The sequence below is a fragment of the Massilia sp. CFBP9012 genome, from assembly GCF_034045115.1.
Lineage (GTDB): Bacteria > Pseudomonadota > Gammaproteobacteria > Burkholderiales > Burkholderiaceae_D > Telluria.
This window is the reverse complement of record NZ_JAXCWM010000002.1, coordinates 205656-436341: the sequence shown is the minus strand read 5'-3', so window position 1 is coordinate 436341 and position 230686 is coordinate 205656. Positions and strand designations below refer to the sequence as shown.

General features: G+C 65.3%; 202 protein-coding genes, 2 tRNA genes and 1 other RNA gene (2 of these 205 only partly in view). 90 read left to right on the top strand and 115 right to left on the bottom strand.

The window, feature by feature from the left end; all coding sequences use genetic code 11:
* Positions 1–493, top strand: the 3' portion of a protein-coding gene (locus SOM61_RS04625) for an EamA family transporter (RefSeq protein WP_320473004.1). It extends 374 nt beyond the left edge of the window; only the last 493 of its 867 coding nucleotides appear in the window; the start codon falls outside the window, past its left edge; the stop codon is at positions 491–493.
* 130 nt (positions 494–623) lie between these two features.
* Here SOM61_RS04625 and corA read toward each other — a convergent pair whose 3' ends face one another.
* The 5 genes from corA to glnA all read right to left on the bottom strand — a co-directional run bounded on the left by corA (position 624) and on the right by glnA (position 6429).
* Positions 624–1592, bottom strand: a complete 969-nt coding sequence (corA, locus tag SOM61_RS04620; RefSeq protein ID WP_320473003.1) for a magnesium/cobalt transporter CorA — start codon at positions 1590–1592, stop codon at positions 624–626.
* Positions 1593–1670: 78 nt separating this feature from the next.
* The gene (gene ntrC, locus SOM61_RS04615; protein WP_320473002.1) at positions 1671–3173 is read right to left on the bottom strand and encodes a nitrogen regulation protein NR(I); all 1503 of its coding nucleotides are present in this window, start codon (positions 3171–3173) and stop codon (positions 1671–1673) included.
* 63 nt (positions 3174–3236) lie between these two features.
* The gene (glnL, locus tag SOM61_RS04610) at positions 3237–4325 is read right to left on the bottom strand and encodes a nitrogen regulation protein NR(II) (protein WP_320473072.1); all 1089 of its coding nucleotides are present in this window, start codon (positions 4323–4325) and stop codon (positions 3237–3239) included.
* Between the two features lie 11 nt (positions 4326–4336).
* Positions 4337–4852, bottom strand: coding sequence for a DUF4124 domain-containing protein (locus SOM61_RS04605; RefSeq protein ID WP_320473001.1), 516 nt, complete (start codon positions 4850–4852; stop codon positions 4337–4339).
* 161 nt (positions 4853–5013) lie between these two features.
* Positions 5014–6429, bottom strand: a complete 1416-nt coding sequence (gene glnA, locus SOM61_RS04600) for a type I glutamate--ammonia ligase (protein WP_320473000.1) — start codon at positions 6427–6429, stop codon at positions 5014–5016.
* A 317-nt stretch (positions 6430–6746) separates the two neighbouring features.
* Here glnA and SOM61_RS04595 point away from each other — a divergent pair, with 317 nt between their 5' ends.
* Together SOM61_RS04595 and SOM61_RS04590 are read left to right on the top strand one after the other, a co-directional pair.
* On the top strand, positions 6747–7202 hold the full coding sequence (locus tag SOM61_RS04595; RefSeq protein WP_320472999.1) for a rhodanese-like domain-containing protein: 456 nt from the start codon (positions 6747–6749) through the stop codon (positions 7200–7202).
* Entirely contained in the window at positions 7199–7942 is a 744-nt protein-coding gene (locus SOM61_RS04590; RefSeq protein ID WP_320472998.1) for a hypothetical protein, read from the top strand. Before SOM61_RS04595 ends, SOM61_RS04590 begins: the two co-directional genes overlap by 4 nt.
* A gap of 4 nt (positions 7943–7946) precedes the next feature.
* On the opposite strand, the gene SOM61_RS04585 is transcribed toward SOM61_RS04590, so the two are convergent.
* The 4 genes from SOM61_RS04585 to SOM61_RS04570 form a co-directional block, all read right to left on the bottom strand.
* The gene (locus tag SOM61_RS04585; RefSeq protein ID WP_320472997.1) at positions 7947–9893 is read right to left on the bottom strand and encodes a CocE/NonD family hydrolase; all 1947 of its coding nucleotides are present in this window, start codon (positions 9891–9893) and stop codon (positions 7947–7949) included.
* Between the two features lie 59 nt (positions 9894–9952).
* Positions 9953–11383 (bottom strand): TAXI family TRAP transporter solute-binding subunit, encoded by a 1431-nt coding sequence (locus tag SOM61_RS04580; RefSeq protein WP_414674929.1) that lies wholly within the window; start codon positions 11381–11383, stop codon positions 9953–9955.
* Entirely contained in the window at positions 11371–14667 is a 3297-nt protein-coding gene (locus SOM61_RS04575) for a transglycosylase domain-containing protein (RefSeq protein WP_320472996.1), read from the bottom strand. The genes SOM61_RS04580 and SOM61_RS04575 overlap by 13 nt, the downstream gene beginning before the upstream one ends.
* A 400-nt stretch (positions 14668–15067) precedes the next feature.
* The gene (locus SOM61_RS04570; RefSeq protein ID WP_320472995.1) at positions 15068–15883 is read right to left on the bottom strand and encodes an EI24 domain-containing protein; all 816 of its coding nucleotides are present in this window, start codon (positions 15881–15883) and stop codon (positions 15068–15070) included.
* 120 nt (positions 15884–16003) lie between these two features.
* Between SOM61_RS04570 and SOM61_RS04565 the strand changes: the two genes are divergently transcribed.
* Both SOM61_RS04565 and SOM61_RS04560 read left to right on the top strand, forming a co-directional pair.
* The gene (locus tag SOM61_RS04565; RefSeq protein WP_123068487.1) at positions 16004–16360 is read left to right on the top strand and encodes an FKBP-type peptidyl-prolyl cis-trans isomerase; all 357 of its coding nucleotides are present in this window, start codon (positions 16004–16006) and stop codon (positions 16358–16360) included.
* Between the two features lie 176 nt (positions 16361–16536).
* A complete protein-coding gene (locus tag SOM61_RS04560) occupies positions 16537–16791 on the top strand; it encodes an acyl-CoA-binding protein (RefSeq protein WP_320472994.1) in 255 nt (84 codons plus the stop codon).
* A gap of 42 nt (positions 16792–16833) precedes the next feature.
* Here SOM61_RS04560 and SOM61_RS04555 read toward each other — a convergent pair whose 3' ends face one another.
* The gene (locus tag SOM61_RS04555) at positions 16834–17118 is read right to left on the bottom strand and encodes a polyhydroxyalkanoic acid system family protein (RefSeq protein ID WP_320472993.1); all 285 of its coding nucleotides are present in this window, start codon (positions 17116–17118) and stop codon (positions 16834–16836) included.
* 181 nt (positions 17119–17299) lie between these two features.
* Between SOM61_RS04555 and SOM61_RS04550 the strand changes: the two genes are divergently transcribed.
* The 5 genes from SOM61_RS04550 (at position 17300) to SOM61_RS04530 (ending at position 22350) form a co-directional block, all read left to right on the top strand.
* On the top strand, positions 17300–18817 hold the full coding sequence (locus SOM61_RS04550; protein WP_320472992.1) for a gluzincin family metallopeptidase: 1518 nt from the start codon (positions 17300–17302) through the stop codon (positions 18815–18817).
* Positions 18814–19089 (top strand): protealysin inhibitor emfourin, encoded by a 276-nt coding sequence (locus tag SOM61_RS04545; protein ID WP_320472991.1) that lies wholly within the window; start codon positions 18814–18816, stop codon positions 19087–19089. Before SOM61_RS04550 ends, SOM61_RS04545 begins: the two co-directional genes overlap by 4 nt.
* Positions 19090–19346: 257 nt before the next feature.
* Positions 19347–19670: a ferredoxin FdxA gene (gene fdxA / locus SOM61_RS04540; protein ID WP_123068491.1), complete on the top strand. Its 324-nt coding sequence runs from the start codon at positions 19347–19349 to the stop codon at positions 19668–19670.
* A gap of 102 nt (positions 19671–19772) precedes the next feature.
* Positions 19773–20870: an NAD(P)/FAD-dependent oxidoreductase gene (locus tag SOM61_RS04535; protein ID WP_320472990.1), complete on the top strand. Its 1098-nt coding sequence runs from the start codon at positions 19773–19775 to the stop codon at positions 20868–20870.
* Positions 20871–21114: 244 nt separating this feature from the next.
* A complete protein-coding gene (locus SOM61_RS04530; protein ID WP_320472989.1) occupies positions 21115–22350 on the top strand; it encodes a polyhydroxyalkanoate depolymerase in 1236 nt (411 codons plus the stop codon).
* Between the two features lie 183 nt (positions 22351–22533).
* Here the strand turns inward: SOM61_RS04530 and SOM61_RS04525 are convergent, their stop codons facing one another.
* Positions 22534–22959 (bottom strand): RcnB family protein, encoded by a 426-nt coding sequence (locus SOM61_RS04525; protein ID WP_320472988.1) that lies wholly within the window; start codon positions 22957–22959, stop codon positions 22534–22536.
* 90 nt (positions 22960–23049) lie between these two features.
* Here SOM61_RS04525 and rsxB point away from each other — a divergent pair, with 90 nt between their 5' ends.
* On the top strand, positions 23050–23727 hold the full coding sequence (gene rsxB, locus SOM61_RS04520; RefSeq protein WP_320472987.1) for an electron transport complex subunit RsxB: 678 nt from the start codon (positions 23050–23052) through the stop codon (positions 23725–23727).
* Positions 23728–23732: 5 nt separating this feature from the next.
* On the top strand, positions 23733–24416 hold the full coding sequence (gene nth / locus SOM61_RS04515) for an endonuclease III (RefSeq protein WP_320472986.1): 684 nt from the start codon (positions 23733–23735) through the stop codon (positions 24414–24416).
* Positions 24417–24425: 9 nt separating this feature from the next.
* Here the strand turns inward: nth and SOM61_RS04510 are convergent, their stop codons facing one another.
* The 7 genes from SOM61_RS04510 to rplU all read right to left on the bottom strand — a co-directional run bounded on the left by SOM61_RS04510 (position 24426) and on the right by rplU (position 30049).
* A complete protein-coding gene (locus tag SOM61_RS04510) occupies positions 24426–24785 on the bottom strand; it encodes a nuclear transport factor 2 family protein (protein WP_320472985.1) in 360 nt (119 codons plus the stop codon).
* Between the two features lie 69 nt (positions 24786–24854).
* Complete coding sequence (locus SOM61_RS04505; RefSeq protein ID WP_320472984.1) at positions 24855–26453, bottom strand: methyl-accepting chemotaxis protein; 1599 nt, start codon at positions 26451–26453, stop codon at positions 24855–24857.
* A gap of 203 nt (positions 26454–26656) precedes the next feature.
* Positions 26657–27775 (bottom strand): glutamate 5-kinase, encoded by a 1119-nt coding sequence (gene proB, locus SOM61_RS04500; RefSeq protein ID WP_320472983.1) that lies wholly within the window; start codon positions 27773–27775, stop codon positions 26657–26659.
* Complete coding sequence (locus tag SOM61_RS04495) at positions 27772–28197, bottom strand: hypothetical protein (protein WP_320472982.1); 426 nt, start codon at positions 28195–28197, stop codon at positions 27772–27774. Before SOM61_RS04495 ends, proB begins: the two co-directional genes overlap by 4 nt.
* A 2-nt stretch (positions 28198–28199) precedes the next feature.
* Positions 28200–29312, bottom strand: coding sequence for an Obg family GTPase CgtA (cgtA, locus tag SOM61_RS04490; protein WP_123069528.1), 1113 nt, complete (start codon positions 29310–29312; stop codon positions 28200–28202).
* A gap of 110 nt (positions 29313–29422) precedes the next feature.
* Positions 29423–29695: a 50S ribosomal protein L27 gene (gene rpmA / locus SOM61_RS04485; protein WP_027865916.1), complete on the bottom strand. Its 273-nt coding sequence runs from the start codon at positions 29693–29695 to the stop codon at positions 29423–29425.
* Between the two features lie 42 nt (positions 29696–29737).
* Positions 29738–30049, bottom strand: a complete 312-nt coding sequence (gene rplU, locus SOM61_RS04480; RefSeq protein WP_123069546.1) for a 50S ribosomal protein L21 — start codon at positions 30047–30049, stop codon at positions 29738–29740.
* 284 nt (positions 30050–30333) lie between these two features.
* Here rplU and ispB point away from each other — a divergent pair, with 284 nt between their 5' ends.
* The 3 genes from ispB (at position 30334) to SOM61_RS04465 (ending at position 33338) form a co-directional block, all read left to right on the top strand.
* On the top strand, positions 30334–31323 hold the full coding sequence (gene ispB / locus SOM61_RS04475) for an octaprenyl diphosphate synthase (protein WP_320472981.1): 990 nt from the start codon (positions 30334–30336) through the stop codon (positions 31321–31323).
* A 52-nt stretch (positions 31324–31375) separates the two neighbouring features.
* Positions 31376–31452 (top strand) — tRNA-Pro (locus SOM61_RS04470).
* 212 nt (positions 31453–31664) lie between these two features.
* Positions 31665–33338 (top strand): site-specific integrase, encoded by a 1674-nt coding sequence (locus SOM61_RS04465; RefSeq protein WP_320472980.1) that lies wholly within the window; start codon positions 31665–31667, stop codon positions 33336–33338.
* A 394-nt stretch (positions 33339–33732) separates the two neighbouring features.
* On the opposite strand, the gene SOM61_RS04460 is transcribed toward SOM61_RS04465, so the two are convergent.
* Both SOM61_RS04460 and SOM61_RS04455 read right to left on the bottom strand, forming a co-directional pair.
* Complete coding sequence (locus SOM61_RS04460) at positions 33733–34827, bottom strand: hypothetical protein (protein WP_320472979.1); 1095 nt, start codon at positions 34825–34827, stop codon at positions 33733–33735.
* Between the two features lie 14 nt (positions 34828–34841).
* Positions 34842–36026 (bottom strand): hypothetical protein, encoded by a 1185-nt coding sequence (locus SOM61_RS04455; protein WP_320472978.1) that lies wholly within the window; start codon positions 36024–36026, stop codon positions 34842–34844.
* Between the two features lie 773 nt (positions 36027–36799).
* Between SOM61_RS04455 and SOM61_RS04450 the strand changes: the two genes are divergently transcribed.
* The 5 genes from SOM61_RS04450 (at position 36800) to SOM61_RS04430 (ending at position 42476) form a co-directional block, all read left to right on the top strand.
* A complete protein-coding gene (locus SOM61_RS04450) occupies positions 36800–37393 on the top strand; it encodes a recombinase family protein (protein ID WP_320472977.1) in 594 nt (197 codons plus the stop codon).
* A 1375-nt stretch (positions 37394–38768) separates the two neighbouring features.
* Positions 38769–39398, top strand: coding sequence for a hypothetical protein (locus tag SOM61_RS04445; RefSeq protein ID WP_320472976.1), 630 nt, complete (start codon positions 38769–38771; stop codon positions 39396–39398).
* A 181-nt stretch (positions 39399–39579) separates the two neighbouring features.
* Complete coding sequence (locus tag SOM61_RS04440; RefSeq protein ID WP_320472975.1) at positions 39580–40755, top strand: rep family protein; 1176 nt, start codon at positions 39580–39582, stop codon at positions 40753–40755.
* A 273-nt stretch (positions 40756–41028) separates the two neighbouring features.
* Positions 41029–41103: transfer RNA gene (locus tag SOM61_RS04435), tRNA-OTHER, on the top strand.
* Between the two features lie 200 nt (positions 41104–41303).
* Positions 41304–42476 (top strand): GGDEF domain-containing protein, encoded by a 1173-nt coding sequence (locus SOM61_RS04430; RefSeq protein WP_320472974.1) that lies wholly within the window; start codon positions 41304–41306, stop codon positions 42474–42476.
* 152 nt (positions 42477–42628) lie between these two features.
* Here SOM61_RS04430 and SOM61_RS04425 read toward each other — a convergent pair whose 3' ends face one another.
* Positions 42629–43267, bottom strand: coding sequence for an NAD(P)H-dependent oxidoreductase (locus SOM61_RS04425; protein WP_320468194.1), 639 nt, complete (start codon positions 43265–43267; stop codon positions 42629–42631).
* Between the two features lie 371 nt (positions 43268–43638).
* On the opposite strand from SOM61_RS04425, the gene SOM61_RS04420 reads away from it, so the two are divergent.
* The 5 genes from SOM61_RS04420 (at position 43639) to SOM61_RS04400 (ending at position 47868) form a co-directional block, all read left to right on the top strand.
* Complete coding sequence (locus SOM61_RS04420) at positions 43639–43935, top strand: DUF4398 domain-containing protein (RefSeq protein ID WP_320472973.1); 297 nt, start codon at positions 43639–43641, stop codon at positions 43933–43935.
* Between the two features lie 9 nt (positions 43936–43944).
* The gene (locus tag SOM61_RS04415) at positions 43945–44778 is read left to right on the top strand and encodes an OmpA family protein (protein ID WP_320472972.1); all 834 of its coding nucleotides are present in this window, start codon (positions 43945–43947) and stop codon (positions 44776–44778) included.
* 300 nt (positions 44779–45078) lie between these two features.
* A complete protein-coding gene (locus SOM61_RS04410) occupies positions 45079–45777 on the top strand; it encodes a dienelactone hydrolase family protein (protein ID WP_320468197.1) in 699 nt (232 codons plus the stop codon).
* A 235-nt stretch (positions 45778–46012) separates the two neighbouring features.
* A complete protein-coding gene (locus tag SOM61_RS04405) occupies positions 46013–46927 on the top strand; it encodes a DUF6345 domain-containing protein (protein ID WP_320472971.1) in 915 nt (304 codons plus the stop codon).
* A complete protein-coding gene (locus tag SOM61_RS04400) occupies positions 46924–47868 on the top strand; it encodes a hypothetical protein (RefSeq protein WP_320472970.1) in 945 nt (314 codons plus the stop codon). Before SOM61_RS04405 ends, SOM61_RS04400 begins: the two co-directional genes overlap by 4 nt.
* Positions 47869–47885: 17 nt before the next feature.
* Here SOM61_RS04400 and SOM61_RS04395 read toward each other — a convergent pair whose 3' ends face one another.
* The 7 genes from SOM61_RS04395 to SOM61_RS04365 form a co-directional block, all read right to left on the bottom strand.
* Positions 47886–50576, bottom strand: coding sequence for a molybdopterin-dependent oxidoreductase (locus SOM61_RS04395; protein ID WP_320472969.1), 2691 nt, complete (start codon positions 50574–50576; stop codon positions 47886–47888).
* 13 nt (positions 50577–50589) lie between these two features.
* The gene (locus SOM61_RS04390) at positions 50590–51807 is read right to left on the bottom strand and encodes an NAD(P)/FAD-dependent oxidoreductase (protein ID WP_320472968.1); all 1218 of its coding nucleotides are present in this window, start codon (positions 51805–51807) and stop codon (positions 50590–50592) included.
* Positions 51804–52151: a nitrite reductase small subunit NirD gene (nirD, locus tag SOM61_RS04385; RefSeq protein ID WP_320472967.1), complete on the bottom strand. Its 348-nt coding sequence runs from the start codon at positions 52149–52151 to the stop codon at positions 51804–51806. The genes SOM61_RS04390 and nirD overlap by 4 nt, the downstream gene beginning before the upstream one ends.
* Positions 52152–52175: 24 nt before the next feature.
* Positions 52176–54704 carry a nitrite reductase large subunit NirB gene (nirB, locus tag SOM61_RS04380; protein WP_320472966.1) on the bottom strand — a complete coding sequence of 843 codons (2529 nt, stop codon included), beginning with the start codon at positions 54702–54704 and terminating at the stop codon, positions 52176–52178.
* A 15-nt stretch (positions 54705–54719) separates the two neighbouring features.
* On the bottom strand, positions 54720–56018 hold the full coding sequence (locus SOM61_RS04375; RefSeq protein ID WP_320472965.1) for an MFS transporter: 1299 nt from the start codon (positions 56016–56018) through the stop codon (positions 54720–54722).
* A gap of 259 nt (positions 56019–56277) precedes the next feature.
* Positions 56278–57447, bottom strand: coding sequence for a CmpA/NrtA family ABC transporter substrate-binding protein (locus SOM61_RS04370; protein ID WP_320472964.1), 1170 nt, complete (start codon positions 57445–57447; stop codon positions 56278–56280).
* A 38-nt stretch (positions 57448–57485) separates the two neighbouring features.
* Positions 57486–58130 carry an ANTAR domain-containing response regulator gene (locus SOM61_RS04365; RefSeq protein ID WP_320472963.1) on the bottom strand — a complete coding sequence of 215 codons (645 nt, stop codon included), beginning with the start codon at positions 58128–58130 and terminating at the stop codon, positions 57486–57488.
* A 664-nt stretch (positions 58131–58794) separates the two neighbouring features.
* Here SOM61_RS04365 and SOM61_RS04360 point away from each other — a divergent pair.
* Positions 58795–61167: a S9 family peptidase gene (locus SOM61_RS04360; protein ID WP_320472962.1), complete on the top strand. Its 2373-nt coding sequence runs from the start codon at positions 58795–58797 to the stop codon at positions 61165–61167.
* A 167-nt stretch (positions 61168–61334) separates the two neighbouring features.
* On the opposite strand, the gene SOM61_RS04355 is transcribed toward SOM61_RS04360, so the two are convergent.
* Together SOM61_RS04355 and SOM61_RS04350 are read right to left on the bottom strand one after the other, a co-directional pair.
* On the bottom strand, positions 61335–62576 hold the full coding sequence (locus SOM61_RS04355) for a M20/M25/M40 family metallo-hydrolase (protein ID WP_320472961.1): 1242 nt from the start codon (positions 62574–62576) through the stop codon (positions 61335–61337).
* Positions 62573–63817: a urate hydroxylase PuuD gene (locus tag SOM61_RS04350; RefSeq protein WP_320472960.1), complete on the bottom strand. Its 1245-nt coding sequence runs from the start codon at positions 63815–63817 to the stop codon at positions 62573–62575. The genes SOM61_RS04355 and SOM61_RS04350 overlap by 4 nt, the downstream gene beginning before the upstream one ends.
* A 133-nt stretch (positions 63818–63950) precedes the next feature.
* On the opposite strand from SOM61_RS04350, the gene SOM61_RS04345 reads away from it, so the two are divergent.
* Positions 63951–64889, top strand: coding sequence for a LysR family transcriptional regulator (locus SOM61_RS04345; RefSeq protein ID WP_320472959.1), 939 nt, complete (start codon positions 63951–63953; stop codon positions 64887–64889).
* Between the two features lie 13 nt (positions 64890–64902).
* Entirely contained in the window at positions 64903–66678 is a 1776-nt protein-coding gene (locus tag SOM61_RS04340; RefSeq protein ID WP_320472958.1) for an allantoate amidohydrolase, read from the top strand.
* On the opposite strand, the gene SOM61_RS04335 is transcribed toward SOM61_RS04340, so the two are convergent.
* The 3 genes from SOM61_RS04335 to aptA form a co-directional block, all read right to left on the bottom strand.
* The gene (locus SOM61_RS04335; protein WP_320472957.1) at positions 66641–67690 is read right to left on the bottom strand and encodes a serine hydrolase domain-containing protein; all 1050 of its coding nucleotides are present in this window, start codon (positions 67688–67690) and stop codon (positions 66641–66643) included. The two genes, SOM61_RS04340 and SOM61_RS04335, sit on opposite strands and share 38 nt — an antisense overlap.
* A gap of 62 nt (positions 67691–67752) precedes the next feature.
* Positions 67753–68733: an FAD-dependent oxidoreductase gene (locus SOM61_RS04330; RefSeq protein ID WP_320472956.1), complete on the bottom strand. Its 981-nt coding sequence runs from the start codon at positions 68731–68733 to the stop codon at positions 67753–67755.
* A 75-nt stretch (positions 68734–68808) separates the two neighbouring features.
* Positions 68809–70125 carry an omega-aminotransferase AptA gene (gene aptA, locus SOM61_RS04325; protein WP_320472955.1) on the bottom strand — a complete coding sequence of 439 codons (1317 nt, stop codon included), beginning with the start codon at positions 70123–70125 and terminating at the stop codon, positions 68809–68811.
* 212 nt (positions 70126–70337) lie between these two features.
* On the opposite strand from aptA, the gene SOM61_RS04320 reads away from it, so the two are divergent.
* The 5 genes from SOM61_RS04320 to SOM61_RS04300 all read left to right on the top strand — a co-directional run bounded on the left by SOM61_RS04320 (position 70338) and on the right by SOM61_RS04300 (position 73672).
* Complete coding sequence (locus SOM61_RS04320; RefSeq protein WP_320472954.1) at positions 70338–70901, top strand: GNAT family N-acetyltransferase; 564 nt, start codon at positions 70338–70340, stop codon at positions 70899–70901.
* Positions 70901–71539: a TonB family protein gene (locus SOM61_RS04315; RefSeq protein WP_320472953.1), complete on the top strand. Its 639-nt coding sequence runs from the start codon at positions 70901–70903 to the stop codon at positions 71537–71539. The genes SOM61_RS04320 and SOM61_RS04315 overlap by 1 nt, the downstream gene beginning before the upstream one ends.
* Positions 71540–71710: 171 nt before the next feature.
* The gene (locus tag SOM61_RS04310) at positions 71711–71989 is read left to right on the top strand and encodes a hypothetical protein (RefSeq protein ID WP_123071649.1); all 279 of its coding nucleotides are present in this window, start codon (positions 71711–71713) and stop codon (positions 71987–71989) included.
* 4 nt (positions 71990–71993) lie between these two features.
* A complete protein-coding gene (locus tag SOM61_RS04305; RefSeq protein ID WP_320472952.1) occupies positions 71994–72890 on the top strand; it encodes a sensor histidine kinase in 897 nt (298 codons plus the stop codon).
* Positions 72890–73672, top strand: coding sequence for a LytR/AlgR family response regulator transcription factor (locus tag SOM61_RS04300; RefSeq protein ID WP_320472951.1), 783 nt, complete (start codon positions 72890–72892; stop codon positions 73670–73672). The genes SOM61_RS04305 and SOM61_RS04300 overlap by 1 nt, the downstream gene beginning before the upstream one ends.
* Before the next feature lie 6 nt (positions 73673–73678).
* Here the strand turns inward: SOM61_RS04300 and SOM61_RS04295 are convergent, their stop codons facing one another.
* On the bottom strand, positions 73679–74221 hold the full coding sequence (locus SOM61_RS04295; protein WP_320472950.1) for a gamma carbonic anhydrase family protein: 543 nt from the start codon (positions 74219–74221) through the stop codon (positions 73679–73681).
* Between the two features lie 110 nt (positions 74222–74331).
* Between SOM61_RS04295 and chrA the strand changes: the two genes are divergently transcribed.
* Complete coding sequence (gene chrA / locus SOM61_RS04290; protein ID WP_320472949.1) at positions 74332–75552, top strand: chromate efflux transporter; 1221 nt, start codon at positions 74332–74334, stop codon at positions 75550–75552.
* On the opposite strand, the gene SOM61_RS04285 is transcribed toward chrA, so the two are convergent.
* Entirely contained in the window at positions 75549–76244 is a 696-nt protein-coding gene (locus tag SOM61_RS04285) for a DUF2076 family protein (RefSeq protein ID WP_320472948.1), read from the bottom strand. The genes chrA and SOM61_RS04285 overlap by 4 nt on opposite strands.
* Before the next feature lie 121 nt (positions 76245–76365).
* On the opposite strand from SOM61_RS04285, the gene SOM61_RS04280 reads away from it, so the two are divergent.
* Together SOM61_RS04280 and SOM61_RS04275 are read left to right on the top strand one after the other, a co-directional pair.
* Positions 76366–76776 carry a VOC family protein gene (locus SOM61_RS04280; RefSeq protein WP_320472947.1) on the top strand — a complete coding sequence of 137 codons (411 nt, stop codon included), beginning with the start codon at positions 76366–76368 and terminating at the stop codon, positions 76774–76776.
* A gap of 76 nt (positions 76777–76852) precedes the next feature.
* The gene (locus tag SOM61_RS04275) at positions 76853–77389 is read left to right on the top strand and encodes a DUF2058 domain-containing protein (RefSeq protein WP_320472946.1); all 537 of its coding nucleotides are present in this window, start codon (positions 76853–76855) and stop codon (positions 77387–77389) included.
* A 48-nt stretch (positions 77390–77437) separates the two neighbouring features.
* On the opposite strand, the gene SOM61_RS04270 is transcribed toward SOM61_RS04275, so the two are convergent.
* The 7 genes from SOM61_RS04270 to xapA all read right to left on the bottom strand — a co-directional run bounded on the left by SOM61_RS04270 (position 77438) and on the right by xapA (position 85130).
* Positions 77438–77764 carry a hypothetical protein gene (locus SOM61_RS04270; protein ID WP_320472945.1) on the bottom strand — a complete coding sequence of 109 codons (327 nt, stop codon included), beginning with the start codon at positions 77762–77764 and terminating at the stop codon, positions 77438–77440.
* Positions 77765–77843: 79 nt separating this feature from the next.
* The gene (locus SOM61_RS04265) at positions 77844–78248 is read right to left on the bottom strand and encodes a cytidine deaminase (RefSeq protein WP_320472944.1); all 405 of its coding nucleotides are present in this window, start codon (positions 78246–78248) and stop codon (positions 77844–77846) included.
* A gap of 8 nt (positions 78249–78256) precedes the next feature.
* On the bottom strand, positions 78257–79579 hold the full coding sequence (gene deoA / locus SOM61_RS04260; RefSeq protein WP_320472943.1) for a thymidine phosphorylase: 1323 nt from the start codon (positions 79577–79579) through the stop codon (positions 78257–78259).
* Positions 79580–79718: 139 nt separating this feature from the next.
* On the bottom strand, positions 79719–82097 hold the full coding sequence (locus SOM61_RS04255) for an aldehyde dehydrogenase family protein (protein ID WP_414674926.1): 2379 nt from the start codon (positions 82095–82097) through the stop codon (positions 79719–79721).
* A gap of 14 nt (positions 82098–82111) precedes the next feature.
* Positions 82112–83068, bottom strand: coding sequence for a deoxyribose-phosphate aldolase (gene deoC, locus SOM61_RS04250; protein ID WP_320472942.1), 957 nt, complete (start codon positions 83066–83068; stop codon positions 82112–82114).
* Positions 83065–84258 (bottom strand): phosphopentomutase, encoded by a 1194-nt coding sequence (locus SOM61_RS04245; RefSeq protein ID WP_320472941.1) that lies wholly within the window; start codon positions 84256–84258, stop codon positions 83065–83067. The genes deoC and SOM61_RS04245 overlap by 4 nt, the downstream gene beginning before the upstream one ends.
* A gap of 35 nt (positions 84259–84293) precedes the next feature.
* Entirely contained in the window at positions 84294–85130 is an 837-nt protein-coding gene (xapA, locus tag SOM61_RS04240) for a xanthosine phosphorylase (RefSeq protein ID WP_320472940.1), read from the bottom strand.
* Between the two features lie 287 nt (positions 85131–85417).
* On the opposite strand from xapA, the gene SOM61_RS04235 reads away from it, so the two are divergent.
* The 8 genes from SOM61_RS04235 to crtB all read left to right on the top strand — a co-directional run bounded on the left by SOM61_RS04235 (position 85418) and on the right by crtB (position 94623).
* Positions 85418–86533 (top strand): carbohydrate kinase, encoded by a 1116-nt coding sequence (locus SOM61_RS04235; RefSeq protein ID WP_320472939.1) that lies wholly within the window; start codon positions 85418–85420, stop codon positions 86531–86533.
* 14 nt (positions 86534–86547) lie between these two features.
* Positions 86548–87465 carry a pseudouridine-5'-phosphate glycosidase gene (locus tag SOM61_RS04230; protein WP_320472938.1) on the top strand — a complete coding sequence of 306 codons (918 nt, stop codon included), beginning with the start codon at positions 86548–86550 and terminating at the stop codon, positions 87463–87465.
* A 15-nt stretch (positions 87466–87480) separates the two neighbouring features.
* Positions 87481–88389, top strand: coding sequence for a LysR family transcriptional regulator (locus SOM61_RS04225; protein ID WP_320472937.1), 909 nt, complete (start codon positions 87481–87483; stop codon positions 88387–88389).
* A 206-nt stretch (positions 88390–88595) separates the two neighbouring features.
* Positions 88596–89594 (top strand): polyprenyl synthetase family protein, encoded by a 999-nt coding sequence (locus SOM61_RS04220; protein ID WP_320472936.1) that lies wholly within the window; start codon positions 88596–88598, stop codon positions 89592–89594.
* A 14-nt stretch (positions 89595–89608) separates the two neighbouring features.
* Entirely contained in the window at positions 89609–90919 is a 1311-nt protein-coding gene (locus SOM61_RS04215) for a glycosyltransferase (protein ID WP_320472935.1), read from the top strand.
* Positions 90912–92108, top strand: a complete 1197-nt coding sequence (gene crtY, locus SOM61_RS04210) for a lycopene beta-cyclase CrtY (RefSeq protein WP_320472934.1) — start codon at positions 90912–90914, stop codon at positions 92106–92108. Before SOM61_RS04215 ends, crtY begins: the two co-directional genes overlap by 8 nt.
* Complete coding sequence (locus SOM61_RS04205; protein ID WP_320472933.1) at positions 92105–93631, top strand: phytoene desaturase; 1527 nt, start codon at positions 92105–92107, stop codon at positions 93629–93631. Before crtY ends, SOM61_RS04205 begins: the two co-directional genes overlap by 4 nt.
* On the top strand, positions 93628–94623 hold the full coding sequence (crtB, locus tag SOM61_RS04200; protein ID WP_320472932.1) for a 15-cis-phytoene synthase CrtB: 996 nt from the start codon (positions 93628–93630) through the stop codon (positions 94621–94623). The genes SOM61_RS04205 and crtB overlap by 4 nt, the downstream gene beginning before the upstream one ends.
* Here the strand turns inward: crtB and SOM61_RS04195 are convergent.
* Positions 94517–95053: a sterol desaturase family protein gene (locus SOM61_RS04195; protein ID WP_320472931.1), complete on the bottom strand. Its 537-nt coding sequence runs from the start codon at positions 95051–95053 to the stop codon at positions 94517–94519. The two genes, crtB and SOM61_RS04195, sit on opposite strands and share 107 nt — an antisense overlap.
* A 135-nt stretch (positions 95054–95188) precedes the next feature.
* On the opposite strand from SOM61_RS04195, the gene SOM61_RS04190 reads away from it, so the two are divergent.
* Positions 95189–95617, top strand: a complete 429-nt coding sequence (locus SOM61_RS04190) for a DUF2141 domain-containing protein (RefSeq protein WP_320472930.1) — start codon at positions 95189–95191, stop codon at positions 95615–95617.
* 26 nt (positions 95618–95643) lie between these two features.
* Here SOM61_RS04190 and SOM61_RS04185 read toward each other — a convergent pair whose 3' ends face one another.
* The 6 genes from SOM61_RS04185 to SOM61_RS04160 all read right to left on the bottom strand — a co-directional run bounded on the left by SOM61_RS04185 (position 95644) and on the right by SOM61_RS04160 (position 99733).
* Entirely contained in the window at positions 95644–96291 is a 648-nt protein-coding gene (locus SOM61_RS04185; RefSeq protein ID WP_320472929.1) for an alternative oxidase, read from the bottom strand.
* A 484-nt stretch (positions 96292–96775) separates the two neighbouring features.
* A complete protein-coding gene (locus SOM61_RS04180) occupies positions 96776–97012 on the bottom strand; it encodes a hypothetical protein (RefSeq protein ID WP_320472928.1) in 237 nt (78 codons plus the stop codon).
* A gap of 20 nt (positions 97013–97032) precedes the next feature.
* The gene (pcp, locus tag SOM61_RS04175; RefSeq protein WP_475439524.1) at positions 97033–97683 is read right to left on the bottom strand and encodes a pyroglutamyl-peptidase I; all 651 of its coding nucleotides are present in this window, start codon (positions 97681–97683) and stop codon (positions 97033–97035) included.
* 10 nt (positions 97684–97693) lie between these two features.
* Complete coding sequence (locus SOM61_RS04170) at positions 97694–98650, bottom strand: DUF979 domain-containing protein (RefSeq protein ID WP_320472926.1); 957 nt, start codon at positions 98648–98650, stop codon at positions 97694–97696.
* Positions 98647–99351, bottom strand: coding sequence for a DUF969 domain-containing protein (locus SOM61_RS04165; protein WP_320472925.1), 705 nt, complete (start codon positions 99349–99351; stop codon positions 98647–98649). The genes SOM61_RS04170 and SOM61_RS04165 overlap by 4 nt, the downstream gene beginning before the upstream one ends.
* A 79-nt stretch (positions 99352–99430) precedes the next feature.
* Positions 99431–99733 carry a YciI-like protein gene (locus SOM61_RS04160; protein WP_320472924.1) on the bottom strand — a complete coding sequence of 101 codons (303 nt, stop codon included), beginning with the start codon at positions 99731–99733 and terminating at the stop codon, positions 99431–99433.
* A 188-nt stretch (positions 99734–99921) separates the two neighbouring features.
* Between SOM61_RS04160 and SOM61_RS04155 the strand changes: the two genes are divergently transcribed.
* From SOM61_RS04155 to SOM61_RS04130, 6 genes are all read left to right on the top strand, one after another.
* On the top strand, positions 99922–100860 hold the full coding sequence (locus SOM61_RS04155; RefSeq protein ID WP_320472923.1) for an alpha/beta hydrolase: 939 nt from the start codon (positions 99922–99924) through the stop codon (positions 100858–100860).
* A gap of 379 nt (positions 100861–101239) precedes the next feature.
* Entirely contained in the window at positions 101240–102256 is a 1017-nt protein-coding gene (locus SOM61_RS04150) for a BMP family lipoprotein (protein ID WP_320472922.1), read from the top strand.
* A gap of 94 nt (positions 102257–102350) precedes the next feature.
* Positions 102351–103877, top strand: coding sequence for an ABC transporter ATP-binding protein (locus SOM61_RS04145; RefSeq protein ID WP_320472921.1), 1527 nt, complete (start codon positions 102351–102353; stop codon positions 103875–103877).
* Positions 103874–104968 carry an ABC transporter permease gene (locus SOM61_RS04140; protein ID WP_320472920.1) on the top strand — a complete coding sequence of 365 codons (1095 nt, stop codon included), beginning with the start codon at positions 103874–103876 and terminating at the stop codon, positions 104966–104968. The genes SOM61_RS04145 and SOM61_RS04140 overlap by 4 nt, the downstream gene beginning before the upstream one ends.
* Positions 104969–104971: 3 nt before the next feature.
* Positions 104972–105937, top strand: a complete 966-nt coding sequence (locus SOM61_RS04135) for an ABC transporter permease (protein ID WP_123071613.1) — start codon at positions 104972–104974, stop codon at positions 105935–105937.
* Between the two features lie 247 nt (positions 105938–106184).
* Positions 106185–107804, top strand: a complete 1620-nt coding sequence (locus SOM61_RS04130) for a methyl-accepting chemotaxis protein (protein ID WP_320472919.1) — start codon at positions 106185–106187, stop codon at positions 107802–107804.
* A gap of 48 nt (positions 107805–107852) precedes the next feature.
* Here SOM61_RS04130 and SOM61_RS04125 read toward each other — a convergent pair whose 3' ends face one another.
* From SOM61_RS04125 to SOM61_RS04055, 15 genes are all read right to left on the bottom strand, one after another.
* Positions 107853–108716 carry a MipA/OmpV family protein gene (locus SOM61_RS04125; protein ID WP_320472918.1) on the bottom strand — a complete coding sequence of 288 codons (864 nt, stop codon included), beginning with the start codon at positions 108714–108716 and terminating at the stop codon, positions 107853–107855.
* Positions 108717–108917: 201 nt separating this feature from the next.
* Positions 108918–109979 (bottom strand): S1/P1 nuclease, encoded by a 1062-nt coding sequence (locus tag SOM61_RS04120; RefSeq protein WP_320472917.1) that lies wholly within the window; start codon positions 109977–109979, stop codon positions 108918–108920.
* A 17-nt stretch (positions 109980–109996) separates the two neighbouring features.
* Positions 109997–111682 carry a bifunctional metallophosphatase/5'-nucleotidase gene (locus SOM61_RS04115; protein WP_320472916.1) on the bottom strand — a complete coding sequence of 562 codons (1686 nt, stop codon included), beginning with the start codon at positions 111680–111682 and terminating at the stop codon, positions 109997–109999.
* A gap of 202 nt (positions 111683–111884) precedes the next feature.
* The gene (locus tag SOM61_RS04110) at positions 111885–115301 is read right to left on the bottom strand and encodes a TonB-dependent receptor (RefSeq protein ID WP_320472915.1); all 3417 of its coding nucleotides are present in this window, start codon (positions 115299–115301) and stop codon (positions 111885–111887) included.
* Positions 115302–115813: 512 nt separating this feature from the next.
* Positions 115814–117307, bottom strand: coding sequence for an adenosine deaminase family protein (locus SOM61_RS04105; protein WP_320472914.1), 1494 nt, complete (start codon positions 117305–117307; stop codon positions 115814–115816).
* A gap of 72 nt (positions 117308–117379) precedes the next feature.
* Positions 117380–118684, bottom strand: coding sequence for a guanine deaminase (guaD, locus tag SOM61_RS04100; RefSeq protein WP_320472913.1), 1305 nt, complete (start codon positions 118682–118684; stop codon positions 117380–117382).
* Positions 118684–119685: a xanthine dehydrogenase accessory protein XdhC gene (gene xdhC / locus SOM61_RS04095; RefSeq protein WP_320472912.1), complete on the bottom strand. Its 1002-nt coding sequence runs from the start codon at positions 119683–119685 to the stop codon at positions 118684–118686. The genes guaD and xdhC overlap by 1 nt, the downstream gene beginning before the upstream one ends.
* The gene (gene xdhB / locus SOM61_RS04090) at positions 119682–122006 is read right to left on the bottom strand and encodes a xanthine dehydrogenase molybdopterin binding subunit (protein WP_320472911.1); all 2325 of its coding nucleotides are present in this window, start codon (positions 122004–122006) and stop codon (positions 119682–119684) included. The genes xdhC and xdhB overlap by 4 nt, the downstream gene beginning before the upstream one ends.
* 10 nt (positions 122007–122016) lie before the next feature.
* On the bottom strand, positions 122017–123480 hold the full coding sequence (xdhA, locus tag SOM61_RS04085; RefSeq protein WP_320472910.1) for a xanthine dehydrogenase small subunit: 1464 nt from the start codon (positions 123478–123480) through the stop codon (positions 122017–122019).
* Positions 123481–123611: 131 nt separating this feature from the next.
* The gene (gene puuE, locus SOM61_RS04080) at positions 123612–124559 is read right to left on the bottom strand and encodes an allantoinase PuuE (RefSeq protein ID WP_320472909.1); all 948 of its coding nucleotides are present in this window, start codon (positions 124557–124559) and stop codon (positions 123612–123614) included.
* Positions 124560–124660: 101 nt separating this feature from the next.
* Positions 124661–125950 (bottom strand): aminotransferase class V-fold PLP-dependent enzyme, encoded by a 1290-nt coding sequence (locus tag SOM61_RS04075; protein WP_320472908.1) that lies wholly within the window; start codon positions 125948–125950, stop codon positions 124661–124663.
* A complete protein-coding gene (locus tag SOM61_RS04070; RefSeq protein ID WP_320472907.1) occupies positions 125947–128343 on the bottom strand; it encodes a TonB-dependent receptor plug domain-containing protein in 2397 nt (798 codons plus the stop codon). The genes SOM61_RS04075 and SOM61_RS04070 overlap by 4 nt, the downstream gene beginning before the upstream one ends.
* Positions 128344–128495: 152 nt before the next feature.
* Positions 128496–130967, bottom strand: coding sequence for a TonB-dependent siderophore receptor (locus tag SOM61_RS04065; protein WP_320472906.1), 2472 nt, complete (start codon positions 130965–130967; stop codon positions 128496–128498).
* A 77-nt stretch (positions 130968–131044) separates the two neighbouring features.
* A complete protein-coding gene (locus SOM61_RS04060) occupies positions 131045–132028 on the bottom strand; it encodes a FecR family protein (RefSeq protein ID WP_320472905.1) in 984 nt (327 codons plus the stop codon).
* On the bottom strand, positions 132007–132519 hold the full coding sequence (locus SOM61_RS04055) for a sigma-70 family RNA polymerase sigma factor (RefSeq protein ID WP_320472904.1): 513 nt from the start codon (positions 132517–132519) through the stop codon (positions 132007–132009). Before SOM61_RS04055 ends, SOM61_RS04060 begins: the two co-directional genes overlap by 22 nt.
* Before the next feature lie 200 nt (positions 132520–132719).
* Between SOM61_RS04055 and uraH the strand changes: the two genes are divergently transcribed.
* From uraH to SOM61_RS04010, 9 genes are all read left to right on the top strand, one after another.
* A complete protein-coding gene (uraH, locus tag SOM61_RS04050) occupies positions 132720–133073 on the top strand; it encodes a hydroxyisourate hydrolase (protein WP_320472903.1) in 354 nt (117 codons plus the stop codon).
* Positions 133074–133147: 74 nt separating this feature from the next.
* A complete protein-coding gene (locus SOM61_RS04045) occupies positions 133148–134974 on the top strand; it encodes a DUF4153 domain-containing protein (RefSeq protein ID WP_320472902.1) in 1827 nt (608 codons plus the stop codon).
* A 52-nt stretch (positions 134975–135026) separates the two neighbouring features.
* The gene (locus tag SOM61_RS04040; RefSeq protein WP_320472901.1) at positions 135027–135584 is read left to right on the top strand and encodes a ClpP family protease; all 558 of its coding nucleotides are present in this window, start codon (positions 135027–135029) and stop codon (positions 135582–135584) included.
* A 190-nt stretch (positions 135585–135774) separates the two neighbouring features.
* A complete protein-coding gene (locus SOM61_RS04035) occupies positions 135775–137016 on the top strand; it encodes a hypothetical protein (RefSeq protein WP_320472900.1) in 1242 nt (413 codons plus the stop codon).
* Positions 137017–137025: 9 nt separating this feature from the next.
* Positions 137026–137430: a hypothetical protein gene (locus tag SOM61_RS04030; RefSeq protein WP_320472899.1), complete on the top strand. Its 405-nt coding sequence runs from the start codon at positions 137026–137028 to the stop codon at positions 137428–137430.
* A 93-nt stretch (positions 137431–137523) separates the two neighbouring features.
* On the top strand, positions 137524–139092 hold the full coding sequence (locus tag SOM61_RS04025; protein ID WP_320472898.1) for a methyl-accepting chemotaxis protein: 1569 nt from the start codon (positions 137524–137526) through the stop codon (positions 139090–139092).
* A 202-nt stretch (positions 139093–139294) separates the two neighbouring features.
* Positions 139295–141022 carry a type IV-A pilus assembly ATPase PilB gene (gene pilB / locus SOM61_RS04020; RefSeq protein ID WP_320472897.1) on the top strand — a complete coding sequence of 576 codons (1728 nt, stop codon included), beginning with the start codon at positions 139295–139297 and terminating at the stop codon, positions 141020–141022.
* 35 nt (positions 141023–141057) lie between these two features.
* The gene (locus tag SOM61_RS04015) at positions 141058–142290 is read left to right on the top strand and encodes a type II secretion system F family protein (protein ID WP_320472896.1); all 1233 of its coding nucleotides are present in this window, start codon (positions 141058–141060) and stop codon (positions 142288–142290) included.
* Between the two features lie 58 nt (positions 142291–142348).
* Positions 142349–142993 carry a hypothetical protein gene (locus tag SOM61_RS04010; protein ID WP_320472895.1) on the top strand — a complete coding sequence of 215 codons (645 nt, stop codon included), beginning with the start codon at positions 142349–142351 and terminating at the stop codon, positions 142991–142993.
* Between the two features lie 31 nt (positions 142994–143024).
* Here SOM61_RS04010 and SOM61_RS04005 read toward each other — a convergent pair whose 3' ends face one another.
* From SOM61_RS04005 to SOM61_RS03970, 8 genes are all read right to left on the bottom strand, one after another.
* Positions 143025–144395 carry a hypothetical protein gene (locus tag SOM61_RS04005; RefSeq protein WP_320472894.1) on the bottom strand — a complete coding sequence of 457 codons (1371 nt, stop codon included), beginning with the start codon at positions 144393–144395 and terminating at the stop codon, positions 143025–143027.
* Positions 144396–144677: 282 nt separating this feature from the next.
* On the bottom strand, positions 144678–146765 hold the full coding sequence (locus SOM61_RS04000; RefSeq protein ID WP_320472893.1) for a glycoside hydrolase family 36 protein: 2088 nt from the start codon (positions 146763–146765) through the stop codon (positions 144678–144680).
* Between the two features lie 55 nt (positions 146766–146820).
* Complete coding sequence (locus SOM61_RS03995) at positions 146821–147666, bottom strand: DeoR/GlpR family DNA-binding transcription regulator (protein WP_320472892.1); 846 nt, start codon at positions 147664–147666, stop codon at positions 146821–146823.
* Between the two features lie 153 nt (positions 147667–147819).
* On the bottom strand, positions 147820–148923 hold the full coding sequence (locus tag SOM61_RS03990; protein WP_320472891.1) for an amidohydrolase family protein: 1104 nt from the start codon (positions 148921–148923) through the stop codon (positions 147820–147822).
* Positions 148924–148935: 12 nt separating this feature from the next.
* Positions 148936–149904, bottom strand: coding sequence for an N-acetylglucosamine kinase (locus SOM61_RS03985; RefSeq protein ID WP_320472890.1), 969 nt, complete (start codon positions 149902–149904; stop codon positions 148936–148938).
* Positions 149888–151105 carry an SIS domain-containing protein gene (locus tag SOM61_RS03980; RefSeq protein WP_320472889.1) on the bottom strand — a complete coding sequence of 406 codons (1218 nt, stop codon included), beginning with the start codon at positions 151103–151105 and terminating at the stop codon, positions 149888–149890. Before SOM61_RS03980 ends, SOM61_RS03985 begins: the two co-directional genes overlap by 17 nt.
* A gap of 2 nt (positions 151106–151107) precedes the next feature.
* Entirely contained in the window at positions 151108–152397 is a 1290-nt protein-coding gene (locus SOM61_RS03975; protein WP_320472888.1) for a D-tagatose-bisphosphate aldolase, class II, non-catalytic subunit, read from the bottom strand.
* A 26-nt stretch (positions 152398–152423) separates the two neighbouring features.
* A complete protein-coding gene (locus SOM61_RS03970) occupies positions 152424–153305 on the bottom strand; it encodes a DMT family transporter (protein ID WP_320472887.1) in 882 nt (293 codons plus the stop codon).
* A gap of 249 nt (positions 153306–153554) precedes the next feature.
* Between SOM61_RS03970 and SOM61_RS03965 the strand changes: the two genes are divergently transcribed.
* From SOM61_RS03965 to SOM61_RS03950, 4 genes are all read left to right on the top strand, one after another.
* On the top strand, positions 153555–154430 hold the full coding sequence (locus SOM61_RS03965) for a prepilin peptidase (RefSeq protein WP_320472886.1): 876 nt from the start codon (positions 153555–153557) through the stop codon (positions 154428–154430).
* Positions 154427–155044, top strand: coding sequence for a dephospho-CoA kinase (coaE, locus tag SOM61_RS03960; RefSeq protein WP_320472885.1), 618 nt, complete (start codon positions 154427–154429; stop codon positions 155042–155044). Before SOM61_RS03965 ends, coaE begins: the two co-directional genes overlap by 4 nt.
* Positions 155045–155131: 87 nt before the next feature.
* Positions 155132–155887, top strand: coding sequence for a cell division protein ZapD (gene zapD, locus SOM61_RS03955; protein ID WP_320472884.1), 756 nt, complete (start codon positions 155132–155134; stop codon positions 155885–155887).
* Between the two features lie 19 nt (positions 155888–155906).
* Complete coding sequence (locus SOM61_RS03950) at positions 155907–156089, top strand: DNA gyrase inhibitor YacG (RefSeq protein ID WP_320472883.1); 183 nt, start codon at positions 155907–155909, stop codon at positions 156087–156089.
* A gap of 166 nt (positions 156090–156255) precedes the next feature.
* On the opposite strand, the gene SOM61_RS03945 is transcribed toward SOM61_RS03950, so the two are convergent.
* The 4 genes from SOM61_RS03945 to argJ are packed head-to-tail and all read right to left on the bottom strand — an operon-like array spanning position 156256 to position 160135.
* The gene (locus tag SOM61_RS03945; protein ID WP_320472882.1) at positions 156256–157551 is read right to left on the bottom strand and encodes a D-amino acid dehydrogenase; all 1296 of its coding nucleotides are present in this window, start codon (positions 157549–157551) and stop codon (positions 156256–156258) included.
* A gap of 27 nt (positions 157552–157578) precedes the next feature.
* The gene (locus tag SOM61_RS03940; RefSeq protein WP_320472881.1) at positions 157579–157998 is read right to left on the bottom strand and encodes an NUDIX domain-containing protein; all 420 of its coding nucleotides are present in this window, start codon (positions 157996–157998) and stop codon (positions 157579–157581) included.
* Entirely contained in the window at positions 157991–158893 is a 903-nt protein-coding gene (locus tag SOM61_RS03935; protein WP_320472880.1) for an ATP-binding protein, read from the bottom strand. Before SOM61_RS03935 ends, SOM61_RS03940 begins: the two co-directional genes overlap by 8 nt.
* A 3-nt stretch (positions 158894–158896) precedes the next feature.
* A complete protein-coding gene (gene argJ, locus SOM61_RS03930) occupies positions 158897–160135 on the bottom strand; it encodes a bifunctional glutamate N-acetyltransferase/amino-acid acetyltransferase ArgJ (protein ID WP_320472879.1) in 1239 nt (412 codons plus the stop codon).
* 139 nt (positions 160136–160274) lie between these two features.
* On the opposite strand from argJ, the gene SOM61_RS03925 reads away from it, so the two are divergent.
* Positions 160275–161333, top strand: coding sequence for an N-acetylmuramoyl-L-alanine amidase (locus SOM61_RS03925; protein ID WP_320472878.1), 1059 nt, complete (start codon positions 160275–160277; stop codon positions 161331–161333).
* Between the two features lie 47 nt (positions 161334–161380).
* Here SOM61_RS03925 and secA read toward each other — a convergent pair whose 3' ends face one another.
* Positions 161381–164167 (bottom strand): preprotein translocase subunit SecA, encoded by a 2787-nt coding sequence (gene secA / locus SOM61_RS03920; RefSeq protein ID WP_320472877.1) that lies wholly within the window; start codon positions 164165–164167, stop codon positions 161381–161383.
* A 248-nt stretch (positions 164168–164415) separates the two neighbouring features.
* Between secA and SOM61_RS03915 the strand changes: the two genes are divergently transcribed.
* A complete protein-coding gene (locus SOM61_RS03915; RefSeq protein WP_320472876.1) occupies positions 164416–164907 on the top strand; it encodes a DciA family protein in 492 nt (163 codons plus the stop codon).
* A 192-nt stretch (positions 164908–165099) separates the two neighbouring features.
* On the opposite strand, the gene lpxC is transcribed toward SOM61_RS03915, so the two are convergent.
* The 20 genes from lpxC to SOM61_RS03815 all read right to left on the bottom strand — a co-directional run bounded on the left by lpxC (position 165100) and on the right by SOM61_RS03815 (position 186561).
* The gene (gene lpxC / locus SOM61_RS03910) at positions 165100–166035 is read right to left on the bottom strand and encodes a UDP-3-O-acyl-N-acetylglucosamine deacetylase (protein WP_320472875.1); all 936 of its coding nucleotides are present in this window, start codon (positions 166033–166035) and stop codon (positions 165100–165102) included.
* An 81-nt stretch (positions 166036–166116) separates the two neighbouring features.
* On the bottom strand, positions 166117–166998 hold the full coding sequence (locus SOM61_RS03905; RefSeq protein ID WP_320472874.1) for a DMT family transporter: 882 nt from the start codon (positions 166996–166998) through the stop codon (positions 166117–166119).
* Entirely contained in the window at positions 166995–167444 is a 450-nt protein-coding gene (locus SOM61_RS03900) for a GNAT family N-acetyltransferase (protein WP_320472873.1), read from the bottom strand. The genes SOM61_RS03905 and SOM61_RS03900 overlap by 4 nt, the downstream gene beginning before the upstream one ends.
* Positions 167445–167498: 54 nt before the next feature.
* Positions 167499–168002 (bottom strand): peroxiredoxin, encoded by a 504-nt coding sequence (locus tag SOM61_RS03895; RefSeq protein WP_320472872.1) that lies wholly within the window; start codon positions 168000–168002, stop codon positions 167499–167501.
* 315 nt (positions 168003–168317) lie between these two features.
* Positions 168318–169517 carry a cell division protein FtsZ gene (gene ftsZ, locus SOM61_RS03890; RefSeq protein WP_320472871.1) on the bottom strand — a complete coding sequence of 400 codons (1200 nt, stop codon included), beginning with the start codon at positions 169515–169517 and terminating at the stop codon, positions 168318–168320.
* Between the two features lie 159 nt (positions 169518–169676).
* Positions 169677–170909: a cell division protein FtsA gene (ftsA, locus tag SOM61_RS03885; RefSeq protein ID WP_005668243.1), complete on the bottom strand. Its 1233-nt coding sequence runs from the start codon at positions 170907–170909 to the stop codon at positions 169677–169679.
* 15 nt (positions 170910–170924) lie between these two features.
* On the bottom strand, positions 170925–171764 hold the full coding sequence (locus SOM61_RS03880) for a cell division protein FtsQ/DivIB (RefSeq protein ID WP_320472870.1): 840 nt from the start codon (positions 171762–171764) through the stop codon (positions 170925–170927).
* A 6-nt stretch (positions 171765–171770) separates the two neighbouring features.
* Complete coding sequence (locus SOM61_RS03875; RefSeq protein ID WP_320472869.1) at positions 171771–172760, bottom strand: D-alanine--D-alanine ligase; 990 nt, start codon at positions 172758–172760, stop codon at positions 171771–171773.
* Positions 172747–174135 (bottom strand): UDP-N-acetylmuramate--L-alanine ligase, encoded by a 1389-nt coding sequence (gene murC, locus SOM61_RS03870; protein ID WP_320472868.1) that lies wholly within the window; start codon positions 174133–174135, stop codon positions 172747–172749. The genes SOM61_RS03875 and murC overlap by 14 nt, the downstream gene beginning before the upstream one ends.
* The gene (gene murG / locus SOM61_RS03865; protein WP_320472867.1) at positions 174136–175224 is read right to left on the bottom strand and encodes an undecaprenyldiphospho-muramoylpentapeptide beta-N-acetylglucosaminyltransferase; all 1089 of its coding nucleotides are present in this window, start codon (positions 175222–175224) and stop codon (positions 174136–174138) included.
* On the bottom strand, positions 175221–176438 hold the full coding sequence (ftsW, locus tag SOM61_RS03860; protein WP_320472866.1) for a putative lipid II flippase FtsW: 1218 nt from the start codon (positions 176436–176438) through the stop codon (positions 175221–175223). Before ftsW ends, murG begins: the two co-directional genes overlap by 4 nt.
* Complete coding sequence (gene murD, locus SOM61_RS03855; RefSeq protein WP_320472865.1) at positions 176438–177970, bottom strand: UDP-N-acetylmuramoyl-L-alanine--D-glutamate ligase; 1533 nt, start codon at positions 177968–177970, stop codon at positions 176438–176440. Before murD ends, ftsW begins: the two co-directional genes overlap by 1 nt.
* Before the next feature lies 1 nt (position 177971).
* Complete coding sequence (gene mraY, locus SOM61_RS03850) at positions 177972–179141, bottom strand: phospho-N-acetylmuramoyl-pentapeptide-transferase (protein ID WP_320472864.1); 1170 nt, start codon at positions 179139–179141, stop codon at positions 177972–177974.
* 1 nt (position 179142) lies between these two features.
* Positions 179143–180600 (bottom strand): UDP-N-acetylmuramoyl-tripeptide--D-alanyl-D-alanine ligase, encoded by a 1458-nt coding sequence (locus SOM61_RS03845; RefSeq protein WP_320472863.1) that lies wholly within the window; start codon positions 180598–180600, stop codon positions 179143–179145.
* A complete protein-coding gene (locus SOM61_RS03840) occupies positions 180600–182129 on the bottom strand; it encodes a UDP-N-acetylmuramoyl-L-alanyl-D-glutamate--2,6-diaminopimelate ligase (protein ID WP_320472862.1) in 1530 nt (509 codons plus the stop codon). The genes SOM61_RS03845 and SOM61_RS03840 overlap by 1 nt, the downstream gene beginning before the upstream one ends.
* Positions 182129–183907, bottom strand: a complete 1779-nt coding sequence (locus tag SOM61_RS03835) for a peptidoglycan D,D-transpeptidase FtsI family protein (RefSeq protein WP_320472861.1) — start codon at positions 183905–183907, stop codon at positions 182129–182131. Before SOM61_RS03835 ends, SOM61_RS03840 begins: the two co-directional genes overlap by 1 nt.
* Complete coding sequence (ftsL, locus tag SOM61_RS03830; RefSeq protein ID WP_320472860.1) at positions 183904–184176, bottom strand: cell division protein FtsL; 273 nt, start codon at positions 184174–184176, stop codon at positions 183904–183906. The genes SOM61_RS03835 and ftsL overlap by 4 nt, the downstream gene beginning before the upstream one ends.
* Positions 184173–185153, bottom strand: coding sequence for a 16S rRNA (cytosine(1402)-N(4))-methyltransferase RsmH (gene rsmH / locus SOM61_RS03825; RefSeq protein WP_320473069.1), 981 nt, complete (start codon positions 185151–185153; stop codon positions 184173–184175). The genes ftsL and rsmH overlap by 4 nt, the downstream gene beginning before the upstream one ends.
* The gene (gene mraZ, locus SOM61_RS03820; protein ID WP_040776953.1) at positions 185140–185568 is read right to left on the bottom strand and encodes a division/cell wall cluster transcriptional repressor MraZ; all 429 of its coding nucleotides are present in this window, start codon (positions 185566–185568) and stop codon (positions 185140–185142) included. The genes rsmH and mraZ overlap by 14 nt, the downstream gene beginning before the upstream one ends.
* Before the next feature lie 396 nt (positions 185569–185964).
* Positions 185965–186561, bottom strand: a complete 597-nt coding sequence (locus tag SOM61_RS03815) for a hypothetical protein (protein WP_320472859.1) — start codon at positions 186559–186561, stop codon at positions 185965–185967.
* A 180-nt stretch (positions 186562–186741) separates the two neighbouring features.
* Here SOM61_RS03815 and SOM61_RS03810 point away from each other — a divergent pair, with 180 nt between their 5' ends.
* The 3 genes from SOM61_RS03810 (at position 186742) to SOM61_RS03800 (ending at position 188411) form a co-directional block, all read left to right on the top strand.
* Positions 186742–187368 carry a response regulator gene (locus SOM61_RS03810; RefSeq protein ID WP_320472858.1) on the top strand — a complete coding sequence of 209 codons (627 nt, stop codon included), beginning with the start codon at positions 186742–186744 and terminating at the stop codon, positions 187366–187368.
* Between the two features lie 133 nt (positions 187369–187501).
* Positions 187502–187867, top strand: a complete 366-nt coding sequence (locus tag SOM61_RS03805) for a response regulator transcription factor (protein WP_313167771.1) — start codon at positions 187502–187504, stop codon at positions 187865–187867.
* Positions 187868–188153: 286 nt separating this feature from the next.
* Positions 188154–188411, top strand: a complete 258-nt coding sequence (locus SOM61_RS03800; RefSeq protein ID WP_320472857.1) for a hypothetical protein — start codon at positions 188154–188156, stop codon at positions 188409–188411.
* A gap of 12 nt (positions 188412–188423) precedes the next feature.
* Here SOM61_RS03800 and SOM61_RS03795 read toward each other — a convergent pair whose 3' ends face one another.
* Positions 188424–189392: an IS1595 family transposase gene (locus SOM61_RS03795; protein ID WP_320472856.1), complete on the bottom strand. Its 969-nt coding sequence runs from the start codon at positions 189390–189392 to the stop codon at positions 188424–188426.
* 167 nt (positions 189393–189559) lie between these two features.
* Between SOM61_RS03795 and SOM61_RS03790 the strand changes: the two genes are divergently transcribed.
* From SOM61_RS03790 to SOM61_RS03765, 6 genes are read left to right on the top strand one after another with little or no spacing between them, the layout of a single operon-like run.
* A complete protein-coding gene (locus SOM61_RS03790) occupies positions 189560–190603 on the top strand; it encodes an AraC family transcriptional regulator (protein ID WP_320472855.1) in 1044 nt (347 codons plus the stop codon).
* A 31-nt stretch (positions 190604–190634) separates the two neighbouring features.
* Entirely contained in the window at positions 190635–191189 is a 555-nt protein-coding gene (locus SOM61_RS03785) for a carboxymuconolactone decarboxylase family protein (protein ID WP_147933721.1), read from the top strand.
* On the top strand, positions 191189–192271 hold the full coding sequence (locus SOM61_RS03780) for an acyl-CoA dehydrogenase family protein (protein WP_320472854.1): 1083 nt from the start codon (positions 191189–191191) through the stop codon (positions 192269–192271). The genes SOM61_RS03785 and SOM61_RS03780 overlap by 1 nt, the downstream gene beginning before the upstream one ends.
* Positions 192268–193050, top strand: coding sequence for an ABC transporter ATP-binding protein (locus tag SOM61_RS03775; RefSeq protein ID WP_320472853.1), 783 nt, complete (start codon positions 192268–192270; stop codon positions 193048–193050). Before SOM61_RS03780 ends, SOM61_RS03775 begins: the two co-directional genes overlap by 4 nt.
* 41 nt (positions 193051–193091) lie before the next feature.
* The gene (locus SOM61_RS03770; RefSeq protein WP_320472852.1) at positions 193092–194318 is read left to right on the top strand and encodes an ABC transporter substrate-binding protein; all 1227 of its coding nucleotides are present in this window, start codon (positions 193092–193094) and stop codon (positions 194316–194318) included.
* Between the two features lie 2 nt (positions 194319–194320).
* Positions 194321–195088: an ABC transporter permease gene (locus SOM61_RS03765; protein ID WP_320472851.1), complete on the top strand. Its 768-nt coding sequence runs from the start codon at positions 194321–194323 to the stop codon at positions 195086–195088.
* Between the two features lie 43 nt (positions 195089–195131).
* Here SOM61_RS03765 and SOM61_RS03760 read toward each other — a convergent pair whose 3' ends face one another.
* The 6 genes from SOM61_RS03760 to rnpB all read right to left on the bottom strand — a co-directional run bounded on the left by SOM61_RS03760 (position 195132) and on the right by rnpB (position 201986).
* A complete protein-coding gene (locus SOM61_RS03760; RefSeq protein WP_320472850.1) occupies positions 195132–196142 on the bottom strand; it encodes a Csu type fimbrial protein in 1011 nt (336 codons plus the stop codon).
* Positions 196143–196158: 16 nt separating this feature from the next.
* Entirely contained in the window at positions 196159–198606 is a 2448-nt protein-coding gene (locus SOM61_RS03755) for a fimbria/pilus outer membrane usher protein (protein WP_320472849.1), read from the bottom strand.
* Positions 198607–198619: 13 nt separating this feature from the next.
* Positions 198620–199339 (bottom strand): fimbrial biogenesis chaperone, encoded by a 720-nt coding sequence (locus tag SOM61_RS03750; RefSeq protein ID WP_320472848.1) that lies wholly within the window; start codon positions 199337–199339, stop codon positions 198620–198622.
* A gap of 11 nt (positions 199340–199350) precedes the next feature.
* Positions 199351–199860, bottom strand: a complete 510-nt coding sequence (locus SOM61_RS03745) for a Csu type fimbrial protein (RefSeq protein WP_123069408.1) — start codon at positions 199858–199860, stop codon at positions 199351–199353.
* Positions 199861–200033: 173 nt separating this feature from the next.
* Positions 200034–201539, bottom strand: coding sequence for a glycerol kinase GlpK (gene glpK / locus SOM61_RS03740; protein WP_320472847.1), 1506 nt, complete (start codon positions 201537–201539; stop codon positions 200034–200036).
* A gap of 98 nt (positions 201540–201637) precedes the next feature.
* An RNA gene (rnpB, locus tag SOM61_RS03735) (RNase P RNA component class A) lies at positions 201638–201986 on the bottom strand.
* Positions 201987–202139: 153 nt separating this feature from the next.
* On the opposite strand from rnpB, the gene SOM61_RS03730 reads away from it, so the two are divergent.
* The 5 genes from SOM61_RS03730 (at position 202140) to rpoH (ending at position 208129) form a co-directional block, all read left to right on the top strand.
* Positions 202140–203852 (top strand): thiamine pyrophosphate-binding protein, encoded by a 1713-nt coding sequence (locus tag SOM61_RS03730; protein WP_320472846.1) that lies wholly within the window; start codon positions 202140–202142, stop codon positions 203850–203852.
* A gap of 107 nt (positions 203853–203959) precedes the next feature.
* Positions 203960–205066 carry a signal recognition particle-docking protein FtsY gene (ftsY, locus tag SOM61_RS03725; RefSeq protein WP_320472845.1) on the top strand — a complete coding sequence of 369 codons (1107 nt, stop codon included), beginning with the start codon at positions 203960–203962 and terminating at the stop codon, positions 205064–205066.
* 14 nt (positions 205067–205080) lie between these two features.
* Positions 205081–205752, top strand: coding sequence for a cell division ATP-binding protein FtsE (locus SOM61_RS03720; RefSeq protein ID WP_147933712.1), 672 nt, complete (start codon positions 205081–205083; stop codon positions 205750–205752).
* Positions 205749–206678, top strand: coding sequence for a permease-like cell division protein FtsX (gene ftsX, locus SOM61_RS03715; protein WP_320472844.1), 930 nt, complete (start codon positions 205749–205751; stop codon positions 206676–206678). Before SOM61_RS03720 ends, ftsX begins: the two co-directional genes overlap by 4 nt.
* Positions 206679–207238: 560 nt before the next feature.
* Positions 207239–208129 (top strand): RNA polymerase sigma factor RpoH, encoded by an 891-nt coding sequence (gene rpoH / locus SOM61_RS03710; protein WP_320472843.1) that lies wholly within the window; start codon positions 207239–207241, stop codon positions 208127–208129.
* 120 nt (positions 208130–208249) lie between these two features.
* Here rpoH and SOM61_RS03705 read toward each other — a convergent pair whose 3' ends face one another.
* Positions 208250–208660: a cupin domain-containing protein gene (locus SOM61_RS03705; protein ID WP_320472842.1), complete on the bottom strand. Its 411-nt coding sequence runs from the start codon at positions 208658–208660 to the stop codon at positions 208250–208252.
* Between the two features lie 314 nt (positions 208661–208974).
* Between SOM61_RS03705 and SOM61_RS03700 the strand changes: the two genes are divergently transcribed.
* From SOM61_RS03700 to SOM61_RS03690, 3 genes are all read left to right on the top strand, one after another.
* Entirely contained in the window at positions 208975–209922 is a 948-nt protein-coding gene (locus SOM61_RS03700) for a LysR family transcriptional regulator (protein ID WP_320473068.1), read from the top strand.
* Between the two features lie 111 nt (positions 209923–210033).
* A complete protein-coding gene (locus tag SOM61_RS03695; RefSeq protein ID WP_320472841.1) occupies positions 210034–210531 on the top strand; it encodes an Ohr family peroxiredoxin in 498 nt (165 codons plus the stop codon).
* Positions 210532–210674: 143 nt separating this feature from the next.
* On the top strand, positions 210675–211427 hold the full coding sequence (locus tag SOM61_RS03690; protein ID WP_320472840.1) for an SDR family oxidoreductase: 753 nt from the start codon (positions 210675–210677) through the stop codon (positions 211425–211427).
* On the opposite strand, the gene SOM61_RS03685 is transcribed toward SOM61_RS03690, so the two are convergent.
* Together SOM61_RS03685 and SOM61_RS03680 are read right to left on the bottom strand one after the other, a co-directional pair.
* The gene (locus SOM61_RS03685) at positions 211405–212433 is read right to left on the bottom strand and encodes a GlxA family transcriptional regulator (protein ID WP_320472839.1); all 1029 of its coding nucleotides are present in this window, start codon (positions 212431–212433) and stop codon (positions 211405–211407) included. The genes SOM61_RS03690 and SOM61_RS03685 overlap by 23 nt on opposite strands.
* 80 nt (positions 212434–212513) lie before the next feature.
* Positions 212514–214127 carry a family 43 glycosylhydrolase gene (locus SOM61_RS03680; protein ID WP_320472838.1) on the bottom strand — a complete coding sequence of 538 codons (1614 nt, stop codon included), beginning with the start codon at positions 214125–214127 and terminating at the stop codon, positions 212514–212516.
* A gap of 211 nt (positions 214128–214338) precedes the next feature.
* Between SOM61_RS03680 and yghU the strand changes: the two genes are divergently transcribed.
* Positions 214339–215187 (top strand): glutathione-dependent disulfide-bond oxidoreductase, encoded by an 849-nt coding sequence (gene yghU, locus SOM61_RS03675; RefSeq protein WP_320472837.1) that lies wholly within the window; start codon positions 214339–214341, stop codon positions 215185–215187.
* Positions 215188–215192: 5 nt separating this feature from the next.
* Here yghU and SOM61_RS03670 read toward each other — a convergent pair whose 3' ends face one another.
* From SOM61_RS03670 to pstS, 4 genes are all read right to left on the bottom strand, one after another.
* Complete coding sequence (locus SOM61_RS03670; protein WP_320472836.1) at positions 215193–216014, bottom strand: endonuclease/exonuclease/phosphatase family protein; 822 nt, start codon at positions 216012–216014, stop codon at positions 215193–215195.
* A gap of 123 nt (positions 216015–216137) precedes the next feature.
* A complete protein-coding gene (locus SOM61_RS03665) occupies positions 216138–218837 on the bottom strand; it encodes a bifunctional diguanylate cyclase/phosphodiesterase (protein WP_320472835.1) in 2700 nt (899 codons plus the stop codon).
* Positions 218838–218942: 105 nt separating this feature from the next.
* Positions 218943–219605, bottom strand: coding sequence for a winged helix-turn-helix transcriptional regulator (locus SOM61_RS03660; RefSeq protein WP_123070113.1), 663 nt, complete (start codon positions 219603–219605; stop codon positions 218943–218945).
* 107 nt (positions 219606–219712) lie between these two features.
* A complete protein-coding gene (gene pstS, locus SOM61_RS03655; protein WP_320472834.1) occupies positions 219713–220741 on the bottom strand; it encodes a phosphate ABC transporter substrate-binding protein PstS in 1029 nt (342 codons plus the stop codon).
* A 169-nt stretch (positions 220742–220910) separates the two neighbouring features.
* Between pstS and SOM61_RS03650 the strand changes: the two genes are divergently transcribed.
* Positions 220911–221324 (top strand): hypothetical protein, encoded by a 414-nt coding sequence (locus SOM61_RS03650; RefSeq protein WP_320472833.1) that lies wholly within the window; start codon positions 220911–220913, stop codon positions 221322–221324.
* Positions 221324–223096 (top strand): gamma-glutamyltransferase, encoded by a 1773-nt coding sequence (gene ggt, locus SOM61_RS03645; protein WP_320472832.1) that lies wholly within the window; start codon positions 221324–221326, stop codon positions 223094–223096. The genes SOM61_RS03650 and ggt overlap by 1 nt, the downstream gene beginning before the upstream one ends.
* Before the next feature lie 161 nt (positions 223097–223257).
* Here the strand turns inward: ggt and SOM61_RS03640 are convergent, their stop codons facing one another.
* Entirely contained in the window at positions 223258–224355 is a 1098-nt protein-coding gene (locus SOM61_RS03640) for an alkene reductase (protein ID WP_320472831.1), read from the bottom strand.
* A 139-nt stretch (positions 224356–224494) separates the two neighbouring features.
* On the opposite strand from SOM61_RS03640, the gene SOM61_RS03635 reads away from it, so the two are divergent.
* Together SOM61_RS03635 and SOM61_RS03630 are read left to right on the top strand one after the other, a co-directional pair.
* Positions 224495–224851 (top strand): winged helix-turn-helix transcriptional regulator, encoded by a 357-nt coding sequence (locus tag SOM61_RS03635; RefSeq protein WP_320472830.1) that lies wholly within the window; start codon positions 224495–224497, stop codon positions 224849–224851.
* Between the two features lie 7 nt (positions 224852–224858).
* Positions 224859–225059, top strand: a complete 201-nt coding sequence (locus SOM61_RS03630; RefSeq protein ID WP_320472829.1) for a hypothetical protein — start codon at positions 224859–224861, stop codon at positions 225057–225059.
* Here the strand turns inward: SOM61_RS03630 and SOM61_RS03625 are convergent.
* Positions 225056–227560, bottom strand: a complete 2505-nt coding sequence (locus SOM61_RS03625) for a PAS domain-containing protein (protein WP_320472828.1) — start codon at positions 227558–227560, stop codon at positions 225056–225058. The genes SOM61_RS03630 and SOM61_RS03625 overlap by 4 nt on opposite strands.
* Here SOM61_RS03625 and SOM61_RS03620 point away from each other — a divergent pair.
* Together SOM61_RS03620 and SOM61_RS03615 are read left to right on the top strand one after the other, a co-directional pair.
* Entirely contained in the window at positions 227559–227744 is a 186-nt protein-coding gene (locus tag SOM61_RS03620; RefSeq protein ID WP_320472827.1) for a hypothetical protein, read from the top strand. The two genes, SOM61_RS03625 and SOM61_RS03620, sit on opposite strands and share 2 nt — an antisense overlap.
* A 23-nt stretch (positions 227745–227767) precedes the next feature.
* Positions 227768–228658, top strand: coding sequence for a bile acid:sodium symporter family protein (locus SOM61_RS03615; protein ID WP_320472826.1), 891 nt, complete (start codon positions 227768–227770; stop codon positions 228656–228658).
* A 191-nt stretch (positions 228659–228849) separates the two neighbouring features.
* Here the strand turns inward: SOM61_RS03615 and SOM61_RS03610 are convergent, their stop codons facing one another.
* Positions 228850–230472, bottom strand: coding sequence for a methyl-accepting chemotaxis protein (locus SOM61_RS03610; protein WP_320472825.1), 1623 nt, complete (start codon positions 230470–230472; stop codon positions 228850–228852).
* A gap of 199 nt (positions 230473–230671) precedes the next feature.
* Positions 230672–230686, bottom strand: partial view of a hypothetical protein gene (locus SOM61_RS03605; protein WP_320472824.1) — the 3' portion only. 1395 nt of this gene lie beyond the right edge of the window; the window shows 15 of its 1410 coding nt (coding positions 1396–1410); the start codon falls outside the window, past its right edge; the stop codon is at positions 230672–230674.

The window sequence follows — 230686 nt, the reverse complement described above, 5'->3', positions numbered from 1 at the left end:
GTGGGTGATCCTTGCCGGCGCGGGATTGTGGCTGCTGCTGCCGACGGCGGCCAGCAGCGCCGCGCTGGACCCGATCGGCATCGCCTATGCGCTGGCGGCGGCGTTCTGCTGGGCGATGTACATCGTGTTCGGCAAGCGGGTATCAATGCTCAACGGCGGCCAGGCGGTGTCGTGGGGGCTGCTGGCGGCCTGCGTGTTCGTGGTGCCGTTCGGCGTGTCGCAGGCCGGCGGCGACCTGCTGGCGCCCGCGGTGCTGGGCGGCGGGCTGGCGGTGGCGCTGCTGTCGTCGGCCCTGCCCTATACGCTCGAGATGAAGGCGCTCAAGCGCCTGCCGCAGCGCGTGTTCGGGATCCTGGTCAGCGCCGGTCCGGCGGTGGCGGCGCTGGCGGGCTTTTTGCTGCTGGGCGAACGGCTCACGACCGTGCAGTGGCTGGCGATCGCCCTGGTGACGCTGGCCTGCGGCGGCGCGGCGGCAACGGCCGGCAAGCGCTGATCGTAGCCCGATTCGCCAGCACGTCGCTCCCGCGCAGGCGGGAGCCCAAGCTTGCCGGCGCCATCGCGCCGTGCGAAACCATTGGGTACCCGCCTGCACGGGTACGACGTTCCTGGTCAGCGGGCCGGCCTTACAACCAGCCGGCCTTCTTGAACCGCCGGTACAGGTAGGCGCACACGCCCACCATGGTCAAGAGCGCCAGCGGATAGCCCCATTTCCATTTCAGCTCCGGCATGAACTCGAAGTTCATGCCCCACACCCCGGCGAAGGCCGTGAACACGGCGAAGATCGCGGCGTACGAGGCCAGCTTTTTACTGACTTCGTTCTCCTCGATCGCCACCATCGACAGGGTCACCTGGATCGCGGTGTGGATCGTGTCGCGCACCGCGTCCAGGCGGCCGGCGATGCGGTACAGGTGGTCGTGCACGTCGCGGAAGTAATCCTGGGTCTCGACCACCACGCCCGGCACCCGGCCGCCGTACAGGCGGCCAACGGCGTCCATCAGCGGCACCACGGCGTGGCGCAGGGTCTGCGCCTTGCGCTTGAGCTCATACAGCCGCTCGACGTTGGCGCGCTGCTTGCCCTGCATGCCGAAGATATGGTCCTCGATCGATTCGAGCTCGGATTCGAGCATGTCGACCACCGGGAAGTAGCGGTCCACCACGGCGTCGACCAGCGCATACAGCACGAAGCCGGCGCCCTTCTTCAGTTGATGCGGTTCGCGCTCGGCGCGCGCGCGCACGCCCAGGAAACCTTGGTTGGCGTCGCGCCGCACCGACAGCACGTAGTTCTCGCCCGCGAACACGGCCAGCTGGCCGACATTGAGCTCGTCGCCCGCCAGTTCCACGATCTGGGCCACCACGAACAGCGAGTCGCCGTATTCCTCCAGCTTGGGCCGCTGGTGGCCGCGCAGGGCGTCTTCGACCGCCAGTTCGTGCAGGCCGAATTCTTCCTGCATCAGGGTAATGTCGGCGGGCGCCGGGTCGCGCAGGGCGACCCAGACGAAGGTGTCGTCCTGTTTCAGGTATTCGCTGATATCCTCGACCGGGATATCACACAGTTTTTTGCCTTCCTGGTAGGCGACGCAGTTGATCAGCATGAGGTGAAAAGGTAGAGCGGGCGATGCAGGAGCTTACACCACCGGCCGCCCTTTTCACCATCAGGCTTTACGACGAGCCTATTCCTCGCGCGCGCCGTCGATCCCCAGTTCCACGATCTTGCGCGTGATGGTGTTGCGCCCGATCCCGAGCCGCATCGCGGCGTCGTTCTTGCGTCCGTGCGTATGCTTGAGGGCTGTCCTGATCAGGGCCGACTCGAACTGGCGGCCAAGGATGTCCATCACGTCCATCTGCCCCGCGCTGAGCATGCCGGCCGCCTGCAGCTCGAGCAGGTCGATCCAGCCATCGGGCGAGGCAGGCGCCTGCGCCGCGACCTGCATGACGATGCCTCCGGCGCCGGCCACCGGCAGTGCGCCCGCCCCCACCATGCCGTCGGACAGCGGCACCGGATTGGCGCTGGTGCCCGCCTGGCCCTGGGTCAGGTCGCGTGGTAAATCCTTGATCTCGACCGTCTGGCCGGGCGCCATCACGGTGATCCAGTTGCACAGGTTTTCCAGCTGGCGCACATTGCCCGGCAACTCCAGCCCGGACAGAAAGCGCATCGCCTGCTCGCTCATGCGCTTCGGTTCGACGCCCAATTGGTGTGCGCTCTGCACCAGGAAGTGGCGCGTGAGGATCGGAATGTCGTCGCTGCGCTCGCGCAGGGACGGCAGGCGCAGGCGGATCACATTCAGGCGGTGATACAAATCTTCGCGGAACAGGCCGTCACGTACGCGCTGCTCGAGGTTCTGGTGGGTGGCCGCGATCACGCGCACATTGGCCTTTACCGGCTGGTGGCCGCCCACGCGGTAGAAGTGGCCGTCCGACAGCACGCGCAAAAGCCGCGTCTGCAGATCGAACGGCATGTCGCCGATCTCGTCCAGGAACAGCGTGCCGTCCTCGGCCTGCTCGAAGCGGCCGCGCCGCATGGCCTGGGCGCCGGTAAAGGCGCCGCGCTCGTGGCCGAACAGTTCGGACTCGAGCAAGTCCTTCGGGATCGCGGCGGTGTTCAGGGCGATGAAGGGTTGTTGCGCGCGCGGGCTGTGCTTGTGCAGCGCGCGCGCCACGAGCTCCTTGCCGGTGCCCGATTCGCCCGTGATCAGGACCGTCACATTCGATTGCGACAGGCGGCCGATGGCGCGGAACACCTCTTGCATCGCCGGCGCATGGCCCAGGATCTCGGGTGTCTCGGCGGGCAGCGCCTCGACGCTGGCTTCGCGCAGGCTCTCCTCGAGGGCGCGCCGGATCAGCGCCACCGCCTTGTCGATGTCGAAGGGCTTGGCCAGGTAGTCGAAGGCGCCGCCCTGGAACGAGGACACCGCCGAATCGAGGTCCGAGAAGGCGGTGATGATGATGACCGGCAGGCCGGGATGGCGGGCCTTGACGGCCTGCAGCAGGTCGATGCCGGATTCGCCCGGCATGCGGATATCCGATACCAGCACCTGCGGGGTATCGGTTTCAAAGGCGGTCAGGGCCTCGCGCGCGTTGGCGAAGCTGCGGGTCTCCAGGCTTTCGCGCGCCAGGGCTTTTTCGAGTACCCAGCGAATCGATGCGTCGTCGTCGACAATCCAGATTGGTTTCATGTATTCGTGCTTCCCGCAACATGGATTCAATAAAGGACTGGTCGGCGCCCTGCTCGCCCGCGCTTATGGCAGGGGCAGCAGGATACGGAAATCCGTCAGTCCAGGCCGGCTTTCGCACTCGATCACCCCCAGGTGCTGCTGCACGAAGGTTTGCGCCAGCGTCAGCCCGAGGCCGCTCCCGCCGTCACGCCCGGATACGAGCGGATAAAAAATGCGGTCGCGGATATCGGGCGCGATGCCCGGTCCATTGTCAATGATATGCAAGTCTAATGCCAGCCCGTAACGGACCTTGGCCAAAGTGACCTGGCGCGCCACGCGGGTGCGTAAAACGATCTCGGCGTCGCCCCGCGCCATGCGGCCGGAAAGCGCCTGGGCGGCGTTGTGGGCGATGTTCAACACCACCTGGATCAGCTGCTCGAAATCGCCGCGGAATTCCGGAATCGAGGCGTCGTAGTCGCGCTTGATCGTCAGGCCTTGCGGGAATTCGGCCAGGATCAGGCTGCGCACCCGCTCGCACACTTCGTGGATATTGACGTCGCCAACGATGTGGGGCTTGCGGTGCGGCGCCAGCAGGCGGTCGACCAGGGTCTGCAGGCGGTCGGCTTCCTTGATGATCACCTGCGTGTATTCCTGCAGCTCGAGCAGGTGGTGCGGCGGCAGCTCGAGTTCCAGCAGTTGGGCCGCGCCGCGGATGCCGCCCAGCGGGTTCTTGATCTCGTGCGCCAGGTTGCGGATGAGTTCCTTGTTGGCCTGGCTCTGGTCGAGGATGCGCTCCTCGCGGTCGAGCTTCAACTGCTGCACGTTCTCGCGCAGCTCGATCATGAGGGTGCCGTCGCCCAGCGCGCTGACGATGCTGTTCACGTGCAGCGGCTCGCGGTTGTTGCGCTGCAGGGTCAGGTCCTGGCGCAGGTCGGCGTACTGGTGGGCCAGCGCCTGGCCGATCAGGGCGGCCAGCTCGGCGCCGTTCTGGAACAGCTCGGGCAGGCGATGGCGCTGCAGCGACTTGAACGACAGCTCCATCAGGTTCTCGGCGGCGGCGTTCGCATACAGCACTTCGCCGTCGGCGCCGGTCAGCAGCACGGCCGAGGCCAGCAGGTCGAGGCCGGCGTAGCGCGCCGGGTCGCCCGCGTCAAAAGCCGGAGCGTCGTTCATGGGTGGCAGGGTCATCTGATATTACCGATCTCGCGCCGCAGCGCCTCGATATTGCGTTCAGTACGGTTGATCTCGTCGCGCATCGTCACCACCCGCTCCTGGTACTTGGCGTAATTACGCTCATTGCCCTGGCGCTCGGGCTCGCCGTTGTTGAACACTTTCTTCAGCTCGAGCAGCTTGCGCTCCTCGATGCGCAATTCGTCGCCCAGGATCTCGCGCCGCTCGTCGTCGCGCGCGCGCTGCACCACATTGTCCACGCGCGGGAAGCTGGACGGGGTGCTGGCGGCGGCCGCGGACGGCGCGCTGGCCGAAGCCGATCCGCCCGACGAACGGGGGGCCGGAATCGGCGCCGATGCAGCCGGCGGCGAGCTGTAGCCGGTATCGATCAGCTGGCACTTGCCGACCTTGACGTCGGTGTACAGCGGGCGCCCGTTGGCGTCCGTGCAGCGGTAGATCTGGGCCTGGGCCGAGGCGCACAACAGCAGGGCGAACATGGCCACGGCGCCGTGAAAAACGATGTTTGTCATTCCTATCACTCGGTAGCTTGCATCGGCGGAAAGATGCATTGTAGTCGCGCCCGACTATACCCGAAGCAACAAAAAACGCGGGGAAAGCCATCGCTTTCCCCGCGTTTCATGGCATCGCCGTCAAGGCTGGCGATGCGCAGGCACAACAGCTTGCCAAGTGATTACGACGAATAGTACATGTCGAATTCGGCTGGGTGCGGGGTCATGCGCAGACGCTGCACTTCGTTCATCTTCAGCTCGATGTAGGCATCGATCATGCTGTCGCTGAACACGCCGCCGCGGGTCAGGAACTCGCGGTCCTTGTCCAGGGCTTCCAGCGCTTCTTCGAGCGAGGCGCACACGGTCGGGATCAGCTTGTCTTCTTCTGGTGGCAGGTGGTACAGGTCCTTGGTCGCGGCTTCGCCCGGGTGGATCTTGTTCTGGATGCCGTCCAGGCCGGCCATCAGCAGCGCGGCGAAGCACAGGTAGACGTTGGCCAGTGGATCCGGGAAGCGGGTCTCGATGCGGCGGCCTTTCGGGTTCGCCACGTGCGGGATGCGGATCGAGGCCGAACGGTTGCGGGCCGAGTAGGCCAGCTTGACCGGGGCTTCGTAGCCAGGCACCAGGCGCTTGTACGAGTTGGTGCCCGGGTTGGTGATCGCGTTCAGCGCGCGGGCGTGCTTGATGATGCCGCCGATGTAGAACAGCGCGGTTTCCGACAGGCCGGCATAGCCGTCGCCTGCGAACAGGTTCTTGCCGTCTTTCCAGATCGACTGGTGCACGTGCATGCCCGAGCCATTGTCGCCGTTGATCGGCTTCGGCATGAAGGTCGCGGTCTTGCCGTAGCTGTGGGCGACGTTCCAGATGACGTATTTCAGGTTCTGGGTCCAGTCGGCGCGCTCGACCAGGGTCGAGAACTTGGTGCCCAGCTCATTCTGGCCGGCGCCGGCCACTTCGTGGTGGTGCACTTCGACCGGGATGCCCATCGATTCGAGGATCAGCGACATTTCCGAGCGCATGTCCTGGAACGAATCGACCGGTGGAACCGGGAAGTAGCCGCCCTTGACGGTCGGACGGTGGCCGCTGTTGCCGCCTTCGAATTCCTTGTCGGTCGACCACGATGCTTCTTCCGAGTCGATCTTGACGAAGCAGCCCGACATGTCCAGCCTCCAGCGGACCGAGTCGAAGATGAAGAATTCCGGCTCCGGGCCGAAGTAGGCGGTGTCGCCGATGCCCGACGATTTCAGGTAGGCTTCGGCGCGCTTGGCGATCGAGCGCGGGTCGCGGTCGTAGCCCTTGCCGTCCGACGGTTCGATGACGTCGCACTGCATGAACAGCGTGGTCTCTTCCATGAACGGGTCGATATTGGCGGTGTTCGGGTCTGGCAGCAGGAGCATGTCCGAAGCTTCGATACCTTTCCAGCCGGCGATCGACGAACCGTCGAAGGCGTGGCCGGATTCGAATTTGTCCAGGTCGAAGTGCGACACCGGGACCGTGACGTGCTGTTCCTTGCCGCGGGTATCGGCGAAGCGTAAATCAACGAATTTGACTTCGTTGTCCTTGACCAGTTGCATTACATCTGCGGCGGACTTTGCCATTCGGAATCTCCTAATTGAAAAAAGGAAGTCGGGTCATGAGAACCGACAACTTGCATCATGTTGAAGCACGAAGCATGCCAACTTGGTGACACCCCACGTGCCCAGTTAATTGCATGAGAGCATGCACAAATCGTTCTTGAGGGACGGGCCAGTTTACCCATAAAATCGCGTCGATCGGCAAGCTTGTCGAAAGATTTACAGCGCATGCCGAATGCACCAATCAAGTGCAACCATGTGTCAATGCACCATTTCAGAGCAGGATACACTGATCCACGGTGGTGCATCGCCTTTGGATGCCCAAAAACGGACCGAACATTATGACGACAGAAAACATTCTCGAGGCGGCGCGCCAGCGTGGCGCAGGCCAGCCCTATGCCGGTGCGGTGACGCCGCAAGAGGCGTTTGAGCTGCTCAGGAGCAGCCCGAACGTCAAACTGGTGGACGTGCGCACCAATGCCGAACGCGACTGGGTGGGCCGGGTTGCCATCCCCGACGCCCAGCATGCGGCGGTGCAGTGGGCGACGTATCCGGGCGGCGTGCCGAATCCGGACTTCGGCGCCCAGCTGGAAAAAGTCGCAAACCCGGATGACATCCTGCTGTTCCTGTGCCGTTCGGGCGTACGCTCGCGCCACAGCGCCCGCGTGGCGACCGAACTCGGTTATGCGAATGCCTTCGACATCCTCGAGGGTTTCGAGGGCGACAGGGATGGCGAAGGCCATCGCAAGACGCTCGGCGGCTGGTGCAAGGCGGGATTGCCGTGGGTGGGCGCATGAGCGACGAGGTAAGTAACCCCATCGAACGCCTGGTGGCGGCGCGCGAACTGGCCGACCACGGCCAGTACGACGCCGCACTGCAAGAGCTGGTCTGGTTCCATGAGCACGCACTGGAAGAAGATCCGTCCCTGTACGGCGTACGCCGCTCCTATGCGCTGGCCGATTGGGCCGTGCTGGCCGAGGCCCATCCGCCGGCGGACGCGGCGCTCGAGGCGGTGCGCGAGCGCAATGCCGCCCTGCTGCTGGCCGGCCAGGGCAACCGCGACCACCTGCTCGACGTGGTCTCGATCGACCATGCGCGCGACCAGCCGGTGCGCACGCGCGACCTGTTCCTGCAACTGGAAACCGTGGCGCCGGCGCTGGCCGCTTCCTGCATCCGGGTCGTGCTGCCGCAAGTGATCGCCGCCGGCGACGCCGAACTTGCCGAACGCCTGATGCCGAACCCGGAAGAAAACATCCGCCAGCATGCCGATTACCTGATGGACGCCTTCCGCGAGCGCCGCAAGCGCTTTACCGCCGCGCCCAGCATCCCGGCCGAGATCCACAACTATGTGCAGGACGTGAACGCCATCCTGGACGTACTGGCGGCGCGCGGCCGGCACGCCGACGTGCACCGTCTGCGCCAGCTGGCAGCCGACGCGATTCCCGCCACCACCCTGCGCCGCGAAGTGCGCGCCGCCCTCGTTCCCGGCGCGCCTGCATGGTACGAGCGCGGCGTCCCGCGCCGTCGCAACGCGTAGGCGTTTACGGCATCACCATCAGCTGGAGTCCCGAGGCCGTGCCCGGTGCGCGATAGACGCGCTGGGTCGCCTTCCTGAAGTCTTCCGGCTTCGCATCGGGAATGCGCATGAAGGTCTGCGGATTCAGGTCGATCAGCGGGAACCACGAACTCTGCACCTGCACCATGATGCGATGGCCGCGGCGGAAGGTGTGGTTCACCGCGCCCAGTTCGACACTGATCGCTTCCACCTTGCCGGGCACGAAGGGCTCCGGTTTCTCATAGCTGTTGCGGAACTTGCCGCGCAGCGGATTGCCGCGCACCAGCTGCTGGAAGCCGCCCAGTTTCAGGGTCGGAGGGCCGACGTCGCTGCCCGCGCGTGGCGGCGCCGGCGTCGGATAATCGGCCGGATAGACGTCGATCAGCTTCACCACCCAATCCGCATCGGTGCCGGTGGTCGACACGAACAGCTTCGGCAGCACGGGCCCGGCCACCGTCACGTCTTCTTCCAGCACCTCGCTCTGGTACACCAGCACGTCGGGCCGGGTCGCGGCGAAGCGCTGGTCGGACACCATGTATTCGCGCGGCACGCCGTGCGCGGGGTAGCCGATGTAGGGCACGGGGCGCTTCGGATCGGCGATGTATTCGTCGTAGCCTCCCGCGCCCGCGGCCGGCTGCTGCCAGGTCAGGCTGCCATTGGCGTTGAAGTACAGGGTGCGCGCCCGGGCAGGCTTCGGCGGCCAGGCGTCGTAGCTGCGCCAGACATTGGTGCCGGTCTCGAACATGGTGACCGGCGCCAGCTCCGTGGCCGGCTTGACGCCTTTCAGGTGCTGCTCGAAGAACGGGAACTGGATGTTACGCCTGAAGTAATCGCTGGTGTTGGCGTCGAAGCGCACGTGACCGAGGCGCGCGCCGTCGCCGCGCATCCAGCCGCCATGCACCCATGGACCCACCACCAGCCTGTTCACCGCGGCCGGATTGTGGCGCCTGACCGCGTCGTGAACAGTGAACGGGCCCTGGAAATCCTCGGCATCGAACCAGCCGCCGACAGTCAGCATCGCCGCCTTGACGTTCTTCATGTGCGGGCCGATGGCGCGCGAGCGCCAGAAGTCGTCATAGGTATCGTGCTCGATGTTCGGCATGAACAGCTCGCGCTGGCGCTCGCTCATCGTGCCCGCGATTGCGCCCAGGCTCAGATGCTTGAGGAAGAAATCGTAGCCATCGGCCTCGTCGTAGTCGAAGCCGCCGCCCGATGCCGACTTGGGCGAAGGATTGGGCGCGGCGACGAAGGACGAATAGAAGTCGAAGTTGGCGGCCAGCTTGAACGCGCCGCCGTGGTAGGAGTCGTCGCCCAGGTACAGGTCGGCGATCGGCGCCTGCGGCGAGGCGGCCCTGATTGCCGGATGCGAGTCGATCACGCTGGCGGCGGCGTAGAAGCCGGGATAGCTGATGCCCCAGATGCCGACCTTGCCGTTATTGTTCGGGACGTTCTTGAGCAGCCAGGCCACGGTATCGTGCATGTCCTGGGCTTCGACGCCCTCCCCCTTGCCCAGCGCCGGCTTGGCGTGCGGCGTCATCTCCTGCCACACGCCCTCGGACATATGACGACCGCGCACATCCTGCACCACGAAGATATAACCGGCTTCCTCGAACTCGCGCGAGGGCCCGAGCGATTCGGGCATCCAGTCCACGCCGTAGCGCAGCTCACCTTCGGCGCGCACGCCGGCGCTGTACGGCGTGCGCTGCATCAGGAAGGGATAGGCGCGCGAGCTGTCCTTCGGCACGTAGACCGCGGTGAACAGGCGCGCGCCGTCGCGCATCGGGATCCGGTATTCGTACTTGGTATAGGCTTCGCGTGTCGAACGCTTGGCGGAGGCGCCATCGGGCGCGGCCTGCATGCCGGCGGCAAAGGCCGGGGTGGAAGCGGCGAACAGGAGACCAAGAACAAGAGCGGACAGCGGACGGCGAATCATGACTTCCTTCGGGTGAGAACACTGGGGGCGCCAGTGTAATCGCAATCCGGAGCGAATGATTACTTCGTCAACGGCACCGCCGCCGCTTCGCTGTCTTCCTGCACGCCGCGAATCCGCTCGCGCACCAGGTGGATATGGCTGCGCAGGCGATACAGTTCGTCGGCATAGGCCAGCGGCACCGAGATGTGGTTGACCCTGTCCTCGAGCCCGTCCAGGCGCCGCAGCAGCTCCTTGCGCACCGTGTCGACCGGCTCGAGCCCGGCGTCTTCCAGCGCCTGTTCGATCGCGCGCAGCTCGCCATACCAGCGGTAGACGCGCGAGCGCACGCGCCACACGTAGATCGGCGGCACGATCTTCGACAGCGGAATCAAGAGGGCGGTGAGCGCCACCACCACCACCCACAGGCGCTCGGCCAGGTTGGCCAGCCAGAAGCTCATATAGCGCTGCATGAAGGGCGGACCGTCGCGGTAATAGCGCGCGGCTTCCGGCGCCACCGGGATCTCGGTGTACTTCGGCGACGGGAACTGGCCCTGCTGCTGGAACCAGCCGGCCCCGCCGTGGATGTTGGTCGCGGCCTTCACCAGCAGGCCCACCAGGGCCGGATGGATTTCCTCGCGCGCCACCAGGGTCGCGGTGGGCGCGATCAGGTGGTAATCCTGGGCCGGGATATTGCGGCCCAGGTCGACGATCCCGCGCGGCAGCACCACGTGGGTCAGGAAAGGCAGGCGCCGCGTATAGGCCTCGGCCTGGGCGAAGTCGAACAGCCGGATGCCGGGCGTCTGCAGCAGCATCTGGATCAGCGGCGCTTCCGGCGCCGACGAAAACACCAGGCCGTCGATGCGGCCGGCCAGCAGCTCCACCGTGGCCGGCGTGTCGGCCAGGTCGCCGATGCGCAGGTCTTGCGGCGCGATGCCGTTGGCGTCGAGCACCTGGCGCAGCAGGCGCGGCACGCCGGTGCCTTCCGGTCCCAGGTTGATGCGCTTGCCGCGCAGGTCGGTCAGATTCGTGACCCTGGCTTCGTCGCGCAGGAACAGCCAGACCGGTTCGGTGAACAGGCTGCCCAATGACACCAGTTCCTGTCGCTCGGCAGCGTCGCCGTCTTGCGCGTTCATGGTGTCGCCGTCGGTCGAGCCGCTCTGCACGAAGGCGACGTCGGCCTCTCCCGCCAGCAGGCGTTGCAGGTTGTCGCGCGAGCCGAGGGTCGGCTGCAGCGTCACCTTGATGTCGTCGCGCGCGAGCAGGCTGGCGTACTGCTTGCCGAAGGTCTCGTAGGCGGAGTTTTCCTGGCCGGTGGCCAGGCGCAGGCTGCGCGGCGGCGCCGGGTCGACCCACCAGTAGGCCAGCAGCACGGCCGCCGCCACCATCAGGATGGTCGGGCCGGAAGCCACGACCAGGTCGCGCAGCGAGACGATGGAAAAATTCTGCAGCCGCGCGCGCAGGCCCTTGCCCGGCGCGCCACTGCCCTCGCCCGCCGGCTTCAACGCACGCACTGGCGCTGGGACGCCGCCACCGCTTGCGGCGTCGCACCCGGCACGGGCGGCACCGGCTCGATCATCGGCATCAGGCTCGGCGCCAGCGTCACCAGCAGCTGCACCGGCAGCGCGCTGGTGAAGTCATAGTGTTCCGACTGCGGGCCGTGCACATAGGCCGTCATGCTGCCGTAGAAGCGTTCGCCGATATTGAACACGAAGGTCGCCGAGCGGTTCACGTAGCGCGATTCGATCAGGCGGCCGCCGCGCGCATACACGTCGAAGCGCTGGTCGCCGGTGCCGGTCTTGCCGCCCAGCGCGATGACGCTGCCGTCGGCCTGCACGAAGGCGGTCTTGACGCGTTTGGCGGTGCCGTCCGAGACCACGCCCTGGATGGCGTCGGCCACGGTGCGCGCGACTTCCGGCGCCAGCACCTGTTCCTTGCCGCCGCCCTTGTTACGCTTGACCAGGGTCTCGTACGGCGTGTCCTTGGCGAAGTGCAGCGAGTCGATGCGCTCGATGGGCTTGCGCACGCCGCCATTGACGATGATGCCCATCAGCTCGGCCAGCGAGGCCGGACGGTCGGCCGAGGCGCCCAGGGTGGTCGCGAACGACGGCACCAGCGAGTCGAACGGATAACCCATCTTCTTCCACTGGGCGTGGATCTTGAGGAAGGCTTCGACCTCGAGCAGGCCGGCGATGCGCTTGTCCTGGGCGTTCTTGCGGCTGGTCTTGAACAGCCACTGGTAGACTTCCTGGCGCTCCTTGACGCTGGCGGCCGTCACCTCGGACCAGGTGGCCTTGGGGTGGGTGCGCAGATAGCTCACCAGCCACAGTTCGAGCGGGTGCACCGAGGCCACGTAGCCGCGGTCGGCCAGCGACATATTGCGCGGATCGTACATCTCGTACATCTTCGGGATGCGTTCCGGATCGACCTCGTTGGCCGACGGCAGCGTCGCGTCGATGAAGGCGCCGAACTGCTCCAGCGTAGCGTTCGGGGCCACCGTGCGGTGGGCCGCGGCCAGCTTCGAAGCCAGCGGACGCACGCCGGAGAACAGCAGCGTTTCGATCTCGGCCGGCGTCTTGCCCCGGTACTTGTTCCAGAACTTGGCCAGGAAGTCCTTGCCTTCGCTATCGGCGAAGCGCGCCAGGTAGGACGCGCGGCGCGGATCGTTAGCGTCGGCCAGCAGCTGGGCCGAGGAGCCCGGCAGCTGGAACATGTAGTAGCGCACCACGTCGCGCATCATGCGCACGAACACCAGGTTGGTCGACTGGCGCAGGGCCTGGTGCACGTCCATGATCTTGTCGTTGTCCAGGCGGCTGAAGTTGCCGAAGGTATGCAGGCCGCCGCCGGTCATGAAGCGCTCGCCCGGATTGGCCGAGTAGCGGCGCGCCATGGCGGCGTCGAGCATGGCTTTCAGGCCGCGGTCGGCGCCTTCCGGCAGGGTCTGGAAGTATTCCAGGCCCCATTGCGACATGCGGTCCTTCGGATCGATCTCGACGCCGTGCAGGCCGATCTTGTCGAGCGGCTCGAAGCGCTTGTGCAGCTGGTCGACGATGTCGAGATAGGTCACCAGCGTGCGCAGCTTGGCGGTCGAACCGAGGTCGAGCTTGGCGCCCTCGTTGATGTCGAGCGGCTGGTCGTAGTTATCGGTCTGGACCCGCAGGTAGTTGACGTGCTCGCCCCGCTCCATCAGGGTGAAGCTGTACACCACCTGGGCCGGGTCGCCGTTGCCGAGCAGGCCCTTGCCGGTCAGGCCGGCCGCTTTGGCGTGCTCGGCGTCGGACAGCTGGCGCAGGGCCGCCGTCACCGCCTGCTGGGCAGTGCCGTCCAGGGTCGAGACCACCGACAGGTCGAGGCGGTCGACGTTGTACAGGCGCGTGTCGCCGATCAGGAAGCCGAGGTGGTTGCGCACCGCATTGGCCGCCTTGCGCGACACGAAGGCATCGGCCGGCGGCGGCGCCACGCCACTGTGCAGCGCCGGCTGCAGTTTCACGCTCAGGGCGGCGTCGCGCAGCTGGGGCGAGATCACGCCGGCCTGGGCCAGCACGCGCAGGTGGCTGTCGGTCAGTATCTCCAGGTCGGGTTCGCCGGCGCCCAGGTAATAGGCCGGGCGGCGCTGGGCGATCATCAGCGACAGCGCTTCCTTGTACGCCAGCACGGCGTCCGGGCTCGTCATCGGGCCCTTCAGCATCTGGTTGACCTTGCCGAAGTCGCGGCCATACCAGACCCACAGGCCGTCGCCGATGCCGTTCACTTCGCCATAGCCGGACTTGGCCGACAACGGCACCGTGTTCAGGTAGTCGAGCACGATCTGGCGGCGCGAACCGGTGGTGTCTTCGCCATCCTGGTAGGCGCGCAGGGTGGCCGAGGCCATCTGGATGATCTTGTCGGTGGTCGAGCTGGTGCGGCCTTCGGGCGAATGCCGGTATTTCTCGATCTGGGTCGCCAGCGTGCTGCCGCCGGCCACGCGCCCGCTACCGCCCAGGCCGATGCTGGACAGGGACTTGTCGAACACCGCCTTCGAGAAGCGGTCCCATTCGACCGCCGGGTTGCGGCGCGGATGGCTGGCGTCGAGTAGTTCGCGGTTCTCGATGAAAAGCAGGCTCTGCACCAGCAGCGGCGGCGCGGCGCTGAATTCGTGGTAGAAGCGCTCGGGGAAGCGCGAGGTAAAGATCGGCTGCGAGCGGCAGTCGAGGATCTCGAGGCCGACCTTGGTCTTTTCGTGATAGGTCGCGTACAGGCCCATGTCGGCCATCTTGACCATCTGCGGCGAGATGCGCGCCTGGGCCGCGATCGCGTAGTCGCGGGTGCGCAGGCGCTCGAGGTAACCCGGCATGCCCGCATAGCCGAGCCGGGTGTCGTATGGACTGGCGGCCGGGAAACGGATCGCATCGCTGGGACCGTTTTCCATGCGATAGGTGAGCTCGCTGGCCATGTCGGCGAAGATCTTGGCCTGCAGGCGAGAGGTGCGCGTCTCCAGCACCGCCCAGGCCGCAAGCAGCGCGACCAGCAGCAGCAGGCCGAGCACCAGCCACAACTTCCAGCGCCGCTTGCGCGGGGCCGGCTCGTCGCCGCCGGGCTCGCCCGACGGGCCGCCGGGGATGCCGCCATTGCCCGCCAGATGCGGGAAGGCTTCGTACAGGGGAACGTCGTTGCCGCCCGCCGCGAGCGCAGGAGCGCTCTCCACGGCAGCCGCCGCGGTACTGGCGCTGGCAGGCACGGCCGATGCCGCGGCCGCGTCGCCGATCGTCGGCTCGAAGGTCGGCTCACTGCGCTCGTTGGCGGCACGCTTGCCGGACATATTACTTGGCCGTCCTTGACGGCGAATACTTTCCATGATGGCTTAACCGGTCTGAATCAAAACGCTAGCAATCCCCGCCAACCTGCTCGCCATCTGTGGTGCTGCTGGTCCGTTCGAGTGATCGTGGTGTGTGTTAGTTCGCACGCGGATGGTGCAATCCCACTCCAGATCGCACCGTCCGTAGGCAATATTCCACCACATCAATACGTCTCACGCGAGGCGCCGTTTAACAAATTTGCTGCGCGTGGAATATTTTCGCAAAAAAACAACGAGGTCTTGGCTGAGTGACATTACCGCGTGTAATTCAGGCAAGAGCTCCATGTAGTTTTAGCTACCAGTATTTAACGCGCTGGAAATGCCTTTGGTGCACAGCCATGTTTGATCCATGTCGAAAGACAGATCACGCGGGCTGCATCGCCTCTTCCGCGCGCAGCTCTTCCAGTGCTTGCAAGCAGTAATACTGGAACCACAGCCCCGCGAACAGGAAGATCATGACGTACAGCCACAGCGACACCAGGGCCAGGATCGGGAACAGCACGATCGACAGCACCGCGCCGCCCATCCAGACGATGCCCGGCAGCGCGCCGGCCAGCCCCGTGATGAAGCCGATGGTGAGCAGGGCCGGCCGGCGGCGGCGCATCAGGGCCAGGCGCTCGGCCTGGGTGGCGTGGGCGGCCAGCGCGTCGTAGCTCATCACGCGCGACGTCACCCAGGCCCACAGGCTGGCCTGCACCAGCCAGGCCAGCGGCGGCACCGCGTACAGCGGCAGGGTGAACAGCCACAGCAGCGCGAACACGAGGACGCTGCCCAGGTTGATCGCCACGCTGCCGAAGAAGGAACCACCCTCCTTCTTTGCGAGCTGGGGGTACTGGCGCTTGCCCACATACGACTCGATGGCCGGCATCGCCACCACGCCCACGAACAGCAGGGCCGAGCCGATCTTGAGCGGCAGCAGCAGCACGATCGCCAGCAGCGGCACAACCATCACCTTGAGCATGCCCAGGCCCACCATTTCGAGCATGCTGCCGCTGGTCTCGAAGCCGCCGTACTCGGCGAACATGCCGTGCAGCCAGTCGAGCAGCGGCTGCAGGCCCAGCCACATGCCGACGCTCCACAGGGTGACCGCCAGCAGCAGCGGCGCCAGCGACAGCAGCAGCATGCGGCCGCTGAACTGCGCGCCCAGGGCGCGCCGGCAGGCGGTCAGTACACCGTTCATCGGGCTTTCTTTCGCGGCATGTTTTCTCCTGATGGCAGTTCAATGCCGTCATTCTACGGGATGACACCGGATGGACCCATCGACTACAATCGTCATTCAATCTGAACAACAAGGAAGACCATGTCCACCATCACCACCGAATCCGGCCTGCAATACGAAGAGCTCGTCACCGGCGAAGGCGCCGAGGCGAAAGCCGGCCAGCACGTCACCGTGCACTACACCGGCTGGCTGCGCAACGACGACGGCAGCCTGGGCGCCAAGTTCGATTCGAGCAAGGACCGCAACGACCCGTTCGAGTTCGCGCTCGGCGCCGGCCACGTGATCCGCGGCTGGGACGAAGGCGTGCAGGGCATGAAGGTCGGCGGTTCGCGCCGCCTGACCATCCCGGCCAGCCTGGGCTACGGCGCGCGCGGCGCCGGCGGCGTGATCCCGCCGAACGCCACCCTGATCTTCGACGTCGACCTGCTGGCCGTCTAATCAGGATTGCCATGCGCCGTCCTGCGATGGCGCATGGCTCGGCCGTCCCGGGTGCGGCATTTGAACATCTCTTCTAAAATGCGGCCGGATTTCCCGTGCCCGCCTCTCTCCTGGGCTAAGATGCCTGCCGCATTGTCCAAGCGACAATACCGCACTCAACCATCACAGGAGTTTCCATGAGCTTGCAGGAACAGTTCACCCAGGCCCAGGCCGATTCGAAGAACCTGTCGGAGCGTCCCGACAACATGACCTTGCTGAAGATTTACGCGCTGTTCAAGCAGGGCTCGAGCGGCGACGTGACGGGCGAGCGTCCGGGCATGACCGATTTCGTGGCGCGCGCCAAGTACGACGCCTGGGCCGGCCTCGCAGGCACCTCGCAAGAGGAAGCCCAGCAGCAGTATGTCGACCTGATCGAAGAGTTGAAGGGCTGATCGCCCACCGGGCCGGCGCCTGCGCCCGGCCCATTACCCCGGTTACGCCGCGGCGGCGAAGGTCTTGCGCATCTTTTCCGCCACCTTGGCCTCGATGGCCGGCGCGAACGCGCCCATGAAGAAGCCCAGGCGGATGCGCATCGCGGCGCGCTGGTCTTCCAGGGTCAATATGCCTTCCACGCCGCTGCGCTCGAAGCGCAGCACATCGCCGTCCCACCTGCATTCCAGCCCGTATTCGGCCGCGATACGCTGCGCTACCTGCTCGGCTGCCGAACGCGCCGCGTCCGGGCTCAGGCTGTGCTGCTGGACGATGCTGATTTCCGCCATCTGACTGATCCTTCCTGAATCGATTGCAAACAATCCGCCATGATGCCAGTTGCGGCCGGGCTATGCCAGAGTCCGCTACAACAGACAGCGCTGGCTCAGCCTCAATTGACGATTATCAAAGCGTGCCCGGCAGGGAGCGCGAGGATGAAGGCGCAAGCCCGTCAATACGCGAGGAGTCGATATGGAAACCCCCGTCGAGCAGCCCAACCGCCTGTTGCCCAACGAACAGACGCCGCAGATCGCGCAGTCTCCGGTGCGCTACGTCCCCACCCCGAGCGCGCCCTACCGCCAGCAGCACCGCGCCGCGCGCCTGCTCGAAGAACCCGAGATTCCCGATCTGGCCGCGCCATCGACCAGCGAGCCGCAGGCGCACGCCTTCGGCGCCCGCGTCCTCATGTGGAAGCAAGATCCTTCGGTGAGCGAAATCGGCACCCGCAAGGCCTTCCTGCCCGGCGTGGTGCTGGCCGGCCCGCGCGACGCCCGCATCGCCCCCGGCGAGCCGGGCATCGCCGCGGTCGAGCCGAACGCCTTCGGCGACTTCGTCACCCAGCCCGACACGCCGCAGTTCGACGCCGTCCACACCTTCGTCGTGGTGCGCCAGACGCTCACCATGTACGGGCGCGCCCTGGCCGCCGCCGGCGCGGCACACACGATGCCGCTGCCCTGGCAATGGAATAGCAGCACCGACACGCGGCCGCTGCTGGTCTTCCCGCACGGCCTGCCGAACGTCATGAACGCCTTCTACAGCCGCAGCCAGGCCTGCCTCAAGTTCGGCGACTTCATTCCCAACGGCGCCACCGAGCGGGTCTTCACCTGCCGCTCGTTCGACATCGTGTCGCACGAGACCGCCCACGCGGTGCTCGACGGCATCAAGCCGCTCTGGCTGCAGGCCGACGCCCCGCCCCAGACCGGCGGCCTGCACGAAGCCTTCGGCGACCTCACCGCGATCTTCCTGGCCCTGTCCCAGCTCGACCAGTGCGAAGCCGTGATCGCCCAGACCAAGGCCGACCTGCACGACAAATCCTTCCTGACCGATATCGCCGAGCAGTTCGGGCTGGCGCTCGGCAACAGCACCGGCCTGCGCAACGCCGACAACGATCTCAAGCTGAGCGAGGCCGGCACCCAGGTGCACGCGATCTCGCAGGTGTTCACCGGCGCCGTCTACGACGTGCTGGCCGACCTGTTCGCGCATGAACGCGATCCCGGGCGCGAAGACTGCGCCGCCGTCCTGCACCGGGTCGCCAACTACCTGAGCGGGGTGCTGCTGCGCGCCCTGATCGCCGCGCCCGACGCGGCCGCCACCTATGCCGACGTGGTCAACGCCATGCTCCAGGCCGTGACGGCCGACGGCAAGCCGGCCGTCTATGCCGACACCATCCGCCTCCAGTTCAGCCGGCGCGAAGTGACCGAGGCCGGTCATGGCGGCGGCCCGGATGGCGCCGCCTCCTTCGTCCCCGGCCTGCCCCTGGCGGCGCGGGTGTGCGACGCGCCCGGCGCGCGGCAGGACCGGCGTTCCTGCTGCGGCACCATGCAGCTGCCAGAATACGATTGCGCCGAGCGCGTGCTGGCCGGCGAGGCACGCCTGCTGGCGCGCTGGTGTGCCGACCACGGCCGCCACGGGCCGGGCCTGCCTGGGCTGCCGGGATTGGCGGCGCTGCCGGCTGCCGCCCAGCCCGCCGACCCATCGATGCTCGCATGAAGATCAGCGCCCGCGCCTGCGGCGGCTTTGCCGGACTGGCCCAATCCTACGAACTGGATACCGCGCGCCTGGCCGACGGGCCGGCCCTCGAGACGCTGCTGCGGCGCATCGACTTCTTCGGCGCCGCGCCCGCCTGCCCGGTCGGCGCCGACCTGCCGCGCTGGGAAATCACGGTCGAGGACGGCCCGCGCTGCCACACCGTATTCCTGCGCGAGGACGGCAGCGGCGGCCAGTGGCAACACCTGCTCGACTACCTGCGGCAGGCCGGCTGAGCGGCGCCTTGACGGCCTCCATCCGCAGCAGCCTTAATCGCCATCAATAACTACTGTACGGCGGCTTGACAAGCCGAAATCCGCACGCTCGTGCGGATTCCTCATTCATTTGCTTATGTGGATTGTGTATATAGGCGAATTTGTGAGAAAAGCCGAATTGCCCTAAAATACAGTGCTTTGCTCTGTCCGGCCGGCCTGTTCATGTCCATTGTTCTTGCGCCCGGCGACGCGACATCCCACCAACTGATAGGACTGTTATGACCCACGTTGTCACCGAATCGTGCATCCGCTGTCGTTACACCGACTGCGTCGATGTATGCCCGGTAGATTGTTTCCGGGAAGGCCCGAATTTCCTCGCCATCGATCCCGACGAGTGCATCGACTGCGCCGTCTGCGTCGCCGAGTGCCCGGTGAATGCGATCTATGCCGAAGAAGACACGCCTGGCGACCAACAGCACTTTATCAAGCTCAATGCCGATCTCGCGCGCTTCTGGCCTTCGATCACCAAGACGAAGCCGGCCCTGCCAGACGCGGAAGAGTGGAAAGACGTCAAGGACAAACTCGACCAACTGGCCCGCTAATACCGCCGCTGCGCCGCCCGTTCGGCGCCGGCCCGGGGTCGTTCTGCATGGCAGTGCTGGCTGCCATCGCCTCACCAATCAAAAATCACAGGAAGTAAGCGCATGACTATCAGTGCCACCCACGAAGCGGGCAGCATCGCTCCCAACAGTTCCTTCGCCGGCGCCATCGAAGCGGATGCCGTGATCATCGGCGCCGGCCCGGTCGGCCTGTTCCAGGTGTTCGAACTCGGCCTGCTCGAAATCAAGGCCCACGTCATCGACTCGCTGCCGGCAGTCGGCGGCCAGTGCGTGGAACTGTATCCGGACAAGCCGATCTATGACATCCCTGCCGTCCCGGTGTGCACCGGCCAGGAACTGACCGACAACCTGCTCAAGCAGATCGAACCGTTCGAGCCGACCTTCCACCTGGGCCAGGAAGTCACGACCGTCCAGCGCCGCGAAGACCAGCGCTTCAACGTCGAGACCTCGACCGGCACCCGTTTCATCACCAAGACCATCTTCATCGCAGCCGGCGTCGGTTCGTTCCAGGCGCGCACGATCAAGGTCGACGGCATCGACAAGTTCGACGGCGAGCAGCTGTTCTACCGCGTCAAGGATCCGGCACGCTTCGAAGGCAAGAACATCGTCATCTGCGGCGGCGGCGACTCCGCGCTGGACTGGGCCCTGAACTTCGTCGGCAAGGCTGAATCGGTCGTGCTGGTGCACCGCCGCGACGACTTCCGCGCCGCCCCGGCCTCGGTCGCCAAGATGAAAGCCCTGTGCGACGAGTACGAGATGCAACTGATCACCGGCCAGGTGACCGGTTTCGACGAAAAAGACGGCCAGCTGACCGAAGTGAAGGTCACCGGCGCCGACGGCGTCACCCGCCGCGTGCCGCTGGACATGCTGCTGGTGTTCTTCGGCCTGTCGCCGAAACTGGGTCCGATCGCCGAATGGGGCCTGGACGTTGAGCGCAAGCAGCTCAAGGTGGTGGACACCGAGAAGTTCGAGACCAACGTCCCGGGCATCTTCGCCGTGGGCGACATCAACACCTATCCGGGCAAGAAGAAGCTGATCCTGTCGGGCTTCCACGAAGCCGCGCTGGCCGCCTTCGGCGCCGCGCCGTACATCTTCCCGGACAAAAAGATCCACATGCAGTACACGACGACCTCGCCGAAGCTGCACAAGATCCTGGGCGTCGAAACCCCGGTGTTCGACTAAGCAAGGTGTGGCCGCGTTCAGTTACTTCGCGGCGACAGAGTCCCCTGAAGCGCCCCGCCCTGCGGGGCGTTTTGCTTTATGTGGGCCGCCCAACGGAGCGGGGCCGGGTAAATATGCTACAAGTGCACCATGCATTGGGGATAGCGGCGGCTCTCGTTGCCACCCGCCAACGCAAATCCCCTATAATCGGATGAAGCTTATGCGCGGGCGATATTAGCGCAGTGTCAATACGAAGGATTACTTTATGCTTTATCAACTGCACGAGATGCAACGCTCCTTCCTGACCCCGCTGATGCAGTGGGCCGATGCGTCCTCGAAACTGTTCTCCAATCCCGTGTCGCCGTTTGCGCACACCCCATTTTCCCAACGTATCGCCGCCGGCTACGAGCTGATGTACCGTCTCGGCAAGGAATACGAAAAACCGGCCTTTGGCCTGAAGACCACCACCATCAATGGTGAAGAGGTCGGCATCGTCGAGCGCATCGTCGTCGACAAGCCATTCTGCGAGCTGCTGCACTTCAAGAAGGATATGGACGACGCCGCCTACGCCGCGCTTGGCCAGCCCTCGGTGCTGGTCGTGGCGCCATTGTCCGGCCACCACGCGACGCTGCTGCGCGACACCGTGAAAGCCCTGCTGGTCGAGCACGACGTCTACATCACCGACTGGACCGACGCCCGCATGGTGCCACTGGCCGACGGTCCGTTCCGCCTCGACGACTACGTCTTCTACGTCCAGGACTTCATCCGCCACCTGGGCCCGGACGTGCACGTGATCTCGGTGTGCCAGCCGACGGTGCCGGTGCTGGCCGCGATCTCGCTGATGGCGAGCAACAAGGATCCGAAACTGCCAAAGTCGATGACCATGATGGGCGGCCCGATCGACCCGCGCAAATCGCCGACCGCAGTCAACGACCTGGCCATCGAAAAGCCGTACTCGTGGTTCGAGAACACCGTGATCTATGCTGTGCCGGGCAATTACCCGGGCTTTGGTCGCAAGGTCTATCCGGGCTTCCTGCAGCACGCCGGCTTCATCGCGATGAACCCGGGTCGCCACGCCCAGAGCCACCGCGAGTTCTACCAGCACCTGGTGCGCGGCGACGACGATTCGGCCGAGGCGCACCGCAAGTTCTACGACGAGTACAACGCCGTGCTCGATATGCCGGCCGAGTACTACCTCGATACCATCAAGACCGTGTTCCAGGATTACAGCCTGCCGAAGGGCACCTGGAAAGTCGGCGGCCAGCTGGTGCGTCCGCAAGACATCGAGTCGGTCGCCCTGCTCACCGTCGAAGGCGAGCTGGACGATATCTCGGGCCTGGGCCAGACCAGCGCCGCACTGACCCTGTGCACCGGCATCCCGAAGGACAAGAAGCACGACTTCGTGGTCGAGAAAGCCGGCCACTACGGCATCTTCTCGGGCCGCCGCTGGCGCGAGATCGTGTGTCCGAAGATTACCGAGTTTATTCGCGCGAACGGGTAAGCCGTCAAGTTAAGGCAAAAACCTTCTTGAGTTAGCATAAAACGTCGTTACTGCCACTGGCAGTAACGACTCCCCGCGCAGGCGGGGACCCAAGTTGCAAGCGTTTCGACGACGTTTGCAGAACTTGGGTCCCCGCCTTCGCGGGGACGACGTAGTTTACGGTTAGCTCAGCAGCTCAGCAGCTCAGCGCACCGCCACCACCTGCGCCACCCGTCCGGTCGCGATCGCCACCAGCGCATAGCGCCCGCCCGCATCGACCCACTGGTGGCCGCGCGGCGGCTTGGACAGGCGCAGTGCGCGCCAGTCCTCGACCACGTGCTGGTGCGCCTGGTAGCGCGCCGGCAGGCGCTCGCCGCGCCGCAGTTCTCCATTCGCGTCCACGCTGCGATAGCGCGCCGGCTGCACTTGCGCGGCCTCTTGCCCGCCCTCGGCCTTGCGCGCGCCCGGCTGCTGCAAGCCGTCCCCTGCCGAAAAGATGGCGGCAAAGAGTAACGGCGCGATCAACTCGTTCATGTCAGTCCCCGGGGTCAGCGTCAGCCGATAGTACAACAGGCCGGTACGCAGGCCGTCTGTTCGCTTGCCCACGTAGGGACGAGAATGGATGAGCACTGCCGGGTCCGCCTGAAGCCAACCCTGATCGCCTCCGCGCCCGTTTTGGCGGATAATGTCGGCTTGATCAGATTCAAGCAGCGCCCTTTCGTGACCACATCCCTCGCCGACCAGCTTGAAGACCTGCTGCCGCAGACCCAGTGCACCAAATGCGGCTATCCCGCCTGCCGCCCGTATGCCGAGGCCATGGCGAATGGCGAGGCCGACATCAACCAGTGTCCGCCGGGCGGCATGGAAGGCGTGCGCCGCCTCGCCGCCGCGACCGGACGCAAGGTCATCCCGATCAATCCGGCCAACGGCGTCGAGCGCCCGCGTCCGGTCGCCTTCATCGACGAGTCGCTGTGTATCGGCTGCACGCTGTGTATCCAGGCCTGCCCGGTCGATGCGATCCTGGGCGCGGCCAAGCAGATGCACACCATCCTGCCGAGCCTGTGCACCGGCTGCGACCTGTGCGTGGCGCCGTGCCCGGTCGACTGCATCGCGATGGTCCCTGTCACGGGCGAGCGCACCGGCTGGGACGCCTGGACCCAGCAGGACGCCGACGCGGCGCGCGACCGCCATGACTTCCGCACCGCGCGCCTGCACCGCGAGCGCGAGGAAAACGATGCCCGCCTGGCCGCCAAGGCCGTCGAAAAAATGCGCGCGGTCACCGCTGAAGTGACGAACACTCCGGAAGAACTGGCCGAGAAAGAGCGCAAGCGCGCCATCATCGCCGCCGCCATGGAACGCGCCCGCCTGAAGGCGGCCGGCAACCAGGACAAGAACTAAACCAGATGAATCCCGCTAAACGCCTGGAAATCTTTACCCGCTTTCGCGCCGCCAATCCAAAGCCGACCACCGAACTCGAGTTTACGACGCCGTTCGAACTGCTGATCGCGGTGCTGCTGTCGGCACAGTCGACCGACGTCGGCGTCAACAAGGCCATGCGCCGCCTGTTCCCGGTGGCGAACACGCCGCAGGCGATCCTCGACCTCGGCATCGACGAGCTCAAGACCTATATCTCGACCATCGGCCTGTACAACACCAAGGCGAAGAACGTGATGGCGACTTGCCAGATCCTGGTCGAGCAGCACGGCGGCGAAGTGCCGCCCGTACGCGAAGCACTGGAAGCATTGCCCGGCGTCGGCCGCAAGACCGCCAACGTGGTGCTCAATACCGCCTTCGGCGAGCCGACCATGGCGGTCGACACCCATATCTTCCGCGTGTCGAACCGGACCAAGATCGCGCCGGGCAAGAACGTCGACATCGTCGAACAGAAGCTGCTGAAATTCGTGCCCAAGGACTTCTTGCAGGACGCCCACCACTGGCTGATCCTGCACGGCCGCTACACCTGCGTGGCGCGCAAGCCCAAGTGCTGGAACTGCCTGATCGCCGACCTGTGCGAGTTCAGGGACAAGACGCCGGCGCCGGCCGGCGTGCTCGATCCGGCGGTGGCCGCGGCCAACGCGGCGACTTAGGTCCGCAACTTACACCCGGGTCTCGCCAGTGGCGAACGAGGCGCGCACGATGCGCCCCTCGACCACCTCGTAAACGCACAGCATCTCGACCGTGCCCTTGCCTTCGGGGAAGTTGCGGGTGACGATTTCCAGGTCGGTGACGAAGTTGCCGAGCACTGTACGGGACAGCAGGCGGGCGTGCAGGTCAGGTTCGGCAAAGCGCATCTCGTAGCGCGGCCGGATCTGGTCGTGCCCCTGGGCCAGCATGTCGCCGTGCAGGGCGAATTGCCCGGCGTCGGGCGCATAGGTGGCCATCAGGGCATCGAGGTCCTTGGCGTTATAGGCATCCAGTTGGGCCTGGACCACGGCGAGCGGAGAAGTTGACGTCATTGGCGATCGATCGAAAAACGGCGCCGCCGCTTGCCTGGCCAATCCAGGCAACACGGGCGCGTGTGCATCTTACGCTGCTTGCGCGCCATCGTTAAGTGCCAGCGCCCCGCGCCGTCCGGGCAGCGCCCGTGTCGCGCCCGGCTGCTCTTCGACCTTGAACACGCTCACCACCTCGGTCAGGGCCACGGTCTGGTCGCGCAGCGACTGCGCCGCCGCGGCGGCTTCTTCGACCAGGGCCGCGTTCTGCTGGGTCGCGCTGTCCATCTCCGTCACCGCCTCGTTGACCTGGGCGATGCCCTGGCTCTGTTCGCTGCTGGCGGCGCTGATCTCGCCGATGATGTCCATCACCTGACGCACGCTGGCGACGATCTCGCCCATCGTGGCCCCGGCCTCTCCGACCAGGCGGTTGCCGTCGTCGACGCAGGCGGCCGATTCGGCGATCAGCTCCTTGATCTCCTTCGCCGCGACAGCCGAACGCTGGGCCAGGGTCCGCACCTCGCCGGCGACGACCGCGAAGCCACGGCCCTGCTCGCCCGCACGCGCCGCTTCGACCGCGGCGTTGAGCGCCAGGATATTGGTCTGGAATGCGATGCCATCAATGACGCCGATGATGTCGGTGATCCGGCGCGACGAGGTGCTGATCGACGCCATGGTGCCCACCACCTGCTCGACCACCTTGCCGCCCTTGGCCGCCACGTCGCACGCCGATACCGCCAGCTGGCTGGCCTGGCGCGCATTGTCGGCGTTCTGGCGCACGGTCGAGGTCAGTTCTTCCATGGACGACGCCGTTTCCTCGAGCGCGCCGGCCTGGCGCTCGGTGCGCGCCGAGAGGTCCAGGTTGCCCTGCGCGATCTCATGCGAGGCCACGGCGATGGTCTGTGCGCCGCCGCGCACCTGCAGCACGATGCGCTGCAGGCTGGCCGACATCTCCTTCAGGGCGAGCAGCAACTGGCCGGTCTCGTCGTCGCTCCTGACCGTGATCGCGGTGCGCAGGTCGCCGGCGGCCACGCTGCGGGCCGCTTCCACCGCCGCGTCGAGCGGCCGGGTGATCGAACGCGATACCAGCACGCCGGCCGCCACCGCGGCCAGCGCGCCGAGCAGCATCAGGCTGTAGCTGAGCGTGGTCGCGCGCGCCCCGACGGCGTCGGCCTGGCGCACGCTGGCGGCGCTGAGCGCGGACATCATTTCTTTCGCCCGCACCAGCAGTTCGGCCGGCGCCCGGTCCTTGCCCTTGACCGCCACGTCGCCGGCGGCGGGATCGAAGCCGGCCGCGACGAAGTCCTGGTAGCCGCGCCGGTAATCGGCGCCCATCTGCGTGTGCGCGGCGCCGAACTGCGCCACCAGCGCGCGCACTTCGCCCTCGGGCAGGCTGGCCAGCAGCGCCGTGACCTGGGCGGCCACCTCGGTTTCGTTCTGCTGGAACGCGGCCCAGTACTTGTCCCGCTCACCGTCGTCCTTGCCGCGCAGGAGCGTGTTCTTCCACTCCTGCAGCTGCTTGCGGAAATGGGCCAGCATGGCCTCGACCTGCGTCGATTGCCCCTCCATGACAACGGCCTGGCGGTACGTGTCGACGGAGCGGTTCATCTGGCTCATGCCGAAGAATCCGGCGCAGGCGACGAGCAGCGTGACGGCTGCAAAACCCAGGGGGAGTTTGCGGCTTAGTTTCATGGGGTGATCCTCGGATGCGTGGGAGCCGCGCGACGATGACGCCGGCGACGCCTGAAATACAGGCAATGCGGCCCGGGTGGCCGCTATGCACAGTGTATAGGCAGGCAGTCGGTTTGCGACCGTCAACTGTGATTTCCATACGGAAAGCAGCGCTTACGTCCTGCCGACGCAACACATGCGTGACGTAAGCGAGCGCTTACTGATTACAGAAGCACCATATTATCGCGATGCACCAGCTCGGGACCTTCGACAAAGCCCAGGATGCGTTCGATCTCGGTCGACGAATGGCGCATGATGCGCCGCACCTCGCTACTGGCATAGTTGGTCAGCCCGCGCGCCAGCGGCTTGCCGGCTTCGTCGACGCAGGTGATCACCTGGCCGCGGCCGAACTCGCCGTTCACGGCCAGCACGCCGATCGGCAGAAGCGACTTGCCCTCTTTGGTCAGCTTGAGCGCCGCGCCGGCGTCGATCACGACTTCGCCGGTGGTGTGCAGGTGGTCGACCATCCACTGGCGGCGCGCCGTCAGGCGGCCGGTGGCTGCCAGCAACTGGGTGCCGATCGATTCGCCGCCGGCCAGGCGCGTGAGCACGTCCGGCTCGCGGCCCCAGGCGATCACCGTATGGGCGCCGGAGCGCGCCGCGCGCTTGGCGGCCAGCACCTTGGTCAGCATGCCGCCGCGCCCGATGCTGCTGCCGGCGCCGCCGGCCATCGCCTCCAGGGCCACGTCGCCGGCCTGGGCCTGTTCGATCAGCTGTGCGTTCGGATTCTTGCGCGGGTCGCTCGAGTACAGCCCCGGCTGGTCGGTGAGGATGACCAGCGCGTCGGCCTCGATCAGGTTGGCGACCAGGGCGCCGAGCGTGTCGTTGTCGCCGAACTTGATCTCGTCGGTGACGACGGTGTCGTTCTCGTTGATGATCGGCACCACGTTCAGGCGCAGCAAGGTGGTCAGCGTCGAGCGCGCATTGAGGTAGCGTTCGCGGTCGGCCAGGTCGGCGTGGGTCAGCAGCACTTGCGCGGTCTTGACGCCGTGGGCGCTGAAGCTGGTCTCATAGATCTGGGCCAGGCCCATCTGGCCGCAGGCGGCGCACGCCTGCAATTCATGGATGTCGGTCGGGCGCTTGCCGAATCCGAGGCGCAGCATGCCCTCGGCGATGGCGCCCGAGCTGACCAGGACGACGTCCTTGCCGAGCGCGCGCAGCGCGGCGATCTGGCTGGCCCAGCGGGCGATAGCGGTATGGTCGAGGCCTCTCCCCTCGTCGGTGACGAGGGAGGAACCGACCTTGACGATGATGCGGGAGGCTTGCTGGAGTGCTGAGTTCATGGCGACAGGATCTTCCCCCGCGGTCGCAATGCGAGCAGGGAAAGTCCTGCCAGCAGTTCAACCGCGCAGACGACTAATAATAACCCCGTGGGCAAGCCGATTGCAAAAGCCGCGACGAGGCGGCCGGCCGGCTGGGCCAGGAGGAACAGGGCAGTAAGGTCGCCGAGGATGGGCTGGTCGCCCTGCCTGGCCGCCAACAGCGCCAACCCCGCGGTAGCGAGGCGGATGCCGACGTAGATGGCGTAGAACTGGCTGTAGCCGTTCACGCCGACGAGAAACAGGCCCATCGCGGCCGCGATGCGGTCGGGATCGAGCATGGCCGCGAGCGCGGCCAGAGAACTGGCGGTGGCGACCAATTGCAGCAGCTGGCCGCGCACCCAGGCGCGCGACCAGATGGTGGTCTGAGTAGCGCTCGCGCTCAAGTTCAGTCTTCGATGATCTTGAAACGTGGATCGTCCGGATCGATCGACGAGATGCCACGCGCTTCCTCGGTCATCGAGGTTTCTTCGGCGCGCTGCTCGGAATGGCGCTTTTCTTCGAGGTGCAGGTAGATCGCATTGATCAGGTCCTGGCAGCCTTCGCGGTTCAGGGCCGAGATCTCGAACACGGGGCCTTTCCAGGCCAGGCGCTTGATCATGTCCTTGACGCGCTTCTTGCGCTCGGCATCGTCGAGCACGTCGAGCTTGTTCAGCACCAGCCAGCGCGGCTTGTTGAGCAGTTCTTCGTCGTACTTTTCGAGTTCCTTGATCAGGGCCTTGGCTTCCTTGACCGCATCGACCTTGTCGTCGAACGAGGACAGGTCGACGATGTGCAATAGCAAACCGGTACGCTGCAGGTGGCGCAGGAACTGGTGGCCCAGGCCGGCGCCTTCGGACGCGCCTTCGATCAGGCCCGGAATATCGGCGATCACGAAGCTCTTCTCGTGCGACACGCGCACCACGCCCAGGTTCGGGTGCAGGGTGGTGAACGGATAATCGGCGATCTTCGGCTTGGCGTTCGACACGGCCGTGATGAAGGTGGACTTGCCGGCATTGGGCATGCCCAAGAGGCCCACGTCGGCCAGCACTTTCAGTTCGAGGCGCAGGGTACGGCGTTCGCCCTCCTTGCCCTCGGTCTTCTGGCGCGGTGCGCGGTTGGTCGACGTCTTGAAATGGATATTGCCCCAACCGCCCTCGCCGCCCTTGGCCAGCAGTTCGGACTGGCCGTGCTCGGTCAGGTCGGCGACGATCTCGCCGTTGAGGTCATCGACGATCAGCGTGCCGACCGGCATGCGGATGGTGATGTCTTCGGCGCCCTTGCCATAGCAATCGGAGCCGCGGCCCGGTTCACCATGCTTGCCGGTGTGGACTTTCGAGTAACGGAAGTCGACCAGGGTATTCACATTGCGGTCGGCAACCACGTAGATCGAGCTGCCCTTGCCGCCGTCGCCGCCGTCCGGACCGCCGAATGGGCGGAACTTCTCGCGACGGAACGAGGCGCACCCGTTGCCGCCGTCGCCAGCGATGACTTCAATTCTTGCTTCGTCAATAAACTTCATGATTGTGACCGCTTAAAAACTAAAAAGGCCCTACCGTGGGCAGAGCCTTTCGATGGAAGGCTTGCGCCTTGCAAAGAAGCGCCGCTGATGCGGCGCGAGTGCGTAGTAAATTACGCTGCGACTGCTTCGTTAGCAACGACGGTCACGAACTGCTTCGAGCCCACGCCTTGCTTGACGAACTTGACGGTACCGTCGACCAGCGCGAACAGGGTGTGATCCTTGCCGGTGCCGACGTTGGTGCCAGCGCGCACTGGGGTGCCGCGTTGACGGATGATGATGCCGCCGGCGTTGATCGCCTGGCCGCCGTAGACTTTCACGCCAAGGCGCTTGCTTTCTGAGTCACGGCCGTTGCGGGTAGTACCGCCGCCTTTTTTGTGTGCCATTTAATTACTCCTTGATGACTATGCTGGGAACCGGAACGGCAATTAGCCGTTGATCGAAACGATCTGGATTTCGGTGAAGTTCTGGCGATGGCCTTGACGCTTCTGGTAGTGCTTACGACGACGCATCTTGAAGATACGCACTTTGTCGTGGCGACCCTGCGAAACCACTTTCACCAGCACCGTTGCACCTTCGACCAGAGGAGCACCAAACTTGATGCTTTCGCCTTCGCCGAGGGCGAGGACCTGATCGATCGTGAGTTCGGAACCAATGTCTGCCGGTATCTGTTCTACTTTAAGTTTTTCACCAGCGACAACTTTGTATTGCTTGCCACCGGTTTTTATGACCGCGTACATGATTTGAAACCTCATCAAATGTTAAAAGAATCCGCCAGCAACAGAGCCCCGCGCAAGTGCGCTGGACTGTTCGTAAGCCGGGGAACAGGGGATTATACATAAATTGCCGTGATGCGTCAAAAGCGACTGACGATCTCTTCAGTACGTGGCAAGCCGCCAACGCCGCGCAGGCGCTCGGGGGGCTTGCCTGAGGCGGGCCCTACCCTGCTGGCAGGACGGATACCCCTTGCATACCGTATAATCGCGGCACTCTTATAGTTAACCCACGTCTTCGCAGGTCAGCCTTGTCAGCCGCCACTCAACACGCCCAACAGAACTCCATCGTCCAGTCGATCGCCCCAGATATGGAGGCCGTCAACACGGTGATCCGCCAGCGGCTGCATTCCGACGTCACCCTGGTGAACCAGATCGCCGAGTACATCATCAGCGCGGGCGGCAAGCGTATCCGTCCAGTGCTGGTGCTGCTGCTGGCCAATGCCTACGGCTACCGCGGCACGGCCCACCATGAGCTGGCCGCCGTGGTCGAGTTCATCCACACCGCGACCCTGCTGCACGACGACGTGGTCGACGAATCCTCGATGCGCCGCGGCCGCCAGACCGCCAACGCCCTGTTCGGCAATGCCGCCTCGGTGCTGGTGGGCGACTTCCTGTACTCGCGCTCGTTCCAGATGATGGTCGGCCTGGACAATATGCGCGTGATGCAGATCCTGTCCGACGCCACCAATGTGATCGCCGAAGGCGAAGTGCTGCAGCTGCTGAACATGCACGACCCGGACGTGACCGAAGCTGCCTACCTGCTGGTGATCCGCTCCAAGACCGCCAAGCTGTTCGAAGCGGCAGCCGAGCTGGGCGCCCTGGTGGCCGGCGCCAATGACGACCAGATCGCCGCAGCCGGCGAGTACGGCCGCTCGCTGGGCACGGCCTTCCAGCTGATCGACGACGTGCTCGATTATGCGGGTGACGCCGCCGAGATCGGCAAGAACCTGGGCGACGACCTGCGCGAAGGCAAGCCTACCCTGCCGCTGATCTGGCTGATGGAACATGGCACGCCGCAGCAGCGCGAGCTGGTGCGCAATTGCATCGAGCAGGGAGACGAGCAACAATTCGATGCGGTGCTGGCGGCGGTGACGTCGAGCGGCGCGCTGGATTACACCCGCAAGCAGGCCGAAGAAGCGGCCCGCCGCGCGTCGAATGCGATCGCGGATTTGCCTGATAATATCTTCAAGGATAGCCTGCTCCAGCTCAGCCGTTTCGCTGTTGACAGGAACCATTAAGTGATTTTATAGTAATGCCTTCCCGGGGCATTGTATGTACACCCCAAACCGTCGGGGTGTAGCTTAGCCCGGTAGAGCGCTACGTTCGGGACGTAGAGGCCGGAGGTTCGAATCCTCTCACCCCGACCAGAATTCCCTTGCAAAACAATGAGTTATTGAAATATCACGTCGCCTTCAAGTCAATTCAGTGGTAAATCAGTGGCAGCTGCCATGTGACGAAGTGGCGATTGCAAAAAACAGAGCTTATTTGCAGGGACATTTGGCGAACAGTCGCGCAACGCGAAAGTTCATCCCATCTGTATAGACCTATACCGTCCTCCACAACTTCATGGAGTACGGACATGGCGTCCATCGAAAATCGCTCGCACTTTCAGGTCTCGGTCAAGAACCGCGACGACCTCACGAAGACCTTCCCCCACGATAAGCAGAAAAATGCGGAAGCTTACCGCCAGTCCCTGCTGTTGCAAAAATTCAAACCCAAGCTGATCCGCCTGGACGATTACTACATGGTCCGCATCCGCAAAAAGGGGCGCGAGGACCAAGTGTTGTACGCGAACTCCCTGAAGGAGGCTGAACTTGTGAGGACTAAGCTGAGGATTGAACACAGCCAGGGCCTTTTTATCGACTATTCCAAAGCGCAAAACACCACGCTTGCGGAACTGATGATCCGCTACCTGCGCGAAGAGGCTCCACGCAACAAGAGCTTCGAGATCGATGCCTACAAGATCAATGCGATGCTGGAAGATGCGGGTTTGCAGCGGCAATCCATCATGGAAATTGTCGCCAGCCATCCCAATCCATGCGCCAAGGTCAAAGCGATGAAGATTCGCAAAGAGACTGGTAAAAAGATGCGCTCAGCCTCGTGTTCGGCGACGCGCTTCATCCTAAAGCCGTTTGCGCAAATCGTCCCAGACGACCTCACTGAGTATGTTGACGAGCGCCTTCAGACGGTGTCGGCATCGACCGTGGATCGGGAGCTGGACATCTTCTCTGCCGTCTGCAGCATCGCCATCAAGACTTGGCGCATCCATGTCCTCGCCAGCCCAATGGACGGTGTGAAACGTCCAAAATACTTCAATGAACGGGACCGGCGCCTCAAAGCAGATGAAGAAGGCCGTCTGCTGGAGGCAGCATTTATCGAAGATGAGAAGTGGTCCCAAGCATTCCGACTTGACCAACTTGTATCCCCCGAGCTTCAACAAGTTCGAGGGGCGCCTACGCGCTATCGTATCTGGCAAACCCGCAAGCAAAATCTGAGCGAAGCACAAGCGACCTGGGTTCATATTCCCATGTACGAATCCTTCCTGCAATTCCAACTGATGACTGGCGCCCGGCGTGGCGAATCGCTCTCTCTGCTCTGGTCCAACGTCGACCTGGAGATGCAAACGGCGTTCATCCCCGAGACGAAGAATGGGCGGCCACGCAAGCTGCCGCTGCGCAGCGATCTGGTCGAACTGCTTCGGGAGTTGCCGCGCACCAGCGAGCTTGTATTTGGCTTTACCAATGAGGCCTTGCGCAAGGCCTGGGGTAGGATGTGTGAGCATGCCGGCCTCACAGGCAACGATGACCTCCATGTGCACGACTTGAGGCACGAAGCCATTTCCAGGGTTGCGGAAATTGGCAGTAATACGCCAGGTGGCTTCTCGCTGATCGACCTTCAGCATTTCAGCGGGCACCGTGATGTACGTATGCTACTGCGATATGCACACCTGTGCACGCAGAGCCTGGCCAAGCGGCTCGACGAAGCGTTCAGCTGTGCTGAGAAAATCGATACTCACCATGGGCGCAGGCGCCTCAAGAAAGAAGCGAAGATCACTGTCCAGGAAATGGTCGGATGTGAAGTAGTGGTCTCGAAAATTAAGTCCATCGAAGAATCGCCAAAGGCTCAATCTGCTATGGAAGCTTCAGCGCCGCCTTTGGACGACGTCAATTCGGCGGTGTTGAATGCATCCAAGCCGCCGGGGTCGCTTATCGAAAACGTCATTCATGTGGACTTCACCCGCCGCGCTGCCTAATTATTGATCGTTTTACGCCCGCCGATTTCGGTGGGCATACTCGCAGCGACTCCCCTCATCAACAAGAGATATCCCATATATATCCCTTGGCGGGCAACACTTTTAGCTATTGCACAAAAAAAGAATCCGGCAAGCTACATAGCTCCCAGCTGCCCTGGCTCTCGATGCAGCGTCCAGCACCTCGCTGGCCACTAACAGAGCAGGGACTAGGACCGGCTGCTTTCGATCCAAAGCGGAGTGTTGACTACAAGAGGTTCACGTTTCGTTCTAGCAGCGCGTAGAGGGAGTTATTTCAAATGGTGGATATCGGTATAACCGTTTTTCGATGATTGCTTCATGTATTAAAAATACTAAAAAGAAGTTATCCAAAAATTAACACGCTAATTCTGAAATATTACTCCTTTTGCTTTTTATCCTGAACGATTTTTCGACGATCTGCAATACGTGTGCCATATTGCGTAAAAGCATCACGCAGGAATGTCAACAATCCTGATGTCAGAGTCAAAAGATCATTTTCCTTAATATCAGAAGATTTAAAGTCCTGATGGGTAAGCGCATGTCTAGAATTAGTCAATTTATCGATAGCCTTAGCCTTGAAAGACGGAATTTGATCGTCTTGGCCGGTAAAGGTTTCATTCAGGCACATTTCTGCAAATCCAACTGGCGCATAAGAGGCTGCAGCCCGTGAACCACGTTGATGATTAACGTTCCAACTTAAAGCACCCCGGCAGTATTCTAACAAAACCAATTCGGAATTATTGAACTCTAATTTATCAGCCAAACTAAAAATATTATCTAACGGGAAAAAAAATTCAAATAATTTATAAATTCCTAAGTAGAAATTTACTAAGCGTTGAGATCGAATAGCAGAGAACAATTGCTCAAATATCCAGCCATGATCTTCAATTGGAATTGAGTAGCCGACACTTAGTATTAGATCTCTAAATTTTTTTACATATACTGTTTCATTCTCAATTTCAAGTAAAATTTTTAGCGTAATTATTTCGATTCTATCAACTTCTGCCAACTCACTTAATTTAAGCGTATGAATCCTAGGAAAATAAGGAAGAATGTCGTCTTCGAACACAGGCGAGACATTTACGCTTAAAATAGGGATCTTATTAACCGAAGGCAACTTATATTTTGTCACAAGATGCGCGAATTGCAGAAAACCAAGATCGCTTTCAATAAAATCTTTATTTTCTATACTTAAATTTAATTTCGATAATGATGACTCGCTACTGGCAACACATATTTTTTTGCCATCACGGTCACTCAATGCAATAAAGATTAGTGATTCATGAAGAATCTCCCCAGTAATCTTAGTGCTTTTCAAGCGATCTAGCCCGTCGGAAACTAACTCCTTAAAAACTGGATCATTCATGTCGATAGGAATGACCCAGAAAGGAGAGGGAATAACATCAACATTTTCCGATGCCAGATGGGTAACGACCCATTCTAGTAATCGCGTGTTTAGAAGTTCATTCACATTAACCGACACTATTACCGAGCCTTCCAGCAAGGAGCTAGAGAGCCTTGCGAAATCAGCTGAGGAGCCTTATTCATTAACAAGAGAAATGCCCTCTTATAAAGGTTGCGTTCGTACTCACCAATACGACTGGACCTTGCGCTCAACATTTGATTTAAAGTATCTAAGTCCAAAAATTCGATCAGTTCTTCTTCTTTTAATTTTCCTATATGTTTAATCAAGAGATTAATATTCTTCTTAATTTTATCCATCTCTTTTTTTGCTGAATCTAGATCGTAATCAAACCCTGGCTCTCCAAGCAGTTTTTCAGCAGCAGCAACAACGAACCCGATAGACGCTGGAACTGATGTGAAAATATCACGGCCATTCTTGACACGAGCCCCCTCAACTGCAGCATACCCCCGTTCCACACGATCAAATTGAGCATCCACGCTCGCCATCAATTTGATAGTCTCAATAAACAACGGGAAGAACTCTTCATCAGCAGTAGCCTCTGTAACATCAATAGTTGCAAACTCCTCAGCTACTCGCTCTCGGATATCCACATCAACTGACCTAGAAGTGAACGCTAAAAACAGTTCAATAATTTTGGTACTTCTGTATTCACCGGCCTGTGATCGGCGAGTATTATCGTCAAGCCCGATGACTCGTATATTTGCAACCTCGTGGGTAATTTTAGCTACGATAGGTTTATACAAAGTTTCAAGTTGTCGCTTCAAATCCCAAGGAACCTGCCCAGTATTGAGCACTAACATTCGATAAATGAGACTGTCTACCTTTCTTGCCAGCCAAAGCTCTACTCGAATCAATGGTTCGATTTTTTTTTCCGCATTGGCTTCTATGAATGCAGTAGTCCGTTGCATTCCATCAATAATTGAAACATCGATTTTTTTATGAATTAGTGCGTCCACTAACTCCTGAGACGTATTCATTTTTTTAAATCGATTAATTTCTATAGGTTTTGCTACAGCTCCAACAACAATAGGCGGAATGACTGCGCCGCGAGTCAAATCCTCTACCAAACGCCGTCGAATTTTTAGTCCTGTTTTAGTACGTATGGGTGCTCGCTGTCCAGCTAATCCACCTTGCTCACTGTAAGCCCCCTCAACCAAGGAAAGATATGTTTTGAGAGGAACTGTCAACATTATGGAAACACAGTTTGAGTTCTTGTCCTCAAGCACTAAAAGTGGAAATGTCATGAATAAATAACCTGAAGAAGAATGAATGTTGTACAGATACACAGATTAGCATGCAATTTTCCATAAGGACAAGTAATTGTTCTTAGAATTACTTGCATACGACTCTTCAGAACGTATCGACCTGCTATGAGACTTGGTCTGAGTCGTCTCTGGCTCAGGCAGAGATTTTCGATGTCAATCTGGGCTATAGCCTAGTCTGACGTCAGGTGACCAGGAACGGCAAGGGCAGAACCCCATCGAATCGGTCGAACTCGGCAAAGTCTTTAAGGGTCTAGACCTTTTCTGATATCTGAGCCTGACCTTACGTCGTATGCTACGCGGCGTCGGATGAGGTCCTCAAAGGACAGCTTTTGGCCGAAAGCATCCGATCGCGTTGCCAAAGTGTACATGTTTATTGCTCATAGGACAATCGACGGGTTTTGTCAGGTGCTCTAACCCTGCTGAAACGTGCCCGCCTGTACCGTGAGCGTGAGAAAGCTCGCCTTGCAGAGCTGCGTAACGAAAGTCGGCCACTGCGGTTGAGCATTATCGATTTGTCACTTACTTCGTCGTGGAGGCGGCGTTCATATCTTGCTTGAGTCGGTGACAGGTAGCTGCCCCCCCTTCCAGGGGCCTGGGCAATTGCACTCTCGCTCATTGTGTGCTGCCAATAGCTCTAAAGGGTATACCTTTGTGAGCCAATCAACAGCCTGCATTAATATAGCTCAATAGGGTTGACTGTATATGAGCCATTCCGTATTATTGAGCCATATACCCAACTGAACCAATCAGCCATGAAGACGATCTATTACGGACGCATTAGTACCACCGAAGGACAAAGCAGCGCCGGTCAGTACGACGACGCAGCCAAGCATGGCGTGCAGGCGAAGCACGTACACATTGATGAAGGTGTGAGCGGCTACCATATAGCGCCGATGGATCGGGTGGAGTGGAAGCGTGTCATAGACAAGCTGTCTGATGGTGGTGTGCTGTACGTGCGGTGGTTAGACCGCATCAGCCGTCGCTACGACGAACTCCACTCCGTCATGCAAAGCTTGATGAAGATGGGCGTCAAAGTGGTCTGTACGCTGAACGGCATGGCGTTTGATGGCACCGCCACTGACCCGATGATGAAGGCTACGCGCGACGCGGTGCTGGCCTTCATGGCAGCGCAAGGCGAGGCCGACTACCTGAACCGTCGTGAGATGCAGAAGCGTGGTATCGAGGTAGCCAGGGCCACTCAGGACGGGCGCTACAAGGGGCGTAGCAAGACGCTGAACCCGGTTGAGGTGAAGGCGTGGCGTGCTGAACACAAGGCCAGCATTGTCACCACCGCGGAACATTTCGATATCTCGGTCGCTACCGTGAAACGCTACTGCGCTGTCTGACACGGATACAGGCCCGTAGCGGGCCTTTCACCGTTGGAGAGTGCTTCACGAACGCGATTAACTAACTATGAAATTCTGGCCCCGCACGCAGAATTTCTGACAGGCCCCAGCCCCCTCGTTGATGATCAGAAAACCACCCCGCAAGCAGCGGGGTGGTTTAAGAGATGGCCGCGTATCGAGCGTGATGCTCGGCCATTGGATAGTACCTTTGTAATGTTTCCTTTTTCGCGCTCCAACCGACCAAGGTCGAAGATCATCCGATTTACCGCCAGGTAAACCAGAAGGCATATCACTACAACGGGCCGCCAGGCCCTGCCACATACATTCGCAAACGCTTCAACCTTTCGGGGCACGGTGCCTGCCGTGCCGCCACTGTTGTGGCTCCCCAAGCGCTTCGGTCGTATCGCGCTATGAGTCAAACCCTACTCAGTCGTCTCCCCCTCTCTGCCATCAGCCCGTGTGGTGCCATCCAACACGGTACGGAGAGAGGTTCCCACGTTAGTTACCAGCTACTGCGCGACGTAGCGCCACTGTCTCGACACTTCCCTAGCCTTCCGGCTCCCCGCAGGTTTCCCCAGCCCGATGTTCCATAGCGGCTCAGGTACTCAGGTCATGCTTCATCGACTACGAACCACGGCTTCATGCCTATGGCTCTACGTTGCTCCGCACAGCACCCTTCAAGGGGTGCCGTTACACGCTTAAGCTATCCAGAGGCCCACGGTTTCCCGAGGTGCCAACCGCGCCAGGTTTCCCCTTGCGGCCCTCATGCGTCGCCGCATGCTCATCAGCCTACGTGTGCGGTACAGGTTGCGCCCTTACAGTACGCCCCCTGAGCTGGACTTTCACCAGCTTTCACTCGGTAACAGGTCACCAGGCCATTGCCTGCCTGGCGCCGTTTCCGTGTCGCCCAACATCCGCCGGAGGGACCGGCGCGATCGGGTCGAAGAAGGGAGTTGCACCCTCCAGCGCCCTTCGCAGCCGCACCAGCCCTACTAGAGGCATGCGGCTACAGCGTTTGCTTAGTTCCAGGTTGGCGACCTGGAACCTGTCGGAATGGCGATCCAACGTGTCCTTTCGGACGTATGTGTTTGCAGTCTGGCGGTCCGCTCGCTAAGCCCTCCTGTCGTTGAAGACTCACCGAGCGGACCACCATGCTTGCGATTGCTTCTCAGCCTTCGCTGAGGCATTGGCCTTAGAAATCCATCTGTCCTATCAAGGTATAGCGCGACGACAGCTTCATGAACACATGTTTTTGCATGACGTCGTTTGCCGTGCTGTGCACGGAACATCATTACGTCTCATCAGTGCCAGCACAATCACATTTCATCCGCAGTTTGAAGTGCTATACCGAGTGTAACCACTACTGGGAAAAACCATGACTGCACAAACCCCCATCAGCCGTAGCAAAACCTCTGCCATGAGTCGCGTCATTGACGCTATCGGCAAAGGCTACCACCGTTACTGCTACGGCACCGTGCCCGCAGATAAGGCCATACAACTTGCCCGTAAGCTGCATGAGCGCCATGCCATCGGCGCGACGCCTGCCCAGCGCCTCACGCGCAAGAAGCATTGCAAAGCCAACTGCTTGCTGGTCATGTACTGGCCGCTGGACGCACTAGAGGTTGAATGGCTGATGCTGTTCGCAGCTGGTCAACTTGACTCGCCTGAGCATTTGCGCGACGTGACCGACAAGCGCCTTGAATGGCTGGGCTATCAACTGGTGCGCTATCCGGTGCGCGGTGCGACCAGCTGGACTTGGCGGCGACCTAAAGGTGAAGTGGCCGAGCACTATACCCTGCTAGACGCGTCGTTAGCCATGCGTCATCACGACGCCGTCGGGCATCACCTCACTCGGATCGCAAACCAGCCTGGCTTCCACGGCGTCCGCGAGCAGTCCTGGGCATTGTGCCGGCACGCTCGCCATCATGGTTATCAAGGCGACCTGCCGCATCTCTTCTACGTCCAGAAGATCAGTCACGGTGAACGGCTGATTTGCGGGAAATGACGGTCGATGTTTCACCCGGACTGCGCCTTACATTGATTCAGGTGCCTCCAAAACAGGCGGCACGAATACCCAACCATAAACTCGCCGCATGACCCAGCGCGAGGGCATATTTTCAGCTGTCATCAGGCAGGCAAGGTACATAACTAATCTGCTGGACTGTGGCGCACATCGAGTGCGTCTTATGTCACACATCAAGCAAGTCTTATCTACAATCCCGTTCTTACACCGCGACGGTGGCAAGTACGAGAGCGGAGAACTCCAGAATATCGTCCGTGAAATCCTCCCTGACAGTCGGGTTGGTGCCTGCCTCCGGCATCGGCTGGGCGGCTCGTCGATCATGGTCAGCACGACCAACCGCGGCACCACCCGGCTCAGTGGTCTGATGGTCTGCGATGCTGGTCACATCTGCCCCGTGTGCCATGCCCGCAAGATGGTCAAGGAGCAGCAGATCGTTTCCCACCTTGTGCATGAGCACTACCTGGGTGGAGGGGTTCTTGTTGATGCGGCGCTAACAGTTCCTCATCGCATCAACGAGCCTTTGGCGACTGTTCTTGAGCGACTGGAATCAACCTGGAAGGGCCTTCGCAGCTCACCGATCTGGAAACGGCTAACAAGAGAGCTAGGCATTGTTGGCTGTATTCGCCGGTTGGAGGTGACGCTTGGGAACCATGGCTGGCATCCGCATTTGCACGTTAGCTTCCTTTGCAAGCTAGACCTCGCCCAAGAAATCAAAGGGCACTCCTGGCGCAGTGCCTTGGACGACGCATTTTGCATCGTATCTAGCCATTGGCGGCAGGCCGGGAAGAAGGTCGGAATTGCGATCAGCGAAGAAGCTCAGGCCGCCGTCGCCATCATAGGCCATGTCGATGCTCAACGAGCGGTGGCCTACAACACCAAAAACATGGGCTACTGCAAGAAGCCCAACAGCATGACGCCGATGGACTTACTGCGCGTCGTCGCACAGACAAGTGATAGCACTGTTACAGGTGCGGCCAAGCGCCTGTTCACAGAGTATGCCACCGTCATCAAAGGCAAGCACGCTCTGACTTACATCGGATCGGCCAAAGCGTCTAAGAACACCGCTGTTAAGGCAACAGAGGCTGCCTGTGCTGAGGTTGTCGAGGAGGCGTTGGGTGCTGTCTCAGCAAACGCATGGAATGCCATTCTGAAGGCCGGGCTGCGGGAAGCGCTGGCAGTGGTGAAGTCGCGCCGGGAGATGGTCGCTATCTTGCTCCGCTCAGCGCTTGGTGAAGGGCATGGACGCATCCCATTGGGCTGGATGCGGCTGGAGTTCAGTGGCGAAACGAGAACCGTAATGAGGTCAAGGCCCAGCATCATGGGCACGTCATCATCGTAGACATACCCTGCCGGGGGGCGGCTACTGGAGGATACGGCTCTCCAGTAGCGGGGATAACCACTACAGCATGAGGCTTACTATGCGCCCTCGGCGGACTTCATAGCACGGCTGTTTTCGTATCGGCCAGCGAATGGCAAATCAGTGGCTAGTGCCACAGCTCAAAAATCAGTGCCAAATCAGTGGCAGTTTTCTTTTTTTGCCACGCATTTTCAATATCATGAAGTAAAATACTACACTTGTAAGTCTTTGATTTATAATGAATCACCCGCAACCCGGGGTACGGTATAGATCACAGAGTTGTCGTTCGGGACGTAGAGGCCGGAGGTTCGAATCCTCTCACCCCGACCACAAAGTTTCTTTAAAACAGCGGATATAATTCCGCTGTTTTTGTTTCCAGACCTCGCATTGGCGGCATTGGCCATGTGACGATCGGCCGCACCGGCATCCCATCCGTTCCCGCACCGCGCCCTACCCGCCCCGACACCAGGACCAGTTGGGGCAGAGAGCGGCGGTGCTGCGCTTCACGGCTTTTTTCGAGAGTAGAGTCATTGCTGAAAATTGACGTCCCCACCCTGTTCATCGCCATGACACTCAATCTGGCGATCATGTCGGTGACGCTGCCCTACTTCATGGGCCGGGTAAACCGTGCGGCGCGCTGCGCACAGGCCGGGATCATCTTGCAGACCGCCGGCTGGTTGAGCCTGATCGCCTCGAGCGCTTGCCCACAGGGAGGCTGGGCCGACCACCTGATGTCGACGCTGGCGATGGCCTGCGTGTCGAGCGGCATGGTGTTCAATGCGATGGCCTTCCAGCTCTGGTGCGGGCGCGATGCCGGCGTGCGCCTGCCCACCGCCATCGCTGTCGTGATGACTGCCGGCTATGGCATCGGCTTTTCCGACTACGCGTTTCGGGTGGGCTGGGCCAACGGCCTGCTGGCCCTGCAGATCGCCACGGTCGTGGTCACACTGTGCCGGCCGCCGCAGTTGGCGGTCGGACGCTGGCGCTGGCTGCTGGTCATCTGCCTGTCGGTCCAGATGGCGGTACTGGCCTGCCGCGCCGTGCTGGGTGCGTTCTACACCGACGAGTTTCCGAACTTCTTCGGGGCTTACCTGGTCAACCAGATATTCGCCCTGTCATCGAACTCGATGCTGGTGCTGTCGATGGCTGCCATCCTGCTGGCGCACCGCGACGAGGCTGCCCGCGACCTCGAAAGGCTGGCCACGATCGACGGCCTGACCGGCGTCCTGAACCGCCGGGCCTGGCTGAAACAGGCCAGCGCCGACTTGGCCAACAGCGTACGCTACCGGCAGCCGATCGGCGTGCTGCTTCTCGACCTCGACCATTTCAAGCAGATCAACGATCTGCATGGCCACGCCGTGGGCGACCGCGCGCTGCAATTGTTCGCGGCAGGCTTGCGCGCCGTAAGCCGTGCTGGCGACACCTGCTGCCGTTACGGCGGAGAAGAGTTCTGCGTACTGCTCAACGGCGCCGACTGCGCTGCGATCATGGCGTACGACGCACGCCTGCGCGAGTGGCTGGCGCAGCACTCGCAGCCGGCGCTGGGATTCGCGCTGTCGTACAGTGCCGGTGTCGACATGCCCATCCATGTCAGCGACAGCATCGACACCCTGCTGCAACGTGCCGACGTCGCCCTGTACCGGGCCAAGGCGCAGGGACGCGGCTGCACCCTGGTCGCGATGTCAGACCCGGCCTTGATTTGACCGAGCCGTATTGCATCGCATCTGGTCCGCAGCTCAAGCCAGACCAAGTATCAGCGGTCTGGCTTTTTTATTGTTGCATGCCTGGCTTGGCCCCCGCGGCCGATCTTTGCTGCGCATCGAACGCCAGTGGATTCGCCAGGATGTCAGGCTGCCTACGCCAATTCGGTGACGAACTGCGAAAACGGGCGACGCACTTTCTTCAGGTCGACGAGCCAGTCTCCTTCATCCGCACGGTAGCCAACAGGCAAGAGGATCACCGAACGCAATCCCCGCTCGCGCAGCTTCAGGATCTCATCGACCTTGGCAGGATCGAACCCTTCCATCGGCGTGGCGTCCACCTTTTCCTCGGCCGCGGCAATCAGCGCACTACCGAGGCCGATGTAAGCCTGGCGCGCGGCGTGTTCGAAATTGGTCTGGGCGTCGCGTTGCGGATACGTCGACAGCAGGTGCTGGCGGTAGGCTTCCCAACCTTCGTTCCTGAAGCCACGCTCGGCGTTCACCAGATCGAACATCTCATTGATGCGCTCAGCCGTATAGTTATCCCACGCGGCAAACACGAGCAGGTGCGAGGCTTCCGTCACCTGGGCCTGGTTCCAGGCATGCGCCCTGATCTGTTCACGCAGAGCATCGTTCGTCACCACGAACAACGCGTACTGCTGCAAGCCACTGGAACTGGCCGTCAAGCGCACTGCCTCGAGAATGCGGTCGATCTTCTCTTTGGCGACCTTTTTGGCAGGATCCATTTTTTTGGTGGCATAACGCCACTGCAAGGTTTGCAGGAGATCAGACATGCAGAATTCCTTCGATGTGAGTGAATAATGCGCCATGATGCCCGACCCCGCAGTTTCTTGCCGAGCGCCGTCTCATCTGCCTGCGGCATGGCTTCGACTCACTGACCTGTTTCGACACGAAACGCAGACACCTGACCCGAATTTCCTCTCCAGTATGGTTGCGAAGATAAGTACGGCACGCTCATGCCTGAGAACCCTGGATGATTGTCCTTTGGTCTGATTGAAGAACAAACATCGCTCATTTAAGATGAAATTCTAATAATCCAGATATCCCGGGAGGCGTCATGATCCACGTTAGACTTTTTTACCGTCCCTCACGCGTGTTGGCGGGATGCTGTCTTCTTGCCCTGTCCGCGTGTTCCAGTTCAGAGTTGAACCATCAGCTTGCCACCAGTCGGGAGGCGGTCGATCAAGCGCAGATGGCGGGTGCGGAGGAAAACGCTCCTGCTGATTTCGGCGTGGCGGCCGATAAGCTGACGCGAGCCAACGCCGCTGCCACCGGCCATCACAAGCACGACGCGATGCGCCTGGCCCAGCAAGCGCAGGTCGACGCCAATCTGGCGCGCGCCAAGAGCGAATCGACCCAGACCAGGATCGCGGCTGCCGAACTGACCAAGACTAACCAGACCTTGCGCGAGGCAATCAACCGCGCAAACTCGAATGAGTAGAGGTGAGAGATGAACAACATCCTCCGATCAGCCACCGGCGCGGTTGTGGCCGGTATCATCGCAACGGGATGCGCGACATCCCCGCCGGCGTCCGAGGTAGCTGCCGCACGTGCGGCTATCGACAATGCCGGGCAGGCTGTCGACCACGCGTCAGCCGATCCCCAGGTGGTCAAATACGCTCCCAGCGAACTGGAGCGCGCAACCGCTTCACTGCAAAAGGCAAAAACAGCGTGGAATGACAAGCACGACCTGACGGCCACCAGGCATCTCGCCTATCTTGCACAGCAGCGCGCAGCCACTGCGCAAGAATTTGCCAACGAGCGTGCTGCACAAGAGACAGTGAAGGTTGCGGCGGCGGAGCTGAACCAGACAATGTCGGTTGCGGCTACAGCACGACCCAGCAAACCGAGCGCAATACCGGACCTCGCGCAAAAGGGCTTGATCGGTTTTTCCACTGGAGCTTCGCAGCTCCCGGCCAGCGCTGTACCGGCGATTAACGAGTTGGCCACCACATTGAAAAGCAATCCCGGACGCGAGGTCGTGATCGAAGGGCATACGGACAATGTCGGCAACCCCCGATATAACCAGGCCTTGGCCATGAAACGGGCGGAAGCGGTACGTGTCGCCCTGGTGCGCCGTGGAATCGACTCCAGCCGTATCGCCCTCCGGTCATACGGCGAAGAGAAACCGGCGTCCAACAACGCCAGCAGGATTGGGCGCAAGGAAAACCGGCGTGCGGAGATCATTACCGCTGACGGGGCGCAAATGGTGGGATCGTCCCAAATCTCGGCCACGGTGTCGTCGGACGATCCGGGCGAGCAACCGAGGCAACCCGAACGATGATGCCTGAAACACGGATCTTTATGGGCATCAGCACTGACTGTCCTCGTTCTTAGCCTTCGCGGGCAGGAAAAGCCAGATTCGATAAAACGATCTGGCTTTTTTGCTGGTTGCGCGTCCTTCGATGTCGATCCATCATGTCCCGGCCCGGGAGTACAGCCGGCGCGACCGCCCGGCCGGTCCATGATGCGCCTGGAATGGCCGGCGTTTGTTCCAATTCCGCCATCCGTTTTATGATATGCGTCGCAGGCCGGTCATTGCCGTCACCGGCTGGCGCCCCAACCTCCAATCAAAAGGAAAATCATGGCTGAAACCCTCACCGTCACCACCGCCGACCGCAGCTTCGACTGCTACGTCGCGCGTCCCAATGTCGTGGGTACCTACCCCGTCATCGTCGTGCTCCAGGAAATCTTCGGCGTGAACGGCGGCATCCGCAGCATCGCGGACAACTATGCCGCCAAGGGCTATATCGCTGTCGCCCCCGACCTGTTCTGGCGCACCGACCCAGGTATCCAGCTCTCGGAAGCGAATGAAGCCGACGTCGCCAAGGCCTTCTCGATGTACCAGGCCTACGACTTCGACCACGGCGTGCAGGACATCGCCGCCACCATCAGCGCCGCGCGCACGATGGAAGGCAGCACCGGCAAGGTCGGCGTCACCGGCTATTGCCTGGGTGGCCTGATGACCTACCTGGCCGCGGCCCGCACCGATGGCGACGCCTTTGCCGTCTATTACGGCGGCGGCACCGACCAGTACCTGCACGAAGCCAAGCACATCGGCGCTCCCCTGCTCTACCACCTGGCCGGCGCCGACGAATACATCGGACCGGAAGCGCAGGAGCAGATCAAGGCGGCGCTGGAAGGCAAGGCCGATGCCGAAGTCCACGTCTATCCGGGCCGCGACCACGCCTTCGCCCGTCCGGGCGGCAGCCACTACGACCATGACGATGCGACGCTGGCCAACAGCCGCACCGACGAATTCTTCGCCCGCACCCTGCGCTAAGAAACTCAGCGCCACTGCCTGCCGGCATCCTGCCGGCGGGCGCACTCTCCCTCGCATCCCGCGACACGACGCCACGCAAGCCCCTACGGCGCTTCTATCCACCCGGATACGCAACACTCGCGAAGCCTGATCTTCGGCAGAGCCGCCGCGCCTGCTCCGATTACTGTATCCCGAGCCACTCCGCCGTGCCCATCAGGGTGCGGCGCATGGCTTCTTGACACGAAAGGAGAATCTCATGGCGAGGTTCGCAGTAGAGGCAATCCGGTATTTCAACCATGCACGCGCCGCCGGCGTGAGCACGGCGGGAGACCTGACGTACACCTTTAACAGAAGCAATGGGTTCGACAACAAGCTGCGCTCGGCCGGCCACACGCGCGCCTTCTACTGGGCCAATACCGACGTCTGGGAAACCGATATCCGCGACGTCGACCAGGGCGGCAGCGACCGCAACTGGGTCGACGACGTCGACCTGTTCTGGATCGAAACGCACGGCAATTCCGAGGCCGATGGCCGGGCGCGCATGCTGTACGACACCGCGCACAGCGAATGGCGTACCTGGTCCAATCAGTGGCAACTGGGCGAAGACTGGAACAATGAATGGGTGATGGCCTATTCCTGCCACACGGTGAACCTGGACGCCGTCACCGGCCTGTGGAACATCTTCGCGCGCCTGCACATCTATTGCGGCGCCTGGGGCGATATGTACGACGGCATCACCACCGACGAATGCGGCGAGGACGTGGCCGACAACCTGGTCGACGGCGACACTGTCTCGGGCGCCTGGCACGACGGCGTGTCCGACTGGTGGGTCGACAACCACCCGGTCACCGTCTGCGTGGGCGACGCCGCCACCTGGAATGGCGGCGCCATCCGCTGGGACCTGTCTGCCCTGAATCGCGACCACCTGTGGGGCCACGGCAGCGTGAGTCCCGACCTGGCGCCGGCGCAGCAGGCGTGTCTCCTGTGGAAGTGGACGGAGGGCTCAGAGCCTATCCGGGTAGGTGGGGGGAAGCGCGTGGCGATGCATGGCGGGTGTGAGCAAGGCGCGAGGAGGCCGCATGGCGAGCCATGCAACGACGAGCAACGCAGCGCACGCCTGCCAGGCGCGCCAGGCGCGACTCGCACCTACCCGGATAGGCTCTCACCATGAACCAGCAAACCCTGATCGATACCCTGATGAAGACCGGCGCGCATGCGGTGCCGGGCCGCGCCGATGTGATCGCGCTCACCCCGCTCACCCGCGACGACGCGCGCGCGAACATGAACCGCTTCCTGACCGCGCTGCACGAGGCCGACATCTGCCGCCACGACCGCGCCAACCTGGCCGACCGCGGCGAACGCAGCGTGGTGCACCTGCCCGACGGCGCGCGCGCCGTGGTCTACCACGCCTCGGGTGCGCTGCAGTACGTGTCCGGCCTGGCGCCGTTCCAGGCGCCCTGGCCGCGGCTGGAAGAAACCCCGGTGCTGGTGCGGCAGCTGGAGCAAGCCGCGCAGCGCATCGACATCGCCGCCTGGGTCGGCGAGCGCGGCAGCCTCGCCTTCGAGCGCCTGTGGCAGACCAAGGCCCGCGGCAGCGACCGCGACCAGAAGCTGTCGGACACGCTGCTGGTGCGCGCCACCGGCGCCTGGCGCCATGCGGTGGGCGAGATTCCGGTGCTGGGCGCCGCCTCGGTGGCGCTGCGCCTGGCCGGCGGCGGCACGGTCGACGCACTCGCGCTGAACATCCGCCACAGCGATGCCGAGGTGCTCGACATCGCGCCCGTCATCGAGGCCGAATTGGCCGCGCGCCAGCTGGCAGAGCGCCTGGCCAGCGTGCTGGGCAAGTCCAAGGATCGGCTGCCGGGCGACGCCGTGCAGTCGGCCACGATGCGCTTCGGCTATCTCGACCTGGGCAAGCGCAAGGCCCAGCGCGTGCTGGCCCCGGCCTACGTGGCGCAGGTCGTGCTGCAGCACCGGCTCGAGCGCCAGGCCTATGTGCTGGCGGTATCGGCCACCGAGCGGCCGTATATCGAGCTGCCGCTGTTCGGCAACGAGGCGCCGGTGGTGCGCTCGCGCGGTTTGCATCCGGAGTGCCGTGACGGCGCGTCGTGATGGGCACCGTGATCCGGTCACGCCACGGCTGACCGCACCTCCTGCAACAGCGACCTGATCTCGGGCAGGCACGATCCGCAGTTGCCGCCGGCCCGCAGGCAGGCGGTCACCTCGGCCGGCGTCTTCAGGTCCTGTTTCTCGATCGCCGCGCAGATCGTGTTGCGGCCGACACCGAAGCAGGAGCAGACGGTGGGTCCCGGGTCCGGCCCCAGCGTCGGCGCGCGGCCGGCCAGCAAGGTCGCGCGCTCGCGTGCGCTCAGCTCGGCCTGTGCGAACAATCCGCCGAGCCAGGCGCGCGCCGGCAGATCGGGCCGGCGCGACGCGAACAGGCAGGCTTCCAGGCGTCCATCGACCACGAGCGCTGCCCGCAGCATGCCTTCCGACTTGTCCTCGTATTCGATCCAGTCGGCTTCTTCATCCGCCCCGAGCAGCGCGCGCGCCACCGCGGGCGATACGGGCTCGCGGCCACCCAGCTCGTAGCGCAAAAAGCCGCTGCCGCGCACGCGGGTCCAGTGCGCCACCCGTTCCAGGTTCAGTTCCGTTCGGCTCAGGATGAAGCCATGCCAGGCCACGCCGAAGGGCTCCACCCGCACCGGGGTGTGCTTGAATTCGGGCTCGCCCGACACCGGATCGACTTCGGGATTGACCAGCGCCCCGACGCGCGCATCGGAGGCGGTCTGCCCATTCCAGTGGATCGGCACGAACACCGCGCCGCGCGCGATGCCGCCGCCATGCGCCACGCGCGCCACCATCGCGCCCCACTGCGAACTCACGCGGGCGAGCTCTCCCTCGCGCACGCCGGCCAGCAGCGCGTCGTGCGGATGCAGGTCGACGAAGGGTTCTGGTGCATGGCCGGCCAGGCGCGGCGACTTGCCGGTGCGCGTCATCGTGTGCCACTGGTCGCGCAGGCGGCCCGTATTGAGCGCCAGCGGGAACTCGCCGCCCGGCGCATGCACGGGCGCGCGCGGGGTGGTCGCGACGAAGCGCGCCTTGCCGTCGGGGTGAGAGAAGCGGCCGTCGCCGAACAGCCGCGCGGTCCCTCCGGTCGACGCACGCAGCGGCCATTGCACGGGTTCCAGCGCATCGTAGGCCGCGCGTTCGATGCCGACCAGCGGATCGAGCCGGAAAGCGCGCCGATAACCTTCCTCTCCGTTCTTCCAGGTCGACAGCCGCGCGTGCTCGTCGAAGATCGCATGCGCGCCGTCGTAATCGAAGCCGGCAAAGCCCATGCGCCTGGCTACCTCGCACAGCGCCTGCCAGTCGGCGCGGGCTTCGCCCGGCGCCGGCAAGAAGGCGCGCTGGCGCGAGATGCAGCGCTCGGAATTGGTCACCGTGCCATCCTTCTCGCCCCAGGCCAGCGCCGGCAATGCCACGTGCGCATACGCTCCGACGTCGGTGTTCGCCACCACGTCCGACACCACCACCAGTTCGCAGGCGGCCAGTGCGCGCCGCACCTGGTCGGCGTCCGGCATGCTGACCACGGGGTTGGTGGCCATGATCCAGACCGCCTTGACCTTGCCCGCCTCCACCGCGCGGAACAGGTCGACCGCCTTCAGGCCGGGCTTGTCGGCGATGCGCGGCGCACCCCAAAAGCTGCGCACCGCCTCGCGGTGGCCGGCGTTGTCCAGGTCGAGGTGGGCCGCCAGCATATTCGCCAGGCCGCCCACTTCGCGTCCGCCCATCGCGTTCGGCTGGCCGGTCAGCGAGAACGGGCCCATGCCGGGACGGCCGATGCGCCCCGTGGCCAGGTGACAGTTGATGATGCCATTGACTTTATCGGTGCCGCTCGAGGACTGGTTCACGCCCATCGAGAACGCCGTCACCACTTTTTCGGTGCGCGCAAACAGCTCATAGAAAGCGCGCAGCTGGGCCGGATCGACGCCGCAGTCGCGCGCCACGTCATCCACCTCGCCATCCACTCCGGCGACTTCCAGCGTCGCCTCCAGCCCATGCGTGTGCGCCGCAACGAAGTCATGGTCGACCGCGCCCTCTCGCGCCAGATAGGCCAGCAGGCCGTTGAACAGCCGCACGTCGCTGCCCGGCTTGAGCGGCAGGTGCAGGTCGGCCAGTTCGCAGGTGGCCGTGCGGCGCGGGTCGAGCACGACGATCTGCAGTTGCGGACGCGCCTCCTTCTCCTTGACGATGCGCTGGAACAGCGTCGGATGGCACCAGGCGGCATTCGAGCCGACCAGCACGATGGCGTCGGCCAGTTCGAAATCCTCGTAGCAGCCCGGCACCACGTCTTCGCCGAAGGCGCGCTTGTGGCCGGCCACGGCGGACGACATGCACAGGCGCGAGTTGGTGTCGATATTGGCGCTGCCGACGTAGCCCTTCATGAACTTGTTGGCGACGTAGTAATCCTCGGTGAGGATCTGGCCCGAGACGTAGAGCGCCACCGCATCCGGCCCGTGCTCGGCGATGATGCGCCTGAAGCCGTCGGCGACGGTATCCAGCGCCTCGTCCCAGCTGGCGCGCGCCATGGCGCCGTCGCGGCGCACGGATGGAGTCAGCAGGCGCCCGTCCAGGCCCAGCGTCTCACCCAGGGCCGAGCCCTTGACGCACAGGCGGCCGCGGCTGGCCACATGATCGGCGTCGCCCTCGATCAGCGCGCCGCCATCGCCCAGCGGCGTGGCTTTCACGCCGCAGCCGACGCCGCAATAAGGACAGGTGGTGCGGACTTCTTGCAGCGGGATCGGCATGTGTGACATAAGTGACTCTCTTCTACGCGGGCTGCGCTTCACACATTGCAGGCCCGAACAACAATCGATCGCGCAGCGCCGACACGTCGGCCCCACGCTGGATCAGGTCGAAATACCAGGGCCCGTCGAGCACGTCGCCATACAGCACGGCGCCCGTGATGCGGTTCCCCTCGAGCACCAGGCGTTTATAGATGCCGGCGCGGCGGTCGCGCAGCACCAGGTCTTGCGTGCCCGGTCCGCCGACGATGTCGCCGGCCGAATACAGGTCGATGCCGGTGACCTTCAATTTGGTGGCGGTGGCCTGCTGCACGTAGCGGCGATGGCCCAGGCCGGCCAGGTGGGCGGCGCACACGCGCGCCTGGTCCCAGATCGGCGCCACCAGGCCGAAGGTCGCCTTGCGGTGCTGGACGCATTCTCCCACCGCATACACGCGCGGGTCATAGCTCTGCAAGGTGTCGTCGACCACGATGGCGCGCTCGACGTGCAGGCCCGCGGCGCGCGCCAGCGCCACATTCGGACGCACGCCGGCCGCCATCACGACCAGGTCGGCCGGCGCCTCGCTGCCGTCCTTGAAGCGCACGCCCTCCACCTTGCCATTGCCTAGGATGGCCTCGGTCTCGGCGCCGAGCAGGATGCGCAGGCCGCGGCCCTCCAGCGCGATCTTGAGCAGCAGCGAGGCGTCGACGTCGAGCTGCTGGTTGAGCAGGCTCCCGGTCAGGTGCACGACGGTGACGTCCATGCCGCGCCGCAGCAGGCCATTGGCCGCTTCCAGCCCGAGCAGTCCGCCGCCGATCACGACCGCGTGCTTGCCGTCGCGCGCGGCCTGCAGCATGGTGTCGACGTCGTCCAGGTCGCGAAAGCCCACCACGCCCGGCAGATCGGCGCCCGGCACCGGCACGATGAACGGTTGCGAGCCGGTCGCCAGCAGCAGGCGGTCGTACTGCACCTCCTTGCCCGAACGGGCGCGCACGATGCGCCGCTTGCGGTCGATCGCCACCACCGGATCGCCCGCATGCAGAGTGATGCCGTGCTCCTCATACCAGCTACGCGGATGCAGCACGATCTCGTGCGCCGTCTTCTCGCCGGCCAGGACCGGCGACAGCATGATGCGGTTGTAGTTCACGCGTGGCTCGGCGCCGAACACGGTGATGTCGTAGAGGTCGGGCGCCAGCGCCAGCAGCTCCTCGACGGTGCGCATGCCGGCCATGCCGTTGCCGACCACGACCAGAGAGGGCTTCATACTGCGACCCAGACCTGCCCGGCATCGATCCGCGCCGGATAGCTGGCGACCGATTGCGCCGGCGCTTCCAGGCACTCGCCGCTCTGCAGGTCGAAATGCTGCTTGTAGATCGGCGACGCAACGACGATGCGCTCCCCGATGCTGCCCACCAGCCCGCGCGACAGCACGGCGGCCTGCGAATTCGGATCGTAGTTATCGATGGCGAACACCCTCGGCTCCTCGCCGCCGACGCGGAACACGGCCACCTGGCGGCCGTTCAGCAAGGCGCACACGCCGGTATCGGGCACGATCTCGTCCAGGGTACAGACGGCGGTCCAGCGTTCGAGTTGAAGATCACGGTGCATGGCTGCTCTCCTGGTAAGACTGCATTAGGCTGCGGTGGCGATGGGGATGACGCGCCGACGTTCGTCGAAGGTGGCCGGACGCACCTGGCCGCGCTCGGGCACGAACACGACGTTCTCGTCGACCTGCGTGCTGTTGACGAAATGGCGGAAGCGGCGGCGCACGTTCGGGTCAAGGACGGCTTCCTTCCACTCGCAGGCATAGGTGTCGACCACGTGCTGCATCTGCGCTTCCAGTTCCTGCGCGATGCCGAGGCTGTCGTCGAGCACCACGGCCTTGAGGTAATCGAGACCGCCTTCGAGGTTTTCGCGCCAGGTGCTGGTGCGCTGCAGGCGTTCGGCGGTGCGCACGTAGAACATCAGGAAGCGGTCGGTCAGGCGCACCACTTCTTCTTCGGAGAGGTTCGAGGCGATCAGTTCGGCGTGGCGCGGCTTCATGCCGCCATTGCCGCACACGTACAGGTTCCAGCCCTTGTCGGTGGCGATCAGGCCGACGTCCTTGCCCTGGGCTTCGGCGCATTCGCGGGTGCAGCCCGAGACGCCGAACTTGATCTTGTGCGGCGCGCGCAAACCTTTATAACGGTTCTCCAGCGCGATGGCGAAGCCGACGCTGTCGCCGACGCCGAAGCGGCACCAGGTCGAGCCGACACAGGATTTCACGGTGCGCAGCGATTTGCCGTAGGCGTGGCCCGATTCGAAGCCGGCCGCGATCAGCTCTTCCCAGATCGCGGGCAACTGGTCCACGCGGGCGCCGAACAGGTCGACCCGCTGGCCGCCGGTGATCTTGGTGTACAGGCCATACTTCTTGGCCACCATCCCCACCGCGATCAGGCCGTCGGCCGTGACTTCGCCGCCCGGCATGCGCGGCACCACGGAGTAGGTCCCGTCCTTCTGGATGTTGCCGAGGAAGTAGTCGTTCGAATCCTGCAGGCTGGCGTGCTTTGGTTTCAGCACGAAGTCGTTCCACACCGAGGCCAGGATATTGGCGGCGGTCGGCTTGCAGACGTCGCAACCGAGGCCCTTGCCGTGGCGCGCCAGCAGCTCGCCGAAATCCTTGATGCCTTCCACCCGCACCAGGTGGTACAGCTCCTGGCGTGAGTACGGGAAGTGTTCGCACAGGTGGTTGTTGACCGCCACGCCCAGTTTCTTCAGCTCGGCGTTGAGGACTTGGGTTACCAATGGCACGCAGCCGCCGCAGGTAGTGCCGGCCGAGGTGCAGCTCTTGAGGGCGCCGATGGTGGTGGCGCCGCCGGCGACCGCCTCACACAGCGCGCCCTTGCTGACGTCGTTGCACGAGCAGACCTGGGCCGTGGCCGGCAGCTTGTCGACGCCGATCGCCGGACGGGCCGCGCCGCCGCTCTCGGGCAGGATCAGGTATTCCGGCGCCTCCGGCAGCTCGATCTTGTTCAGCATCGTCTGCAGCAGCGCGCCATAGGCGGACGCCTCGCCCACCAGCACGCCGCCCAGCAGGTATTTTCCGCAGCTGGAGACGACGATCTTGCGGTAGGTTTGACGACGTTCATCGAGGAACTGATAGCTGCGGCTGCCCGGCGTGGCGCCGTGGGCGTCGCCGATGCTGGCCACGTCCACGCCCATCAGCTTCAGCTTGGTGCTCATGTCGGCGCCAACGAAACCGCATTCGGTGCCTACTAGATGCCGCGCTGCGGTGCGCGCCATGTCGTAGCCCGGCGCGACCAGGCCATACAGCTGGCCGTTCCAGAGCGCGCATTCGCCGATGGCGTAGACGTGCGGGTCGGAGGTCTGGCAGCGGTCGTCGATCACGACGCCGCCGCGCGCGCCGATCTCCAGCCCCGATGCCCGCGCCAGCTCGTCGCGCGGGCGGATGCCGGCCGAGAACACGATCATGTCGGTATCCAGGTGGGTTCCGTCGGCGAACTGCATGCGGTGGGTGCTGTCTTCGCCATCGACGATGGCCAGCGTATTCTTGCCGGTGTGGACGCCAACGCCGAGTTCCTCGATGCGGGTGCGCAGCACGCGCGCGCCGGAATCGTCGACCTGCACCGCCATCAGGCGCGGCGCGAATTCGACCACGTGGGCGTTCAGGCCCAGGTCGCGCAGCGCCTTCGCGCATTCGAGGCCCAGCAGGCCGCCGCCGATCACGACGCCCGACTTCGAGCGCGCGCCGCATTCCTGCATCGCTTCCAGGTCTTCGATGGTGCGATAGACGAAGCAGTCCTTGCGATCGGCGCCCGGCACTGGCGGCACGAAAGGATACGAGCCGGTCGCCAGCACCAGCCGATCGTAAGCAACGGAGGAACCGTCGGCCAGGGTCACTCTCTGCGCCGCGCGATCGATCCCGACCACCTTCGCATTCAGGCGCAGCACCATGTCTTCTCGGTCAAAGAACCCTGGTGCGACCAGCGACAGGTCGTCCGCACTCTTACCGGCAAAGAATTCCGACAGGTGCACGCGGTCGTAGGCAGGCCGCGGTTCTTCACCCAGCACCGTCACGCGCAGATCTTGCCGGCCGCTGGCGGCCAGGGTTTCAAGGAATTTGTGGCCCACCATGCCGTGGCCGATGACGACGATATGCATTTGCTGCTCCCTAATTTAAGCTGCTGCGGCTGCCGGCGCAGTGTCGGCGCCCGTCGCGGTGAATCGGGCTGCGATGGCGCAGACGCTGGCGACCAGCACCAGGCCGCTGAGGATCGTGAGCGTCTGCTTGATGTCGCCCGTGCCCTTCATCAGGAAGCCGGCCGCCACCGCGCCGACGTTGCCGCCGGCGCCGACGATGCCGGCCACGCCGCCCAGCGCCTTCGGTGCGATGAACGGCACCAGCGCATAGGTGGCGCCGCAGGCCATGTGGGTGAACAGGCCGAATACCAGCATCGCGACCACGGCGAACACCACGCCCTCGGCCTGGGCGAACCACAGCAAACCAAGGCCTTCGCCGATCATCAGCACGAACAGCACGGTCACGCGGCGGTTCAGGTCACCGGAGAGCGCGGCCTTGTCCGACAGCCAGCCGCCCAGCGCGCGGGCGAACAGCGCCAAGAGGCCAAAGCTGCCGGCCGCCATGCCGGCCTGCGCCAGCGACAGGTCGAAGTGCTCGACGTAATACACGGCGGCGATGTTGTGGATGAAGATCTCGATGCCGAAGCAGGCGCCATAGGTGACGAACAGCAGCCAGGCGCGGTAGTTGCGGCAGCCGGCGACGAAGCTCGCCCAGCCGCCCTTGCCGCCGCCCTCCGGCATCAGGCCGGTCTTGCGCAAGTCATCGTAGTTACCGGCCGGGCAATCCTGCGTGTAGCGCCAGTAGAAGAAGGCCATCACGATCATCATCACGCCGGGCACCACCAGCGCCAGGCGCCAGCTCAGCGACTGGCTCACGCCCAGCATCACGATGGCCGTCAGCATCAGCGGCATGAGCGCCTGCGCCGCGCCGCCGCCGGCATTGCCCCAGCCGGCGGCCGCCGCGTTGGCGGTGCCGACCACCTTCGGTCCGAACATGACCGAGGTGTGGTACTGGGTGATGACGAAGCTGGCGCCGACCGCACCGATGCCCAGGCGCGCCAGCAGGAAGGCCTCGTAGCTCTGCGCCATCGCCACGCCCAGCACGGGAATCGCGCCGATGAGGAGCAAACCGGTGTACGTCTTGCGCGGGCCGTAGCGGTCGCACAGCGGGCCGACCAGCAGACGCACGAAGATGGTGATCGCGACCGCCGCGATATTGATGTTGGCGATCTGCTCCATCGAGAGCCCGAACTCGCCCTTGATGACTGGCATCAGCGGCGCGCAGGCGAACCAGGCGAAGAAGCAGATGAAGAAGGCGACCCAGGTCAGGTGGAAGGCGCGCATGGGCGCGCCCTGGAAGGAAAAGAGCTTGATGCTGTCCGCTTTGCTGGCCATTGTTCTTCCTTTGAAAAACGAAAAGGCGTCCGCGCTTGCTGCCGGGGGCAGTAGCTGCGGACGCCGTTGTCCTGTTGCCGTCCCCGCGTTGGGCCAGCTAAGTGAAAGTGTTCGTGAGAAGAATCGCCATTGATCCTGTCATTGGTATGAGCAAGAGGCGTGCCACCGGGGCTTCAGGGGGCGTACTCGATTCGGGCGGATCCGGATGCTGCATTGCGGTGCATCGCTCCCCACGATGATGCACCCGCCTGCACCGCGTTCATAATCCGGATGGTGCGCCGGCCCAGGCTTGCGGGTCGCTGCCGTCCCATACGCGGCCGCCCCACAGGGTCGAACTGCGCATCGGGGAGGCGGGCAGCATCGTGCCGGTGCGTTCGGCCGCCTCGCGATACAGGTCGATGCGGTTGACCTGGGCCGCCAGCGCCAGGTAGGCCGGGGCTTCGCGCAGCAGGCCCCAGCGCCGGTGCTGGGTCATGAACCACATGCCGTCCGACAGCCACGGGAAGTTGGCCTCGCCGTCGGCATGGAAGCGCAGGCCGTTGTGGCCGCGCCAGCCTCCGCCCTCCCGGTGTTCGTCGATATGGCTGCCGGCCAGGCAGAACTGCAGCGTCTCGCGGCTGGCGTTGACGTAGGCGGGACTGGCCAGCACCTCGGCCGCGGCTTCGCGGTTGGTGCGCGAGGCATCGAGCCAGCGCCCGGCTTCCAGCAGCGCGGAGATCATGGCGCGGCAGGTATTCGGGTGGCTGGCCGCGAAGTCGGCGCGCGTGCCGAGCGCCTTGCCCGGATGGTTCGGCCATACCTGCTCGCTCGACGCGGCCTGGACCCCGGCGCCCTCGCGCTGCGCGCGCTGGCCCCACGGTTCGCCGGCGCAGAAACCATCCATATGGCCGGCCGCCAGGCTGGCCGCCATCTGCCCGGGTGGCACCGTCACCGCCTGGCAGTCCACCAGCGGGTCGATGCCATGCGCGGCCAGCCAGTAATACAGGAACATCGCGTGGTTCCCGGTCGGGAAGGTGTGGGCCAGGGTGAGCTTGCGCCCTTTCTCGTCCACCTCGCGCTTGAGCATGCCGGGATCGAGGGCGGCGTTGGCGAGCGCGCGCGACAGCGTGATGTTCTGGCCGTTCTGGTGCAGGTTCATCAACACCGCCATATCGCACTGCTGGGTGCCGATGCCGTTCTGTATGCCATAGACCATCCCGTACAGCGCCTGGGCCGCGTCGAGCTGCTGGCCGATCAGGCGGTCGCGCATGGCGGTCCAGGACAGCTCGCGGGTGAGCTCGAAGCGCACCCCGTACTGTTCGTCGAAGCCCAGCACCGACGCCATCACCAGCGGCGCGCAATCGGCCAGCGGCATGAAGCCGATGCGGACGGTCTCGATCTCGGGGCGGTCGGTGCCGGCGATCCAGGCGCCTCTACCTGCCAATGTCATACGTCTCCTTGTCCTTGTATATATACAGCGTGCGTGGCCTAGCCCAGCAGGTCTTCCACGTCGATCAGGCGCTGCGCGACTTCCGCCAGCTTCAGGTTCTTGTTCATCGCCAGGGTGCGCAGGCGCTGGTAGGCCTGCTCCTCGGTCAGGCTGTAGCGGTTCATGAGCAGGCCCTTGGCGCGGTCGACGGTCTTGCGCTCCGCGAGCTTCTGGCGCGTGTCGCTCAGTTCATCGAGCAGCTTCTGCTCGCGCCGGAAGCGCGCCAGCGCCACGTCCAGCACCGGCTTGACGCGCTCGGCCTGCAGGCCGGCCACGATATAGGCCGAGACGCCGGCGTCCATCGCGGCGTCCATGCTGGCAGGGGCATCGTCTTCGGTAAACAGGACGATCGGGCGCCGCGCGTCGCGGGTGGCGATCACGATGTGCTCGAGGACGTCGCGCGCGTCGGACTCGCTGTCGGCGATGATCAGGTCGGGCTGCAGCTGGGCGATGCGCTCGGGCAGGAAGACGTCGGCCGGCAGCGAGGCGATCAGGTCGTAGCCCGATTCGAGCAGGCCGATGCGCAGCGCCGTGCTGCGCCGGGTCTGCGCGGCATGGGCGGCATCCGGGTCGGTGCCGGGTGCTGTGGCGGAAAGCACGACGACGATCCGCAGGTGTGGTGAAGCACTGTCTCGCGATTTCATGTACTAACGATATGCAAGATTCGCACCAGCGTTGCCGGTGGCGAATGCCCTAGCCCCTCTTATGCAAAGCCCGATGCTCAAGGTATACGTAATTCGAATATCTTGCACAAGAGCAACTTAACAACCATTCACAAAACGAATCGCTGGAATCACAAATCTAAAGTTTGTTTATGATGGGGACGCCCCTATACTGCAACGCAACATCGAAGTATTTATCTCAGGGGAACTATCATGACTGCAGCTATCCAACGCACCAGCTTCTTCGCGGCAGCCATCTCGGCCATCCGCAGCTTCTCGCAAGAACTGTACGTCGCCCACGGCGGCTACGCTCCGGCAGTGCGGGGTTAATATGCACCCGCTCGAATATATCACCATCGCCCTGGCCGTCGTCGCCGTGGCCGCGCGCGTCTCCATGTTCCTGCCGCGTCCGCCAAAAGGCCCGTTCAAGGCCATGTAATACAGGGCCTCATTGCGGCGCACCAGCGCCGCGATACCCGCACAACACCCCGCGCCGGCCGTACTTACGTACCGCCGGCGCTTGTCTTTACAGCAAAAAAAACCTGTCACATTCCGCAGACCTGATGAGTGCCTGCGCTAGAATGCATGCGCATTTCTCGCGAGCATTACTGGCAACTAAGCCACTTCTCCACTCATCAGACTCTACATGCGAACACCTGCACTTACCCTGTTTGCGGCCTCCTTCGCCGCACTGATCGCGCTGCCGGCGGCGGCATCGACTCCAATCACCCTCGACCAGGCCATGAGCCATCCAGACTGGATCGGCACCCCGGTGGAAGACGCCTGGTTCAGCTGGGACGGCAAGCAGGTGTACTACAAGCAGAAGCGCACCGGTTCGCCGGTGCGCGACGTGTTCCAGGTCGCGGCCGGCAAGGCCCAGCTGGTAAAAGACGCCGAGCTGCCGAAGGTCGACAGCGCCGAGGTCGTCTACAACCGCAACAACAGCCGCATGCTGGTCCTGCGCAATAACGACCTGTTCGAGCGCGACCTCAAGTCGGGCCAACTGGTCCAGGTCACGCGCGGCGCCAGCCGCATCACCGCCGCCCAGTACACGGCGGACGAACGCGCGGTCCAGTACCGCATCGGCAACGACTGGTATGTGTGGGACCGCACCAGCAAAGTTACCGGCCCGGCCGCCCTGCCGCGCGCCGCCAAGGACCCGAACGCGCCCGAAGAAGATCCCTACCGTTCGACCGAGCTGCGCCTGATCGAGCACCTCAAGCGCCAGAAGGATGACCGCGACGCCCTGCGCGAGCGCACCGATGAACTGCGCCGCGCCGACGCCTCGATGGCGCCGAACCAGATCTACCTGGGCGACAAGGTCACCATCGAAGGCAGCTCGCTGTCGCCCGACGGCCGCTGGCTGCTGGTGGTCACCGCCGCCAAAGGCGCCGACAAGGGCCGCGCCGGCAAGATGCCGCGCTACGTGAACGAGTCGGGCTTTGAGGAGACCGAAGACGTGCGCACCCGCGTCGGCCGCAACATGCCGGTGCCGCACGCACTGAAACTGGTCGATCTGCGCACCAACAAGGTGCAGGACATCGCCTTCGACGCCCTGCCGGGCATCACCACCGACCCGCTGGCCGAGCTGCGCGCCGCCGCTAAAAAAGATCCACTGAAGGGCAACCGTCCGGTGGTGGTCTCGGGCGGCCGCAACGCGATCGACTGGAGCGCCAACGGCGCCAACGTCGCCGTCATGCTGCGCGCGGTCGACAACAAGGACCGCTGGATCGCCAGCGTCGACCTGGGCGCCGCGACCCTGAAACCCCTGCACCGCCTGACCGACGGCGCCTGGGTCAACTACGACAACGCCGAATTCGGCTGGCTGCCGGACAACCGCACGCTGTGGTACCTGTCCGAAGAAAGCGGCTACTCGCACCTGTACACCAAGGACAGCGCCACGGCCGCCGCGCCGCGCGCCCTGACCACCGGCAAATGGGAAGCCAGCGACGTGCGCTGGACCTATGACGGCAGCACCGCCTACATGCTGTGCAACCGCGCGACCCCGGGCGACTACGAAGTCTGCGCCGTGAACGCGAATGGTGGCAATGTACGCGAAGTGACGAGGCTCGATGGCGTCGAGAAGTTCGCCCTGTCGCCGGACGAGAAGAAGCTGCTGGTGCACTGGTCGTCAAGCTACACCCCCATCCAGATCGCGACCGTGCCAGTCTCGGGCGGCGAAGCGAGCAAGCTGACCGACACCCGCACCCCGGAATTCAAGGCGCGCGAATGGATCGAGCCGCAGTACGTGGCCGTGCCTTCCAGCGCTGGCGGCGATCCGGTGTGGGCCAAGCTGTATCGTCCGGCCCAGCTCGAGCCGGGCAAGAAGTATCCGGTCGTGATGTTCGTGCACGGCGCCGGCTACCTGCAGAACGTCAGCAAGCGCTATCCGAACTACTTCCGCGAGCAGATGTTCCATAACCTCCTGGTGCAGAACGGCTACGTGGTGCTCGACATGGACTTCCGCGCCTCGAAAGGCTACGGCAGCAAGTGGCGCACCGCGATCTACCGCCAGATGGGCCATCCGGAACTGGAAGACTACGTCGACGGCGTCAAGTACATGGTGAATCAGCACCAGGGCGACGCCGCCAACGTCGGCATCTATGGCGGCAGCTACGGCGGCTTCATGACCTTCATGGCCCTGATGCGCGCACCGGACACCTTCAAGGCCGGCGCCGCGCTGCGCCCGGTGACCGACTGGACCACCTACAACCACGAGTACACCGCCAACATCCTGAACACCCCGGACATCGATCCCGAGGCGTACAAGAAGTCGTCGCCGATCGAGTACGCGCAGAACCTGAAAGGCCACCTGCTGATCTCGCACGGCATGATCGACGATAACGTGTTCTACCAGGATTCGGTGCGCATGGCGCAGCGCCTGATCGAGATGAAGAAGGACAAGTGGGAACTGGCGAGCTATCCGCTGGAACGTCATGGCTATGTGCAGCCGGAGGCGTGGTATGACCAGTATCGCCGGATTCATGAGCTGTTCGAGCGTTCGCTCAAGCAGAAATAATCCGCAGCCTCATCACGTCGTTCCCGCCCTCGCCGGGCGCCTTGGCGGGAACCCAAGTCTTCAGCTTTGCCGCTTCGCTTGACTATGTGGCGCGCTAAATGACTTAGGTTCCCGCCTCCGCGGGAACGACGTTTTGGGGCTAACAATACATTCGGCTCTGCGATGTTCTAAGACCGCGGGCCGAGAAAGTCCAGCAAGGTCAAGGCCACCACCTTGGTCGCCTTGCGCAAATCCTCCAGCAGCAAACGCTCGTCGGCCTTCTTGGCATTCGACTCTTCCACCGTGCGCGGCCCGGCCCCATACAGCACCGTCGGGATCCCATATTCGCCATACAGCCGCGCATCCGCATACAGCGGCGTGCCGTGCGCGGGAATCTCCTCGCCCATGATCGCATGGCCATGGCGCTGCAGGCTTTCCACCAGCGGCGCCACGCCCGGCAAGGGCCGCAGCGCCTGCGACAGCAGGAGGCGCCGTATCTCGAGGCGGATGCCGGGCAAGCCGCGCATCGCCTCCTCGATCAGGGCGCGCACCCGCGCCTCCACCGCCGCCGGGTCTTCTTCCGGAATCATGCGCCGGTCCATGCGCAGCACGACCTTCCCCGGCACCACATTGGTATTGGTCCCGCCGTCGATGCGGCCGACGATCATGGTCGGCGAACCGATGCCAGCCACAGCGCTGCGGATCTTCTTCAGTTCGGGCAGTTCGCCATAGATCGCACTCAGTACCTTCGTCGCGGCCTGGAGGGCGTCGATCGCCGTTTCCGGCATCGCGCCATGCCCCGCCCGGCCGTGCACGGTCACTTCCAGCTGCAGGCAGGCATTGTGGGCGGTGACGATGCCGTAGCCGAAACCGGCCGCGATCACGTAGTCGGGCCGGGTCAGGCCCTGGGCCAGCAGCCGGCCCGGCCCCAGCAGGCCGCCGACTTCCTCGTCGTAGGTGAAGTGAAGTTCGGCGGCGCCCGACAAGGGCACTCCCAGCGCCTCCAGCGCGCGGGTCGCGAACACATAGGTGGCGAAGTCGCTTTTCGAGACCGCCGCCGCGCGCCCGTACAGGTAGCCGTCCTCGATCACGGCGCCGTAGGGCGGCTTGGTCCAGCCTTCGCCGGGCGGCACCACGTCGCCGTGGGCGTTCAGCGCCAGCGTCGGGCCGCCGGCGCCGTAGGGGCGACGCACGATCAGATTGGTGATGCTTTGCAGGCCGTGGTCACGCACCTCCTGCGCCGGCACCGCATGGCGCTCGACCGGCCAGCCGGCGGCCTCCAGCATGTCCGCCACCGCATCGGCATGCGGCGCGTTATTGCCTGGCGGCGTATCGGTCGGGATCCTCACCACCTGCTGCAAGAAGGCGACCTGTTCGTCGAAGTGCGCGTCGATCCAGCTGGTGACGCGGTCATGCAAGGGATTGTTCATGGAGCCTTTCCTGTGCCAGCGCCGGCCTCGAACCACGCCCCCACCTGGGCGCGTTCGGCATCGGTCATATGGGTGAGATTCGCCAGCGGCATGGCCTTCAGTTGCACCGTTTGCTGGTAGATGCGGGCCGCATGCTGGCTCACCAGCTCCGGCGTGTGGAGCATCACGCCGCCCGGCGCCGCCGCGAAACCGGCTTGCGTCGGCTGCTGCGCATGGCAGGACACGCAGCGCTGGTCCATGATCGTGCGCACCGCGGCGAAGCGCGCGGCGGCGTCAACACCGGTGGCCGTTGCAGGATCGGCGCTCGCGCGCGGCGCCGGCGCCAGCACCACCGCCAATGCCAGCAGCAGCGCCACGCCCGCGGCCGGATAGCGCCATTCGATGCGGCCCTTGTGGCGCAGGTTGAAGAAGTGACGGATCAAGACCCCGGCCAGCATGATCACGCCCAGCACGGCCCAGGCATGCGGATGGTTGTAGGTCATCGCATAGTGGTTGCTGATCATGATGAACAGCACCGGCAGGGTGAAATAATTATTGTGGACACTGCGCTGCTTGGCCTTGATGCCGTGGCTCGGATCGGGCTTCTCGCCCGCCAGCATGGCGTTCACCATCTTGCGTTGGCCGGGAATGATCAGCATCGCCACGTTGGCCACCATGATGGTGCCGATCATCGCGCCCACGTGCAGATAGGCGGCGCGTCCGCTGAGCAGGTGGGTGAGCACCCAACTGCTGCCGACCAGCAGCAGCCAGATGGTGGCGCCGAACGCCAGCTGGTGCTGCACCAGCTTCGACCGGCACAGCAGGTCATACACGATCCAGCCGACCACCAGACTGCCGATGCCGATGCCGACCGCCTGCCAGCTGGTGAGGTCGGCCACGCTGCGGTCGACCATCATCGCCCTGGCGTTCATGTAGTAGACGACGGTCAGCAGCGCAAAGCCCGAGAGCCAGGTGGAATAGGCTTCCCACTTGAACCAGTGCAGTTCCGGCGGCAGCTCGGCGGGCGCCACCAGGTATTTCTGCGGGTTGTAGAAGCCGCCGCCATGCACCGCCCACAGTTCGCCGGACACGCCCTTGCGCTCGAGCTCCGAGCCTGACTGCGGCGGCTTGATGGTGTTGTCGAGCCAGACGAAATAGAAGGAAGCGCCGATCCAGGCGATGCCGGTGATGATGTGCAGCCAGCGCAGCAGCAGGTTGAACCACTCCAAAGCATATGGCGCCAGGTATCCGGTGTCGAACATGGGCTTCCCTTATGGATGAACACAGTGCAGCTGAGATGGATCGAAGATACGCCGATTCCAATTTCTGCGACATGAAATTTAGCGTATATTCAACATATCCTCCTTGATATACGTGCCACCTCGGCCGCTTGCGATGTCCAGCCTGCCCCGCAACCTCGACCTGCACCTGATCCGCATCCTCTACCTGCTGCTGGTGGAGAAGAACGTCTCGCGGGTGGCGCTCAAGCTGAACCAGCCGCAGCCCTCGATCTCGGCATCGCTGCGTAAACTCCGTGAGCTCACCGGCGACCCGCTGCTGGTGCGCGGCGCGCGCGGCATGGTGCCGACCCAGCATGGTGAGAGCCTGTTGAAACCGGCCAAGCGCATCCTCGACGAAGCCGAGAGCCTGTTCGTGCGCAAGGCGCCGTTCGTGCCCGAGCAGGCGACGCGCACCTTCCACATCGCCGCCCCCGACTATCTCGACGCGCGCTTCCTGCCGAACGTGGTGGCGCTGCTGCGGCGCGGCTCGCCCGGCAGCAAGGTCGTCATCCACGCGCTCGGCCCCGGCCTGGACTACCTGCGCATGCTGTCCGACGGCGACATGGACCTGGTCATCGCCAACTGGGACGAGCCGCCGGCCCACCTGCACATGTCCAAGCTTTTCGAGGACCCGATCATCTGCACCATGCGCGCCGACAGCCCCTACGCCAGGCGCACCGCGCCGGACGCGATGACGCTCGAGGATTACCTCGACCTGCCCCACGTGGCCCCGACCCAGATGCTGCCGGGCTACCACGGCGTGATCGACGCCTGGCTCGAGCGCCACGGCCTGCAGCGCCGGGTGGCGGTCGAGTCGCCCTATTTTGGCGTGATCCCCTATATGCTGACCCAGAGTGATCTGGTGCTGACGACCGGCCGCCAGTTCATCCGCGCCTTCGAAAAAACGCTGCCGCTGAAAAGCTTCACGGTGCCGGTCAAGTTTCCGCCGATGCGCTTCTACCAGCTATGGCACCAGCGCGTGCACCAGTCGACCGAACACAAATGGCTGCGCGACCAGGTAAGCAGCGCGGCCAGGGCCCTCAATCAAGAATAGCCAGGAATAGACGATGCCGACGATCCAGGAGCTGAACGAACTCGACGCCGACGCTTTCACCAATGCGCTGCATGGCATCTACGAGCACTCACCCTGGATCGCGGCGCGCGCCACCGCGGCCCGCCCCTTTTCCACACTGGCGGCGCTCAAGCTGGCCTTGCAGGCGGCGGTCGATGGCGCCACCGACGCCGAGCAGCTGTCCCTGCTGCGTGCCCACCCCGAGCTGGCCGGCAAGGCCGCCATCGCCGGCCAACTGACGCTTGAATCGACCGGCGAACAGGCCAGTTCAGGCCTCGATCGCTGCACACCCGACGAATACGCCCGACTGCACGCGCTCAACGCGCAGTACAACGAGCGCTTCGGCTGTCCCTTCATCCTGGCCGTGAAAGGCCCGACGGGGCGCGGCCTGACGCGGCAAGCCATCATCGACACCTTCGTGCGCCGCCTCGACAACACGCTTGATGACGAGCTGCGCGAAGCACTGCGCCAGGTGCACCGCATCGCCGAGATCCGGCTCAATGCCCTGCTCCACATCGAACCCTCGATCGGCGTCACCGTGATGGACTGGTGCGAAACCCTCGGCGCCATCAGCGACAGCGACACGGACCTCACCTGCGCCTACATGACGCCGGCCCACCAGCGCACCGCAGCGACCATCGCCGGCTGGATGCGCGAGGCCGGCATGGCGGTCCACATCGACGCCGTCGGCAATGTGGTCGGCCGCTACGCCGCCGCGCGGCCGGGCGCCAAGACCCTGATCACCGGCTCGCACTACGACACCGTGCGCAATGGCGGCAAGTACGACGGCCGGCTGGGCATCCTGCTGCCCATCGCGCTGGTCGGCCGGCTGCATGCACGCGGCGAGCGCCTGCCCTACGACCTCGAAGTGATTGCCTTCGCCGAAGAAGAAGGCGTGCGCTATCGCAGCACCTTCCTCGGCAGCAGCGCGGTGGCCGGTGGCTTCGACCCGGCCCTGCTCGATGCACGCGACGCCGACGGCGTCCTTCTGCGCGACGCGCTGGCGGCCGCCGGCCACGATCCTGCCACCATCCCCGCCGTCGCGCGCGATCCCGCCACGGTGCTTGGCTTCGTCGAGGTGCATATCGAGCAGGGACCGGTGCTGCTCGAGCGCGGCCTGCCGCTGGGCGTGGTGAGCGCGATCGCGGGCAGCTCGCGCTACCTGGTCGAACTGAAGGGCGTGGCCAGCCACGCCGGCACCACGCCGATGGGCATGCGGCGCGATGCGGCGGCGGCGGCGGCCGAGATCGTGCTGCTGGTGGAACGCCGTTGCAGCGGACCGGCATCGCTGGTGGGCACGGTCGGCCAGCTGGAAGTGCCGGCCGGCTCGGTCAATGTGGTGCCCGGCGCCTGCCACCTGTCGCTCGACATCCGCGCCGCCGATGACGCAACCCGGCTGGCGGCGGTGGATGACATCCTGGCCGGAGTCAAGCAAATCTGCGCGCGGCGCGGCATCCAGGAAAAGCTGTACAAGCTGCTCGAGATCGATGCCGTGCCCTGTGCGCCACGGCTGATGAACCAGCTGGGGGCCGCGGTCGAACGCGCCGGCCTGCCGTCCTTCGCACTACCCTCCGGCGCCGGCCATGACGCGATGCGCATGGCGCAGTTGACCGAGGTCGCGATGCTGTTCGTCCGCTGCGGCAACGGCGGCATCAGCCACAATCCGCTCGAGACCATGAGCGCCGACGATGCCGAAATCGCCGGCGCGGTAATGCTCGACTTCCTGCGCGACGTTACTCGGGCGGCAGCGCCGGCAGGATCAGCGTCGTAAGCAGCTTCTCGGTCAGCGGATGCGGCCCTGGCACGCGGAAGTTGGTGGTGGTGATGACCACCACCGCATCCCACTCCGGCAGCACGTACACCTTGTTGCCGCCCATGCCCGACATCGCATAGGTGGCCACCTTCCGGTCGCCCACGGTGAACGGCTGCAGCCACCACAGATAGCCGTAGTCGACGCCCTCGCGCACCTGGGCATGCGGCTTGATCGAGCGCTCGACCCACGCCTGCGGCAGCACCTGCTTGCCCGCCCACTTGCCGCCGTTCAGGTAGAGCTGGCCCAGCTTCCACAGGTCGCGGCTGCGCAGGCCAAGGCTCCCGCCGGTCATCGCCGCCCCCGAAGGCTGCACCTGCCATTTGACCGGCGCGATGCCGAGCGGCTTGAACAGCACCTCGTCGGCGAAGTCCTGCACGCTGCGTCCGGTCGCGCGCTCCAGCAGCGGCGCGATCAGGGCCGTGCCCGCGGTGCAGTAGCTGAAGGCGCGGCCATAGGGCTGCTTGTGGGGCGGCGGCGTCCATTCCGGGAAGCCGCGCACCGGCAGGTCGAGGTAGAAGCGGCTCCAGTCCTCGATCAGGTACATGCGCTCTTCATGGCCGCGCGAGAACTCGTTGAAATCGTCGCACTCGACGATGGAACTCATGGTGAGCAGGTCTTCGACCGTGATGCGGTCCTTGCGCGGGTCGGGGTTCGCGACCGGCATCTTGTCCTTGAAGAAGGGTATGACAGGCGCATCGACCGTGAGCAGCTTGCGCTTGACGGCCGCCCCGACCAGCATGCCGCCCACGGTCTTGGTCACCGAGCGCGTATTGCGCAATCCTTGCGCGCCTTCGGCGTCGAAATACTGCTCGTAGAGCACCTTGCCATGGCGCGCCACCAGCACGCTGGTGATCTGCTTGAAGTTGCCGGCCTTGATCTCGGTGGTGACCGAGTCGAAGCTCGCGGCGCCGGCGCCGCCTGCCGCCACGATGCTCACCAGGGCAATCCCGTATCGACATCCTGTGCGCATGCATCCCTCCTGTGCCTCAAGAACAAGTGCGTTTCGATCAGTATGGCTTCGCCGTCGGAACCTCAGGCCTGCAAGTCGGCATGGATCGCCTGCGCCGCCTGCAGGCCATGGCGGCGCGCCTGCATCGATTCCAGGCGCGCCGCCACGCAGTCGCCGCCGGCATAGATGCCCGGCAGCGCGGTGCGAAAGCACCCGTCGACCTCGATCCGGTCGCCCTCGCGCGACTGCTGGGCTACCTGCGGCTCGCGTTCGGTCCCGGCCGCGCGGCCCACCGCCTTGAACACGGCGTGGGCGGCGATCTCGGTGAAGCCGCCGGTGTCGACCACGCGGTCGCCCAAGAGGCGGGTCTGCTCGAAGCGCACCGACCCGACCGCGCCGCGTTCGTCGCGCAGCACCTCGAGCGGCGCGACCCAGCCGCGCACCCGCACGAAGCAGGCGCGCGCGACTTCTTCTTCGCGGCCGTCGGGCGCCAGGGCGTGGCGCAGCGCCAAAGTCACGTCCTGGGCGCCCAGCTGCTTCAGGCGCGCCGCCATGCCTACCGCGCCGCGGCTGGCGCCGATCACGATCGCGCGCTGTGGCACCGGCAGCGCCAGCAGGTCGTCCAGCGCATACACGGCGGCGAGCCGGCGGCCGGCGTCGACCAGGCCGGCCGGGTCGCTGCCGGACAGCGCCAGCACGCGGCTTGCCGCCAGGCCGACGCCGAGGAAGATCGCGTCGTGCCACAGGTGCAGGTCGGCCAGCTCGAGGTCGACGCCCAGCTTGCGGCCGTATTCGCAGCGGATACGGCCCTGCGCCACCAGTCGTTCGAACAGCGCCTGTTCGAACGCGCTCGCCGGCAGCGTTTCATACATGCGCTCGTGCGAGCGCGCTTCGTACAGCACGACGCCATTGCCGAGCAGCGCCAGGCGGATGGCGCAGGCCATGCCGGCCATGCCGGCGCCGACCACGGCCACCTGCTTGCCGGTCGGGGGCGCCGCCTCGCCGGCCAGGAGGGAAGATTCTTCGGATACGGACGGGTCCAGGGCGGCGGTGGTGGCGGTCATCGGTCTCTCTTTCTTCTCAGGCGGGGCGTGATGCGCCCTCTCGGGTATGTCAGGACACTCAGTCAGGACGCTCACTCAGGCCAGTTGCGTCAGGACCTTGGCCAGCTTGCCGAACAATTCGTCGACGTGTTTTTTTTCCAGTACCAACGGCGGCGACAGCGCGATGATGTCGCCCGTGATGCGAATGAGGAGGCCCTCGGCGAAGGCCTGCTTGAGCGCCGCATAGCCGCGCGCGCCGGGCTGGCCCGCGATCGGCGCCAGCTCGATGGCGGCGATGATGCCGATCGAGCGCAGGTCGATCACGTGCGGCAGGCCGCGCAGCGATTGCAGCGCCTCCTCGAAATACGGCTGCATGCACGCCGCGTTCTCCAGTACCCCCTGTTCGCGGAACACGTCCAGGGTGGCCAGCGCTGCGGCGCAGGCCAGCGGGTGGCCCGAATAGGTATAGCCGTGGAACAGCTCGATCCCGGCCGGCCCTTCCATGAAGGCGTCATGGATGAAGGCCTTGCTCAACACCGCGCCCATCGGCACCGCGCCGTTGGTGATGCCCTTGGCCGTGGCCATCAGGTCGGGCTCGACGCCGAACCAGTCGCCGGCGAACGGCGTCGTCAGGCGGCCGAAGCCGGTGATGACTTCGTCGAAGATCAAGAGGATGCCGTGGCGGTCGCAGATCTCGCGCAGGCGCTTGAGATAGCCCTTGGGGGGAATCAGCACGCCGGTCGAACCGGATACGGGTTCGACAATCACCGCCGCGATGGTCGACGGGTCGTGCAGCGCCACCATGCGTTCGAGGTCCTCGGCCAGTTCGACGCCGTGTTCGGGCTCGCCGCGTGCGTAGGCGTTGCGCTCCAGGTCATGCGTGTGGCGCAGGTGGTCGACGCCCGGCAGCAGGGGCCCGAAATGCTTGCGGTTGGCGCCGATGCCGCCGACCGAGATGCCGCCGAAGCCCACGCCATGGTAGCCGCGCTCGCGGCCGATCAGGCGCGTGCGTCCGCCCTCCCCGCGCGCGCGGTGGTAGGCCAGCGCCATCTTGAGCGCGGTGTCAACCGCTTCGGAACCCGAGCCCGTATAGAACACATGGCCGAAGCGGTGGCCGCTGAACTCCATCAGGCGGTCGGCCAGTTCGAAGGCGGCCGGGTGGCCCATCTGGAAAGTGGGTGCGTAGTCGAGCTGGCCGGCCATGGCGGCGATGGCTTCGGCGATCTTCGGCTGGCCGTGGCCGCAGGGCACGCACCACAGGCCGGCGGCGCCGTCGAGCAGCTCGCGGCCATCGACGTCGCGGTAATACATCCCCTTGGCGGAGACCAGCAGGCGCGGATCGCGCTTGAAGTCGCGGTTATTGGTGAATGGCATCCAGAAGGATGACATCGTGGAAGGCCTGGACTCATACATATTGCGCTCCCCGTCTCGATGGCGCTCTGAAGCATTGAAGTTTGAACAAGAATGACGAGACTTGCAACAGGCACGCGGTTGGCGGAATGCGCAAGCGCAAAAACATGCACGACGCATCGTGTTAGCGGCGGGAAAAATCCGTCGGTCGCAGCCCTGTCTACAGGCCTCATAGCAGTGGTATGCTAGCGCTTATCACACTGGCAATGCAAACCATGTCGACTTATATCACCCCTGTCCTGACCACCGAACGCCTGGTGCTGCGCCCGCTGGCCGCGAGCGATGCGCCGGCCCTGTACACCATCTTTTCTGACCCGGCCGTGGTGCGCTACTGGAGCACCGAGTCGTGGACCGATATCTCCTTCGCCGAAGCCGCCATCGCCCGCGCGCAAGAGGCCTACCGCGACGAGACCGAGCTGCGCTTCGCGATCGAACTCGCCGCGAGCCGCGAGCTGATCGGCACCGTGGGCCTGCACCACTTCTTCAACCAGAACAAGCGCTGCGAACTCGGCTACGCGCTGGGCAGCGCGCACTGGGGCAAGGGCTACGCCTTCGAAGCGCTGCGGGCCGCGCTGGACCATGGCTTCCGCGAGGTCGACCTGAACCGGGTCGAGGCCGACATCGATCCACGCAACGAGGCCTCCGGCCGCCTGCTCGAAAAACTGGGCTTCCGCAAGGAAGGCTTCATGCCGCAGCGCTGGCTGGTGCACGGCGAGTATGCCGACACCGTCTTTTACGGCCTGCTGCGCGACTACTGGAACGACAGGACGGCCCGCTGATGGCAACACGGAATCACACGATGAAGGCCCTGGCGGCATGTGCGACCCTGGCGCTGTCCCTGCTGGCCATGGCGCCGCAATCGGCCGCAGCCCAGGCCACGCTGCCGACCTGGCGCGAGATCATGATTTATGCGACCGACGCCGGCTACCCGGCGGTGCTCTCGCAGCGCGGCGTGCAGGGCAATGTGACGGTCGAACTGGCCCTCGACGACAAGGGCCGCAAAGCGGTGGTCGCGGTGCGCGACTCCTCGCGCTCGGCCGAACTCGATGCGCTGGCGCTGACCATGGCCAGGCGGCTGGACATCCCCGCCAGTGGCGAGCGCCGCAGCGGCCTGGTGGTCTTCAAGTTCAAGAAAGACCACATCTCCACCATCGCTATCAAGAGCTGCGCCGATTTCAACGTCGATGCCGCCTGGCAGGCCGCCACCTTCCCGGAACGCAGCCTGCGCGAATTGCCGGTGACCTATGAAAGCATCGGCACGCTGATCTACAGCATGCACCGCGAAGGCTCGGCGCCCCAATCCTTCCCGGCGCTGGAACCGGTCCTGAACGCCACGGTGGCCGCCTGCGCGCGCACGCCCGAGGCCGGCATGCTCGACGTGATGCGGCAAGAAGCGCTCAAGCTGATCGAGCAATAAAGTGAATTATCGAGCAAGTATTACGGCGTATTGACGGGGCCGAACGCGTCCCCGTTCATCCGCCCTCACGACTGCTCGTCCCCGGATTCGGACCGTTTATCGGATCGCTCTTGGCGTAACATGGGTGCATCCCTACAGTAGGGTCATCACTGTTAGAAAGGACTTGCACGCATGAAAACCATTCATACGCCCACCAGTCGCTTCCAATCGATCCTGCGTAATATGGAAGTTGCTGGCCGCACTACCTGGCGCCTGGCGAAATCCAGCGCCCGTTCGCTGCGCCGCATGCCGTGGCCAGTGCTGCTGGTGATCGCGATCGTGCTGGCGGCCCTGATCACCATCGTGCCGATCGTGCTGGCGCTGTTCGTCGGCCTGCTGCTGCTCAAATTCCTCGCCATCGCCATCTTCGGCCGCGAGCCGCGCCGCATCAAGCACTACACGCAAGAGTAAAACCATGGCCGCCGCCCAGATCAACCGCGCACTCGACTTCGTCCGCGACGCTTTCCGCGAAGCGGGCGTGCTGTGGTGGCGCTTCTTCGACTGGCTCGCCCTGATCGAGTGGCGCCAGCTCTACCTGGTCTGGTTCCTGGTGTTCGTCACCGGCATGTTCGTCAAGCTGACGGAACCGGCGATCTGGTTCATCCTGATCTCGTTCGGCGTCAAGGTACTGGCCGGCGGCAAGCGCCGCGCCGAACTGCTGGCGCGCGACGCCTCGACCAAGGCCGACGTCGCCAATCTCGAGCGGCGCCTGACCGAGGCGCAGATGGCCACGCTCCAGGCCCAGGTCGAGCCGCACTTCCTGTTCAACACCCTGGCCCTGATCGGCCAGTTGATCGAGACCGATCCGAAGGAAGCGGCGCGCGTGCACGGCCACCTGATCGAATACCTGCGCGCCTCGCTGCCGCAGATGCGCAACACCAAAGGCGCCGGTGGCACATTGGGCAAGCAGGTCGAGCTGTCGCGCGCCTACCTGTCGATCATGCAGGCGCGCATGAAGGAAAGGCTGGCGGTGCGCTTCGAGGTGCCCGACTTCCTCGGCAGCTCGCCGTTCCCGCCGATGATGCTGCAGACGCTGATCGAGAACGCGATCAAGCACGGCCTGGAGCCGAAGGTCGCCGGCGGCACGATCACGGTGCGCGCGCGGGTCGAAGGCGCCACGCTGTGCGTCGACGTGTGCGACGACGGTGTCGGCTTCAACCTGCATGCCGGCAGCGGCGTCGGCCTGGCGAACATCCGCGAACGGCTGGCGCTGTTGTACGGCAAGGATGCCGAACTCGTGATCGAAGCCCTGCCCGGCGGCGGCGCTTGCGTCTCGATCCGCCTGCCCTATCGCATGACGGAAGACGGCTGATGGCGCACCCGACTGCCCTGATCGCCGACGACGAAGCGCCGATGCGCGACCAACTGCGCGCCCGCCTGCACGAGGCGTGGCCCGAGCTGCGCATCGTGGCCGAGGCAGCCAACGGCGCCGAAGCGGTAGCGCTGGCGCTCGAGCACAAGCCGGACATTGCCTTCCTCGACATCCGCATGCCGGGCATGGGCGGCATCGATGCGGCGCGCCAGATGTACGAGCACTGCCACATCGTGTTCGCCACCGCCTACGACCAGTATGCGGTCGAGGCCTTCGAGCAGGGCGCCATCGACTACCTGCTCAAGCCCGTCACCCTGGCGCGCCTGGAAACCACGGTGGCGCGCCTGCGCCGTCGGCTGGAGCACACGCCGCAGGACATCGGCGCGCAACTGGCGCGTCTTGCGCAGCTGGGCGACCAGTTGCTGGTACAGAACGGGACCACCGCCGCCAAGCCGGCCTACATGCGCTGGATCCAGGCCCAGTCAGGCAACAGCCTGCGCATGGTGAGCACGCGCGAAGTGCTGTTCTTCCAGTCGGACGACAAGTACACCCGGGTGCAGACCGCCACCGCCCAGCACCTGATCCGCAAGACGCTCAAGGAACTGGAAGAAGAGCTGGACCCGGACGAGTTCTGGCGCATCCACCGCTCGACCCTGGTGCGCGTGGACGCGATCGCGGAGGTGCGGCGCGACCTGCGCGGACGCCAGATGCTCAGCCTGCGCGGCTATCCCGAAGAGCTGGAAGTAAGCCGCAACCACGGCGCGCTGTTCCAGCAGATGTGAAGCCTCTCAGGGCTGCGCCGGCGTATTGAGGTAATTGTCCTTGACCCGCACATAGTGCTCGGCCGAGTAGCGCAGCCAGGTCTTTTCGTCGTCCGTCAGCGGACGCACCTTCTCGGCCGGGCGCCCCATGTACAGGAATCCGCTTTCCAGGCGCTTGCCCGACGGGACCAGGCTGCCTGCGCCCAGGATCACCAGGTCTTCGACCACCACATCGTCCATCACGATGCTGCCCATGCCGATCAGGCAGTCGTTGCCGATGCGGCAGCCGTGCAGGATGACCGAATGGCCGACCGTGACGTAGTCGCCGATGACCAGGGGCGAGCCCTGCGGCTTGTGCGGTGTGCGGTGGGCAACGTGGCCCATCGTCAGGTCCTGGATATTGGTGCAGCTGCCGATGACGATGTCGTTGACGTCGCCGCGCAGCACCGCGTTGCACCAGACCGAGGAATCGGCGCCGATGCGCACGTTGCCGATGACCTGGGCCGATGCGTGGAGATAGACGCCTTCGGCGAGTTGCGGGAGGGCGTCGAGGTAGGGAGCGATGGGCATGATGGCCGCCATCTTATCGGCTTTGTGCCGGCTTGGGCAATCCTGTGGCTGCGTCATGGGCGCGACATCGTTTGCTGCTATGCTGGGCCGCTTCTGCCCTCGGTCCGCCCATGCCGCCCAAGTCCGCCGCCATCGCCGCCGCCCCAGCCTCCTCCGCGTGGTCCATCTTCTGGATCTTCCTGAGACTCGGCCTGACCTCGTTCGGCGGCCCGATCGCCCATCTGGGCTACTATCGCAACGAGTTCGTCCTGCGCCGCGCGTGGCTCGACGAGGCGCGCTACGGCGACCTGGTGGCGCTGTGCCAGTTCCTGCCCGGGCCCGCGTCGACCCAGGTCAGCTTCTCGCTCGGCGTGCTGCGCGGTGGCGGCCTGGCCGGCGGCCTGGCGGCCTGGCTTGGATTCACGCTGCCGTCGGCGCTGCTGATGTTCTCGTTCGCGCTGGGCGCCGCGCATCTTGCCGGGCCATCGGCGGCAGGCGTCGTGCATGGTCTCAAGCTGGTGGCGGTGGCGGTGGTGGCGCAGGCGGTATGGGGCATGGCGCGCACGCTCACACCGGACCGGCAGCGCATCGCCATTGCGCTCGTGGCCATCGGGATCGTCGTGATGGCCGACGGGCCGGCCGGGCAGCTGACCGCCATCGCCGTCGGCGCACTGGCCGGACACCGGCTGTGCCGTGGAACCGTCGCGCAACCGGTTGGCCAACTGTCCATGCCGGTCAGCCGCCGGGCCGGCTGGGCGGCGCTGGTGCTGTTCGCGCTCCTGCTGCTTGCGCTTCCCTTGCTGGCCGGGTTGGCGGCATATCGCCCGCTGACGCTGTTCGACGCCTTCTATCGCTCGGGCGCCCTGGTATTCGGCGGCGGTCATGTCGTGCTGCCGATGCTGCAGGCCGAGACGGTGGCCACCGGCTGGGTATCGAGCGAGACCTTCCTTGCCGGGTATGGGCTGGCGCAAGCGCTGCCCGGACCGGTGTTTGCCTTTGCCGCCTTCCTCGGCGCACAGGCCGGCATGACGGCCGGTGCGCCCGCCGGCGCGGCGCTTGCCCTGCTTGGGCTGTTCCTTCCCGGCCTGCTGCTGGTCTACGGGACCTTGCCGTTCTGGGATAGCTTTCGGCGTCATGCGGCCGCGCGCCGCGCCATGATGGGCGCTAACGCCGCCGTGGTCGGCATCCTGGCTGCCGCGCTGTACCACCCGGTATGGACCGGCGCCGTGTTCGATATCCGCGATGCGGCCATCGCCCTGGGCGGCTTCATGCTGCTGGCAGTGTGGAAGGCGCCGTCCTGGATCGTCGTGATCCTGTCGGCGGCCGCAGGCGGATTACTGGCGACCGTCTAGCCGAACAGCCCTTCATCGGAACCATCGCCGTCGAAGAAACCACCCAGGCTGTCGTCGTTGTTGTTGTCGGCCAGGCTGTCGTCGGGGCCGCCGCCGGGTTCGTCGACCGCGCCGATGCCAGCTTGATCGGCCAGCGTGCCGCCACCTGCCGCCTCGGCCGCGCCACCTTCAGCCGCATTGTCCGCCAGCAGATGGTTCGACGCGCCCTGCCCGTCATTGCCCAGCAGGTTGCCGATACCGTGGAACAGGAAGCTGCCGGCAGCCACGCCGGCCGCCGTGGCCGCCACCGTGCCCAGCATGCTGCCGCCGGCGCCGCCCAGGAAGCCGCCGCTTTTCGCCGGCTGGGACTGCGGTGCGGAGCCGGTCGGTCCGTTTTGCTGGTACGCCCCCTGCTTGACGCCCGGGACGGGATTCGATGGCTGGCCTTGCGCGGAGTTGCCCCACTGATTGGCGTCGAGGAAGCCGCCGCCACCCTTGCCGCCCTGGTTCTCCAATTCGGCGATGCGGGCCTTGGCATTGCCCAGCGCCTGCTCCACCAGCAGCGCGCGCTGTACCAGCAGGTAGGCGGCGTCCGGCTGTTGGGCCACGGCGCGCTGGATCAGCGCGTCGGCATCGGGGTCCTTGGTGACGCCCCTGGCCTGGACGAGCTGGCCGAGGAAGTCCTGCAAGGTTTTTTCGTCGGATGGGTTCATTGTCGAGCTCCTGTCTGATGGACGGTATTCCCCTATGTTGTGGATCAGTCATCGGAATTTCAAGTTCTGCGTCAAGCTGCGCTACCATGGAATTTCTCGCCAACCGCTACAGGAGGATTCAATGAGCTCGACCGTGGTTCCCTGCCTTCGCTATCGCGACGCCTCGCGCATGATCGAATGGCTCTGCACCAATCTTGGTTTCGAGAAGCGCCTGGTGGTTCCCGGAAAGGGCAAGGACGTCGGCCATGCCGAACTGACGCTCAGCGACGGCATGGTCATGATAGGCACCGAAGCCGACGACGCCTACGGCCAGCTCCTGACCACACCGCAAAAGACTGGTGGACTACAGACCCAGACCATCTGGATCCGGGTGGATGATGCCGACGACGTGTACGCACGGGTGGTGGACAGTGGCGCCGACATCGTCAAGGTCATCGACGACGCACCTTACGGAGGCCGAGAATTCGCCTGCCGCGATCCCGAGGGCCATGTGTGGAATGTGGGCACTTACGATCCCTGGAAGGCGTCCTGATCGCTTTCCGCTGCGCTTGTTGCTATGCTATCGGCTGGCGCCGTGAGCGGCATTCATCATTTCAAGGAAGCACAACATGGTCTCGCTGCAAGAGCAGTTACTGAAAGCCGGCCTGGTCGACAAGAAGAAGGTCAAGCAGGTCAACCAGGACAAGAGCAAGCAACACAAGGAAGTGTTGCGTACCGGCGTGGAAAAGGTTAACCAATCGCGTGAAGCGGCGCTCGAGATGCAGCGCAAGAACGCGGAGCGTGCGCGCGAGCTGAACGCCCAGCGCGACGCCGACGCCGCCCAGAAAGCCATCCTGGCGCAGATCGCCCAGCTGGTGCAGCAGAACAAGCAATCGAAGGGCAAGGGCGACGTGCCCTACAACTTTACCTTCGGCACCAAGATCGAGCGCATCCACGTGACGTCGCAGATCGTCGAGCATTTGGTGGCGGGACGCCTGGTGATCGTCCACATGAATGGCAGCTTCGAGCTGGTGCCGCGCGTGATCGGCGAAAAGATCGCCCAGCGCGATGCCTCGATCGTGGTCCAGGTCAAGAAGAAGGTGCAGGAAGCGGAAGAAGACGATCCGTACGCGGATTTCAAGATTCCGGACGATCTGATGTGGTAATCAAAAGGCGGCCCCGCCGATATCCAGACGAGGCCGCCAGACGAACGCTTATTGCTTCGTCTTGTTTTCAACGTCCTGCACGTCCGAACCGGTCTTCTTCGAAGACCGCTCGCCTTCCTTCTTCGGCTGCCCCAGGCCGGATGCGGTCGTCTCCTGCTTGCTGCTGCCCTGGAAGTCAGGGTCCACGATGTTCGCGCTTTCCGGCCCTTCTGCGGCCGGGTTCTCCCGCTTGTCGCGGTCGGTATTGGCCGGGATCTGCCGATCGACGGTTCCCGTCCTTTCAACCTGAGTGGTGTTCGAACCCGTCTTGTCCGCCTGGGCTGCGGCGCTCGCCGCGATGATCACACCACTCAACAGCACGATGACTTTCTTCATGGCTACTACCTCCAATTCCAGGTCAAGCATATACGCATGTCATCACAGTGGTGCCCGAATCCCGGATCACAAGGCCTGCTTACACTCCCAGGTCACGGCCCCCGAAGGCATTCGGCAACTGCGCCGCCGCGGTGGTCTCGAATACATCGCCGTCCAGGTTGGTCAGCACCACCGGCAATTCGTTGCCGCCCAACTCGAGGATCACCTGGCGGCAGGCGCCGCAGGGCGCGATCGGGCCTTCGGTCTGGCCGATCACGGCCAGGGCCGCGAAATCGCCCGGTTGGTAGCCGCTGGCGATGGCGCTGAACAAGGCGGTGCGCTCGGCACAGTTGCACAGGCCGTAGGCGGCGTTCTCCACATTACAGCCGCGGAAGATGCGGCCATCCCTGCACTCCAGCGCGGCGCCCACCTTGAACTTCGAGTAGGGGGCATAGGCCAGCTCGCGCGCGGCGCGCGCCTCATCGATCAGTTTCGCGTATTTCATGGTGTGGCTCACGGACGAACGGTGCGGTGGATCATCGGCTCGACGGCCGGCTTATCGAGGGCGATACGGTAGGCGGCCTGCACCTGGCCGATGGCCTGCTCGGCCGCCTGCTGGCTGCGTGCATGCACCATCGCCAGCGGCTGGCCGACGGCGATTGCGTCGCCCAGTTCCACCAGGCCGGTAAGGCCGACGGCGAAGTCGATCGCATCCTGCGGACGCACGCGGCCACCGCCCAGCGCCACCACGGCCAGGCCCAGTTCGCGGGTGTCGACCGCGCTCGCATAGCCGGCCTGCAGCGCAGGCGCGGGAACGATGACCGGCGCCGTTTCCAGGTGTGCGTCGGGCTTGTCCATCAGGTCGGCCGGGCCGCCCAGGGCGCTGACCATGCGTGCGAAACGCTCGGCGGCTTCGCCCGAATCGAGGGCTGCCTGCAGCTTGGCGCGCGCTTCCTGCTCGCTCGACGCCAGGCCGGAGATGACGAGCATCTCGGCGCACAGCGCCATCGTCACTTCGTGCAGGCGCGCTGGGCGCGATTTGCCGCTCAGGTAGTCGATCGCGACGCGCACTTCGACGGCATTGCCGGCGGCGTGGCACAGCGATTCGTTCATGCCTGTCAGGATGGCCGAGGTGCGGGTGCCGGCGCCGTTGCCGACGTTGACGATCGATTCGGCCAGCTCCAGCGATTTTTGCGGGGTCGGCATGAAGGCGCCGCTGCCGACCTTCACGTCCATCACCAGCGCGTCCAGGCCCGCCGACAGCTTCTTGGACAGGATCGAACCGGTGATCATGGCCACCGATTCCACGGTCGCCGTGGTGTCGCGGATGCTGTAGAAACGCTTGTCGGCCGGCGCCAGCTGGGCGGTCTGGCCGATGATGGCCACGCCCACGTCCTGCACCACCTGGCGGAATTTTTCCGGTTCCGGCACCGTGCTGTAGCCCGGGATCGAATCGAACTTGTCGAGCGTACCGCCGGTGTGGCCCAGGCCACGGCCCGAGATCATCGGCACGAAACCGCCGCAGGCCGCGATCATCGGTCCCAGCATCAGCGACACCACGTCGCCGACGCCGCCGGTCGAGTGCTTGTCGACCACCGGGCCGGGCAGGTTCAGGGATTTCCATTCCATGACCTGGCCCGAGTCGCGCATCGCCAGGGTGAAGGCGACGCGTTCGTCCATCGTCATGTCGTTGAAGTAGACCGCCATCGCGAATGCTGCGATCTGGCCTTCGGTGACGCTGCCGTCAGGGATGCCACGCACGAAGAACCCGATCTCTTCGGCGGAAAGGACGCCACCGTCGCGCTTCTTGCGGACGATTTCTTGGGGGAGGAACATAGTGAACGTTTCTATCAAATGTTAGCTTCAAAACGTCATTCCCGCGAAGGCGGGAATCCAAGTGAGCTAGCGTAACGCGAACGACTTGGATTCCCGCCTGCGCGGGAATGACGGGGGTTTGAGGTTCCGGGCTGTTTAATTACACGCCGTACGGAATCCAGACATTCTTGACCTGGCTCGCATGCTGCAGCACCGTGCGGCCGCAGGCCTGCTTCGGATCGAACCAATCGCGGCCCTTGGCGCCGCCAGTCCAGGTACGCTTGAGCGAGTCGGCCGACAAACGCTCGACTTCCGCGCAGCCTTCCTTTGATCCGTCATGACGCCACACCGCATCGATATCGCCATGCGTCGCCAGCGTGCGCGCCAGCTCGTCGCTTGACCCGGTGACGATATTCAGCGCGCCGCCCGGCAGGTCCGAGGTATCCAGCACCTGGTACAGGTCGATGCTTGATAACGGATGCTGCTCCGACGGCACCGCCACCACGCGGTTGCCCAGCGCCAGCGCCGGCGCCACCAGCGAGATGAAGCCCAGCAGCGGGTTCTCGTTCGGGCACACGATGCCGATCACGCCGACCGCTTCGTTCAGCGCCACGGTGATGCCGTGCATCGGCGGCTGGTGCGCCGCGCCGTCGTATTTGTCGGCCCACGCCGCCCAGTAGAACAGGCGCTCGATCGAGGCTTGCACCTCGCGCGCTGCGTCCTTCGAACCGGTCTGCTGCGCGATGCGCTGGGCGAATTCGTCGGCACGGATCGCCAGGTTCTCGGCAATGTAGTACAGCACCTGCGCGCGGTTGTGCGCGGTCGCGCGGGTCCAGCCGGCGGCCTTGTGCGCCGCTTCCACGGCGTTGCGGATGTCCTTGCGGCTACCCGAGGCGACATCCGCGATGAACTCTCCATCGGGGCTAAAATAGGAATCGCTATATCCACTGTCAGGTCGCACCTGCTTGCCGCCGATGTACAGCTTGGCGGTGCGATCGACCGCGAACGGGCTGTCTTCCTGCGCCGGCTTGGCCTTGGCTTTGTCGGCCACGACCGGCGCCGATGGACGCGCATCTTCCGCCAGCGGCGTCAGGTACTCGTACATGCCCTCTTTGCCGCCTTCGCGGCCATAACCCGACTCCTTGTAGCCGCCGAAGCCGCAGGCTGCATCGAACTGGTTCGCGGTGTTGATCCACACCACGCCGGCCTTGATCTGCGGGACCACGTCCAGCGCCAGGCTGATCGACTCGCTCCACACGCAGGCCGCCAGGCCGTACACGGTGTTGTTGGCCAATTGAACGGCTTCGGCCGGGGTGCGGAAGCTCATCGCCACCAAGACTGGGCCAAAGATTTCAGCCTGGGCCACGGCGTTTGATGTCGAAGCGCCCGTGATCAGGGTCGGCAGATACCACGAACCGGTCGTCGCCAGTTCCACATTCGGCTGCCACACTTCGCAACCTTCGGCACGCGCCGATTCCACGAGGCCGTGGATGCGCTGCTGCTGCACCGGATCGACCAGCGCGCCGATATCGTTCGATTTATCGAGCGGCGAGCCGACGCGCAGGTTCTGCATGCGCGTCTTCACCTTACCGATGAAGCGCTCATACACCGATTCCTGCACCAGGAGGCGTGAACCGGCGCAGCACACCTGCCCCTGGTTGAACCAGATCGAATCGACCAGGCCTTCGACCGCCGCATCCAGGTCGGCGTCGTCGAACACGATGAAGGGGGATTTTCCGCCCAACTCCAGCGACAGCTTCTTGCCGCTGCCGGCGGTGGCCTTGCGGATCAGGCGGCCGACTTCGGTCGAGCCGGTAAAGGCGATCTTGTCGATGCCAGGGTGATTCACGATGGCTTCGCCCACGCGGCCGTCGCCGGTAACGATATTGACGACGCCGGCCGGCACGCCGGCGCGCTGGCAGATCTCGGCGAACAGCAAGGCGGTCAGCGGCGTGTACTCGGCCGGCTTGAACACGACGGTGTTACCGGCGGCCAGCGCCGGTGCGATCTTCCATGCCAGCATCAGCAGCGGGAAGTTCCATGGCACGATCTGGCCGACCACGCCGACGGCACGGTAGTCGGCGAATTCTTCCGACTGCAATTGCGCCCAGCCGGCGTGATGATAGAAGTGGCGCGCGGCCAGCGGCAGGTCGGCATCGCGGGTTTCGCGGATGGTCTTGCCGTTGTCCAGCGTTTCAAGCACCGCGAACAGGCGCGCATGCTTTTGCAGCAGGCGCGACAAGGCGTACATGATTTTTGCGCGGCCATGGCCGCCAAGGGCGACCCAGCCCGGCTGGGCGCGGCGCGCGGCGGCGACGGCGCGTTCGACGTCGTCTTGCGTCGCTTGCGTCACCTGCGCCAGCTCGCCGCCGTCGGCAGGGTTATTGGTGGCGAAGGTCTCGGCGGCGTCCGACCATGCGTTGTCGATGAACAGCCCGAAACGGCGACCATGCTGGTCCAGCCACGCGAGCGCTTCCTTGGTACTCTCTGGTGCAGGACCGTAATCCATGGTGTTAAGAATCTCTTTGATTGTTGGCATGACGAAGTCCGGTATTAAGGTTGCGCGTGGCGATGGGCGGCCGAGTAGTTGCCGGTCACGTAGTGCTCCAGCTGGCGCTCGATGTCGGTCAGCAGGCTGGAAGCGCCGATGCGGAACAGGTGCGGCTGCAGCCAGTCGTTGCCCAGTTCTTCCTTCATCACGGTCAGGTATTGCAGCGCCGACTTGGCGCTCGAGACGCCGCCGGCCGGCTTGTAGCCGACCTGGAAGCCGGTCAATTCGTAATAGTCGCGAATCGCGCGCACCATCACCAGCGACACCGGGATGGTGGCGTTGACGCCTTCGTTGCCGGTCGAGGTCTTGATGAAGTCCGCGCCGGCCATCATGCAGACCCACGAAGCCTTGGCCACGTTTTCCAGGGTCACCAGGTCGCCGGTGGCCAGGATGGCCTTGACGTGCGCTTCGCCGCAAGCCTGGCGGTAGGCCACCATCTCGTCGTACAGCGCTTGCCAGTTACCCGTCAACACGTGCTGGCGGGTGATGACGATGTCGATCTCGGTCGCGCCGGCGGCCACCGACAGCTCGATCTCGCGCACCTTGGTTTCCATGCTCGACAGGCCGGCCGGGAACGCGGTCGACACGGCGGCGATCGGCAGGCGGCCGTTCAGCACCTTGACGGCCGGGGTGATCATCTCGTGGTACACGCAGACCGCGCCGGTCGTCAGCGTCTCGAGGCCCAGGGCTTGCATCAGGTCGGCGCGCAGCGGGCGCATCGCCTTCATGCACAGGCGTTCGACGCGGCCCGGCGTGTCGTCGCCACCGAGAGTGGTCAGGTCGATGCATTCGATCGCACGCACCAGCCAGGCGGCCTGGTATTCCTTCTTGACCGTGCGGCGGTTCGCCAGGCTGGCGGCGCGGCGGTCGGCCGCGTTGCGGTTGACCTTGACGCTGCCCACCAGGCCCAGGTCCAGCGCCATGCCGGCATTACGTTTGAAATCCAGGGGCTGGGTCATAGCAGTGCGGTTCCGTTCGAAAGTGGTTTGACGCCGAGGTGTTTGGCCAGGGTGGCGCCGATGCTCGAGAAGGTGTCGGCGGTCGGCAGTTCCTGCGCCTTGACGTTCGGGCCGAAGAAGATCATCGGGATGTGCTCGCGGGTGTGGTCCGAGCCGGGCGCGGTCGGGTCGCAGCCGTGGTCGGCGGTGATCACGACCAGGTCGCCGTCCTTCAGCTTGGCCATGAATTCCGGCAGGCGCGCATCCAGCTCGTGCAGCGCGTTCGAATAGCCGGCGACGTCGCGGCGGTGGCCGAAGTGCATGTCGAAGTCGACGAAGTTCACAAAAGTGAGCGATTTGTCGCCCGCCTCATCGGCGACTTCCAGCAGGCGGTCGAACAGCGCCATATTGTCCGGGCCCTTGACCAGGCGCGTCACGCCTTGCGCCGCGAAGATATCGCTGATTTTACCCAGTGCGATCATCTCGCCGCCCGCATCTTTCACATGGTCGAGCAGGGTCGGCGCGATCGGCGGCACGGCGTAGTCGTGACGGTTCGCGGTGCGCTTGTAGTCGCCATTGGCGCCCACGAAAGGACGCGCGATCACGCGGCCGATATTGTAGGGCTTGACCAGCTCATAGGCGGCTTCGCAGACTTCGTACAGGCGCTCCAGGCCGAAGTGTTCTTCGTGCGCCGCGATCTGCAGCACCGAGTCGGCCGAGGTGTACAGGATCGGCTTGCCGGTGGCGACGTGCTCGTCGCCCAGCTCATTGATCACGGTGGTGCCCGAGGCGTGGCAGTTGCCCAGCCAGCCCGGCACGCCGGTCAATTCTTGCAGCTTGTCGGTCAGCTCTTGCGGGAACGACGGCACGGTCTTGGGGAAGTAACCCCAGTCGAACAGCACCGGCACGCCGGCAATTTCCCAGTGGCCGCTCTGCGTGTCCTTGCCGGTCGACTGTTCGCGGGCGACGCCCCAGGCGCCAGCAAAACCGTCGCGCAGGTCGAAGCCCGGCGCCCATTCGCCGCTGGCTTTATGCGCCGCAGCGGCCAGGCCCAGTTTCTCGAGGTTCGGCAGCGACATTGGCTTGCCTTCATTCGCAGCCCACTCGGCGATGTGGCCGAAGGTGTTGGCGCCCGTGTCGCCGTATTTGTCGGCGTCGGGCAGTGCGCCCAGGCCGAAGGAATCAAGCAGGAGGATGAATGCGCGTGACATGGTCTTCGCTTTCTTCGATTCTAGGAATTCAGGGCTCAGGCGCGTGGGGTCGAACCGACGCGATCAATGTAGGCGTGGATCAGCGTGACCATGTCCTTGGCCGCGATCGCCGCGTACTTCAGCGTCTGCTCGTGCGACAGCGCGAACGGCGACAGGCCTTCGGCCAGGTTGGTGATGGCCGAGACGGCGGTGACCTTCAGGCCGCAGTGGCGCGCGGCGATCACTTCAGGGATCAGCGACATGCCCACGACATCGGCGCCCAGCGTTTTAAAGGCGCGGATTTCGGCGACGGTCTCGAAGTGCGGACCGGCAGCGGCCAGGTACACGCCTTCGTGCAGGACGATGCCCTTTTCCGCGGCGACGGCCTTCACCTGCTCGCGGGTCTGCGCGTCATAGGCGTTGGACATGCTGAAGAAGCGCGGGCCGAAGCGTTCGTCGTTCGGGCCGGACATCGGGCTGCCCGGCAGGAAGTTGATGTGGTCGGTGATCGCGACCAGGCTGCCGGCGTCGGCTTCCACGCGCAGCGAGCCGGCGGCATTGGTGACGAACAGCAGTTCGCAGCCGATTTCCTTGAGCGTGCGGATGGCCGAGGTCATCACGCCCGGGCCATAGCCTTCATAGAAGTGGCCGCGACCCTTCATGCAGGCGACCGGCACGCCGGCCAGGGTGCCCAGCACCAGTTCGCCGGCATGGCCGTGCACGGTGGAGATCGGGAAGCCCGGCAGGTCGGCATAGCCGATCGACACCGCATCGACCAGTTGTTCGGCCAGCACGCCCAGTCCGGAACCGAGGATCAGCGCCACACGCGGGGCGAAACCCGGCTTGCGGGCGCGGATGATGTCGGCGGCTTCGAATGGGGTATTGCTGGACATGATATTCCTTGTTGAAAACTGGGTGATGTGGGTCGCGGATGAGAGAGGCAAGTGCCCAACGCACGCGAGTGCGGCGCATTTGGACAACTGGATATTATAACTATGCATGAATGCCGATATGTATGGCAAATACACTTTTTCTTCCCGATTTATATCTTTTATAGATAAATCACGCGAAGCACCACAGAGCTGCTTACACTGGGGGAAAGATTCGTTGACAGGCTTAAAACAATTGTCTAGCATTATAAAACAATTGTCCTTGGCGCCTGACAGCGCATACGAACGCGATGCCGAAAAAAGAACAGTTATACGAGCTGATCCGTTCCAACCCCTTCATCTCGCAGCAAGACCTGGCCGGCCATCTCGGCCTGTCGCGCTCCGCGGTCGCCAACTACATCGCCACCCTGGTGCGCGAGCGCCGCATCCTCGGCCGCGCCTACGTGCTGCCCGACCACCGGCCGGTGCTATGCATCGGCGCCGCCAACCTCGATCGCAAGCTGCGCACGACGGCCAGGCTGGCGCTCGGCACCTCGAACCCGGCGCGCCAGACCGAATCCTTCGGCGGCGTGGCGCGCAATATCGCCGAAAACCTGGCGCGCCTGGGCGTCCCCACGGCGCTGGTCACGGCAGTCGGCGGCGACTCGTCCGGCCGCGCCCTGCTCTCCTACGCCGACGAAACCGGCATCGATACCCGCGGCGCGCTGCGCGTGGACGGCGCCGCCAGCGGCACCTATACCGCGGTGCTCGACGAGGATGGCGACATGCGCGTGGCGCTGGCCGACATGGAGATCAACGAATCGCTCACGCCCGATTTCCTGTCGACCCGCGAACAGCAGCGCGCCGGCGCCGCCCTGATCGTCGCCGACCTGAACCTGCCGCGCGACGCGGTCGCCGCCCTGCTCGAGGGCAGCCGGCGCGACGGCGTACCGATGGTGGTCGTCGCCGTCTCGGAACCGAAGATCGATCGCCTGCCGCGCGACCTGACCGGCCTGCGCCTGCTGATCCTGAACGTGGGCGAACTGGCGGCCCGCGTCGGCCGGCCGCTGGAGACCGACGCCGACATCGCCGCGGCCTGCGCCGAACTGCGGCGCGCCGGCGTCCAGGACGTGATCGTCACACGCGGCTCCCTGGGCGTCATGTTCACGACCGCCACCGGCATGCAAGCGCTTGAAGGACAAGCCGTCGATGCCGTGGACTTGGTCGACGTCACTGGCGCCGGCGACGCTTTCGCCGCCGCCGTCTGCTGGACCCTGTACAGCGGCCAGCCCGAACCAAACCTGGAACCGGCCTGCCGCCGCGGCCAGATGCTGGCCGCCATGACCATCGCCTGCGCGCAGACCGTCTGCCCGCAACTGGCCCCGGGCCTGTTCGACGCCCCGGTCCAGGACATCGTTACCGACTGAATAAAGACTCGACCATGCAATCCTTCCTCCTGTTTTCGCCCGAAGTGGCAGCCGCCCGCACCGCCGGCAAGCCGATCGTCGCCCTCGAATCGACCATCATCTCGCACGGCATGCCCTACCCGCAGAACGTGCACACCGCGCGCGAAGTCGAGCAGGTCATCCGCGACGCCGGCGCCGTGCCGGCCACCATCGCCATCATCAAAGGCAAGATCTGCGTCGGCCTGTCGGAAGACCAGCTCGAGACCCTGGGTTCCTCGCCGGACGCCATCAAGGTCAGCCGCCGCGACCTGCCCTACGTGCTGGCGCAGGGCCGCCTGGGCGCGACCACCGTCGCCGCCACCATGATCTGCGCCCAACTGGCCGGCATCGAGGTCTTCGTCACCGGCGGCATCGGCGGCGTGCACCGCGGCGCCGAAACCAGCTTCGACATCTCGGCCGACCTGCAGGAGCTGGCCCAGACCAGCGTGGCCGTGGTGTGCGCCGGCGTGAAGTCGATCCTCGACATCGGCCTGACGCTCGAATACCTCGAGACCCACGGCGTGCCGGTGCTGGCCGTCGGCCAGCCGGGCTTCCCCGCCTTCTTCACGCGCGACAGCGGCTTCAAGGCCGACTTTCAGCTCGATTCGCCCGAGGAACAGGCCTCCTTCATCCGCACCAAGTGGCAGCTCGGCCTGAAGGGCGGCGTGGTGGTCAGCAATCCGGTGCCGGCCGAATCGGCGATGGCGCCCGACGAGATCGACGCCATCATCCACCAGGCCCTGCAAGAGGCGCAGCAGCAGGCCGTGACCGGCAAGCAGGTCACGCCCTTCCTGCTGGCCCGCATCAAGGAGCTGACGGGCGGGCGCAGCCTGGCCACCAATATCGCGCTGGTCAAGCACAACGCCCTGGTCGGCGCGCGCCTGGCGGCGGCGCTGCACCACAAGGCCGCCTGACCAGACCGGGCCGCCATGTCGATCGACCTGAAACAGCTCAAATACTTCCTGGCGGTAGCCGAAGAAAAAAGCTTCAGCCGCGCCGCCGAGCGCCTGCACATCTCGCAGCCGCCGCTGTCGCAGCAGATCATGAAGCTCGAGAGCGAGCTGGGGGTGAAGCTGTTCACCCGCACCACGCGCAGCTTCGAGCTGACCGTGGCCGGCCGCGCGCTGATGGTCGAGGCGGCCGAGCTGCTGGGCAAGATGCGCATGACCATCGACACGATCCGCCAGATCGACCGCGGCGAGGTCGGGCGGTTGCGGGTCGGCATCGTCGGCTCGGCGATGTGGGGCCCCATCCCCGGCCTGTTGGAGCAGTTCCAGAGCCAGTTTCCGCGCGTGACCTGGACCATCCACGAGCTGGGCCCGAACGACCAGTGGGAAGCGCTGCGCAGCAAGCAGATCGACGTCGGCTTCTGGCGCGAGCCGCGCATCGAGCAGGACGTACTCAAGCAGGCCAACCTGCGCCAGGAGCTATGCTTCAAGGAGCAGTTCTGCGTGGCGGTCAATGCCCGCCATCCGCTGGCCGAACGCGATTCCATCGCCCTGCCCGAGATCGCGGGCGAACCGATGCTGACCCTGCACCTGGACCAGTCGGCCGAGCCGCGCTATCTGATCGGGTGCTGCGTGAACGCCGGCTTCCAGCCGACCGTCTTCCAGGAGGCGGCCGAACCGCAAACCCTGCTGGCCATGGTCGGCGCCGGCCTGGGCGTGGCCCTGATGCCGGAGACCACCAGCCGCATCGGCTGGCCGGGCGTGCGCTTCCTGCCGATCCACGCCCACGCGCCATCGGCCAACCTGTACATCAGCTACCCGGCGCAAGACGATGCGCCGGTCGTGCGCGCCTTCCTCAAGATCCTGTTCCCCGAAGAACAGCCGGCCTGACGGCCGCTGGATATTTCCTCGTTTTGCGCGAATTCGGCCCGCCGATGCGGGCTGAACCGTTTTTGTACCGTCGTTCCACATTTCCTGGCGTAAATTGCGCATTTTTTGCGCAAGAAACCCCCGCACGATTGAGTTCAATTAACTATTTCTCAACTTTGCCTCCGGTATGATGGTTATCAAGTTCATCTATTTCTACAGGATTCCGTATGACTACAGCGACGCGGCGGTACGATGGGATCGGCGTGGAACCGGGCGACGACGCCGCCTTCGATGACATCGCATCGCTGCGCCGGGCGGTGGACGAACGGATCGACCAGCTGCTGTCCAGTGGCCCCCACGACCGGCTCACCAAGGCCATGCGCTCGTCCGCGCTCAGCGCCGGCAAGCGCATGCGTCCGCTGCTCCTGATGCTGGTCGCGCGTGACCTCGGCTGCAAATCGCCCGCCCTGATCGACGTCGCCTGCGCAGTCGAACTGGTGCACGCGGCGTCGCTGATCCTCGACGACCTGCCGTGCATGGACGACGCCAGCCTGCGCCGCGGCAAGCCCGCGATCCACATCCAGTATGGCGAAGACGTCGCCATCCTCGCTTCGGTGGCCCTGCTCAGCCGCGCCTTCGGCGTGCTGTCGCAAGCCCAGGACATCGCCCCCGCCACCCGCGCGCGCCTGGTCGCGACGCTCGCGCAGACGGTCGGCGACCAGGGCCTGGTGCGCGGCCAGTTCGAAGACCTGCACGGCGGCGCGCGTTCGCCCGAGGCGATCGCCACCACCAATGAACTCAAGACCGGCCTGCTGCTGGGCGTTGCCGTCGACATGGCCTGCATCGTCTGCCATGCCGACGAGTCGGTTGCGCAGCAGCTGCGCGCCTTCGCGCTGGCGGCCGGCCAGGCCTTCCAGATCAAGGACGACTTCCTCGACGGCGCCGGCAACGACAGCGCCATCACGGGCAAGGACACCGGCAAGGACGTCGGCAAGGCCACGCTGATCAACACGCTGGGCCGCGACGAAGCCCAGCGCCGACTGGCGGCCTGCCTGGTCGAAGCCGACCGCTGCCTTGGCGCCGCCGTCGGCGCCCATGGCCGCACGCGCCGCTTCGTCGGCGCGCTGTTCGCGAAAGAAAGCAAGGGCAAGCGCTTCGCGCCCGAGCTGGCCAAGGCGCGCGAGCTGCGTCCCGGCGCGCACCTGGCCGAGCTGCGCCTCTCCTGAGGACGGCGCTTCGCATGGCGCATTTCGCGGTCGTGGCTCCGGCGCTCTACAGCCACTTCAATACGCTGACGGTGCTCGCGCGCGAACTCGTCGCCCGCGGGCACCGCGTCACCTTCGTGCATCGCCCGGATGCCGCCGCCTATGTGAAGGACGAGCGCGTCGGCTTCCACGCCGTCGGCCTCGACACCCACCCGGCCGGCTCGCTGCCGGCGATGCTGGCTCGCGTGGCCAATCCGGGCTCGCCGCTGGGCCTGCGCCGCGTGATCCTCGACATGGCGGCCAGCACCACGATGCTGTGCCGCGAACTGCCGGCCGCGCTGCGCCGGCTTCAGGTTGATTTTATTGTCGCCGACCAAATGGAAGCGGCCGGCGGCCTGGTGGCAGAAGGCATCGGCATGCCCTTCGTCTCGGTCGCCTGCGCCTTGCCGGTCAACCGCGAACCGGGCATCCCGCTGCCCGTCATGCCCTTCATGTATGAAGACAGCGAGCGCGCCTTCAAGATCGTCGAAGGCAGCACCATGGTCTACGACTGGATGATGCAGCCGCACGAACGCGCGATCTCCGCCGCAGCCCAACAGCTCGGATTGCGTCCGCGCGCAAAACTGCACGAATGCCTGTCGCCATTGGCCCAGGTCGGCCAGATCGTGCCGGGCTTCGATTTCCCGCGGCGCGCGCTGCCGCCGCATTTTCATCACGTCGGCCCGCTGCACAGCGGGGCCGCGGTATCGGCCCAGTCGCCGGCCGAACTGGCCGCGCTGCTGCCGCCCGCAGCGAGCACGCGCCCCTTCGTCTACGCCTCGCTCGGCACCCTGGTCAGCCAGCGCTTCGGCCTGTTCAAGCGCATCGCGCACGCCTGCGCACGCCAGGACGCGCAACTGCTGGTCGCTCACTGCGGCGGCCTGGATGACTCGCAGGTGCGCGCACTCGAACGCATCGGCGACACCCGCGTGCGCGCCTTCGTGCCCCAGCTGGCCGTGCTGGCGCGCGCCGACGCCGTCATCTCGCATGCCGGCGCCAACACCGTGATGGAAGCCATCGCCACCCGCACGCCGATCCTGGCGCTGCCGATCGCCTTCGACCATCCGGGCGCCGCCGCCCGCGTGGAATATGCCGGTGTCGGCCTGCGCGCCTCGCCGCGCTTCGCGACCGTCACCGGGCTGTCGCGCAAGCTGCGCCGCCTGCTGGACGAACCGGGCTTCCGGCAACGCATGGAACCGCTGGCCGACCAGATCCGCCAGGCCGGCGGCGCGCCGCGTGCGGCCGACGTCATCGAGGCTGCGCTCGGATTGGCCCCCGCATTCCAAGGCCTGGCCAGCCATGGATGAGCATAGCAATGAGCTCAGCACGGTCGACTACGACCTGATCCTGGCCGGTGGCGGCCTGGCCAACAGCCTGATCGCGTGGCGCCTGCGCAGCGAGCGTCCCGAGCTGCGCATCCTGTTGCTCGAGCAAGGCAAGCGGCTGGGCGGCAACCATACCTGGTCGTTCCACGACAGCGATCTCGATGCCGGGCAGCTGCGCTGGATCGCGCCCCTGGTCACGCACCGCTGGGCGCGCTATGACGTGGTGTTTCCCGACCTTGCCCGCACATTGGCGGGCGGCTACGCCAGCATCGCCGCGCTCGACCTGGCCCACGTGGTCGAACCGGCCCTGGGCGCGACGCTGCGCACCGGCGTCTGGATCGACGACGTCACACCCACGAGCGTGCGGCTGGCCGATGGCGAAACCCTGCGCGCGCGCGCCGTCATCGACGGCCGCGGCATGCGCACCAGCAGCCACCTCGCGCTCGGCTACCAGACTTTCCTCGGCCAGGAATTGCGGCTCGACGCCGCCCACGGCCTGACGGCGCCCGTCATCATGGACGCCAGCGTGGCCCAGCAGGGCGGCTACCGCTTCGTCTACCTGCTGCCTTTCGGGCCCGACCGCGTGCTGGTCGAAGATACGCACTACGTCGACAGCGCCGCCTGGGAACCGGAGCGGCTGCGCGCCAACATCGCCTCCTACGTGGCCGCGCGCGGCTGGCGCGTGCGCGACATGTTGCGCGAAGAACAAGGCTCGCTGCCGATCGTGCTGGCCGGCGACTTCGACGGTTTCTGGGACGAGTTGCAGGGCCTGCCCAGCGTCGGCCTGCGCGCCGGCCTGTTCCATCCGACCACCGGCTACTCGCTGCCGCACGCGGTGCGCCTGGCCGAGCGCATCGTGCGCCTGCCCGAACTGTCGGCCCCGACGCTGTTCGCCGCCATCCGCGAGCAGGCGCGCCAAGCCTGGGACGAACAGCGCTTCTTCCGCATGCTCAACCGCATGCTGTTTTTGGCCGGCAGCCCCGATCACCGCTGGCGCGTGATGCAGCGCTTCTATGGCCTGCCGGCGCCCTTGATCGCGCGCTTTTACGCCGGCCGCCCGACCTTGGGCGACAAGGTACGCCTGTTGACCGGCAAGCCGCCGGTGCCCGTCATGGAAGCGTTTGACGCCGTACGCAAGACCCACCCCTATCAGATCAGGACCGCAGAATGAACCAGATGAATTTCAAGCCGAGAATCGATCCAAAGCGCGCCGTCGTGATCGGCGCCGGATTCGGCGGCCTGGCGCTGGCCATCCGCCTGCAGGCCGCCGGCATGCAAACGACCCTGCTCGAAAAGCGCGACAAGCCGGGCGGCCGCGCCTATGTCTATGAGGACCAGGGCTTCGTGTTCGACGCCGGCCCCACCGTCATCACCGATCCGACGGCGATCGAAGAGCTGTTCACCCTGTGCGGCAAGAAGATGGGCGACTACGTCGAGATGCTGCCGGTCGCGCCGTTCTACCGCCTGTGCTGGGAAGACGGCAGCCACTTCGACTACGCCAACGACCAGGAGGCGCTGGACCGCCAGATCCATGCGCGCAACCCGGCCGACGTCGCCGGCTACCAGCGCTTCCTGGCGTATTCGAAGGCGGTGTTCGACGAGGGCTACCTGAAGCTGGGCGCCGTGCCGTTTCTCTCCTTTCGCGACATGATCCAGGCCGGTCCGCAACTGGCGCGGCTGGAAGCGTGGAAAAGCGTGTACGGCATGGTGTCGCGCTTCGTCAAGGACGAGCAGCTGCGCCAGGCTTTCTCCTTCCACTCGCTGCTGGTGGGCGGCAATCCGTTCGCCACCTCGTCGATCTATACCCTGATCCATGCGCTGGAGCGGCGCTGGGGCGTTTGGTTCCCGCGCGGCGGCACCGGCGCCCTGGTGAAAGGCCTGGTACGGCTGTTCGAGGACATGGGCGGCAAGCTGGAACTGAACGCATCGGTGGCGCGCATCGAGACCGCCGGCAATCTCGCCAGCGGCGTGCGGCTGGAAGACGGCCGCTGGTTCATGGCCGATGCGGTGGCGTCGAATGCCGACGTGGTCCACACCTACGCCGACCTGCTGAAAAACCACGGGCGCGGCAGCAGCAACGGCGAGGCGCTCAAGAAGAAACGCTTCAGCAATTCGCTGTTCGTGCTGTACTTCGGCCTGGATAAACACCACGAGCAGCTGCAGCACCACACGGTGTGCTTCGGTCCGCGCTACCGCGAGCTGATCAAGGACATCTTCAACGGCAAGACGCTGGCCGACGATTTCTCGCTCTACCTGCACGCCCCCTGCGTCACCGATCCCTCACTGGCGCCGCCCGGCTGCGGCAGCCACTACGTGCTGGCGCCGGTGCCGCACCTGGGTAACGCACCGATCGACTGGGAGACCGAAGGCCCGCGCTACCGCGACCGCATCTTCGACTACCTCGAACGGCGCTACATGCCGGGCCTGCGCAGCCAGCTGGTAACGAGCCGCATCTTCACGCCGCACGACTTCCGCGACCAGCTCAATGCCCACCTGGGTTCGGCCTTCTCGCTGGAGCCGATCCTGACCCAGAGCGCCTGGTTCCGCCCGCACAACCGCGACGCCGAACTGCCCAACCTGTATCTGGTCGGCGCCGGCACCCATCCCGGCGCCGGCGTGCCGGGCGTGATCGGCTCGGCCAAGGCAACCGCCGGCCTGATGCTGGAAGGCGTACATGCGGGGGTGCACGCATGAGCGCCTATGCCGGCACCAAGCTGATGGAACATGCGACCCAGACCATCGCGGTCGGGTCCAAGAGCTTCGCGGCGGCCGCCAGGCTGTTCCCGCCCGCCACCCGGCGCAGTGTGCTGATGCTGTACGCCTGGTGTCGCCATTGCGACGACGTGGTCGACGGCCAGGAGCTGGGCTTCGCCGCCGCCGCGCCGAGCGCCTGTGGCGCCGGTTTCGAGCTCGATCGCCTGTACGACGACACCCGGCGCGCCTATTCGGGCGAGCAGATGCGCGATCCGGCCTTCGCCGCCTTCCAGGAAGTGGCGCTGGGCCACGCGATCGCGCCGCGCTATGCCTTCGACCACCTGGCCGGCTTCGCGATGGACGTCAACGAGGCGCGCTACACCACCATCGACGACACCATGCGCTACTGCTACCACGTGGCCGGCGTGGTCGGCCTGATGATGGCCTCGATCATGGGCGCCCACGACGAGCTGGTGCTGGACCGCGCCTGCGACCTGGGGCTCGCCTTCCAGTTGACCAATATCGCGCGCGACATCATCGACGATGCGAAAATCGGGCGCTGCTACGTGCCGGCCGAATGGCTGCTGGAAGCCGGCATCCCGCCCGACCACGTGTCCCTGCCGCGCCACCGCGCGGCGCTGGCGAGCGTCGCGGCGCGCCTGGTCGATCACGCCGAGCCGTATTATGAATCGGCCACGCTGGGTATCGCCGCCCTGCCCCTGCGCTCGGCCTGGGCAATCGCCACCGCGCGCAATGTGTACCGCCAGATCGGGATCGAAGTCAAACGGCGCGGGCCGCACGCCTGGGACGAACGGGTGGGCACTTCGAAGGCGGCCAAGCTGCGTTTATTGGCCCTGGGCGGAATCCAGGCGCTGGCCTCGCGCCTCAGCCCTGCTCGGGCAGCGATGGCGCCGCGGCGGAGCGATCTGTGGCTGCGTCCTGGCCGCGGGGGCGGCGCACCTGGCCCTGCTGCGCTTGCAACTGGCGCTTGAGCCGGGCGACCGGCGGCGCGTACAGGAAGCCGAAGGACACGGCGCCCTCTTTACCTTCCACCGCATGGTGCATGCGGTGGGCCTGGTACAGGCGCTTGAGGTAGCCGCTTTTGGGGACGTAGCGGAACGGCCAGCGCTGGTGCACCAGGCCGTCGTGGGCGATGAAGTACAGGGCGCCATAGGCGGTCATGCCGGCGCCGATCCATTCGAGCGGGTGGTAACCGCGGGTGCCGAACCAGATCAGGGCGATGGCGACACCGGCGAACACCACGGCGTACAGGTCGTTCTTCTCGAACCAGCCGGTGCGTGGCTCATGGTGCGAGCGGTGCCAGCCCCACCCGAAGCCGTGCATCACGTACTTGTGCGCGACGATGGAAAACACTTCCATGAACGCGATGGTGGCCAATACGATGAGCGCGTTGGAAAGCATAATGAAGGCTGCGAGAGCACGTTGACGGGATGCCAACAGCCTACCATGGCGGCCCATGCGCACGGTTGCGCGGCGCTGCCCTGGACCGCTCAAAAGCGGTCAAACACGATTCACACTTAACCTAATGGAGTATTCATGCAGTCGATCTTTCGCACCCTGGGTGTTTCCCTTTTGCTGGCGGCGGGCGTGGGCGCCGCCGGTCTCGCTTCGGCCGCCTCGATCGAGGTGAGGGTCCAGGGCATTACCAGTACCAAGGGTACGGTGCGGGTCGCGATCTGCGACAAGGCGACCTTCCTGAAGGATTGCCCGTATGCGGCGTCGGCCGCGGCACGCGTGGGCGAGACCGTGGTCACCGTCGACGACCTGCCGCCCGGCACCTGGGCCGTGCTGTCGTTCCAGGACGAGAACGACAACGGAAAGCTCGATCGCAATGCACTGGGCATCCCGAAGGAACGATATGCATTCAGCCGCGACGCGCGCGGGCGCTTCGGGCCGCCGAGTTTCGAGGATGCGGCCTTCGTGCTGCGAGATGAGAAAGCGGTCAGCTATATCAAATTGCGCTGATCCGGTGCCAGCCGCGCGTCGCAGGTTCATGCGTTCTGGCTGGCCTCGACCGGCGTAAGGGCATCGGCAAATCCGTGATTGACATCCCGGTGCCCCATCTCATCCTGGCGCACGACCAGCACCACGTCACGCAAGCGGGCATTGGCAGGCAGGTTCCAGTACGCAATTGCGATCTCCGGCGCCGCGACATTTTCCACGCGGCCGGCATCGATCTCCGCCAGGTACAGCGTGTAGCTGATGACTGCCTGCTCTTCGAAATACCCGACCAGGCGGTGCGCGGTCCTTGGTGAAGTCAGGTACAGCACGAAGAACGCAACAAAGAACAGCGCTTGCACCATCAGGATGACCAGACGCTCGAACGGGTTTGGCTTCGCGATCTGCACGAAGGTCATCAAGTGCATGCGTTCATTTTCCGCTTCATCGAGCAGGGTGCGGATCCAGCCCTGGTCCTCGACCATCCAGCGCAGACAGCGCAGGTGCACCAGCATTCCGCCAACCATGCCTGGCACGGCGGCCACGGTTTCCAGCACGATCGCCCGGTTGCCGTAGCGTTTGGCAAAAAACGTGTCCGCAAAAAAGCGCAGCATCAGCGTCAGGCCAAGCGCGACATGGTCGGAAAGATTGCGGGCAGCGCGGTGGTCATCCACGGCCTTGGTTTTATCAAGCGCTTTCATGTCAGGCTCCCTGTCTATAAGTTGAACATCTGTCGACTTGCTGTATCCGGCCGCGCCGAAAACATGCATTTATGATGCTCCTTAAAATTCCAGAGGTCAACAATGAGGGAAATTATTTTTGGGTGGTACCGTCCTTCAGGCTTGATGGTTTCTGCGGTCGGGATCACGCAGGCATCACTCGGTCTGCTCGCGACGGATCCTCCGGCAGATCACTTCCAGCTCGGCGCTTCCCGACCCAGGAGGATGACCGGCGCAGGTTTGGCTGCGCACGTGCTTTCGCTGGCCGCTGTGGGCGCTGCATCGTCCACAGTAACAGCCTTCCCTCTGCCTTCTCGATTGGTTCGGTATCCGCAACAGCATCATTCCTCGCTTGAGCACACAGTGAACGTATTTTATTCACCGAGTGCTCAGCAATAGTGCCAGCGCAAAGACTGTTCGCTTGTCGGACTTCTCGTACCCACAGCGCATGAGGGTCGTCAGGGGCTCAAGCCCGGTACTGGGTCGTGATCAGGAATATCCCGAAGCAGAATACCGCTGCGGCAAGCAGCATCGGGATCGACGACAGGAGCTTCGCGCCAACGCCGGTGCGCGTCCTGCCATCGTGGCGCCGCCGGTAGCCCTGGTAGCCGTAATAGAACGCCAGCGGCGGCAAGACGAAGACCGGGATGAGCAGCCAGGCCGTCAGTACAGTAAGCGCGGTCAGTGCGAGCGACTTGAGCATGATGGCCGGTCGATGTTGAACTAGTGCGTGGCGCCGCCCGTTTCGCGCACATCGGCGTCGACGCTCACGGTCGTTTCCACCGCCAGCTTGATGCCGGCAATGATGTCGTCCAGCGCCATCGACGGCGGCGCATCGGGCCGCGCGCTTGCCTGCTCCGGCAGGAATGGGACGTGAATGAAGCCGGCTTTGATCGGCTGCGGCTGCCCGGCCGCATGATGCATCAGCCCATAAAACACGTGGTTGCACACGAAGGTCCCGGCGGTCTGCGACACCCCGGCCACGAGTCCCTTCTCACGAAGCGCGCGCACGATGGCCTTGATCGGCAAGGTAGAGAAATAGGCGGCGGGACCATCCGAGGCAATGGCCGCATCCACCGGCTGCTGGCCGCCGTTATCGAGAATCGATGCATCGTCGACGTTGATCGCCACGCGCTCGACCGAGATGTCGGGCCGGCCGCCGGCCTGGCCGACGGCTATCACGACGTCCGGATGCAGTTCGTCGACCATGGCCACCAGGTCTTCGATCGCCTGCCCGAACACGCAGGGCAGCTGGCGCACCTCCACCCGGAAGTGTTCGCCGCGCCAGCCTTCGAGCGCGCGCACCGCTTCCCAGGCCGGGTTGATGCTGGCGCCATTGAACGGCTCGAAGCCGGTAAGCAGAACGGTCTTGATCATCGCGGGGTCACAGGTTCATCAAAAAATACAGCAGGAAGATATTCGCTATCAGGATCGGCAGCGCGCTCGGTATCTGGGCGCGGATCACCGCGTTCTTGTCGGGCAGCTCGAGCAGCGCCGCCGGCACGATATTGAAATTGGCCGCCATCGGCGTCATCAGGGTGCCGCAATAGGCGCTGAACATGCCGATCGCCGCCATCACGGCCGGATTGGCGCCATATACGCCGATCAGCACCGGGATGCCGACGCCGCCCGCCATCACCGGGAAGGCGGCGAAGCCGTTACCCATCACGATGGTGAACAGCGCCATGCCGATACAGTACACCGCTACCGCGACGAATGCCGAATCCAGGCCGATATACGTGGTCGTCAGGTGCGCTACCGCCTTGCCGACGCCGGCTTCCGAGAACAACAATCCCAGCACCGCCAGGATGTGCGGCAACACCACCGCCCAGCTCATGGCGTCGATCAGGCGCCGCGCCTCGCGCACGCCCTGCAGCGGCGTCGCGCGCGTCAGCCAGCAGGCGGCAATCAGGGCCACGATCGCGCCGCAGCCCATGCTGACCAGGGTCAGGTGGGCCGGATCGAGCATGGGCAGAGCGCCGATCTGCACGTCCTTGAGCACGGTGGCGCCGATCACGGTCACGAGTGGCAGCAGCAGCGCCGGAATGAAGATGCGGTTGCCCAGGCGCGCGGCGCTGGCGCGGCGCTCCTCAGGCCCCAGCGCCTTCGGGGCGCCGGCCTTGACGCCGCCGAAGCCGGCCAGCAAGGCCATGACGATCATCAGGGCGCCGACCGCCGCCGGCGGCATGCGCTCGCCGGCAAGATACAGCAGCGCATACAGTCCCCAGAACAGCGCGGTGGTGACACGGCGCGGATTGCTGCGGTCCATCAGGCTCATGATGGCCACGCTTGACAGCAGCAGGCCGACCAGGATGTAGAAGTGGTCGATGGTGAGGGTCATGCCGCCTCCTTCGCCGCCGCCACGTCACGGCGGATTTCAGCATCGAGCCGGCGCAGGTTCCAGGCATGGATCACGAAGGCGGTGATCGCGGTCGGGATGCCCCACAGCGCGATGTGCAGCGGATTGACCTCGATGCCCTCGGCCTGCAGGATCGTGTGCATCAGGACGATGGCGCCGAAGGCGACAAAGATGTCTTCGCCGAAGAACAGGCCGATATTGTCGGTGGCGGCCGACATGGCGCGGATGCGGTGGCGCACGCGCTCGGGCAGCTTGCCGTGCTGCGCTTGCGCGGCCGCCTCGGCCATCGGCGCGACCAGCGGCCGCACCATCGTCGGATGGCCGCCCAGGCTGGTCAGGCCCATCGCGGCGGTGCTCTCGCGCGCGAACAGGTAGACGATCAACAGGCGACCCGCGGTGGCCGAGCGCACGTTCGCGATCACCGATTGCGCCTGTTCGCGCAGGCCGAAGCGCTCCAAGAGGCCGATCGCGGCCAGCGGCAGCAGCAGGATCAGGGGCAGGTTGCGCGTCTTGACGAAGGCGGTGCCGAGCGACTCGAGCAGGGCCATGACGGGCATCGCAGCCGCGACGCCGGTCACGCCGCAGGCGGCGACGGCGACCAGCACCGGATTGGCGCGCAGCAGGAAGCCGGCGACGACGACGGCCACGCCGAGCAGTGGCCACAGATTGACAGCAGATTGCATGGATTCCCCGGCAATATTCGACAAGCCGAGGATGTTACCCGATCTGGTGTGTTAATCCGGCAAGAACTTAGGCAAGAGTTCAGGCAGGCCGTACGGGGTTGCTCGCCAGGTCACCCACTACCGTATTCCACTGGCGCACATGGAAGGCGCGCACCAGGCCGTTCGTGACGTAGGGGTCGCGTGCCGCGAACAGCTGGACCGGTTCGGCCGTCTCGCAATCGAAGACCAGCACCGCATGATCGGCCGGCTCGGCCAGCGCGCCGGCCAGGACCAGCTCGCCGCGTTCCTGCGCCTCCCAGGCCAGCTTCAGGTGTACATCGCGGAATTCGCCGCGGCGTTCGAGGTAGTCGGGGGCGAGGTCATAGGTGAGCAGGTAATGCACGGCGTCTCCACGATGGCATTGGATAAGGTGATATACATCGTAACCGCAATCGTGCGATCGGAACATCAGCACAACGGCAGCGCTCGATGTTGGTTTAAAACAACTTCTTAACCCATTTCGCATGGGCTGCCCAACAGTGAGAGCTGTCACACAGAACAAAACTCAGCGGCTGGCGTAGACTATCAGTCATGGATATGTCGAAGAAAATGGCGGCGGGGATCACGGGCTTTGCCAGCATGCTGTGGCTGGGGCTGACGGCGGCCGTCGCCGCCAACCAGCGCCGCCTGGTCTTCAATCCGACGCTCGAGCGCGAAGTCAAAAGCCCGCGCAGCAGCGGCCACCGCACCCGTCCGGTGGTCTTGCGCGCCAACGACGGCACCCGCCTCTCCGGCTGGCTGATGACCCCGACCATTCCCGGGCCGCGCCCGGCGGTGCTGTATTTCGGCGGCCGTTCCGAAGAAGTGTCCTGGGTCGTGCGCGATGCGGGCAAGCTGTTCCCCAATATGACCGTGCTGGCGCTGAATTACCGCGGCTATGGCGAATCGCAAGGCGTGCCGGCCGAGATCCACATGATCGAAGACGGCTGCCTGCTGTACGACTGGCTCGCCACGCGCGGCCAGGTCGATCCGCACCGCATTGCCGTGGTCGGCCGCAGCCTGGGTTCCGGCGTCGCGGTGCAGGTGGCCAAGGAGCGCCCCGCGCATTCCGTGGTCCTGATCACGCCCTACGATTCGATCCTGGCGATCGCCAAGCGGCGCTTCCGCGTGATGCCGATCGAGTACATGCTGCAGCACCGCTTCGAGTCGATCAAGTACGCGCCCTCGCTCAAGGCGCCGACCTATGTGCTGCGCGCGGCCAGCGACGACGTGGTGCCGCACACGCATACCGACCTGCTGGTGGCCAAGCTGGGCCAGCTGGTGGCGGACGACGTCGTGCCCGACTCCGACCACATGAACATCCCTTACCTGGAAGCGACGCAAGACCTGATCGCCGGCTTCCTCACCCGCCAGTTCAGCCAGCCGGTGACGCCGGCCGCCGCGGCAGCCGTCGCCGATGCGGTGGCGAGCGCCGAACCGCCCTCCGAGGCGGTGCCTACTCCTGCCGATTTCGCCCTCGCGACAAAATAATTGCTGAAAGTTGTCAGCATTTATATTTCCAACGAATAAATTGGCAAGTAAAATCGTATTTGTCATCAACTTGTAGGTTGATGCATATTTGACAGCTTGCGCTGAGATGGCGTGAGCTTGCTCATGATTTTGCCAAATTCGTACTGACTTCAGCCAAATCGACCCTCTCAGCCTGTTGTGGCCGTGCTACATGTAAGCCCATCTGCTGAGAAAATAGTCGCCAGAAACAAATCGTAACCCCCAGCGGATCGCCGGGCTGACACAATCGCGCAGCGCGAAGTGTCCTCTCCCGCCTTACCGCTCGAGGTAGCAATTGCGCAGCCCCTACCCATCGGACGCCATGCCGCGGGTACAATATCGCTATTCCAGGAGCCCATTGATGAAATTTAAGCAACTCAGCATGACCATTGCGGCGCTGTGCGTCGCAGGCAGTGCACTGGCCGCGCCGGCAGCAGGTCCGATCGCGCAGCCGAAGCTCGGCATGGTCTACGATGCGGGCGGCAAATTCGACAAATCGTTCAACCAGTCGGCCTTCGAAGGCCTGCAACGCTTCTCGAAAGAGACCGGCGTCAAGGTGTTCGAAGTCCAGGCCAATAGCGATACTCAGGCCGAGCAAGTCATGCGCGGCCTGGCGCGCAAGAAGGTCGACATGATCGCCGCCATCGGTTTCTCGCAAACCCAGGCCGTGCAAAAAGTCGCCCGTGAATTCCCGAACGTGCGCTTCGTGCTGATCGACAGCGTGGCGCAAGGCGCCAACATCGAATCGGTGATGTTCAAGGAACAGGAAGGCTCCTACCTGGTCGGCGTCGCCGCCGCCATGGCGTCCAAGTCCAAGAAGCTCGGCTTCGTGGGCGGCATGGACATCCCGCTGATCCGCGCCTTCGCCTGCGGCTACAACCAGGGCGCCAAGGCGCAAGCGCCGAAGATCGAAATCGTCCAGAACATGGTCGGCACCACCGCCGCTGCCTGGAACGACCCGGCCAAGGGCGGCGAACTGGCGCGCGCGCAGTTCGCGCGCGGCGTCGACGTCGTATTCGCGGTGGCGGGCGGCAGCGGCATGGGCACGCTGCAGGCAGCCAAGGAACAAGGCAAGCTGGCGATCGGCGTCGATTCGAACCAGAACTACCTGCACCCGGGCACCATGCTGACCTCGATGATCAAGCGCGTCGACGTGGCCGTGTACGACTCCTTCATGGGCGTCAAGAACGGCACCTGGAAAGCGGGCGTGCATTACAAGGGCCTGAAGGAAGGCGGCGTGGACTGGGTGCTGGACAAGGACAACCGCAAGGTCGTCACGCCCGAGATCGAAAAGCGCGTCAACGCCGTGCGCACCGACATCATCAACGGCAAGATCAAGGTCATCGATTACCGCGCAGGCAGCAGCTGCCCGGTCTGATCGACCAATTCCCATTCGAAGCGCGCCGCGCCGGTTGATCCCGGCCCGGCGCGCTTTTGAATGATAAGCACACTCATATTTACGACAGATCGCAATGCAGCCAGCCGTAGAATTTCGCAATATCAGCAAGGCCTTCGGGCCGGTGCAGGCGAACGCCGACGTCAGCTTCTCGATCGCCAAGGGCTCGATCCATGGCGTGATCGGCGAAAATGGCGCCGGCAAATCCACCCTGATGAGCATCCTGTACGGCTACTACCATGCCGACAGCGGGCAGCTCGTCATCAATGGCGCCGACCAGAAGATCCGCTCCAGCCAGGAAGCGATCGGGCTGGGCATCGGCATGGTCCACCAGCACTTCATGCTGGTCGAGAACATGACCGTGCTCGATAACGTGATGCTCGGCGCCGAGGGCGGCTTCAAATTGTCGAAGAAGCGCCTTGAGACGGAAGCGAAGCTGCGCGAGATCTGCGCCCGCTACCACCTCGACGTCGATCCGCTAGCGGTCATCTCGACGCTGTCGGTCGGCGCCCAGCAGCGCGTCGAGATCCTGAAACAGATCTACCGCAGCGCCGAGATCCTGATCCTGGACGAGCCGACCGCGGTGCTGACCACGCAAGAAATCGCCTCGCTGTTCGACATCCTGCGGCTGTTCAAGGAACAGGGCAAGACCATCATCCTGATCACCCACAAGCTGGGCGAGATCATGGAGATCACCGACCAGGTGACCGTGATGCGCGCGGGCCGCGTGGCCGGCGCCGTCGCCACCCGCGACACCTCGAAGGAGCAGCTGGCCAATATGATGGTGGGCCGCCCGATCGAGGGCAACCTGCCGCGAAAACCCTACGCACCCGGCGCGCCGGTGCTGCAGGTCGAGAATCTCCAATTGAAGGACGCCAACGGCGTCGGGCTGCTGGCCGACATCTTTCTCAACGTGCGCGCCGGCGAGATCGTCGCCATCGCCGGCGTGTCGGGCAATGGCCAGAGCGAGCTGATGGAAATCCTGTCCGGCATGCGCCTGCCGACCTCCGGCACCGTGACGATGGACGGCGCGCCGCTGCCCTTCGCCGGCCGCTCGAACGCCGACGGCCTGCCCGCCACCTTCCGTGACCTCGGCATCGGCCACGTGCCGGAAGACCGCCTGCGCGATGGCGTGATCAAGGATTTCTCGGTCATGCAGAACACCGTATTCGGCTACCAGGACCGCGTCACCAAGCGCGGCCTGTTCGACTTCGACGCCATCGCCCAGCGCTGCGCCGGTTTGCTCGAGCAATTCGACGTGCGTCCGAAAGACCCCAATGTGCGCATCGGCCTGCTCTCGGGCGGCAACCAGCAGAAGGTCGTGATCGCGCGCGAAGTGTCGGCCGCGCCCAAGCTGATGCTGGTCGGCCAGCCGACCCGCGGCGTCGACATCGGCACCATCGAGAGCATCCACACCCAGCTGCTGCGCCTGCGCGACGAAGGCGTGGCCATCCTCTTGGTGTCGACCGAGCTGGAAGAAGTGCGCGCCCTGGCCGACCGCATCGTCGTGATGTCGGGCGGCCGCGTCACCGGCGAACTCCATATTGACGAATTCGATACCACCCGCATTGGCCTCTTGATGGGCGGGATGCACAAATCATGAAAACGACTGAACTTCCACGCTGGGCCTCGGGCTTCGTCCTGCCGGTCCTGAATTTGCTGTCCGCGCTGCTGGTCGCCGCGCTGGTCATCCACCTGCTGGGCGAGAGCCCGGTCGAATCGCTGCAGATCCTCGTCAACAGCGCCGTCATCAATCCGGAAGGCCTCTCCTATACGCTGTTCTACGCGTCGACCTTCGTGTTTACCGGCCTGGCCGTGTCGATCGCGATGAAGGCGGGCCTGTTCAACATCGGCGCCGAAGGCCAGATGTACCTGGGCGGCCTGGGCCTGACCCTGGCCATGCTGGCGTTCGACGCCAGCCTCTCGGCCTGGCTCTTGATACCGCTGGCGATCGTCGCCAGCGCCGTGTTCGGCGCGGCCTGGGCCTTCCTGCCCGGCTACCTGCAGGCCAAGCGCGGCAGCCACGTGGTGGTCACGACCATCATGTTCAACTTCATCGCCGCAGGCCTGATGAACTTCATCATCGTCAAGTACATGATCCCCGAGGGCGACCAGAACCCGGCCAGCCGCGTGTTCTCGGACGCCGCCATGATCCCGCAGCTGTCGACCTGGCTGCCGTTCTTCGGCGAGAACACGCCGCTCAACCTCGCCTTCATCCTGGCCCTGATCGCCCTGGTGGTCTACTGGGTGGCGGTGTCGCGTTCGAGCTGGGGTTATAAACTGCAGGCGACCGGCCTGAATGCCCACGCCGCCCACTACGCGGGCGTGCGCATCAGCCGCACCATCATCGTCGCGATGCTGATCTCGGGCGGCCTGGCCGGCCTGGCGGCGGTGAACTCGATCCTCGGTTCGACCCACTACCTGAGCCTGAACTTCCCGGCCGGCGCCGGCTTCATCGGCATCGCGATCGCGCTGATGGGCCGCCAGCATCCGGTCGGCATCCTGCTGTCGTCGGTGCTGTTCGGCGCGCTGATCCAGGGCGGCTTCGACCTGTCGCTGGAAAAGCCGAACATCCCGCAAGAGACCTTCATTTTCATCCAGGGCCTGATCATCCTGTTCTGCGGCGCCATGGAAAACATGTACGGACCGGCGCTGCTGAAACTGATCAACGCCACTCGTAGCAGCAAGGGATAAGCCATGGAAGACTTCCAGTTCGCCAGCATCGTCGTCTCCACCATCCGCAATGCGCCGGTGCTGATCTTCGCGGCCATGGCCGGCCTGTTCGCCGAGCGCAGCGGCGTGGTCGACATCGGCCTCGAGGGCAAGATCCTGGCCTCGGCCTTCGTCTCGGCCGGCGTCGCCTACACCTACCAGGACCCGTGGATCGGCATCGCGGCCGGCATCCTCGCCTCCTGCGCGCTGGCCCTGATCCAGGCCTTCGTCTCGATCACCCAGAAGGGCAACCAGCTGGTGGCGGGCATTGCCATCAATATCGCGATGAGCGGCCTTACTTTTGTCGTGGCCCAGTACTTCTTCCAGCAGGGCGGCCGCACGCCGGACCTGGGCGAGGCGCGCCTGTCGACCGTGGTGCTGCCGGGTTCCGAACTGGTGGCCGACATTCCCGGCCTGGGCTGGGTCTGGACGCGCCTGATCGGCGGCCATTCGCCGCTGGTGTACTTCGCCTTCGCGCTGCTGCCGATCGTGCACTGGGTGCTGTTCCACAGCCGCTTCGGCCTGCGCCTGCGCGCCTGCGGAGAAAACCCGCACGCGGCCGACGCCGCCGGCATCCCAGTCCAGCGCACCCGCTACATGGCGATGATCATCGCCGGCGTGCTGTGCTCGTTCTCGGGCGCCTACCTGTCGATCGTCCAGAGCGGCTTCTTCTTGCGCGATATGTCGGCCGGCGCCGGCTACCTGGCGCTGACCGCCCTGGTGTTCGGCAACTGGCGTCCGCTGTACACGGTGTTGGGCTGCATGATGTTCGGCTTCTTCTCGGCCGTGCAGATCCAGATCGAAGGCGTCGACCTGCCGGTCGTGGGCCGCATCCCTGGTTCGCTGATCCAGATGATCCCGTACATCGTCACCGTGGTCGTGCTGGCCGGCCTGATGGCCAAGTCGGTGGCGCCGAAGGCGCTGGGCAAGCCCTTCGTCAAGTCGCGTTAAGCATTACCCTCTCACCTGCCCGCGCTCGCGGGCAGGTACTTACCTCCCCCCCGCTGTTCAAAATCAGCCATTACTTGTTGTGATAACAAGTGAAAGTGGCCGCCTTGCCACAACGATCGACACATTTGGCATACAAAATGCAATCTTTCATCGGCAAGTGCTGCCCAGTCTGAGAAAATATCTACTTTCCGTACGGCAACGAACAGACTCGCATCGTTGGCGTGCAAATTTTCTCTATAGGAAACCCATGGCAATCGAGAACATCAAGTTGCGCAGCCTCCTGTTCGGCGGCTTCGCCACCCTGCTTGCGGCAATGCTGATCCTGGTCGGCATCGGCCTGATCCAGACCAAGAAGGCGGAAGACCTGACCGACAAGCTGACCACCCAGAGCATGGAACGCCTGGCCATGCTGCAGGAATGGCAGGCCATCATTGAAACCAATGCGGCGCGCACGATCGCCGCCATCAAGATGGCCGACCCCGCCGACGAGAAGTACTTCCTGGACGATATTGCCTCGTCGTCGAAGCGCTCCGACGTGCTGCACAAGGGCCTGATCGTGAGCTTGAAGGACGACGCTGCGGCAATGGCCCTGTTCGGCAAGGTCGATGAGCAGCGCGAAGGCTACCGCGCTGCGCGCAAGAGCGTGTTGGAGAAGAAGGCGGCGGGCGACGACGAGGCCGTGCGCCACTTCCTGGCGACAGAGATGCTGCCCCGCGTGAAGGCCTATGTGGAAAGCCTGCGCGCGATCGTCGACTACCAGAAGACAGTGGTCGAAGCCGATGCGCAATCGATCGACGACGGCTTCAAGACCAGCCTGAACCTGCAGCTGATCCTGGCCGTGGTCGCCCTGGTGGCCGGCGCCGGCTTCGCCTGGTGGATCGGCCGCCGCATCACCGCGCCGCTGGAAGAAGCCGTGGCCGTCGCCCAGACCGTCGCCCTTGGCGACCTGAGCAGCCGCATCGTCGCCCAGGGTAAGAACGAGACCGGCGTACTGATGGGCGCCCTGAAGGACATGAACGACAACCTGGTAGGCATCGTCGGCCAGGTGCGCAGCGGCACCGAGACCATCGTCGAAGCCGCCGACCAGATCTCGGCCGGCAACCTCGAACTGTCGTCGCGCACCGAGCAGCAAGCCGGCGCGCTGGAAGAGACCGCGTCGTCGATGGAAGAACTGACCTCGACCGTGAAGCAGAACGCCGACAATGCGCGCGAAGCCAATGCGCTGGCGCAGACCGCCTCGCAAGTGGCGGGCCGCGGCGGCGAGACCGTCGGCCGCGTGGTGCAGACCATGGATGCGATTACCGATTCGTCGAAGAAAATCTCGGACATCATCGGCGTCATCGACGGCATCGCCTTCCAGACCAATATCCTGGCCCTGAACGCGGCCGTGGAAGCGGCGCGCGCCGGCGAACAGGGCCGCGGCTTCGCGGTCGTGGCGAGCGAAGTGCGCAACCTGGCCCAGCGCTCGGCGGCGGCGGCCAAGGAAATCAAGACCCTGATCGGCGACTCGAGCGCCAAGGTCGAAGAAGGCAGCCGCCTGGTGTCGGACGCCGGCAGCACCATGCAGGAAATCGTGGACAGCATCGGCCGTGTCACGGCGATCATGTCGGGCATCGCCATGGCCAGCCAGGAGCAGTCGGCCGGCATCGAGCAGGTGAACCAGGCGATCGCCCAGATGGACCAGGTGACGCAGCAGAACGCGGCGCTGGTGGAAGAAGCGGCGGCCGCCTCGACCTCGATGCGCGAACAGGCGCAATTGCTGTCGCAGTTGGTGTCGACCTTCCGCTTCGAGCCTGAAGCGGCTGCTGGCCGCCCTTCGCTCAAGAATGCCGGCCGTCCGGCACTGACGATGCGCCAGGCTGCCTGACGCGTACAAGTTGTCTCCTCTTGACGCCGGGCTGGTCCCGGCGTTTTTTTATGGCGTGACCGGATCGACCGGCTCGTAGCCCGCCGCGCGGCGACTGGAGCGCGCCAGGGTCCAGGCGAAGCCGATGCCGGCCGAGGTGCCGGTATTCTTGAGGTGCAGCGGGCTGTCGCGGTTGGCGCTGCCCGCATACGATTCGAAGCGCACGAAGCCGAACAGGCGCAGGTCGGGGTTCAATTGGCGCGTGGCGAACAGCCCGACGCGCGTCAGCATCAGGCCGGCATCGGCGCCGTAGGCAGCACGGGATGCGTTCGCGTACTGCGGCTGCACCTCGTAGAAATAGCGGTTGATGCGCTTGTCGCCGAACACGACCGAGACATTGCCCTCGACGCTCCACAAACCGCGCTCGCCGCGGGTCTCATACGCCAGCTTGGGCTCGAAGGTCCAGCCCTGGCGCCGCAGCCCTCCCCTTGCCTCGATCACGGCGCGCAGCGGCAGTTCTGCGCGCAGGCGGCTGCGATCGTCGAAATCGGCCACCCGGATCTTCAGGCGCGGTCCGAACTCGAACAGCGCCCCCAGGTCGGGCATGCCGGCGCGGATCTCGACATCGTCCGAGTCGGATGGCAAGGCGCCCGCCAGGCCGACGTCGAACTCGAGCCGGTCGGAACGGAACAGGCGCGCCCCGATGCCCGACTGGTCGGCGCGCAGCACTTCGCCGCGGTACAGCAGGTAGGGTAATGGCAGGACGCGGTTGTTGCGGTCGTCGGCGCCGGGATAGGCCGGCGCAGTGAGGCCGAAGGCGCCTACGCCGAATTCCCAGAGCGGCAAGCCGTCTGGTTCGGGTGACTGGGCGCTGGCGTGGGTAGCGGCGGTAAGCAGCAGGCAGGCGGCGGCAGCCTTGTATGTAGAGTTCATGATGCCTCGGAATCGGTTCACAGGTTGACCAGATTCTAACGCCAACCGAAACCCGCACCTTTGATACGTCATTCCCGCGCAGGCGGGAATCCCAGTCATATGCGTCACCGCTTAAACCAAACGTAGTGGGGATGCGCGCAAAACTTGGGTCCCCGCCAAGGCGCCCGGCGAGGGCGGGGACGACGGTCTTTCAGCTAACTCTTACGGCCAGATCGCCTGCAGCATCGCCGCCAGGTTGTAGCCACCCTTGATCAGCTGGGTCTTGGCGATCTCGGAGCTCGGCACCGGATAGTTCTGCGGCACTTCCAGCGCGAAGGTGTAATAGGTCTCGCCCTTCTTGCTGGTCTGCGGGGTCAGCTTGCCCGGCACCACGTCCTTGTAGGCCAGCTTGGCCGACACCAGGCCGTCCTCGACCCACTGCACCGGCCAGGTCGACACGTCACCCTGCGCTTTTTTCAGCTGCGGCCGGCTGGCGACCGCCACGTCGGCGAACTGCTCCGGCGTGCGGGTCTTGATGCGGCGGAAGGCGTAGTCGACCGTGGTGCTGTCCCAGTAGGAGTGGAACGGCTTGGTCAGCGCCGCCGGCACACCTTCCCTGACGACGACCGGCTCCCCTGGAGGGATCACGCCGGACGACAGCGCGGACAGGCGCTCGTTATCCAGCAGCAGGTTGTTGCCGCCGCGCGAATCGAAGACCAGGGTCTCGTCGATCTCGGCGCGGTTCTTCGGCACCACGAACTTGCCATCCTTTGAAACGAAGGCCGAACCCACATGCAGCGGTTGGTGGATGTCGCCGGCGAAGTGCGCCAGCAGGATCAGGGCCTGGCGCTTGGTGAACTTGTGAGGGTTCAGGGCGGGGTCGGTCTTGCCTTGCAGGACGGCGATGCACTGCTCCAGCGTCTGCACGATGTCGACGTCGCTCGTGCCCACGCCATGCGCATGGTAGTGGTCCAGCTGGAACGGCACATTGGTGTAGTGGTATTCGCTGTGGCGCGGATTGCCGGCCACGTACTCGACCATCTCGGGCGTCTGCGGACCGCAGAAAGTGCCCTTGACGCAGTCGGCCCAGTTGGCCATCGACGCCAGCGATTCGCCCGGCTGCAGGAGCTGCGCGATTTCCTTTTGTGCGTTGCTGCCCTTGAGCAGCCGGTCGGCGATGGCGCCGATGGCGCGGTGGCCGTCGCGGCCCCAGGCGGCGGCGTCAGGCGCGGCCACCGATGCGAAGACGCCGGTCAGCGCCAGCACGCATACGAGTTTTTTCATGGTGATTCCTTGTTGATTCAGTTGACCTTGCGGATGCGTGGCGCGGCCGGGGCCACGGCTGCGCCCTGCCCTTCGATCTTCTTCAGGTAAGCGATGAAGCCGTCCAGGTCGCGCAAGCCGGTGTCGACGCGCGCCGTGCCCTTGCCGAATTCCGGATAACCATCGCTGCCTTCGGCCAGGAAGTTATTGGTGGCGATGCGGTAGGTGGCGTTGTCCTGCATCTGTTTGCCGTTCAGCTTGAGGCTGCCCGGCACCAGGCGGCTGCCCGCCGGACGTTTCGGGTCCCAGGCATAGCTGAAGCCTTCGGAAATCTGCAGCACCGACGAATTCGAATCGACGCCGTCGGCCCACTGGCGTTCCAGCAGGGCGCGGATCTGGGCGCCGGTCAGGTCCATCACGACCGTCGTGTTGCCGAACGGGAGCACTACCTGGGCCTGGCCGAAGGCCACCATACCGTCAGGGCCAGCCTCGAGGTCGCGGCGAATGCCGCCATTGTTCATGAAGGCCAGCTGCGCGCCCAGGTCACGGACCGAATCGAGCGCCGCATCGGCGATCATATTGCCCAGCACCGACTCGCCGGAATCATTGGTCTTGCGCAGCACCGGCGCGCCGGCCACCTTGGCGATCGGGCGGGTCAAAGCTTCCTTGCTGCGCTCCTTCACCTGCGCCACGAAGGCCGTCATCTTCGCGTCCGCCGGATACTCGCCCGGCTTCATCACGACGTTCTTGACGACCAGATTGCTGACCGCGCCCGTCTTCGGTTCGACCTGCATCGACACGCGGGTGAGCAGGTGGCCGGCGGTGTCGGCCTGGGTCACGGTGCGGCCGTCGACGTCGCACAGGTAGCCCTGGTGCGAGTGGCCGGTCAGCACCAGCTTGACCGATGGGTCGATCTTTGTGACCACGTCGACGATGTCGCCCTTGAGCTGCGAGCAGCCGGCCTGCAGCGGCGACTCCACCGTGCGGCCGCCCTGGTGCACCAGCGCCACGATGACTTGCGCGCCGGCGGCGCGCATGGCCGGCAGCGCGGCATTGATCGCCTCGGCTTCGTCACCAAAGCGCAGGCCGGCGATGCCCGACGCCACGACCATGTTCGGCGTGTCCTTCAGCACCACGCCGACCAGGCCGACTTTGATGCCCTTGACGTCTTCGATCTTGAAACCCGGGATGACCGGCTTGCCGGTGGCCGAGTCGATCACGTTGGCGCCCAGGTAGGTGAATTTGGCGCCGCCGAAGTTCGGGGTGAACTTGCAGGCGCGGGTTGGATGCGGCGAATCGCAGCCGCCGTTCTGCTGGCGCAGCAGTTCCTTGCGGCCGCCGTCGAATTCATGGTTGCCGACCGCGCTGGCGCGCAGGTTCAGCATATTCATCACTTCGATGGTGGGCTCGTCGGCCCACAGCGAGGACAGCGCCGGGCTGGCGCCGACGATGTCTCCGGTCGAGACCAGCAGCAGATCCTTGTCTTCCTTGCGCCAGGCCTGCAGGGCCGCCGCCACCGCTTCAGCGCCGCCGGCGCGCATGACTTCTTCCTTGCCATCCGCATGCTTGAGGACATAGCGGCTCGGTTCGAGGTTGCCGTGGAAGTCGTTCAACGACACGAGATTGAGGGTCACCGGGCCCTGGGGCGCGCTGACGCAGCCGGCCAGCAGCAGCGCCATGGTGAGGGTGGAAAGACTGGCGCATGCGCGGCGCGAAACGATCATGGGAACACCTTTACTGGATGCGGACCGGCGCGAACGGCGGGTCCGGAAAAACGGGTTCGAGCAAGCTCGACAGCCAACATTATCCCACGCAGCTTGTGTGCAGGAAATCCTTACGGCGGCTGGGATTCTGGTTTTTTACAAGAAAAAACGGCCGGTGTTTCCACCGGCCGTTCTTGACTAGCTCATGCCACGAATTCGATGCTTAGAATTCGTAACGCAGGGTTGCCTGGATGGCCCACTGCGACTCGCCCTTGGCTTGCTTCAGGTCTTGACGCTCGACGTCGTTGCGCACGACGTAGATGTAACGACCTTGTGCATCGGTACCAGCGTAGTCGACGAAGCTACGTGCCATGCCACCGTTCGACTGGAAGCTGATCTCTTCGGTACGGCCCCATTTCTTGTTCAGCAGATTGCCAAAGTTCATGAAGTCGAGGGTGAAGGTCGCCTTGTTGCGCTTGAACAGACCAGGGATTTCCTGGCTGATACGCACGTCGAAGGTGTTGACCCATTCCGCGGTGCTGTTGTTACGCTTCACGACACCGCCAGCCGCGCCATGCAGACCCTTGTTGGCGTTGACGACGTCCCAGAAACGCTGCTCGTTGGCCTTGTTGGTCGCGGTGTCGCCGTGGAACACGACTTCGCCGGAACCGAACGCGGTCGGGATGTACATCAGGTCATTACCGGCCAGGTCATCGCCGTTCATGTCGTTGTTGAACGTCCAGCTGTATGGACGGCCTTCACGACCTTCGTAGAAGATGCCCAGACGGGTGTTGTAGTTCTCGAAGAACTTCTTCTGGAAGTTGACCAGCGCATTGACGCGGTTCTTGATCGCGTAGCTCGAGGTCGCGGCGACTTCTTCGTTCGGATTGAACACCGAACGGCCGTTGAAGTTCGAGTTGGCCACCGACGAGGTCAGCGGCGAGACTTCGGTCGCATCGGTGTAGGTGTAAGCCACCGACCAGCCAAAGCCCTTGGTCAGCGGACGCGACAGCGACGCGGTCAGGACTTTTGCATCGCCCTTGTCGGTATCGCGCGCCACCAGCACGTTGCGGAAGCTGCGGTTGTTCAGCGAACGCGCCTGCACGCCGGCCGTGCTGATCACGTTGGCGGTGTTGTTCGACACGCCAAAGCTTGCCTGGCTCAGGCCAGCCGCGTTCCAGAACAGTTCACGACCATCCGAACCGATACGGGTCGGCGCACCGAGGTTCAGGTGTTCGTAGTAGATACCGTTCTTGTTCTTGGTGTACAGCGCTTCAGCGCCGAACACGATGCCGTACCATGGCAGTTCGGTGTCGAACGCCAGGTTGGCTTTCCAGATCGACGGCTGGCGGAAGTTCGGATCCAGGAAGTTCACGTCAGCAGCCGGAATCGCGCCGGTGATGGCCGGCTGGGCATCCGGGTCCATGCTGGCCAGGCCACCGGTGGTCGGGCAGCGGGTCGCGCCAGTACCCGAGCAGCTGATGCTGGCAGTCGCCACACCGGTGCCCGAGAACGGGTTCGACATCCAGACGGTCGCCGCCGCACCCTGGAACAGGCCAACGCCACCGCGCAGCTGGGTTGGACGCTCTGACTTGTCGAAGCGGTAGTTGAAGCCCAGACGAGGCTGGACCAGGTCGGTGCCGTCGATAGTCTGGCGGTTGTCCAGACCGAAGCCGCCGCTCTGGCGCGCGCCGGTGGCCGGATTGCCGGCGACCATCGGTGCGGCGGCAGCGGCGTTGTACAGCGGTTGGCCGCCGACATCGTTACGGTCGTAACGCACGCCGTAGGTCAGGGTCAGCTGGTCGTTGACGGCCCAGGTGTCTTGCAGGAACAGGCCGGTGTTCTTGGTTTCGAACATGGCGATCGCGTCGTTCAACGAAGCGCCTGGCAGTGGACGCTGCACGCTGTAGCTCAGCGGACGGCCACGCTGGAAGTTTTCCAACACGGCTTGCTGGATGCGATCGGCGGAAGCGCCGGCGCAGGTCAGCGCGCCGAACGAGTAGAAGCTGGTATCGGCCGAGTCCAGGCAGGCGAAGGTGTACGAGCCGTTAATGCCCTGCAGGAAGGCGTTATAGACTTCGTTCTTGGTCTGGTCGACGCCGAACTTCAGCTCGTGGTCGCCCACGATCCAGTTTGCACCGGCATACATGTCCTTGGTCTTGTTACGCAGGACATTGTTGTGGCGGCTGAACTCGGTACCGAAGTTCAGGAAACGGTTGGCGGTCGACAAGCCGGCCGGTGCGCCGGCAGGCAGCGCGCCGGAGAATTGCAGGCCGACCGATGGAGTGCGGCTCGAGTTGACCGGAACCGAATCATAGTCGCGGGTCGAGAACTTGAACTCAGTCGAGAAGGTCGGGGTCCAGTCCGAGAAGATCTGACCGACGACGGTCTCGATTTCCTTGCCCTGGTTGTAGAAGCTCGACGACAGGCCGACGCCGGTGGCCGAGAAGCCCGGGTAGAACGGCTCGCCCTGGGTGGTCTTGGCATAGCGCAGGTTGGCGCGGTGGTCGTCGGTGATGTTCCAGTCGAACTTCACCATGCGCTCTTTCGAGGTCAGCATCGAGCCGCTCGGGACAGTCGGGCTGCCGATGTCGAAACCGTAGACGCTCTGGGCGATGCGCTGGGCTTCGGAGATGGCTGCTGGAGAAATGGCAACGGTAGTGCCTGCGCCGCTGCCGATCGGTCCGAATTCCGGGCTCGAACGCGAGCTCTCGAAGTTTTCAGCCAGGGCGAAGATGAACAGCTTGTCCTGGATCAGCGGACCGGAAGCCCAGATACCCTTGGTGGTTTCCTTCGACTTCGGCGGCTCGCTGTAGACGTCGGTGATCGGGTTGTAACGGTCGCCGGCCATCGTGTCGTTACGGAAGACGTAGTACACGCCACCCTTGTAGGTGTTGGTACCGGACTTGGTCACCGCGTTGATGTTGGCGCCGGTGTAGCCTTTCTGGGTCACGTCGTAGTTGGCGACGTTGACCTGCACCGACTGGATCGCTTCGATCGAGATCGGCTGGCGCGCGGTCGGGCTGCCGTTCGCTTCCAGGCCGAAGGTATCGTTGATGGCGACGCCGTCGATGGTCATCGAGTTGTAGCGCGAGTTCTGGCCGGCGACCGAGATTTCGCCGCGGTCCTTGTCGGTCTGCGACACGCGCGGGTCGGCACGGGCGTAGTCCTGCAGGTTGCGGTTGATCGACGCCTGGGTTTGCAGCTGGGTATTGCTGATAGCGGTACCCGCACCCATGGTGTTGCTCGAGAAGATCTCCGAACGAACGGCCGAGCCGGCCACGGTCACGGTCTGGATGCCGACGGTCGCGTCGACGGTCGCGGTCTGCGCCAGCTCGACGAAGACGTCGTTGCGCGTCTGGGTGACGCCATCCTTGGTGATGGTAATGGTGTAAGGACCACCCACGCGCAGGCCGCGCGCGGTGTAGCGGCCTTCGGCGTCAGTGACGACATTGCTGACAGAACCCGACTCGACGTGCAGGATCTGCACTTGTGCGCCAGCAGCTGGTGCGCCGGCAGCGTTCGAAATACGGCCGCCGATGGCCGAAGTGGTGTTCTGTGCGAACGACGGCGCAGCCGCCAACGCAACCGACAAAGCCAGCGCCAACTTGGTGAGCCGGATCTGTTGTTGAGTGATCATTGATTACCCCAAAAAGAACTTCAATTTATTGTTGGACGCCCGGGCGGACGCCCTCCCCTACGATTTACTGCTTGAATTTTTTTGCTTGGTGCGGCAGCGCTTCAGCCGGCAAGCGGCTGCGATTGTATCGTTACAATGTTTCAACAAAGTGACACGATGGAGTGATGACATACAGCGGAATTCCGCCAATATGCATGAGCTTTGAACAAGCCGACAAATTCGATTTGGCTTAGCCATTCAGAGCTTTTACGTATAAATCACCGCACAAGTGTTGTCTGTACGCGACATAATCGGAGTGCTGCCGGCCGGAATATGACAAGGCGGGATTATATGTGCGGCGTTCTCCCACGGAATTTTTTTGATAAAAATTCAGTGGAAGTGCGTAGGGAACGAAGATTTTTGTAGCGAGAAGGCGACATAAGTTAATTTTGCATTAACTTATTACCAAAGAGTCACTGGGGAATTATGACAAGGTAGCGGCCCGGCGGGCGCCGGGCCGTGGATGTCACACTTTATTTACCGCGGACCGCCGAGGCGCCGAGCGCCGCGATCTTTGCTTCGAATTCCGTGTAACGTTGGTCCAGCTGCCGGGTCAGTCGTTGCTTTTCCGCCACGGGCAGGAAAGCGTAACGGATGCTGTTGTACGACGCCTTCTTCACTTCCGCGTAGCTTGGCTTGAACTGGCTGGCGAACTGCATGTATTCGTGCGACAGGGTGTGGCGGGTCACGCCGGTGTCGTCGGTCGAGATCACGTAGGGCACGCCATACTTGCGGTACAGGTTCAGCGGATGGTTCGTGGTCGACACGCCGCTGATGAAGGCATTCGAGGTCAGGTTGATCTCGACCGGGATGTCCTTCTCGCGCATGGTCTTCATGATGCCCAGGGCATTCGCCTCGTGCGCCAGGTCCAGGCCGTGGCCGATGCGGTCGGCGCCCGCCACCGCCAGCGCCTGGTCGATGTGGAACTGCAAGCCTTCCGGCGGCACGTCGCCCAGCGCCAGTTCGCCCGCGTGCATCGCCACCTTCACGTCCGGATAGACCGACTTCAGGAAGCGGAACATCTTCATGTGCAGGGTGTAGTCGCGCATCGAGACGTGGGTGCTTTCCTGGCCAACGATGTTCAGTCCGACGACGCGCCCGCCCTTGGCTGCCGCCTTGAAGCTCGACACCATGGCCGAGAACACCTGCGACGGGTTCAACAGGCGCAGCGTGTAGTTCTGGTAGCGCATGGTGAAGCGCTCGTCGTCGATGCCTTCCGATGCAGCATGGATCTGCTGGACGAAGTCATCGATCGACTTGTTGAACGCGGCGTCCTGGTCCAGTGCCTTGAGTTTGGCGCGCAAGGCATTGTCGAGCGCCTTGTCGTCGTTCACCTTGGTCCAGGCCTGGCTATCGAAATCCGGGTTGGCGATGAAGGGCGACAGCAGGAACATCGTTTCGATGTAGCCCACGTTTTCCGCGATCGCGCGCTGCTTGATCTCTTGCAGGCCTTCGCGCAGGTTGTCGTTGGCCACCGGGCCGAAGTAGCCGAAGGTCTGGAAGAAGCGCTGGTCTGGCGCCGGCTGCAGATTGGTGTGGTTATGAAAATCCTTGTTCGACCAGCGCTTGGCCACTTCACGCCAGGTGTCTTCGTCGGCCCGCACCTCGGCGCCCGACTTGCAGGTGCGCTGGGCGGCCGGGCGCGCGAGTTCACGCGCGACCACGGCCTTGTCGGTTTCGATTCGATACGTCTGCGTGTTGATGCAGAAGCCCTGCTTGTCGACGAATTCGGTATAGGTCTCGGCATACACCGAACCCGAATAATGGTGGTGCAGGTCGCCGCCCTTCGGCATCTGCGTGAAGAACATCGTCAGCTCGGACAGCTTCGGCTGCTCGCCCGCGATCAGGCTTGCGTAGTGGCGGGCGGTGGTCGCTTCATTGGCGTTGGCGGCGGGCTCTTTGGCCCAGGCCGGGGCGCCGGCCACGGCCAGCGCCAGCAGCGCGCTGCCGGTCAATGTCTTGTGCATGGTGTGCTTTCTGGGTGGATATTGAATCGCGCCACTCTAACTGCTTCGTTCATCAATGGCAATATTGCTAGATCAACGTTGGTGCACCTTGCGTCCGCCCGAATACGTCGCGGCGATCGTGCGGTCGTCTCCCAGCAGCGCCAGCGCGAACAGCAGTTCCTCCAGCGAGTCGCAGTGACCCGTCCTGCGCGCCAGCAGCGGCGTCGCCTCGCGGTCGAGCACCACGAAGTCGGCTTCCAGGCCGGGCTGGAAGCTGCCGATCGTGTGTTCCAGGCGCATGCTGCGCGCCGCGCCCAGGGTGGCGAGGTAGAACATGCGCAGCGCCGGCAGGTAGCTGCCCTTCAGGCGCGCCACCTTATAGGCTTCGTTCATGGTCTGCAGCATCGAGAACGAGGTGCCGGCGCCGACGTCGGTGCCCAGCGAGAGCAGCGCACGCGCGCTGTCGGCGCGTTCGAAGTCGAACAGGCCGCTGCCCAGGAACAGGTTCGAGGTCGGGCACACGGCGGCGGCCGACCCGGTGGCCGCCATGCGCGCGAAGTCTTCGTCGTCGAGCCAGATGCAGTGGCCGAACAGCGCACGCGGACGCATTAAACCAAAGCGTTCGTACACGTCGAGATAGCTGCGCGCCTGCGGAAACAACTCTTTCACCCAGGTGCACTCGTCCTTGTTTTCCGAGACGTGGGTCTGGATGAAGGTGTCCGGGTGGCGCGCCGCCAGCTCGCCGGTCAGGCGCAGCTGGACGTCGGTCGAGGTCGGGGCGAAGCGTGGCGTGATCGCATACAGCGACCGTCCGCGCTTGTGCCATTTATTGATCAGGTCTTCGCTCTGGCCCAGGTCGCCCTCGAGGTCGCGCAGGAAGTCCGGGCAATTGCGGTCCATCAGCACCTTGCCGGCCACCATGCGCAAGTTGCGCGCTTCGCTCGCCTCGAAGAAGGCATCGACCGACTGCGGATGCACGGTGCAGTACACCACGGCGGTGGTGGTGCCGCAGCGCAGCAGCTCGTCCAGGAAGAACTCGGCGGTCGCGCGCGCATGCGCCGGGTCCTCGAAGCGGCGCTCGCTCGGGAAGGTGTAGGTCTCCAGCCATGGCAAGAGGCCCGGCGCCGGCGAGGCGATCATGTCGGTCTGCGGGTAATGCAGGTGGGTGTCGATGAAGCCGGGGGCGATCACCTTGCCGCGGTAGTCGACCGGCTCCAGGCCGGGCGGCAGGGTCGGCGCCAGCGCAGCGTAATCGCCGGCGGCCTTGATGCGGCCATCTTCGACGACCAGCAGGCCGTCTTCATGCCACAGCGCGGCCTGGTCGTCGAAAGCCGGGTCGGCGCGAAAGTGCAGCAAGCTGGCACGGTAGGCTTGCAGATTGGGTGATGCGGTGGACATTACGTGAATTCCGGTTGTTCTTCAGGGTGGTGAGCGGCTTCCCATACGGACAGCAGCTGGGCCGCAACAGAAGCGGCGATCACGGCCGGGGCCTTGCCCTCGATGCCGGGCAGGCCGACCGGGCACACCATATCGTCGATGCGGGCGGCATCGATGCCGCGTTCGCGCAAGCGCGCCTCGAACTGGCTGCGTTTGGTACTCGATCCTATCAGGCCGAACCAATCCTTGCAGGAATCACTGCATGAGCGAGACAGAATTGCGTGGCACAGGCGCAGGTCGAGCGCGTGGCTATGGGTCATGACCAGGAAGCTGGTGCCGGCGACGGCATGTTTGACCAGCGCTTCCGGGGTGTCGGTGGCTTCGATCGTCACGTTGGCGGGAACGTCGGCCGGGAACAGGTCGTCGCGCTCGTCGACCCAGGTAACGCGGCAAGGCAAAGGCGCCAGCGCGCGCACGATGGCGGCGCCGACGTGGCCGGCGCCGAACAGCATCAGGTGGTCGCGCGGCGCGAGAATGGCGTCGAGCAGCCAGCGGCGGCCGCCCTCGTCTTCCACCACGCGCGTGTCGCCTTGCGCCGCAAGGGCTGGTGTCGTCACCGCACCGGCGAGGTGACGGCCCGCTTCGTCGAGTAGCGTCCATTCGCTGGCGCCGTCGAGGGCGACCAGGCGCCAGGTGTCCTGGTGGCGGCGCGCGCGCAGGATGTCCACCTGCTCGGCTTCCATGCGCTCGAATGCGAGCCAGGCCACGCCGCCGCAGCACTGGCCCAGGCTTGGGCCAAGCGCGAAGCGTTCGAAGCGGCGTGCTTCGCCCAGCTGCAGCATGAGGCGGGCGATGTCCAGTGCCCGATGCTCGAGATGGCCGCCGCCGATGGTGCCGTCGAAATCCCCGGCCCGCACCAGCATCTTCGCCCCTGGTTCACGCGGCACGGAGCCTTTCACGGCCGCGACCGTGACCAGCACGGCGGCCGTGCCTGCATGCGGGTTCAGCCAGTCGTTCGTCATGCGCGCGCCGCCTCGACAAAAGCGATCGCATCCAGAATCTCTTCGGACGTCGCCGGCGCGTTCAACGGCGGATTGATCTTGTGATCGCCCACGCTCGAGATGGCGTCGCGGATCGCGAAGAAGACCGAGAACGGCAGCAGCAGCGGCGGCTCGCCGACCGCCTTCGAGCGGTGGATGCTGTCCTCGACGTTGGCGTTGTCGAACAGGCGCACGCGAAAATCCTCGGGACAATCCGAGACGGCCGGGATCTTGTAGGTGGACGGCGCATGCGTCATCAATTTGCCGGCCGGGTTCCACCACAGTTCTTCCGTCGTCAGCCAGCCCATGCCCTGGATGAAGGCTCCCTCCACCTGGCCGATGTCGATCGCCGGATTGAGCGAGCGGCCGGCGTCGTACAGCGCATCCACGCGCAGCAGTTTCCATTCGCCGGTAAGTGTGTCGACCACGACCTCCGACACCGCCGCGCCATAAGCGAAATAGGAGAACGGTCGCCCGGTCATCGTCTTGGCGTCCCAGTGCAGGCCGGGCGTCGCATAGAAGCCATCGGACCACAGCTGCACCCGCGCCAGGTAGGCTTTCGCCACCAGTTCCTCGAACGGCAGCGCCAGGCCGGCGACGAACACGGTCCCGGCCGCGAAGCGCACCTCGCTCGCCTGCCCGCCGTACTGGCTGGCGGCGAAATCGGCCAGGCGCGCGCGGATCTTGCCCGCCGCATCCTGGGCCGCCTTGCCGTTCAGGTCCGCGCCGGTGGACGCCGCCGTGGCGGAGGTGTTGGCGACCTTCGACGTATTGGTGGCGGTGGCGCGCACCCGCCCCAGTTCCACGCCCAGCTCATGCGCCACCACCTGCATCACCTTGGTGTTGATGCCCTGCCCCATCTCGGTGCCGCCATGGTTGACCAGGATGGAGCCGTCGACATACACGTGCACCAGCGCGCCGGCCTGGTTCAGGTGGGTGACGTTGAAGGCGATGCCGAACTTGAGCGGCGTGAGCGCCAGGCCCTTCTTGAGCACCGGGCTGGCGCGGTTGTACTCGCCGATCGCCGCGCGCCGGGCGCGATAATCGCTGTCGGCTTCGAGCTCGGCCAGCAACTCGGGGAGCACGTTGTCGACGATCTCCTGGCCGAAGGGCGTGACGTTGCGCTCAGTCTTGCCATACAGGTTCAGGCGCCGGATGTCGAGCGCATCGCGCCCAAGATTACGCGCGATCTCGTCGATCACGTATTCGATGGCGATCGCGCCCTGCGGTCCGCCGAAGCCGCGAAACGCCGTGTTCGACTGGGTATTGGTCTTGCCGCAGGCGGCGCGGATCTCGACGTCGGACAGGTAATAGGCGTTGTCGAAGTGGCAGACGGCGCGCGTGGCGACGGGGCCCGACAGGTCGGCCGAGTAGCCGGCGCGGGTGACCATGTCGACCCTCGCCGCCAGGATGCGGCCATCATCTTCGTAGCCGACCTCGTATTCGTAGTGGAAGCAGTGGCGCTTGCCCGTGACCAGCATGTCGTCGTCGCGGTCGGCGCGCAGCTTGACCGGGCGGCCCGTGCGCACGGCAGCAATGGACGCCGCCGCCGCCCACAGGGCCGACTGCGACTCCTTGCCGCCGAAGCCCCCGCCCATGCGGCGGCACTCGACCGTCACGTGGTGCGAATGCAGGCCCAGCGCATGCGCCACCACGTGCTGCATCTCGCTCGGGTGCTGGGTCGAGCAGTACACGTGCATGCCGCGGTCTTCGCCGGGGATCGCATAGGCGATCTGCCCTTCGAGGTAGAACTGTTCCTGGCCGCCCACGTACAACTCGCCCTTGACGACGTGCGGCGCGCGTGCAAAAGCCTGCGCCGCATCGCCGCGGGCCAGGCGCATCGGCGGCAGCACGTACGACTCGGCGGCGCGCGCCGCCTGCGGCGTGAGAATGGCCGGCAAGTCGTCGTAGTCGACCACGGCCAGGCGCGCCGCGCGGCGCGCGTTGTCATGGCTGTCGGCGACGACGATGAAGATCGGCTGGCCCACGTACTGGACCAGGCCATCGGCCAGGATCGGATCGTCGTGGATGATCGGTCCGCAATCGTTCAGGCCGGGGATGTCGGTCGCCGTCAGCACCGCGACCACGCCGCGGCTGGCACGGACCGCAGACAGGTCGATCCCTTTGACGCGCGCATGCGCGCGCGCCGACAGGCCGAGGGCCGCGTGCAGGGTGCCAGCCAGTTCGGCGATATCGTCGGTATAGGTGGCCTGGCCGCGCACGTGCAGCTCGGCGGATTCGTGCTTGCGGGCGCGCCCGACTTCGGCCCAGGCGTCCACGCGGTTCAAGCCTGCATCGTTCATGGTCGTCCCCTCACAGGCTGGCAAAGGCGTTGACGGCGCTGGCCGGCAGCGGATTCTCCGTGCGCGTCTCCAGCCAGAACCGGCGCAACAGGTTTTGCGCAGTGCGCATGCGGTAGCTGCCGGAGGCGCGCGCGTCGCTCAGCGGCGCGTAGTCGCGCGTGAGCGCCACCATCGCCGCGCGCAGCGTGGCTTCGCTCCAGGCCTGGCCGCGCAGGACGGCTTCGGCTTCATGCGCACGCTTCGGCGTGGCCGCCATGCCGCCGAAGGCGATGCGCGCATCGACGATGGTGTCGCCGTCGAGCGTCACGGCAAAGGCGGCGCATACCGCCGAGATGTCCTGGTCGAAGCGCTTGGCGAGTTTATAGGTACGCAAGCGCAGCCCAGCGGCCGGCAGCGGCACGCGCACGGCTTGCACGAATTCGCCTGCCCGCAGGTCTTTCTGCTGGTAGCCCAGATAAAAATCTTCGAGCGCCAGCACGCGGCTGCCCTCCTTGCTGCGCAAGACCACCTGGCTGCCCAGCGCGATCAGCCACGGCATCGAATCGCCGATCGGGGAACCGTTGGCGACGTTGCCGCCCAGGGTGCCGGCGTTGCGGATCGGGAGCGAAGCGAAGCGCTGCCAGAGTTCGGACAATTCGGCCGGATAGCGTTCGCACAGCGCCGCATAGGCATCCTGCAGCGATACGCCGGCGCCGATCTCCAGCATGCCGGCATCCATACGCACGCTCTTGAGCGCCTCGACCTGGCCCAGGTAGATGACGTCGTCCAGCGTGCGCAGCTGCTTGGTGACCCACAGGCCGACGTCGGTCGAACCGGCCAGCAGCACGGCATCAGGATGCGCGCCGCGCAAGGCCACCAGTTCGTCCAGCGTGCGCGGTACGTGGAAGCGCTGGCCGTGGGCTGTGTAGCTGAAACCGTGGCTGCGCTGCAGGCCGCGCAGGCGCTCGGCCAGCGCAGGTTTATCGAAAGCAACAGGCGGGAGTTCGACCATGCGGCGCGCGGCGTCGATGATGGGACGGTAGCCGGTGCAGCGGCACAGATTGCCCGACAGCGCGTCAATGATCTGGCAGCGCGCCGGCGCGCGGCCCTCCTGCTTGATGTACATGCCCCACAGCGACATGGCGAAGCCCGGCGTGCAGAAGCCGCATTGCGAACCGTGGCACTCGACCAGCGCCTGCTGCACCGGATGCAGCGCGCCGTCGGCTGCGGCCAGGTCTTCGACCGTGAACAGCGCCTTGCCGTCCAGCGTCGCGGTGAACTGGATGCAGGCGTTAATGGACTTGAGTGCAAGGTGGCCGTCTTCCAGCGAGCCGACCACCACGGTGCAGGCGCCGCAGTCGCCTTCGGCGCAGCCTTCCTTGGTGCCCGTGCAGCGCAAGTCCTCCCGCAGGTGCTGCAGGATGGTTTGCGTCGGTGGCGCCTCGCGCAGTTCGCGCACTTCGCCACGAAAGAGGAATCGGATCGGTTCTGACATGCCTGTCTCGAAGTAGAACTTTAGTGTTCGCCAAGGGCGGAAGGCTACCATCCGGCAGCTCGCATCATATTATCAAATTATGATATCGATTATCATGAGTTTCATATATCAGAGGCGCGCGCTTTCGCTCTTCATTCCGCGTAAGGATGCACCGCTTTCCAGTGATTGGCGATATCGATGCGGCGCGTCACCCAGACACGGTCATGCCGCATCGCATAGTCGAGGAAGCGCGCCAGCGCCGCCGTGCGCCCGGGCCGCCCCGCCAGGCGGCAGTGCAGGCCGACCGACAGCATCTTGGGCCGGTTTAGGCCAGCGGGGTCGCCTTCGGCGTAGAGCACGTCGAAGGCGTCCTTCAGGTAGTCGAAGAACTGGGTGCCGGAATTGAAGCCCTGGGCCGTGGCGAAGCGCATGTCGTTGGTGTCGAGCGTGTATGGCACCACCAGGTGCGGCATGCTGCGGATCAAACCGTCCGCATCGCGTGCGTCTACCCGCTGCCAGAACGGCAGGTCGTCGCCGTAGTGGTCGGCGTCATAGGTAAAACCGCCATGCTCGACCACCAGCCGGCGCGTGTTGGGCGAGTCGCGTCCCGTGTACCAGCCCTGCGGCGCGGCGCCAGTCAGGGAGCGCATGATCTCGACGGCCTCTTTCATGTGCGCGCGTTCGGTCGCCTCGTCGACATTTTGATAGGAGATCCAGCGCAGGCCGTGGCAGGCGATCTCGTGTCCCAGTTCGCGAAACGCGGCGACCGCCTCGGGATGGCGCTCGAGCGCCTGCGCCACGCCGAACACGGTCAGGGGCAGCCGGCGCTCCTCGAACAGCCGCAGCAAGCGCCACAGGCCGGCGCGCGAACCGTATTCGTAGAGCGACTCCATGCTCATGTGACGCGCCGGGAAGGCGCTGGCGCCGACGATCTCGGACAGGAAGGTTTCGGAGGCCGGGTCGCCGTGCAACACGCAGTTCTCGGCGCCCTCTTCGTAGTTCAGGACGAACTGCAGAGCGATGCGGGCGCCGCCGGGCCAGCGCGCATGCGGCGGATTGCGGCCGTAGCCGGCCAGGTCGCGCGGATAGGAAGCTGCCATGGCGTCCCTTTACAAGGAAGAATACGTCCGATCATATATTGCAACGACCACAACAGTATATGACCGGACGCATACGCCGGCTCATTGCGCCGATATAGGCTTCAGGCGCGCAAGGCCGACAGCAGGCGATCGACCTGCGCCTCTTGCGTGAAGATCGCCGGCGTCACCCGCACGCAGGCGCCGGACGCCAACCCGTCGCGCATGACGGCGAACACGCCGTGCTCCTGCAACAGGCGCTTGGACAGCGCGACATTGTCGGCCACCGAGGTCTTGCCGCGCAGGCGGAACGAGGCGATCGCGCTGGTCAGGCGCTGGTCGGGTGAGGCCAGCACCTCGATGCCGGCAATCCCCCGCGCCGCCTCCACCCAGCGGTTGCGCAGGTGGTGCAGGCGCGCCGCTTTGTTGGCCACGCCGATCCGCGCGTGGATGTCCAGCGCCAGCGGCAGCGCCAGGTAGGCGGCGAAGTTGACGGTGCCGGTATGCACCCGGGTGCGTATGTCGTCACCGTCCTTCTCGCCCATATACGGATCGATGTCGGCCACCCTGCCGCGCCGGATGTAGATAGCCCCCACGCCCACCGGCGCCCCGATCCACTTGTGCAGGTTGATGCCGGCATAGTCGCAGCCCAGGTCGGGGATGCGCATATCGAGCTGGCCGAAGCCGTGCGCGGTGTCGACGATGACGCCGATGCCGCGCTCGCGCGCCATGCGCGTGATCTCGGCCACCGGCATGACCATGCCGTTGCGGTGGTTGACGTGGGTGAGCAGCATCATCCTGAGCTTCGGATGGCGCTCCATCGCCTGCGCATAGCAGTCGACCAGCGACTGCACGGTCGCCGTGGCGGCGTCCGGCGCCGCAATCTTGACTACCTCGACGCCGCGCCGTCGTTCAAGCCAGCCCATGGTCGTGATCATATTGTCGTAGTCAACGTCGGCGCACAGCACGGTGTCGCCCGGCCGCAGCCGGTTGTAGCCGCCGATCAGCGCCTGCAGCGCCTCGGTGGCGCCGCGCGTCAGCACGATCTCGTCGCGCTCCACGCCCAGCGCCGTGGCGACCGCTGCGCGCGCCGCCTCGTACTCGGGCGGAAAGCGCAGGCGGCCGTAGAAGGCGTTGCCGTGATTGACCTCGGCCACCTGACGCTGGTAGGCCGCGACCACGGGGCGCGCCATCGAGCCCCAATAGCCGTTGTCGAGCATCGCTACTTCGTCGGTGACGTCGTAGTGCGCGGCCACGCGGCCCCAATAGGCGTTGTCACGCGCCAGCGCGCTAGGCGCCAGCGCGGGCGGCGCCAGTTCGGGCAGCGTTGGCGCCGCCAGCGCGCTCGCCGGCACCAGCGGCAAGCTCAGGCCGGCCCGCAGCCAGGCCCGCCGCTGCGGGTCGGGCCGGCTCAAAACTTCACCGTGTAGTCGACATACAGGTTGCGGCCATCGGTGTCGTACGGCGCGTTGCGCGAGTAGATCAGGCCGCGGCTGGCCTGGAATACCGCTTCGTCGGGATACTTGTCGAAGACATTGTCGACACCAAAGCGCAGCGTCTGTTTCGGCGTGAGCTTGTAGCTCAGCGCCGCGTCGAAGAAGCGCATCGCGCCGAAGCGCTGGAAGATGTCGCCGGTCGCGTTGCCGGTGCTGTCGGTCCAGGCGCCGTAGTGGCGCATCCGTCCCAGCGCGCTCCAGGCGCCGCGCTCGTAGGTCGCGCCGATGGTGGCCTTCTGGCGCGGCAGGCGGTCTTCGAAGATCGTGCGCTGGGTGAGGTTGGAGGCGACCGCGGTGCTGCCGTCGTCGACCTGCGTCTTGTTGTAGTTGTAGGCCAGGGTCAGGTTCAGCCGGCCATCGGCGACGCGGCTCAGGTGGTTCGCCACGATATCGATGCCCTGGGTGGTGGTGTCGAAGTCGTTGGTGAAGTAGTTGACCGAGGTATAGCGCAGCGGATTGGCCATCCCGGCCGGCACCGGGAACGAGGCCGAGGTGCTGAAGCGGTCGCGCAGCTTGATCTGGTACAGGTCGACCGATCCCGACAGGCCCATGGCGCCCTTCCAGGTCAGGCCCAGCGACAGGTTGTTCGATTCCTCGGGCGTCAGGGCCTTTGCGCCGAGCGCCACGGCGATCGGATCGCCCGTCGACAGGCGGCCGCTGGTGAACACCAGCAGGGTGCGGGTGTCGAGGCCCTGGCTGGTGCTGCTGGTATTGAGCTGGCCCGGGGTCGGGGCGCGGAAGCCCGTCGAGAAGGAGCCGCGCACGGCGAGGTCGGGCGTGACCTCATAGCGCGCCGACAGCTTGCCGTTGACGCTGTCGCCGAATTCCGAGAAATCCTCGTAGCGCAGCGCGGCGCCGACCGAAAAGCGCTCGGTGAGCGGAGCTTCGACGTCGACATAGGCGGCGTAGCTGTCCTGGTCCCAGCGGCCGGCCTGCCGGTCAGAAAAGCCAGGCGCGCCGTTGGCGCTCGGGTCGAGGCCATAGGCGGCGCCGGGACCGACCGCATACGAGGCCGCTTCGCCGGCGCGCACGCCATAGCGTTCGTTGCGGTACTCGAGGCCGAAGCCGACGTTGACCGGCCGCGCCAGCGCGGCCACGCTCCACTCGTAGTTGAAATTGGCGTTGACCAGCTTTTCTTCCTGGGTCAGGCGACCCAGGTCGAACGACGTCGGGCTGCCCGGGCCCAGCGAGGCATTGATCGAGTTGTGCAGGCCGTAGTCGATGCGGTTGCGGCCATAGGATGCACTAAGATCCCATGCCAGCGCCTCGGTGAAGCGGCCGCGCACGCCGGCCAGCACCTGCAGGTCGTCCTGCTCGTTGCTGTACTGAGGGCTGAAGCCGGTCGGGTAGATGCTGCGCACATCCCAGCCGGGGAAGGCCGCCGTCTTGTTGTAGACGCTGCCGCTGGTGTCGGGATTGCGCCAGTTGAAGTCGGACACGCCTTCGCTGCGGCCGAACAGGCCGTAGCTGTAGGCTTCGAGCTCGCCGCCAAGGCCCACACTGGCGTTGTAGCCGATGCGCTGGCTTTCCAGCTCCGGCTGGCCCCAGCGCTGGACCGGGTTCGGCACCTGCAGCTCTGGGTGAGCCGCCTGGAAGGCGATCGCATCCTGGCGCTGGCGGGTGCGCGAGGTAGGGTCGGCGTCCGCCGCTTCGGCGAACAGGTTGATCCGGCCCGATTCGCCGAACGTGAAGCCATACCTGGCGCGCACGGTATTCGTCTTGCCGTCGTTTTCGCCGTATTGCGAATGCTGGGCGTTGATTTCGCCGCCGGCCGTGTCGTCGAGGATGATGTTGATGACGCCGGCGATCGCGTCGGAACCATACTGGGCCGAGGCGCCGTCGCGCAGCACTTCGATGCGCTTGATGGCGCTGGTCGGGATCTGCGCCATGTCGGCCGCCTGCGAGCCGCGCGCGCCGAGGAAGGCGCTGCGGTGGAAGCGCTTGCCGTTGACCAGCACCAGGGTCTGGTCCGGCGACAGCCCGCGCAAGGTGGCCGGCCGCACGAAGACCTGGCCGTCGGCCATCGGCAGGCGCTGCACCACATAGGACGGCACCAGCTGCGCCAGCACGTCGTTCAGGTCGTCCGACTCGACGGCCGCGATCTCTTCGCGGCTGAAGACGTCGACCGGCGCCAGGGTGTCGAACTGGGTGCGGTTGCTGGCGCGGGTGCCGGTGACGATCACGGCCTGCGGTTCGGCGGCGGCCACCAGGGGAACCGCTGTGGTGGGGGTAGTCTGGGCATGCACGCCAACCAGTGCATGGGTCACGCACAGCGCGGCGGCGCTGGCGATCTGATGTCGTTTGATCTTCATTGCGGTCTTCAGGTTGGATGAAAGAGCTGCCGCGTTCCCACCTGGTGGTGCGGAAGTTGGCAAGCCGATAGCCTAAAGATGCAATATTTCGTGAGTATGAAGCGGGTCGCCGCATCACGAAATCACGCGGCCATTCCTGGCCGCGCCCTGGATCAGAACGTGTGCTTCAGGTTGACCGACACCCTGCGTGGCTCGCCATACGGCGAATGATTCAGCAGGTACAGGCTGCGGTAGCTGCGGTCGGTGAGATTGCTGATGGCCAGCAGCGCCTGCGTCTGGCGCGTGAGCTGGTACTTCGCGTGCATCCCCAACAGCACCAGGGTGCCCTGGCGTATCGTCCACGCGCTGGCGCCGGCGCCGCCCGTGCGGTAGATCTTGCTGCTTCCCGCCACATTGCCGCCGAACGACCACGCGGTGTCGGGAAGCTGATAATTGGCGGCCAGGCGCACGCTGTGCTGCGGCTGCTCGGCGCCATAGCGCTGGCCCCGCTGGGGACCGGCCTTGTATTCGGCATCCACATAGGTATAGCCGGCAGCGAGGTTCAGGTTCTTGCCCACCTTGCCGTTGACGCCCAGGTCCACGCCCTGGCTCACCACTTCGCCGGCGGCGGTGTAGCAGATGCCGCCACAGGCATTGCCCGGATCGTTCGGGACCGAGTCGTCCCGCACCGACAGGTTCGACTGCTCCAGGCGGAATACGGCGGCCGACACGTTCAGGCGCTTGTCCAGTAGCTCGCCCTTGATGCCCACCTCGTAGTTGGCGCCGACCACGGGATCGAGGAAGCTGCCATCCACGCTGCGGTTGGACTGTGGGTTGAAGATGTCCGAATAGCTCATGTAGGCCGAATACTGGGCGTCCAGGTCGAACACCAGCCCCGCATACGGCGTGATTTCGCCGGATTCCTTCGGCGCCACCCTCCCCGTCACGTAGTTTTCCACCTCGTAGCTGCTGCTGCGCAGGCCCGTGATCAGCTTGAGCGAATCGGACAGGTTCCAGCGCGCTACGCCATACAGGCCGAGGTTGGTCGTCTTCGATTTCGAGCGGGTGGGATTACCGTCGCCCACAGGACCAAACCCGGTGGGGTCGAAACTGTAAAGATTGATGGGGATCGCCGCGGTCGAACCGGTGCCGGTGGCTTCGTCCCGGTAGACGGCCCCATTCATGCCGAGCGCCAGCTCGTGTTTGCGGCCAAGAACGGCAAACGGGCCGGACGCATACACGTCCGCCGTATCGACATGCATGACCGAAGTGCTCTTGCGGATGCGGCTGATAGACAGGCCGCCGCCCGTGACCGGGTTCAGGCTGCCGGCAAAGCTGTTGAAGTTATCGATATTGTTCAACATCTTCTGCCATGAGTAGTTCGCCTTGAGCTGCCATTCGCCGGCGAGCCGCTGCGTCAGGCCAGCGCTGTAGATCGTATAGTCCCTGATCAGCCGATAATTGACGTCGCCCCAGAATGCCGATCGCGGCAGGCCCACGTCGCTGCCATCGGCCGCATAGGGCGCGCCATAATGGTTCAGGCTATCGTCCTCCTGGTACTGGACGCTGGCGCTGAGGGTGGTGCCCGGGGCCAGGTCGGCCTCGACGATGGCGTAGACGGCGTTGCGGTCGCGGTGGACGTAGTCGGTGAATGATTCGTTGCGGTCGTGCAGGGCCACGAGGCGGCCGCGGACGCGGCCCGATGCGGTAAGCGGCGTGGAGACGTCGCCCACGAAGCGGCGCGCATCCCATGACCCCAGCTGCGCCTCGGCCTGGGCCTGGAAGCCGTCGGTGGGACGCTTGCGCACCGAGTTCACGGTACCGCCGGGGGCGCCGGCGCCGGTCAGCAGGCCGGCCGCGCCCTGCAGCACCTCGACCCGGTCCACGAAGGCATTGTCGAACTTCGGCGAACGGTTGCCGCTATTGATGCCGGCCGGCGTAGCCAGGCCGTCGACCTGCGCCTGCAGGTTGAACCCGCGGCTATAGTAGGTGCCGCCGGCCGTGCCCTGCTCCTGCGAGAAGATGCCGCTGACCGTCTTGAGCGCGTCGTCGAGCGAGGTCAGGCCCGAGTCAATCATCTGCTGTTGCGTGATGGTCGTGATCGTCTGCGGCGTTTCGCGCGCGGACAGCGTGAGCCTGGTGGCGGTGCTGTTGTGCCGGGCTTGGTAAGACCCCGAATGTTCGGTAGTGCCATCGCGCATGGCCGCGCCGACGATCGTCACTTCCTGCGGCGTAATGGCGTGCTCGGGTCCGGCCGGGTTGCCGGGCGCAGCGCGCACCACCTGCAGGACGAAGATGCCGCCGTCCCGCGCGACCGCTTCCAGGCCGGTGCCGGCAAGCAGCTCGCGCAAGCCGGCGGCGGCGGGATAGCTGCCCTGGAGGCCGCCGCTGCGCTTGCCCGCCACCAGCGCGGGCACGAACGAAACGGTCACCTTCGCTTCGGCGGCGAAACGGGACAGTGCAGGCTGCAGGGGGCCGGCCGGGATGCTGTAGGCGCGCGCCTGGAGGCTCGCCTCGCCGGCCCCGGCGGCAAACGCCTGCGGCAGGGGCGCGGCCAGGAAGGCCAGCATCAGGCAGGCCTGGCCGACGGCGCGGGCCAGGGGTTTGTGCGCGGCGCGCAGCGGCGGGGAAGTGCGGGAAAACATGAAGGTCCTTGATGACGGTGTCGATACAGGCAATGACACGCCATCGGTGAAAAGCGGCCAGATTTTACAAATCTTTTTTAAGCGGGCACGATCGTTGCCAAATAAGGCGTATGGAAGCGGATTTTCACCGGCAGCGTGGCGGCCACGGCGCGCAGGACCTGGTCGGTATCGTCGAGCTGGAAACTGCCCGAAATACGCAAACCGGCCACGGCAGGATCGCAGCGTATCCAGCCGCGCCGGTGGCGCGTCAGTTCGGCCGCGAATGCCGCCAGCGTCTGGTCGTCCGCCTGCAGCATGCCATCCACCCAGGCGGCCTGGTGCGACACCAACGGCTCGGTAGCGGCCAGGCCATGGGCAGTAAAACGCAGCTGTTCGTCGGCAGCCACGATGCGCTTGCCCTCCCCGGCCGCCACCTCGACCGCGCCTTCGAACACCGCGACCTCGCTCCATGCGGCATCGCGCCGGACATTGAAGCGCGTGCCGATCGCGCGGATGAACCCTTCGTCGGTCCTGACGCGGAACGGGCGCAAGGCGCCATGGCTGTCTGGCGCCGTCTCGATCAATAGTTCACCTTCGTGCAGCAGCACCAGGCGCTGCACGTCGTCGATCACGACATCGAATGCGGTGCCAGTATTCATTTCCACGCGGCTGCCGTCGGCCAGTTGCACGCTTCGGCGCTCGCCGGTGGCGGTGCGGTACGCCGCCCGCCATGCGGCGACGGGCATGTGCTTGTAGGCCAACATGCCGGCCGGCGCCATCGTCAGCAGCAGGGCCAGCTTGGTGACGGCCTGGCGTCGCTGGCGCACGGTCTTGCGGCCCAGGGCAGCCTTGCCCAGCTCCGGGGGCAAGACCACGAACCTGTCGTTGAACTGCTGCGCGCGCTGCCAGGCCAGCTCGTGCTGGGCGTGGCTCGCACGCCAGGCAAGGCAGGCGCGCCGCTCGGCCTCGTCCGGCTCCGCGGCCGGATGCATGCGCATCAGCCATTGCGCGGCTTCGCGGGCGACGCGCGGGTCGAGCCGCTCGTCCTGCGCGCCCGGCATCAGGTCTGCGGCGCCAGGCATCGTTCGTAGGCCAGCGCCATGTAGCGGCGCACGCTGCGCGGCGCGATCCCGTACTCCAGCGCGATCTGGTTATAGGTCAGGCCGTCCAACTGCGCCGCCAGGAACACAATGCGCGCCTTGTGCGGCAAGGCGTCGAGCAGCGCATCGATTTCGTTGAGCGTCTCGAGGATGACGAGCCGGTCTTCCGGGGACGGCGCCGCGGCTTCCGGCATCAGGCGCAGGGCCTCGATATAAGCCCGTTCCAGCGACAGGCGCCGGTAGTGATTGCTGAGGACGCGCGTCGCGACCGTGGTCAGGTAGGCGCGCGGCTCGCGCAGCTGCGTAGCGGCGTCGTCATTGCCCTTGAACGCCGCGACGATGCGGATGAACGTGTCCTGCGCCAGGTCCGCCGCGTTGTGCGCACAGCCGAGCTTCTTGCGCAGCCAGCCATGCAGCCAGCCCCTGTGTTCGCTGTAAAGCGTGGTGATCGGATCGGAGCTGGAAACGCGCACGGGGGGCTCTGGAAGTACTGTCGAAAGATGAACGGGTTGGCTGGCAACAGACATCTCGTCACCCACTCAATTGAGAATGATTCTCATTCTTTCATTTTTCCGCATGTCAGTCAATCTCGCCGCGGAAAATTTTCACGGCGTCGACGCACGGGCTATCATTGGCCTGCCGCTACCCCAACTCAGCACAGACAAGGACCACGATGGGAAAACTCACCACCCACGTACTCGACACCGCCCACGGCCGCCCCGGCGCCGGCATCCGGGTCGAGCTATACGCGATCGACGCCGACGGCCGTACGCTGCTCAAGAGCGCGCTAACGAACGACGACGGCCGCTGCGCTGAAGCCTTGCTGGAAGGCGCCGCGCTGCTGGCCGGCCAGTACGAACTGGTATTCCACGCCGGCGACTACTACGCCGCGCGCGGCGTCGACCTTCCTTCTCCCCGCTTCCTGGACCGCATCGCGCTCGGCTTCGGCATCGCCGACCCTGCCCAGAACTACCACGTGCCGCTGGTGATGACGCCGTGGTCGTATTCGACCTACCGCGGAAGCTAGCAGACTTGTGGGCGTCATTGTGCGTTGATCGGAAGTAAGATACCCGTCAAGACCACGATCAAGGATTGACGCCCATGCAGCAGCCCAAGCCCGCCGCCGCTTTTCCCGCACCTTCGCCGGACGACGACCTCGTCCCGACCTGGCTCGGCCCCACCCGCATCGTCATCGGCCTGGCCCAGGGCCTGCTGCTCTACCTGCTGTACACGGCGGCGCAGGACAAGTCCTGGCCGGCCACCGTTCCTCTACTGTTCGGGCCGCTCGTCATGCTCGGCCTGCTGCTGCCGGTGATCCTGATCAGCGGCCTGGGCCACCTGTCGCGCCGCCGGCTGACCGCGTGGGCGCTGGGCGCGGCCGTCGTGATCGCACTGCTGGCCGCCTACGATATGTGGCGCCACCTCGGCGGGACCGAGTGGGAGGGAGGCAAGCCGTCCGGCGTGCTCACCTTCTGCCTGGCGGTCGGCTTCTTCATCGCCCATGCGCTGGTGCTGGCGGCCGGCCGCGAGAGGCGCCGCATCGCGGCCTACGCCAGCTACTTCGAGGTCGCCTGGAAGCTCAACCTGCAGATCCTGTTCTGCCTCTTGTTCGTGGGCGCCACCTGGCTCGTGCTGCAGCTGGGCGCCGCGCTGTTCGATCTGGTCAAACTCAATTTCCTGAGCTGGGCCATCGGCAAGCCCTGGTTCTTCATTCCCGTCACTGCCTTCGCCTTTTCGGTGGCGATGCACCTGACCGACGTCAAGCCCGCCATCGTGCGCGGCATCCGCAACCTCCTGCACGTACTGCTGTCCTGGATCTTGCCGGTGCTCACCCTGCTGGTGGGCGGCTTCCTGGCCAGCCTGCCGTTCACCGGCCTCGAGCCGCTGTGGGCCACCCGCAGCGCCGCCGGCAGCATGCTTGGCGCCGCGGCGGCCTTCGTCATCTTGATCAATGCCGCCTACCAGGACGGCGCCAGCCCGCCGGCGCGCGTGCTGGCCATTTCCGCGCGCATCGCCTGCCTGCTGCTGGTGCCGCTGACCCTGCTTGCCGCCTATGCCCTCGCGCTGCGTGTCGCGGACCACGGCTGGTCGGCCGACCGCGTCATTGCCGCCGCCTGCCTGCTGGTCGCGACCTGCTATGCCGGTGGCTATGCAGCCGCGGCGCTGCGCCGCGGCTGGTTGCGCAGTCTGGCGGGCGTCAACATCGCCGCCGCCTTCGTGGTGCTGGCCGTGCTGGCGCTGCTGCTGTCGCCCGTCCTCGATCCGGGCCGCATCGCCGTCAACAGCCAGATGGCGCGCCTGGCCAGCGGCCAGATCAAGCTCCCGCAGCTCGATGTCGCCTACCTGTACCACCATGGCGCGCGCTTTGGCCGCGAAGCGATCGCGCAGCTGGAAAAGAGCGCTACGGGAGACGACGCCGGATGGCTGCGGACGGAACTGGCACGCCTGCGCCAGTTGCAGCACCCCGGCGCACCCGCCCCAGACCTGAAGGTGGCCGACAACCTGCGGGTCTGGCCGGCCGGTGCACGGCTGCCCGCCGGTTTCGCCGCGGTCGACTGGCGCAAGTTCAAGCAACACCTGTATCTGCCTTACTGCTTGCAGCGCCAGGGCGCCATCTGCGACGCGTTCGTGATCGACCTCGGCGGCGATGCCCGGCCGGAAGTCATCCTGGTTGGCGCCGCCAACCACGGCAATGCCGTCCTGCGCCAGACAGATGACGGCGCGTGGGAATTCGCCGGGGCCTTGCCCCCTGGCCTGGCCGACTGCGCGCCGCTGCTCGATGCCATGCGCGCAGGCAAGCTGCGGGCAGTCGCGCCGGCGGTGGCCGATCTCGAGATCGATGGCAGGCGGATCGAGATCACACCACGCCACACGCAATTCAAGTGCGGATCCGAACCTGCACCGGTCAAAGAGGACGCGCCGCACTGACGATAATCGCTATGCTTGAGTATCCGTAATACATTGCTGGAGCGCGAGCACCATGGCATTGCACATCGTTCATTTCATCGGCCCGATCAACCACAACTCAGCCTGCACGGTGCGCAACTGTTGCCTGGAGGCGCTGCAAAAAGGCGCGACCGAGATCGCGCTGCACATGTCCACCGAGGGCGGCAATATGACGGCCGGCTTCGCGCTCTACTTCTTCCTGAAGTCCCTGCCGATCCCGCTCACCACCCACAATATCGGCAGCGTCGAATCGGTCGGGGTGGTGATCTTTTTGGCTGGCCAGAAGCGCTATGCCTGCCCCGGCACGCGCTTCCTGATCCATCCAATGCACTGGGGTTTCGGCAACCTGGTGGCGGCCGACCATGCGCGCGTGTCGGAATGGCGCGAGTGCCTGGATTTCGATGCCGACCGCTATGCCAGCATCTTCCGCGAGGCCACCCGCGAGGCAGGCCATGAAACCGACATCCGGCCGCACCTGACCGGCCAGGCCCGCATCTATACCGCCGAGGAGGCGGTTGGCGCCGGCATCGTCCACGAAGCGGTACAGGCCAGATTGCCGACGGCAGGGCCGACTTGTCATTGGTGGAACTAATACTGACAACGCAATGTGTCAATTAAGCCACAGAATACGTCTTTACATCTCAAAATCTCTCCAATTGTCATAAATCTGTTGCTGCGAAAATTCCCGTCTGGATAGAATAATTTCCAGCGCTCATGCCTGCTGCCCTTGCAAGCGCATCTTCCCTAGCAGCTCACGTAACAGATTCAGTCACACCTCCGTAATGAACAAAAAGATTCTCGCCAGCCTGCTGGCGCTCCCCTTGGTCGTCCCTGCGATGGCCCAGGCGCAAGATAACGCCGTTAAGATCAGCGGTTTCGGCACCGCCGCCCTCACCTGGTCGGACGATGACCGTGCACAGTTCGGCCGCCCGAACCAGGCCAGCGGCGCCGCCGACAACTTCCGTACCGGCGTCGATTCCAACCTCGGCCTGCAAGCCGATTACACCGTCAACAACTGGATTTCGCTGACCGCCCAGGGCCTGGTGCGCCAGGACGCCGAAGAGCACTATGGCGCCGAACTGAGCTGGGCGTTCGCCAAGTTCCGCATGTCGGACGACCTGAGCGTGCGCGTCGGCCGCGTCGGCCTGCCGGTCTTCATGATCTCGGACTACCGCAACGTCGGCTATGCCAACACCATGCTGCGTCCGCCATCCGAGCTGTACTCGCAAGTGCCGTTCAACAGCGTCGACGGCGCCGACATCACCTGGCGCCACGACTACGGCAACACCACCATCACCTCGCAACTGGCGGCTGGCAAGATCAAGACCCCGGTCGGCAACTTCCACGTGCGCGGCAAGGACATCCTGGCGCTGAACGTCGTGGCCGAAAACGGCCCGTTCACCCTGCGCCTCGGCCACGCCCGCACCAAGATCACGGTCGATGACCTGGCAACGCTCAACACCCTGGTCGGTTCGCTGCGCGCCGCCGGCGCCGGCTATCGCCTGCCACAGCTGACCGACCTGGCCGGCCAGATCCAGGCCAAGGACGCCAAAGGCACCTTCAATTCGATCGGCCTGACCGCCGACTGGAACAACTTCGTGCTCCAGACCGAGTTCGCCAAGCGCAAGACCGAGACCTATATCAACGACACCACCTCGTGGTACGTGATGGGCGGCTACCGCATCGGCAAATTCTTGCCGTACTACACGCGGTCTGAACTGAAGATCGACGGCACCATCAACAACACCGTGCCTGCGGCCTGCCCGGCCGGCTATCCCGCGGCCTGCACCCCGACTCTCCAGCAATTGGGCGGCGCCGTGCGCCGTATCTCGGTGTCGGGCGTGGGCCAGGGCGAGCAGACCACCGACACCATCGGCGTGCGCTGGGATGTCGCCAGCTCGGTGGCGCTCAAGGTCCAGATCGACCGCATCAAGCCAAGCGGCAACGGCCTGTTCATCAACGCACAGCCCGGCTTCTCCGGTCCGGTGACCGTGGGCGCGGTGGCCCTCGATTTCGTGTTCTGAGGAGCGAACATGAAAAAATTGATTCTGGCCGCGTGCGCGGCATCGAGCTTCGCCGCCCTGCCGGCGCTGGCCCAGGTGGTCGTCGTCGTCAATCCCAAGGCGGCCGAGAGCACCATGGCCAAGGAGCAGATCGCCCAGTTCTTCCTAGGTAAATCGACGGCCATGACGCCGATCGACCAGCCGGACGGCGCGCCGATCCGCGCGGACTTCTACAAGAAAGTGGCTGACAAGGACGCGGCCCAGGTCAAGGCCCTGTGGTCCAAGCTGGTGTTCACCGGCAAGGCCACGATGCCGAAGGAAGTCGCCGACAGCGCCGCCGTCAAGGCCGCCGTCGCCGCCAACCCGAAAGCGATCGGCTATATCGACAAGAGCGCGGTCGACGCGACCGTCAAGGTCGTCCACACCGCGCAGTAAGCGCAATACAGGCAGCCAGCATTGCCGCGGCTGCCCGGTCGACCCGCCGCGGCAAGCGCCGTCCGGCGGGTCTCGCATATCCGGAAGAACACTATGAGCATCAAGCGCAGGATCTGGGCATTGCCCGTCATTTCCGCCATCATCTTCGCCCTCGGCGCCGGCGCCAGCGTGACGATCGCGAACGGCGCGCTGGTATCGATCACCACCACCGAAACGGTGGACTACCCGCTGATGGATGCCGTCAAGGCCGTCACCCTCGACATCGCCGCCGTCACCGCAGGGCTGACCGACGCCGTCACCGAAGGCGACAAGGCGCGCATCGAGCAGGTCGGCGTACAGGCGGCCAAGGTGCGCGCCGACCTGGATAGACTCGGCCAGATCCCCGGCCATGCGGCCACCGGCGCACGCCTCAAACAAGAATTCGACGCCTATTACGCGCCTGCCCTGTCATCGGCCCGCATCATGCTCGAGATGGAACAGGGCGACCCGCAAGCGACGGTGGGCAAGATGCAGGCGGCGCTGGCGTCCCTGAACGCCGACCTGGCCAAGACCGTCGACGGCGCCCAGCGCCAGTTTGCGGCCGGCATTGCCACCAGCCAGGATAGTGTACGCAACACACTGGTGGCAATGGTCGCCAGCGCACTGGCCGTGCTGTCCGCACTGGCGATCACGTCGTGGTTCGTGGTGCGCACCATCTGGCGCCAGCTGGGCGGCGAACCGGCCTATGCGCGCACGATCGCGCAGGCGGTGGCTGCCGGCGACCTGTCGATGGATATCCGGATCGAGTCCGGCGACAGCGACAGCCTGCTGGTCGCACTGAACGAGATGCGCCTGCGCCTGGCGACACTGGTGGCCGGCATCAAGGGCTCGGCCGACACGATCGCCAGCGCCAGCACCGAGATCGCGAGCGGCAATGCCGACCTCGCGCAACGCACCGAATCGCAGGCCGCGAACCTGGACCGCACCACGCGTGCGATGGAAGCATTGACCGGCGCGGTGCGCGAGAACGCCGCCAGCGCCGGCCAGGCCAACGCCCTGGTGGCCAGCGCCACCAGCATCGCCACCCGCGGCGGCGAGGTGGTGGGCAATGTGGTGGCGACGATGGGCGACATCGATGCGTCGTCCAAGAAGATCGTCGACATCATCGCGACCATCGACGGCATCGCCTTCCAGACCAATATCCTGGCGCTGAACGCGGCGGTGGAAGCGGCGCGTGCCGGCGAACAGGGCCGCGGCTTCGCGGTGGTCGCGAGCGAAGTGCGCAACCTGGCCCAGCGCTCGGCTGCGGCGGCCAGGGAAATCAAGGAACTGATCGGCGACTCGGTGGCGAAGGTCGGCGCCGGCAGCGCGCTGGTGGGCGAAGCCGGGGCCACGATGGAACAGATCGTCGACTCGGTACGCAAGGTGCAGCTCATCATGCGCGAGATCGCCGATGCCGGCGCGCGCCAGCACGCGGGCATCGAAGACATCGGCCGCGCGATCGGCAGCATCGACGAGATGACCCAACAGAATGCGGCCCTGGTCGAGGAGGCCTCGGCGGCGGCGGAATCGCTGACGGGCCAGACCGGACAACTGACCGAGGCGCTGGCGGTGTTCAGGCTACAGGTTTCCGAACCAACCACGACCATGAAAGCTTTGCCAAGAGTGTTTCATCGCGCTTAACGCCTGCCACTCGAAGCACCGCAATACCGGCCCATCCATTCCGGGCGATCCTGCCCGGAATGCCAATTCGTCCACGTGGTATGGACGCATCTGAGCAACACCAAATCCTTTACAAAGTTAGTGCCTGTAGGCATGATCCGTTGGTCCGCCGGCCCGCCCGGCGCCCTTGTCGCTTCCCCTGAGGTTCCCACACACGGCGCATATGGCAGCAGTCCTCCCCAACACGACCACCGGCACGCAACTGTCGGGCCTGGCGCGCGCCCTGGTACAGGCCAATCGCCTGAGCGCCGCGCAGGCGGACATGCTGCACAAGAAGGCCATCCAGGAAAAGACCGCATTCATCGACGCCGTGCTCGCCAGCGGCGCGATCGAGCCGCGCGCGCTGGCCGCGTTCTGCGCCGAGACCTTCGGCTATCCGCTGTTCGACCTGTCGGCCTTCGCGCCGGAGTTCCTGCCCACCAGCGCCATCGACGCCAGGCTGATGCAGGCCCAGCGCGTGATCGCGCTGGCCAAGCGCGGCAACAAGCTGTCGGTCGCGCTGTCCGACCCGACCAATACCCAGGCCCTGGACCAGATCAAGTTCCAGAGCGAGGCGACGGTCGAGCCGGTGATCGTGCCGCACGACGCGCTATTGAATCTGCTGGCCGCGATCGCCAAGGGCGCCGAACAGGATTTGAGCGAGCTGGCCGGCGACGACGCCGAGATCGAATTCGCCGAAGAAGATAAGCAGTCGGCAACGCCGACCGAGGCCGCCAGCGACGTCGAGGACGCACCGATCGTGCGCTTCCTGAACAAGATCCTGATGGACGCTGTACAGACGGGCGCGTCGGACATCCACTTCGAGCCCTACGAAAAGTATTACCGGATCCGCCTGCGCGTTGACGGCGTGCTGCGCGACCACGCGTCGCCGCCGCTGTCGATCCGCGAAAAACTGGTGTCGCGCATCAAGGTGCTGGCGCGGCTGGACATCGCCGAAAAGCGGGTGCCGCAGGACGGCCGCATGCGGCTGATCCTGTCGGCCACGCGCGCCATCGATTTCCGTGTCAGCACCCTGCCCACGCTGTTCGGCGAAAAGACCGTGATGCGTATCCTGGACGCGACCCAGGCCCAGATGGGCATCGACGCGCTCGGCTACGATCCGGACCAGAAGGCGCTGCTGCTCGACGCGATCGCCCGTCCCTACGGCATGGTGCTGGTGACGGGCCCCACCGGCTCGGGCAAGACGGTGTCGCTGTACAGCTGCCTGAATCTGCTGAACAAGCCGGGGATTAATATTTCGACCGCGGAAGACCCGGCCGAGATCAACCTGCCGGGCGTGAACCAGGTCAACGTCAACGAAAAGGCCGGCCTGACCTTCCCGGTGGCGCTGAAATCCTTCCTGCGCCAGGATCCGGACATCATCATGGTCGGCGAGATCCGCGACCTGGAAACCGCCGACATCGCGATCAAGGCCGCCCAGACCGGCCACATGGTGTTCTCGACCCTGCACACCAACGATGCGCCGTCGACCCTGACGCGCCTGATGAATATGGGCGTGGCGCCGTTCAATATCGCCTCGTCGGTGATCCTGATCACGGCCCAGCGCCTGGCGCGGCGCCTGTGCGGCTGCAAGCAGCCGCTCGAGACCAGCCGCGAGGCCCTGCTGGCCGCCGGCTACCGCGAGAGCGACCTGGACGGCGACTGGCGGCCGTATGGCCCGGTCGGCTGCGACCGCTGCCTGGGTTCGGGCTACAAGGGCCGCGTCGGCATCTACCAGATCATGCCGATATCCCCTAGTATCGAGGCACTGATCCTGGCCAATGGCAATTCCATGGAAATCGCGGCCCAGGCCGAGAAGGAAGGCGTCAACTCCTTGCGCCGCTCGGGCCTGCTGAAAGTCAAACAGGGGCTGACCAGCGTTGAAGAAGTGCTTGGCTGTACCAACGAATAAGACCGCAGTCAAACTGCAAACAGGAACACGAATACATGGCAACTTCCCACCAACCAAAGAGCCGCGGCGCGCAGGTCAAGGAGAACGTGTACGCCTGGGAAGGCAAGGACAAGACCGGCCGCGTCGTGCGCGGCGAGGTGCGCGCCGGCGGCGAGGCGATCGTCAACGTGACCCTGCGCCGCCAGGGCATCATGGTCACCAAGGTCAAGAAGAAGGTCTACCGCAGCGGGCGCAAGATCACGGACAAGGACCTGACCATGTTCACGCGCCAGCTCGCGACCATGATGAAGGCCGGCGTGCCGCTGCTGCAATCGTTCGACATCGTCGGCAAGGGCCACAGCAACCCGTCGATGGCCAAGCTGATCCAGGACCTGCGCAACGACGTCGAGACCGGCACCAGCCTGAACCGCGCCTTCCGCAAGTTCCCGCTGTACTTCGATCCGCTGTTCTGCAACCTGGTCGGCGCCGGCGAACAGGCCGGCATCCTGGAAGACCTGCTTACCCGCCTGGCGATCTACAAGGAAAAGACGCTGGCGCTCAAGGGCAAGATCAAGTCGGCCCTGACCTATCCGATCGCGATCCTGGCGGTGGCCCTGATCGTCACCGCCGTGATCATGATCTGGGTGGTGCCGGCCTTCAAGCAGGTGTTCTCGAGCTTTGGCGCCGACCTGCCGACCCCGACCGTGGTGGTGATGGCGATCTCGGACTTCGTCGTGGCATGGTGGTACGTGATCTTCGGCTCGCTGTTCGCCGGGCTGTACCTGTTCTTTCAGGCCTGGCGCCGCTCGCTCAGGATGCAGCAGGTGATGGACCGCCTGCTGCTGCGCCTGCCGATCTTCGGCAGCGTGATCCGCAAGGCCACCATCGCGCGCTGGACGCGCACCCTGGCCACCATGTTCGCGGCCGGCGTGCCGCTGGTCGAAGCGCTCGACTCGGTCGGCGGCGCCTCTGGCAATGCGGTCTACCTGGAAGCGACGCGCAAGATCCAGAACGAAGTAAGCACCGGCACCAGCCTGACCGCCTCGATGCAGAATGCGGACGTATTCCCGAACCTCGTGATCCAGATGGTGCAGATCGGCGAAGAGTCGGGTTCGCTCGATGCGATGCTGGGCAAGGTGGCCGATTTCTTCGAGGATGAAGTCGATGAGGCGGTAGCGGCGCTGTCGTCGCTGATGGAGCCGCTCATCATGGTCATTCTCGGCGTGCTGATCGGTGGACTGGTGATTGCGATGTATTTGCCGATCTTCAAGCTCGGTTCGGTGGTGTAATGCCGAGAGCAAGCGAAAGCGGATCACGCCCACTGACTGCTCGCCATTGATGCACACAATGCAACCAGATCAAAAAATGAAGAACATGGCAACCATCATGGCGAAAGCGGGTGCTCAAGTAAAAATTTCCTTGCGCGAAGGGAAGCCATTAAGTTGGAGCTACCTATTGCTGGCTCTACCAGTTGCGCTCTATGGTCCCTATCCCTGGCAGGGAACATTTTTGTTGATCACCCTGGGGGTCAGCCTTTATATCTTCATTACGAGAACCGGCCACATCTGGCAGAACGGATTGCACGAAAAGCGTCGGGTGGCGTTGGTAATGCTCGTTTATATTGCTATCAATATCTGTGTTACATCCTTAGACGGAGGCTATTCGGAGAGCAAACCATACAACGATGTCGAATTTTGGTTCGCCAACAGATTCGTTCATCTTTTTGGAATTGCGTTTTTCATGACCCCGCTTGTTACACCACTTCTTGAGAAATCAAAAAAGCACTCGACGCTTGAAAGTTTGTTGATCGGGATTGGATGTCTGCTCGCCTACTTCGGATTTGTTATCTTCTGCCTTTCCCGACAAGGACCTTCATCGGAATCCTGGTACTCACCAGCGATGTTGATGGATGATGTGTTCATGAGTGTTGGAATAGGACTCCTCCTGTCTCTCTTTACCACGCACGCTGGGGACAGTTCAACTGCCGACTAGCGGCTTGTTCGCATACGCCGGCAAAGGCACGCTATCTCAAGGCAGTTCGGATCCCGCGCATCGCCCACTCCAGTGTCGCCCTCAGCAACATACTGCCAGTTGCCCAGGGCCGCTGCCGATCCAGCCCACGCCGCCCCATGCGCTGCGGCAAAAAGAACCTCCCAAACACCGACAACCCACTCCCGCGCATGACCCAGAAACACCCTCCCGCATACGTCGTATCGAAGCCATCCTCTGCCCGCAGCAGATAAAGCGCCGTCCCCGAACACATCGCCACATCGGCCTGCGCGTCGCGCGCCAGCAGACGCAGGCCGCGCAGATAAGACAACTCAAGCGTCTGGCGCAGATCGGGCAGCGCAAGCACGAGCGGCCGCGACAGGCGCAAGCGCTCCAGCACCCGCGGCAAGCCGTGCAGCCGCTCCCCTGCCCGCTCGCGATACCTGAGAAAAGCCTCTTTCAACTCCGCCACCGTCGCCCGGGCTGGACGCGGCAGCGGCTCGGGCCGGTCGCGCCAGCAGCGCATCCAGTGCGCCAGCGCCTGCTCGTGCTGGGCCGCCAGGCTGGCCGGGCTGTCGAACTCGAGGTCGAAGCGCGCGCCCGGCTGCAAGAACCGGATGAGGCCGCGCTGCGCTTCCAGCCGCGGCGCCTCCAGCACGCCCAGCGGTGTGCGGCGGCCGTGGTTGAGCCAGGCATTGTCGACGCGGCTGAAGCGGGCAAAGGACGCGACCGGCACGATCAGCCTTGGCCTGAAGGTCTCGGCCTGCAGCGCCAGGCGCTCGATGCCCTGCTCGGCCGCCGCTTCGCGCCGGGCGAAGTCGTCGGGATTGCCGCACCAGGCCATGTCGGCGAAGCCCGTCAACAACACATCGACGCGGTCATTGGCCTGGCGCAGGCGCTCGGCGGCGGCGCGGCAGGCGGCGTGGGTGGCGAGCGCGCGCTCGCCCAGGTGCAGCAGCGTGCGCCGGCCGCAGCGGACCAGGCAATACGAATCGCCTTCGCCGTTGGCAAACGCCGTCAGGCGCAGGTCGCGCGCCAGCGTGCGCGGCTGCCCGTCGGGGCACTCGGCCATGGCGAAGCGGTTGCGCCGCAGCTCACCGTGCAGGCGCCAGTCGCGGCCCTGGCGATACAGGAAGGTGGCGATGCCGCGGAATTCGGCGCGAAAGCGACGCAGGAAAGGCGCCGACAGGCGATCGGGCTGGGCGCGCGAACACCAGATAAACACCGGCAGGCCGCTCGCGTTCAGCTCGGCGATCAGCCTGGCGGTATTGGTGGAACGGTCGAGCAGGCTCCATGCGTCGTTCAGCACCGTGCCGTCCAGCCAGGGGTCGGCCAGCAGCAGCGCATGGTCGGTGCGCAGCAGGAAGCCGGCGTGGTTCAGGAAGGTGAAGGTCGGACTCGGCATGGCGGCATGGCGGGGGTAGGCTCGGCTTCAGCCTATCGCTACGCAGCGCGCCATCCATGAGGCACCGCAATCGTGTTGCGATGCCGTCCATGCCGGCTCAGACCGTAATGCCATTAAGTCAAGCTGCGGAGCTAACCGTCAAATACGTCGCCCCCGCGCAGGCGGGGACCCAAGTTCTGCAAACGTCGTCGAAACGCTTGCAAGATTGGGTCCCCACCTTCGTGGGGACGACGTTTTCACGCTAACTCAGGAAGACTTTCGCCTTACTTAACGCCATTAGACTCAGACCGGAATTGCCTCGAGCAAGAGCGCCTGCTCAAACCCGATCTTGAGCTTGTTGCTGGCCGCGCTCACTTCGCCCAGGTCGCGGTCTTCGACGTAATCGCGTACGCGGTAGCGGCCTTCCTTCAAGCCGCGCAGTTCGACCTGGCCCGACCACTCCTTCGCATAGAAAGCAAAGTACAGCCGGCCATCCTTTTCGACCGCATGGGTTTCCGGCTTGTCGAAGCCGATGTCGTACAGTTCCCCGCGATATTGGCCCTTGGGCAGCATCTTGTCCTTGTAGATGCCGATCCACTTGCGCCACTTCGCTTCCTTGACCGCCGTCAGCAGGTAGCTGTCCTTCGGCTTCGGGTCTTCGGGCCAGGTGAACTTGGTCGAGACCACCGCGCCGATGCCCACCGACGAGGCGAAATCGTCGCCGCCGTCGCTCAGTTCGACGTGGTCGCCGGCATAGGCCGCGGTCGGGCCCATCAGGGCTTTCAGGGTCTTGCCCTTGTGCCGCACCTGCCACGAGGACAGCGGGTCGGACGACGGCGCCTGGTTGGTGTAAGGCAGCGTATGGAAGGCATACGAGGTGCCGCAGGGGCAGAACTCGACCACCGCCTTCGGATTGATCTCGCGCGCGGTGTCGTACACCATCTTCCAGAAGTCCTGCAGCTTTTCGAAGGACTCTTCCGGACGCGCGTGATTGTGCGCCGGGTTGTGGCATGGCGCCACGCCGTTCAGGTGCTGGCCGTCGAGCTTCAGGCCCTCGTAGCCCCACTCGCCGATGATCTTGCGCACCAGCGCGCGGGTCTGTTCGATCACCGGCTCATAGGCCGGACACAGGGTCAGGGCGTTCCACCAGGTGACGAATTGCGGCGCGCCGTTCTCGTCCAGCAGCAGCTGGTCGGTATGCTGGTGCAGCAGGTCGGTGCCCGGATCGGCCGCCAGCGGCGCCAGCCACAGGCGCGCCTTCAGGCCGGCGCCGTGGATATCGTCCACCAGCTTCTTCATGTCTTCTTCGCCGCGCGCGAACTTCTTGCGGTCGATCTTCCAGTCGCCTTCGTTGGTTTGCCAGCCATCGTCCAGCACCGCCCATTCCAGGCCCAGTTCCTTGGCCTTGGCCAGGGTGCCGGTCATCAGGGGGATCGTGAAGTCGCGCTCATAGCCCCAGGCGCACCAGATCGGCTCGTACGATTCATCGCCCGCCTGCGGCGCCGCCAGGCCGCGCTCGGCCATCACCAGGCGGTAGCGGTCCAGGGCCGCGTAGTAGTCGCCCGTGTGCACGGTGACGAAGGTGTCCAGGGTGGTCAGCTCCTGGCCCGGTTGCAGCACCACGGCCTGCTCGAACTCGATCGCCAGCGCGGCGCCGGCCTTGACTTGCTGCACCGGCAGCGCCACCAGGCGCGGCACGGTGTCGAGATGGCCCACGGCGATGCCGTGCTCGGGCTGCCAGACGTCGGCCACCGGCGTGCCGCCGCCATAGTCGGACGAGTTCATGCCCATGAAGTTGCGCTGGTCGAAGCCATCCTTGAGCGGCTGCACCCAGTCGCGGCGGTCGGCGTGCGACGAACCCGAGAAGCTCCAGAAGCCGCGCCCTGGCGCGCGCTTGGCCGGCAGCAGCGTGTAGCCGCTGTTCGACCAGGCCTCGACCGGCAGCGCGGTCTGGCCATTGTTACGGTAGCTCACGCGCAGCAGGGCCAGGCCCGGGTGGCGTTCATAGAAGGTGACCAGCACGGTTTTTTCCACGCCGTCCTTCGACGCGCCGGTCAGGCGATGGCGCACGCCCGCGCCGTGCGGGCCGTCGACGCGGTCGACCGCCTGCGCGCCAAGCGCGAAGCTGTCGATCCAGCGCCCGCCCGTCACGCGCAGCCGTTCGCTGGCGTGAAAGCCCGTGACCGCGACCGTTGCGCCGCCCTGGCGCGCCAGCAGGCGGCTACGCATCTGGCCGTCGAATTCGAGTCCCAGGGCGGCGTCGCCGATGCGCGCCACGTTTTTACCCTGAGGCGCAGCCACCGCCACGCCGGCGCCCATGCCGCTAGCCACGGCCGATCCGGCCAGCCACTGCAACAGGGTGCGGCGACGCTCGCTATGCACTTCGGTCATCTTGTCTCCTTGCTTGTGAGGTACAACACAGCCGGCGCCGGCCGGCCGAGCCGCCCTACACCAGCACCACTTGCGCGCCGCGCGAACGCAGCGCCTCGACCATCTCCGCCGGCACGCCGGCATCGGTGATGATCTGGTCGATCTGTTCGATCGTCGCGATCATGGACAGGCTGCGCCGTCCGATCTTCGACGAGTCGCCCACCGCCACCACGCGGCGGGCGATGCCCAGCATGCGCGAATTCAGGCGCGCTTCGAGCAGGTGCGGCGTCATCACGCCGATCTCCGGATCCAGGCCGTCGAAGCCCAGGAACAGGATGTCGGCATGCAGGCCTTCCAGCCCCTGCTCGGCCTGCGGGCCGCCCAGCGAATACGAGCTGGGACGCAGCACCCCGCCGAGCATGATCAGGGTCACGTGCGGCGCGCCGGCCAGCAGCACGGCGATGTTCAGCGCATTGGTGATCACGTTCACCGACTGCAGCTTCAGGCCGCGGATCTGCTTGGCGATTTCGGCGGTCGTCGTGCCCGAGTCGAGCACGATGGTCTGCCCTTCCCCGATCAGCTTGACCGCTTCTTCCGCGATGCGGACCTTCTCGGCGCGGTGCAGCGACTGCTTGACGCCGATCGGCAAGTCCTCGTCGGCGCGCTGGGCCAGGGCCCCGCCGCGGGTGCGCACCACTGCGCCGATCTCGGCCAGCACGTTCAGGTCGGCGCGCACCGTCACCAGCGAGATGCCGAACATCTCCGACAGCTCGGCCACCGTTACCCGCCCGCGCTCGGCCACCATTTCGCGGATCTTGCGGCGCCGTTCGGCCACCAGCAGATCCTGATCGGGCAGCGCTTCCGGGGGCTTGCCTTCGCTACCGTTCGAAACTTTCGTTTCTGTTTTTTTTGCTTGCTTCATTTTCATCCATTCGCGCCGGTTCGCCGCCGCGGTTCCGTTATATACGTGATCGTTGCTTCATTAACGGATTGATGATACAGGATGAAAATGCAAGAAACGAAAGTTCAGACTATTTTTTACTCCCCTTCCCACTTACGTATGAAGACAGCATGATCATGCCTTCCAGGCGCCCGGGAACACGCGCTCGGCGTTCTGGCGGAACAGCTTGTCGGCCACCGCCTTCGGCAGCGCCAGGCCGCGCACCACGCCGTCCAGGTCCGGCGTGGTGAGTTCGTCGTCGGTATTGAAGTAGCGCCAGTCGCGCCGCCACACGCCATCCAGGTCGGTCACGAAGTCGGCCTGGCTCTGCGCCGCCGACTGGGCCAGGTCTGAGCCGTACATCAGGCGGTCCTGATAGGTGATGAAGAACTGCCGCACCCGCTCGCGGTCACGCTGCGACTGGTGCTGGATCTGGCCGATGCGCGCCGCGATGTCCACATTGGCCGTCGGATTGCGGTCCAAAAAGCGCGCCAGCTCGTCCACGTTCCACTCCAGCGAGGCCATGTGCACGCCGACGAAGCGCAGGCGCGGATGAGCGGCCAGCAGGCGGTCGCGCGCACCCATCTGGTCTTCGTAGCTCGGCATCTTCGGCTGCTTGTACATGTGGTACTGCGGGTGGTTCTTGAAGTATTCGCGATCGTTCTTGGTCGTCATCTTCTCGAGCGGCAGCCAGCAGTTGTGCGGCTCGCCCTGGTGCCCGACCAGCAGCACGTCGCGTTCTTCAAAAGCGTCGAACAGCGGCTTGATGCGGGCGTCGTCGACCATCACCAGCTTGCCCTGCGCATCGCGCTCGGACATGCCGATGTTCTTCCACACCTTCACGCCCACCGCGCCATCCTGCAGCGCCGCATCCAGCCGGTGCAGCGTCGCCGGGATCCAGGCCGGCTGCAGCAGGTTGTCCGCGCTGAAGCTGGCGATCCAGCCGACGGTGGCCGGATGCTCGTGGTGCAGCTTGCTGGCCACGCGCTGCTGCTGCTCCAGCGCCGGGAACACCGGATAGTCGACGTTGATCGTCAACGCGCGGAAATTGGCCTTGCGCGCCAATTCCAGGAACGGGCCCTGCTCGAGGCCGTGCAAGTGCAGGTGGGCGTCGATCTTGGCCACGCTCTCGTAATCCTGCATGGTGTAGCTGTCGGCGGCCAGCACGCCGAATGGCGCTGCCAGTGCGGCAAGGAGGATGGTGCAAAAGAGGCGCTTGTGCATATCGTTCTGCTGCATGTGTGCTCCTGTCTATCGGGTCTGCGAGGCGAGGCGCTCCAGCGCGGCCTCGCTCAATGGCTGCCCGGCGCTGCGGGCGGCGTACAAGGCGGCGCCGAGCACCGGCGCCAGCCGCGGCGTTTGCAGGCGATAGGGCCTGGCGCAGGCGGCCAGCGCCTGCGCGAATGGCGCGCGCAGCAGGCTGCCGTCGCCGAACAGGCCGCCCGTGTAGGACACCGGTAGCGACAGCTCTGGATCGACGTCGAGCCGGTCGCGCACCGCATCCACCATCGCGGCCAGCTCGCGCGCGGCATCGACGAAGATCGCGCGCGCCTGTTCGTCGCCCAGGGCCGTCGCCTCGGTCACCAGCCGCGCCAGCTGGGCGATGCGGCTGCGCTCGCCCCCGAGCTCGCCGTACACCACGGCGCACAGGTCGAGATCGTCCTCCAGCGCCAATCGCTCGCGCATCAGGCCGTACAGGGCGCCCCTGGGCGCGCGGCCGTCGCTCATGCGCGAGAACAGGGTCAGGCCGGCGCGCGCGATCCAGTGGGCCGAACCCTCGTCGCTGAACAGCTCTCCCCAGCCGCCGGCGCGCGCCTGGCGGCCTGCGACTTCGCCATAGGCCATCGAGCCGGTGCCGGCGATCACGCTGATGCCGTCCATGCAGGCCAGCGAACCGGCCCAGCTGCACACCATGTCATTGCCGCAGCGGGTGCGCTCGGGGCCGAAGATGGCGCCGGCCGCCGCATCGAGCTCGCGCTGGGCCGCGCGGTCCTCGCCATAGGCCGGCAGGCCGAAGAAAGCGTAGGTGACCGCGCCGCTATCGATGCCGGCCGTGGACAGAAGCGCCTGCACGCCGCGCTGCAGGGTCGCGGCCACTGCCGGCATGCCGGCGTCGACGTGGTAGGTGGCGCCATCTTCATGACGCGCCAGCACGCTGCCGTGCGCGTCGATCAGTGCGAACGCGGTCTTGGTGCCGCCGCCGTCAACGCCGAGGAACATGGGTGGCCTCGTGATCGACGGGAGAAGCAAATGGATAGATGGTCACGCCGCGCACCACGCGGTTGACGGTGCCGGACATGCTCGGCGTGTCCGGACGCACGCCCATCGACAACGAGCGCAGGAAGGCGAAGCACTGGCAGAACACGACGTAGGGCAGCGCCAGTTCAAGGTCTTGCACAGCGTCCGCTCCCGTGAACACGAAGGTATCGTCGTCAGGCGCCGCATCGCCCTGGGCGTCCAGGGCCAGCACGCGGCCGGCGCGGCGGTCGCCGCGCAGCTCCCGCAGCAGGTCGAGGTCGTAGCGGCGCGCCTGCGGATCGTTCGACAGCAGCACCACCACCAGGGTCCGGTCGTCGACGATGGTCTTGGGACCGTGGCGGAAGCCCAGCGGCGAATCGTGGAGCGCCACCACCTGGCCGTCGGTCAGCTCCAGCAGCTTGAGCGAGGCTTCGCGCGCCAGGCCGCGCAGCTCGTTGCTGCCCAGGTAGACCACGCGCTTGAAGTCCTGCGCCACCAGTTGGGTCAGCAGCGGCAGCGCGCGCGCGCCCACCTGGGTCGCCGCCGGCGCCACGCGGGCGCCGACGCCCGGCGCCAGCACCCGGAACGCCAGCGCCGCGGCCAGCAGCATCGAGGTGAAGCTGGTCGTCATCGCGAAGCCGCGGTCGTGGGTGGCGTCGGGCAGCAGGATCGCCAGCGCATTGGCGCGGTCCTGGGTCATGCGGTACAGCTGGCCCTCTTCATTGCAGGTAATCACCAGGTGGTAGACGTCGTCCACCAGCTGGTCGGCCAGCTGCACCGCCGCCACGCTTTCCGGGCTGCTGCCGGAACGGCCGAACGACACCACCAGGGTTGGCACGCCGCGCTGGAAATAGCGGTCCGGGCCCGACACCAGGTCGGTGGTCGGCACGGCCTCGGCGCGCCGGCCCTGGCGCAACAGGCCGGGCGCCAGGCACTCGCCGATGAAGGCCGAGGTGCCGGCGCCGGCCATCACGATGCGCAGCTCCGGGCGCGCCAGCAGCGGCGCCAGGAAGGCGTCGATCTGCGCGCGCTGCGCGCTCACCAGCGCATCGATCTGCGGCCACACGGCCGGCTGCTGCGCGATCTCGCGCGCCGTCACGCCGCCGCCCAGCGCATCGAGGCGGGCCAGATCCTGTCCAAATAATTCACTGCCGCCTTGCACGGCATCCTGTACTGCTTGCATGTTCACTGCTCCCTAGGTTCGGCGCCCGGCTGGCAGGCGCGCATATACTGGCGCAGCACGCGGGCTACCCCTTCTTTCAATAGCGCGAGCGGTGCGTTGCGCACCCGGCCCTCGCGCACGGCTTCGTAATGGAATGGCAGGTACTGGCTCAGCAAGGTGAGCGGCGCCGGCTGGCGTTCCAGGTTCGCGACCAGCGCCGCCTGCGCGGCCTGGATGCGCGGATGCGGCCAGTAGTAGCGGATCCGGTCACTGAGGCTGTACTGCTGGTCGAACAGCAGGCTGCCGGCGTCGTGGTAGTACTTGCGCCAGTAATCCGGCTCGGCGCGCATTACGTCCAGCACGACCTCCTTGAAGCCGCTCTTGCCTGCAACGTTCATCTCGGCTTCGATGTCGGCCAGCGCCCACAGCGTTTCGCGCAGCGCGAAGGTCAGGCCGGGGCCGACCTTCAATATGGCGAAGTGGTCGCGCACCAGCGCCTGCAGCAGGCCCGGCGTCTGGTAGTCGGTCGAGTGGGCCTCGAACACCATGGTCGGTTCGCCCTCGATGAAGCGGCTCAGCGCCTGCGCCTTTTCCGGGCGGTAGTCGATCACCTTGTGGTGATCGAACTCCACGCCCGGCTGCACCACCAGGCCGATCACGCGCGGCCACGCCGCCTCCAGGCCGGCCGCATTGAACGCAGCCCGGTGAGCGGCGATGGTCAGCACCGCCGCATCGGGCGTGGTCACGGCCAGTTCGGCCAGCTCTTCGTGGGCGCCGCCCGGCACCGGCACCTCGGTGCCGACGATATACACCGGCGCCTCGCCGCCCGCGCGCTGCCAGGCGCGCTCGGCCACCACGGCCAGGCGCGCGGCGCGTTCGGCCACGACTTCATCCGGCAGCGGCACCGGATCGCCCGCGCACGACATCGAGCAATCGAGGTGGATCTTGCGGAAACCGGCAGCGACATACTGGTCGATCAGCACCTCGGACTTGGCCATCGCGCTGGCGGCCGGCTCGCCCTGCCAGCAGTTCGGGCCCAGGTGGTCGCCCCCCAGCAGGATGCGTTCGCGTGGAAAGCCCACCTTGTCGGCGATGCCGAACGCGAAGTCGCGGAAGGCGGCGGGCGTCATCCCGGTATAGCCGCCATCCTGATTGACCTGGTTCGAGGTGGCTTCGATCAGCACCGGACCTTCGGCTTCCAGGCCGGTCTCGAAGGCGGCCTCGATCACCAGCGGGTGCGCCGAACACACTGAATGGATGCCTGCGGGCTGGCCCGCGTGATGGCGTTGGACGAGGTCGAGAAGCACTTGCATTGTGGTTGACTCCAGATAGAGAGACTTCAGGCGGCGCTCGGCTCATCGGGCTGCAGCGCCAGGAACAGCGCGGCCGCCAGCGAGAGGCCGATGCCGGCCAGTTTGAAACCGTTCGGCAGGGTCGCCGCCATCGCCACCGAAATGATGGTGGTCAGCAGCGGCGCGCCGGCATTGACCAGGGGCGACACCACCAGCGCCTTGCCATGTCGGAAGGCGTACACCAGGGTCAGCGCGCCGACCGCATTGAGCACCTGCGTGATCGCGGCCAGCCATGGGCCATCCAGGCCATAGTTGATCGGCTGCGAGAAGTCGGTCATGGCCAGCGCGACCGGAATGAAAGCAAGTGCGCTGAGGGCCATGTAGAAGAAGATGCTTTCGGCATCCATGATGGCGTTGGCGCGCTTGATGAAGTAGGCCTGCAGGCCCCAGGCCACCAGCACGCCCAGCGCCAGCACGAACCACCAGCCATAGGCCACGCCGCCCTGTTCCGGCGCGTAGTCGAACAGCGGCAGCGCGCACAGCGCCAGCACGATGCCGGCCACGCCCATGGCGCCGGTGCGTTCGCGCAGGAAGGCATACGACAGGGCGATCGTGATGACGGGTGACAGCGAGATGAGGGGGAAGATCAGGTAAGTGGGGCCTTCCTTGACCGCGTGGAACAGGATCATCTGTCCGCCCGCGCCCAGGAGGCCGATGGCCAGGCCATGGCAAATAGCCGGGCCGTCGCGCCGCACGCGCCAGCCAATGCGCGCCAGCGCGAACAGCGCCGGCGGAATCATGGTCAGCGCCCACACCACATACACCAGGGTCTCGGGAAAGCCGTTCTGCACCGGACGCCCGGCGAAGGCGCCCCACACGCCCCACAGCAGGGTGGTCACCAGGGCGTAGCCAAGCCAGTGGGTTTTCATCGTCGTCGTCCTCCTCAGGTTTCTTCGTTATAAGCAGATAGTAATGGAAGGCTTTCGAAATATCAAATAACTTTCGAAAACTTTCGATTTAACGCATAACCGTATGATTTTTGCGATGCAGCAGCGTAAGGAGAACACCTTCGCCAAATCCGGGGAAAACCCCTACAATGAGGTTGATGTAAGGAATCACTCTGCGGCAGGCCGTCGGTACCCGGATGGCGCCGCCCATTCGTCTCGGACCAGATCGACATGCCCCTGGAATCGTTGTTGTTTGCGCCCCCTGCCCTGCTGGGCCCTACCCTCGTGGCCGCCCTGCTGGGCCTCCTGGTCGGCAGCTTCCTGAACGTGGTCATCTACCGCATCCCCAAGATGATGCAGCGCGAGTCCGACAACTACGTGGCGCAGGAAAGCGGCAAGGAGCCGCCGCATACCGACCGCTTCAACCTGATGGTGCCGCGCTCGGCCTGCCCCTGCTGCGGCCACCAGATCACGGCCATCGAAAACATCCCGGTCGTCAGCTGGCTCGCCCTGGGCGGCAAGTGCCGCAAGTGCAAGACGCGCATCTCGGCGCGCTATCCGGCGATCGAACTGTTTACCGCCATCGTCTCGGGGCTGCTGGTGTGGACCTTCGGCAGCGGCGCGGCCGGCATGGGCAGCCTGCTGTTCGCCTGGCTGCTCATCGCGATGACCTTCATCGACTTCGATACCCAGCTGCTGCCGGACGACCTGACCTATCCGCTGCTGTGGGCGGGCCTGCTCATCAACATCAACGCCACCTTCGTGCCGCTGCAGGATGCCGTGATCGGCGCAGCCGCCGGCTACCTGGTGCTGTGGGCCGTGTATTGGGTATTCAAGCTCGCCACCGGCAAGGAGGGCATGGGATATGGCGACTTCAAGCTGCTGGCGGCGCTCGGCGCCTGGCTGGGCTGGACCGCCCTGCCGACCATCATCCTGCTGTCCTCGGTGGTGGGGGCGGTGGTCGGCATCAGCCTGATCGTGTTCGCCAAACGCGGACGCGACAAGCCGATTCCCTTTGGCCCCTACCTGGCGGCGGCCGGCCTGATCGCCATGCTGTATGGCGAGCAGCTGGGCCGTTTCAGCGCCGGCCTGCTGGGCGGCGCATGAACACGGTGCGCGGCGCGGCGTTCTCGGTTGGCCTCACCGGCGGCATCGGCTGCGGCAAGAGCACCGTGGCCGAGCTGTTTGCCGACCTGGGCGCCACGATCGTCGACACCGACGCCATCGCCCATTCCCTGACCGCCCCGCACGGCGCGGCGATGCCGGCCATCCTGGCCGAATTTGGACCCGACTTCGCCACGCCGGAGGGCGCCCTGGACCGCGCGCGCATGCGCAGCCTGGTGTTTGCCGATGCCGGGGCGCGCGGACGGCTGGAAGCGATCCTGCATCCGCGCATCCGCGACTCCACCGCGGCGGCGGCGGCCATCGCCACTGGCCCTTACGTGATCTATGCGGTGCCGCTGCTGATCGAATCGGGTACTTGGGCCGAGCGGGTGTCGCGCGTGCTGGCCGTGGACTGCTCGGAAGACACCCAGGTCGCGCGTGTCATGCAACGCAGCAGCCTGTCCGCCGACCAGGTGCGCGCCATCATGGCGACCCAGGTCACGCGAGCCCAGCGGCTAGCTGCGGCCGACGACGTGATCGACAACGACGATGGCCTGGAAGCCCTGTTCCCCCAGGTAAAACGCTTGCACGAGCGGTATCTGTCGTTGAGTATGTAACAAGATTGATGCAGTGTTTGTAATTTTGCTTCGTATGGTTCAGAATCACCAAGTTGCTCCCCAGCCTACATTCAGAGGAATGTCATTTTGATCGTCTACGAATACCCTTTCAACGAGAGGATTCGCACGTTGTTGCGGCTGGAGGACCTGTACGAGAAGTTCAAGTTCTTCGTGCAGCAGGAACACCCGATGCAGCACCATGTCGCCCTCGCGACGATCTTCGACATGCTGGAAGTGGCCGGCCGCGCCGACCTGAAATCGGACCTGCTGCAGGAACTCGAACGGCAGAAGCAATCGCTGCTGGCCTACCGCAGCAATCCCGCGGTCGCGGCCGACACGCTCGACGCCGTCCTGGCAGAACTCGACAAGGCCAGCAGCGCGCTGGTCACCAGCCAGGGCAAGACCGGCCAGAACGTGCGCGAAAACGAATGGCTGATGAGCATCCGCGGCCGCACCATCATCCCGGGCGGCGCCTGCGAATTCGACCTGCCCTCCTACTACGCCTGGCAAAAGCGCCCGGCCGAGCAGCGCCATGCCGACATCATGGGCTGGTTCGGGCCACTCGCCCCGCTGCTCGAGGCGCTGGCCCTGGTGCTGCGCCTGCTGCGCAATTCGGGCGCGCCGGTCAAGATGTTCGCCTCGGCGGGCAGCTATCAACAGATGTTACAGGGTAAAATCTACCAGATGCTGCGCTTGACCCTGGACGAATCGGCGGGAGCGATCCCCGAGATCTCGGCCAACAAGTACATGCTGTGGGTACGCTTCACCACCCAGGACGGCGATTGCAAGCCCAAGCCGCTGGAAGAAGACGTGCCGTTCGACCTGACCCTCTGCAATTTCTGATTTTTGATTGGTAGTACCGATGACCGTCGTAGCCTGCCCCACTTGCGGCAAACAAGTCGAATGGATCGACACGAACAAGTTCCGCCCGTTCTGCTCCGAGCGTTGCAAGAAGATCGACCTGGGCGCCTGGGCCGAAGAGAAATTCGTGATCCCCGGCGCTGCGCCGGCGGATCCACTCGACGAGACGCCACCCGAGCGCTGATTTACCACATACGTCGCTCTCGCGATCACCACATACGTCGTTCCCGCGAAGGCGGGAACCCAAGTCCTTCGCGCTGCCACTCCTTCAAACGACACCATAGCGCTGGCAAACTTGGGTTCCCGCCTGCGCGGGAACGACGTGCTTAGCGTATTGACCGACTTCGAGCTTAGCGGCTGATCCCCGCCGGCACCACCACCGGCTTGTTGCGCCGCCCATAGCGGTCCATGAACAGCCCTTCCAGCCCGATCTCGGGCTGGCGTCCCGACAGGATATCCGCCAGCACCCGCCCCGACCCGCACGACATGGTCCAGCCCAGCGTGCCGTGCCCCGTGTTCAGGAACAGGTTGCGATACGGCGTCGGCCCGATCACCGGCGTGCCGTCCGGCGTCATCGGCCGCAGCCCGCACCAGAACGAGGCCTGGCGCACGTCGCCGCCGTCGGGGAACAGGTTCGTCACCGAATGTTCGAGCGTATCGCGCCGCGCCTGGTGCAGGCGCAGGTCGTAGCCGCACAGCTCCGCCGTGCCGCCGACGCGGATGCGGTCGCCCAGGCGCGTGATCGCCACTTTATAGGTCTCGTCCATTACGGTCGATTCGGGCGCGCCCGATGCATCGGCGATCGGCACCGTGATCGAATAACCCTTCACCGGATAGACCGGGATGTGGATGCCGATCTGCCTGAGCATCAGCGGAGAGTAGCTGCCCAGCGCCAGCACGAAGGCCTCGGATTTCAGTTCGCCCTTGTCGGTGACGACGCCGGTCACGCGATCGCCCTCGACGTTCAGGCGTTCGATCTTGACCTCGTGCCGGAATTTGACGCCCAGGCCCTTGGCCAAGCCTGCCAGCGCCTGGGTGAACTTGAAGCAGTCGCCGGTCTCGTCGTTGGGCAGCAGCAGGCCGCCCAGGTAGTTCCCGGGCACGCGCGCGAGCGCCGGTTCGTACTGCGTGCAGCCTTGCCGGTCGAGCAGTTTATAGGGCACGCCGGAACGCTCCAGCACCTCGGTGTCGGTGTGCGCACCATCGAACTGCTTCTGGGTGCGGAACAGCTGCAGGGTGCCCTTGCTGCGCTCGTCGTAGGCGATGCCGGTATCAAGCCGCAGCTGGACCAGCACGTCGCGGCTGTACTCGGCCAGGCGCACCATGCGGCTCTTGTTGACCTGGTAGCTGCGGGTATTGCAGTTGGCCAGCATCTGCAGGATCCAACGCCACTGCTGCGGATCCATCCTCGGCCGGATCACCAGGGGGCTGTGCCGCATCGCCAGCCACCTGAGGGCCTTCATCGGCACGCCGGGGCCGGCCCATGGCGTGGCATAGCCGGGCGAGATCTCGCCGGCATTGCCGAAACTGGTCTCCATCCCGGCGCCCGGCTGGCGCTCGATCACGGTGACGTCATGCCCGGCCTTGGCCAGGAAATACGCCGATGCGGTTCCGATGACGCCACTGCCGAGGATGATGACCTTCACACGTTCTCCTTAAGATTGGCGGTCCGCTTAACGTTCTGAATATCGGACCCGGTCGAGCCATTCGAGCAGCGGGATGGTGGCCGGCAGCAGCGGGGAGACGCCGAAGGCTCCCTGCCAGGCGAAGGCCTGGCCTTCCAGGCTCTGCGGCTCCCCCAGCCACTCGCGGCAGATGTAGAAGTACAGGCGCACGTGGGCGTGTTCGTACACGTGCTCGACGCAGCACCAGGCCTCGCCGCTCACCACCTGCACGCCCAGTTCTTCCATGAACTCGCGCTGCAAGGCGGCGAAGATGGCTTCACCGGCTTCGACTTTCCCGCCCGGGAACTCCCAGTAGCCGGCATACGGTTTGCCGTCGGGACGCTGGCCGAGCAGGACGTCGCCGTCGGGCCGCATCAGGATGCCGACGGCGACGTCGACCGGTGGTTGGTTGGTATGCGTTTCAGTCATTCGATGATGCATCCGGCAGCTTGCCGGCATAGTCCTTCGCGAATTGCCAGGCCACGCGCCCCGAGCGCGAGCCGCGCTGCAGGGCCCACTGCAGGGCCTCCGGCCGCGCGGCCTCGATCTGTTGTTGCGTGCAACCGAAGTCGGCCAGCCAGTGGCCGACGATGTCCAGGTAGTCGTCCTGGCGGAACGGGTAGAACGACAGCCACAGGCCGAACCGCTCCGACAGCGAGATCTTCTCTTCGACCGTCTCGCCCGGGTGCAGGTCGCCATCCTCGCCATGGCGGTAGCTGGCGTTGTCCGACATTTTCTCGGGCATCAGGTGACGCCGGTTCGAGGTGGCGTAGATCAGCACATTGTCCGACTGCGCCGTGATGCTGCCGTCGAGCGCCACCTTCAGCGCCTTGTAGCCGGCTTCGCCTTCTTCGAACGACAGGTCGTCGCAAAAGACCACGAAGCGCTCGGGCCGGCCGGCGACCAGGTCGATGATGTCCGGCAGGTCGGCCAGGTCGGCCTTGTCGACCTCGATCAGGCGCAGGCCCTGGTCGGCGAAGGCGTTCAGGCAAGCCTTGATCAGAGACGACTTGCCGGTGCCGCGCGCGCCGGTGAGCAGCACGTTATTGGCGGGGCGGCGCGCCACGAACTGGCGCGTGTTCTGCTCGATCTGACGTTTTTGCGCCGCGACGTGGTGCAGGTCTTCGAGCTTGATGGTCGAGGCATGCAGCACTGGCTGCAGGTAGTTGCCGCCCCCATGGAGGGCGCCAACTGAGCGCCGGCGCCAGCGGAAGGCGAAGCTGCGCTTCCAGTCCGGCTCGCGCGCGGTGGCCGGCGGCAGCACCGCCTCCAGGCGCTCGAGCAGGCCTTCGGCGCGGCGCAGAAACTGATCCAGCGGCGTCATCGATCAGGAACGGTAGTCAGCGTTGATCGAGACGTAGTCGTGCGACAGGTCGCAGGTCCAGACGGTGGCCGTGGCGTCGCCGCGGGCCAGCTTGACGCGCACCGTGATCTCGGATTGCTTCATCACGCGCTGGCCGTCTTCTTCCTTGTAATCCGGATTGCGGCCGCCCGCCTTCGCTACCCAGACGTCGTCCAGGTAGAGGTCGAGCTTGGTCACGTCGAGGTCGTCGACGCCGGCGTAGCCGACCGCGGCCAGGATGCGGCCCAGGTTCGGGTCGGACGCGAAGAAGGCGGTCTTGACCAGCGGCGAGTGGGCGATCGCGTAGGCGATCTTGCGGCACTCCGCCACGTCATTGCCTTCGTCGACCGTGATGGTCATGAACTTGGTCGCGCCTTCGCCGTCGCGGATGATCTGCTGCGCCAGGTTGCGCGAGATGTCGGTGACGGCATCCTTGAGCGCTTCGTAGTCGGCGCCGCTGGCAGCGTCGATCGACAGGCCGCCGGTGCCGGTGGCGATCACGATGAAGGAATCGTTGGTCGAGGTGTCGCCATCGATGGTGATCGCGTTGAACGAGTGGTCGGCCGCGTGCTTGACCAGTTCGTCCAGCACCGGCTGGGCGACCCTGGCGTCGATCGCCAGGTAGCCGAGCATGGTCGCCATATTCGGCTTGATCATGCCGGCGCCCTTGCTGATGCCGGTCATCGTCACGGCGTGGCCGCCGATGGTGACGGTGCGCGAGGCGGCCTTCGGCTGGGTGTCGGTGGTCATGATCGCCTCGGCGGCGTTAAACCAGTTGTCCGCCTTCAGGCTCGTGGCGGCGGCAGGCAGTCCGGCCAGCAGCTTGGGCATCGGCAGCTGTTCCAGGATCACGCCGGTCGAAAATGGCAGCACCTGGCCGGCCTCGAGGCCCAGTAACTTGGCCACTTCGGCGCAGGTGGCATTGGCATTGGCCAGGCCCTGCTCGCCGGTGCCGGCATTGGCGTTACCCGTATTGACCACCAGCGCGCGGATCGGCGCACCGCCGTGCTTCACGGCCTCGAGGTTGGCCTTGCTCACCTGCACCGGCGCCGCGCAGAAGCGGTTCAGGGTGAACACGCCGGAGACGGTCGCGCCTTCGGCCAGCTTCATGATCAGGATGTCCTTGCGGTTCGGCTTCTTGATGCCGGCTTCGGCAAAGCCGATCTCGACACCGTTGACGGGCTTCAGGTCGGCGGCGACTGGCAGGGGGGAATTGACGGCCATGGTGATCTCGTTGGAAAAATTGTCGAATTCGTTATTGTAACGCCAGCGACCTGGCGATGCTGCGAGGTTTCTGCCGCACATCAATGTGCGCAGATGCCATTAGGAAAAATATGGGCTGGCACCCACAGGAAAGACCGCGATGCCGACCGAATCGAATGCCACCGCCCGGCGCCTCTACGAGATTTTCGACGACGCCGCGCGCGAGTTCGACGTGCCGCGCGCGCTGCTCGAAGCTGTCGCCTGGGCCGAGACGCGCTGGCTTCCACCATCGCCGCAGACCGAATCGCACCATGGCATGCCGCTGTCCCACGGCATCATGGGCTTGCGCGACGATCCGCACTTCGGCCGCTCGCTGCGCCTGGCCGCCGCCCTGCTCGGCATGCCGTCGCGCCAGCTGGCGCTCGATACGCCCAGCAATATCCGCGGCGGGGCTGCCCTGCTCTCCCTGTATGGCCCGGGACTGGACCGGACATCGCCGCTGGAAGCCTGGGAAGCTGCGCTGGCGCGCCTGGCCGGCATCGCCGGGCGCGACATCGCGCAGATCCACACCTACGACATCTATATGGCGATCCGCCAAGGACGCCAGGGCATGGACTTCGCGGTGACGCAGCATCCGGTCGACCTGGCGCGCATCTATGGCCAGGCGCGGCTCGACGTGCTGTCGGCGCGCGTGCTGACGCTGGCCGACTATCCTGACGAGCTATGGCTGCCGGCCGCGAGCTGCAATTATGCTGGCCGCACGCTGGCGGTCAGCCACGTAACCATCCACACGATCCAGGGCTCGTATGCGGGCGCCATCTCATGGTTCCGCAACTGCAGCGCCGGCGTGAGCGCCCACTACCTGGTGCGGTCCTCCGACGGCCAGGTCACGCAGATGGTGAGGGAAAGCGACAAGGCCTGGCATGCGGGCAGCGCCAACGGCCACACGGTCGGGATCGAGCACGAAGGCTTTGTCGAGCAGCCGGACGCCTGGTATTCAGAGGCGATGCTATTGGCCTCGAGCGGCGTGGCGCGCGCCATTCTGGCCGCGCGCAACATTACGCCGCGGGTGTACGACGGCAGCCGTGGCTGGAACGCGGTGCTGGCGGAGGCCGATTACAACGTGAAGGGGCATGTGAACCATGCCGGACAGACGCATACCGATCCGGGCGCGGGCTGGGATTGGGAGCGCTACAGGCGGATGGTGATGGACGAATGAAAACGGCCGGGTCGCCCCGGCCGTTTCGCATGCTCGCTAGTGACTGATTACGCCAGCTTGCCGTGGCACTGCTTGAACTTCTTGCCGCTGCCGCAAGGGCATGGATCGTTGCGGCCGACCTTCACGCCCATATAGCTGCTGTGGTCTTCGGCCGATACGGCCTCGCCTTCGCCGCTGCGGTTCGGGTTCGGATTGAGCAGTTCTTCCGGCGCCGCCGACGGGTTGAAGTCGGCGTGCTGGTAGTTGACGTTTTCCAGCTGCGCCGCCTGGGCCGCCATCGCCGCCTCGGCCGCCTCGACTTCTTCGCGCGACTGGATGCGCACGGTCATCACGGTGCGGATCACTTCGTTCTTGATCAGGTCCAGCATGCTGCTGAACAGCTGGAACGCTTCGCGCTTGTATTCCTGCTTCGGGTTCTTCTGCGCATAGCCGCGCAGGTGGATGCCCTGGCGCAGGTGGTCCAGCGCCGCGAGGTGTTCGCGCCAGTGGGTGTCCACGCTCTGCAGCATGACGTTGCGCTCGAAGCCGCCGAACGATTCCTTGCCCACCACGCCGATCTTGGTGGCGTAGGCCGCATCGGCCGCGGCCAGTACGCGCTCGAGGATGTCGTCGTCGTTCAGGTTCGGTTCGTCCTGCAGCATCTGCTGCAGCGGCACATCCAGGCTCCATTCGGACGACAGCGTGGTTTCCAGCGTCTTGACATCCCACTGTTCCTCGACCGATTCGGCCGGCACGTAGTCGCGCACCAGGTCGGTGAACACGCCCACGCGCAGCGAGTTGATCATCTCGCTGATGTCGGTCGACTCCAAGAGTTCGTTACGCTGGGTGTAGATCACCTTGCGCTGGTCGTTGGCGACGTCGTCGTACTCGAGCAGCTGCTTGCGGATGTCGAAGTTGCGGGCTTCGACCTTGCGCTGGGCCGACTCGATCGAGCGCGACACGATGCCCGCCTCGATCGGTTCGCCTTCCGGCATCTTGAGGCGGTCCATGATGGCGCGCACGCGGTCGCCGGCGAAGATGCGCAGCAGCGCGTCGTCCAGGCACAGGTAGAAGCGCGAGGAACCCGGGTCACCCTGGCGGCCCGAACGGCCGCGCAGCTGGTTGTCGACCCGGCGCGATTCGTGGCGCTCGGTGCCGATGATGTGCAGGCCGCCGGCATTGACCACGTGGTCGTGCAGCGATTGCCATTCGTCGCGCAGTTTCTGCGACTGGGTCGCCTTGTCGGCATCCGACAGGTTGGCGTCGGCTTCGATCAGCTGGATCTGCTTGCCGACATTGCCGCCCAGGACGATGTCGGTACCGCGACCGGCCATATTGGTGGCGATCGTGATCATCTTCGGCCGGCCGGCCTGGGCGATGATCTCGGCTTCGCGAGCGTGCTGTTTCGCGTTCAGGACATTGTGCTGCAGGCCGGCCTTGGTCAGGATCCCGGACAGCATCTCGGAGTTCTCGATCGAGGTGGTGCCGACCAGTACCGGCTGGCCGCGCTCGTAGCAATCGCGGATGTCGTTGACCATCGCGTTGTACTTCTCGTCCGAGGTCTTGTAAACCTGGTCCTGGCGGTCCTTGCGCTGCGATGGGCGGTTCGGCGGCACGACCACGGTTTCCAGGCTGTAGATATCCTGGAATTCGAAGGCTTCGGTGTCGGCCGTACCGGTCATGCCCGCCAGCTTGGCGTACATGCGGAAGTAGTTCTGGAAGGTGATCGAGGCCAGGGTCTGGTTCTCGTTCTGGATGCGCACGCCTTCTTTCGCCTCCACCGCCTGGTGCAGGCCATCCGACCAGCGGCGGCCCGTCATCAGGCGGCCGGTGAATTCGTCGACGATCACGACTTCGTTGTTCTGCACCACGTAGTGCTGATCCTTGTGGTACAGGACGTGGGCGCGCAGCGCCGCGTACAGGTGGTGGATCAGGGTGATGTTGGCGGCGTCGTAGAGCGACGCGCCTTCGGGCAACAGGCCCATCTCGGTCAGGATCGCTTCGGCATGCTCGTGACCCGATTCGGTCAGCAGCACGGTGTGCGCCTTCTCGTCCTTCAGGTAGTCGCCCGGGACTTCGATCTTGCCCTTGCCGTCCGGGGTTTCTTCACCGATCTGCTGGGTCAGCTTGAGCGGGACTTCGTTCAGGCGGTGGTACAGGTCGGTGTGGTTCTCGGCCTGGCCCGAAATGATCAGCGGGGTGCGCGCCTCGTCGATCAGGATCGAGTCGACCTCGTCGACCACGGAGAAATTCAGGCTGCGCTGCACGCGTTCGCGCGCGTCGTAGACCATATTATCGCGCAGGTAGTCGAAGCCGAATTCGTTATTGGTGCCGTAGGTGATGTCGGAACCGTAGGCCTTCTGCTTGCTGTCGTGGTCGAGCTGCGACAGGTTGACGCCGGTGGACAGGCCCAGCCAGCCGTACAGCTGACCCATCTGGTCCGCATCGCGCTGGGCCAGGTAGTCATTGACGGTAATGACGTGCACGCCCTTGCCCGACAGACCGTTCAGGTAGACCGGCAGGGTCGCCATCAGGGTTTTACCCTCACCGGTGCCCATCTCTGCGATCTTGCCTTGGTGCAGGACCATGCCGCCAATCAGCTGCACGTCGAAGTGGCGCATCTTGAGGACGCGCTTGGCCGCTTCGCGGCAGACGGCGAAGGCCTCTGGCAGGATGTCGTCCAGGGTCTGGCCCTTGGCGAGGCGATCCTTGAATTCAGGCGTCTTGGCTTGCAGCTCGGTATCCGAAAGCTGCTCCATTTGTGGCTCGAGCGCGTTGATCTGACGCACGGTCTTTTGGTACTGCTTGAGCAGACGCGAGTTACGGCTGCCGAAAATCTGGGTCAGGAATGACATGCTGTGTTCTAGAAAAATACGCCGCAAAGAGAAGCCAAGATGATATCAAAGCGATAAGCACCAAAGACCGCGTTAGGCAAATAACCACTGATTTTATCATGCGATCCGGCCACACTTGGGGATCGTAGGCAGGATAACAAGTCCTGCCGAGCCAGAAAAGTTATCAAACTGGCTTCGATGGCGCTCCCGCGGCAGCCGATCCGCCACCCGGTCCGCCCAAAGCGCGGGCGCTGTGGTATGTTCCAAGCATGCAGCAATCTCCTCCCAAGCGTCCCTTCCATATTTTCGGGACCAGCACCCGGCAGACCTCGCACGCCGCCACCGACTTCTTGCGCGCCAACGACCGCATGGCCAGCCTGCTGCCGGCCGTCGGCCGCATGGCGCGCCTGCAGGCCGACTGCGCCACGGCGCTGCCGGCGATCTTTCATAACTGCGACGTGCTTTCGTTCCAGGAGGGCGTCCTGACCCTGGCCGTGCCCAGCTCGGCGCTGGCGGCCCGCCTCAAGCAGCTGATGCCGAAGCTGCAGACCACCCTGCTGCAGAAGGGCTGGCAGGTGGAATCGACCAAGATCAAGCTGCAGGTGACGCGCGCCCTGCCCGACCGGCCCGAGATGCGCACGCTCGAACTGCCGCCGCGCGCGGTGCAGGCGTTCGAGGAACTGGCGGAATCGCTGCCGGATACGCAGCAGAATCGGGATCTGGTGGCGGCGATCAAGGCGCTGGCGGCGAAGCGGAGGTAATGGTGTTGTTGGGGAAACTTGGGTCCCCGCCTTCGCGGGGAGTCGTTGCTGCCAGTGGCAGGAACGACGGTTTTATGGCTGGTGGCAAGTCGATACGTTGGCGTCCGACCCGAACTTTCGCACGTCGTTCCCGCGCAGGCGGGAACCCAAGTTTTCAGAACAGCCAATAACCTGAAGACGGCCAACGTACGATCAGCTCTGCGCCCACTCCCGCGTCATCTGCCGCACATACGACGGCGGCGCCGTGCCCAGGTCCTCGAAGGTAACGATCTCATACGAATCCGGCTGGGCCAGCAGTGCGCGCAGCAGCTCGTTGTTGAGCGCGTGGCCCGATTTGTGCGCGGTATAGCTGGCCAGCAGCGGATGGCCGACCAGGTACAGGTCGCCGATCGCGTCCAGGATCTTGTGGCGCACGAACTCGTCCTCGTAGCGCAGGCCGTCGGTGTTCAGGATGCGGTATTCGTCCATCACGATCGCATTCTCGAACGAGCCGCCGCGCGCCAGGCCCATGCCGCGCAGGCTCTCGACGTCTTGCATGAAGCCGAAGGTGCGGGCACGCGCCACGTCGCGCACATAGGTGATGTCGCCGAAATCGACGGTGGCGCGCTGCATGGTGCCGTCCACCGCCGGGTGGTTGAATTCGATGAAGAAGTCGAGCTTGTAGCCGTTGTGCGGCGACAGGCGGGCCCATTTCTCGTTGGCGCCGCTGCCCTGGCGCACTTCGACGTCCTTGAGCACGCGGATGAACTTGCGCAGTGGCGCTTGCTCTTCGACGCCGGCCTGCTGCAGCAGGAACACGAAGGACGATGCCGAACCGTCCATGATCGGGATTTCCTCGGCCGTGACGTCGATGAACAGGTTGTCGATCCCCAGTCCGGCGCAGGCCGACATCACGTGCTCGACGGTCGAGACGCGGGCGTCGTCCTTGATCAGCACCGAGGCCATGCGGGTATCGCCCACCACGTGGGCGGAGCTCGGGATGGCCACGATCGGGTCCATGTCGACGCGGCGGAACACGATGCCGGTATCGGGCGCGGCCGGGCGCAGGGTCAGCTCGACCTTGCGGCCGGAGTGCAGGCCGACACCCGTGGTGCGGACCAGTTCCTTGATGGTTCGTTGTTTCAGCATGGGCCGATTATAGCCCAGCGTTTACATGCTTGCCGCCGCCTCCCCCGATTGGCCCGGCGGCGGTGGCGCGCGAGCGACACATCATGGATGCTCGGCTTCGACGTGGTCTTTTTCGTGCCGGATAAGATACAGGCCGCTGCCGATGATGATGGCCGCGCCGGCCAGCGTCCAGCCGTCGGGCAGCGCGCGCCACAGCAGCCAGTCCAGGCCCACGCCCCAGGCCAGGGCCGAATACTCAAACGGCGCCACGCTCGAGGCCTCGCCGCGCGAAAACGCCTCGGTGATCGCCAGCTGGCCGATGAAGCCCGACACTGCCAGGCCGCACAGCAGCGGGATCTCGCTGGCCGGAATCAAGACCCAGCCCGGCGCCGCCAGCAGGCCGGCGCCCGCCGCGATCATCACGATCAGCCAGAACACCGTATGTTCGCTGCGGTCGCTGCGCGCCAGCACCCGTACCGTGATCGCCGACACCGCATAGCAGGCCGCCGCGCCCAGCACCGCCAGGCCGCCGATGGTGAGAAAGCCCGCGCCACTGGGACGCAGCACGACCAGCACGCCGCCCAGGCCCACCGCGATCGCCACCCAGCGCGCCAGGTTGACGCGCTCTTTCAATAACAGGACCGACAGCGCCGTGATCAGGGCGGGCGCGATGAAGAAGATCGAATAGGCCTCGGCCAGCGACAGCTTCTTGAGGCCGAAGGCGAACAGGGCCAGCATCAGGATCCCGAGCACGCCGCGCAGGAAGTGCATCGGCCAGCGTACCTGGAAGATGCCCGCGAACGCGCCGCGCCAGGCCACGTAGACGGCGATCAGCGGCAACGAGCAGATGGCGCGCAGCGCCGCCACCTGTAGCGCCGGATAGCGCGCCGCCAGCAGCTTCATGGCCGTGTCCATCAGGGCGAACATGAAGACGGCGAGCAGCATCGCATAGATGCTGTACAGGTTGCGGCCACGCGCCGTCATAGCCGTTTTTCCATGAACAGGCTGAGAGGATCGGGTTGGTAATCGCCGAACGGCTCGCAGCGGCTGAAACCGAAACCTTCGTACAGCGCGATCGCCGCCGGCTGGTGGATGCCGGTTTCGAGCTTCAGTTCGCCCAGGCCCGACATGCGCGCGAACATCGCCAGGTGTTCCAGCAGCTTCTTTCCAGTCCCCAGGCCGCGGCGCGCCTCGTCCACGTACATGCGCTTGACTTCGCCATAGGCGCCGCGGTTGACCAGGGCCGCGCAGCCGACCGCCGCACCGTCGATGTTGCGCGCCACCAGGAACAGCACGTCGCCGGCCAGCAGCGCGTCGATGTCCAGCAGGTGATTGCTCTCGGCCGGGTACAACGCGGCGCAATAGGCGTCGAGTTTTTCCAGCATGGCCCGCACTTCGGGCTGGTCGGGGGTTTCGGTATTGATGATCATAAGTAGGAAACGGCGCCGCGGCGCCGTTTTGTCATGTGCGGATCCGGTAGGGAATCAGCCCAGTTTCTGCAGCATCGATTCGGCGCTCGAGGCGTCGATGCCCTTGGCGTCGATGTCCAGGGTCTTGACCACGCCATCCTCGACCAGCATCGAGTAGCGCTTCGAGCGCGTGCCCATGCCGTGGGCCGAGAAGTCGTTGTCCAGGCCGAGGGCCTTGGTGAAGGTGGCGTTACCGTCGGCCATCATGCGCACGATGCCGGTGGCCTTCTGGTCGCGGCCCCAGGCGCCCATCACGAAGGCGTCGTTGACCGAGATGCACCAGATTTCATCGACGCCCTTGGCGCGAATGTCGTCGGCGTGCTTGACGTAGCCCGGCACGTGCTGCACCGAGCAACCCGGGGTGAAGGCGCCCGGCAGGCCGAAGATCACGATCTTCTTGCCTTTCACGAGGTCCGCCACCTGGAAGGTGTTCGGGCCCAGGCTGCAGCCTTCGGTCTCGTTCTCGATGAATTCCGCGAGGGTGCCTTCCGGCAGTCGGTCGCCGATCTGGATGGTCATGCTTTTCTCCTGTTGATGTTTTGTGAATCTTGCCATTATCGCTGATCTGGGGTGGGTGTGCTGGCGATGACGACATCCTTCGTCCCGCAGCGTTCGCACGTCGTACCCGCAGCGTTCGCACGTCGTACCCGCGAAGGCGGGTACCCAAGTTTGCGTGCGCTGCCTGTTGCTCGATCGTTGTGGCTGCGCATCGGACTTGGGTTCCCGCCTTCGCGGGAACGACGGGTTGGGGGCGCGGGTCAAGGGAGATTTCAGCGCGGCGCAAACAAAAAGGCCAGCTTGCGCTGGCCTCTTCACTACATCAACAGTGCCGGTTTAATCGGCCTGCTTGCGCAGGAACGCCGGAATATCGTAGGTCTCGACGCCGTTGCGCTGCATCGCCTGGACCTGCTCCGATGCCTGCTCGCGGCGCCACACGGCCGGCTGCTTCATGCCGCCCAGGGCGTCGGCGCTGGCCTTGCCCGCGGTCAGGCCGCCAGCGACCGCCGCCGCGCCCTGCATCACCGGCGCATCGTAGGTGCCGGTGCGCAGCTGCTGCTGCGGTTGCACCAGCTGGATCGACTTCTTGTTCTTGCCCAGGCCCGTCGCGACCACGGTCACGCGGATCTCGTCGCCCATCGCGTCGTCGTAGGCGATGCCCTGGGCGATCGAGGCGTCCGGCGCCGCGAAGGCGCGCACGGCGGCCATGACTTCCTTGATCTCCTTACCTTTGAGGCCACGGCTGGCGGTCACGTTGACCAGCACGCCCTTGGCGCCCGACAGGTCGATGCCGTCCAGCAGCGGCGATGCGACAGCCTGTTCGGCCGCGATGCGCGCGCGGTCCACGCCCGATGCGGTCGCGGTGCCCATCATGGCCTTGCCCTGCTCGCCCATGATGGTCTTGACGTCGTTGAAGTCGACGTTGATGTGGCCCGGCACGTTGATGATCTCGGCAATACCGGCCACCGCGTTGTTGAGCACATCGTCGGCGTGCTGCATCCAGTCGAGCATCGATTCGTCTTCGTAGATGTCTTCCAGTTTTTCGTTCAGGATGACGATCAGGGAGTCGACGTGCTTGGTCAGTTCGTCGAGGCCTTCCTCGGCGATGTCCATGCACTTCTGGCCTTCGTAGGAGAACGGCTTGGAGACCACGGCCACGGTCAGGGCGCCCATGGTCTTGGCCACTTCGGCCACGATCGGCGCGGCGCCGGTGCCGGTGCCGCCGCCCATGCCGGCGGCGATGAAGACCATATGCGCGCCGCGCAGGGCATCTTCGATGCGCGAGCGCGACTGCTCGGCCAGCTGACGGCCGACTTCCGGACGCATCCCTGCGCCCAGGCCGGAATCGCCGATCTGGATGATGTTGTTGGCGCCGGAAACCGCCAGCGCCTGCGCGTCCGTGTTTGCGGCGATGAACTCGACACCGGACACACCTTTGTTGATCATGTGCTGAACCGCGTTGCCGCCGGCGCCGCCGACGCCAACGACCTTGATCACGGTTCCCAGTGCTGCGTTATCGACCATATCGAACTCCATGATGAACTCCCTATTCTCAGAATGCGGTTCCAGGGAAGAGGCCTTGGCGTTGCTGGTTCGCTGCCTCAAACCGGTAACTGCGATTGTATGTAAAAACCTGTAACCCGTGATGAATTTTCGCTACCTAATTTGTTACCAAGTGCTTTATTTGTGCCTGAATCAGAAGTTCCCAGCGATCCACTCCTTCATTCGTTGCCAGACTGCCTTCACCGAACCGTCCTGGCGCGTGACGATGTGGCCGCGCAGGTACTGTTTCTTCGCTTCGAGCAGCAGGCCAAGCACCGTCGCATAGCGCGGGCTGCGTACCACGTCGGCCAACTGGCCGCGGTAGTCCGGTGTGCCGAGGCGCGCCGGCTTGAGGAAGATGTCTTCCGCCATCTCGATCATGCCCGGCATGATCGAGCTGCCGCCCGTCAGCACGATGCCCGAGGACAGCACGCCTTCGTAGCCGGATTCGCGCACGGCCTGGTGGACCATGGCGAACAATTCTTCCACCCGAGGCTCGATCACGGCTGCGAGGGCCTGGCGCGACAATGCGCGTGGGCCGCGGTCGCCGAGACCTGGCACTTCGAGTGTCTCGCCCGGATCGGCCAATACCTGCTTGGCCACGCCGTAGCGGATCTTGATGTCCTCCGCCTCGCCGGTCGGCGTGCGCAAGGCCATTGCGATGTCACTGGTGATCTGGTCGCCGGCGATCGGGATAACCGCCGTATGGCGAATCGCGCCGTCCGAAAACACCGCGATGTCGGTGGTGCCGCCGCCGATGTCGATCAGGACCACGCCCAGTTCTTTTTCGTCGACCGTCAGCACCGCGTCGGCGGACGCCATCGGTTGCAGGATCAGATCCGAGACCTCGAGTCCGCAACGGCGCACGCACTTTACAATATTTTGCACCGCAGACACCGCACCGGTGACGATGTGCACCCGTACTTCCAGTCGAATGCCGCTCATGCCGATCGGCTCGCGCACGTCTTCCTGGTTGTCGACGATGAATTCCTGCGGCACCGTGTGCAGCAGTTGCTGGTCGGTCGGGATGTTGACCGCCTTGGCGGTCTCGATCACGCGCGCCACGTCGGTGGCCGTCACTTCCTTGTCCTTGATCGCCACCATCCCGCTCGAATTGAACGAGCGGATATGGCTGCCGGCGATGCCAGCGTAGACGTTGCGGATCTTGCAATCCGCCATCAGCTCGGCTTCCTCGAGCGCGCGCTGGATCGATTCGACCGTGGCCTCGATATTGACGACCACGCCCTTCTTCAATCCTTTCGACTCGTGCTGACCCAGCCCGATCACCTCGTGGCGTCCGTCGGACATCACCTCGGCGACCACGGCCACCACCTTGGAGGTGCCGATGTCGAGGCCGACGATCAGGTTTTTCGCGTCTTTTGTCATTGCTGTTCGCCTGCTTCAGATTTGCTTGGTTGTTTTATTGGGTGTTGCATGTTTGGGTGTTTCTTTGGGCTTCTTCGCCGCCTTGACCGGCTTCGTCGCATCGAGCGGCACGGTCAGTGCCGCCGACGACAGGGCCAGTCCGTTCGGATAGCGCATATCGATCGTATCGATACGGCCCTCCTGCAGCCGGGCGACCAGCTGCGGGTAGACGCCGACCAGGCGCTGCACGCGTTTTCTCAGCGTGTTGCGATCCTGCTCGCGTCCCAGTGCGACGCTCATGCCGTTGTCCAGCCTTACGGTCCAGGCATACCGGTTGGACAGCGACAGCTCCTGCGGCACCAGCTCCACCTGCGCGAACGCCGTGCGCAGGTCGTTGAAGCGGGCCAGCACTTCCTTCTCGCTGCCGACCGGACCGTCGAAGGCCGGCAGCGCCTGCTCATCCTCGGTCTCGGCCACGTTGGCGGTAAAGACGTCGCCCTTCACCGACAACAGGCGGCCGTCCTCGCCCCAGGTGCCGAGCGCCTCGTGTTCTTCGACCTCGACCACCAGGGCGTTTGGCCACTCGCGGCGCACGGTGGCGCGGCGCACCCAGGGCACGGTCTCGAAGGTGGCGCGCACCTGCTCCAGGTCGGCGGTGAAGAAGTTGCCGCGGATCTTGCCGAGCACGCCGTTGCGCACGGTAAGTTCGTTCACATGCTTCAACTCGATCCCGTACATGCTCTCCACCGTCACCGAACCGAGCGAGAACATCGGGCGCTGCGACAGCCACCACACGCCCGAGATCAGGGCGGCGAGCACCGTCACCGCCGTCATGAAACTGGCGGTCGCGTTGAGGGCCCGGACGTCATGCCACATCTGGATTTATCCTTTAGCCTTCTGGCCCATCTTGAGCCGCGCCGAACGCAGGATCTCGACGCACAGGTCTTCATACGCAATGCCGACCGCGCGCGCCGCCATCGGCACCAGCGAGTGGGTCGTCATGCCGGGCGAGGTGTTCACCTCGAGCAGGAAGGGACGCATATCGCTCTCGCGCACCAGCACGTCGACCCGGCCCCAGCCCTCGCAACCCAGGGCGCGGTAGGCGTTCACCGCATGGCGGCCGATCTCGTGGGTCAGCGCCTCTGGCAGCGGCGCCGGGCAGTGATACACGGTGTCGTCGGTGAAGTACTTGTTCTGGTAGTCGTACTTGCCTTCCGGGGCCACGATCTCGACGATCGGCAGCGCACGGGCGCTGGCGCCCTGCCCCAGCACGGCGACGGTGAACTCACGGCCGGTGACGAATTCCTCGGCCAGCACCGCCTCGTCCATGCTGGTCACCAGCGTGACCGCCTCCTTCAACTGGTCGGCCTGGGTCACCTTGGTGATGCCGATACTCGAGCCTTCGAGCGGCGGCTTGACGATCAGCGGCAGGCCCAGATCGGCCACTACCGCGTCCAGGTCGGTGTCCGCATCGATGGTCACGTAGCGCGGGGTCGGCACGTTCTCTTGCAGCCAGATCTTCTTGGTGGTGATCTTGTCCATGCCGACGCTGGACGCCATCACGCCGCTGCCGGTGTAGGGAATACCCAGCAGTTCGAGGGCGCCCTGCAGGCTGCCGTCTTCGCCGTAGCGGCCGTGCAGCGCGATGAACACGCGGTCGAACTGTTGCGCGGCCAGGTCGGCCAGGCTTTGCCTGCCCGGGTCGAAGGCATGGGCGTCGATGCCGCGGCTTTTCAGGGCCTGCAGCACGCCGTTGCCGGAAATGAGCGAGATCTCGCGTTCGGCGGAGCGTCCGCCGAACAGCACGCCGACCTTGCCGAAAGCGGCTGCATCAAGGGTAGGAGTGGTGGTCACGATGTTAGCCTTTTGCATTGGTCAGTTGGTTGGGCACGCCGCTGATCGAGCCGGCGCCCATGGTCAGCACGACGTCGCCGTCGCGCGCCACATTGAGGATGGCGGCCGGCATATCGGCGATCGCCTCCACGAAAATCGGTTCCGTCTTGCCGGCGGTGCGCAGCGCGCGCGCCAGCGCGCGGCCGTCGGCGGCCACGATCGGCGCCTCGCCGGCCGGATACACCTCGGCCAGCAGCAGCACGTCGGGGGTGGCCAGCACTTTGACGAAGTCTTCGAACAGGTCGCGCGTGCGGCTGAACCGGTGCGGCTGGAAGGCCAGCACCAGGCGCCGGCCCGGGTAGGCGGCGCGCGCCGCGGCCAGGGTTACCTCGGTCTCGACCGGGTGGTGGCCGAAATCGTCGACCAGGGTGAAGCTGCCGCCGGCCGCCAGCGGCACTTCACCGTAGCGGGTGAAGCGGCGGCCGACGCCGCGGAACTCCAGCAGGCCCTGGGCGGTGGCGGCGTCCTCGATGCCGATCTCGCGCGCGATCGCGATCGCCGAGCAGGCGTTGAGCACATTGTGCATGCCGGGCTGGTTCAGCACGAACTTGGTGTCCGGATAGCCTTCCTGGCGCACCGTGAAATGCATCTGCGTGCCTTCGGCATAGGCGTCCAGCGCGCGCACTTCGGCTTCCTCGCAGAAGCCATAGGTGGTGACCGGTTTGGTCACCTGCGGCAGGATCGAGCGCACGTGCTGGTCGTCGATGCACAGCATCACGCGGCCATAGAACGGCATGCGGTGCGTAAAGTTCACGAACGCGGCCTTCAGTTTCTCGAAGTCGTGTTCATAGGTTTCCATGTGGTCGGCATCGATGTTCGTGATGACTTCGATCATCGGCGACAGGTTCAGGAACGAGGCATCCGACTCGTCGGCCTCGGCCACGATGTATTCGCCGCTGCCCAGGGCCGCGTTGGCGCCGGCCGCCGTCAGGCGTCCGCCGATGACGAAAGTCGGGTCCAGTCCGCCGGCGGCCAGCACCGACGCCACCAGGCTGGTGGTGGTGGTCTTGCCATGGGTGCCGGCAATCGCGATGCCGCGCTTCAGGCGCATCAACTCGCCCAGCATGATCGCGCGTGGAACGATGGGCGTCTTGTTGGCGCGCGCGGCGATCACCTCGGGATTGGCTTCATTCACGGCGGTCGAGGTCACGACGACGTCGGCGCCGCTCACATTGTCGGCCAGGTGGCCGAGGTGGACGGTCGCGCCCAGGCCGGCCAGGCGCTGGGTGGCGGCATTGCTGCCCAGGTCCGAGCCCGACACCTGGTAGCCGAGATTGAGCAGCACCTCGGCGATGCCGCTCATGCCGCTGCCGCCGATGCCCACGAAGTGTATGTTCTTGATCTTGTGTTTCATTTAACTTGCCCTGCCCGCTTCTGCCAATGTTTCGAGTTCTTGCGCGATCGCCTCATTGGCGTCCCGCTTGCCCACGCCATGCGCCGCCTGCGCCATCGCCAGGCAACGCTCGCGCGTCGTGTCTTGCAGCAGGCTCGCCAGCCGCTGCGGATTGAGTTCGCCCTGCGGCTGGTAGCAAGCCGCGCCCTGCTTGTCCATCCACAGCGCGTTGTCGCGCTGGTGGCTGGTGGTGCTGGCGACGAACGGCACCAGCACGCTGGCCACGCCGGCTGCCGTCAGCTCGGACACCGTGATCGCGCCGGCACGGCAGATCACCAGGTCGGCGTTCGCGTAGGCCGCGGCCATGTCATCAATGAAGTCGACCACGTTTGCGTTGACACCGGCCTGTAAATAAGACGCGCGCAGCGCATCGATATTCTTCTTGCCCGACTGGTGGGTCACGATCGGACGGGTGGCCGGGTCGATCAGGGCCAGGGCCGCCGGCACGCTGTCGTTGAGGACTTTCGCCCCCAGGCTGCCGCCCACGACCAGCACGCGCAAGGGGCCGCTGCGGCCGGCGAAGCGTGCGGCGGGCGCCGGCAGGTCGAGGATCTGCTGGCGCACGGGATTGCCGGTGACGACAGCCTTGCCGGCCGCCTTGCCGAAATCGGCCGGGAAGCCGAACAGCACACGCTGCGCGACCGGCGCCAGCGTCTTGTTCGACAACAGCAGCGCGGCATCGGCGTTCACCAGCGCCAGCGGGATGCCGCGCGAACGCGCCATCATGCCGCCCGGGACGGTGACGTAGCCGCCCATGCCCAGCACCACGTCGGGACGACGGTGTGTCAGGTAGCGGCGGCAGGTGAGGAAGCTCGCCGCCATCTTGAAGGCGCCCTTGACGGTGTGGGCCAGGCCCTTGCCACGCAGGCCGGCGAAGTCGATGGTGTCCATCGGGATGCCGGCCTTCGGCACCAGTTCGGCTTCCATGCCGTGGGCGGTACCGAGCCAGCTCACTTCCCAGCCGCGCGCGCGCATGGTCTGCGCGATCGCGATGCCGGGGAAGATGTGGCCGCCGGTGCCCGCGGCCATGATCATCAGTTTCTTCGTCATGTGCGTCCTCCGCGCATGCGCACCCGGTTTTCGTAATCGATCCGCAGCAGGATCGCCAGGCCGATGCAGTTGAACATGACGCCCGAGCCGCCAAAGCTCATCAGCGGCAGGGTCAGGCCCTTGGTCGGCAATAGGCCCAGGTTCACGCCCATATTGATGAAGGTCTGCACGCCGATCCAGATGCCGATGCCCTTCGCGGCCAGGCCGGCGAAGGTCTGGTCCAGCGCGATCGCCTGGCGGCCGATGTCGAAGGCGCGCTTGACCAGCCAGTAGAACATGGCCACCACCACCAGTACGCCGACCAGGCCCAGCTCCTCGCCGATCACGGCCATGATGAAGTCGGTGTGCGCTTCCGGCAGGTAGTGCAGCTTCTCGACCGAGGCGCCCAGGCCCACGCCGAAGAATTCGCCGCGTCCGAAGGCGATCAGCGAGTGCGTCAACTGATAGGCCTTGTCCAGCGCATTGCCCTCTTCCCACGGATCGAGGTAGGCGAACATGCGCGCGCGGCGGAATGGCGACAGCGCGATGATCGCGCTGAAGATCACCACCAGCAGCGCGCCGATGCCGCCGAACCAGACGATATTGATCCCGCCCAGGAACAGGATGCCCATGGCGATGCAGACGATCACGCCGAAGGCGCCCAGGTCGGGCTCGAGCAGCAGCAAGGCGCCGACCAGGCCGATCGCGACCATCATCGGCAAGAAGCCCTTGGTGAGCTTGTGCATGTATTCTTGCTTCCTCACCGTGAAGTCGGCCGCGTACAGCACCACCGCGATCTTCATGATCTCGGACGGCTGCAGGTTCATGACTTTCAGCGACAGCCAGCGGCGCGCGCCGTTGACCGATACGCCCAGGCCCGGGATCAGGACCAGTACCAGCAACACCAGGGTGCCGATGAACAGCATCGGCGCGTACTTCTGCCACACCGCGATCGGGATCCGGAACACCACCGCGGCGGCCACCATCGACACGATGATGTACATCGCCTGGCGGTACAGGAAGTATTCGTTGCGGTCTTCCAGGTAGCGGAACTTGGGCGAGTCGGGCAGCGCGATCGAGGCCGAATACACCATCACCATCCCGAGCAGCATCAGCAGCACGGTGACCCAGACCAGCGGCTGGTCGTAGTCCATCATCTTCGACGGCTTGCTGCGGCCGTCGACCGTGGCGTCGGAAGCACTACCTGCGAACTTGAACGGAAGCTGGAAGGCCATCAGATCTCCTGTCCCTTGTCCAGTGCGATCTCGCGCACCGTGTCGACGAACACCTGCGCGCGGTGCGCGTAATTGGTGAACATGTCGAGGCTGGCGCAAGCCGGCGACAGCAGCACGGCGTCGCCGGCGCGCGCGAGACCCGCGGCGCGGCGCACCGCCTGCGGCAAATCGTCCAGGTCGAAGGCCGGCACGCCGGTCGGCTCGATCGCCGCGCGTACCGCAGGCGCGTCGCGGCCGATCAGCAGGACGGCGCGCACGTGATCCGCAACCGGATGCGCCAGCGGCGAAAAGTCCTGGCCCTTGCCGTCGCCGCCGGCGATCAGCAGGATCTGCTGCTCAAGACCGGTGAAGGCCTTGCCCAGGCCGGTCAAGGCGGCCACGGTGGCGCCCACATTGGTGCCCTTGCTGTCGTCGTAGTAGTCAACCCCGTCGATGGTGGCGACCAGTTCCACGCGGTGCGGCTCGCCCGCGTACTCGCGCAGGCCATGCAGCAGCGGCGCCAGCGGCAGGCCGCAGGCGCGGCACAGGGCCAGCGCGGCCAGCGCGTTCGACGCATTGTGCAGGCCACGGATTTTCAGCGCGTCGGCCGGCATCAGGCGATTGACGATGGCGTCGACCGGCTCGGGTACTTCACCCGGAAGGGCCTCCGTGCGGCCCTTCCTGCGTTTCTTCTCGATCTCTTCGCCCGGCACGGCATTGGCCAGCCACAGCACGCCGCGTTCTTCCAGCAGGCCGAAGCTGCTGGCCTCCACCGGTTCGCCGGTGCCGAAGGTGAAGGAAGGCGTGTCGACCGCCGTCATGCGCAGCACGCGCGCGTCGTCGCGGTTCAGCACGCGCACGGTGTCGGCGCCGAAGATGCGCGCCTTGTCCGCCGCATAGGCGTCCATGCTGCCGTGCCAGTCCAGGTGATCCTGGCTCAGGTTCAGCACCGTGGCGGCGTCGGCCTGCAGGCTGAAGGTGGTGTGCAGCTGGAAGCTGGACAGTTCCAGCACCCAGGCCTGCGGCAGCTCGTTGGCATCGATGGTTTCGCGCAGCACGTCCAGCGCGGCCGGGCTGATATTGCCTGCCACGCGCGTGGTCAGGCCCGCGCGACGGCACAGCAGGCCGGTCAGGCTGGTCACCGTGGTCTTGCCGTTGGTGCCGGTGATCGCGATGACTTTCGGCGTGTAGCCGCTCGTTTCACGCAGGTGCGCGAGCGCCTGCGCGAACAATTCGATCTCGCCCCACACCGGAATGCGGCGTTCCTGGGCGGCTGGGACGATGTCGACCAGCTCACGATTGGGCGCCAGGCCCGGGCTGACGGCAACGAAGTCGACGCCATCGAGCAGCGCGGCATTGAATATGCCTTGAACTGCGTCTCCCGCGACGAATTCGGCGTCAGGCACGGCGGCGCGCAGCGCCGGCAGGCGTGCCGGCTCGGCGCGCGTATCGGCCACGCGCACGCGTGCGCCGGCCCGCGCCAGCCATTGCGCCATCGCCAGCCCGGATTCACCCAGGCCCAGTACCAATGCGTGTTTGCCGTCGTAGTTCATCTCAGCGCAGTTTTAACGTCGACAGGCCGACCAGGATCAGCACCATGGTCACGATCCAGAAGCGGACCACGACCTTGGTCTCCTTCCAGCCCTTTTGTTCGAAATGGTGGTGCAGTGGCGCCATCAGGAATACGCGGCGTCCGGTGCCGTAGCGCTTCTTCGTGTACTTGAAATAGCTGACCTGGATGATCACCGACAGGGTTTCGGCCACGAAGATGCCGCCCATGATGAACAGCACGATTTCCTGGCGCACGATGACGGCGATGGTGCCGAGCGCGCCGCCCAGCGCCAGCGCGCCGACGTCGCCCATGAACATCTGGGCCGGGTGCGCGTTAAACCACAGGAAGGCCAGGCCGGCGCCGGCCATCGCGCCGCAGAAGATCAACAGTTCGCCCGCGCCCGGGATGTACGGGATCAGCAGGTATTTGGAGAACGTCACGCTGCCGGTCAGGTAGGCGAACAGGCCGAGCGCGCCGCCCACCATCACGGTCGGCATGATGGCCAGGCCATCGAGGCCGTCGGTGAAGTTGACGGCGTTGGACGAGCCGACGATCACGCAATACGTCAATGCGATGAAGCCCCACACGCCCAGCGGGTAGCTGATGCTCTTGAAGAACGGGACGATCAGGTCGGCCTTGGGTGGCAGGTCCATCGAGAAGCCCGACTGCACCCAGGCGTAGAACAGCCCCATGGCTTCCCATGGCGAGGCGGCCGACAGCGCGAACGCCAGGTACAGCGCCGACGTGATGCCGACCAGCGACATCCAGAAGTATTTCTCGCCCGAGCGCATGCCTTCCGGGTCTTTATAGACCACCTTGCGGTAGTCGTCGACCCAGCCCACCGCGCCAAAGCCGAAGGTCACCACCAGCACCGGCCAGATCAGGCGATTCGACAGGTCGCACCACAGCAGGGTCGAGACGCCAATCGCGATCAGCACCAGCACGCCGCCCATGGTCGGGGTGCCGTGCTTGGTCAGGTGGCTTTGCGGACCATAGGTGCGCACCGCCTGGCCGACCTTCAGTTCGGTCAGCTTGCGGATGACTACGGGGCCTGCAACCAGGCCGATCGTGATGGCGGTGATGGTGGCGAACACCGCGCGGAACGTGATGTAGTTGAACACGCGCAGAGGACCGATATAGTCCTGGAAGTATTGTGCGAGCCAGAGAAGCATATTAGTGGGCGCCCTTGCCAATGGTGGTTGATCCGGTCAGGTGCTGGACTACGCGCTCCATCTTCATGAAGCGCGAGCCCTTCACCAGCACAGTCGAATTGGTATTGCCGCCCAGTTTTTCATCCAGTGCTGCCAATAATTCGTCGAACTGCTCGTAATGCCGCGCTCCCGACGCGACCAGGTGGCGCGCCAGCTCGCCCGTCGCGAGCACGGTGTCGATGCCACGCGTAGCTGCGTAAGCACCGATTTCTTCGTGAAACTCTTTTCCTTGCGCGCCGACTTCGCCCATATCGCCCACGACCAGGATGCGCGGCGCCGGATAGGCGGCCAGCACGTCGATCGCGGCCCGCATCGAGTCGGGGTTCGCGTTATAGGTGTCGTCGATGACGGTCGCGCCGTTTGCAGCGGTCTTGCGTTGCAGGCGGCCGCCGACCGGGGCGAAAGCCTCCAGGCCGCGCACGACCGCCTCCTCGTCGATGCCGGCGCCGAGCGCGCAAGCGATCGCCGCCAGCGCATTGCGCACATTGTGTTCGCCGGCGGCTGCCAGCATCAGGGTGAAGCCATTAGCACCACCGTCATCCCCGCGCAGGCGGGGACCCAAGTTTTCTGCGCCGTCGGCTGCGCCAGCAACCTTGGGTTCCCGCCTGCGCGGGAACGACGTTGTTACTTGCAGCTGGCTGCCGAAACCATTACTGGTATAGGTCGCGCGCACATCGCAGGCGTCAGACAGGCCGAAGGTGATGACTTCGCAGGCGGCCAGGCCGCGCCACAGGTCCGTATAAGTATCGTCGCCCGGGAACACGGCCACGCCATCGTTCGACAGCGCCTGCAGCACCGAACCATTCTCGCGCGCCACCGCTTCCACGGTATGCATGAATTCCTGATGCTCGCGCTGGGCGTTGTTCACCAGGCCCACGGTCGGCGTCGCGATCGCGCTCAGGCGGCCGATCTCGCCCGGATGGTTCATGCCCAGCTCCACCACCGCCGCGCGGTGCGAGGCATCCAGGCGGAACAGGGTCAAGGGCACGCCGATCTCGTTGTTCAGGTTGCCCTGGGTCGCCAGCCGCGCGTCTTCTCCGACGGCGGCCGCCAGGATCGCCGCGATCATTTCCTTGACGGTCGTCTTGCCATTGCTGCCGGTGACGCCGATGACAGGGATCTGGAATTGCTCACGCCAGGCGTGGGCGATGCGGCCCAGCGCCACCAGGGTGTCAGGCACCACGATCGCCGGCAAGGTCCAGCCTTCCGGCAGGCGCGACACCAAGACCGCGGCGACATCGCGTGCGACAACCTGGTCCAGAAAGTCATGGGCATCGAAGGTCTCGCCGACCAGGGCGACGAACAGCGCGCCGGCATCGACCTTGCGGCTGTCGGTCGACACGCCCTCGAAGGACGCGTCAAGCCCGACCAGGCGCGCGCCCGGAATCGCCTCGACCAACTGTTGCAACGATCCGCGCATCAATGCGTCCTCAACATGGTAAGCCGCGCCGTCAATGCCAGCGAGGCGTGGTCCGTATCCGAGAACGGCATCTTGCGACCCTTGATTTCCTGATAGGGCTCATGGCCCTTCCCTGCCAGCAGGATCACGTCCTGCTTGGCGGCCTGCTTCACCGCCAGCAGGATGGCGGCCGCGCGGTCTTCGACCGTCTGCACGCGCGCGGCCTGCGAGGTGTCCATTCCCGCCACGATCTGGGCGATGATGCTGCTTGGCTCCTCGCTGCGCGGATTGTCGCTCGTGACCAGCACCTGGTCGGCGCTTTGCGCAATGCGGCCCATCTGCGGGCGCTTGCCCGGATCGCGGTCGCCGCCGCAGCCGAACACGCACCACAGCTGGCCGCCGCGATCCGTCGCGACCTGGCGCAGGGCGTCGAGGGTTTTTTCCAGCGCGTCCGGCGTGTGCGCGTAGTCGATCACGACCATCGGCGCATCCGAGCCGCCCATCTGCTGCATGCGGCCCGGCGCCGGGACCAGGGTCTCGATCGCATCGACTGCGGCCTTGAGAGCCACGCCCTTGGCCAGCAGCGCGCCCAGCACCGCCAGCGTATTGCTGACGTTGTAGTTGCCCACCAGCTGGGTGCGCACGGTCGCGTTGCCTTGCGGGGTCTCGACCTGGAACTCGGTACCGGCGTTCTTGCTGCGCATGCCGCCGGCGCGCAGCACGACTACGCCATCGGGCGCCTCGGCGGCGGCGATGGTGTAGCCGGTGACCGCCAGCGACGGGAAGCTGGTGCGCAAGTGCGCCACCAGGCGCTGCCCGGCCGGATCGTCGAGGTTGACCACCGCGTGTTTCAGGCCATCCCATTCGAACAGCTTGATCTTGGCCGCCTCGTAGCTTTCCATGTCGCCGTGGAAGTCGAGGTGGTCGCGCGTCAGGTTGGTGAAGATCGCGACGTCGACGTGCATGCCGGCCGTGCGTTCCTGCACCAGGCCGATCGACGAGGCTTCGATGGCGAGCGCGCCGGCGCCCGCCTTTTTCAGGTCGGCCAGCTTCTGGGCCAGCAGCACCGCGTCCGGCGTGGTGTAGCCGGTGATGTCGAACTGCGGCTCGCTTGAAGTCTTGCCCTTGATGAGTCCCACGCCCAGCGTGCCGATCACGGCGGCCGCTTCGCCCAGGCGCGCCAGGGTTTGCGCGGTCCACAGCGCGCACGAGGTCTTGCCATTGGTGCCGGTGACGGCCACGGTGAACATGGCGCGGTCCGGATACTCCAGCACCGCGTGCGCGATCGGGCCGGCGTTCTGTTTCAGCTCGCTCACGGCCAGGTGCGGCACGCTGAATGCGGCGTCCCAGGTGAAACCATCGGCTTCGTGCACCACGGCGGCGGCGCCGGCTTCGATGGCGGCTTCGATGTAGCGACGACCGTCAGCGGCCTCGCCCGGGTAGGCGAAAAACACGTCGCCGGGCTTGACGCGGCGCGAGTCGGAAACGAGACGGCCGCCTGGGGCGGCGGCGCGAATCCATTCGATGATGTCATGCAGGCTCGGGGCCATCACATGCTCTCCTCTAGAGGAACTTCCGGAATGATGATGTCCGTGATCGATGAATCGGGCGGCACGTTGGCGGCCCGCAGCGCATTGGAGAACAGGTCGGCCGCGGTCGGCGCGGCGACGTAGCCGCCGGTGCGCAGGGCGCCGCTCGGATCGTCGACCATCACCGCGATGATGAAGCGCGGCTTGGACATCGGCGCGATGCCTGCGAAGTAACCGATATTGTTGGTGCGCGAGTAGCGGCCGTTGACGATCTTCTCGGCGGTGCCGGTCTTGCCGCCGACGCGGTAGCCGGCGACCTGGGCGCGCGAGGCGGTGCCGCCCGGGCCCACCACCGATTCGAGCATGGTGCGCACCTGGGCCGCGGTCTTGGCCGAGATCACCTGCTGGCCCACCGGCTGTTCGTCCACCTTCACGAAGGACAGCGGGATGATGTCGCCGTTGCGGGCGAAGATCATATAGGAGCGCGCCATCTGCAGCAGCGACACCGACAGGCCGTGGCCGAAGGCCATATTGGCGTATTCCACCGGCTTCCAGGTTTTATAGGGACGCACGCGGCCGGCGGCGGCGCCGGGGAAGCCGAAGCGCGGCGCCTGGCCGTAGCCGACCTTGGTGTACAGCTCCCACATTTCCTGCTGCGGGATCATCTGGGCGATCTTGACCACGCCGAGGTTCGACGATTTCTGGATGATGCCGCTGACGGTCTGCACGCCATAGTTGTGGAAATCGCGGATGCGGCGGCCGGTCACCATCATATAGCCCGGATTGTTGTCGAACACGGTGTCGGGCGTGACGCGGCCGGTCTCCAGGCCCAGGGCCACGGTGAGCGGCTTGATCGTCGAACCCGGCTCGAAGGTGTCGGTGATGACGCGGTTGCGCAGCTGCTCGCCGGTCAGCTTGGAGCGGTCGTTCGGGTTATAGGTCGGGTAGTTGGCCAGGGCCAGCACCTCGCCCGTCTGCACGTCGAGCACGACGGCGGCGCCGGCCTTGGCATTGAACTTCTCGACCGCGTTCTTGATGCTGGTGAAGGCGATGTACTGCAGCTTGCTGTCGACCGACAGGGTCAGGTCGCGGCCCTGGTGCGGCTCGCGGAACATGCCCAGGTCTTCGGCGATGTGGCCGAGGCGGTCCTTGATCACGCGGCGGCTGCCGGCCACGCCCATCAGGGTCTTCTGGTGCTGCAGCTCCATCCCGTCCTGGCCCTTGTCCTCGACGTTGGTGAAGCCCACCAGGTGGGTCACCACTTCGCCCTGCGGATAGAAGCGCTTGTATTCCTTGCGCGTGTCGATGCCGTCGATCTTGAGCGCCAGGATCTGGTCGACGATCGGCATCTCGACCTGGCGCTTCAGATAGACGAAGCTGCGGTCGGAATCGAGCTTCTTGCGCAGCTCGGTTTCCGGCATCTCGAGCAAGCCGGCCAGCGCGCGCAGCTTTTCCGGCGGCGCCTGCAGCACGTCTTCGGGAATGCCCCAGATCGCGCGCACCGGCAGCGAGGTGGCCAGCACGGCGCCGTTGCGGTCGAGGATGCGGCCGCGCGTAGCCGGCAGCTCGAGCGTGCGCTCGTAGCGGCTCTTGCCCTGCTTTTGCAGGAACTGGTTCGATACGCCCTGCAGCCAGACTGCGCGCACGGCCAGCGCGGCGAAGGCCGCGAACAGGACGAACAGCACCAGGCGCGAACGCCAGTCGGGCAGGCGCACCGCCAGCACCGGGCTTTTCGAGAAAGCCACGCCTTTCGACGCGGCCACCCGCGCATTGCTGCTCTTGGCGCCGCCACGCATCATGGGGCGCCCTCCGTCAGGTATTGGGTCCGGGCCGGGCTCAATGGCGCCATCTCGAGCTGGGAACGGGCGATCTGCTCGATGCGCTCGTTCTTGGCCAGGCGCGACTGGTCGAGCTGGAGCTGGTCCCAGTCGACGTCGAGCTGGCGCGCGTGCTGCTGCAGGCGCTCGAGCTCGATGAGCAGGTGGCGCGCCTGGTAGCGGGCATTGACGACCGATAGCGCGCATCCCACCAGCAAGGTGGTCAGGAGCACGTTCAGCTTGACGCTCATGCAGGCGTCCCCAGGCGTTCGGCCACGCGCAGCACCGCCGAGCGGGCGCGCGGGTTTTCCGACACTTCGGTCGCGGACGGCTTGATCTTGTCGATCAGCTTCATCTCGGGCTGCGGCAGGTCGACGGCACGGATTGGCAGGCGGCGGTCGGGTTGCTCCACCTTGGCCTTGGAGGCGAGGAATTGCTTGACCATGCGGTCTTCCAGCGAGTGGAAGGAAATCACGGACATGCGCGCGCCCGGCGCCAGCATGCCATAGGCCGCGATCAGCCCTGCCTCGAGGTCCTCAAGCTCTTTATTGATGAAAATCCGGACAGCCTGAAAGGTCCTGGTTGCCGGATCCTTGCCTTTTTCCCAGCCCTTGACCGCGCTTGCCACGATTGCGGCAAACTGTCGTGTGCTTGAAATTGGTTCGACTGCGCGGCGAGCAACAATCGCCTTTGCAATCTGAAAAGCATACCGCTCTTCTCCATAATCGCGTATCACCTTTTCCAATTGAGGTTGCTCCGCGGTCGCAATCCACTCGGCAGCCGACATGCCGCGCGTGGTATCCATGCGCATGTCGAGCGGGCCATCGTTGCGGAAGCTGAAGCCGCGGCTGGCGTCGTCCACCTGGGGCGACGAGATACCCAGGTCGAGCAGGATGCCGTCGACCCGGGGGATGCCGCGCGCGGCCAGCGCGTCGTGCATCGTTGCAAAGCTGTCGTGGACGATCGTGAAGCGCGGATCGTCAATTTGTTCTGCAGTGGCAATCGCTTGCGGGTCTTTGTCGAACGCGATCAGGCGCCCTTGCGGGCCCAGGCGCGACAACAACAGGCGGCTGTGGCCGCCCCGTCCGAAAGTGCCATCTATATAGATGCCGTCAGCGCGTGCGCCCACGAGGTTGAGCGCATCGACCGCTTCGTCAAGCAGCACCGTTCGATGCTGGTACACAGGCACCGTCAAGGAATCCGTCATCGGCGCCTCAGAAAGAGAAATTGGAAAGGACATCGGGCATGCCACCGGCGACGGCCTCGGCCTCGTCCTCGGCCAGCTTGGCGGCATTCCAGATTTCGAAGTGGGTACCCATGCCGAGCATCATCACTTCCTTCTCGAGCCCGACCGCGGCACGCAGTTCGGGCGAGATCAGCACACGGCCGGCGCTGTCGAGCTCGACATCGACGGCGTTGCCGAGGAAAATGCGCTGCCACGCACGGGCCGACATGGGCCAGGCAGCGATCTGTTTACGGTGCTCTTCCCATACCGGGCGTGGGAAGAAGAGGAGGCAGCCATGGGGGTGTTTGGTCAAGGTCATGCGGCCCTCGCACTGAAGCGTAAGGGCGTCACGGTGCTTGGCCGGAATCGACATTCGGCCTTTTGCATCGAGATTGATCGCGGACGCGCCCTGGAACACGTATTTACCTAGCTTTGGAGAGTTGTTTGCCGTTGTTTGCCGGACGCCGGGAGCCGAAGGAGTTACCCCACAACCCTCCCACAAATCGACACTTTTTCACACCGTTTCCCACTTTAGTGGAAGCAATGTTGACGGTCAAGCGAATTCACGATTGACGAATTCGACTTTTTCCAATGAAACCAAGGACTTAGGCGCGGGTGCGCGACACTCGGCTCAACAAAATGTTCCTTTAAATTAGGGACTTAGCCGTAGGAGTGAATGAAAGGCCTGAGTTGTACAGACGATGTTTACGTTTGAGCAACGTCAATAAGAAGAAAAATATTGACGTAAAGAAACAACTGTTGAAATGACCAGACTACTGTATGGGCATCCAGCACATGGATAAATACAGCGTTTTCAGTTCATGCGGACGCGCGCGGCGCCGGCCGGGGCAGCCCGGTACAGGGCCTGCAGCAGCGCATCTCCTTCTTCGACGCTGACCAGCAGCGACTGGCCATGGCGCGCCGGCAGGTAGACCATGTGCTCGCCCTCGGTCACGGTGACGAACAGCGACTCCCGGTTATCGAAGCCCACGCTGTCGCCGGCGCTAGCGCCGATAAGGTCGCCGCTGCGCCCGCCGAAGCGGCCGGCGGCGTAACCAGCCAGGCTGATGCCGTTCCTGCGCGCCCCTAGCCCGTCCGGCGCCAGGGCCGCGCGGTCGCCATGGCGGGCGCGCGCCAGGTCGAATTCGCCAATGTCACGTGCATATTCATAGAAGTAGCTCCCACGCACCAGGATCTGACCGTCGCGCAGCTCGAGGGTGTTGTGCGATATGCTCCAGCCCAGCCCCGCCGTGAAAGGCAACACCAGCGCCGCCGCGCATACCGCGCTGCGCAGCCTGGCGGCTAGCGGCTTTCCGCACAGCAGCAGCAACGGCAGGCAGGCCGCCAGCAGGGTGATGCCGGCCAGCGCCAGATAGGGGGCAAGGCCGGGCGCGGGCACGTCGAATCGCATCGTTTCTCCATCATGGACGCCGCCGGTCGGCGTCAGCGCCACCTTAGCAGAAGCCCTGCCCGGATGAGCCACCGTTGCGCGGCCCCTCGGCATGCAGATGCTTACAAGTGTGGCGGACTACGCACTACCCACAGTTAACTATTTTGACTTTGGGAAACTAAAAACGTAAGATCGGAAAATATGAACACCCCAACCGACCTGCAGCCGGCAACGACCTACAATGCCGCAGACTATTGCTCGACCAAGGAGGCCGCGGCCACCCTGGGCGTCTCGCACCGCACGGTGCAGCTGTGGGTGGAGAACGGCACGCTGCAAGCCTGGCGCACCGCCGGCGGCCATCGTCGCATCACGGTGGAGTCGGTGAACCGCCTGGTCGATGGCCGGCGCATCGCCATCGGCGCCCCTCCGGCGTCAGCCAGCGCGCCGGCGCCGGGCAAGCCGCGGGTGCTGGTGGTCGACGACGATCCCCTGATGCTGCGCCTGTATGAACTCGAGATGGCGGGCTGGGGGCTGGACTTCGAGGTGGTCAAGGCGAACAACGGCTTCGAAGCCCTGATCCGCATCGGCGAGCAGCGCCCCGACCTGCTGGTGAGCGACCTGAACATGCCGGGCATGGACGGCTTCCGCATGATCCGCACCCTGCGCGAAGACAGCGGCACGGCCGGCATGAATATGATCGTCGTCAGCGGCCTGGACCGTGCGACGATCAAGGCCATGGGCCTGCCCGCCGACATCCCGGTCTTCCCCAAGCCGGTACCGTTCGGCGAACTGCGCAGCGCCGTCGAGAACGGCCTGGTGCGCGCGTAAGCCTGGTGCGCGCGTAAACTGCTATGCTGACCTACCGGCGCAACGCGCGTCCGGCTTATCAAGGGGCTGTCATGTCCGCATTCCCGTCACCGCAAGCAACAACCCATCCGCCCGTCGAGGCGCGAACGAGAGCATGAGCAGGACGATCCTCGTCGTCGACGACCAGGACGAACTGCGCCTGCTGATCTCGCTCACCCTGCAATCCCTCGGACGCATCGTCGAAGCGTCCAATGCCGAGCAGGCCCTGGCCCGGCTTGCCGACGAGCACCCCGACCTGGTCGTGCTCGACATCTGGCTCGGCCCCGGCGCAAGCGGCCTCGACGTGTGCGCCGAATTGCGGCGCGATCCGCGCCATGCAGCAACCAAAGTCATCCTGCTGTCGGCCTGCGGCCAGCAAAGCGATATCGCGGCCGGCATGGCGGCCGGGGCCGACCTGTATGTGGTCAAACCGTTCAGTCCGCTGGAATTGCTCGACGCTGTACACGGTCTGTTGGGCTAAAACGTTGTCATTGAGAAACAAATATTTCATTTAGAGACACTTCTCTAATTTTGCCCCCAATTCCGCAAATCCGAACGCTTTTGTAATAACACGATAACGCAAACGCGTGCATTCGCGCCGCCGGCATCTTGCGGCGTCCGTCAGCTGTTGAACAATCCCGCAAAAGCAAAAATACACAATTGATATCAGTCGCACCGGTGCCGGTGCGACCGCGCGCAAGCCGCCGACAAAGCCGTTATGATGGGTTCATCGACTATTTACCCGGCAATTCTCGGCTTCCACCATCATGTTGCGCGCATCCCGTCTCCTTGCGGCCAGCCTGGCCGCCGTCACCCTGGCCCTGCCGGCCGTGGCGGACGCGCGCGTGGTATCGGCGAGCTTCGAAGCGCGCTTCGAGATCCTCGCCACCTGCTCGGTCAGCGTGGCCCGCTCGGTGGACGTCGCCTGCGCCAGCCCGACCACGCCCTATCTGCTCGATTCCAGCGCCGCGCCAAGCCAGCGCAGCGCCGACCTGAACGCACGCCGCGTCACCGTCTACTTCTAGGCGCTGTCATCGTTACCTGTTGATGACCCCGAGTGCAATCCGCAGCAATTGCTCGACAGAAGTGACTCTCCCGCCATCAAGCGCCCAATGCCAGCCCAGGTAGTTGGGCAGCCGGCGCGACGCTACGCCATGGAAACGCGCCAGCCATTCCTTGAAGCGCCGGTGATACGCATTCACATTTTGAACATGGATCGCGCCTTCGACACCGTTGCGGACGCGTTCGCCGGCGCTGAGATTGACAGCCTGGTGGGCGATGCCATGGGCACGGGCAAAGGCGGGATAGGCGGCGTTGGCATCGGTGACCAGCAGCGCCTGGGGATCGAGCTTCGGCAGCAAGTGCTTGACCAGCTGGGCCGCCTTCAAGGCGCCGCGTCCGGTCACGGCGTCGATGGTTTGTCCGCTGCGGTCGCGTGCCACCAGGATGCAGTCGAGGTGATGCGAAATCCCGCGCAGGGACGCCCTGCCGCCACGCTTGCGCGGCTGGCGATCGAGCTTGCGTGACCCCTTCTGCGATTCGAGCAGGAATGTTTCGTCGGCCTCGACGATGCCGACCAGGCGCTCGGGCCGGTCGTCCTTGACCCGGTCGAGAAAGCGGTGGCGCCAGCGAAACGTGGTGTTCGGGTGCACGCCGACCCGCTTGGCCGCAGAGCGGACCGTGCGCGAATCGAGGATCGTGTCCAGATAATCGAGCCACTTGCCCTTGTGCCTGAGCCGCGCCAGCGGCGTGCCGGTCAGGTCGTTGAAAGTGCGGCCGCACGCGCAGCAGCGAAAACGTTGCAGGTCGTTGGCATGACCGTGCCGATGGCAACGCTCACAGCCGCAATCCGGGCAGGAGCGCCCCTTCGACCGGATCTCGCCGATGAGGGCGACCACCCGGTCGAGCCCGGCTGCCGGATGCAGGGCGGCCAGCACCTGTTGACGCTGCGGCTGGTTCAGCAGCGCTAGCTGGGCGAACAGCTTCTCAAACTTCGGCGCTTTCATGGCGCGCTCCCGATCGATGGTGACCGGGATTGGACCGCGGGTCAGCTCAGCAGTTCAATCCTCATCCATATCTAACGGGTACAGCGCCTACTTCTAAGACGTTTTTCTTATTTGCATATCAGCTTTTCTTCGTAGGCCGCTGGACAAGCGCCGTCGATAATGGCTGAGTGAATCATTCCGCCCCTACCCTCGACACCCATGCAAGCGCGGACAATGCCGACCGCCTGGTGCACTGGCTGATCGACAGCGTGCAGCTGGAAGCGACGGTATTCCACCTCGGCCAGTATTGCGGCCGCTGGCAGGCGTCCACCGCCGGCCGCGGCCTGGGCAGCTTCCACCTGGTGCTGCATGGCGAGTGCTACCTGCACGCCGAGGGCCGCGCACCGGTCCACTTGCGCGCGCGCGACGGCGTGTTCATGCTGCGCGATACGCCACACTTCCTCAGCCCGAAGTCTGACTCAACCGCCGATCCGGCCAGCGCCCTTCCCGGCCTGCCGATGCAGCCGCTCGGCCAGGCCGCGCCCGACGCCACCGCCCTGGCCTGCGGCTTCTTCCACTTTCGCAGCGCGCTCAGCACGCTGATCGCCGACTCCTTTCCGGACAGCCTGGTGCTGCGCGCCGACGACCCGTCGCTGCAGGCCCTGAACGCGCTGTTCGAACTGATCCTGCTGGAACCGGCGCGCGATCCCGACGCACCGTCGCCGCTGGTGGCGCGCTTGGCCGAGCTGATGTTCTTCTATGTCATCCGCCACGTGGCGCGCCAGCAAGACATCGCCACCGGCCTGCTGGCCGTGGCCAGCCGCCCCGAGTTCTCGCCCCTGCTCGACCGCATGATGCAGGAGCCCGGCCAGGACTGGTCGACCGAGAACATGGCGCGCGCGGCCCATATGTCGCGCTCGAGCTTCTATAAGCACTTCAGCGAGGCCAGCGGCCAGGCGCCGGCGCAGTTCCTGTTGCTGCTGCGCATGAAGATCGCGGCCCAGCGCCTGCATGGCGGCGAGACGGTCGAGCGCACCGCCGGCCACGTCGGCTACAACTCGTACGCGGCGTTCTCGCGCGCCTTCCATAAAGTGATGGGCGAGCATCCGGGCACCTTCCGGCGCGGCCGCCACGTCCACGTCAAGACGTCGCCGATCGGGCCGATTCGGACGATCGAGCAGAAAACAAGGACGGGTGTGTCCAAACGTGTTTTTCATTCGCCGCTAAAATGACGGACCCAACGCTTTAATAGAGAGATCCGCCATGTCCCGCCTGACCCTGCATACCCAAGAAACCGCGCCAGAAGGCAGCCGTCCGTTCGTGGACAAGGCCGTCGCCAACAACGGCTTCCTGCCGAACCTGATCGGCGTGCTGGCCAATTCGCCGCAGGCGCTGCAGACCTATATGACGGTGTCGGGCATCAACGCCGAGACCAGCCTCACCCTGCCGGAACGCGAAGTCGTGCAGATCACCGCCGCCCGCATCCACGGCTGCGACTTCTGCATCGCCGGCCACACCGCCATCGCCCTCAAGAAAGCCCAGCTGCCGGTCGAGACCGTCCGCGCCATGCAGCAAGGCCAGGATACCGGCGACGCGAAACTCGACGCTGTGCGCCAGTTCTCGGAAGCCGTCATCGCCACCCGCGGCGGCGTGAGCGACGATGCCCTGGCCGCCTTCAAGGCCGCCGGCTACAACGACCAGCAGGCGTTGGAGGTCGTGCTGGGCATCAGCCTGGCCACCCTGTGCAACTTCGCCAACACCCTGGCCGGCAGCGCGATCAACCCGCAGCTGCAGCCCTTCGCCAGCGGAGCCATCTGATGTCGAACGGCGAACAAACGACGCTGCCGCCAGCCCTGGCCGAGTGGCTGCAGGCCAATGCGGATGAACTGGACAGCACGCCCGCGCTGGCGAGCGAAGTCGTGCCGCGCCTGGCCGGCGCCGGCCTGTTCGCCGTCGGCGTACCGCAAGACCTGGGCGGCAGCGGCGGCGCCACGATCGACGCGATCGACGCCATCGCGGCCGTGGCCGAGCATTCGGTCACGGCCGCCTTCGTGTTCTGGGGCCAGCGCACCTTCATCGAATACCTGCTGCAAAGCCCTAACGAGGCCATGCGCGCGCGCTGGATCGGCCCACTGGTGCGCGGCGAATTCGCCGGCGCCACCGGCCTGTCGAACGCGATGAAATTCCTGTCCGGGATCGAGTCGCTGCAGATCACGGCCACCCCGAACGACGCCGGCTGGCAGCTCGACGGTTCGCTGGCCTGGATCACCAACCTGCGCAAGGAAGGCTTCATCGCCGCCGCCGCCGTCAATTGCGCCGGCGACCTGCCGCCCGCGGTGGTCGCCTTCATCAGCGACAGCGCCGGCGTCACGCGCAGCCCCGACCTCGAACTGATGGCCCTGCGCGGCAGCAATACCGCCGCGGTCAAGATTGAGGGCGTGCAGATCGGCGAAGGCGAAGTGCTGCATCCGAACGCGCGCGCCTGGCTGCCGGGCGTGCGTCCGTCCTTCCTGGGCCTGCAATGCGGCCTGTCGATCGGCCTGGCGCGCGCCAGCCTGCGCGCAGCGCATGCGCTGTCGACCGCCATGCGCGGCCCGCTGCTCGAACGCATCGTGGCCCAGCAGCTGGCACTGGAAGACCTGGTGACGCAGCTCAAGGATGGCGTGGCCGATGGCCGCTTCAAGACCGCCGCGGCGCCGATGTTCCGGCTGCGCATCGCGCTGGCCGAATCCGTCCAGCAAGCCGTGATGCTCGAATTGCAGGCCAGCGGCGGCCGCGCCTACCTGGTCGACCGCGACCGCAGCTTCGCGCGCCGCTGGCGCGAATCGGCCTTCATCCCGATCGTTACCCCGAGCCTGACCCAGCTGCAGGTCGAACTCGCGAAGCACGCCGCGGCATGACGGCGCCCGTGCTCGAACAAGGCGCGACCGCGCTGTCGGCCTTTGGCCTAAGCATCGGCTACGGCGGCAAGACCGTGGTCGACGACATTTCGCTCACCATCGACAAGCGCGAGATCGTGTGCCTGCTGGGCGGCAGCGGCTGCGGTAAATCGACCCTGCTGCGCGGCCTGGCGGGCCTCTCCCCGGCCCAGGCCGGCCAGGTCAGCTTTTTGGGCGAGCCGCTGCTGGAACCACACCCGCGCGCGGCGCTGGTATTCCAGCAACCGAGCCTGCTGCCCTGGCTGAACGTCGAAGGCAATGTGGGCTTCGGCCTGGATTTCGCGCGCCAGCCGGCGATCGCCCGCGACGCGCGCAAGCAGCGGGTGGTCGAGGCCATCGAGGCGGTCGGCCTGGCGGCGCGCGCGCATGCCTATCCGGCCCAGCTGTCCGGCGGCCAGGCCCAGCGCGTGGCGCTGGCGCGCGCCCTGGCGCGCCAGCCCGAGCTATTGTTTGCCGACGAGCCGTTCTCGGCGCTGGACGCGATCACGCGCGCCGAGATGCAGACCCTGCTGGTCGACCTGGTGCACCGCTGGCATACCGCTGTGTTGCTGGTGACCCACGATATCGACGAAGCGATCCTGGTCGCTGACCGTATTTTGCTGATGGCGGTCCAGCCCGGCCAGCCAGGCAAGATCGTCCGCGAATGGAAGGTCGACCTGCCGCGGCCACGCCACGAATACGCCGAGGGCGTGGCCGGGCTGCGCCTGGACATCATCAAGGCGCTGCGCGAAGGCGCCTGACGTTTCGAACCACGCAAGCACAATAAATAAAAGGAAAACCCATGAACGACTCGATCCACATCTGCGCTTCTTCCGACTGCGACTGCGGCATGACCCGGCGCGACTTCCTGCGCATGTCGGCCCTGACCGGCGCCGCCGCGGCGTCGCCGCTGCTGTTCGCGGGCGACGCCGCGGCGCAGAACTTCAAGGGCGACGACCAGCCGGTCAAGATCGGCTACCTGCCGATCACCGACGCCGCGCCGCTGCTGGTGGCGCACGGCCGCAAGCTGTTCGAGCAGCAGGGCCTGAAGGTCGAGACGCCGCGCCTGTTCCGCAGCTGGGCCCAGATCATCGAGGCCTTCGTGGCCGGCCAGGTCAACGTGATCCACCTGCTGTCGCCGGCGACCCTGTGGGTGCGCTACGGTTCGAAATTCCCGGCCAAGGTGGTGGCCTGGAACCACATCAACGGTTCGGCGCTGACGGTGCAGAACGAGATCAATTCGGTGGCCGACCTGGGCGGCAAGACGGTCGCGATCCCGTTCTGGTACTCGATCCACAACATCCTGCTGCAGAAGATCCTGACCGCGAACAAGCTGAGCGTGGTCACCCGCGCACGCGGCGCCGTGCTCAAGCCTAACGAGGTTAACCTGATTGTGCTGGCGCCGTCCGAAATGGTGTCGGCGCTGGCGACCAAGTCGATCGCCGGCTACATCGTGGCCGAGCCGTTCAATGCGGCGGCCGAGAATGCGAAGATCGGCAAGGTGCTGCGCTTCTCGGGCGACGTCTGGAAAAACCACGCCTGCTGCGTGACCTTCCTGGCCGAGCGCGACCTGAACGACAAGCCGGAATGGTCGCAGCGCGTGACCAATGCCATCGTCAACGCCCAGCTGTGGTCGCGTTCGAACCAGGTGGAAACGGCCAAGCTGCTGGCCGCGACCGGCCCCAACAAATACACGCCGCACAATCTGCAGGCGCTGACCAAGGTGCTGGCCACCACCGATTATTCGGACTACGAAAAGCGCCGCATCGTGGCCCACCCGGCATGGAACCAGCGCCGCATCGACTTCCAGCCGTTCCCGTTCGCGTCCTATACGGAAGAACTGGTGCGCGCCATCGGCCAGACCAAGGTCGAAGGCGACGTCAGCTTCCTGGCCAAGCTCGATCCGAAGTTCGTGGCGCGCGACCTGGTCGACGACCGCTTCGTGCGTAAATCGATCCAGGCAGTGGGCGGCCCGGCCAAGTTCGGCCTGCCGGCCAACCTGCTGCGCACCGAGACGATCGCGGTCTGACGATGCTGGGACGTTTTTTGTGGCCGGTCGCCGGCTTTGCGATCGCGCTGCTGCTGTGGTCCTGGGGCGTCAAGGGACTCGAAGAGACCACGCCGATCGCGGCGATGTTCGCGCCAGTCGAGACCTTCAAGGCCTTCCACGTGATGGTGCTGGGACCCGATATATGGCTGCACGTGGTCACCAGCCTCAAGCGGGTGGCCGTGGGCCTGGGCTTTGCGATCCTGTTCGGGGTGCCGCTCGGTATCCTGGTCGGCATGTCGAAGGCCTTCAGCCAGGCCAGCACGCCGCTGTTCCAGCTGCTGCGCATGGTCTCGCCGCTGTCATGGATGCCGCTGGCGGTGATGGTGCTGGGCGTCGGCGACGCGCCGGTCTACTTTTTGCTGGCCTTCGCCGCCGTGTGGCCGCTGATGCTCAGCACCGCCGCCGGCGTGGCCCAGCTCGACCCCAACTGGATGCTGCTGGCGCGTTCGCTGTCGGCCACCAAGTGGGAAGTGATCTGGCGCCTGGTGCTGCCGGGGATCACGGCGCAAATCCTGACCGGCGTGCGCCTCGCGATCGGCATCATCTGGATCGTGCTGGTGCCGGCCGAGATGCTGGGCGTGTCCGCCGGCCTCGGTTACTTCATCCTCGATACGCGCGACCGCCTGGCGTATTCGGAACTGACGGCCGCCATCATCCTGATCGGTCTGCTGGGTTATGCGCTCGACTACGCGGCGCGCTTCGTGCATGCGCGCTGGCTGCATTCGGTGCCGTCCGACCCGCTGCGCTGAACCCCTGCCCTTCCCCGCCGCGCGCGGGGGTTTTTTTGCCTTGTCAGAACGTGAGCAGCACCGTCACCGTATCGCGGTAATCCCCCGGCGTCGGCGCGCGCTGGCGCGGCACCAGGCCATACATCATGACGTTCTGCGCGCTGCCGCTGCCGGTGCCGCCGTACGCCGTGGTGCCGCCGGTCCCGTCGCCCCAGACCGTGCCGTTCAGCGTGGAAGATATCCGGTAACCCATCGTCTCGCCGGTGACGCTGTTCTTCATGGTGCGCGCGGCCGGATTTCCCGCCTGGCCGCCGTTGAGCGAGATCTGGTAGGCGTTGCCCGCGGTGCAGGTGACGCTCAGCGGCGCGCTGGCGCGCATCTCGGCCAGCGGGCTGCCGGAGCCGAAGGTCAGGTTGCTGGTGCCGATCAGGCAGTTGTTGGTGACGGTGGCGCGCGCCTGGAACGAGAAGGCCTCGGTGACGCCGGCCGTGCATGGCTTGTCGATGCCGAACACGTACTGCAAGGTGCCGTGGCCGGCGAAGCTGGCCGTGTACAGGGTGTCGACGTTGCCGGTGGTGCCCACGCCGGCCAGGGCGGACGCGGGAATCCGGCCATAGATGGTCACGCTCTGCGTCACCCCGCCCAGCCCCAGCAGGCCGATCAGGGTGCCGGTGATCGGCTTGGCGCCGATGGTACTGGTATTGCTGCCCCACAGCCAGGGTGCCGTGTACGAGGGATCGGCGTACAGGTTGAAGCCCAGGCGCCGGCCGGCATTGTTCATGTAGCGCGGATCGCCGGTGCCGCCGCCGCTGCCCGCTCCCAGGTTGACGCAGACGTTGGCGGCCGGCAGCAGCAGCGGCGACTGTCCCAGGGTCCAGAAGCAGGTCACGGTCAGCGTGCCGCGCGCCGTGTAATCGGTGCTGGCCAGCGGGCTGATCACGCCGAAATCGACGTCGGTCATGGTGGCGGTGCAGTTATTGGCGCGGGCGCCGGGAATGGCCAGCAGCCACAGCGCGGCGAACGCCAGCGCCAGCCGCATCAGGCGCGCACGCAGCGCGGTTGCTCGCAAAGACATCGTCGTTTCATTCATTTCATTCTTCTCCAGGCACGGGCCGGCACTGCAGCGGTCCGATGGTCGGCAGCTCACCCGCCACCGCGCGGTACACGAAACGCACCTCGCAGGCATCCTTGCCGGCGCCGACCAGCACGCGGTTGTTTTCCTTCAATCCCTCGACGAACAGCACCCCATCGTAACCGACCATGGCGTCCTGCGCACCGCCTTCCAGCCGCGCCCGGGTGCCGACTTCGGGCGCCTTGCCGTCCGGGCCCACCAGCATCAGGGTCGCGGCCGCATAGCGTTCGATCTCGAACCGGGCGACCACGCCGGCGTACTGGCGCGGAACCACGTCCATATTGCTTTCGCTGACCCGGGTGTCGGGCGGCAGCGACGATGGATCGATCGAGATCCGGTTGGCGGCATAGGGCTGCAGCTCCGGCACCAGCAGCCGGCCATTGCCGTCGGTGCGACCGATCAGGCGGTTGTCCTGCAGCACCGGCAGGTCCGGCGCGCCGGCCGAGACCAGGGCGAAGCCGCGTCCAACCTGGCGCGCCGCGACCACGGCGCCATCCATCGCCACCAGCGCGCCGCTGAAGTCCATGCTGGTGTTGCGATTGCCGCCCACGCGCTGGGTCGAGATCGCGGCGCGGCCGTGCGAGCCGAGGTACTGGACCTGGGCCTGGTCGTAGCGCTGCGCGCCGGACGTGCCGGCCTGCAGCGCCCAGCCCAGGCCGCCCTCGAAGTCGGGGGCGCGCGACAGCGACACCGCGCCCACCTTCTCGCCGCGCTGGCGGCCGCCGTTGCTGTTGAACGAAACGCGCGAATCGAAGGCCATGCTGAAGGTGGCGGTGATGCCGCGCTCGGTGCGGCGCTCCAGGTCCTGGAAGGCGCCGACGCTCAGGTAGCCGCGCTGGCCGATGCTGCGCGACCAGCCCAGCGACACGGTGCGCGTGACGGGTGGCGTGTCTTCCGGCGAGCCGATCGGGCCGAGCGGGTCGGTGACCGGGCCCAGGCCGGTCTGCGTGGGCAAGCGCAGCTGGATCAGGTTGACGCTCAGGCTGTTGCCGCGCCAGCTGGTGCTCAGGCTGGCGCGGTCGGTGGCGCGCGCCACCGGCACGCCCTCGAGCACGCCCAGGTCACCGTAGCCGGCGCTGGCGCGCACCGACTGCCAGTCGAAGGCGAAGCGCGGCGCCACGTACTGGTAGCCGAGGCTGGCCTGCCAGCCGCGATGGCGGCCGCTGCTCGCGGCCAGGGCGGCGCTGGCGACGCCGGCGCCCTCGATGCGCTTGAGCACGCCGCCGCCGGCCTGCACCAGGCCGCGCCCGGCTTCGGCATGCCCTTCGAGGGTCAGGGTGTCGCTCCAGCCGTGGCGCCAGGACGCGATCGCCGCCGGGCCGCCATAGCTGAACGAATCCACGCCGTAGTCGCGCCGCAGCGCGCCGGCCGAGATGGCGAAATCGGACAGGCCGCGCGCCAGCAGCCGGGTGTCGACGTACAGCGGCAAGGTGGTGGCGACCTGGCGTCCGAGGGCATCGCGCGTGATCACGGTGGCCTGGCCGGCGCCGTTCAGGCCCGCCACCTGGTCGACCACGAAGGGACCGGTCGGCACCTCGGCGCTGAACTGGCGCACGCCGTTCACGTACAGGTCGACGCTGCTGGGCACCACGGCCGAACCGGCCACCGAGGCCACCGGATAGGTGACCAGGTCAGGCCGCAGCTCGAAGTTGCGGCGCCACTCGATGCCGCCCAGGCGCATCGCGCGGGTCCAGGAAAGCGACGGCGCGACGGTGTCGCCCACCTGCCAGGTCGACAGCTTGTCCTGCGAGGATTGCACCCAGCTGGTGTCGTAGCGGGTATAGCCGCGACCGGCGCCGCGCACCACCGCGGCGCCGGTGCTGTTAAGCGAACCGTGACGGTCGAAATAGCGCAGGTCGAGGGTGCCGGCCAGCGAGCCGCCGGTGCTCTGGCCGAACAGGTTGTAGTTGAGCAGCATGCCGCGGCTGGCCTGGGCCTCGCCGGCCGGGCGCGCCGTGTGCGCGCTGAGCACACGCCGCTCGCGCAGCGTGTCGACCAGGGTCAGCGACAGGGTCTGGGCCGCCGGGTCGTAGGCCCAGTTCAGGCCGCGCACCTCGTCGAGCAAGAAGTCGCTGCGGCCGGCCACGCCGAAGCGGGCCGGGTCCAGGCCCAGTTCGCGCAGGGTGTCGACCGTCATGCGCAGGCTCGCGCCCTGCTGGAACACGGACACGAGCAGGCCCGTGGGCTGGCCGTCGATGCTGGCCTCGAGGAACAGCTCGACCGGCTGCGCGGAGGGCGCGGCGACGACGTTGGATGGCGATGCGGGGGCGACGGCGGAAGATGAAGACACCGCCGCGGTCTGGGCGACGGCGGCGGCGATCGGACTCAGGGCCAGGCCAAGGACCAGCGCGCCCGCCGGCAGGCAAGCCGGTGGCCGCACCCGCCATGGCAGGCGGCCGGTCAGCATCGCGGCACGGGCGTCAGTCCCGCACGACGGCGGCGCTGGCGGACTGCGGCCGGGTATTGACGGTGGCCTGGATCGCCAGCGGCGCCGGCATGGCGCCGGCCACGTCGGGCGGCAGCTGCCATTCGCGCGCGCGGCCGGGCAGCGCATAGCCCAGCAGGCCCTTGCTCAGTTCGACGGTACGCTCGCCCACGCGCACGCTGGTGGCGCCGATCTGGGCATGCAGGGCGCCGCTGTTGCGGGCGCGCAGGTGCCAGGCGCCGTCGCGCTGGAAGGTGCTCCATTCGAGGGCCGGCGCGGCCTGGGTGTCGGCCGGCAGCACGAAGGCCGGCACCGAATACTGGAGGCGGATCGCGACGTTGCTCTGCGGGCTGTCGCCGCGTGGCAGTTCGTCGATCAGGATGCGGTAGGTCTGCTCGGCCCCGCCCGCGGCGGCGCCGGGGCGGCGCACCAGGCGGATGGTCTGGGTGCTGTTGGCGGCGATCTCGATGATCGGCGGGCTGGCCACCAGCTCGGTGGTCGGGTTCAGCGCATCGACGCCGTCGCGCTGGTCCCACGCGTACACGCGCACCTGGCCGTACAAGGGAGTATCGCCATTGTTCTGCAATTGGATACCGGCCGAGTTCTGTCCCGGCTGGAAGCTGATCGAGACGGGAGAAATCTGCAGGTTGGCGCCCTGCGCCACGGTGCAGCTCAACAGGGCGGCCGCGAAAGCGGCGCAGCGGATACCTCGCATGCAGACTCCGATCAGAAGTAGATGGTCGCAGTAATGGTCGATTTATAGCTGTCTGGGGTCGGCGACTTCTGCACCGGGATTTCGCCGTACACGGTCAGGCTCTGGGCATTGCCGTTGCCGGTGCCGGCCAGGGTGTCGGTGCCCTGGGTGTTGCCCCACAGGCCCGAGCCCGGCGCACGGTACAGGTTGACCTTCACGGTGTCGGTGTTCGCGCCGCTACCGTTCAGGAAACGGGAGGTGCCGGACGAGCCGACGCCGGTGCCGGCATCCAGACCGACATTGTAAGGCGTAGTGTTGGTGCATGTCACATTGATGTTCGACTGGCCCGAGATCGCCGCGGTGATGACACCCGACTGGCCGAAGTCGATGCCGGTGGCGGCGATCGTGCAGTCGGCGACGACGCGCATCGTGACGTCGAAGGTCGCGGTCTTGGTGGCGGCGAAAGCGGCGCTGCCGGTGAAAGGCATGATGGCAGCCAGGACAGCAGCCAATACGCGGTTACGGTTCGAGGTCGTCATCATTTTTTTTCTCCAGTCGTTGAGGGCGCGATCACCATGACGCACACAGAATTGCTCAACTCGGAAAATATGATACCTCGTTTCCGTACGGAATCAAATGCTTTTCATCACTTTTGCTGACTATTTCAATTTTGCTGGTTTTATACAACAGCGTGGTGAAAATGCTACAAATGACCTCAGTCTTCCGGCGTGGCCCAGGAACGCGCATGCTCCACCGCCCGCCCCCAGCGCGCCATCAGTTCGGCGCGGCGGCCGGCATCCATGCAGGGCGCATAGCGGCGCTCGACCTGCCACTGCGCCTCGATCGCCTCCAGCGATTCCCAGTAGCCACACGCCAGGCCGGCCAGGTAGGCCGCGCCCAGTGCCGTGGTCTCGGTGACGCGCGGGCGCACCACCTCGACGCCGAGCAGGTCGGCCTGGAACTGCATCAGCAGGTCGTTGCGCGCGGCGCCGCCGTCGGCGCGCAGTTCGGTGACGGCGCAGGCGGCGTCCCTCTGCATCGCTTCCAGCAGTTCGGCGCTCTGGTAGGCGATGGCCTCGACCGCGGCGCGCGCGATGTGGGCGGCGCTTGTGCCGCGCGTCATGCCGAGGATGGTGCCGCGCGCATACGGATCCCAGTGCGGTGCGCCGAGACCGGTAAAGGCCGGCACCAGCATCACCCCGCCGCTGTCGGGCACGCTGGTGGCGAGGGCCTCCACCTCATGCGACTGGCGGATGATGCCCAGGCCGTCGCGCAGCCATTGCACGGTGGCGCCGCCCATGAAGACGCTGCCCTCGAGCAGGTAGTCGGTGCGGCCCGCTACCGTCCAGCCGACCGTCGCCAGCAGGCGGTTGTGCGACACCGGCGCCGGATCTTGTCCTGCTACACCGGCATGCATCAGCATGAAACAGCCGGTGCCGTAGGTATTCTTGACCAGGCCCTTGCGGTGGCAGGCCTGGCCGAAGGTGGCGGCCTGCTGGTCCCCGGCAATGCCGGCGATCGGGATCGCATGGCCGAACCACTCCTGGGCCGCCAGCCCGACGACGCCGGCGCTGGGGACGACCTCGGGCAGCAGCGCGCGCGGGATGTCGAACAGCGCCAGCAAGTCGTCGTCCCAGGCCAGCGTATGAATATTGAACAGCATCGTGCGCGCGGCATTGCTGGTGTCGGTGACGTGGCGGCCGCACAGGCGCCACACCAGCCAGCTGTCGACGGTGCCGAAGGCCAGCTCGCCCCTGTCGGCCCGGCTGCGCGCGCCGGGCACGTGGTCGAGCAGCCATTGCAATTTGGTGGCGGAAAAATAGGCGTCGAGTTCGAGGCCCGAGCGTTCCTGGATCAATGTAGCCTTGCCCGCCTCGCGCAGGCGGTCGCAGGCGCCGGCGGTGCGCCGGTCTTGCCACACGATGGCCTTGGCCACCGGTTCGCCGGTCGCGCGGTCCCACAGGAGCGTGGTCTCGCGCTGGTTGGCGATGCCGATCGCGGCCACTTGCGTGGCCCGGACGCCGCCTTGCACCAGCGCTTCGCGCGCGCAGGCGAGCTGGCTGTGCCAGATATCGAGCGGGTCGTGCTCGACCCAGCCGGGCTGGGGAAAATATTGGGGGTACTCTCTTTGGCAGCTGGCCACCGGCAGGCCGGCGCGGTCGAACAGGATGGCGCGCGAGCTGGTCGTGCCCTGGTCGAGGGCGAGGATGTACTGGGTCAATGGCATCTCCGGACAGCGCAGCCGGCGCGGAACGCCAGTGCACAGCGGTCCGGGACGACCGTCGACAAGGCGCGTGGGTCACGCGCCTCGGGAATTATAAGTAAAGCAGACCGATAGGCCGGATTCTGTGTAACGCCACCTTGCGGTGACGCATGGACAATCATTCCTCTAGGCGCTGGATTACTCCAGCGCTCAAGCTTCCTACCCGCACGCTCCGCGAGCAACATCAACGCGTGCCTATTTGGAATTGCTCCAGGTGGAGGTTACCGCGTTTCACCGTAACTTAATACGCTCGTCTCTGTGGCCCTATTCCTCGCCTTATACCGCTGGCTTGCGCCAGACGGCTTTCAGCGGACGGCCGTTAACCGTCACCCCGCTCTGTGGAGTCCGGACCTTCCTCCCGTCCACGACCTTGCGGCGTGGACCAGCGACTGCCTGGCCTGCTTCACGGGCGCATTGTACCCGATGCGGGGTCACGCCGGGCGTTGCGCTGCCATGGCCTTGCCGTTTCTGTAATTTGATGTCGCCATTTCAAAAGCCGTTCGCGGGCCGCTCACCTAGAATGCCCGGAAAGCCTCTTTGACAAGGATGACGCACCCCATGCCCTCCACTTCCCTGCACCCTTCCCGCACCGGCGGCCAGCTCCTGGTCGATGCGCTCCACGTCCACGGCGTCGACACCGCCTTCGGTGTCCCCGGCGAAAGCTACCTGGACGTGCTCGATGCGCTGCACGACTCGAACATCCGCTTCGTGATCAACCGCCAGGAAGGGGGCGCGGCATTCATGGCCGAGGCCTACGGCAAGATGACCGGCAAGCCCGGCATCTGCTTCGTCACTCGCGGTCCCGGCGCCACCAATGCCTCGATCGGCGTGCACACCGCATTCCAGGACTCCACGCCGATGATCCTGTTCATCGGCCAGGTCGGCAACGACTTCGTCGACCGCGAAGCCTTCCAGGAAATCGACTACCGGCGCATGTATGGCCAGATGGCGAAATGGGTGGCCCAGATCGATCGCGCCGACCGCATCCCCGAATACATGGCGCGCGCCTTCCAGGTGGCCACCAGCGGCCGTCCCGGTCCGGTGGTGCTGGCGCTGCCGGAAGACATGCTGGTCTCGACGGCGGCAGTCGCCGACACCCGCCCCTACCAGCCGTCGCACGGCGCGCCGTCGGGCGAGCAGATCGCCCGCCTGCGCGCCATGCTGCAAGAAGCCCAACGGCCGATCGTGCTGCTGGGCGGCGGCACCTGGAACGCGCAGGCCTGCGCCGACCTGGCCCGCTTCGCCGAAGCGAACCACTTGCCGGTGGGCTGCACCTTCCGCTTCCAGGACCTGCTCGACAATGCGCACCCGAACTATGTCGGCGACGTCGGCATCGGCATCAACCCCAAGCTGGCCGCGCGCGTCAAAGAGGCCGACCTGGTGATCGCCATCGGCCCGCGCCTGGGCGAGATGACGACCGGCGGCTACACGCTGCTCGATTCGCCGGTGCCGCTCCAGCGCCTGGTCCACATCCACCCTGACCCTGAAGAACTGGGCAGCGTCTACCAGGCCGAACTGATGATCGCCAGCGGCATGCCGCAAGCCTGCGCCATGCTGGCCGCGATGGAGCCAAGCGACGCCACGGCATGGCAGGACAGCGTGGCCGAGGCGAAGTCGGAGTTGGCCGCCTGGCAGGCGCAGCCGGCGCTGCTGAAGGAAGGCGTGCCGCTCGACCTGTGGCAGGTGGTGCAGGACTTGATGGATCAACTGCCGCACGACGCCATCATTACCAACGGCGCCGGCAACTACGCCTCGTGGGCGCACCGCTTCTATCGCTACGGCGGCATGCGCACCCAGCTGGCGCCGACCAACGGCGCGATGGGTTACGCCGTGCCGGCCGGCGTGGCGGCCAAGATCGTGTGGCCAGAGCGCGCCGTGGTGACCTTCGCCGGCGACGGCGAGTTCATGATGACGGGCCAGGAACTGGCGACCGCCGTCCAGTATGGCGCCGGCGTCGTGATCCTGGTCTTTAATAACAATATGTTCGGCACCATCCGCATGCACCAGGAACGCAGCTATCCGGGCCGCGTGTCGGGCACCGGCCTGCACAATCCGGACTTCGCCGCCCTGGCGCGCGCCTACGGCGGCCATGGGGAAGTCGTAGACAGGACCGAGGATTTCGCGCCGGCGCTGCAGCGCGCCCTCGAGCATGCCGACCAGCGCAAGCTGCCGGCCGTGATCGAATTGCGCTACGACGGCAACCTGATCACCCCGAACGCCACGCTGGAGACGATCCGCAAGCAGGCGGAAAGCGCGAGGGCCGGCAGCTGAACGCTTGTGTGCAATCGGGTTGCGTATTGCTGCTCTGGTAAAATATTCGCTAGTTTTCTCATCGCCGGCCATGCCGGCGTCCGCACGCAGTCCCGCCACCAGACACTATGTTTAGCTTCTTCAAGAGAAAAAAAGCGCCCGACGCACCGGCGCCGGAACCGGTCGTGCCGGTCGTGCCGGCCACGCCCGCACCCGTCGCCGCTCCTGCCCCGGCGCCGATCGCCGCGGCCCCGGTGGTCGCCGAAGCCAGCGTCCTGCACGAAGGCGCCAACCTGTTCCCCGAAACCGCCGAACGCCCGACCACCGAGGCTGAAAAGAAGACTTCGTGGATGAGGCGCCTGAAGGCCGGCCTGTCCAAGACCTCGAGCAACCTGTCCCTGCTGTTCGTCGGCGCCCGTATCGACGAAGACCTGTACGAGGAACTCGAGGCGGCGCTGCTGATGTCGGACGCCGGCATGGACGCCACCGAGCACCTGCTGGGTGAGTTGCGGCGCAAGGTCAAGGAAGACAAGCTGCTGGACGCCGCCGCCGTCAAGGCCGCGCTCAAGGCGCTGATGATCGACCTGCTGCTGCCGCTGCAGAAGCCGCTGGAGCTGGGCCGCCACGAACCGCTGGTCATGATGATCTCGGGCGTCAACGGCGCCGGCAAGACCACCACCATCGGCAAGCTGGCCAAGCATATGCAAGGCTTCGACCAGTCGGTGCTGCTGGCCGCCGGCGACACCTTCCGCGCCGCCGCGCGCGAGCAATTGATGGTCTGGGGCCAGCGCAACAACGTCACCGTGATCTCGCAGGCCTCGGGCGACCCGGCCGCCGTTGCCTTCGACGCGGTGCAGTCGGGCAAGGCGCGCGGCACGAACGTCGTCATGGTCGACACCGCCGGCCGCCTGCCGACCCAGCTGCACCTGATGGAAGAACTCAAGAAGATCAAGCGCGTGATCGGCAAGGGCATGGACGGCGCGCCGCACGAGACCCTGCTCGTCATCGACGGCAATACCGGCCAGAACGCGCTGGCGCAAGTAAAGGCCTTCGACGACGCCCTGCAACTGACCGGCCTCGTCGTGACCAAGCTGGACGGCACCGCCAAGGGCGGTGTGCTGGCGGCGATTGCACGCACCCGTCCGATCCCCGTGTACTTCATCGGCGTCGGCGAGAAGCTGGAAGACCTGCAGCCATTCAACGCAGAAGAATTCGTCGAAGCGCTGCTCGGCTGACGGAACGGAAACCCATGATCGCATTCCAGTCGGTATCCAAACAGTACACCCACGGCGATGCGCGCGGCGCGTATGCACTGCACGACGTCTCGCTCGACATCGCCAAGGGCGAACTGGTCTACCTGGCCGGCCCGTCGGGCGCCGGCAAGTCGACCCTCATGAAGATGGTGGCGGCGGTCGAGCGTCCCAGCAGCGGCAAGGTGATCGTCAACGGCCAGGACATCGGCCGCATCAAGCCGGCCGGGATTCCCTTCCTGCGCCGGAATATCGGCATCATCTTCCAGCAGCAGCGCCTGCTCAACGACCGCAACATCCTGGCCAACACCATGCTGCCCCTGCTGGTGACGGGCGCCCGCACCGCCGACGCCGCGCAGCGCGCCCGCGCCGCGCTCGACCGGGTCGGCCTGCTCGACCGCGCCAGGGCGATGCCGCTCGAACTGTCGGGCGGCGAACAGCAGCGGGTGGCGGTCGCGCGCGCGATCGTCAACCGGCCGCAGATCATCCTGGCCGACGAACCGACCGCCAATCTCGACCGCGTGGCGGCCGACAAGGTGCTCGATGCGCTGCGCGCCTTCCACGCCGCCGGCGTCACCTGCGTCATCTCGACCCACGACGAGCAAGTGCTGGCAGGCAGCACGCGGGTGATCCGCCTCGAACAAGGCCAGCTGGTCGGAGGTGCGGCATGAGCCCGTGGCTGCGTCAGCACCGCTTCGCCCTCGGGGCCGCGCTGTCGACGGTGCGCAAGTCGCCCGGCAGCTTCCTGTTCAACGTGCTGGTGGTCGCGCTCGCGCTGACCCTGCCGTTCGCGGGCATCACCCTGCTCGACAATGTGCGTCCCCTGTCCGAGCAATTATCGGTCGATCCCGAGATCAGCCTGTTCATGCGCGACGACGCCAGCCGCGCCGATGCCGAGGCGCTGGCGCCGCGCATCCGCCAGCTCGTCGCACCGCAGGGTGGGAAGGATGCGGAAATCGCCTTCGTACCGCGCGAGCAGGCGCTCGCTTCGCTCAAGGAGCGTAGCGGCCTGGGCGACGTGCTGGAAACCTTGGGCGACAATCCCTTGCCTGATAGCTATGTGATGAAGCTCGGCGGCTTCGCCAGCGCCGGCGCCGCCGACCAGGTGGACCTGATTACCGAGCGCCTGGCCGCACTGCCGGGCGTGGAGACGGTGCAGGTCGATTCGGCCTGGGTCAAGCGCCTGGCCGCGATGCTGGCCATCCTGCGCCTGGCGCTGCTGCTGCTGGCGGCCACCCTGGGCATCGTCGTGATCGCGGTCGTATTCAATACGATCCGCCTGCAGGTGCTGACCCAGAAAGAAGAAATCTCGGTCTCGCAACTGCTGGGCGCAACCAACGATTTCATACACCGTCCGTTCTTCTATACCGGCGCCCTGCTCGGCCTGTGCGCCGGCGCGGTGGCGCTGGGCGCGGTGACCCTGGCCCTGCGTCCGCTGAACGGCGCGATCGGGGAATTCGCCCGCCTGTACGGCTCGAATTTCCAGCTGGCAGCGCTGGGGGCACTTGAAGTCGCCGGCCTGCTGGCGGTCAGCGCCGGGTTGGGCCTGATCGGCGCCCTGCTGTCGGTGCGGCGTCACCTGGCGCGCCAGCGTTGAACGGCGGTCCTACAATCTTGCAGATTAAAAAACTGTCGGGATGGTATTGAAAACGCGATAAGCATCACCATGTGTGGTAGCAGGGCTAGGCGGCCCTCCTGTGTGGCTGCCTGCCCCATTACTGGACAAGACCTCGTCGCGTGATATCGCAATGAATCCTACGGCCTAGCTGCCATCCCCTACGCTTCCACGCGCATAAGTCCTACAGGCAGCGCCGTGGCTACGTGCGCCATCCAACAGAATACGTGCCCCACCGGCCGTAAGCTGTATCTAACGTTATTCCAGTCATTCCTGGCTCACTTTTGAGCCGAATCAACTGAACATGCAAGAGCTGCTCTACAGTGGAACCGTCGGCAATTTGGTTCCCTGGAGCAATACTTTGAACAATCTTAAGCGCCGGGACCACTTCTGGCACTCTCCCCGGGTGAGTGCTAATATATGGCTCAAGGCAATCGAAATTCAAGTTACGCATCCAGGTAACAAGCCGTAACAGCAGTGCCGCAAGGCAATAAGTTATGGCACATTAAGGATGCAGCAAGATTACTACGAGGGAAATGAATATGTCCGCACAATCCGCATTGGTTCCGACCGGCAGTCGTGCTCTGGGACTGGGTTTCACCGGCAATCTGGGCAATATCGACGCCTATATCTCGGCCGTCAACCGCCTGCCGATGCTGACGCACGAAGAAGAAGTATCGCTGGCAAAGCGGCTGCGCGACGACCATGATCTCGACGCGGCGCAAAAGCTGGTGCTGTCGCACCTGCGCCTGGTGGTATCGATCGCGCGCGGCTATCTGGGCTATGGCCTGCCACACGCCGACCTGATCCAGGAAGGCAATATCGGCCTGATGAAGGCGGTCAAGCGCTTCGACCCGAACCAAGGCGTGCGCCTGGTGTCGTATGCCATGCACTGGATCAAGGCCGAGATGCATGAATACATTCTCAAAAACTGGCGCTTGGTAAAGGTTGCCACGACCAAGGCACAGCGCAAGCTGTTCTTCAACCTGCGCAGCAACAAGACCGGCCTGGACGCGATGTCGCCGGGCCAGGTCGACGACTTGGCCAAGCTGCTGGGCGTCAAGCGCGAAGAAGTGATCGAGATGGAAACCCGTCTGTCGGGCCGCGACATCGCGCTGGAATCGCCGACCGACGACGAAGACGACAAGTTCTCGCCGATCGCCTATCTGTCGTCGGACCAGCAGGAACCGACCAAGGTGCTCGAAGCCCAGCAGGTCACCCGCCTGCAGTCCGAAGGCCTGGAAACCGCGCTGGGCAAGCTCGACCCGCGTTCGCGCCGCATCATCGAGGCGCGCTGGCTGGCCAACGACGACGGCTCGGGCGCCACGCTGCATACGCTGGCCGAAGAGTTCAGCGTCTCGGCCGAGCGCATCCGCCAGATCGAATCGGCCGCGCTCAAGAAGATGAAAGGCGCGCTGGCGGCTTACGTGTAAGCGACCCACCTTCAGCCACCGTCGTCCCCGCGCAGGCGGGGACCCAAGTACTGCATGCGTAGACTGAACGCTTGCAAGCTTGGGTCCCGCCTCCGCGGGGACGACGCGTTTACGTCAGCCTCAATGCACCGGCATGAAGAACGGCTTGTTCTTATCCTTGAGCAAAAACACCAGGAACTTGGCCGGCTTGGTCTTGCTCGCATTGCGGCCCACCGTATGCAGGTCGCGCGGGTTTTCATAGAAGGTCTCGCCCGGCCCCAGCGTGTGTTGCTTCCCGCCCTTCACCCCCATCACGATCGTCCCTTCCAGCACATAGATGAAGCCATGCGCATCGTGGCGGTGGACGGGGTCGCCGCCGCCCGGCGGATAGACGACGGTGATCATCAGCACTTCCTTGCCGGGATGGTCGTCCAGCGCCTTGCTGAACAGCTCCTTGACGACCGGATCCAGCGCCGCGGCCCAGACGGGCGCCGCCAGCGGCAGGGTCATCAACAGGCCGGCGGCTCCGGCAAATTTTCTCAGGCGTGACATGGTCTCTCCTTCAATACGAATGTGAACATGACGTCCAGTGTAGGGAGAGTCCTGCCCGTGCGACAGGCGCGCGCCGGGCCCCATGCCGCTGCCTCGAACGCAACAATCGGAAGCCGCGCCGCATGCCATGCCTTGGCGGGATTCGGCCGTTATTTGTCATTTACGAAAAAGATCTCGCGCAACTACCATGATGGAAGTCACATGAGCAACTAAGTAGCAACAAGTATCAACTGAGAGAAGCCATGAAGAACGAACGCTTCGCGATCGGTGAATTCGTCCAGCCATCATCCCCATTGACGCCGGCCGCGCCTGAAATGGATGGGCTGGCCTCGAGCTTTTCCACCACCTATGCCGGCGTGCTCGCCTTCATCGCCGTGGTCCACGAAGGCTCGTTCGCCCGCGCCGCCGAGCGCCTCGGCATCGGCCGCTCCGCCGTCAGCCGCAGCGTACAGAAACTCGAATCGCAGCTCGACACCCGCCTGTTCCTGCGCACCACGCGCAGCACCTCGCTCACCAGCGAGGGCGAACTGTTCTACGCCAACTGCAAGCCGGGCGTGGAGCGGATCGTGCAATCGGTGGAAGAGATGCGCGAGCTGCGCTGCGGCGTGCCGCGCGGCCAGCTGCGCCTGCACGCGGCGAGCGACTTCGGCCGCAAGATCGTGGCGCCGCTGCTGCGCGGCTTCCACGCCAGCTATCCGGACATCCGGCTCGACCTGATCCTCGACGACAGCCCGCTCGACTTCATCGCCGACCGCATCGACGTGTCGTTCCGCAACGGCCGCCTGGACGACAGCCAGCTGGTCGCGCGCCAGCTGATCCCGATGCAGATGCTGGTGTGCGCCGCGCCGGCCTATGCGGGCGCGCATGGCCTGCCGCACACGATCGACGAGGTGGCGCAACACCGCTGCGTCAACCTGCGCCTGCCCTCGGGCCAGGTGTGCGAATGGGAATTCAAGGAAGACGGCCGGCGCCGCACGCTGCTGCCCATGGCCAACCACAGCTTCAACGACGCCGAGCTGGTGCTGCAGGCGGTGCTGGACGGCGCGGGCCTGGCGCAGATGGCCGGCTACCAGGTGTGCGAGCACCTGCGCGCGGGCCGCCTGGTCGCCTGCCTGCCCCAGCACGCGCCGGACGACCGCGGCCACTACATCTGCTACCTGAGCCGGCACCACCTGCCGCTGCGCACCCGGGTCTTCATCGACTACATCACCCCGCGCATCCGCGCGCTCGACCTGCACTGCCTGACCAGCTTCAGCGCTTGACGGCGGCCAGCGCGATTGTTGCGCGACGGGATACATGACGGTGACCGGCGCGGCGCTAGCAGCCGGCGCCGCGCCTTCCTACACTGGCCAAAAACACTCCAGGAGACCGCGTTGAAAAAAAGGCTGGCGCCCCCGCCCACCACCCTGCTCGACAAATACGTCGGCGACGATTTCCAACCGCTGTACTCGACCACGGTGCGGGTCAGCGGCGGCGAGGCGGCGCACGGGCGTGCGTCCGGCATCGCCCGCTCCGACGACGGCAACCTCGAACTGGCCCTGCGCCTGCCGGCGGCGCTGGGCGGCCCGGGCGGCGGCACCAATCCCGAGCAGCTGTTCGCCGCCGGTTTCGCCGCCTGCTTCCATGGCGCGCTCAAGCTGCTGGCGACGCGCGCCGGCATCGCCCTCGAGGACGCCACCGTCGACGCCGCCGTGACCTTCGGCCGCGACCCGGTCGACGGCCTGTACACCCTGATGGCCGAGATCCGCATCGACCTGCCGCGGGTGCCGCGCGCCACCGCCGAGGAACTCATCCGCAATACCGAACGCATCTGCCCCTACGCCAAGATGGCGCGCCAGGGCATCGTGTGCGTGGTGGCGCTGGTGCGCTGAAGGCAGCCAATGATTGGTGCCTGGCGTGCACCAGCGTGCCGCCCCGGATGGGCCTACCGCCGCGCCAGGCACGCTCCTACACTCGATACCGTGGCGAATCGTCGCACACGGCGCCCAGCCGCACTGGGATCTGAAAGGACATCATGAACATCATCGTCATCGGCGGCACCGGCCTGATCGGCAGCAAACTGGTCGCCATCCTCAAGCAGCGCGGCCACGAGGCCGTGGCCGCCTCCCCGAACACCGGCGTCGACACCATGAGCGGCAAGGGCCTGGACCAGGCGCTGGCCGGCGCCGACATCGTGGTGGACGTGGCCAACTCGCCCTCGTTCGCCGACGACGCGGTGATGGACTTCTTCACCACCTCGGGCCGCAACCTCCTGGGGGCGGCGAAGAAGGCCGGCGTCAGGCACCACGTCGCGCTGTCGGTGGTCGGCACCGAGCGCCTGGCCGAAAGCGGCTACTTTCGCGGCAAGATCGCGCAAGAGGCGCTGATCCGCGAGTCCGGCCTGCCCTACACCATCGTGCATTCGACCCAGTTCTACGAGTTCCTGGGCGGGATCGCGGCCTCCGGCGCCGAAGGCGATGCGATCCGCCTGTCGCCAGCCAATATCCAGGCCATCTCGTCGGACGACGTGGCGCTGGCCATGGCCGACTACACGCTCGGTGCGCCGCGCAATGGCGTAGTCGAGATCGCGGGACCCGAGCGCGTGCGCCTGGCCGACCTGGTCCAGCATTATCTGGAAGCCAAGGGAGATAAGCGCAAGGTCGTGGCCGACGAGCAGGCGCGTTATTTTGGCGCGCTGCTGCAGGAAGACACGCTGGTGCCGGGGCCGGGTGCGCGCCTGGGCACGGTGAAGGTCGACGACTGGCTCAAGGCGCAGGCGGCACGCTAGGTACTGGCGCCAGCCGCTGGCGGTAAGCACTCGGCGAGGTGTGCAGGTGGCGCTGGAAGGTCTTGCGCATGCGTCCCTCGTCGCCGAAGCCGCACAGCTGGGCGATCCCGTCGACGTGGCGCCCGGAATCCTCGAGCAGCCGGCAAGCCGTCTCCAGGCGCAAGCGCTCGACCGCCCGGGCCGGCGTCTGCCCGGTCTTGTCCTTGTACACGCGGCTGAAATTGCGTGGACTCATGCGCATGCGCGCGGCCAGCACCTCGACGCTCAGGTCGGACCGTTCCAGATTGGCCAGGATCCACATATGCAGCTCGTCGAACAGCGGACCGTCGCCGGCCTGGGCCTGCAGCATCCGGCTGAGCTGGGGCTGGTTGCTGGGGCGCTTGACGAACACCACCAGCTCGCGCGCGACGGCCAGCGCCACTTCGCGGCCGCAATCGGCTTCCACCATCGCCAGCGCCAGGTCGATGCCGGCCGTGACGCCGCCCGAAGTCCAGGTGTCGCCATGCTGGATGAAGATCGCTTCGCGGTCCACCTCGACCAGCGGATAGGTGTCGCGCAGCAGGTCATAAGTCAGCCAGTGAGTGGCGGCGCGTTTGCCGTCGAGCAGGCCGGCGGCGGCGAGCACGAAGGCGCCGGTGCAGACCGAGGACATGCGGCGCGCCTCGCCCGCGTGCCGACGCAGCCAGTCGACCAGCGCCTGCTGTTCGCGGACGGAGGTGACAATGTCCGCCGCGCCCGGCACGACCACGGTGTCGACCTCGGTGGGCGCGAAATCGTCCAGCCGCCCGGTCTGCATCGCCACGCCTTCGAGGGTCTGCACCAGGCCGCCGTCGATGCTCACCGTATGGCGCAGGTAGCCCGGCAGCCCGCGCTCTTCCATGGCTTTCGACGCGCACCAGAACACGGTCTGCGGACCGGCGATGTCGAGCATGCACATGCCGGGGAAGCCGACGAACAGGACAAGGCGCGCCTGTCGCGGCGCCGCTGGCGTGAGGGGCAGGTTCATGTGTGCGGGATGGGCGTTACCCGCCGTGGATACGACGAGATCAGCTATAGTATGGCCGCCCGATCCGGCAGGTCAAGTCGTTATGCAGGCAGCGCCCGGTAGCGGAAATCGCCCAGCGTGACCGCGCCCTTCCCCGCGCTGTAGATGCCCACTTTCAGGCTCAGGAAACCGCCGAACACATTGTGGTGAATGCCGGAGACCTCCATCCGCGTGCCGTGCAGGGTCCAGGTCTTGCCGCCGTCGTGGGAATAGCGCAGCGTGACCACATGGTCGTCATTCGACAGGCGCACCCTGACGCGCGAGGTCGCGCGCTGGACCCGCGCCCAGCCATGTTCGTCCGCGTACTGGAAGGTCTTGATGGTGTCCGGCGCGAAGCCGATGCCGACGAAGGCTTTCTGGCTGTAGAACAGCAGCAGGCCGGCCTCGGCCTCTCCCTCCAGGGTGAGATCCACCTCTACCTCGTAGGCACGGTCGCCCACGGAGCAGGTCAGCGGGCGGCTGTCGGCCGGCGACTTGCCGCGCCCCGCGATGCGCAGGCCGTCCTGCGTGAAGCGCACGCGCGTCATCTCGTCCGGCGCCGGATCGTGGAAACTCCACTGGACGCCGAAACGATCGCGCTTGAAATCGTCGGACAGGGCGAAACCGGCCTCACCTTTCCTGCCGCCCTTGGGCATGGGCAGGGGCCTGGACAGGTCGCCGCCCAGCGCGCGGAACCAGCCATCGGCGGTCCACTCCATCGGCTCGAGCAGGGTTTGCCGCCCCAGCGTGCGGTAGCCGTTTTCGTAGCCGTGATAAATCATCCACCAGTCGCCGGCCGGCCCCTCGATCAGCGTCGCATGGCCGCGCGACCACCACGGCTCGGCGGTGCTCAGCGAACGCACCAGCGGATTGTGCGGGCAGTGTTCCCACGGCCCGTGCACCGAGTCCGAGCGCGCCGCGATCACCATATGGCCGGTGACCGGGCCGGCGGTGCCGCCGACCGCCGTCACCAGATAGAACCATTCGCCGCGCCGCAGCAGCTTCGGCCCCTCGGGTGCGAAGTTCTCGACGATCCAGTCGGCCGGATAACGCCACGGTTCGTAGGCTTTTTCCAGCTTGCCGTCAGTGGCCAGGCCGTCGTCGGTCAGCCGGATCTTGCGGATGCCGTTGACGAACAGGTAGCGCTTGCCGTCCTCGCCCACCACGTGGCCGGGATCGATGCAGTCCGCGATCTTGAGGTCGACCGGGTCGCTCCACGGCCCCTCGATGCGGTCGGCCCAGATCGCATGGATCGACCACGGCTTGCCGTCCGGCGCGGCCGGAATATAGATGAAATAGCGGCCGTCGTGCTTGCACAGGTCGACGGCCCAGATCGTCCCCAGGGGTTTCTTCAGCGCGGGCGCGACCGGGCGCCAGTTGACCAGGTCGGTCGAGTGCCAGATCACCAGGCCGGGGTAGGAATAAAACGAGGAATACGTCAGGTAGTAATCCTTGCCGTCCTTGAGGACGGTGGGATCGGGATGGTCGCCGGCGATGATGGGATTCAGGTAGGTGCCGTCGCCCTGGTCGGCCTGGCGCTGACCTTCGATGCCGCGGCGCCAGGCCTGGCCGCCAGCCTGGCAGTCGGTCGATGATGCCGCCGCCGCGGGCAGCGCCGGCAGGCTGGCGCCCGCCAGCAGGATCTTGAAGGCGTCGCGACGCGAAGGGTTCGTCATGTCCTGGTCTTTCTCGTGGTGGACCGGACAGGATAGGAAATCGCCCGTGCCGACGCCAGCGATAGCCGACTTTTCCCCATGTGAATGCGGAAAGTTGTACGAATCTTGTAGCAAGTGGCAGGGCGCCACGCCCTTTTCGGGGCCTCTCCAACGGATTTTTCTTCCTTTGGCTAGAATGAATTCTTTGTCACGGCAAGTTCAAGGAGAGCACATGGCTGACCAAGCATCCTACGTCCCACCGAAAGTCTGGCCCCCGCCCGCCTCGTCGGGCGGCGCCTTCGCCAGCATCAACCGCCCGGTCGCAGGCCCGACCCACGACAAGGAACTTCCGGTCGGCAAGCATCCGCTGCAGCTGTATTCGCTGGCCACGCCGAACGGCGTGAAGGTGACGATCCTGCTGGAAGAATTGCTGGCGGCGGGCCATAGCGGCGCCGAATACGATGCCTGGCTCATCCGCATCAACGAAGGCATGCAGTTCTCGAGCGGTTTCGTCGAGGCCAATCCGAATTCGAAGATCCCGGCCCTGGTCGACCATAGCGCAGGCCTGCCTGCACCGGTGCGCGTGTTCGAATCCGGCTCGATCCTGGTCTACCTGGCCGAGAAATTCGGCGCCTTCCTGCCCAAGGACGGCGTGGCGCGCGCGGAAACGATGAACTGGCTGTTCTGGCAGATGGGTTCGGCTCCTTTTGTGGGCGGCGGTTTCGGCCACTTCTATGCCTATGCGCCCGAAAAGCTGCAGTACCCGATCGACCGCTATGCGATGGAAGCCAAGCGCCAGCTCGACGTGCTCGACCGCCACCTGGCCGACAAGCGCTTCGTCGCGGGCGAGGAATACACGATCGCCGACATGGCGATCTGGCCATGGTATGGCGGCCTGGTACTGGGCCAGCTGTATGACGCCGCGGAATTCCTGTCGGTGCACGAATACAAGCACGTGAAACGCTGGGCCGACGAGATCGCCGCGCGCCCGGCCGTCATCCGCGGACGCAAGGTCAACCGTTCATTCGGCCCCGAGCACGACCAGGTGCACGAGCGGCACGCCGCGGCCGATCTCGACTGAGCGTCTTACCGGAATTCGACGCGCGCGACCACCGGATGGTGGTCCGACGGAAAGCGTCCGTGGAGCGAATCGCTCAGGGCCGCATAGCCAAGCACCTCGAAATGCCGGTCGACGTAGACGTAGTCGATGCGGTCGAGCATGGGCGCGTCGAAGCGGAAGCCGTGATAGGTGCCGACCGGGCCGTACGGCGGCGTCCGGCTCACCTGGAAGGCGTCGCGCATGGCTTTCGCCATCACCTGCATCTGCGGCGTATCGGGCGTCGAATTGAAGTCGCCCACACAGATCGCCGGTTCGCCGCGGCTGATTTCCGCGATCTTGCGCAGCAGCAGGTCAGCCGAGGCACGGCGCGCAACGACACCCTCGTGGTCGAAGTGCGCCGAAAAGACGTAGAACACGCGGCCGTTGTCGCGCTCGCGCAGCTTCGCCCATGACACGATGCGGTTGCAGCAGGTGGCGTCCCAGCCGAGCGATGGGCGGTCGGGCGTTTCGCTGAGCCAGAAGTCGCCCTTGTCCAGCAGCGCGAAGCGGCTCTTGCGATAGAAGATGGCCGAATGCTCGCCGGCCTGCTTGCCATCGTCGCGGCCGACGCCGACGTGGTCGAATTCTTCCATCCGCGCCAGCTCGGCGACCTGGCCGGCGAGCCCCTCCTGCGTGCCGACGATGTCGAACGCATGATGGCGGATCAGCGCCTTGACCAGCTCCTTGCGCGCCGGCCAGGCATTGGGGCCATCCTGGGGATTGTTGTAGCGCAGGTTGAAGCTGGCGACGTTCATCGGTGCGGCAGCAGCGCTGCCGACCAGGACGGCGAGCGCGGTGAAAAGTGACAAGACGATCTTCATGGTCCAGGGTCAGGAAAGTGGATACCGTGGCAAGTTAAGCACAACCCGCCTGGACCATCGCGCCAACAGGCCCGAAAGCGGCGCAGTTTAGGCGCATTACTAAACGGCGCACTACGCCACCGCGGCATCGAGCAGATAGCGCCGCTCCATCATCGCCGCCATCTCGTTGGCCGGCACCGGACGCGCGATGTAGTAGCCCTGCACCTCGTTGCAATCGAGGTGGCGCAATATCGCCAGCTGCTCCGCGGTCTCGACGCCCTCGGCCACCACCGACATGCCCAGCGCGTGCGCCATCGACACGATGGCCTGGAAGAACACCTTGCCCTCTTTCGAGTTGGCCAGCTCGGTGGTGAAGGCGCGGTCGACCTTCAGCACGTCCATCTTCAATCGCTGCAGCTGCGACAGCGACGAATAGCCGGTGCCGAAATCGTCCACATGCAGTTTCACGCCCAGTGAACGCAGGGCCGCCAGTTCGGCCAGGATGTCATCCTGGTCGCCCATCATCGCCGACTCGGTGATCTCGACCTCGATCAGGCTGGCCGGCACCCGGTGCTTCACCAGCGCCGCGCTCAGCTGGCGCTGCACGCCGCCGCGCAGGAATTGTTTGGGCGAGACGTTGATCGAGACCGGCACCAGCGCCACGCCGGCCTCGCGCCACGCGGCCAGCTGCGCGCAGGCTTTGTCGATCACGGTCTCGCCGATACGCACGATCAGCCCGGTGGCTTCGGCCAGCGGGATGAATTCGCCCGGCGCTACCATGCCCAGGGACGGATGGCGCCAGCGCACCAGCGCTTCCATGCTCAGCAGTTCTCCGCTGCGCGCATCCACGCGCGGCTGGTAGTGCAGCACGAACTGGTCGGCCTCCAACGCTTCGAGCATGTTCTGCTTCAGGCGCGCGCGCGAATTGAGGGTCGACGACAGGGAGGGATCGAAGAAGCGATATTGCCCCTTGCCTTCGTTCTTGCCGACGTACATGGCGATGTCGCTGTGCTTGACCAGGGTCTCGGCATCCAGCCCGTCGCGCGGGTACATGCTGATGCCGATCGAGGAACCCACGGCGTGCAGCTCGTCGCCGATCAGGAACGGCACCCCGAAGGCTTCCACGATGCGCGAGGCCACCGAGGCGGCCTGGCGCTCGCCGTCGCAGGGCGACAGCAAGACCACGAATTCATCGCCGCCGAAGCGCGCCACCTGGTCGCTCGGGCGCAGCAAGGACAGCAGGCGACCGGCGGCGGCCTTGAGCAGCTGGTCGCCGGTGGCGTGGCCGTGGGTGTCGTTCACATACTTGAATTCGTCGAGGTCGATGAACAGCAGCGCGGCGTTGGCGGGGTTGCCAGAAGCGGCGCCCTGGGCCCCGGCCAGCATGGCCGGCATGCGCTCCAAAAAGGCGTGGCGGGTGGCCAGGCCGGTCAGCGTATCTTCGTTGGCCAGGCGCTCGAGCTGGTCTTCATGCGCCTTGCGCTCGCTGATGTCCTGCAGCGTCACCGCCAGGCCGTTGCCGACCCGTACCAGGCGCCGGCGGCCCCAGCTGATGTTGAGCCGGTTATCGCTCGGCATCTTGCGGTCGTCCTCGTAAAAGCCGCTGTCCATCGCCTTGCGGTAGGTCGACAGCAGTTCTTCGCCGAACAAGCCGCTATCGATCTCGGTCAGGCTTCTCCCGACCAGTTCGTCGCGCGTCACGCCGTAGAAGAAGGCGCCGCGTTCATTGCAGTCGACGATGCGGAAATCCGTGATCTGGCCGTCGCGCGCGCGCACCGCCGAGGCCATGTAGAAGCCGTCGTTGCCGCTCTCGGTGGCGGTGCGATAGGCGCGCCGTACTTCGTCCTGTTCCTTGTCGCGCGCCACGGCGCGGCGCGCCAGCACCGCACCGACCGCGCCCAGCAGCAGCAGGCACAGGGTGGCGACGATGGCGCGGTCGCGGCTCTCGATCCAGTAGCCGTTGTTGGCCGCCAGCGCATCGTGCTGCGGCAGGCCGACCAGGGCCACCAGCGGATAGGCGGTCGACTGGCGCCAGCCCAGCACGCGCGATTGGCCGTCGGCGAAGCCGCCCTCGCCCTCGACCAGGCGCACACCCTGCTCGCCCGACCAGACGGCGCCGCGGCGCGGCAGCGCGACCGCGTCCACGAACGATGCGCCGTTGCTGCGCTGCTCGACCCGCAAGCGCCCTTCGCTGCCGGCCAGCGCCACGATGCCGCCGGCGCCGATGGTGGCCGGGCTGACGAAGGACGTGAAATAGCGGGCGTCGATGGCCATCAGCACCAGGCCGTCGAATTCCTCCTCCCGGGTTTCGAGGCGGCGCGTGAACAACACCACGTCGTCGGCGCTGCCGAGCTGCGTCGGCGCGGCGCCGACCCGCAGGGCGGTCGAATTATTGTCGCGGTGGTGGTTGAACCAGGCGCCCGAGGCCAGGTCGGCGCCGATCAGGCCGGCGCGCGTGCTGGAGCGCACGATGCCGCCGCGGTCGAGCACCGCCACCACATGGAAGGCGCTGTCGGTGAACATGCCGTCGCGCCGCATCTCGTCGAGCAGGCCCGCCTCGCGCGAATTCTCCCAGCTGAACTTGAGCTGCATCGTGATCTGGTCCATCTGCGCTACCGAGCGCGTGATGTACTGCTCGTAGGCTTCGGCGTAGGCCGCCACGTCCTTGCGCGCCTGGCTGTCCACGCGCTCCTGCTCGGCCTCGACCCGCAACAGGGTTGCGGCCCACAGCGCGCAGCACACCAGCACGGCCAGCAATGGCCATAGCGGGACCAGGAAGCGGTTGCCGCGCGAGGGATCCAGATAGGGGGCGAGGCCAGGAGGTTTGCTCATTGCGGACAATCAGGACTAGTTGCCGCAAGTCTAGATAGCAAACATGTCAGCGTTGTGACATGCGTAATTTTTCCTGAGGCCCGCTACGGCGGGCCTCGGCGCCGCTCAGGTCGGCGACAGCATGTAGCCGGCGCCGCGCACCGTCTTGATCAGCGACTTGGCCCGCCCCAGCGCCTTGCGCAGGCGCAGCACGTGCACGTCCACTGTGCGCTGGTCGAGCGAGGCGTGGGCTTCCCACAACTGCTCCAGCAGCTGGCTGCGCGAAAACACCTGGCCCGGATGGCACAGCAAAAAGCGCAGCAGCCGGTATTCGGCATGCCTGACCTCGACCTTGTGGTTACCGACCCGCACGCTGCAGCTGAGCGGATCGAGCACCAGGCGGCCCGAGCGCAACAGGCGCGACTCGGGCGACAGCTCGCGTACCTGGTCGGCCGGCGCCTGGGGAATGAATTCGGGATGGGGGACGGGCGCCGGGAGGCTGGCGGGACGCTCGCCTTCCGCGCATTGCGCCGCCAGCAGGATCACCGGCTGCTCGCGCAGGCGGCGGTCGCCGCGCAGGCGCGCCAGCAGGCGCATGCCGCCTTCGTTGCGCAGCATCGATTCCTGCAGCAACAGTTCCGGGCGCTCGCGCCCGATGAAGTCCCAGGCTTGCGCCAGGCTCGGCACGTCATGCCAGACCCACTCGTCCTCGTGCAGCGAGAACTTGAGCAGCTCGGCAATGGCCGGCTTGTCGTCGATCACCAGGACGATCGTGTTCGCCGTTGTCATGGGATGCCCAAAAAGAGAGGAACTGCATTGGTGCGGTCAGCGGTGCCGCGACCGCACCAAAGAAAATCCGGCAGCCTGGCTGCCGGATTGGTCGCCACGGAGGCGTCTTACATGATGGCCTTGCCCGAAGCGTCCTTCAGGTTGGCTTTCCAGGCGTCCTGGACTTGCTTGACGACGCTGGCAGGCATCGGCACGTAGTCCAGCTCGGCGGCTGCAGGAGCGCCGTTCTTGAACGACCAGTCGAAGAACTTCACGACTTCCTGGCCTTTATTGGCGTCGGCCTGGGTCTTGTGCATCAGGATGTACGACACGCCGGTGATCGGCCAGCTTTGCTTGCCGGCGCCGTCGGTCAGCACCACGCCGAAGCCTGGGGCCTTGGTCCACTCTGCATTGGCGGCAGCGGCCTTGAACACGTCGTCCGACGGTTGCAGGTCGACGCCTTCCTTGTTGCGCAGCTGGGTGTGCGACAGCTTGTTCTTCTTGGCGTAGGCCCACTCGACGTAGCCGATCGCGCCCTTGATACGCTGCACGTTGGCGGCGACGCCTTCGTTGCCCTTGCCGCCCACGCCCACGGCCCACTTCACGGTGGTGCCGGAACCGATATTCTCTTTCCATGCCGGGCTGGTCTTGGCCAGGAAGTCGGTGAACAGGAACGAGGTGCCCGAGCTGTCGGCGCGGTGCACGACGGTGATGTCAGCGGCCGGCAGTTTCACGCCTGGGTTCAGGGCGGCGATTTCAGCCGCGTTCCACTTGGTGATCTTCCCCATGTAGATGTCGGCCAGCAGTGGACCGGTCATCTTCAGCTGGCCTGGGGTCACGCCTTCGACGTTGACCACGGCAACCACGCCGCCCATGATGGCCGGGAACTGCATCAGGCCTTCCTTCTCCAGCTCTTCCGCTTTCAGCGGCATGTCCGACGCGCCGAAGTCCACGGTCTTCGCCTTGATCTGCTTGATGCCGGCGCCCGAGCCGACCGACTGGTAGTTCAGGCCGGTGCCGGTGGCGGCCTTGTAGCTCTCGGCCCACTTGGCGTAGATCGGGTACGGGAAGGTCGCGCCCGCGCCGGTAATGTCGGCGGCGAACGAGGTCGTCATCACGAGCGTGGCGGCAGCGCCGGCGAGGATCTTCTTGAGCATTGTTATTCCTAACTTTGGTTAAGGGGTATGTTTTGGACTACAGGAAAAAGAATAGCTGCCGAATATGACCTGTTTATGACTTGACCATGCCCTGTCTTTTCGATGTCACGCGACCGGCTGCTTGCGGTTTTGCTATCATGGGTTTCCCATCAAACCCTGGATGACACCGATGCGCACCCTGCCCTGCGTCCTCTCCATTGCCGCCGCCGGCCTTCTGTCGGCCTGCGCCACGCCCGACCACCTGCCCGACGCCCAATACGTGCTCAACGAGCGCCAGACCCTGAACCTGCCACAGGTGCCGGTGGACTCGCGCCTGACCCTCACCTACGAGGGCGCCGACGACAGCCGCTGCCCGGACAATGCGCGCTGCATGTGGGCCGGCCAGCTGGCCTACCGCTTCACCCTGCGCACCAACAACGTGGCGCAGGGCTTCTGGCTGGTGCAGGGCAAACCCGGCTTTACCTCGCCGGGCCTGCGCGGCGCGCGCGTCGAACTCGATCCCTCGTTCGTGCCGCCGCCGCGCGGCATGGCCGAAGAGAAACCGGCGTCGTATCCGGTGGTCTTCAATATGTACGGCACCTGATGGCGCCGGGCCGCCTGCCGCAGGCCGCACTGGCGTGTGGCCTGGTCCTTGCTGTTTCGCTCCAGAGCGTTGCGGCTGCGCCGGTCGCGACCGGCACCGGCGGCGCGGTCGCCACGATCAGCCTCCAGGCTTCGCAGGCGGCGCTGGCCATCCTGAACGACGGCGGCAATGCGATCGACGCCGCGGTGGCCGCGGCCGCCACCCTGGGCGTCACCGATCCCTTCAGCTGCGGCATCGGCGGCGGCGGGTTCATGGTGATCTACCTGGCCAGGGACAAACGCGCGATCACCATCGACCACCGCGAGACCGCCCCTGCCAGCGTGGGCCCGCGACTGTTCCAGCACGACGGCAAGCCGCTCGACTTCGAGACGGCGGTGGCCAGCGGGGCGGCGGTCGGCGTGCCGGGCACCGTGCGCGGCTGGCACGAGGCGCTCGAGCGCTATGGCAGCATGCGCTTTTCCCAGGTGCTGGCGCCGGCGATCGCAGTGGCCGACAAGGGGTTTCGGGTCAACGCCAATTTCAGCCAGCTGGTGGGACAGAACGAAAAGAAATTCCGCCAGTTCGCGCCGACGAGCGAGCTATACCTGCACAAGGGCAAGGCCCTCCCCGAAGGCACGCTGCTGCGCAATCCCGGCATGGCGCGCGCCTACCGCGAGATCGCGCAAGGCGGCGTGAAGGCATTCTATGAAGGGCCGATCGCGCGCGCGATCGTCGACAGCGTCAACCGGCCGCCGGTCGCGAAAGGGTATGCCGTACGTCCCGGCGCGATGACGATGGCGGACCTTGCCAACTACGAGGCGCGCATCCGTCCCGCCCTGCGCAGCAGCTACCGCGGCTACGAGCTGGTTGGCATGCACCTGCCCAGCAGCGGCGGCCCGACGGTGGCGCATGCGCTCAACATCCTCGAAGGCTACGACCTGGCATCACTGCCGCGCGCCCAGGCTGAGCATCTCTATATCGAAGCCAGCCGCCTGGCATTCGCCGACCGCAATGCCTATCTGGCCGACCCCGAATACGTCGATGCGCCGCTCGCCGGCCTGCTCTCGAAAAAGTATGCAGCCGAGCGTCGCGCACTGATCGATCCGCAAAAGGCCGCGTCGGGCGCGGTGGCGGCGGGCGACCCCTACCGCTACCAGAGCGACCCCAGCATCCCCCTGCGCACCCAGCCGGCCGCCGCCATCAAGCTGGCGCCCGAGAGCGCGCACACCACCCACCTGACGGTGTCGGACAAGGACGGCAATGTGGTGGCGTACACCTTCACCATCGAATCCTGGGGCGGCAGCGGGATCGTGGTGCCGGGCTACGGCTTCCTGCTCAATAACGAACTGACCGACTTCGATTTCGACACCAGCGGCCCGCACCCGAACCTGCCCGAAGCCGGCAAGCGGCCACGCTCGAGCATGGCGCCCACCATCGCGCTCAAGGATGGCAAGCCTGCGTTCAGCATCGGCAGCCCGGGCGGCTCGACCATCATCACCACGGTGCTGCAGACCATCGTCAACCACGTCGACTTCGGCATGCCGATGGACCAGGCGCTCGATGCGCCGCGCATCAGCCAGCGCAATGCCTCGGAGACGTCGGTCGAGCCGGGCTTCGCGGGCAGCGACCAGGCGCGTGCATTGCAAGGCTTTGGCCAGCGCTGGGAAAGCCCGGCCGAGGAAATCGGCGCGGCCAACGCGCTGGTGTTCAACCCGGATGGCACCGTCACCGCCGTCAGCGAGGGCAAGCGCCACGGCGTCGGCACGGCGCTGGTGCAGCGCCGCGGGCACTAGGGAAGCACTGATTTATTCATGGCGGAGGTCTCGGCCACGAGAAAATGCGCCCAGCGGCGTTGCAAATCCTCGCGATACCACGCGGTATCGCTGCGGTTTGCGCCTTGTCGGGCACATTTTTCGTGACCGATACCAACCCGCCAGAATAAATCAGTGCTTCCCTAGCTGGCAGGCGGGTAATCGGTATAGCCGCGCTCGCCTCCCTGGTAATACGTCTCCGGGTCGGCCGACGCGGGCGGCACTCCTTGCCTGAAGCGCTCGACCAGATCGGGATTGGCGATATAGGGCGCGCCGAAGGACACGAGATCGGCATCCCCTGCATCGAGCAAAGCGCGCGCCGATTCCAGCGTCAAGCCGCCGTTGGCCATGATCGTGCCGTCGTAGAAGCGGCGGAAATAGCGGGCCGTTCCCTCTCCAAGCGCCGCGACCGGCGTGCCCCCCAGCTCGCCGGCAGGATGGTATAGCTGCAGGTAGGCGATCTTCAGCTGCGCTACCCGCGACACCAGGTATTCGTAGGTCGGCAGGGTTTGCGCCGTCGGCTGGAGCGCGCCGAGACCGACGCCTGGACTGAGCTTGAGACCGATGCGGCCCGCACTCCATTCACCGATCATCGCTTCGAGCACCTCGAGAGGAAAGCGCGCGAGGTTCTCGATACTGCCGCCGTAGCGGTCCTCGCGCAGGTTGAACCTGTCGTGCAGGAACTCCGGGATCAGGTAGCCGACGATACCGTGCAGCTCGACTCCGTCGAATCCCGCCTGGCGCGCCAGCCGCGTCGCCCGCGCATAGTCGCCGATCGTGCGCTCGATATCGCCGAGCGTCATGGCCTGCGGGATGGGCGAGGTCTTGAAACCGTCCGGCGTGAACACCGGTTGCTCGAGGCTGACGGCCGAAGGCGCCAGCGGCAGGCGCCCGCCGTGCAGGTCGGGATGCGAGGCCGCGCCGCAGTGGCCGAGCTGGACGAAGATCCGGCCGCCGGCGGCATGCACCGTGTCCGTCACGTGCTTCCAGCCGTCGGCCTGCCGTTCGGTGAACAGGCCTGGCACGTGGATCGCGCCGATCGCCTCTTCGCTCGGCCACGTTCCTTCGCTCAGGATCAGGCCGGCGGACGCGCGCTGGCGGTAGTACTCGGCCTGCAGCGCGACAGGAATATGCTCCGGGTTCTCGGTCCGGGCGCGGGACATCGACGCCATGACGATGCGGTTGGGAAGTTCGACTTCGCCGACCTTGATCGGTTGGAACAGGATATCGCTGGAATGCATTGCTTACTCCGGTGAGGATGTGAAAGGGCCAGGCGCTTCTTTCCTGGCGCCGGCATCGTATATTCCGGATGGTAGCCTCCATGATATGATTTACACCAGTACCCACTTTTTTGTAAGTGTAAAACCGGGAGACGTTCGGATGAAAGAAGCTGCCTTCAACTGCGGCATGGAAGCCGTGCTCGACCTGATCGCAGGCAAATGGAAACTCATGATCGTCTACCACCTGATGCATGGCGGTCAGCTGCGTTTCAGCGAATTGAGGCGGCTGGTCGGCAATGTCAGCGAGAAGATGCTGAGCCAACAGCTCAAGGAGATGGCGTGTGACGGCCTGGTTCAGCGCATCGACTTCCGCACGGTGCCACCCCATGTCGAATACGCGCTGACCGGGTTCGGCAAGAGCCTGGCAAGTACCCTGCAGCCGCTGTGCGCATGGGGCAGCGAGAACATGGAGGAGATCGGTGCGATCTCCTCCGCGCGTGCAATTCGCAGCGCCTAGCGCCCCCATGGGCGGCGTCAGATTCCGAGCCCCCTGCCACGTCGAGGAAGGCGACCTGCCCGCCTCGGCCCGGCCCGCCGCCCTGGCGGCCTATGTGATGGCGCTGCTGCACGGCATGGCGATCCAGGCCAAGGCCGGCTTCGAGCGCGAGATGCTCGATGCGGTGGTCGAGCAGGCGCTGTCGACCTGGCCCGGCGCGGGCTCCTAGCGCGCGACCAGTTCGCGCACCCGCTGCGCCATCGCGTCGATCGAGAACGGCTTGGTCAGCACCGACATGCCGGGCGCGAGCTGCCCGTGGTCGAGCAAGGCGGTTTCGGCATAGCCGGTGATGAACAGGACCTTCAGCAGGGGACGCTTGATGCGCGCCGCGTCCGCCATCTGGCGACCATTCATCATGCCCGGCAGGCCGACGTCCGAGACCACGAGGTCGATGCGCGCCTCCGATTGCAACAGCGCCAGGCCGCCGGCGCCGTCCTCGGCTTCCAGCACCGTGTAACCCAGCTCCTCGAGCACATCGACCACCAGCATGCGCACGCTCGGTTCGTCGTCCACCACCAGGATCGTCTCGCCCTGGCCGGCCGGCGGCGCGGCGTCGGCGGCCGGCGCCGCATCGCGCTCGTCGGCCTCACCGCGGTGGCGCGGCAGGAAAATGCTGACCGTGGTGCCCTGCCCCGGCTGCGAATCGATCGCCACCTGCCCGCCCGATTGCTTGGCGAAGCCATAGATCATCGACAGTCCCAACCCCGTGCCCTGGCCCAGCGGCTTGGTGGTGAAGAAGGGTTCGAAGGCCTTGGCCAGCACGCCAGGTGCCATGCCGGTGCCGCTGTCGGCGACCGACAGCACGAGATAGTCGCCGGGCGGCAGCTCGTGGCCGCGCGCGGCGTCGGCGTCGAGCACGCGGTTGGCGGTCGCGATCGCGATGCGGCCGCCTTCCGGCATGGCGTCGCGCGCATTGATGCACAGGTTCAGCAGCGCATTCTCGAGCTGCGACTGGTCGACCAGCGCCGTCCACGGCACGCCGCTGTAGTCCGGCTCGACCCGCACGCCGGGGCCCACCGTGCGCCGGATCATGTCCAGCAAGCCGTCGACCATGCTGTTGACGCACATGGCGCGCGGCGCCAGCGTCTGGCGCCGCGAGAATGCCAGCAGCCGGTGGGTGAGCGCCGCCGCACGCCTGGTCGCGCTTTGCGCCACCGCGACGTAGCGCTCGATCTCGTCCACGCGGCCCTGCTTGAAGCGCAGCTTGACCAGGTCCAGGCTGCCCGCGACGCCGGCCAGCAGGTTGTTGAAATCATGCGCGAGCCCGCCGGTAAGCTGGCCCACCGCTTCCATCTTCTGCGAATGGCGCAGCTGTTCTTGCGCCCGCTCCAGCTCAGCCTGGCGTTCGCGCTCGACGCTGATGTCGCGCGCCGAGCAGTACACCTTGCGCTCGTCCGGCACCGCCACCCACGACAGCCAGCGCCAGCCGCCGGCCCTGTGGCGGTAGCGGTTCTCGAAGCGCAGCGCGGGAATGCCGCCCTCCAGCGCGTCGCGCCAGACCGCCTCGGTGCGGGCGCGGTCGTCGGGGTGGATGAAGTCGAGGAAGGGCGTGCCGGCGACCTCTTCCTCGCTCCAGCCCAGAGCGGCCTGCCAGGCCGGGTTCGAACTCTCCATGAATCCGTCGGCATTGAGCACGCCCAGGATGTCGGGACTGAGCTGCCAGGTGCGCCCGCGCGCCAGCGCCTGGGCCAGCACCTTCTGTTCCAGCTGTTCGTTCAGCGCGCGCAGCTTGAGGATCGCCCCGTCGCGCTCGGCCTCCACCGCGCGCCGGCCCTCGACGTCGATCAGCACGCCCGGGAAGCGCAGGCCGGTGCCGTCCGGCGCCAGGTCAACCCGGCCATTGGCCTCGATCCAGTAATAACGGCCGTCGGCGCGCCGTACCCGATACTGGTGGGCATAGTGGCCGCCGCGTGCGATCACCGTGTTGATGGCCTGGGCCAGGCCGGCCTGGTCGTCGGGGTGTACCGTGGCGACGACCTGGGCCAGGGACAGGCCGGTGCGGCCGATGGCCGGGTCAAGGCCGAAGGCGCGCGCAAAGGCTTCGTCGACGGTGAAGCGGTCGGTCGGCAGGTGCCAGAACCAGGTGCCGATGATGGCGCCGGCCTCCAGCGCCAGCTGAACCCGCTCGGCATCGACGCGCGTCGCCGATTCGTGCTCGCGCAGCACGGCTTCATCGGCCGCCTGGCGCCGCTGCCTGAGCACGGCCTCGGTGGTTTCGATGCAGGTGCACAGCAGGCCGAGGATGCTGCCGGCGTCGTCGCGCACCGGACCGTAGGAATAGGTGAACCAGGTATGCTCGGCATAGCCCTTGCGCTGCATGACGAGCGGGATGTCGTTCATCTTGTGCGATTCGCCGCCCACCAGGGTGCGCTCGACCAGCGGCCCGAGCACGTCCCAGATTTCGTGCCAGACGGCCTGGAACGGCTGCCCCAGCGCGGCCGGATGCTTGTTGCACAGGATCTCGGCGTAGGCGTCGTTGTAGAGCAGGATCTGCTCCGGCCCCCAGACGATAAAGCCCGGAAAGGCCGAGTCGAGCACGATATTGATGCTGGTGCGCAGCGTGGCGGGCCAGGATGCGATCGGGCCCAGCGGCGAGGCGGCCCAGTCATGGCCGCGGATCGCCGCGGCCATGGCGGCGCCGGAAGCGGGAAACACTGCTGGATTACCCATGGATTCGATCGTGTGCCTGATGGGGTTCCAGGACGTGGTTGCGCGCATTCATGCGGCATTATTGCACGCCCTGCAACGCCACCGCGCCGCGATATCGGCGCCGCCGGACGATTTTTTTGCCGCGCACTCGACTACACTGGCAGGATGGCGCGCATGCGCAGTCCGGCGCGCCGACATCCCATAAGAACACCACGAAGGAGACGCGCGATGACCGATTTTATTACTCTGCTACCCACCCTCCTGATCGCGGCGCTGGCCCTGATCATGTTCGGCCTGGGCCTGTCCCTGACCGTCGGCGACTTCCGGCGCCTGCTCGGGCATCCGAAGGCGGTGGTGTTGGCGCTGGCGCTGCAGGCGCTGGCATTGCCGGCGCTATGCTACGGCCTGATCGTGCTGCTGGACGTGCCGCCCGTGTTCGCGATCGGCCTGATGCTGCTGGCTGCCTCGCCCGGGGGAGTATCGGCGAATCTGTTCAGCCACCTGTTCGGAGGCAATGTAGCGATGAATATCTCGCTCACCGCGATCAATACGCTGCTGTCGATCGTGACGCTCCCCCTGATCGCCAACTTCGCCATCGCCAGCTTTTCGCAGAGCGGCCAGGTGGTGCCGATGCAGACCGCCAAGGTGATGGAAGTCATCGGCATCGTGCTGGTGCCGGTGGCGATCGGGATGGCGGTCAAGCGCGTTGCGCCGGGTTTCGCGGCGCGCACCGACAAGCCGATGAAGATTTTCTCGATGACGGTGCTGGCGGCGCTGGCGCTGATCGCCTTCGCCAAGGAATGGGATGCGCTGACCGGCTCGTTCGCCACGGTCGGGCTGGCGGTGGTGCTGTTCAACGCGGCCAGCCTGGGCCTGGGCTACTACGTGCCGCGCATCGCCGGCCTCGACAAGCCGAACGCGGTGGCGATCGGCTATGAGATCGGGATCCATAACTCGACGCTGGCGATTTTCGTGGCGGTGTCGGTGCTGGGCGACTTCCAGCTGATGGTGCCGGCGGCGATCTATTCGATCAGCATGTATGTGCTGGCGACGGCGTTCGGGGTGCTGGTGCTGCGAAGGCACGGGGCCGGGGTGAAGGTGGTGGTGGCGTCGAGCTGAGCTGAGCTGATGTTGGAATCGTTAGCTCAAGCACGTCGTTCCCGCGCAGGCGGGAACCTAAGCTTGCTCGCTCAGTGCCTGCGTTTGAAGGCGCCGTCAGCGCGAAGGACTTGGGTTCCCGCCTCCGCGGGAACGACGAGCTTGGTTACGCGGGAACGACGTGCTTGGTTACGCGGGAACGACGGGTTTGCTTACGCGGCCAGGGCCATACGCTCGTGGCCCGCACGCGAGCGCAACGGCGCCTGCGCCTGGTTCGCCACGCCAGCCTGCGCATCGACCTTGAACACGCCCACCATCTGCTGCAGCGCATGCGCCTGGTCCTGCAGCGCGCCGGTGGCGGCGGCCGCCTCCTCGACCAGGGCGGCGTTCTGCTGGGTCGCCTGGTCCATATGGCTGACCGCTTCGTTGATCTGCTGGATGCCGGCGGTCTGCTCTTCGCCGGCGGCCAGGATCTCGGCCATGATGTCGCTGACGCGGGTCACGCTGGCAACGATCTCGTCCATGGTGGTGCCGGCGCTGTCGACCAGGGCGGTGCCCGCCTCGACGTTGCGGACCGAGGTACTGATCAGTTCCTTGATTTCCTTGGCCGCCGCCGCCGAGCGCTGCGCCAGGTTGCGCACTTCGCCGGCCACGACCGCGAAACCGCGGCCCTGCTCGCCTGCGCGGGCCGCTTCGACGGCCGCGTTCAGCGCCAGGATATTGGTCTGGAAGGCGATGCCGTCGATGGTCGAGATGATGTCGACGATGCGCTTGGACGAGGTGTCGATGGCGCCCATGGTCTGCACCACTTCCGACACCAGCTGGCCGCCGCGCAGCGCGACTTCGGACGCCGAACGCGCCACGTTATTGGCCTGGCGCACATTGTCCGCATTGTGCTGGACGGTGGTGGTCAATTCCTCGAGCGAAGAAGCGGTTTCTTCCAGGCCGCTGGCCTGGGCCTCGGTACGGCTTGATAAGTTCATATTGCCGGCCGCGATCTCGCTGCTGGCGCTGGCGATCGACATGCTGCTGTCGCGCACGCTGCGCACGGTGGTGGCCAGCTGCTGCTGCATGGTGGCCAGGCCCTTGAGCAGTGCGCCCATTTCGTCGTCACGGTCGACCACGACGCGGGTGGACAGGTCGCCATGGGCCATCGCGTCGAAGTGGCCGAGCGCATGGTCGAGCGGACGCATGATGGCGCGCAGCAGCAGCCACGACGACACCGCCGCCAGCAGCACGCCGAGCGCCACGCTGGCGCCCGAAACCCACATCAGCATGTCGAACAGGCGGCCGCTCTCGTCGTAACCATGCTTGGCGGTGCTCAGCTGGTAATCGTCCAGCGCGACCGATGCCTTGTCGAAGGTGCCGTACAAGGCCGTCATTTCCTTCATCGACAGCGCCTCGATGCGCTCGACGTTCATCTGCTCGAGGGCGGTGGCCAGCGCCAGCATGCCGTCGTTGATGTAGCGGTTGCGTTCGACCTCCAGGGTCTTGGCCAGTTCCGCTTCCTCGCCGTCGCGCGGCAGGGCCAGGTAGCGCTGCCACTCCTTGTTCGAATCGTCGATGAAGCCCTTGGCGCGGCTCAGGGTCTTGCCGACATCGGCCGCATCCGGATGAAACACGGCGCGGTCCAGGCCGAAGCGGGCGCGGTTCAGGAAGTTCTTGGAATTATTGATCGCGATGCTCGACGCCAGCTGGTTCGAATACACCTGCTCGAGCGTGCCGTGGTCTTCACGCATGCCGTAGATGCCGAGCAGGCCGACGGCGGTGATGAGGAAGCCGAGCATGGCCATCGTGGCGATGAGGCGGATTCGCAGTGTCAGTTTGAAAAGCATGGTTGCCTTGGAGATGAAAGTTTTTCGACAGGAGAAACCTTAGCGCCAGACCGACTATTTTTCAGCAAAAACCGAAGTTAAGTATCAAAAATGCAGGTTTTCGGTTGTTGCTCCGCAACAATAAGAACGGTCGATCTGTCCATTTCCATAACTAAGTTAATGAACGAATCATCGCGCTTGATCAAATGCGGTCTTCCCGTCAATCCAGCCTTCC

Coding starts and splice junctions, on each gene's coding strand:
- corA (WP_320473003.1), bottom strand. CDS start 1,592: ATGCTGATCAACTGCGTCGCCTACCAGGAAGGCAAAAAACTGTGTGAT.
- ntrC (WP_320473002.1), bottom strand. CDS start 3,173: ATGAAACCAATCTGGATTGTCGACGACGACGCATCGATTCGCTGGGTA.
- glnL (WP_320473072.1), bottom strand. CDS start 4,325: ATGAACGACGCTCCGGCTTTTGACGCGGGCGACCCGGCGCGCTACGCC.
- SOM61_RS04605 (WP_320473001.1), bottom strand. CDS start 4,852: ATGACAAACATCGTTTTTCACGGCGCCGTGGCCATGTTCGCCCTGCTG.
- glnA (WP_320473000.1), bottom strand. CDS start 6,429: ATGGCAAAGTCCGCCGCAGATGTAATGCAACTGGTCAAGGACAACGAA.
- SOM61_RS04595 (WP_320472999.1), top strand. CDS start 6,747: ATGACGACAGAAAACATTCTCGAGGCGGCGCGCCAGCGTGGCGCAGGC.
- SOM61_RS04590 (WP_320472998.1), top strand. CDS start 7,199: ATGAGCGACGAGGTAAGTAACCCCATCGAACGCCTGGTGGCGGCGCGC.
- SOM61_RS04585 (WP_320472997.1), bottom strand. CDS start 9,893: ATGATTCGCCGTCCGCTGTCCGCTCTTGTTCTTGGTCTCCTGTTCGCC.
- SOM61_RS04575 (WP_320472996.1), bottom strand. CDS start 14,667: ATGTCCGGCAAGCGTGCCGCCAACGAGCGCAGTGAGCCGACCTTCGAG.
- SOM61_RS04570 (WP_320472995.1), bottom strand. CDS start 15,883: ATGAACGGTGTACTGACCGCCTGCCGGCGCGCCCTGGGCGCGCAGTTC.
- SOM61_RS04565 (WP_123068487.1), top strand. CDS start 16,004: ATGTCCACCATCACCACCGAATCCGGCCTGCAATACGAAGAGCTCGTC.
- SOM61_RS04560 (WP_320472994.1), top strand. CDS start 16,537: ATGAGCTTGCAGGAACAGTTCACCCAGGCCCAGGCCGATTCGAAGAAC.
- SOM61_RS04555 (WP_320472993.1), bottom strand. CDS start 17,118: ATGGCGGAAATCAGCATCGTCCAGCAGCACAGCCTGAGCCCGGACGCG.
- SOM61_RS04550 (WP_320472992.1), top strand. CDS start 17,300: ATGGAAACCCCCGTCGAGCAGCCCAACCGCCTGTTGCCCAACGAACAG.
- SOM61_RS04545 (WP_320472991.1), top strand. CDS start 18,814: ATGAAGATCAGCGCCCGCGCCTGCGGCGGCTTTGCCGGACTGGCCCAA.
- fdxA (WP_123068491.1), top strand. CDS start 19,347: ATGACCCACGTTGTCACCGAATCGTGCATCCGCTGTCGTTACACCGAC.
- SOM61_RS04535 (WP_320472990.1), top strand. CDS start 19,773: ATGACTATCAGTGCCACCCACGAAGCGGGCAGCATCGCTCCCAACAGT.
- SOM61_RS04530 (WP_320472989.1), top strand. CDS start 21,115: ATGCTTTATCAACTGCACGAGATGCAACGCTCCTTCCTGACCCCGCTG.
- nth (WP_320472986.1), top strand. CDS start 23,733: ATGAATCCCGCTAAACGCCTGGAAATCTTTACCCGCTTTCGCGCCGCC.
- SOM61_RS04510 (WP_320472985.1), bottom strand. CDS start 24,785: ATGACGTCAACTTCTCCGCTCGCCGTGGTCCAGGCCCAACTGGATGCC.
- SOM61_RS04505 (WP_320472984.1), bottom strand. CDS start 26,453: ATGAAACTAAGCCGCAAACTCCCCCTGGGTTTTGCAGCCGTCACGCTG.
- proB (WP_320472983.1), bottom strand. CDS start 27,775: ATGAACTCAGCACTCCAGCAAGCCTCCCGCATCATCGTCAAGGTCGGT.
- cgtA (WP_123069528.1), bottom strand. CDS start 29,312: ATGAAGTTTATTGACGAAGCAAGAATTGAAGTCATCGCTGGCGACGGC.
- rpmA (WP_027865916.1), bottom strand. CDS start 29,695: ATGGCACACAAAAAAGGCGGCGGTACTACCCGCAACGGCCGTGACTCA.
- rplU (WP_123069546.1), bottom strand. CDS start 30,049: ATGTACGCGGTCATAAAAACCGGTGGCAAGCAATACAAAGTTGTCGCT.
- SOM61_RS04465 (WP_320472980.1), top strand. CDS start 31,665: ATGGCGTCCATCGAAAATCGCTCGCACTTTCAGGTCTCGGTCAAGAAC.
- SOM61_RS04455 (WP_320472978.1), bottom strand. CDS start 36,026: ATGACATTTCCACTTTTAGTGCTTGAGGACAAGAACTCAAACTGTGTT.
- SOM61_RS04450 (WP_320472977.1), top strand. CDS start 36,800: ATGAAGACGATCTATTACGGACGCATTAGTACCACCGAAGGACAAAGC.
- SOM61_RS04445 (WP_320472976.1), top strand. CDS start 38,769: ATGACTGCACAAACCCCCATCAGCCGTAGCAAAACCTCTGCCATGAGT.
- SOM61_RS04440 (WP_320472975.1), top strand. CDS start 39,580: ATGTCACACATCAAGCAAGTCTTATCTACAATCCCGTTCTTACACCGC.
- SOM61_RS04425 (WP_320468194.1), bottom strand. CDS start 43,267: ATGTCTGATCTCCTGCAAACCTTGCAGTGGCGTTATGCCACCAAAAAA.
- SOM61_RS04415 (WP_320472972.1), top strand. CDS start 43,945: ATGAACAACATCCTCCGATCAGCCACCGGCGCGGTTGTGGCCGGTATC.
- SOM61_RS04410 (WP_320468197.1), top strand. CDS start 45,079: ATGGCTGAAACCCTCACCGTCACCACCGCCGACCGCAGCTTCGACTGC.
- SOM61_RS04405 (WP_320472971.1), top strand. CDS start 46,013: ATGGCGAGGTTCGCAGTAGAGGCAATCCGGTATTTCAACCATGCACGC.
- SOM61_RS04400 (WP_320472970.1), top strand. CDS start 46,924: ATGAACCAGCAAACCCTGATCGATACCCTGATGAAGACCGGCGCGCAT.
- SOM61_RS04395 (WP_320472969.1), bottom strand. CDS start 50,576: ATGTCACACATGCCGATCCCGCTGCAAGAAGTCCGCACCACCTGTCCT.
- SOM61_RS04390 (WP_320472968.1), bottom strand. CDS start 51,807: ATGAAGCCCTCTCTGGTCGTGGTCGGCAACGGCATGGCCGGCATGCGC.
- nirD (WP_320472967.1), bottom strand. CDS start 52,151: ATGCACCGTGATCTTCAACTCGAACGCTGGACCGCCGTCTGTACCCTG.
- nirB (WP_320472966.1), bottom strand. CDS start 54,704: ATGCATATCGTCGTCATCGGCCACGGCATGGTGGGCCACAAATTCCTT.
- SOM61_RS04375 (WP_320472965.1), bottom strand. CDS start 56,018: ATGGCCAGCAAAGCGGACAGCATCAAGCTCTTTTCCTTCCAGGGCGCG.
- SOM61_RS04370 (WP_320472964.1), bottom strand. CDS start 57,447: ATGACATTGGCAGGTAGAGGCGCCTGGATCGCCGGCACCGACCGCCCC.
- SOM61_RS04365 (WP_320472963.1), bottom strand. CDS start 58,130: ATGAAATCGCGAGACAGTGCTTCACCACACCTGCGGATCGTCGTCGTG.
- SOM61_RS04360 (WP_320472962.1), top strand. CDS start 58,795: ATGCGAACACCTGCACTTACCCTGTTTGCGGCCTCCTTCGCCGCACTG.
- SOM61_RS04355 (WP_320472961.1), bottom strand. CDS start 62,576: ATGAACAATCCCTTGCATGACCGCGTCACCAGCTGGATCGACGCGCAC.
- SOM61_RS04350 (WP_320472960.1), bottom strand. CDS start 63,817: ATGTTCGACACCGGATACCTGGCGCCATATGCTTTGGAGTGGTTCAAC.
- SOM61_RS04345 (WP_320472959.1), top strand. CDS start 63,951: ATGTCCAGCCTGCCCCGCAACCTCGACCTGCACCTGATCCGCATCCTC.
- SOM61_RS04340 (WP_320472958.1), top strand. CDS start 64,903: ATGCCGACGATCCAGGAGCTGAACGAACTCGACGCCGACGCTTTCACC.
- SOM61_RS04335 (WP_320472957.1), bottom strand. CDS start 67,690: ATGCGCACAGGATGTCGATACGGGATTGCCCTGGTGAGCATCGTGGCG.
- SOM61_RS04330 (WP_320472956.1), bottom strand. CDS start 68,733: ATGACCGCCACCACCGCCGCCCTGGACCCGTCCGTATCCGAAGAATCT.
- aptA (WP_320472955.1), bottom strand. CDS start 70,125: ATGTATGAGTCCAGGCCTTCCACGATGTCATCCTTCTGGATGCCATTC.
- SOM61_RS04320 (WP_320472954.1), top strand. CDS start 70,338: ATGTCGACTTATATCACCCCTGTCCTGACCACCGAACGCCTGGTGCTG.
- SOM61_RS04315 (WP_320472953.1), top strand. CDS start 70,901: ATGGCAACACGGAATCACACGATGAAGGCCCTGGCGGCATGTGCGACC.
- SOM61_RS04310 (WP_123071649.1), top strand. CDS start 71,711: ATGAAAACCATTCATACGCCCACCAGTCGCTTCCAATCGATCCTGCGT.
- SOM61_RS04305 (WP_320472952.1), top strand. CDS start 71,994: ATGGCCGCCGCCCAGATCAACCGCGCACTCGACTTCGTCCGCGACGCT.
- SOM61_RS04300 (WP_320472951.1), top strand. CDS start 72,890: ATGGCGCACCCGACTGCCCTGATCGCCGACGACGAAGCGCCGATGCGC.
- SOM61_RS04295 (WP_320472950.1), bottom strand. CDS start 74,221: ATGCCCATCGCTCCCTACCTCGACGCCCTCCCGCAACTCGCCGAAGGC.
- chrA (WP_320472949.1), top strand. CDS start 74,332: ATGCCGCCCAAGTCCGCCGCCATCGCCGCCGCCCCAGCCTCCTCCGCG.
- SOM61_RS04285 (WP_320472948.1), bottom strand. CDS start 76,244: ATGAACCCATCCGACGAAAAAACCTTGCAGGACTTCCTCGGCCAGCTC.
- SOM61_RS04280 (WP_320472947.1), top strand. CDS start 76,366: ATGAGCTCGACCGTGGTTCCCTGCCTTCGCTATCGCGACGCCTCGCGC.
- SOM61_RS04275 (WP_320472946.1), top strand. CDS start 76,853: ATGGTCTCGCTGCAAGAGCAGTTACTGAAAGCCGGCCTGGTCGACAAG.
- SOM61_RS04270 (WP_320472945.1), bottom strand. CDS start 77,764: ATGAAGAAAGTCATCGTGCTGTTGAGTGGTGTGATCATCGCGGCGAGC.
- SOM61_RS04265 (WP_320472944.1), bottom strand. CDS start 78,248: ATGAAATACGCGAAACTGATCGATGAGGCGCGCGCCGCGCGCGAGCTG.
- deoA (WP_320472943.1), bottom strand. CDS start 79,579: ATGTTCCTCCCCCAAGAAATCGTCCGCAAGAAGCGCGACGGTGGCGTC.
- SOM61_RS04255 (WP_414674926.1), bottom strand. CDS start 82,097: ATGCCAACAATCAAAGAGATTCTTAACACCATGGATTACGGTCCTGCA.
- deoC (WP_320472942.1), bottom strand. CDS start 83,068: ATGACCCAGCCCCTGGATTTCAAACGTAATGCCGGCATGGCGCTGGAC.
- SOM61_RS04245 (WP_320472941.1), bottom strand. CDS start 84,258: ATGTCACGCGCATTCATCCTCCTGCTTGATTCCTTCGGCCTGGGCGCA.
- xapA (WP_320472940.1), bottom strand. CDS start 85,130: ATGTCCAGCAATACCCCATTCGAAGCCGCCGACATCATCCGCGCCCGC.
- SOM61_RS04235 (WP_320472939.1), top strand. CDS start 85,418: ATGCCGAAAAAAGAACAGTTATACGAGCTGATCCGTTCCAACCCCTTC.
- SOM61_RS04230 (WP_320472938.1), top strand. CDS start 86,548: ATGCAATCCTTCCTCCTGTTTTCGCCCGAAGTGGCAGCCGCCCGCACC.
- SOM61_RS04225 (WP_320472937.1), top strand. CDS start 87,481: ATGTCGATCGACCTGAAACAGCTCAAATACTTCCTGGCGGTAGCCGAA.
- SOM61_RS04220 (WP_320472936.1), top strand. CDS start 88,596: ATGACTACAGCGACGCGGCGGTACGATGGGATCGGCGTGGAACCGGGC.
- SOM61_RS04215 (WP_320472935.1), top strand. CDS start 89,609: ATGGCGCATTTCGCGGTCGTGGCTCCGGCGCTCTACAGCCACTTCAAT.
- crtY (WP_320472934.1), top strand. CDS start 90,912: ATGGATGAGCATAGCAATGAGCTCAGCACGGTCGACTACGACCTGATC.
- SOM61_RS04205 (WP_320472933.1), top strand. CDS start 92,105: ATGAACCAGATGAATTTCAAGCCGAGAATCGATCCAAAGCGCGCCGTC.
- crtB (WP_320472932.1), top strand. CDS start 93,628: ATGAGCGCCTATGCCGGCACCAAGCTGATGGAACATGCGACCCAGACC.
- SOM61_RS04195 (WP_320472931.1), bottom strand. CDS start 95,053: ATGCTTTCCAACGCGCTCATCGTATTGGCCACCATCGCGTTCATGGAA.
- SOM61_RS04190 (WP_320472930.1), top strand. CDS start 95,189: ATGCAGTCGATCTTTCGCACCCTGGGTGTTTCCCTTTTGCTGGCGGCG.
- SOM61_RS04185 (WP_320472929.1), bottom strand. CDS start 96,291: ATGAAAGCGCTTGATAAAACCAAGGCCGTGGATGACCACCGCGCTGCC.
- SOM61_RS04180 (WP_320472928.1), bottom strand. CDS start 97,012: ATGCTCAAGTCGCTCGCACTGACCGCGCTTACTGTACTGACGGCCTGG.
- SOM61_RS04170 (WP_320472926.1), bottom strand. CDS start 98,650: ATGACCCTCACCATCGACCACTTCTACATCCTGGTCGGCCTGCTGCTG.
- SOM61_RS04165 (WP_320472925.1), bottom strand. CDS start 99,351: ATGCAATCTGCTGTCAATCTGTGGCCACTGCTCGGCGTGGCCGTCGTC.
- SOM61_RS04155 (WP_320472923.1), top strand. CDS start 99,922: ATGGATATGTCGAAGAAAATGGCGGCGGGGATCACGGGCTTTGCCAGC.
- SOM61_RS04150 (WP_320472922.1), top strand. CDS start 101,240: ATGAAATTTAAGCAACTCAGCATGACCATTGCGGCGCTGTGCGTCGCA.
- SOM61_RS04145 (WP_320472921.1), top strand. CDS start 102,351: ATGCAGCCAGCCGTAGAATTTCGCAATATCAGCAAGGCCTTCGGGCCG.
- SOM61_RS04140 (WP_320472920.1), top strand. CDS start 103,874: ATGAAAACGACTGAACTTCCACGCTGGGCCTCGGGCTTCGTCCTGCCG.
- SOM61_RS04135 (WP_123071613.1), top strand. CDS start 104,972: ATGGAAGACTTCCAGTTCGCCAGCATCGTCGTCTCCACCATCCGCAAT.
- SOM61_RS04130 (WP_320472919.1), top strand. CDS start 106,185: ATGGCAATCGAGAACATCAAGTTGCGCAGCCTCCTGTTCGGCGGCTTC.
- SOM61_RS04125 (WP_320472918.1), bottom strand. CDS start 108,716: ATGAACTCTACATACAAGGCTGCCGCCGCCTGCCTGCTGCTTACCGCC.
- SOM61_RS04120 (WP_320472917.1), bottom strand. CDS start 109,979: ATGAAAAAACTCGTATGCGTGCTGGCGCTGACCGGCGTCTTCGCATCG.
- SOM61_RS04115 (WP_320472916.1), bottom strand. CDS start 111,682: ATGATCGTTTCGCGCCGCGCATGCGCCAGTCTTTCCACCCTCACCATG.
- SOM61_RS04110 (WP_320472915.1), bottom strand. CDS start 115,301: ATGATCACTCAACAACAGATCCGGCTCACCAAGTTGGCGCTGGCTTTG.
- SOM61_RS04105 (WP_320472914.1), bottom strand. CDS start 117,307: ATGCACAAGACATTGACCGGCAGCGCGCTGCTGGCGCTGGCCGTGGCC.
- guaD (WP_320472913.1), bottom strand. CDS start 118,684: ATGTCCACCGCATCACCCAATCTGCAAGCCTACCGTGCCAGCTTGCTG.
- xdhC (WP_320472912.1), bottom strand. CDS start 119,685: ATGACGAACGACTGGCTGAACCCGCATGCAGGCACGGCCGCCGTGCTG.
- xdhB (WP_320472911.1), bottom strand. CDS start 122,006: ATGAACGATGCAGGCTTGAACCGCGTGGACGCCTGGGCCGAAGTCGGG.
- xdhA (WP_320472910.1), bottom strand. CDS start 123,480: ATGTCAGAACCGATCCGATTCCTCTTTCGTGGCGAAGTGCGCGAACTG.
- puuE (WP_320472909.1), bottom strand. CDS start 124,559: ATGGCAGCTTCCTATCCGCGCGACCTGGCCGGCTACGGCCGCAATCCG.
- SOM61_RS04070 (WP_320472907.1), bottom strand. CDS start 128,343: ATGAAGATCAAACGACATCAGATCGCCAGCGCCGCCGCGCTGTGCGTG.
- SOM61_RS04065 (WP_320472906.1), bottom strand. CDS start 130,967: ATGTTTTCCCGCACTTCCCCGCCGCTGCGCGCCGCGCACAAACCCCTG.
- SOM61_RS04060 (WP_320472905.1), bottom strand. CDS start 132,028: ATGCCTGGCGCCGCAGACCTGATGCCGGGCGCGCAGGACGAGCGGCTC.
- uraH (WP_320472903.1), top strand. CDS start 132,720: ATGGGAAAACTCACCACCCACGTACTCGACACCGCCCACGGCCGCCCC.
- SOM61_RS04045 (WP_320472902.1), top strand. CDS start 133,148: ATGCAGCAGCCCAAGCCCGCCGCCGCTTTTCCCGCACCTTCGCCGGAC.
- SOM61_RS04040 (WP_320472901.1), top strand. CDS start 135,027: ATGGCATTGCACATCGTTCATTTCATCGGCCCGATCAACCACAACTCA.
- SOM61_RS04035 (WP_320472900.1), top strand. CDS start 135,775: ATGAACAAAAAGATTCTCGCCAGCCTGCTGGCGCTCCCCTTGGTCGTC.
- SOM61_RS04030 (WP_320472899.1), top strand. CDS start 137,026: ATGAAAAAATTGATTCTGGCCGCGTGCGCGGCATCGAGCTTCGCCGCC.
- SOM61_RS04025 (WP_320472898.1), top strand. CDS start 137,524: ATGAGCATCAAGCGCAGGATCTGGGCATTGCCCGTCATTTCCGCCATC.
- pilB (WP_320472897.1), top strand. CDS start 139,295: ATGGCAGCAGTCCTCCCCAACACGACCACCGGCACGCAACTGTCGGGC.
- SOM61_RS04015 (WP_320472896.1), top strand. CDS start 141,058: ATGGCAACTTCCCACCAACCAAAGAGCCGCGGCGCGCAGGTCAAGGAG.
- SOM61_RS04010 (WP_320472895.1), top strand. CDS start 142,349: ATGCAACCAGATCAAAAAATGAAGAACATGGCAACCATCATGGCGAAA.
- SOM61_RS04005 (WP_320472894.1), bottom strand. CDS start 144,395: ATGCCGAGTCCGACCTTCACCTTCCTGAACCACGCCGGCTTCCTGCTG.
- SOM61_RS04000 (WP_320472893.1), bottom strand. CDS start 146,765: ATGACCGAAGTGCATAGCGAGCGTCGCCGCACCCTGTTGCAGTGGCTG.
- SOM61_RS03995 (WP_320472892.1), bottom strand. CDS start 147,666: ATGAAGCAAGCAAAAAAAACAGAAACGAAAGTTTCGAACGGTAGCGAA.
- SOM61_RS03990 (WP_320472891.1), bottom strand. CDS start 148,923: ATGCAGCAGAACGATATGCACAAGCGCCTCTTTTGCACCATCCTCCTT.
- SOM61_RS03985 (WP_320472890.1), bottom strand. CDS start 149,904: ATGTTCCTCGGCGTTGACGGCGGCGGCACCAAGACCGCGTTCGCACTG.
- SOM61_RS03980 (WP_320472889.1), bottom strand. CDS start 151,105: ATGCAAGCAGTACAGGATGCCGTGCAAGGCGGCAGTGAATTATTTGGA.
- SOM61_RS03975 (WP_320472888.1), bottom strand. CDS start 152,397: ATGCAAGTGCTTCTCGACCTCGTCCAACGCCATCACGCGGGCCAGCCC.
- SOM61_RS03970 (WP_320472887.1), bottom strand. CDS start 153,305: ATGAAAACCCACTGGCTTGGCTACGCCCTGGTGACCACCCTGCTGTGG.
- SOM61_RS03965 (WP_320472886.1), top strand. CDS start 153,555: ATGCCCCTGGAATCGTTGTTGTTTGCGCCCCCTGCCCTGCTGGGCCCT.
- coaE (WP_320472885.1), top strand. CDS start 154,427: ATGAACACGGTGCGCGGCGCGGCGTTCTCGGTTGGCCTCACCGGCGGC.
- SOM61_RS03950 (WP_320472883.1), top strand. CDS start 155,907: ATGACCGTCGTAGCCTGCCCCACTTGCGGCAAACAAGTCGAATGGATC.
- SOM61_RS03940 (WP_320472881.1), bottom strand. CDS start 157,998: ATGACTGAAACGCATACCAACCAACCACCGGTCGACGTCGCCGTCGGC.
- SOM61_RS03935 (WP_320472880.1), bottom strand. CDS start 158,893: ATGACGCCGCTGGATCAGTTTCTGCGCCGCGCCGAAGGCCTGCTCGAG.
- argJ (WP_320472879.1), bottom strand. CDS start 160,135: ATGGCCGTCAATTCCCCCCTGCCAGTCGCCGCCGACCTGAAGCCCGTC.
- SOM61_RS03925 (WP_320472878.1), top strand. CDS start 160,275: ATGCCGACCGAATCGAATGCCACCGCCCGGCGCCTCTACGAGATTTTC.
- secA (WP_320472877.1), bottom strand. CDS start 164,167: ATGTCATTCCTGACCCAGATTTTCGGCAGCCGTAACTCGCGTCTGCTC.
- SOM61_RS03915 (WP_320472876.1), top strand. CDS start 164,416: ATGCAGCAATCTCCTCCCAAGCGTCCCTTCCATATTTTCGGGACCAGC.
- lpxC (WP_320472875.1), bottom strand. CDS start 166,035: ATGCTGAAACAACGAACCATCAAGGAACTGGTCCGCACCACGGGTGTC.
- SOM61_RS03905 (WP_320472874.1), bottom strand. CDS start 166,998: ATGACGGCGCGTGGCCGCAACCTGTACAGCATCTATGCGATGCTGCTC.
- SOM61_RS03900 (WP_320472873.1), bottom strand. CDS start 167,444: ATGATCATCAATACCGAAACCCCCGACCAGCCCGAAGTGCGGGCCATG.
- SOM61_RS03895 (WP_320472872.1), bottom strand. CDS start 168,002: ATGACCATCCAGATCGGCGACCGACTGCCGGAAGGCACCCTCGCGGAA.
- ftsZ (WP_320472871.1), bottom strand. CDS start 169,517: ATGGAGTTCGATATGGTCGATAACGCAGCACTGGGAACCGTGATCAAG.
- ftsA (WP_005668243.1), bottom strand. CDS start 170,909: ATGACAAAAGACGCGAAAAACCTGATCGTCGGCCTCGACATCGGCACC.
- SOM61_RS03880 (WP_320472870.1), bottom strand. CDS start 171,764: ATGTGGCATGACGTCCGGGCCCTCAACGCGACCGCCAGTTTCATGACG.
- SOM61_RS03875 (WP_320472869.1), bottom strand. CDS start 172,760: ATGCAAAAGGCTAACATCGTGACCACCACTCCTACCCTTGATGCAGCC.
- murC (WP_320472868.1), bottom strand. CDS start 174,135: ATGAAACACAAGATCAAGAACATACACTTCGTGGGCATCGGCGGCAGC.
- murG (WP_320472867.1), bottom strand. CDS start 175,224: ATGACGAAGAAACTGATGATCATGGCCGCGGGCACCGGCGGCCACATC.
- ftsW (WP_320472866.1), bottom strand. CDS start 176,438: ATGGCCTTCCAGCTTCCGTTCAAGTTCGCAGGTAGTGCTTCCGACGCC.
- murD (WP_320472865.1), bottom strand. CDS start 177,970: ATGAACTACGACGGCAAACACGCATTGGTACTGGGCCTGGGTGAATCC.
- mraY (WP_320472864.1), bottom strand. CDS start 179,141: ATGCTTCTCTGGCTCGCACAATACTTCCAGGACTATATCGGTCCTCTG.
- SOM61_RS03845 (WP_320472863.1), bottom strand. CDS start 180,600: ATGCGCGGATCGTTGCAACAGTTGGTCGAGGCGATTCCGGGCGCGCGC.
- SOM61_RS03840 (WP_320472862.1), bottom strand. CDS start 182,129: ATGGCCCCGAGCCTGCATGACATCATCGAATGGATTCGCGCCGCCGCC.
- SOM61_RS03835 (WP_320472861.1), bottom strand. CDS start 183,907: ATGATGCGTGGCGGCGCCAAGAGCAGCAATGCGCGGGTGGCCGCGTCG.
- ftsL (WP_320472860.1), bottom strand. CDS start 184,176: ATGAGCGTCAAGCTGAACGTGCTCCTGACCACCTTGCTGGTGGGATGC.
- SOM61_RS03815 (WP_320472859.1), bottom strand. CDS start 186,561: ATGCGATTCGACGTGCCCGCGCCCGGCCTTGCCCCCTATCTGGCGCTG.
- SOM61_RS03810 (WP_320472858.1), top strand. CDS start 186,742: ATGAACACCCCAACCGACCTGCAGCCGGCAACGACCTACAATGCCGCA.
- SOM61_RS03805 (WP_313167771.1), top strand. CDS start 187,502: ATGAGCAGGACGATCCTCGTCGTCGACGACCAGGACGAACTGCGCCTG.
- SOM61_RS03800 (WP_320472857.1), top strand. CDS start 188,154: ATGTTGCGCGCATCCCGTCTCCTTGCGGCCAGCCTGGCCGCCGTCACC.
- SOM61_RS03795 (WP_320472856.1), bottom strand. CDS start 189,392: ATGAAAGCGCCGAAGTTTGAGAAGCTGTTCGCCCAGCTAGCGCTGCTG.
- SOM61_RS03785 (WP_147933721.1), top strand. CDS start 190,635: ATGTCCCGCCTGACCCTGCATACCCAAGAAACCGCGCCAGAAGGCAGC.
- SOM61_RS03780 (WP_320472854.1), top strand. CDS start 191,189: ATGTCGAACGGCGAACAAACGACGCTGCCGCCAGCCCTGGCCGAGTGG.
- SOM61_RS03775 (WP_320472853.1), top strand. CDS start 192,268: ATGACGGCGCCCGTGCTCGAACAAGGCGCGACCGCGCTGTCGGCCTTT.
- SOM61_RS03770 (WP_320472852.1), top strand. CDS start 193,092: ATGAACGACTCGATCCACATCTGCGCTTCTTCCGACTGCGACTGCGGC.
- SOM61_RS03765 (WP_320472851.1), top strand. CDS start 194,321: ATGCTGGGACGTTTTTTGTGGCCGGTCGCCGGCTTTGCGATCGCGCTG.
- SOM61_RS03760 (WP_320472850.1), bottom strand. CDS start 196,142: ATGTCTTTGCGAGCAACCGCGCTGCGTGCGCGCCTGATGCGGCTGGCG.
- SOM61_RS03755 (WP_320472849.1), bottom strand. CDS start 198,606: ATGCTGACCGGCCGCCTGCCATGGCGGGTGCGGCCACCGGCTTGCCTG.
- SOM61_RS03750 (WP_320472848.1), bottom strand. CDS start 199,339: ATGCGAGGTATCCGCTGCGCCGCTTTCGCGGCCGCCCTGTTGAGCTGC.
- SOM61_RS03745 (WP_123069408.1), bottom strand. CDS start 199,860: ATGATGACGACCTCGAACCGTAACCGCGTATTGGCTGCTGTCCTGGCT.
- SOM61_RS03730 (WP_320472846.1), top strand. CDS start 202,140: ATGCCCTCCACTTCCCTGCACCCTTCCCGCACCGGCGGCCAGCTCCTG.
- ftsY (WP_320472845.1), top strand. CDS start 203,960: ATGTTTAGCTTCTTCAAGAGAAAAAAAGCGCCCGACGCACCGGCGCCG.
- SOM61_RS03720 (WP_147933712.1), top strand. CDS start 205,081: ATGATCGCATTCCAGTCGGTATCCAAACAGTACACCCACGGCGATGCG.
- ftsX (WP_320472844.1), top strand. CDS start 205,749: ATGAGCCCGTGGCTGCGTCAGCACCGCTTCGCCCTCGGGGCCGCGCTG.
- rpoH (WP_320472843.1), top strand. CDS start 207,239: ATGTCCGCACAATCCGCATTGGTTCCGACCGGCAGTCGTGCTCTGGGA.
- SOM61_RS03705 (WP_320472842.1), bottom strand. CDS start 208,660: ATGTCACGCCTGAGAAAATTTGCCGGAGCCGCCGGCCTGTTGATGACC.
- SOM61_RS03700 (WP_320473068.1), top strand. CDS start 208,975: ATGGATGGGCTGGCCTCGAGCTTTTCCACCACCTATGCCGGCGTGCTC.
- SOM61_RS03690 (WP_320472840.1), top strand. CDS start 210,675: ATGAACATCATCGTCATCGGCGGCACCGGCCTGATCGGCAGCAAACTG.
- SOM61_RS03685 (WP_320472839.1), bottom strand. CDS start 212,433: ATGAACCTGCCCCTCACGCCAGCGGCGCCGCGACAGGCGCGCCTTGTC.
- SOM61_RS03680 (WP_320472838.1), bottom strand. CDS start 214,127: ATGACGAACCCTTCGCGTCGCGACGCCTTCAAGATCCTGCTGGCGGGC.
- yghU (WP_320472837.1), top strand. CDS start 214,339: ATGGCTGACCAAGCATCCTACGTCCCACCGAAAGTCTGGCCCCCGCCC.
- SOM61_RS03665 (WP_320472835.1), bottom strand. CDS start 218,837: ATGAGCAAACCTCCTGGCCTCGCCCCCTATCTGGATCCCTCGCGCGGC.
- SOM61_RS03660 (WP_123070113.1), bottom strand. CDS start 219,605: ATGACAACGGCGAACACGATCGTCCTGGTGATCGACGACAAGCCGGCC.
- pstS (WP_320472834.1), bottom strand. CDS start 220,741: ATGCTCAAGAAGATCCTCGCCGGCGCTGCCGCCACGCTCGTGATGACG.
- SOM61_RS03650 (WP_320472833.1), top strand. CDS start 220,911: ATGCGCACCCTGCCCTGCGTCCTCTCCATTGCCGCCGCCGGCCTTCTG.
- ggt (WP_320472832.1), top strand. CDS start 221,324: ATGGCGCCGGGCCGCCTGCCGCAGGCCGCACTGGCGTGTGGCCTGGTC.
- SOM61_RS03640 (WP_320472831.1), bottom strand. CDS start 224,355: ATGCATTCCAGCGATATCCTGTTCCAACCGATCAAGGTCGGCGAAGTC.
- SOM61_RS03635 (WP_320472830.1), top strand. CDS start 224,495: ATGAAAGAAGCTGCCTTCAACTGCGGCATGGAAGCCGTGCTCGACCTG.
- SOM61_RS03630 (WP_320472829.1), top strand. CDS start 224,859: ATGGGCGGCGTCAGATTCCGAGCCCCCTGCCACGTCGAGGAAGGCGAC.
- SOM61_RS03620 (WP_320472827.1), top strand. CDS start 227,559: ATGGATTCGATCGTGTGCCTGATGGGGTTCCAGGACGTGGTTGCGCGC.
- SOM61_RS03625 (WP_320472828.1), bottom strand. CDS start 227,560: ATGGGTAATCCAGCAGTGTTTCCCGCTTCCGGCGCCGCCATGGCCGCG.
- SOM61_RS03615 (WP_320472826.1), top strand. CDS start 227,768: ATGACCGATTTTATTACTCTGCTACCCACCCTCCTGATCGCGGCGCTG.
- SOM61_RS03610 (WP_320472825.1), bottom strand. CDS start 230,472: ATGCTTTTCAAACTGACACTGCGAATCCGCCTCATCGCCACGATGGCC.